Below are 222,045 nucleotides of genomic sequence, written 5' to 3'. Positions count from 1 at the left end.
CCGCCCGCCCCGGGGGCGGCCGACAGCTCTCCGGCCAGTTCGACGGCGCGCTCGTAGCTGTCGACGTCGATCACCATCCAGCCGGCGATCAGGTCCTTCGTCTCCGCGAACGGGCCGTCGGTGACCGGCGGGCGCCCCTCGCCGTCGTACCGGACGAAGGTCCCCTCGGGGGCGAGTGCCTGGCCGTCGACGAACTCACCGGCCCCTTCGAGCCGGGCCGCGAAGTCGTGCATGTACTGGATGTGCGCCGAGATCTCCTCGGGCGTCCACCGGTCCATGGGCACGTCGTTGACCGCTGCCGGGGCGCCGCGGTAGTGCTTGAGCAGCAGGTACTTGGCCATGATGGTTCTCCTCGGTCCTGGTGCGACCCATTGTGGTCGCGTTCACCCCTGGGACGGAGCCGGCCACGGGTTCTCGACATCCCGTCCGAAGTCTTTTCGACATGTACGGATGAGCCGGTGCGACCGGACCCGGGCCGGGGCGGATCCCGCCGAATGCACGCGGAATCAGCCCATCCGGATCTCCGGCTCCCGAGCGGTTCCGCGGCGCTTTCCGGATGCCCGCCGAGGTGGGAGGGCCACCTGCCGCGCGGGGGTGGAACGGGCGGAGCGCCAGGCTCAGGCCACACGCCCCCGCACGCCTCCCGCCGTGACGTTCCCTCACGGCTGTAGCTGGGCACCCGCTTGATGCTGATCGATCGTCTCGTGAGGGGAACCCCGATGACCAAGGTCCTGGTGCTGCACGGCGTATGCCTCGTGCGGTCGGCGCTGGCCGCGCTCCTGAGATCCGAAGGCGACTTCGACGTCACCTCCGCCGGCTGGCGCGCGGCCGCGCGGCAGGCCGAATTCTTACGACCCGACGTGGTGGTCGTGGACCTCGACTGTCCGGGGGTCTCGGCGGCCCTCCTCGAGGACGCGGGCGCCGCCGGCCTCCTGCCCCACTCGCCCACGCCCACGCCCACGCCCCTGCTCGTGCTGGCCCGGGCCGACCTGCCGGGCTCGCTGCGGCGCGCGTTCCGGACCCAGGCGCTCGGCTACGTGGACAAGGACGGCTCTCCCGCGCGGCTGGTCCGGGCCATCGGGAAGGTCGCGGAGGGAGAGCGCTTCGTCGACGCCACGCTCGCCTCTGCCTTCATGGAAGCCGACCCGGTGCCGCTCAGCCCGCGCGAGCTGAGTGTGCTGGCCCGCGCCGCCGAGGGAGACTCGATCGCGGAGATAGCCCGCGCCCTGCACCTCGCCAGCGGAACCGTACGCAACTACATGGCCGCCGTGACCCGGAAGACCGGCGCCCGCAACCTGATCGACGCCATCCGGATATCCCGGCGGGCCGGCTGGGTCTGAGCCGCCGGCCCCGGTTCCCCCGGCCCCTCCCTCACCCTTGCGCGTTCCACAGGCCCACCAGTTCCCGGTACAGGGGTGACCTGGCCGGGAGCTCCGCATGCGTGCCGCACACCGCCCGGGTCCCGTCGAGTACGAGGACCCGGTCGGCCCTGACGGCGGAGGAAATTCGGTGGGCGACCACCACCAGCGTGCCGGGGCGTTCCGCGAGCGCCCGCTCGGCGCGTTCCTCGGTCCGGGGGTCGAGGTGGCAGGTGGCCTCGTCCAGCAACAGCAGGGGGGCGGGGGAGAGGTAGGCGGCGGCGAGGGCGAGGTGCTGCCGCTCGCCCGGAGTGAGCCGGCCCGGATCGACGGCCGCGTCCAGTCCGCCGAGCCGGGCCACGAGTGCGTCCGCGCCGAGGGTGGCCGTGGCCCGCTCCACCTCGCCCCGAGGCACCGGCCCCGGGCACAGGTGGGTGAGGTTCTCGCGGACCGTCCCCGTGAACACGTACGCCTGCTGGGGCAGCAGCGTCCGGCGGGCGTCGGGGCCGGGCCCCGGGCCACCGTGTTCCGGGGCGCGGCGCGCGGGCGCGCCCGCCACCCGTACGGTTCCCCGGCCGGGCGGCAGCAGGCCGGCGATCAGGGCGGTGAGGGTGGACTTGCCGATGCCGCTCGGCCCCACCACGGCCAGGTGTTCGCCCGGCCCGACCACCAGGTCGAGGCCGTCGATCACCGGGTGCGCGCGCGGACCGTAGGCGAAGCGGACCCGGCGCAGTTCGACGGCGGGCGCGGGTGGTGCGGGCGCGGGCACGGGTGGTGCCGGCGGTGCGGGTACCGGCGGCCGTGGCGCCGCCGGTACCCGATCGCAGAACCGGTCCAGCACCACCAGCAGCCGGGTGCCCGCCGAGCCCACCGCCGTCATCAGCGCGTCCAGGGCGGGCAGCAGCGACTGCACGAGGTAGGTGAGGGCCCCGGCCACCGCCCCCGCGCTGACCCCGCGCCCGAGCAGCCAGGGCGTTCCGGCCAGCAGCACGACGACCGGCAGGCGGCCCGCGACGCCCAGGGCCAGCGTGCGCAGCGCGGTCCACCGCGCGAGCCGCCCGGTCAGCCGCTCCTGCTCGGCGATCAGCTGCTCCACCCCGGCTCCGGCGCTCGCCCCGCCCCCGCACGCGACGACGTCGCGCAGCCCCGCCGCCAGTTCGCCCGCGCGCGCGGACAACGCCTCGTCGGCGTCGAGCGCCGCGCGCTGCACCCGTGCCATCGGGTGCAGCGTGGCGAGGAAGGCGGCCGTACCCAGCAGCAGCGCGGGCAGTACGAGGACCAGCAGGACGGGGGCCAGCGCGGCCAGCCCGAGCAGCGCGCCCAGGGAGGTGAAGACGAACGACCGGGCGATCAGGACCAGTCCGGCGAAGGAGTCCCGGGCCATCTCGGTCTGCTGGGTGAGCCGGGAGACCGCACCCGCGTCACCGGCCCGCCCGGGATCGGCGACGGCGCGCCCGATCGCCTGGCGCACGGAGCGCCGCACCAGGCCGTCGCGCAGCGGCTCGACCAGGTCCGCGAGCCCGCCGAACACCCCGCGCAGGGCGAGGGCGCCGAGCAGCGCGCCCCCACCGGCCACGGCCAGCCAGCCGATGCCGGTACCGGTACGGCCCGCGAGGAAGCCGTCGTCGAGGGCGCGGGCCACCGCGTAACCGCCGAGGAAGGTGTGCGCGGACTCCAGCAGGGACCAGAGCGCGAGCCGCCACAGCGTCCGGATCCGCCCGCGCAGGAAGCGGCGGCCCTCGCGGGACACCCGGTGCCAGGTGCCGTACTCGCTCATCGGACCGCCTCCCGGCCGGGCGGCCCAGCGGCCGCTTCCGGTTCTGGTTCCGCTTCCGATTCCGCTCCCGGCTCCGCCCCCGCGCCGAACACCGCCCGATAGCCGGGGTCCCGCCACAGTTCCGCATGCGTACCCGTGGCCCGGACCCGTCCCGCTTCGAGCCAGACGACGAGGTCGGCGCGGGCGGCCGTGGAGACGCGGTGGGCGACGACGAGGCGGGTCCCCGGCCGGACCCCGCTCGCCAGGGCCCGCTCCACCTCGCGGGCGGTGAGCGTGTCCAGGCTCGACGTCGCGTCGTCCAGGACGAGCAGCCGTCCCGCACGGCAGAACGCCCGCGCCAGGCCGAGGCGTTGCAGCTCCCCGCCGGACAGGGGCGCGTCCGCGAGCGCGGTGTCGTACCCCTCGGGCAGGCGGCGGACGAAGGCGTCGGCCCCGGCGGCCCGCGCGGCGGCCCGCACGGCGGCCAGGTCCCGGTCGGGGCCGGGGCCGCGGTCCGGGTGCGCGTGGGGATCCGGCCGGCCGCCGAAGGCGACGGCGGCCGCGACGCTCCCCCCGAAGAGGGCCGGGCGTTCGAAGGCGTGGCCGACCTCGCGGCGCAGCTCCTCGGCCGACAGCTCGTCGAGCGGCACCCCGTCGAGCAGGACCCGGCCCTCGTCGCACGCCGAGAGCCGTCCCGCCACCGCGGCCAGCGTCGTCTTGCCGGAGCCCGATCGGCCGACCACGACGGCGGTCGTCCCACCGGGGATCCGCAGGTCGACGTCGTGCAGCAGCACGGTGCCCGCGCGCACCACCCGTACCCCGCGCAGCTCCAGCGCCCCCGGCCCCGCCTCGGGCAGCCGGCGCTCACCCTGCGGGAGTTCGGGGAGCACGAAGAGGGCCGCGGTGCGGCGGGCGGCGGCCCGGCCGCGCACCACGGCCGCCAGCCGTCCCGTCACCGCGCCCACCCCGGCCGCGAGGCCCGCGTAGCGGACGGCGGCGAGGAGCCCGCCGACGCCGAGGGCCCCCTCCGCGAGGCGGACCCCGCCCACGCCGAGGACCACGTACAGCAGCAGGGGCATGAGGGCAGCGGTACGCGCCACGGTCGCGCCGTAGATCCGCCACGTCCGCCGCCCCTCGGCGCCGAGCTCCGGCAACCGGGCCAGTACGCGAGCCTGTTCACGCTCGGCGGTACCGGCGGCGGCGATCGTACGTGCGCCCCCGAGGGCCTCCACGAGGCGGCCGGCCAGGTCGAGCTGCACCTCCTGGTAGCGGCTGACGCTGGCCCCCGAGTCGCGGGCGAACGCCCTCAGCAGCAGGGCGAGCAGCGGGAGTCCGGCGAGGAAGGCCAGCGCGGTCCATACGTCGACCAGGAACAGCGCCACGAGTCCGCCGAGCGGCGGGACCAGGGCCACTGAAGCGGTCACGACGGCCCCCGGTACGGCGCCGGCGGTGGTGGCCTGCGCGGTCAGCCGGGCGGAGAGCTCACCGGGGGAGTGGCGCGCGGCATGGTGCGGGGCGGTGCGCAGCAGCCGGCCGAGCCCGAGCCGCCGCAGCCAGGCGGTGGAGCGGGCGTCGACACCGCCGGTGAGCCGGGCCGTCGCCGCGTCGAGCACCACCTCGGAGGCGATCACCGCCGCGCACCACACGGTCCACCGGGCGCCGGCGGGGTCCTGCCGCAGCAGCAGATCGAGGGTGTGGCCGAGGACCGCCGGCTCGGCCAGGGCCGCGCCGGCGGCGGCCACCGCGCAGCCGGCCGCGGCGGCGAGGCGGCCTGCGCTGTGTCGCGCGGCCGCCCGCAGGGCCCGGTCGGCCGCGCGGGCGGCCGGCGCCTCGCCGGGGGGATCGGGCACAGTCATGGGGCGCGGGCTCCAGGGGTGTGGTGCGGGCCCGGGCGGCGAACCGCCCGGGCCCAGGAGGACCTGATCCCTGATCAGTTACAGGTCGTGATGCTCAGGCTGCTGTCGCCGCACAGGAGCAGGCTGGCGCGGCTGCCGCCGCCGGTGAGGTGCGCGGCCTCGGTGGCCTCTTCCTTGGGGGTTTCCATCGACTGCAGGTCGAGAAGCGTCATGTCCGTATCCTCTTCACTGTGGTGTTCCGATGGGTCACGGCCCCCGCGAGGGGGACCGGCTCTGGGGCCGCCGCGGTGGACCGCGGCGGCGGGAGGAACGGCAGGTGCGCGCGCCCGCCGGGCGCCGCGCCGCCGAGAGCGAGGAGCGCGCCGGCCGTGCCCGTGGACAGATCCATGGACAGGCGCATCATCTGCTCGCCGGGAAAGGCCAGGAAGCCCTGGTACGGGACCGCGTGCCGGGCCAGGGCCTCCACCTGCCGGGCGATGTCCGCGGGGGCGGAGCCCGGGCCCGGCGTCGTGGTCCGGGCCAGGTGGAGGATCATGCCGGCCGCGCCGCGGAACAGTCCGGGCTGGGCGTAGAAGGTCGCCTGGGCGGCGCGGACGATCTCCGGCCGGGCCCGTTCGAAGCGGTCGTCCCGCGCGTGCTCCAGCCAGTCGTCCAGCACCATGCCGATCCCTACACTGCCGCCGCCGAGGTAGGGCATCGTGCGCCAGCCCTCGTCGACCTGCAGGGTGCCGAACGCGCTGGTCACGCAGCGGTCGAGATCGCGGTGCAGGGCCCGGCCGGCCCGGATCAGCGACTCCTGGTCTCCGGTTCGTTCGTAGAGCCGCAGATGGAGCAGCGCGGGTCCGCTGTGACCGTGGAGCAGACCCGCCCGTTTCGGCCCGGACACGGACGCGGACGTAGGCATGGACGCGGCATCGGCGAGGAGCTCGGCGCAGCGCAGGGCCGCGGCGTGCAGTTCGCCCTCGCCGGTGGCCGAGCCCAGGGAGTCCAGGGCCAGGCCGATGCCGGCGAGTCCGCCGTGCAGGTCGGGCCCGGCCGACTGCCAGGGCTGGCCCAGCAGTTGGTCGGCGAGGGCGAGCGCGCGGTCGCGGTGGCCGAGCCGTTCCAGGGTCCAGGCGAGACCGGCGAGGCCGTCGTAGAAGCCCAGCGGCATCCCGGAGGCCGGCTCCTTCGTACGGGCCAGCAGCCATTCCTCGGCCTCGGGCCACGGGTCGGTGCCGGTCTCGGCGAGCGCGTACAGCACACCGGCCGCTCCGTAGCCGAATCCGGTTCCGCCGCCGGCGGTCGCGAACTGGGCCGGGTCCCCGGGGAAGAGGCGGTCCTCGCGGTCGAAGGTGGCGCTCGCCCGGATCGCCGCCGTCATCGAGGCACATGCGGCCGCCAGGTCGCCCGGCTCGACCGGCAGGTAGGGGCGGGCACGGGGTACGGCCACGCGATCGCCGGAACCAGAGCCGGAACCAGGTCCGGGACCGGCGTCGGGACCGGTGTCAGGACCGGGGTCCGCGAGGATCTCCCGTACCGCCTCGTCGAGGAACCCACGGGGGACCGGGAACTGCTCGGCGGCGATGCCGGCCAGGTGCGCCGCCTTGGCCCGGTCCAGCACCAGCAGGCTGGTCAGCGGCAGGAACAGGGCCAGCCGCAGGCAGGCCAGGGCGTACCGGTCGACGGCGAAACCGCGCCGGCCGGCCGGGGCGACGAACGCCGGGTTGGCGACCGTCTGGCGGAGCCCCTCGTCCACGTGGGCGGCGGCCTCGAAGTCGAGGAGCGCGACCGACATCCCGCCGGTCCCCTCGTCCTCCGCGACCATGATGTTGAACAGGTGGAGGTCGTTGAAGACGATGCCGCGGGCGTGCACCGCCTCCACGGCCCGCGTCACCTGCCGGTGGACCTCCAGCGCCCACCGGGTGTACTCCGCGAGCTCCGCAGGATCGGGGTCCGCCTCGATCAGCGGGTGCCGGCGGGCGAAGTAGGTGTTGAGGGGCTTGCCCTCCAGGTACTGCATCACCAGGAAGTGGTGGTCCCCGACGGTGAAGGTGCCATGGACGGCGGGCACGCAGTCCAGCCCGGCCAGTTGCTCCAGGGCCCTTCGTTCGCGGTGCAGCCGGGTCACGGCGTCCGCTCCGTCGGCCGCGAGCCCCGCGAAGGGGCGCGCCTCCTTGAGGACGACCGGTGCGCCGGTGCGCACGTCACGGCCGGCGTAGACACCGCCACCGTTGGAGAAGTGCAGGGCGCGTTCGACCGTGTACGGAAGGCCTTCGAGGGTGACGGCGGCCCGCCGGGCCAGATGGGGCGCGAGGAACGCGGGCAGCTCGACCCACTCGGGCGGCTGGAACACCGGACCCCGCGGGTCCGGTACGAGCCGGCCCTCCGGGGTCTCGATCGCCGGGACGAGCTCGCCGCGGTCGTCGTAGCAGTGCCGCAGGGTGAAACTTCCGTAACGCAGGTGCACGGGCCCGTCGTTCCAGCGCAGGTCGCTCAGGATGTACGGGCCCGGCTCCCCGGCCAGCAACGCGTCGAGCTCCTCGGCGACGCGCCGGCACTGCTCCTCGTCCGCCGGGTACACGGTGAGGAACTTGCCGCTCGCCGCGCGGTCGGCGTACTTCGCGTTGCGCAGGTGCAGCAGGTACCGGCTCGGCACGAACTTGAAAGCGATCCGGCGCTCCACGCAGTACGTGCGGACCCGTTCGAGGACGGACTCGGCGTTGTCCAGGCATGCCGAGACGTGGATCTTCCAGCCCTGGGAGGGCAGCCGGGCGTCGACGGGCCGCAGCGCCAGCCAGTCCCCGCTGCGGTGTGTCTGCCACCCCGCCGGTACGGGGGCGAGCGCGGCCGGGTAGTTCTGCTCGGCCCGCCGGTACGGCGCGTCGTAGAACCAGCGGTCGGCGTCGCAGAAGGCGGCGTACCCCTTGTTCACTCCTGCTCCCTCGGTCGGTGACGTGCCCACGCTGTCACGCGGTCCGAGGGCCACGACAGTCACGGCTGTCACCGATGGGGTGTGCAGTACGCACGAGTCAACAAGCGCCGGGAGGGGCCGGCGGGTCAGTCCTTGCTGGCCGACTGCCAGCTCATGCCCCAGCCGTACTCGATGTCCGCCGCCTGCTGCTTGAAGACGCCGGGCGCCGGCAGGAGGTACTTCGCCTCCCGCCGGACGATCAGCTCCCCGCCCACGTTCTCGATCAGTGCGATCGCGGCCACCGGTGACGGGACGGTGCATTCGTCCAGGCGCACCTCGATCGGCGGACCGACGGGCGGATGGAGCGTGGCGACCCCTTGGAGCCCCGCGAAACTGGTGGCCCCGGCGTAGATGACCACGAACACCAGCAGGCGCTCGATCTCGGCCGCGTGGTCGAGGTTGATCATGAGGTTCTCACCGGCCTCGCTGGCACCGGTCCGGTCGTCGTGGTCCAGCTGGATGTACGGCGGCTGGTGGAAGGAGCCGAACTGGTTGTCGATGGGGTGGACGATCCCCTTCGTTCCGTTCCGCAGCTCCCACAGGCAGGAGAGATCGAGATCGACGTCCTCCAGCCGGACGGCGTCCTTGCCCTTCCGCATCCAGCCGCGCGGCGGCGCGGCGGCGCTCCACGTGAGATTGACCCGCATGCCCCCGGAGACGGCCCCTTGCTTGGTCAGCGACACCGCGGGGGCCGCCTTCGTCAAGGTGATCTTCGACAGCCGTACCGGACGGGCGGGCTCGGGCGGCGCCACCGCCCGCTGCACCGGCACCGGCTGAGGTGGGGCCGCGGCCGGTGCCGGTGCCGGTGCCGCATCGTCGACCGTGATCCCGAAGTCGGTGGCGAGACCGGCCAGACCGGAGGCGTACCCCTGGCCCACCGCCCGGAACTTCCAGGCGCCGGCCCGCCGGTACAGCTCCCCGAGCACGAACGCCGTCTCCGACGTGGCATCCGTGGCGTCGAACCGAGCCGTCTCGGCGCCGCTGTCCGCGTCCAGCACGCGTACGAAGAGGCCGGACACCTGACCGAACGTGCTGTCGGTGGACGCCGCGACCACCACGGTCCCGATCTCCTCCTCGACCCCGGACAGGGTCACCCCGATCGTTTCGAGCACGCCCGTGCCGTCCTGGCGCCGTCCCTCGTGGCGCACGGCACCACTGGGGTGCACGGGCTGGTTGCAGAACACGAAGTCGTCGTCCGACCGCACCTTGCCGGCCGCCGTCAGCAGCAGGGCCGACACGTCCACGTCAGGTGCTCCGGGACCCCCTTGCCAGCCCAGCTCCACCCGGACCGTGCTGCTCGGCACCGGTACGTTGGCACCCTTCCGCATGGACATGCGGTCCCCCTTCCGCCAGGTGTCTCCCCTCTCACGCAGCGTACGAGGATCCGGCCCGTTCCCCTCCCCGAAGGCGGCGATTGCTTCGGTACCGGGGGAAGTTGTGGGGTCACGGCATGATGGGGCGGTGATCACCATTCATCTGAAGTACGAGATCGACGTCGACAAGCTCGCGGACTTCGAGGAGTACGGGCGCCGTTGGGTCCGCCTGGTCAACCGGTTCGGGGGCACCCACCACGGCTACTTCCTGCCCAGCGAGGGCGACAGCGACATCGCCTACGCCCTCTTCTCCTTCCCCGGCTTCGCCGCCTACGAGCAGTACCGCACGGACAGCATGTCCGATCCGGAGTGCCAGGCCGCTTTCGACCTGGCGCGCGAGACCCGCTGCATCAAGCGGTACGAGCGCCGCTTCCTGCGGCCCCTCGACACCCCCGGCCTCTGAGAGGTCAGGTCACCGTTCGCGGTCCATGACGCGACGGGCGGCCTCGGCCTCCGCCGCGGGCGGTGACAGTTCGTCGAGCGTGTCGAGCTCGTCGTCCGAGGCCAGCTCCCGCTCCCAGGCGGCCGCGAGCCGCTCCTGGTCCTCCGGCGGTCTGCTGGTGACGGCCTCCTGCTGCTGCGGACCCAGAGCCGCGAGGAAACGCCCGACCGCGTCCGTCGGCATGCCGTACTCCTTCTCGCCGTGGGGGAGGGCAGCGGCGGTCGCGATGCCGTGCCTGGCCCAGGATGGCGAACCGGGCCGGGGCGGGCGGCCCGACACGGCGGGCCGCCACCCGAATGCCGCGCCCGGTGCCGACCGCCCGCGGGGGACGCGCCGGCCTGGTGGTCACGAGGGCGTGGAACTTGCCGCGTGCGCCGGCCGCCTCTCCTCCCCGGCCCGCTCCCGCTCGTGCGCCGCGGGGCGGTCCGGCCGGAGTCCTACGGCCAGGACGACCGCGCCGGTCAGCGCGAACCCGGCCGTCCAGAGCGCTCCGACGTGCATGGCGTGCAGGAAGGCGGTGTCGGCGGCAGCGGCGAGCCGGGTGTCGTGCGTGGCCGCCGCCACGTGCCGGGCGAGTTCGGCCGAGACCCGGGCCGGTTCCCGTACCGGATCCGGGAGGCCGGTCAGCGAGCCGTCGATCGCACGCCGGTAGACGATCGAGGTGATCGTGCCGCCCGCCGCGATGCCGAGCACGCTGCCGGTCTGGCGCAGGGTGCTGTTGACCGCGCTGCCCGCGCCGGACCGCTCCAGCGGCAGGGAGCCCAGTACCGCGCCCGTGACGGGAGCGATCACCATGCCGATCGCGGTGCCCTGGACCAGCACGGCCGCCGCGTACCAGGCGATCGGTGTGGTCGCACCGAAGAGGGCGAAGGAACCCATCGACAGGGCCGCGACGGCCAGCGCGATCGAGGAGACGAGCCGGACGGAGGTACGGCGGACCAGCCGGACGGCGATCGGGGAGCCGACGACCACCCCGAGGGCTCCCGGGAGCGCGAGGAGAGAGGCGTCCAGCGCCGAGTACCCGCGGACGCCTTGCAGGTAGAAGGCGAGGTAGAAGGACGCGGCCGTCATGGCCAGGAAGACCGTCATCAGGGTGAGGTTCCCGGCGGCGAACCGGCGCTGTGCCAGCAGCCGGGGGTCGAAGCTCGGGTGGGCGATCCGCAGCTCGACGACGACGAACGCGGCGATCAGCGCGACGCCGACGAGGGTGGATCCCCACACGCGCGGCTGGGCGAAGGAGGCGTCCTGGCCCGCGCGGATCAGACCGTAGGCGAGGATGCCCAGACCGCCGGTCGACAGCAGCAGCCCGGCCGGGTCGAGGCGGCGGACCTGTGGGCTGCGGGAGTTGGGCACGTACCGGGCGATGAAGCCGAGGCCGAGGACGACGACGGGCACGTTGACGAGGAACACCGATCCCCACCAGAACCTCGCGAGCAGCGCCCCGGCGAGGATCGGCCCCGCGGCGAGACCGACGCCGGCGAAGGACGACAGGGTGCCGAAGGCGGCCGGGCGCTGCGCGGGCTCGAACGTCCAGCTGACCACCGCCATGGTGGCCGGGACGAGCAGCGCGGCGCCGACGCCCATCACGGCACGGGCGGCGATGAGCTGGTCCGGGCTGGTGGCGTAGGCGGCGAGGGCGGAAGCGGCGCCGAAGAGGGCCATGCCCGTCAGCAGGAGGTTGCGGTGGCCGAACCGGTCACCGAGCGCACCGCCGGTGAACATCAGGCCGGCAAAGGCCAGTGTGTAGGCGCCCGTGGCCCACTGGAGCTGGCCGGGGGTGGCGCCTAACCCCCGGACGGGGTCGGAGAGCGTCTCGAACGCGGTGGTCAGGATGGTGCCGTCGAGCCAGATGAGGAGCTGGGCGAAGACGAGGACGCCGAGGATGAGCCGCTGACGGGCCGGCGTCGGGGTGGACGGCACCGGTGACATGGGTGAGGACATGCGTGACTGCCTTCGGATCAGGGTGAGTTACGTTTCGGTGGAGCGCATCGCGGAGCACACGGCGGTGGCGCGCCGCAAAAATCGTCAAGTACCTGACGGTTCTCTCATCGTGGCAAACTCGTAAAGTACCTGTCAATCATGAATCCGGAGGTCGTCCGATGGGCGAGCAGAGTCACCGTCGGGTGCTGAGCTTCGTGGTGCGTCACGCCTGGCTCAGCATGCGGGCCGCGATCGGGGCCGAGCTGGAGGAATTCGGGCTCACCGTGCCGCAGTTCGCGACCCTGATGATCGTGGGGGAGTCCCCGGGCATCTCGGTGGCCCAGCTGGCCCGCCTGGTCGGGAGCTCCCGCCAGGCGGCCAACGAGATGCTCGCGGCGCTGGAGCGTGACGGCCTGATCCTCCGGGCCCCGCACGCCACCGACCGCAGGACGCACCAGCTGAGCCTCACCGAGCTCGGGCATGCGCGCTACGAGGACGCGCTCCCAGCTGTCCGGCGCCGCGAGGCCGAACTGGAGGCGGGGCTGACGGAGGAGCAGTGCGAGGCGGCGTTCGCCTGGCTGTCGGCCATGTCGAACGCCCGCCAGGAGGCGGGGAGGGGCTGACCTGGCGCCGGGCCTTTGGTGTCGGCCCGGGGGCAGGCGGGGCCGGGGGTCGTCGGCCGGCTCAGGGCGTGGACTTCCAGCCCTGCCCGTGGAGTCGTTCGAATCCGTCCAGGAGGAGATCGAGCGCGAACTCGAATTCGAACTGGTCGTCGCACCCCTGGCCGACGACCGACCGCCGGTCGTGCGCCACCGCCCGGGCCAGTTCGGTGACGTGGGGATACCGCCGGGCCATCGCCTCGTACGCGGCCACCTGCGCCCGCTCGTCCTGCGGTGCGGGGCCCCCCGGGTCGTCGAACAGCTCCTCGGTGAAGCCCAGCACCCGGCTGCCGAGGGCGTGCATCACGTGGTGGGTGAGGTCGGCCGAGAAGCCGCCGGCCCGGAACGTTCCGATCACCGAGTCGAGGTACGCGAGCACCGCCGGTGTCGGGCTGGTGCGCGACCGGATCACCTGGGCCGCCCAGGAGTGCGCGAGGAGGGCGCCGCGCGCCCCGAGGATCCGCCCGCGGACCGCGCTCTTCCAGTCGGATCCGGGGGACTGGCCCTCGATGCCCGCGACGACGACTTCCACCATGCCGTCCAGGAGCTCTTCCTTGTTGGCCACGTGCTTGTAGAGCGCCATCGGTACGACGCCCAGTTCCTGGGCGAGTCTGCGCATGCTCAGCGCCTCGATCCCGGCGCCGTCGGCGAAGGTCACGGCGGCGCGCAGCACCCGGTCCCGGCTCAGGGGGGTCCGGCGTGATCCCTTCGGCTGCTCGGGCATGTGGGCTTCTCCTTCGATCCGTTCCGTTCCCGGGCTGGTGCGGGTCGCGTCCGTCCCGCCTTGACGAGTGTACGGCGTACACCTAGGGTGAGCGTCAAAGGTCAGGTGTACGCCGTACACCTCTCAGGGAGGGGCTGTTCCGTATGGGATCGACCAGGAGAACCGCGATCGTCGCGGGAGTGCTGTTCCTCGTCACCGAGGTCGCCGCGATCGGCGGCCTCGCGCTCTACCGTCCCGTTCTGCACGACACCGGCTACGTCCTCGGACCGGGCGCCGACAGCCAGGTGTTCCTGGGGGCGCTGTGCGAGTTCGTGCTCGCGCTGGCGGTCACGGGCACGGGGGCCGCGCTGTACCCGGTCCTGCGGAGGCGGAACGAAGGGGCCGCCATCGGCTACGTCTGCGGGCGTCTGCTGGAGGCCGCCGTCATCGTCGTCGGCATCATCAGTGTGCTGTCGGTGGTGACGCTGAGGAGGCAGGCGGAGGGCGCGGCGGGCGCCGACGGGGCTTCCCTGGTCACGGCCGGCCAGGCCCTGGTGGCGTTCCACGACTGGACGTTCCTGTTCGGGCCGAACTTCGTGCTCGGCGCCAACACCCTGGTGCTGGCCGGCCTGATGTACACCTCGCGGCTCGTACCGCGCTGGATCGCCGTCCTGGGGCTGGTCGGCGGGACGATGATCTGCGCCTCGGCGACCGCCGTGCTGTTCGGGATCTACGAGCAGGTCTCGGTGGCGGGGTCGCTGGCGGCGCTTCCCGTCTTCGCCTGGGAGGTGACGCTGGCCGTCCGGCTGCTCGCCAAGGGCTTCGGCGCGGGGGCGGGCAGCAGCGCCGAAGCCGCGTGACGGCCCTTTCTTGCGCTGGTCGCTCTCTCAGGACATCCGGTCCACGTTCCACAGGGGCAGGCCCCGGAAGAACTCCACGGCCTCCGCGCGCCAGTACGGTTCCCAGGACGCGGCCTCGGCAGCGGCGGCCTCCGCGTGCCGCCGGATCTCCGCCCTCAGCCGCCGGTCCACGCCGGCGTCGCGGGCGATCTCCCTGATCCGGCCCAGCGTTTCGTCCGGGCAGCCGGGATCACCGAGCGCGGCTTCGACGAGGGCCGCGCCGGCCCCGGTCGTGGCGGCCAGGACCGCACGGACGGCGTAGGTGCGGCGCCCCGAGCGGATGTCGGCCCCGGTGGACTTCGCCTCGGCCGCCGGGTCGCCGCCGTGCGGGCCGAAGAGGTCGAGGAAGTCGTCGCGCATCTGCTCGGAGATGCCCACCAGCCGGGAGTAGCGGTGCAGTCGGGCGCGGTGCGGCGCCGGATCCTCGCCCGCGGCCAGCAGGCCCATCGTCAGCGGCGCGAGGATCGAGTACCGCGCGCTCTTGAAGTCGGTGACGGTGTGCAGGAACTCCTCGCCGGGCAGGGTGTGGGAGTCCCGCTCCAGATCGGCCAGCTGCCCGGCCACGGTCTCCGCCGCGGTACGCGTGTGCACGCCGAGCAGGGCCTGGCGGAGCTCGGCGGGAACCTCGGCCTCCAGCAGCACCTGGGTGGACAGGAACGCGGCGAGGTCCCCGGCGAGTATCGCGAGCCCGAGGGCGGTGGACTCCTGACCGGGGAACTCCCGGCGGTAGGCGTAGTACGTCGAGGGACCGCCGCGGCGCAGGGGAGCGTCGTCGATGATGTCGTCGTGGACGAGCCCGTGCGTCTGGAGCAGTTCGATGCTCAGCGCGGCCTCGGCGAGCCCCGGTATCTCGTCCGTGGTGACCAGCCGGGCCGCTTCGTACAGCAGGACGACCCGCAGCCGCTTGCCGCCGCGCATCGAGAACTCGCGCAGGAGCTCCAGGCAGCGGGGGACGTACCGGCTGGGCACCGGGACGTCGAAGCGCTCGCCGAGGCCGTCGAAGTACTGCTCGAACCGGGCGTCGAAGCGGATCCGGTGACCGGCGACGCGTTCCAGGGTGGTGGCGGAGACGTTGGCATGCATGAAGATCAGTATCGATCACGGCTCCGCCCGCCCGGATCGGCTCCGGCGCGTCGGGGAATGCGTTCAGCCGCCCGAGGGCGCGGCGGAGAGACAGGCCCGCAGCTCGGCTTCGCCGGCGTTCCCGCCCGTGCACATGAGAGCCACCCGCTGCCCCGCGAGGCCGTCGCGTGCCGCGAGGAGCGCGGCCAGCGGCGCGGCGGCAGCCGCCTCGGCCACCGTTCGGGCATCACGCATGAGCAGCCACTGGGCCCACCGGATCTCGTCGTCGCCGACCAGCCGGAAGTCCGCCAGGTGTTCACGGAACAGACGCTGCGTCAGCTCGAAGCCCGACCCGGTCGCCAGGCCCTCCGCCGCCGTGGTGTTCGGACGCTCGACACAGCGGCCCGAGCGCCAGGAGTCGTGCGCGGCCGGCGAGTGGCGTGACTGCACCGCGATGACGCGGCAGCGCGGGCTGATCGCGGCCGCCACCAGGCAAGCGGCGGCGGCGCCACTGCCCCCGCCGACCGGCACGACGATCGCGTCGAGGTCCGGTTCCTGTTCGAAGACCTCCAGGAACGCGGTGGCCACGCCCGCGATCAGGCCCGGCTCGTTCGCCGCGCTGACCAGGCGCATCCCCCGCCGGGGCGCGAGCTGCTCGGCGTGGCGGCGGGCCTCGTCGAAGTCCGCGCCGTATTCGACGAGTTCGGCGCCGAGCCGCCGTACGGCCTCGGCCTTCAGGGGATTCGGGTCCTCCGGCATGACGATGGTGCAGGGGACGCGGAAGAGCGCCGCGGCATAGGCGAGGGACTGCGCGTGGTTGCCGGTGGAGTACGACAGGACACCGCGTGCACGCTCGTCCGGGTCCATCGCCGCCAGCAGGGCGACGCCTCCCCGGACCTTGAGGGCGCCGGTCGGCTGCAGGTTCTCGTGTTTGACCAGCACGCGGACCCCGGCGCCGACGGCGGCGTCGAGGGCGGGATAGGAGAGCAGAGGGGTCGGGGAGAGGTGCGCGCTCTGCAGACGACGCGCGCGAAGGACGTCGGAGATCGTCGGACTGTGCATGCACCCATGCTGCGCAGGGACAACCCATAGGACAAATGTCAGTTTCCGATGGACTCATCGATATCATCGATGAATGTTCGACGAGAATCGCCTCCGGGTCTTCGCCGCCATCGCCCGCGAGGGTTCGGTGACGGCTGCCGCCGCAGCGCTGCACTACGCGCAGCCGTCGGTCAGCCACCACCTCGCCAGGCTCGAAGCCGAAGCCGGGGTGCCGCTCGTCCGGCGGGCAGGCCGCGGCATCCGGCTGACCGAGGCCGGCCGACTGCTCGCCGATCGCGCGGAGGAGATCCTCGGCCGGATCGACTCGGCCCGGACCGAACTCGCCGCCCATGCCGGGCTCAGCGCCGGACGGGTGCGGCTCGCGGCGTTCCCCTCCGCGCTCGCCACGGTCGTACCCACGGTGGCCGCCGCATTCAGTGCCGCGTACCCGGACATCGAACTGGCACTGACCGAAGCGGAGCCGCCCGAAGCCCTGGCGGCCCTGCGGCGCGGCGAGGTCGATGTCGCCTTCACCTTCCACCACGGCGACGGCCCGCCCGCCGACCGCGAGGGCCACACCGTGACCCCGGTCCTGCACGAGCCGGTCTACGTCGTCAGCCGGGCCGGCGCATCCTGGCCCGGTCCGCGCTCGGACCTCGGCACCTACCGCGGACAACGGTGGATCGCCGGCTGCGAGCGGTGCCGTACGCACCTCCTGTCGGCGTGCGGGAAGCGAGGCTTCGCTCCCGCGATCGCCTTCGAGACCGACGACTACGTCGCGGCCCAGGCACTCGTGGCCGCCGGCCTCGGCGTCAGTACGCTGCCCGGCCTCGCCCTGCGCGCTCATCTCCACCCCGGCGTGACGATCGACCGCCTACCGGAGGACCACCGCTTCGTCGACGCCGTCGTCTACGGGGCACCGCCGCTCCCGGCCCCGGTCGAAGCCTTCCTGAAGGTCCTCGAGGAGACCGACGTAGAGCCCGCGCAATGGCCCTGACGGGCCCGACCGCTGCCGGGGCGGCGTGCGCGGAGGTGCCCTGTCACGCGCCCGTGACAGTCGGCGGACAGCTTGATGAAGTTCCGCGGCCAGGCTCTTAACAGAAGAACAAAACAGACATTTCGTCTCTCGCCTTCTGTAACCTCCCCCTTCGTCGCCTCTTCATTGGAGAAATTCTCATGGCCCGCACGTCCCGCAAGCAGCGTTGCGCGATGTTCGCCGTTACGGCCGCGCTCGTGACGGGGGGCGCGCTGGTTCCCACCAGCGCATTCGCCGCCCAGGCCGCGCCGCACGCCGCTGAGGCGCATGCGAAGAGTGGTCACGAGGGCACGGCGGGCAAGCGTGAGGGGGGCGGCAAGGACCGGTCGAAGGGCCGGAAGAACAGCAGGCCCCGGGACGTGGAGAACATGCCGGGCTGCAAGTTCTACCAGGGCAAGGTGTACTGCGAGCACAAGCCCGACACCCCGAAGCCCGCTCCGGCCCCGAACCCCGCTCCGGCCCCGGCCCCGGCCCCGGCTCCGGACCCGGATGTGGTGGCGAAGGAAAACCCGGACGGGGTTCCGGCGTCCGACGCGGGCGGGTTCGGCATCGAGCTGAAGCCCTGACCTGCGGTTCGGAACGCGCTCTATCGCGAGGGGGCTCGCGGGCGGCTGATGGGCGTGCGTGCGAAGCGGAACCTCAGGGCTCGCACAGACGTACGGCGAGGGCGGCGATGTCGTCGTCGAGACGTCCTTTGCTGTGGCGGAGGAGGTCGCGGTGCAGAGACGTCAGCAGTTCGTCGGGCGGCGTCGGGGGCTGTCGGCGCATCCAGGCCGCCAGCGGGAAGAACTCGCCGTCGCGGGCCCGGGCCTCGGCGATCCCGTCGGTATAGAGGAGAAGCAGGTCGTCGGGGGCGAAGTCGAAGGTGTCGACGCTGTAGTGGTCGCCGATCAGCTCCGCCAGGCTGAGCAAGGGGGAGGGAGCCCTGGACTCGAGGGTGAGGACCTTCCCGTGGTTCAGGAGCAGCGGCGGGGGGTGTCCGCAGTTGAGGATGTCGATACGTCTGCCCCCGTGCGGGATCTGGACGAGCAGGGCGGTGGCGAACCGCTCCAGTGGCCCCTCGGGTGGGAAAGCGCCGTTGTAGCGGGTGCTGCTCGCGTCCATCCGGCGGGCGACGTCGACCATGTCGGGTTCCCCGTACGCGGCCTCCCGGAAGGCGTTCACGATCGCCGCGGCCGCCCCCACCGCCGGCAGACCCTTGCCCCGCACGTCACCGATGAGCAGCCTGACCCCGAACGGCGTGTCGACCACCTCGTAGAAGTCCCCGCCGATGCGGGCCTCGGCCGCGGCCGCGAGGTACAGCGACTCGATCTCGATGCCGCCGAAGCGGCGGGGCAGAGGGCTGAGCACCACCTGCTGCGCCGCGTCGGCCACGAGCCGTACCTGGAAGAGGGTGCGTTCCCGCTGGAGCCGGACGTGGCTTCCGTACGCGGCGGCCACGGTGACCGCGATGATCCCGGCGGCCGTCCACCACGTCCCGAGGTCGGGGAAGACGAAACTGAGGCCGATCATCAGGATGAGACAGACCGTCCCGAGCAGGACGGTGGGCAGCACCGGCCACATGGCGGCGGCAAGGGCCGGCGCCGCGGGCAGGAGACGACTGAAGGCCATTTCCGGCGGAGTGTTGTACGCCAGGCTGGCGATGACGACGGTCAGGATGACCGGCGACAGCCGCACAAGTCTTCCCGGGCCAGGGCGCCTGCGTAGCCGCGGCCGTCCAGACTCGATCACACTTCACAGGATATCTACGTAATCGGGTCATAGCGCTCTGACGGTCGGCGGTCGGCGGTCGGCCGCCCGCCCCGGATCGTGAGGCCGCGCCCGCCACGGGCCCATCGGGATCGCGGGGCCGCCGGGCGTCGTATCGGGCCCATAAGCCCGCCGACCAGGCGAAACACGGGGTATCGAGCCACTGCGGACGTGTCCTGTGCGTGCTCGTCGCCGCGCGCATCGAAAGCTCTGCGACGTGACCCGTCCGGTTGCGGACAGTATCTGTCCGCAAGGCCGACTGGCCCGCCCGACTGCCGCGGCGAGAACCGTTGCCGCTCAGCCTGCTCGTGGCGGGATTCGGACGCTGTTCCGTGTTGCTTCAGTGGGCTGACGTGGCGCAGGCGAAGTGCCACGATGATCCGTGCTTCAACAGTGTGCCGGACGGGACGCGGTGAGCGCGGTGACAGCGTGTCCCGGAGGCGGCCCTACCCCACGAAAGGGCGGACACCCCATGCGCGTCACCCCCCTCGTATCGTCCTTACCCGGCGACCAGGGCTCGGCCGCGGACGATCCCATACGGCTCTATTACAGCCACAAGACCCAGGAGATCCTGCACAAGTACGGCCCGGGTCCCCGTGTCCACTTCCACGTGGGCCTGTATCCGGACGGCCCGCCGGACAGTACCGCCCCCCAGAACGTGCTCAAGCAGCGCATGCTCGACGCGCAGGAGCGGATAGTCGAGCACGCGGCCCGGTCGTGGGGCGCGTACGACGTGTCGCCCCGGCGGCTGCTGGACGTCGGCTGCGGCCTGGGCGGGACGTCGCTGTACTGGGCGCAGGAGCACGGTGCGTCGGTCACCAGCCTCACCGTCGCGGCGGAACACATCCCGATCGTCCGGCACTTCGCCCGGCACGCAGGGGTCGGCGACCGGGTGAGACCCGTACTGGGGGATGTGCACGACCTGGACGAGACCCGCGCGTACGACGCCGTCTACGCCAACGAGAGCAGCGGCTACACCGACCGGACCCGGCTCTTCGAGGTCGTCGCCAAGGCGCTGGAGCCCGGCGGATGGTTCGGGATCCAGGAACACTTCGCGGGCCGCTCCACATGGCGCGAGTTCATCGACGGCTACTACAGAACGCGACTGGGGCTGAGAGGGGAGTACCTCGCCGCAGCCGAGGCGGCCGGGTTTGAACTCGTGCACGAGGAGGACGTGACGGACTCGGTGGCGGAGTTCTGGGTGCAGTCCATGGCGTGGAACACCGCCGAACTCGACCGGCTCCGCGCGGACGCCGCCGCCCGGCCCGGTGCCTGGACCGGCGAACGGCTCGAACAGTCGACGCTCGCGCACAGCAGGTTCTTCCGGCTCTGGCGCGACCACGCGGTGCAGACGCGGCTGCTGCAGTTCCGGATCGGCGGCCGCCGATGACGGCGCCACCGCCACCGGTGCCGCCACCGGCGCCGGCACCGCGCCCCTCGCTCCTCGGTTCGCGCCTGCCTGCCTTCTACTGCCCCCTGGAGCGCGACCTCGTCCATCCGGAGGCGAAGCAGGTGGAGGCGCTGGCGGTCGAGTGGCTGGACGCCTTCGGCATCTACCCCGATCCGGTCGAGCGCGCATGGGGTCTCGCCACCCACAGCGCCGACTTCTCCTGCCGCATCATCCCCGACGGGAACGTGGAGGCCCTCCTGCTCTTCACCGAATGGAACTACTGGGCCAACGCCGTCGACGACTGGCAGGATTCGGGTTCCGACGAGGTGGGGACGGCTGCCGTCGTCGAACACGGCGTACGCCTGCTGCGCACCATCGAGGACCCGGGAGCCTCGGTGCTGCCCGACGGACCGATGACCCGCGCACTGCTGGACCTGGTGCGCCGCACCCATGCGATGCTCACACCCTACGAGCTGCGCAGGTTCGCCGAGGGGACGCGCGACTGGCTGCTCGGAGCAGCCTGGCGGGCCGCCCGGGCCGAGGCCGGGAGCATGCCGGGGCTGAACGACTTCGTCGCCATGGGGCCGCTGGCGAACGGGACTCGCTTCTCGCTGACATGGTCCGACGTCGCACGCGGGGACCGGCTGCCGGCGGAGGTGCTCTGCTCCCGCTCTCTGACGGCGCTGACGGATGCGGCGGGATTCGTCGTCAGCGCGGACAACGACCTCTTCTCCTACGACAAGGACGACCATCTGGAGCCGAGGGAGGTGAATCTCGTCAATGTCCTCGCCCACCAGGAGAACTGCTCGCCCGCCGAGGCCGTGCCGCTCGCGGTGGCCCTGCGTGACCGGGTGATGGTCCGCTTCATGACGCTGCGGGCCCGGGCGGAGGCCGGTGCGAGCGCGGAACTACGCCGTCACCTGACGGCGTTGGGACACTACGTGGCCGGCTCCATCGCCTGGCAGAGCCGGGCTCCCCGGTACGCGAGCCCGCGCAACCGGCACGAACTGCCCCTGGCGGAAGCCCGGTTCGCGGTCCGGTACGCCGACGCCCCCGGCTTCGCCGGGAGCGAGCCGCCGGAGGTTCCGGCCCTCGCCTCCTGGTGGCAGCGGGTGCACGACTGAAAATACCGGGTGGCCCCGGGCGCAACGCCCGGGGCCACCGGCCCGGAAGCCGTCAGCAGAAGCCGGGCAGCCGTCAGCCGAGGCCGAGCAGCCGCCGCCACCAGCTGACGGCGCGGCGGCGCCGCCCCCCGACCACGGGCGCCGCCGTCGGCTGCGGCGGGACGGGCGCGTGCACGGGGTGCCCGGCCGGCTGCTCGTCCTGGGGCTGCGCGTTCGGTACGGAGCGCGGGGCGAACCGTACCGGCAGGGACAGCAGGTGGCGTGACATGAGGGTGCCCCGCCATTGCAGCTCGCTCGCGTCGACCGCCAGCTGGAGGTCGGGCAACCGGTCCAGCAGGACCTCGATTCCGGTGTCCGCGATGGCGCGGCCGATGTCCTGGCCCGGGCACTCGTGCGGGCCGCTGCTGAAGGCCAGGTGGGAACGGTTGCCGTGGACGGAGGCCGCCGGATCCGGCCGGATCTGCGGATCGGCGTTGCCCGCGGCCAGCCCGAGCAGGATCATGTCGCCCGCCTTCACCTCCCGGCCGCCGAGCACGGTGTCACCGGTGGCCCAGCGCCCGATGATCGTGTTGATCGGCGGGTCGTCCCACAGGACCTGCTCCAGGGCGTCGGGCAGCGTCATGTGACCTCCGGAGAGGCTGGCCCGGAAGCGCGGGTCGGTCAGTACGGTCCGCAGCGTGTTGGCGATGAGGTTGGCGGTGGTCTCGTAGGCCGCGATCAGCACGACCCGCAGGTGCATCAGCACCTCGGTGTCGCTCAGGTTCGCGGGGTGCTCGATCAGCCAGGAGGCGAGGTCGCGCATGGGCCTGGCCTTGCGCTCCACGACCAGGTGTTCCAGCGTGGCGGTGACGTAGCGGTCGCTCTGGAGGGCCGTCTCCGTACCCTGGAGCATGTCGCGCGCCGCGTTGACCAGCAGGGGGCCGTGTTCGTCGGGCGCCCCGATGAGCTGGGTCATGACCAGCATCGGGAGCTGGTCGGAGAAGGCGGACACCAGGTCGGCGTACCCCTCACCGGCGATCTGGTCGACGAGCTGGTTGGCGAAGCGGGTCACGTAGCGGCGGATGCCGCGCTTGTCGAAGCGCTCCAGGGACTCCACCACGGCCGAGCGCAGCCGCTCGTGAACGGGCCCGTCGGTGAAGTTGCACACCGGCACCCAGGAGACCATGGGGCCGAGCGGGGTGTCGGCCGGCACCCGGCCCTCTTTCATGTCGCGCCAGCCCCGCGGGTCGCGGGCGAAGCGCGAGGACGTGCGTGCCACGTCCAGGTTCTCCCGGTGGCCGAGGACCAGCCAGGCCGGAAGGTCCCCGCTCACCAGTACGGGGGCCACCGCCCCGTGTTCGGCCCGCAGTTTCTCGTACAGCGCGAGGGGATCGGCCTGGGCCTCCGCCCCGTGGAGGCGGTACAGGCCGCCGGCGGTCGCCGCCGCCGCGTGGGCGGGGCACTCGGGCGGTGGGGTGGGGCTGTTACTCACATTGCCTCCTGGGTGGCTGCCTGGGAGTGCAGGTAGCGCATGAGGGTCAGCAGGACATCGCGGGACGAGTCCCGCCGTCTGGCATCACAGACGAGGATCGGGACCGCGGGGGGCAGGTCGAGGGCCTGGCGCAGCTCCTCCAGCGGATGCTCGGGTGCGCCGGGGAAGGAGTTGACGGCCACGACGAAGGGGACGCCCCGCTCCTCGAGCCGTCCGATGACGTCGAAGCTGATCTCCAGCCTGCGGGTGTCGAGGAGTACGACCGCTCCGAGCGCACCTTCGAAGAGTCCGCGCCACAGGAACCAGAAGCGCTCCTGGCCAGGCGTTCCGAACAGGTACAGGACGAGCTCGTCGTTGATGCTGATGCGGCCGAAGTCCATGGCGACAGTGGTGGTGATCTTGCGGTCCACGCCCCAGGTGTCGTCCACGCCGACGCCGGCCCGGGTCATGGTCTCCTCGGTCGTCAGCGGCTTGATCTCGCTGACCGCACCGACCATGGTCGTCTTGCCCACGCCGAATCCGCCGACGATGACCACTTTCACGGCGGCCGCGGCCGTCTGCGGGAGGATGTCCGCCTCGCGTGGCCCGGCGGGCGGGTCAGAGCTTCTGAAGTCCATCGATCACTGCCTCGATCAGAGCAAGGTCGGGTAGCTGCGCGGCGGGAACGGGCGGACGGACGTACACGCGTCTAGCGGCCATCAGGTCCCCGACCAGCACGGTGACGACGCTCACGGGCAGGCCCGCGTACGCGGCGATCTCGGCTACCGACAGCGGTGACTGGCACATCCGCAGGATGGCCGCCTGCTCGGGCTGCATCTCGGGCCGGGCGGACCCTTTGGCCACGACTAAGGTCACGAGGTCCAGATGGACGGCGGTGGAGGGTCCACTGCGTCCGCCGGTGATGACGTAGAGCCGTTCGGGGCTGCCGTCCTCCCAGCGTGTGGGCGGCTCATTCACGCGGGCTGCCCGTCATGTCGGGGCGGGCTGCTCAGGTGGTCCCCCATTCGGGTCACCAGGTTGCGCATCTGCGCGCCCATCAGGCCCGCGTCCACGCCCTCGTCGGCGAGGACCGCGAGGTAGGAGCCGTCGCCCGCGGCCATCAGGTAGAAGAACCCGCCGTCCATCTCGATCACGACCAGGCGCATCCTGCCCTCCGAGCGGGGCAGTTCCGCGGCCACCGCTCCGGCCAGGCTCTGCAGGCCCGCGCAGGCCGCCGCCAGGCGGTCGGCCGTGTCGGTCTCGGCCCCGTACTGCGCCACACAGAGCCCGTCCGCGGACAAGACGATCACGTGCCGCGTCTGCGGCACTCCGGCCGCCAGGTCCTTGAGCATCCAGTCCATGCTGCTGATTCGCTGAGTCATCATTGCTAAGCCCCCTTGGTCGCTGAACCCGACGTTCCTTCGGTGCCCGGCACATCGTGGCCGGGGGTGCCGGACAGTCCGCTGTGGAACGCCTCCAGCCACATTCCGGGGCCGCCGTCGTCCGCCGGCCGGGACTCCGCGGCCGGCCGGGCGTCGGCGGTGGTCACACGGTCCTTGCGGCGCCGCTGCGGCAGGCCGGTCGCGGTACGTGCGCCGGCCTCCGGCTGCGCGGCGGCGACGGGCGCGGGCCTGGATGCCGGAGCCGGCCGGGGCGCGGGCGCGCCCACGCCCGCCGACGAGCGGTCGAAGGGGTGCTCGCGCGGTGTGGCGGCCACGGCCCTGGGCCCCGAGGAGGAGCCGATGCCGTGGGCGAGTCCGGTCGCGGAGGACGCCGTGGTGATCAGGTGCTGCGGCACGATCACCACGGCGCGGACGCCTCCGTACGCGGACGAGCGCAGGGACACCTGGAACCCGTACGCCTGCGCCAGCCGGCCGACCACCGCCAGACCCAGCCTGGGCGTCTCGCCCAGGTCGTTGAGGTCGATCCCGGACTGCGCCTGGGCGAGCATCTTCTCCGCCCGGCTGCGGGCCTCCTCGCTCATGCTCAGGCCGCCGTCCTCGATCTCCACGGCGATGCCCGACTGCACCTCGACGGCCGTGAGGTGGACCCGGGTGTGCGGCGGCGAGTACCGGGTGGCGTTGTCCAGCAGCTCCGCCAGGGTGTGGATCAGCGGCTCCACGACGGGGCCGACGACGGCGACCTCGGTGACCGAGTGCAGCTCCACCCGCTGGTAGTCGATGATCCTCGACATCGCGCCGCGCATCACGCTGTACAGGGTGACGGCCCTGCTCCACTGGCGGCCGGGGCGCGCGCCGCCGAGGACCGAGATGGAATCGGCGAGCCGGCCGATCAGCGCGGTGCCGTGGTCGAGCCGCAGCAGGTCGCCGAACACGTCCGGGTTGCTCCCGTGCCGGTCCTCCATCTCGCGCATCTCGTGGGCCTGCTGATGGACGATCGCCTGCACGCGACGGGCGACGTTCACGAAGGCCCGCTGTGCCGAGTCGCGCAGGCTCTCCTCGTTGTCGACCGCGTCGACGACGTGGGCCAGCACGGCCTGGAGCGCGGCTCTGAAGCGCGGGGTCAGGGCCTCGTCGTCGCCCCAGCGGCTGCCGTGGCCGCCGCGCCCTCCCAGGGCGGTCAGCACCTCCTCGGCCGGCTCGCCCTTGCGCAGGCGCTCGATGGCCTCGGGCAGGACGGACCGGGACAGCCGGGCCGCCTCGGTCTCCTGCCGGGCCAGGGCGTGCTGGAGAGCCGCGACCTGGGCGCGCCCGGCGGCGAGCGCGCGGCCGCGCCGCCGGGCCTCGACGAGGACCGCCGCGGTGCACACGGCGCCGACGGCGATCAGGGCCGTGCCCAGCGGTCCCGAGGAGGAGGCGAGCGCCCCTACCAGGCAGGCGGCGGCCACGACCGCGATCGCGGGCAGCATCCGGCTTGCTCTTCCCTCCAGGTGGGCACTTTCGGGGGGCGTACCTCTTTGCTCCATCGGCGTCCTCGAACTATCGAAAAGGGGGGCCTTCTGACCGGTGGGCGGGAGCATAACTACGCCCAACTTGCCTGATGGGGCCTTTCGTTGGAGTTCATCGGACCGGAGGAACCGTTATGCGCCATCAATGGCGTCGATTTCCGGCGAGGATCCGGGCCCGCGCGCGGTGCGCGGTGGCGTAACGGGAGGTGGGCGGCGCGCGGACCCCGCTCGGCGCGCGTAAATCCGCGCGCGCATTCCCATCGGTTCCGGCCGCACCCCTCGGCTCGCGGGTGGCGACAGGCATCGAAATGCGCTACGGGGCGTCGGGGCGGGCGGTGCCGAGGCCGGTGAGCAGGACGTCGAGGGCGAGGTCGGTCGCCTCGTCCAGCGGCGTGTCCTCGAGGAGGGAGCCGACGGCCAGGGACGCGAGGCCGTGCACCACGGAGAAGGCGACCTGGGCGAGCCGGGCCGGGTCGCCCGCCCGTACGACACCCTCCTGCTGCGCGAGGGCGATCAGTTCGGCGGCGATCTCCAGGCTCTGGTGGCCGAGCTCGCGGAGTTCGGCGCTCGAGTGGTCGGCGTGCTTGGCCGTGAACATCAGGCTCAGCAGCGGGGCGTGCGCGACGGCGAAGCCGATGTACGCGCGGCCCATGCAGGCGAGCCGGGCAGTGACGGGGCCGGGCTCGCCCACGGCGGCCCGGAGGCGTTCATTGAGCCGGGTGAAGCCGCCCACGGCGAGCGCGTCCAGCAGCGCCTGCCGGTCGCGGAAGTGGCGGCCCGGCGCGGCATGGCTGACGCCGAGGTCGCGTGCGAGGGCGCGGAGGGAGAGGCTGTCCGCCCCCGAGGCGGTGAGCACGTCCTCCGCGCGCGCCAGCAGGGCCTCCCTGAGATTGCCGTGGTGATAGGGCGCATCGGCGTCGGCCAAGGCGGTCTCCTCCCTCGATGTTGTCATTGACAACAATGTTTGCTCTGCCTACATTCAAGTATCGACCATCAACCGGAGTCCCGGAACGGAGCGCCGACCCATGTCTATGACATACCGCGGAACCACAGCCCTGATCACCGGGGCGAGTGCAGGCCTCGGCGTCGAGTTCGCCCGGCAGTGGGCCGAGCGCGGGGCCGACGTCGTCCTCGTCGCCCGGCGCGTCGACCGGCTGGAGGAGCTGGCGGCGGACCTGGAGCGCCGCTACGGGATCACGGCCCGCCCGGTCGCCGCCGACCTCGCCCGGCCCGGCGCCGCGGCAGCGCTGCGCGCGGAGCTCGACGCACTCGGCGTACCGGTCCACACGCTGGTCAACAACGCGGGCTTCGGCACCCACGGCCCCTTCGCCGGCGAGGACCCCGCCCGGATCAGCGAGATGATCCAGCTCAACGTGCTCGCGGTCACGGAACTGACCAGGGAGTTCCTGCCCGGTCTGACGGCCGACGGCCGGGGCGCCCTCGTCACCGTGGCCAGCGCGGCCGCCTACCAGCCGACCCCGGCGATGGCGGTCTACGGCGCCACGAAGGCCTTCGTCCTGAACTTCACCGAGGCCGTCGCGTACGAGACGCGCGCCTCCTCCCTGCGGGTGCTCGCCGTCTCGCCGGGGCCGGTCCGCACCGAGTTCTTCGACGTCGTCGGCAGCCGGGACGCCGCCGTGGGCCGGATGGCCACCCCGGAGCAGGTCGTCACCGCCGCGCGCCGGGCACTGGAACGCGGAAAGACCCCGCCCAGCATCGTCGTCGGCCTCGGCAACCGGCTCTCCGCCACCGCGTCCGCCCTGGTCCCCCGCCGCCTCGCACTGACCGTGGCGGGGCGCGCCCTCAAGGCGTGAGCGGACGCACCGGAACACCGCAGGGCGGGCCGTCACAGGGGTGACGGCCCGCCCTGCGGTCCTTGGGGGAGTGCGGACGGAGCCGGACGCTCCCCCGTGGACGTCCGGCTCGGGCACCCCCCCGGGTGACGGGGGACAGGCCTACCAGGCTGCGCGGCAGTTGAGCAGCTTGGTGGTGCCGACCTTGCGGTCGCAGGCGTAGGCCTTCACGTCCTTCTTGTTCTTGAAGGTCCAGCTCTTCGTGCCGTTGACCACCGCCACGTAGTTCTTCACCGAGTGCCAGGCCCCGTCCTTCCAGTCCTGGTAGGCCAGGGCCAGGACGGCCTCGTAACCGTCGCCCGCCACCTTGTCCTTGGCGGTGGAGCCCTGGAACGACCCGGAGTAGAGCTTCTCGCCCGTCTGCGGGATCGTTCCCGACACGTGGTACTCGTAGGTGCCGCTGATCTCGGCCTTGCCGCTGCTGGAGGTCTGCTGGAAGCCGATGGTGGCCGCGCTCGCGGTGCCCGCCAGCCCGATCGCGAGGGCCGAGGCGACGGCGGAGGCTCCGACGAGCGTGCGCTTCACAAGAGTGGTCATGGCTGTGTCTCCCTTTACCGGGGAATCGAAGTCAGTGGGTGCGCCGCCGCCGCGCTGTGCCCCGGCGGCCGGCCAGACAGAAAGCTAGGCGGGCCGGAGGCCGCCCGGCGGCACGCACCGGGATGATTCAGGCCTCCACCCGGTGCGGGTGGCGGACGTCCCGGCTGCAACTGCGGCGGTAGCCGGACCATGCGGACGTGGTAGGGCCCGGTCCTGCGGCAGGCCCATGGCCCGGCCGCCTGATGGCCCGTAGGCTGCGCCGATGCACGCTGGATCGGGATTCCTCGACGGGCTCGGGGGAAGGTACCGGCCGCTGGTGGTCGACTCGTTGCTCGCGCTGGGCTACGTCGGCGCCGGGCTGTTGCTGGGGCAGGAGCAGCCGCCGGCCGGATGGCGGTCCGTGGACGGCCTGGGGGCGGTCCTGACCACTCTGGTGGGTCTGGTCGTGGTGGCCCGCCGCCTCGCGCCCGTCGTGGTGTTCGGCGCCAGCAGTGCCTTGTGGACCGTGTTCATCGCCTGCGGGTACTGGCCGGTGGTCAATTCGATGCCCTCTCTCCTGGGCCTGTACACGGTGGCGGCGACCCGTCGCCCCCGAACCGCACTCGTGTGCGCGGCCGTCGTGGCGGGGGTGTGGGTGTACGCCGGGATCGGCAACATCGACCACAGCTCCATGCCGACCGTCCTCGCCCAGGCGGTCCTGTTCCCGGCCGTCGTCCTCGTCGTCGGTCGCGGCTCGGGAGCACTCGCCGAACGGAACAGGCAGTTCGCCGAACTGACCTCCCAACTGCGCAGACAGCAGGAGGAGAACGCGCGCCAGGCCCTCACGGAGGAGCGGGTGCGCATCGCGCGGGAACTGCACGACGTGGTCGCACACCACATGTCGGTGATCTCGCTCCAGGCGGGCATGGCCTCGTACGTGTTCCCCACGGACCCGGCGGCGAGCCGGCGGGCCCTGGACACCATCGCCGACACCAGCAGGGAAGCGCTGGAGGAGATGCGCCGGATGCTCGTACTCCTTCGCGTCGGCCAGGAAGGAGCGCGGGACGGACAGCGCGACGGACAGCGCGACGGAACGGAGGAGGACGGCGCAGCCTACGCCCCGGCCCCCGGGCTCGACCTTCTGGACCGGCTGCTGGAGCGGGTACGGGGTGCGGGGGCCGAGGTCACCTTGGAGATCACGGGATCCCCGATCCGGCTTCCGCAGGGCATGGCGCTGTGCGTGTACCGAGTGGTCCAGGAGGCGCTGACGAATGTGCTCAAGCACGCGGGACCGACCCGGGCGGCCGTGACGATCCGTTACGAACGCCGCACCGTCGTGGTGTGCGTGACGAACGAGCAAGGCGGCAACTTCCAGCCAAACAGGGAGATGTCACCTGGTCACGGCTTGATCGGCATGAGGGAGCGCGCGAAGATCTACGGCGGGTCGGTCACCGCCGGCCCCCGCGCCCTCGGCGGATTCGAGGTACGGCTCACCCTTCCGGCGCCCACCACCAGTGACCGGCCGGGGGGTCTCCCGGCCCCGGGCACCGGGGACGTCCCTATCGGATGAGGACCGAATTCCCCGATGCCCACGGTACTGGTGGTCGACGATCAACTGCTCATCCGTGCCGGACTGGTGTCCCTGCTGAACGCCGCGCCAGGGCTGTCCGTGGCCGGCGAGGCGTGCGACGGGGAAGAAGCCGTCCGGCTGGCCGAGGCCACCGCACCCGATGTCGTCCTCATGGACCTCCGGATGCCGGGCACCGACGGAATCACCGCGACGCAGCGCATCCTCCGCCGCGCGGGTGACACGGGCGGCACACCGCCGAGGATCCTGGTGCTGACCACCTTCGACCTCGACGAATACGTCTACAACGCCCTGCGCGCGGGCGCCTGCGGGTTCCTGCTCAAGGAAACGCCTCCCGAGCGCCTGGTCGCCGCCATCCATACCGTCGCCTCGGGCGACATGCTCTTCGCGCCGACCGTCACCCGGCGCCTGATCGAGGCGTACCACCCCGGGCCGACACCGCCGGGGGCCATCGCCCCGGACTGGCACACCGTGACCGGCCGTGAGCGCGATGTCCTGCGTCTCGTGGCCACGGGCGCGACGAACACGGAAGTCGCCCGGCAGCTCTTCATCAGCGAAGCCACCGTGAAGACGCACCTCAACCGCGCGATGGCCAAGCTCGGGCTCTCCAGCCGCGCCCAGGTCGTCGTCTTCGCGTACGAGACGGCGCTCGTGACACCGGGTGGCCCGACGAGCCTCCCCGGTTCCGATCCCGCCGCGGGCGGGCAGGGCTGAGCGTCCGGGGGAGTCCCGCGCGCAGCGGCCTCCCCGCCCCCACAATGGAGGCCGGCGAGCAGGAGGGGAGCGGGCATGGCGGACGAGCAGGCCTCGGTGCGGGTGGAGCGGGACGGCCCCGTGTACACGGTGATCCTGAGCAGGCCGGCGGCACGCAACGCCGTGGACGGACCGACGGCGGCCCAACTGGCCGGTGCGTTCCGGGAATTCGAGGCCGACGAGGACGCGGCCGTCGCCGTGCTCTGGGGCGAGGGCGGAACGTTCTGCGCGGGCGCGGACCTCAAGGCCATCGGTACCGACCGCGGCAACCAGGTGCTCGCCACCGGCGACGGACCCATGGGGCCGACCCGGATGCGGCTGGGCAAGCCCATGATCGCGGCCGTCGCGGGGCACGCGGTGGCGGGCGGCATGGAGCTGGCGCTCTGGTGCGATCTGCGGGTCGTGGAGGAGGACGCGGTGTTCGGTGTGTTCTGCCGCCGCTGGGGCGTCCCCCTGATCGACGGCGGGACGGTGCGGCTGCCCCGCCTGATCGGCGAGAGCCGGGCCATGGACCTGATCCTGACGGGCCGTCCGGTCCCGGCGGCCGAAGCGCATGCGATCGGGCTGGCCAACCGCGTCGTCCCCACGGGCCGGTCGCGGGCGGCCGCGGAGGAACTGGCCCGCGAGATCGCCGGGTTCCCCCAGATCTGCCTGCGCCACGACCGGTTGTCCGTCCTGGAACAGCACGGGCAGGCCGAGGAGGAAGCGCTGGAGGGGGAGTTCCGGCACGGCCTGGTGCCACTGACCGCGGGTGAGACCCAGGCCGGAGCGGGCAGGTTCGCGGCCGGGGCGGGCCGGCACGGCACCTTCGGGCAGTAGCGGGTGCCGGGGACCCACGGCATTCGTCGATCGCCCTGCCGGAGGTGTGGCGCCTGCCACAGCCGGCCCCGGGAACCCGGCCTCCGGCGGCTGCGACCCCTGTCGTAGAGCGGCGTATCGGCCGGGCGATCGGAAGGAACCAACGGATGAACCGCAGGAACGTGCTCCGGGCCCAGGTCGCCGTCGGCGCCGCCGCCGCGTGGGGAGGTGCCGCCGGGGTGGCCGCGGCGGCCGAACCGCGAGCCGCCGGCAAGCAGGCGGGGCCCTTACGCGTGCACGTCGTCATGTACGACGGCGTCGAGGAGCTCGACTTCGCCGCGCCCTACGAGGTCTTCGCGGCCGCCCAGTTCTTCACCGACCGGGAGGTCGAGGTCCGCTACGTCAGCGCCTCCGGGCCCGGCGTCGTACGCGCCGCCTACGGCACGCAGGTGAACGTGGGGCACGCCTGGGCCCCGCGCACCGCGGACATCCTCCTCGTGCCCGGCGGCGGATACGCGCGCCGCGACCGCCCCGGAGTATGGGCGGAGATCCGCAGCGGCGTCCTCCCGGGGAAACTGGCCGCGGCCGTCCGCCCCGGCCTCACCGTCAGCGCCGTCTGCACGGGCACCATGCTGCTGGCCGCCGCCGGGCTGACCACGGGACGCCCCTGCACCACCCACCACAAGGCGCGCCCCGACCTGGAGAAACAGGGCGGCCTCCTGAAGAACGCCCGTGTGGTGGACGACGAAGACCTGGTTACCGCGGGTGGCATCACCAGCGGGCTGGACCTCGCCCTGTGGCTCGTACGCCGGGAACTGGGTGCCGACGCGGCGACCGGCGTGGAGGCCATGCTCGAATACGAGGCCCGCGGCACGGTGTGGACGCCGCCCACGGCCGGGCGGCGGTAGCCGGGCCGCCATGGCCGGCGGCCATGGCGGGGTCACGGCGATCAGCGGTGCAGGTGCAGGGTCCAGTCCTCGGGTACCCGGCCGGCCGGGCCCGGGACCGGCTGCTCCGCCGGGTGATCGCGCGGAGCGGCCAGCTCGGGGCCGGAGTCGTACAGGGCGTCCGTTGCGTAGTTCCAGAACCACTCCTCGCCCGGCTCGAAGCTCTGCACCAAGGGGTGGCCGGAGGACTTCCAGTGGGCGGTGGCGTGCTGGGCCGGGGAGGAGTCGCAGCAGCCGATGTGGCCGCACTGGGCGCAGCGCCGCAGGTGGAACCACCAGCCGCCCAGCTCGTCGCACTCGGCGCAGCCGGTGCCGGTGGGCGCGGCGCTCGGGTCGATTCCCTCGATCTCGCTCATACGGGCTCCTCAGCGCTCTCGGTCGCGGTCTCGGTCGCGGATCCGGTATCGGTATCGGGGGCCGGGGCGGTCAGTGGCAGCAGTACCTGGAAGCGGGTGTCACCCGGGGCGGATTCGACCTGGAGGCTGCCGTGGTGCTTGTTCACGACGATCCGCCAGGAGATGTCCAGGCCCAGACCGGTGCCCTCGCCGACCGGCTTGGTGGTGAAGAAGGGATCGAAGATGCGGCTGCGGATGTCCGCCGGGATGCCGGGCCCGGTGTCGCGGAACTCCACCAGCAGCCGGTCGCCCTCGCGGGCCGTTCGGACCGTCAGCGTGCCCTCGCCGCCGGTGCTCCCGATGGCGAACACGGCGTTGTCGATGAGGTTGGTCCACACCTGGTTGAGCTCCGCCGGGTAGGCGGACACCTCCGGCAGGGAGCGGTCGTAGTCCTTCACGACCCGTACCCCGGAGCCGAACTTGCCGGACAGCATCAGCAGGGTGCTGTCGAGGAGTTCGTGGACGTCGACGACCCGGTACGGGGCGCGGTCGAGCTGCGAGTACTGCTTGGCCGCGTCCACCAGGTGGGAGATGCGGGTGGTGGAGTCGTCGATCTCGTCCATCAGCAGCTCGGTCTCGACCGTGTAGTTGAGCCAGCCGATCGCCGACGGCAGGATCTCCTCGGCCACGGTCGCCGCGACCTGCTCCAGCCAGTCCGTGTCCAGCCCGGCCTGCACGAAGGTCGGCGCGAGCCGCCAGCCCTCCGCGATGCCGTGGTCGTCCAGCCAGTCGGCGAGCTCGTCCTCCCGGTCGGAGGCCTCCAGCGGACTGAGCGCCGTCGCCTTCGCGACGCGTTCGACGGTGCGCTCCTGGATCTCGATGAGGTCGGCGATCGTCTCGCGCGAGTACTGGCCCTGGGAGATGTGGGCCAGCTTGTGCCGCATCTTGCCGACCCGTTCCCGCAGGGTCGCCGTGGCCCGGACGGCAGCCGCCGCCGGGTTGTTGAGCTCATGGGTGAGGCCGGCGGACAAGGACCCGAGCGCCAGCAGCCGTTCGCGCTGGCCGATGGCCCGCTGGGTGTTCTTGGAGCCGAAGAACAGCCCCTCCAGCAGGTGCGCCGCCATCGGGAACCACTCCTGCATGATGTCCGAGAACGACTGCGCGGGCAGCACGAAGAACCGGGTCGGCTCGGTCACCCGCATCGAGTTGGTGTACGTCTGCGGCACCTGGTCGCCCAGGTATGCCTGCATGGCCCCCGCGTACACACCGCGCTGCGAGGTGCGGCTCACCTCGACGTCGTCGCCGCCGACCCGGCGCGACAGTACGACGGTGCCCTCGATCATCACGTAGAAGCAGGTGGCCGGGTCGCCCTCGGTGTACACCGGGCCGGCTTCGAAGCGCTCCACCCGCCCCTCGGCGCACAGCCGCCCGAGCTGCTCCGGGGCGAGCTTCTCGAACAGGAACAGCGAGGCGATATCCTGCGGGCTGCACGGCATGACCTGCCCGCTCATGACTGCTCCAGGTACCGGTGGACGAGCATCACGGCCATGGCTCCCTCTCCGACGGCGGACGCCACGCGCTTCGCGGACTGGGCGCGCGCGTCGCCCGCCACGAACACGCCGGGGATGTTGGTCTCCAGGTGGTAGGGCGGCCGGTCCAGTTCCCACTCGGCCGGAGGCCGCCCGTCCGGCGTCAGGTCCGGCCCGGTCAGGATGAAGCCGTGGTCGTCGCGCAGCACCGTTCCGTCCAGCCAGTCGGTCAGCGGGGCCGCGCCGATGAACACGAACATCCACTGCGCGTCGACGAGTTCGCTCCCTCCGCCGTCCACGTCCCGCAGCGTCAGCTGCTCCAGGTGCCCCTCGCCGTGCGCCGCCTCGACGACGGTCCGGGTACGGACGGTGATGCTCGGCGTCTCCTCGATCTGCTGGATCAGGTAGTACGACATCGACGCCGTCAGGGACTCCCCGCGTACCAGCAGCGTCACGGACTTGGCGCCCCTCGCCAGGTACATGGCCGCCTGCCCGGCCGAGTTGGCGCCGCCGACGATGTACACGTCCTGCCCCTGGCAGGAGGCCGCCTCGGTGAGCGAGGAGCCGTAGTACACCCCGCAGCCGGTCAGCTGGTCGCAGCCCGGCGCGTGGAGCTGCCGGTACGACACACCGGTCGCCAGGATGACGCTGTGGGCGGCGATCGCCGAGCCGTCCGAGAAGCGGACGACGCGCGCGGCGCCGTTGACCTCCAGCCCGGTGACCTCACGCGCCGTGAGGATCTCGGCGCCGAACCGGCCGGCCTGGCGGCGGGCCCGCTCCGTGAGCTGGGCACCCGACACGCCGTCCGGGAATCCGAGGTAGTTCTCGATGCGGGAGCTCTGACCGGCCTGTCCGCCCGTCGCCGACCGCTCGACCAGCACGGTACGCAGCCCCTCGGAGGCCCCGTACACCGCGGAGCCGAGGCCGGCCGGGCCGCCGCCGATGACGACGAGGTCGTAGAAGTCGGCCGCCGGCGTCGTCGCGAGCCCCACGTGGGAGGCCAGTTCGGGCGCCTCCGGTTCGATCAGCGCGGTGCCCTCGGGCGTGATGACCAGCGGCAGCCGCTGCCCGTCGGCCCCGGCCGCCTCCAGCAGCCGCCGCCCCTCCGGTTCGTCGGAGGAGTACCAGCGGTACGGCACCTGGTTGCGGGCCAGGAACTCCCGCACGTCCGAGGAGCGTGCCGACCAGCGGTGCCCGACCACCTTCGTCGCGGGCACCGGACGGTAGTCGCTGGTGCGCCAGGCCGTGAGCAGGTCGTCCACGACCGGGTAGAGCTTCTCCTCCGGCGGGTCCCAGGGCTTGAGCAGGTAGTGGTCGAGGTCGACGACATTGATCGCGTCGATGGCCGCGTTGGTGTCGGCGTACGCGGTCAGCAGCACGCGCCGCGCACCGGGATACACCTGGAGGGCCTGTTCCAGGAACTCGATGCCGTTCATCTGCGGCATCCGGTAGTCGGCGAGGATCACCGCCACCAGGTCCCCGCGCAGCTTCAGCTCGCGCAGCGCCTCCATCGCGGAGTCGCCGGTCTCGGCGCGCACGATCCGGTACTCGGCGCCGTAGCGGCGCCGCAGGTCACGGGCGATGGCCCGGGAGACTCCCGGGTCGTCGTCCACGGTCAGGATGACGGTCCGCGCGGTGTCGGCGGCCTGTGCCATACGTCGTCTCCACCCCGAGTGCTCTGGGCGGGCGGCCCGGCGAGCCGCCCGCGCCGGTTCCCGCCCATCGTATGGTCGATCCTCCCGGACCGCTCCGGGACGACGCCGGCCGTGCGCTCCGGGTACCCACCCGGTCGCTGCTGGTCAACGCCCCGCGGCCGCTCGCGGACGTCACGTACGGATGTGCTCCGGTCACGCACCGGTATCGACGATGCGGCCGTCGCGCAGTTCCACGACCCGGTCGGCGAGTTCGATCAGGTTGGGGTCGTGGGTGGCGACGAGGATGGTCACCGACTCGCTGCGCACCACCGCGCGCAGCAGTTCCATGACCGAGCGGCCGGTCTCCGAGTCGAGCTGGCCCGTCGGCTCGTCCGCGATGATCAGGTCCGGGTCGTTGGCCAGGGCACGGGCCACCGCCACGCGCTGCTGCTGGCCGCCGGAGAGTTCGCCGGGCCGCTGTTCGGCGTGGTCCGCGAGCCCGACCAGGGCCAGCAGGGTCCGGGCGCGCTCCTCGCGCACCTTGGCGGGCACGCGCCGCAGCCGCATCGGGACGCCGACGTTCTCGGCCGCGGTCAGGACGGGTATCAGGCCGAAGGACTGGAAGACGAAGCCGATGCGGTCGCGGCGCAGGGCGAGCAGGCCCGGCTCGTCGAGGGTCGCCAGGTCGGTGCCGTCGAGGGTGATCCGGCCGCCGGTCGGGGTGTCGAGGCCGCCGACGAGGTTCAGCAGGGTGGTCTTGCCGGAGCCCGACCGGCCCCGGAGGGCGGTGAGTTCGCCGCGGCGGACCTCGAAGGACACGCCGCGCAGGGCGTGGACGGCCTGAGATCCGCTGCCGAAGCTGTGGTGCACGTCGTCGACGACCACGATCGCAGAGCCGTCGCCGTGGCGCCCGGTCCGCGTCGCGACCGTCGCTGTCGCCGTCGCCTGATGATCCCTCATCGTGTCCGTTCCCCCGTCGAGTTGTCCGCGCGGGGCGCCCGGCCCCTCGTCCCGCACCGTCTGTCGCTGCAGCTTTCTGATCGCATTTGCGCATCTGTCGCACCAATCACGCAAGCCCCTTCCCTCTATCGATCACATCTGAGAGCATCGTCCGCTATCCGGTACTGATGGTCCGGACGGGGGAGGATTACCACACGTGCTCGGCTTCGTCGTGCGCCGACTGCGCGGGCGATGGCCGCTCGCCGTCGCCGTGCTGCTCACCGTACTGATCACCGCGACCACACTGACCGCGCTGACGGCATTCACCCGTGGCGTGGGCGAGGAAGGGCTCCGGCGGGCCCTGACCGGGACGGCACAGTCCCGGACCACCGTCGTGATCACCAGCGGCCATCCCGCCGACTCCCGTGCCAAGGACGACGCGTCCGTACGGGCCTTCGCGGACGAGGTGTTCGGGCGGCTCCCGGTGGCATCCGAGAGCGTGGCCCGCAGCCGCTCGTACGGACTGCCCGGTGTCGCCGCCTCCGGCCGTGACGCCGACCTGACCCTGCTCGCCGCCTTCGGCAAGGACCACGTACAACTGCTCGCCGGTGCCTGGCCCGCGCCGGTCGCCGCGCCCCCGGCCGGCGGCGCCCCGGCCGCGCCGACCGAGGTGGCCGTGCCGCGCGCCGCGCTCGCCCGCCTCGGCCTGGCCGAGTCCGCGCTGCCCGCACCGGTCCGGCTGGACGACCGGTTCGGCGGGGCACCGCTGACTGTGCTGGTCACCGGCATCTACCGGGCCGCCGACCCGGACGCCGCGTACTGGCGGCTCGACCCCCTCGGCGGCCGCGAGGTCCAGGCCGACACCTTCGCCATCTACGGCCCGCTCCTGGTGGACGACAGCGCCTTCACCACCGGCGGCATCCCGCAGAACCACCGCCTCACGCTGCTCACCCCGGACCTGCGCACGGTCCGCGCCGCCGAGGCCGAGGCCGTCCGGACCGCGACCGACCCCGCGAGCGCCGCCCTCGAACGGGCCGACTCGCTGCGGACCGCCACCGAACTGCCCAAACTCCTGGCCGAGCTGAGCGCCGGCACGGTCGTCGCCCGCTCCACCCTGCTGATGGGCGCGCTCCAGCTCGCCGTCCTGTCGACTGCCGCCCTTCTCCTCGTCGCCCACATCCTGACCGTCCGCCAGGAACCGGAACGGGTCCTGCTCACCGCGCGCGGCGCCTCCCGCCGCCGCCTCGGCGCGCTCACCGCGACCGAGTCCCTGCTGCTCGCCCTGCCCGCGGCCGTCCTGGCACCCCTGCTCACACCGCCCCTGCTGCGCCTGTTCGGCCGGTTCGGACCGCTCGGGCGGGTCCACCTGGAGATCCCGGACACCTGGCTGGTCTGGCCGGTCGCCATCGGCTGCGCCCTGGCCTGCGTCCTGCTGACGACCCTGCCCTCCGTCCTGCGCGGAGCCTCTGCCGCCGTACTGCGCCGCGTGGGCAGGCGCCAGGCGCTGGTGACGGGAGCCGCCCGCTCCGGCCTCGACCTGGCCGTCGTGGTCCTCGCCGTCCTCGGCTACCAGCAGCTCTCGCAGTACGGCGGCACGGAGGCCCCCGCGTCAGGCGCCTCCGCAGGCGGCGGGCTCGGTGTCGACCCGGTCCTGGTCGTCGCTCCCGCCCTGGCCCTGTGCGGGGGCACGCTGCTGGTCCTGCGCCTGCTGCCGTTCGCGGCACGGGCCGGGGGACGGCTGGCGGCGCGCGGCCGGAGCCTGGGCCCCGCCCTGTTCGGCTGGCAGCTCGCCCGACGGCCCGGCCGGGCCGCCGGGCCCGTGCTGCTGCTCGTCCTCGCCGTCGCCAGCGGCATCCTGGCGCTCGGCCAGCACACCGGCTGGTCGGCGTCCCAGCGTGATCAGGCCGACTTCGCGACCGCGGGCGGACTGCGGATCTCCGGAAGCAGCATGTCCCCGATGGGGCAGGGCGGACGCTACGCGGCCCTGCCCGGCGGCGACCGCCTCGTACCGGTGGTACGCCGGGAGCAGAAGCTGCCGAACGGGAATCCCGCCGACATCGTCGCGCTGGACGCCGTCAAGGCGGCCGAACGGGTCCCGCTGCGCGCGGACCTGCGCGGCGGGCACGGCATGCGCGAGCTGTTCACCCCGCTCGCCGCCGGCGGCCCGGGCGCCGCGGCCGCCCCCGCGAGCCCCGGTGTCGCCCTGCCCGGCTCCCCGCGCCGGATCGACCTGGACGTGTCGGTCCGGTCGTCCGGTACGAGCTGGGCCGCCGTGAGCCTGCTGCTGCGCGACCGGTTCGGGGTGACGTACGGGACGGCCTCGGTCACCCTGCCCCAGGGCGGCGACGTCACCCTCCCCTTCCTCCTCGACGCGCTGACCGGCGCCCCGGTCGGATCGGCGGCCACCCCGCTCACCCTGGCGGGGATACGCCTCTCGTACGCCGGCGACGGCGACAATCCGGGCGACGGCAGCGAACTGACCGTGCGCCGGATCGGCGTCTCCGACACCGCGGGCGGCGCCGCCACGGGCGTCACCGCACCCGCTGACGCCGCCGGCTGGCGGACCTCGCTCCCGCAGGGGGCGAGCGCCAAGAGGGCCCCCGAACCGATCCCGGTCCCGGCCGGCTCCACGGACCTGCTGCGGCTGCGCTACTGGGGCGGTTTCGGCACCCTGCAGGGCGTCACCACCGTGGTGTTCCCGGCGCCCGCCGCGCCGGCCCCCACCGCCGTCCCCGCGGTCGCCACCACCCGCTACCTGCGGTCCCTGGGCGCCTCCGTGGGCGACACGGTCCCCGTCACGCTGGACGGCGCCAGTATCCCGATGCGGATCACCGGCTCCGTGGACTCCCTCCCCGTGGCCGGCCGCTCGGCCCTCGCCGTCGACCTGCACGTGCTCGGCCGGTTCCTGCTGGAGTCGGTCGGCCAGCAACCGGCCTCGCCCACCGAGTGGTGGCTGCCCGCCGAATCGGCCGCCGACCCGGTCCCGGCCCGCGCGGCGGACAAGCTGCGCGAAGGCGCCCGGATCGAGCGCGTGCAACTGCGCGAGGAGATCACCGAGCAGCTGCTGGACGACCCGCTGAGCGCCGGCCCGCAGAGTGCCCTGGCCGCCCTCGCCGCCGCCTGCGCGGTCCTGGCTGCCATCGGTTTCGCGACCTCCACCGCCGCCGAACGACGCGTACGCGGACGGGAGTTCTCGGTCCTGCTCGCACTCGGCACCCCGCGCCGCTCGCTGGCTCTCGCCTCCGCCGCCGAGGGCGGGGTGCTGATCGTCATCGGGTCCGCGGTCGGGGCCGGGCTGGGTGTCGCCCTCGTCCATCTGATGGCGCCCCTGGTCGTGCTGACACCCGCCGCCGGGCGGCCGTTCCCGCCCGTACAAGTGGACATGCCGTTCTGGCAGACCGTGCTCACGGTCGCCGCCATCGCAGCCGTCCCCTTGCTGTCGGCCGCACTCAGCGGCCCCCGGGGCCGCGACATCGCCGCCCGGCTGCGTCCCGTGGAGGAGATGTGACCACCCCGCCGTCCGCCACCCCGCCCTCGTCCGCCCCGGCGTCCGCGACCGCGCCCTCGTCCACCGCGCCGCGGCCCGCGCCGTGGGTGAGGACCCGGCTGCGGGCGGCGCCACTGGGCACCCTGCTCGGCGCCGCGCTGGCCTTCGTCGCCGTTCTGCTGGCCGCCGCGCTGCCGCGGGCCCAGGACCGGGGCGCCGACCAGGCCCTGCGGTCCTTCCTGGAACGCAGCGCGGCCGGCAACACCAGCCTGCAGGTGACCGCGCCCTCCCCGGACAGCGGGCAGAGCGCCCAGGCCCTGGACGCCACGCTGGAGAAACTGCTCGGGCCGACCGGATCCACCTTCCGCGTGGACCCGGAGAAGACGGTCCACGGCGCGCGCACCACCAAGCGGCAGCTGCTGCTGAATCCCGAACTCGCCCGGCCCTCCGGCCTCCCGCCCAGCATGAACCTCCTGCACGTCCGCCAGGCGGAAGCCCACGTGAAGCTGGCGGAGGGGCACTGGCCGAGCAGCACACCCACGGCCCCCGCGCAGACCGTCCCCGGGGAGATGGCGCCCCTGCAGGTCGCCCTCTCGCAGAAGGCCGCCGCGACCCTCGGCGCCCGCGTCGGATCCGTCCTGAAGAGCGAGTCCCGGGTCGACGGCACACCGTCCGTCGAGGTCGTCGGCCTCTACACCGTCCTCGACGAGACCGACGACTTCTGGACGGACAACCTGGGGTGCCTCGCCCGCGCCTGCGAGCACTACTACAACGAGAGCCTCGCCTGGGACGTCGACGCCCTCGTCGGCACCGGGGACCTCGACCGGATGAGTACCTGGAGCCGCACCGCCGAGGATTTCTGGCGGCTGCCGGTGGACATCGGCCGGCTGCGGGCCGACCGGCTCGACGCGACGAGGAAGGACATCGCCTCGTACATCGCCGGGCCCACCGCCGCCACCCTCGCCCGCGAGACCGGCCGCGCACGGCTGCACACCACCTCATGGCTGCCCGAACGGTTCGAAGAAGCCCGCGCCCGTACCCAGGCCGCGGCGCCGCTCGCCGCGATCGGACCCGCCGGGGTCGGCGGCGTCGCCTTCGTCGTCCTGTGCCTGGCCGGCGCACTCGCGGCCGACCGCCGCGACGCCGAACTGCGGCTGCTGCTCGCGCGCGGCGGCTCGCGCGCCGCCATCGTCGGCCGGCTCCTCGGCGAGGGCGCCGTCACCGTACTCCCGGCGGCCGCGGCCGCCACCGCGCTCGCCGTCCTGCTGCTGCCCACCCCCCGGCTCGCGCCCGCACTGCTCTCGGCCGCGGCCGTCACCCTGCTCACCCTGCTGGCCTTCCCCGTACGGGCGGCCGTACTGCTGTCCCCGGCACGCCCGGCCGGGCGGTGGCGCAGGCCCGTGGCCGAACTCCTCGTCCTCGTCGCCACCGTCGCCGCCGTGGTGGAGGTCCGCCGCCGCGGAGTCGCCCCGCCCGGCAGCGACCTCGACCCGCTGCTGATCGCGGCCCCGCTGCTGCTCGCCCTGTGCGGGGGGCTGCTGCTGGCCCGGATCCAGCCTGTGGTCACCGGATGGCTCGCCCGGGCGGCCGGCCGCAGCTCCGGACTGGTCGGCTTCCTGGGGCTCGCGCGGGCCGCCCGCGGCCAGGCGACGACCGGCGGGCAGGCCCGCGGCCGCACCGGCCCCTCCGTCCTGCCCATGGTCGCGCTGCTCGTCGCCATCACCACGGGGGGATTCGGCGCCGCCGTGCTGCAGTCGGTGGACTCCTCCCGGCTGGGGGTGGCCCGGCTGACCGTCGGGGGCGACGCGGCGATCTCCGCATTCGGGAAGTCCCCGCTCCCGGCGGGGCTCGCGAAGGCCGCGGGCGAGCTGCCGGGCGTACGGACGTCCGTGCCGCTGTGGATCGACCACGACTCCTCCCTGCACGGCACCACCGTGAGATCCAGTCAGGTCACCGTGATCGTCGCCGAGCCGGCCACGTACGCGGAGCTGTCCCGGGTCCTCGGCTGCGGATCCTTCGACCCCGCCCTGCTGGCCACCGGCGCTGCGCCCTCTGCCGATGCCCCGGTGCCGGCGCTGTTCAGCGCGAGCCTGGCGAGGCAGGCAGAGAAGGGCGGCACGTACACGGTGCAGCCCGGCGACGGCGGGGAGCTGAAGGTACGGGTCGCGGGCATGGTCGACTGCACCCCGGCCCATCCGGCGCGGGACGCCGCGACCGTCGTCCTGCCGACAGGCGCCGCCACGGCCCTCATGGGCGGCGCCGACCACCCGAACCGGTGGCTCGGCCTCGGTGACGTCGACGGCGACCGGCTGCGCGAGCTGGTCCGCTCCAAGCTCCCGGCGCCGTCCGGGACTCCGGCCCCGGCGCCGGCCCCGATCCCGGGTTCCGGTTCCTCCGCGGGCCCGGCCCCGCTCGACGAGTCGTACCCCGTGCACACCAGCGCCGAGGCCGTCACCGCACTGGGCGCCGATCCGCTGCAGCGCTCCGCACAGCGCCTCTTCTGGGCCTCCATGGCCGCAGCGGCGGGCTTCGCCCTGCTGGCCGTCCTGCTGACGCTGGTGCGGACCGTCCCCGAACGCGCGGCGCTGCTGGCCCGGCTGCGCACCATGGGGCTGCGCCGCAGGCAGGGCGTGGCGCTGATCCTCGCCGAGACCCTCCCGCAGACCCTGGCCGCGACGCTGGGCGGGGCCCTGGTGGCGGCGGCCGCCGTGGCCCTGCTGGGCCCGGCGATGGACCTGTCCACGCTGGTCGGCGCGCACGTGCCGGACGGCGTGCAGCTGACGGCGGGGCCCGTACTGACCCAGGCCCTGGGCCTGGCCGCCCTGGTCGCCGCGGCTGTGTGCGCAGAGGCGGCGACATCCGGGCGACGGCAGATCACCACCGAGTTGAGAGCGGGAGACCAGCGTTGAACACCGACCAGCCGACGTACGAGGAGCTGCGCCGCCGGGCGACGGCCGCCGCCGAGCCGCGCACCCCGGCGGCCGACGCCGCGATCGCCTGCGACCGTCTGGTGCGGATCTTCAGCCAGGACGGCATCGAGGTACAGGCCCTCCAGGGGCTGGAGCTGACGGTCGAGCAGGGCGACCTGATGGCCCTCGTCGGCGCCTCCGGCAGCGGCAAGTCCACCCTCCTGAACATCCTGGCCGGCCTGGACGTCCCCACGGCCGGCAGCGCGGCGGTCGCCGGCTACGACCTGCTGGAACTGTCGGCGCGGGACCGGCTGCGCTACCGGCGCGAAGCGGTCGGGTTCGTCTTCCAGCAGACGGCCCGCAACCTGCTGCCGTTCCTGACGGCCGCCCAGAACGTCGCCCTGCCGATGCAGCTGAAGGGCGACAGCCCCCGCCGCGGCGCGGGCACACGCCGCGCGGCCAGGGTCGGGGACATCCTGGAGGCCCTCGGGATCGGCGACCTGGCGCACCGCCGCCCGGCGGAACTGTCCGGCGGCCAGCAACAGCGCGTCGCGATCGCCGTGGCGATGGCGAACGACCCCAAGGTGCTGCTCGCCGACGAACCCACGGGCGAACTGGACTCGGAGACGGCCGCATCGGTCTTCGAGACCTTCCGGACGGTGAACAAGGAACTCGGCGTGACGGTGGTCATCGTGACGCACGACCCGATGGTGGCGGGCGAGGTCCGCCGTACGGTGGCGATCCGCGACGGCCGCACCAGCAGCGAGGTCCTGCGCCGCCTGGTCACCGACGAGCACGGCGAGGAATCCATCAGCGAACGCGAGTACGTCGTCCTCGACCGCTCCGGGCGCGTCCAGCTCCCCCCGAAGTTCCTGGAGGCCCTGGGCATGGAACACCGCGTGGCGGTCGACCTGGCCCCGGACCACATCGAACTACGCCCGGACGGCGCCCACCAGGAGGTGTCCAGGCCGGCTCGGACGCCGTGACCACCGCCATCGCGGGATCACCGGCACCGGCTCGGCGCGGTCCCCCGACAGCAAGGCCTTCCCACGTCAGCGGAACTCGTGGACCACCTGGATCTCGCCGACCATGTGGGCGTTGAAGTCGTCCAGCTCCTCAGCCGGAACCCAGAGCTCGAGGATCGTCCGCCCGCCCGCCTGCTGAACGGGATATCGGCTCAAGAACTCCGAATCGACTTCGAAACGAGTGACGAAGCCGGCGCCATCGTGCTTCACGTTCCAGTCCCGCGCGATCCTGATCGCATAGTCCTCGTTGAGGACCGGGTAGAAGATCGGCTGCTCGGGCAGCCTGGGCGGCCAGGCACGCCAGTTCAGCTCCCGCACCAGATCCAGCTCCTTGGGGCCGGTGGGGCGCCACAGGGTCGTCGTCGCCTGCTGGCTGGTCATCCGCATCGCTCTCTTGACGTGGTCCGTCTGTACGGCGGGCCGGGAGACCGGACGCTACCGGCACCTCAGGGCCGCCGGCTACGCAGTTTCCGTACCGCGGGCCCAAGGTGGCGAGCACCGCTGCGAGCCCGACCGGCAGCGCCAGGGACGCGTTACGCCGTCGACCGCGAACTCGGCCTCGAATACCGGCCCTGCCCCGTATGGAGCGGATCGGCAGCGGTCACTGCGGTGCGGCGGCTCCGGAGTCCGGTGACTGCTGGAGGCCGGACGCGTCGACCGCCTCGAAGTCCGAGCCCTTGAGTCCCTTGAGCCCGTCGAGCTGCGCATTGTCCCAACCGGGGTGCTCCTCGCCGGTGATGTACCAGGGCGAGCCGTTGTCCGCGACGATGGCGCCGTACCTCTTGAGCGCGTCGGCCACGGCCTTGGCCTGCGGGGCCAGCCCCGAGGTGTCCACCGAGCTCTTGAGCCGCAGCCGCAGCCCCATCGGAGGCAGCGAGCTGTCCGCCGCCGAGCCCGCATGGTGCCTCGCGGGCCAGACGTAGCTCTGGTCGGAGCGGGGCACGGTGATACGGATCGCGTGGTCGATCCGCCCGCCGGCCGCCTCGTCGTAGCGCGCCAGGCCGGGGAGGATGGCGAGGCCGGCGGCATCGGCGGACGTCCATCCGTCGGGCCGCAGGGCGTTGGACCGCAGGTCGAAGATCGCACCCGAGCCGGCGTGCCAGGCATTGCCGGCCCGCCGCTCGGCGTCGAAGAGCTCGTAGGACTTGCACAGGGCCTTGTCCCAGACGACGACGTGCCGGTCCCCGTCGCTCTCCGGACCGTTCTCGATCCTGGCGTCCGGCGGGATCCGGTAGCCCGATGTCTCGCTCTCCTCGGGGTAGTCCAGGGACACCTCGGATTCCGGCACCGTGGTGTCCGAGACGGTGATGGGAATGCCGAAAGGCCGGCCTTCCACGAGCCCCGATCCGAAATCCGGATGGAGGGGCTCGGCCGAGCCGATCGAGGCGACGTACCGGTCGGACTTCGGGTGTACGGGCAGCTTGTCCACGGGGGCGTGCCAGAAACTGTCCGACGGTGCCGTGGGGCAGGAGGGTGCTTTCCCGCCGGGATCCGCCGCCCCGGACAGCAGGCAGGCGGCGGTCAGTGTGACGACGGTGGCGATGGCGGGGATTCCATTGCGCGAGCGCAATGCCGTGATGCGCTTCATTGGCATCGACCGTCCTGAGTGCCGGTCGAACGACTCGATCGACCTGCCCGAGCGGAATACCGAGAATTCACCGGTCCGGCTGGTCCGGCTGGTCCGGTTGGTCCGGCTGTTTCGGCGGTATCGGCCTTTCGGCCGCTTCCGTCCATGTTAATGCCGGGGATGTCGAGGCGCCTGAGTTCCGGGGGGCGCCTCATCGGCCGGTGAGAGCTGCGTCACTGCCGGCACCTGTCGCTGCCTGTGGGCCCGGACGTGTGGAATGCGCCACTTGTGGTGGTCGGTGGCGAAGGGCGTGGCGTGCTCGGCGGCCGTACCGGTCCCGCGCAACCCGCAGGTGGCCAGCGCATATACCGGTTCCAGTCTGTTTTCCGGACCAATCGCGCATGTATTGATAAATCGGGCAAATCGGCTTTTCCTTCCACAACTCCCTTTACGGTCATATGCGACTTGATGGTGTGTCAGCCCCGAACGTGCGAGCCATAATCGGCCCCGGTCGTCTCCGGAAGCAATGGAGCCATCGGGACACCGATCGACCTCCAGGCGGATCGCCGCACCGGACCGACCCACAAGGCGCTGTACATGTCCCTGGCCCGCCGCACCCGACTCGCGGCCCTGCTCGCCGCGCTCTCCGTCGGCACCGCCGGCGTGACGGCCTGGGCCTACGGACACGGGACCGAGCACCCGCAGGTGGCCCCCGAGGTACTGGTCTCCCCGAGCGTGACCGAGGGCTCCGCCCTCCAGGTCGTCGCGCACCCCGACGACGACCTCTTCTTCATGAACCCCGACCTCAGCCGCTCCATATCGACGGGCATCAAGGTCACCACCGTCTACCTGACCTCCGGCGAGTCCGACGGCAGGAACGAGGCCCACAGCCCGCACCTGCAGGACGCCGCCGGCCCCGCCGACCGCGCCGCCTACGCGGAGGCCCGGCAGAACGGCATACGCGCCGCCTACGCGCAGATGGCCACCGGGGACCGCGCCAGCGCCTGGCAGCGCAAGTCCGTACCCACCGCAGGTGGCGGCAGCGCCGAGGTGGACGTCCTCGTCGCCCGGCCCCAGGTCAATCTCGTATGGATGCAGCTGCGCGAAGCCCGCAGCATCTCCGGGGACAATCCCGAGAGCCTCCGTGGCCTGTGGGACGGCCGGACCCCCGCCCTGGGTGCCCAGCTGACCTCCGGGACCCCGGTCAAGGACTGGTTCTCCTACACCAAGGACCAGGCCGTCGCCGCCATCGCCGGGGTGTTCGAGGCGTACCGGCCGACGACGATACGGACCCAGGACCCGACCCCCGGCCGGGCGGAGGGCGGCGGCGCGTTCCTCGACCACCAGGACCACATCTACGGCGCCCGCTTCGTGCAGGCCGCCGCCGAGCGCTACGCCAAGACCACGGCCCGGCCGCACTTCTCGGTCCAGAACTACGTGAGCTACCCGAACAGCTCACTGCCCCCCACGCTCGACCCGCAGACGGCCGAGGAGAAGCTCGGCTACCTCAAGACCTACGCCTGGACCGACCACCAGGACTGGTGCGGCAGCCCCGCCGGCTGCGGCGACCGCAAGACCGCGACCCGGCCCACCGGCGCCGGCTGGAGCCAGACCATCCGTTACAGCCGCGGTGACGGCACCTCCTGGATGACCGAGGGCGTCTCCGGACGGCTGTGGGCCTTCGCCGCGCTGGACGGCCGTATGGCGTACTGGTCGCGCAGCGGCCCGCAGGCCCTCTGGCAGGGCCCCGAGTTCCTGCCCGGCGGCGGCATCGACTCCGGGGCGGCGGCCGTCCGCCTCTGGGACGGCCGCATCGGCGTGTTCGCCACCCGCACCACGCTGGGCGCGACGCCCCAGGAGTACGGCCGGGAGATCGTCTACGCCGTCCAGAACACGGTCGACGGCGGATTCGGCCCGTGGCAGTCGCTGGGCACCCCGGACACCGTGGACAGGTCCGGCACCTCGGCGATCAGCGGGCCGTCCGTCGCCGTGGACCCCGAGGGCCGGATGACGGTGTACGTCCGCGACTCCCGCAGGACGCTGCGAGCCCGGGCACAGGAGACCCCGGGCGGCGACTTCGGCGCGTGGCAGGCCCTGGGCGGCGCCGGCCTCCAGGGCGATCCGGTCACCGCGACCGACGCGTCGGGGCGGCGCCACGTGTACGCGGCCACCGCCGGATCCGTACTGGCCTGGGTCCAGCCGGCACCGGAAGCCCCGTTCGGCGACCCCGTCCCGACCGGGCTGCCCCAGACCACGGGCGCGCTCTCGGTGCGCCCCGAGGGCGACGGCGTCCGCCTGTTCTTCCGCCGGCCCGGTATCGGCACCGTCGCCACGAGCCTGGCCCGCGCGGACGGGGCCACGCCGGAGTTCTCCCCGGTCGCCGAGGCCGGCGGCCTGGGCGGCTACGGCGCCGTGGGCATCGCGGGCGACCTCCTCGCGGGCAGGGCGGGCGCGGGCACCGTCGGCGTGGCGGCCACCGACGGGCCGCAGCCCTGGCAGGAGTCCCAGATGCTGTACACGGGAGCCCCGGCCGGTGTGGCCGAGGGGGCCGGTACGGCCGTCGCCGCGGCGCTCGGCCTGGACGCCGACCTGCACGTCATCACGACGGTCCCCGCCGGCGGAGCCACGCCGCCCGGCAGCCGGGCCCCCGCCCCGTGGCACCGGGCCGTCCAGCCCTGGACGCTCGCGCAGGCCGGCCGCCCGGGCCCGACCCCCGCCGGGGGACAGCCCCCTCGGTGACCGGCGCCGCGGCGTTCGCCCGCGGCCCCGGCGCACCCGGGCCGCCCGGTGGCAGGGCGGATGCGGGCGGGCGAGGATGTCAGCCAGACCACCTCGCGCAGCCAGGGCGGCCGCACGCAGCCGCACTCGGACCAACGGGCGATCGGGGCTTCCATGACCCCTCCTCTCCACTCGTGCCGACGCATGTGCACAGGACCCGGAACGATGCGCGCCCTCGCCGCCCTGGCCGCCTGCACGGCACTGGTGGCCGGATGCGGCAACGACACCGCGCCCGACTGGGGGTACCCGGAACTCGGGAAGACCCTCCGGTCGCTCTCCCGTGATCTCGACCGGGCCTGCGAGCGGACGGAGACCCCGGAGGGCTGCGCGGGGGACCTCGACCGGCTCGCGGCGCCGGCGGAACAGGCGTTCGCCCAGGTCCTGGAGCACAAGCTGCTCGATGCCGGCACCGTGGCGGCGATGAACGAACTGGACAGGGCGAGGGAGGCCCGCGCCGCCGCGGCGAAGGAGGCCCGGACCCGGCAGGATCCGCACCACCTTCCCCTCGCGCGCGCGGTGGCGGCCGAGAAGCTCGCGTACGAGCACCTGCTCGCCGAGCTGGAGCGCCTGCGCACCGCTCCTCCGCCCGGTGACGGAAGGGACCCGGTCTGAGGCGGTGGCCGCAGGCCGAAGGGCTGAGCGGGCTGAGCGGGCTGAAGGTCCGCGGTCCGCGGTCCGCGGTCTACGGAGCTTCGGCGCTACGGCGTGCGGGGTGGTGCGGGGAGCGCCCCGCCGTCGAGTGTCACCAGGGTGAGGACGACGATCGAGCCCGTCCAGGCCAAGGGTGCGACCGAGGAGGGCCGGCCCGCCCGGTCCACCTTCTCGGGTAGTTCCCCGAGCGCGTTCCGTTTGGCGAGGACCCAGTCCAGGACCTGCCGCGCCTTCGCCGGCTGCCCCGTGCCCGCCCATGCGAGAGCGAAGAAGGAGGTGCTGGGGGTCCAGGCGTTCGCACCCCAGGGCGCGGTCGGATCGTTCCCGGGGGTCAGTCCCCCGTTGGGCAGGAGCAGCGCCTTGTACGTGGTGTCCAGCGCCCGGGGCAGATCGGCCGGGGCCGTGTTGAACGGGGGTGCCATGAAGGCCACCGCGCTGTCCTGTCCGTGCTGTCCGTCGACGGTGCGCTGATAGCCGAGGGGGGCGAACTTCCGGGCGATCCCGGTGGAGAGCCGCCCGGCGGCGCCGGACCATCCGGCCGCGTCCTGCGGCCGGTCCAGTTCGCCGGCGAGGTGCGCGGCGGCGTTGAGCCCGGCGAGCAGGGGTGCGGCCGTACCGATGTTGGTGGTGGTCGTCATCACCTCCCAGTAGTCCGGGGAGGCCGGGGGCAGCCCGTCCGGCCCGAGGGAGGCCGCCGCGCGGTCCGCCGCCTTGCGGATCATCGGGTAGAGGGCGGTCAGCCGGGCGAGGCGGGTGGCGGGAGGCGCCGTCAGGTACCACTGCCAGGTGGCCCACGGCACCCAGCCGTTGGCGTCGAGCTGCCACCGTCTGCTGTCCGGCGGTCCGGATCCGTCGAGCTCCGTCCGCGCGTCCCAGGTGCCGTCCTTGCGCTGGGTCGCTGCGCTGTAGCGCAGGATCCGGTAGGCCTCGGCGTCGTGTCCGGTGTGCGCGAACGCGGCGGCGGCGAAGCTGGAGTCGCGCGGCCAGGAGTACATCCAGCCGGGAGACCAGCCCGCCGCCATGGCCCCGTTCGGCCGCAGCAGGGCGCGCATGGCCAACAGGGCCCGCTCCGCCGCCGCGCGCTCGGCCGGCGAACCGCCCGGCACCCGGCCGGCGGCCAGCCAGGCACGGCTCTCCGCGATCTGCAGACGGGCCGTCGGATCCTCCGGGGGCACCACGACCGACGCCGTCCGGCCGCCGGGGAGGTACCTCCACCGGCCGGACAGCAGCCGCAGCACGTGGCTCCGCTCGACGTACCGTGCGCCCCCGGCGACAGCAGGTGTGACCCCCTCGGCGGCGCCGGTGTTGAAGAGGAGCCCGACGGTGGGGGCGACGAGCATCGACAGGGGGGCGTAGCGGCCCTCGGCCTCGCCGTGGCTCTGATGTCCGAGGGGCCGGACGAAGAACACCGGCCGCCCTTCCTGGGAGGGACGGCCGACGGGGCTCCCCGCGACACACACGGGGAGGGCGACGCTCGCGAGGGACGCCGTGACGGCCGCCCAGCGGACGAGCCGGGCAGCATGCATCGCCACTCCTTCTGTCGGGCTTCCGTGCGCGCGGCCCCCGGGGCTCCCATCGTGGGCCGGATGTGCGGAGCCCGCCACGACACACCCGCCGCCCGGGTGACGGCAGGGGCAAGGGTCTGAAGAGGCCTCGCGTTCCCGCACGGAGCAACGGACGCGGTCAGGCACGCGGCAACGGACGGAGTAACAGGCGCGGCGACGGAGCAGCGGCCGCGGAAGGGGCGAAGGCGCCCGTGGCGCACGGCAGGAGGGCCGTCCGCCCGGTCCAGGCGGTCTCCTCGCGGATGCCGGTGGGCGGTGGAGCGTGCACATTGGTGTGACCGGAACCGGCAGGCGCACATCGGCCGCCGAAGTCGGTCCGGCCGCGCTTCGCTGCGAAGGACTGGTGGATGAGCACTGCTTCGACCGAGGGGAATCGCCGGTTCGTCCGCAGGCTCCTGCCGGTCGCGGGCGGCTCCCTGGTGGCGGCGGCCGGAGCCCTGATCGCCGTCGGCTGTTTCCTCGGCCTCTACGTCCGGCCCACCTCGGACGACTGGTGCGCCGCCTGGAAGTCCCGCGATCTGGGCGTCCTCGGCATCACGCACGACTTCTACTCCACCCAGAACGGCCGGATCACCAACGCCTTCCTGAGCGGCATCGTCTACGGCGACGGACTCGCCGGGACGAAGATCCTGCCGACCGTCATAGCCGTCGCCTTCACCGTCGGCCTGGTCCTGCTGGGGATCCGGTTCCTGCGGTGCCTCGGCGTGAAACCCCCGGTGCTGCTCCTGGTCGCCGCCGCCCTGGCCGTCCAGGCCGTGATCTACTACGGCGGCACGCGCAGCTATCAGGTCCTGCTGTGGGCACCGGCCACGATCTCCCACACCATCCCGAGCGTCATCGGAGTGTGGGCGCTGCTGCTGGGCATCTGGACCGTCCGCCAACCGCGGGCCGCCGTACGCGCGGGCGGCTTCGCCGCGGCGTTCCTCATCGGGTTCGCGATCGGCACCCTGAGCGAGTCGTTCTCCCTCGTCAGCGGCCTCCTCGCGGCCTGCGTGGCACTGCTGGCCGTGCCCCGCCTGGGGCTGGCGCGGACCTGGGATCCGTTCACCTGGTGCCTGCTCTGGTGCGCCGGGGTCGTCTGCGGGCTGGTCGTGCTCACCACGTCCCCCGGCGCCCGGTGGCGCCGTGCCCAGCAACCGCCCAAGGAGTCCATGCTCTCCGCGGGCGAACTCCGGGGCACCTACGAGGACTGGCTGCACATGTGGGACACCGTCACCGGCCAGTGGGCCTACCTCGGAGCCGCCGCCGTCGGCGTCCTGCTGGGCCTGGGGGCCGGCCTCGCGGCGCCCGTGCCCCCGCCGGGGAAACGGGAGTCGGGGCCGGCCGTCCCGCGGACGACGCTGGTCGCCCTGCTGTTGCTGCCGGTGCTCGTGGTGGTGCTGGGATCATTCGCGGTGGTGGTGGGGCTGCGCAGCGGCTACGGACCGAGCGGCTGGACGTACGCCCGCACCTGGACGAACTACCTCGTACCGATGGAACTGGCGCTGTGCGCCTACGGCGTCCTGCTCGGCGTGTGGGCCCGCCGGTACCTGGCGCGCCGGGGGGCCGCCGTGGCGCTGCCGGCGGCCGTCGTCGTCGCGGCCGGACTGACGCTGGCCTCGCTGGCCGTGCTCGTCCCGAGCGTCAAGCAGCTCACCACCGCCACGGTCACCCGCGCGGTGGCCTGGGACGCCCAGAACTCCCGCATCCGGACCGAGGCCGCGGCGGGTGCCACCGACCTCGGATACCGGCCCATGTACATCGGGAGCCTGGCCGAACCCTTCTTCACGTCCGACTACCGGCGGGACTGGGTCGCGGCCTGTGTCTCCAGCTGGTACGGCATCGAGCGGATCCACCGCCTCTGAGCACGGCCGTACGGGCTCAGCTCAGCCGCGCGGTACCGCACGGGCCAGGAAGTGACCGGCGCCGTCCTCGTACTCCTCCAGCCGCCAGCCCGTGGTTTGCAGCGCGCGGCGGAGGTTGCCCTCGGCGAGGAGGTCGTCCGGGTCGAGGGGGCGGCCGTGCCGGGCGGCCCCGGCGAACAGCGGGTCGGAGCCGGCGGCATGGGTGAGTTCCACCGGCGGGCGGCCGGGGGCGGGGTCGGGCCGGGTTCCCGGGGCGGCGCCCGCCTCCCGCACCAGCAGCCGGGTGCAGGGTTCCAGGGCCAGTACGGGCACCTCCGCGGCGAGGGCTTCCCGCAGGAGGGCCGGATCGGCGGCGCCGAGGACGATCAGGCCTTCGACCCCGGCGAGGTCGGCGGACGGGCCGGCATCGTCCGCGAGCGGGACGGTCCGGGAGGCCAGACCCGCTGCGGCGAGCACCCTGCTCACGGCGGGGAGAGCCTGCCCGGCCGCGCGCTGCATGACGACTACCGCCATACCCCCGTCCTTAGATTCGAGCTGATGTAGCTGTTCCATGCTGCATCTGCGCAAGCATGCCCACATGAAGTCCGCATATGCCAGATGCGCTCCGCTCCGTGAGACGGGCGGCCGGAACGCGGCGGAGGCGGAGGCGGCGGCGGGGTGCGGCGCAGCGGCCGGCCGGAACGCAAAGAGGCCCCACGTGCCGAACACCGCGATCGGCATGCAGGGGCCGCTTTTGCCGGTGCTCCCCCTGGCGGCGAGAGCCGCTCGACCGCCGCGGCGGGCAGCCGGCTCCGGGTTTCTGGGCGCTGGGCCTCAGAAGGAGACGACGGGGGAGAGCCGCAGGGCTTCCAGGGAGCCGGGCGTGGTCAGGTGCTCACCTGGCTCGCCCCACTGGTGCGGACGAGGATCCCGGCCAGTGGGGAGCGTCCGGAACGCGATCGCGAGGAGCGCGGGCAGGGCCGGAGCGGCGCTCTCAAAGGGGCTCCGACCGATGGCCGGCCGCAGCTGGTTGACCTTGGCGTGCCGGTCCTCACCGACCACGCACCACTGTTGCAACCAGGATCGGGAGAGCCCAGATACCGGCCCTGATTCTGTCACCGAGCGAGTTCGGCTTGGCGAAGACTGCGGAACACCTCCGCAGTCGTCCATCCGCGCAGCGTGGCGTGAATCGACGAGCGGAATGTGGCCTCGGCCGTAGTGGCGTCGAGGGCCCCGGCCAGTTCGAGCGTCACGAGCCCGTGCAGGGTGGCCCAGATCGACAGGGCGATCGCCGTTGCGTCGCCAGCGAGGACGGACGCCGTCAAGGCGCGATCGATCGCCGCGAGGAGCGGACGGATCGGGTCACTGGCGCCGGCCTCCCCCGACGGGTCGAAGGTCTGCACACCACCGAACAGCACCGTGTACAGGTGGCTGTGTTCGCGCCCCCAACGACGGTAGGCGACGGCCAGGGCGTAGAGGTCGGCGAGAGGGTCCGCGGAGGTCTGCGCCGCCGACAGGTCCTGGAACAGGCCGGCGACGGCTCTGTCGCGCACCGCACCGATCAGCCCGTCCTTACCACCGAACAAGGAATACACCGCCGTGGTCGACGCCTCGGCAGCAGCGGCCACGGCGCGGACCGTGAGCAACTCCCGCGGACGGGTGGCGAGCATCTCGGTCGCGCACACCACAAGCCGCTCTTTGACAGCCTCGTCGTTTGTTCTCGGCCTACCCACGACCAGCAGCCTACCCTCTCTGATAACGTCGTTTTGAAACAGCGTTCTGAAACTGGGGGTCCGCCGTGCCCACGTCCGCGATACGTCTTGTCCGCTTCATCGGACGCTTACTGCTGGCCCTGGCCGCCGTAGCGATGCTGGTCGTCGTCTTTCTCGCACTGATCGTCCTCACAGACGGGGCAGGCTCGGGGCTCGCCGCATGGTTGACGACCCTTGGAGTCGGGGCTGTCCTCGCCACGTGGCGGGGTCGGTGCCGCACTTGGCCGGCGCGGCTCGTGCCGTTCCTGCCGGTGGTTGTCGCGGCAGCATTGACGGCGGCGGTCTGCGTTCCGACCGTGCCGACGGCGCGTCGGTACCCGTCCGCCCTGCCGTTCGGGACTACGCAGCACTGGAGCCTGTCCACAGGCAGCCGGGTCGCGGTGTATCACTACCCGCCGGCGAACCCCGGCACCCGGCATCCCATTCCGTTCGTGTACCTCAACGGCGGACCGGTCCGTGGCATCTCGGTGCTCGACCACCAGTTCCTGCAACTGCTGGCACGCCAGGGCTACGACGTCTACGCCTATGAACAGGCCGGTGGCGGACGAAGCGACCTGCTCCCCATGGGCCAGTACACGATCTCCAGGTCGGTCCGCGACCTCGCCGCCTTCATCGACCGCCTGGACAAGGGCAAGGTCGACATCCTCGGATTCTCCTCAGGCGGGGCCGTGCTCACCCGGGCCCTGGCCGACCCGAGCGTTGCCGCACGCTTGCACCGGGCGATCATCGCCGAGCCCGGCCCCATGGACGGCCCCACCGCGCACATCACCGGGCACAAGGGCCGAAGATCTGCACGGGACCTCGCGCCGGCCATCACCGGACCGCGATCGACGCACGTCCCCCGGTACGCCGTGGCATTCGGCCTCATGCGACTCGGAATCCTCAGCCCCGCCACCGGACTGATCGGACAGGCCGAAGGTGACAACGCCTTCACCGCCGCCGACCTCGGCAGCGACACCGCATCCGCCTACTGCGCGCGCGACGCGCGCCGCATCCCCGCTGAGGACACCGCACAGAACTTTTCCTTCAGCCCCGCCGCCAGTCTCCGCATCCAGCAGACGGTCAAGGACTCGCCCTCCATCGCACCGCATCTGCGCCAGTCCCGGACCCCCGCGATGCTGATGATCGCCGAGTGCTCCTCACAGGTCCGTCAATGGGCGACCGCCATCCTTGCCAATGACCCCGCCATCCAACGTACCCAGTACATGCCCGGAGTCGGACACCACATGTGGAACGGCCTCGACGACAACAACGACCGAGCCGCCGCCGTCATCACTGCGTTCCTTCAGGACAAGCCGGCACCCCTGCCGAACTCCCCGGCCCGCGACGAGATCCCTACCTTCTTGCGCGACCACAAATGAAGAGGTTGCAGCCCGTCACCGGCAACGGCGGGCGAACCCTCGAAGCCGTCCGGGCCCTGCGCCAAGTACAGCCAAGGACGACCTCTTAGAACTCCTAACAGAATGGGCCGACCCTGCGATCCACGCGGTAGGGCAAGGCGAGCGCGAAGGAGATCACTACTCTGTATGAGTGCTCTCATACGACGAGTTGACTTCACCAGAGCGTGAGCTGTGGGATCTGTTCCCCGAGGGATGCCGCGTGGACCTGCGCACGGGTGTGCCCGAGGACGACTGTGCCGCAGAGGGTGGGCAGTGGGGCCCCGGGCGGACGGTTCGGGCCGCCGTGATCGTGGCGCTCCTCCAGGGCGCGAACCCCGCGCAGACGGGCGCCGTCGCGTGCCTGCAGCTCGCCGGGGCGCGGATATCCGGGCGCCTCAATCTGGCCGGTGCGCAGATCGCTCATGCTCTCTGGCTCGAGGACTGCTGGTTCGAGGAGGGCGTGGACCTCTCCGGAGCGTCGACTCGGTCGATTGCGATCGTGGGCAGCCGAGTGCCGGGCGTGGAAGCCGGCTTGATCCGTATCGAGGGACGCCTCGACCTGCGGCGCTCTCGCCTGGAAAGCGGCTCTGCCTCGCCCTTCCACCGCAGGGTCACCGCCTTGTCGCTCATCAACGCCCATGTGAGTGGCGCCGTGAACCTCAGCGGGGCCGAGATCACCGCACCCGGGGAATGGGCGGTGTCCGCTGGCGGACTGGTCGCGGAGGGCGGCGTCTACTGCGTGGACGGTTTCGTCGCGCACGGTGAAGTCCGTCTCATGGGGGCACATCTGCCAGGCGGACTGCACATGCGGGGCGCACTACTGGAACACCCCGGGCGGCGCGGGGTGGCGCTCGCCCTGGACAACGCCGTGGCCTCGACGCTCGACTTCTCCGACGGGTTCATCGCGAACGGGACCGTACGGCTGCGGGGTGCCCGGATCTCGGACAACCTGACCTTTGAAGGAGCCGTCCTGAACGGGCCGCCCGACGGCCACCGCCCGTCATTGGCCGCCCTACTGATGCAGGCAGTTGACTTCGACTTCACCCTCGCCCGGCAGCCGTCCGGCACCGTGGACCTGCGGGGCGCGCAGGTGTCCTACCTCCACGACAGCGACCACAGCTGGCCGAACGTGGTGGAGCTGGACGGCTTCGTCTACGGCTCCATCAAGGTCGACGAGGCAGGCGAGCGGCGGGAGGCAGTGGGGCGGCGGGACTCCGTCGCCCGCCGCGTGGCGTGGATACGACGCAGCCCGGGCTACAGCCCGCAGCCCTATGAACAGTTGGCGAGCTGGTACCGGAAGGCCGGCCACGACGACGACGCCCGCCGCGTACTCCTGGCCAAACAGCGCCATCGGCGTCAAACTCTGCCCCTGGCCGCGCGTGCGTGGGGGCACCTGCTCGACATGACCGTCGGCTATGGCTACCGCCCCTGGCTGGCCGGCGTCTGGCTCCTCGCGCTGACCTTGCTGGGCGCGCTGTCCTTCGGCACTCAATCCCCCAACCCGGTCAAACAAGGCGAAGGCGCCCCGTTCCAGCCCCTCGTCTACACACTCGACCTCTTGATCCCCATCGGTGGTCTGGGGCAGCGCACGGCCTGGTACTGGTCGAACGGCAGCCTCCAGGGGCTGGCCTACCTGCTGATCGCCCTCGGCTGGGTGCTGACGACCGCCGTCATCGCGGGTGTCACCCGCACCCTGCAGAAAAGTTAGCGGGCGACAGTCGAGTTCAGCCGTCGCCAGCAGATCAGTGCGCATCCGAGGGTGAGGAAGGCTTCGTGGATGTCGTCGCGGATCTCCCAGCGGATCCGTAGACGGCGGAACCAGTGCAGATGGGCGAACGCGCGCTCCACGACCCAGCGTTGGGTGCCGAGTCCGGAGCCGTGCTCGGTGCCCCGGTGGGCGATCAGTGGCTTCATGCCGAGATCCCAGACCAGGCGGCGGTACTTGTCGTGGTCATAGCCGCGGTCGGCAGCACCACGTCCGGGCGGCGCCGGGGCCGGCCGCGCTTGCCCCGCACGGGCGGCACGGCCTGGAGGAGCGGGATCAGCTGGGTGACATCGTTGCGGTTGCCGCCGGTCAAGGTGACGGCGAGCGGGATGCCGGTGGCGTCGGTGATCAGGTGGCCCGGGGTGCCGGGCCCGACGCTCGACCTTCGGCAGCAGTGGCTCGACCACCGCCCCCAGCTCGTCGTCGACTTCCCATGGCTTCGGCCGCGCCACCCCGCACCCCCGGATAATCCGTCCCGGAGTGATCCAACCATCTTGAAGATCATTTCGTTAGGAGTTCTTAGTCCGGAAAAGCGCGAGCGGACTCACGGAACTCCTGGCTCGCGCACTCCGGGACCGCGGCCGCGAGGTCGAAGTGGAGCACCTGCACGTCCATCTGCCGCGCGTGCTCACGACGCCCGCCGACACCTGCACCTCCAGCCCCGAGCAGGAGACAGCCCGATGATCCGTCGCATGTTCCGCCGCTGCGGCCACGCGCCCGACGCCCTCACACCCGAGGATCAGGCCGTCGTCGGTGCGTTCCGCGCGATGCTCGCCGCCGTACGCGCCCCGGAGCCCGGGACGCCCGGCCGTGCCCAGGACGTCGCGATCCGGGTCGGCCCCTTCGTGGAGCGCGCGCACATGCGCCCCGGTGACGACCACGGACCCGACCTGATTGTCGTCGCCCTGGTCCATCCCGACACCCCGCACGCCGCGGCCTACGCCCACCGCTACACCAGCAAGGGCTGGCTCCGCCGCGAGACCAACCAGATCCTTGGTGTCTGGCAGCCGGCCTGCGCGATGCTCACCTACGCCGCCGCGGGCCTCGACCTCCCCGACGATGTCGGCATGGCCCGCGCGCACTACGGCGTCGACGTGGAAGGCCGGAAGCCCGACGGCACCGGCTACGCCCTGCTCCGCCTCGGTCCGTACACCCAGCCCTGGCTCGCCTCCCGCGACGCCGACCGCCTCAACACAGGACTGAGGGGCAGGGCGGCCACCGCCCTCCCCGGGTTCACGATCACTGCGACGAGTGCGCCCTTCGATGTGAGCAGCCCCGAGAGCTCTGCGATCCGTACGACAACGACGCCACCGCACTCTTGGCCGCCGCGGTCGCCGGGCGCGGCCTCCACTCGGCATCGACCTCCTGCGTTCCTGAGCACACGAAGCGGCCGCCCGGACCCCGGTCCGGGCGGCGGAGGCCGCTTTTTGCGTTCCTGGAGTGGTCAGCTCCTGGGTGGTTTTACGGCGGTAAAACTCCCCTGTGCGGGGCTATTCCGTCTTGGGGAGCCTTGACCGATCTCTCTGGGGGTGCCCGGTGCGGCTGGTCGAGGGCGGCTGCTACGTCAGGCAGCCAAGGCTCGTTGGCTCAGGAGTCAACGTCGGCGGGCGTGTGCCTCTGCAGGTCGTGATCGAGTGTCGTCTTCGTGGGGAGGCCCGGGTCGACAGAGTGCCAATATGAGGGCCGGAGCCAGGCGCACCGGTTCAGTCGGGTCCGTCCTCGGAGGCTGTCCCCGCAGTGTGCCGTCGGCGAAGCCTGCGGGCGAACGCAGTGGCACTAGCGACGACCAAGGATGCGGCAATGCTTCCCAGGAACTCTGGCGCCGCTGCCATGAGGAGGTTCACGGTCGGCTCCCGGGGCCCCGCATCGCCTGGACTTGGCGGCGTTCGAGCTCGGCAGCGATGCGGCGGACCTTGCGCCTGACGCGTTCTCCGGCGGCGGTGGGTTCAGGCGCGCCTGCGTGCTGAGCAGCCTCGGTCCAAGTGGACACCTGCGGCTGGGCCCATGCCATGGCAATGGTGCGCTCAGTCGGCAGCAGCGCTCGGATGAGGGCGGCGAGCCGGGCGTCGTCCGGATCGATGTCGGCCAGGGTGGCATTCACCGGGGCCAGTGTCCCCGCCGCCAGGTCGTAGAGGGTTAGGCCGTCGCCCAGCGGAGTGTCGAGCAGTAGGACTCGGCCATGACGGGTGCGGCGGCGCCACACAGGTGTCAGGTGGCGGTGCGCAGTCTGGGCGTCGGCACGGAGTCGGGCTACGGAGGTTTCGTCGAGGCGCATGCCTTCGTGCAGCGGCTGTACCCAATCGCCCAGCAGAGCAGTTGATACGGCTTCGTTCCAGCGAGTGCTGCGCCACAGCCCCAGCACCTCGGTGGCAAAGGGTTCCAGCAGGTCGTCGAGCCCGGTCAGGGCTGCCTGTCGTGCTTCCAGTGCGCGTACGGCCGGGGAGCGTTCCGCGATTTGGTCGCTCAGTGAGATCAAGGCGGCCCGCTGCTGTGGGCTCTCACACGGAGCGTAGGTTTCGGGACCGCATGCGCCTACGCTGCCGTCCCGGTACACCGTCACCGTTGGTGAGGCCATGGCTCCATTCGGGCCGTGGATGAACATTTGCGCGAGGTCGTCGCCTTCGTCGGGGTTCAGGATGCGTACCGTGATCAGCTGCTTCGACTCGGAGAGCTGTTTAAGGGCTCGACCCGGTTGGCGGACTGGCAGCGCCGACCGGTCGGAGGGACGGCGCTGCCAGTCAGGTGCGGGGGCGGCTGGCCCGTCGTTTGCCGAAGTGGGCCGGGTGTTCGCTGGCTGGCACGGAGAAGGAGCGGGCCGCTGCGGCGCTGGTTGTCCGATAGCAGCGGGCGGGGCGGCTGGCCGAGCAACCGAGCTGGCGGACCGAATCTCTTTGAGCGGGCACTGAAGTCTGGTGGGCCAGCCCTCGTCCAGCCGCCCACCGTCCCTCGGGTCCCTGTCAGGCTTTGACGTGGGTGACGCCCAGGTTGCAGCCACCATGAGTGCCAGCGAGTTGATCGCTTTCGTGTGCGCACTTCCCAGCTGCGGACGATCTGGCCGACTGTGCCGGACGCGCGTTGCGAGGCGGCCTGGCCAGCTGCTGTCCAGTGACGACGGAAGAGCCTGTGGCAGGTACGCCGCAGCACGGCCCACGAGTTTGAGTGCTCGCCGACGGGCGTCCCTGGGTGTGAACACGAAGCAGCTCCTTCTGGATGTGTGAAAAGGCTTCCTCTCTCAGGGCGTGGCAGGGCGTCCGATCGGCAAAGAAATTCACTGGCTTAAGAGTGGAGTGCGTCACATGACGGTTGGGGTCGCCTGCGGCGTGGTGGCTGTCTGCCTCAAGGGCTCCCCCACGTCCAGGACATCGTCCTGAACATCTCTGACGCCGACGGCGTGTTCACCGGCCTGAGTGAAAGGACGCTCCGCCGCTGCAGTGCTGCGGCCGACACCACCTTGTCCCTCGAAGGTCAGGTGCTGGGTGACCAGGTCCAGGTGGCGCCGAAGCGCCTTGAGGAGGATGTCCGCCTCCTGCCGGTCGGCAAGGACAGCCTTCCGGTGGATGGATGCCAGGTCTGTCATCTCGGTGGCGAACTGTTGAGCCCGGTCGACGTAGCCGGCGAACACGGTCAGCGGATCCGGGTCGGCGGTGTCTCGATTAACCGGGTTAATCGGCTGGGCATCCTGACCACCAGCGAGGTCGGCGCCCGCCGACTGCGTGGGGACAGAGACGCAGGCAGCCGCACCACCGGCATCAGGTGTCTCCGCTGGGGTCGAAGGCCCTCCGGTCGAGGCAGGTGAATCGGGGGCGGTGGCGCGAGGCTTGCGGGGCGACTTAAGCCGGTTAATCGCCTCTTCGGCCGCCGCGTGTTGCTCTTCGGCGGGCAGACCACCGATGCGGCGCGCGTCCTTGACTGTCAGCTGGAGGTGTCGACCATACGCGGTCCGGCGTTCCCGCGCGCGCTTCAGGTACGCGGCGGACGGCCCGGAGTGACGCTACGGGCCGTGAGCCGGTCAGCGGCCGAGCGCGTCGAGGTGCTCGTAGAGCGCCCGGTGCCCTTCGGCGGTGGGGTGCAGGCCGTCGACGAGGAGGTCGGTCCGCTCCCGCAGCGGCTCCCACAGGTCGAGGTGGTCGATGTGGTTCGCCTCGCACCAGGCCCGGAGGAAGGCGCGCAGGGCCAGTGCGCGCGCCCGGGTGAAGCGCAGGCCCTCGTAGTCGCGGGTGCGGTCCTCGTCGAGCCAGGACGGCCCGGCGACGACGAGCCGGGCGTTGTGGCCGAGGGCGGTGGCGGCCAGCGCGTCGAGGCTGCCGGTGAGCCCGGTGAAATCGGCGGCTCCGCCGGCCTCGGCCTCGGCCTCGGCGTCCGCGGCGGCGAGCGGCACGGCGGAGTCGTTGATGCCGGCGGCGACCAGGAGGGTGTCGGGCCGGCGCGCCGCCAGCAGTGCGGGCGTCTGCTCGCCGACGTCGGCGAGGGTGCTGCCGGGGACCGCCAGGTTGAAGAGCCGGCGTTCGGCTTCGTTCCCGGCGATGTGGGCGGCCGCCAGGTGACCGGCCCAGCCGCCCCGCGGGTCGCAGCGTCCGTAGGCGATGCTGTCGCCCACGATGACGATGCGCTCCGCCGGGCGCAGCGGCTTGGCGTCCAGGTAGGCCCAGGTGCTCTCGCCGGAGGAGAGGACCACCCGCCGGCGGGTGTAGTCGTCGACCTCGTAGGCGTCGGCCGCGGCGAGCTCCTGGTCGGTGAGGTGCAGCACGGCGCCTTCGACCGAGGCGCCCAGCCTGCGCTCCAGGATCAGATGCACGTCGAGCCCGCTGGCCGCGATCACCGCCGGATCGGTGATCTTCAGGGGCCGGGTGGTGTAACCGGCCAGCGACGCCGGGGAGGTGGGCACGGCTCTGCCGAAGAGAGCGGTCTGGACCCGCTCGTCCATCAGCGTGCCGAAGGAGAAAAGGGTGTGCGTGCGTGATTCGGTCACAGTGAGCCGCAGGGCCTTTCGTCACGGAGGGTCAGGTTTCACCCTAACGGGCGATGGACGGAGCCCGTCGGCGATGTTCGCGAGCCGGTGGATCAGATCCGCCCGTGCGCGGGGTACGTGCGCGGCCGCGTACGCGACACCTCACAGCAGCACGGACACCGAAGCGCTCCGGCCGCGGCGGGTTGCCGCCGGCATCGCTCGCCCGACGACGACCTGATCGGAGCACGCCCGGACTGTCGCGATCTCCCGCTCGATATATCAACTGGGCTTGCTGGCAAGGAACATGCACAATGGCGTCGCATCTCAAGATCACTGCACCGGAGACTCGGGGGGACCCATGACGAAGAGAAGTGCCGTCGGCAGGCTCGGTGCCACGGCTGCAGCCCTGGGAATGGCGTGCATCGGCACACTCGCCACGGCGGGGCCTGCCGCGGCCGCCGAAAATGGGCAGACCGTGGCGGTCAGCACGCGGTACTCGGACAGGATTTTCGTCTGCGGCCACAACCAGTCGGACACCTTGGTCTGTACGGACTGGATAGCGACGCCCCAGACATGGGCCTTCATATCCGGTTGGTGGTGGAAGGGCGAGATCACCATCACGGGGGAGCAGCTCGACGCCGGCCAGCCCGTCAGAAGGCGGGCAAAGTGCGACGTGCCCGTGTCGTACCCGTCCAGTCTGTTCTGGTGCGAGACCAAGGACCGGCTCTGACCGTCCGCCAGACCACACGACAGACCGCGTGACAGGCGGCTTGACGGTCAAGGGGCAGCGCTCGAGCGGGGAACGGGGTCGGGCACCCCGCCCCCGCACCCGAGCGTGCCCCAGTGCGGACACGCACCGGCCGCTTCCCTGACGCCCAAGACCGCCAAGGCGGTGTGGTGGAGGACGTCTGTGGGAGGGGGCCCTGGTAGACCCAGGTTGATCTGGGCCTGGTCGGCCCGGAGGCTGGTGGCGAAGCTGTGGTCATGACCGACAACACCACTGATGTGACCGGCTTCCGCAACCGTGTCGTCCTGATCACCGGCGGAACCAGCGGGATGGGCCTGGCCACCGCGCGACTGCTCCTGGAAGCCGGCGCCCATATCGTCATCACCGGCCGCGACGATGCCCGCCTCGACCGCGCGGCCGAACAACTGGCCGAGGTCTCCGACCAGGGTGCCCGGCTGTTCACGGTCCGGGCCGACTCCGCCAGCCTCACCGATCTCGACCGCCTGGCCGCCCTGATCCGTGAACGACACGGACGTCTGGACGGGGTGTTCGCCAATGCCGGGGTCGGCGTGTTCCAGCGCAGTGGCGAGGTCACCGAGCAGGACTTCGACCTCACCGTCGACGTCAACTTCAAGGGGGTGTTCTTCACGGTCCAGAAGGTGCTGCCGCTGCTCGACGCGGCCGGTGGCGGTTCCATCGTGATCAACGCCTCGTGGACACTGCACCGGGGCCTGGCCGTCGCACCCGTGTACGCGGCCACCAAGGCCGCCGTCCACAACCTGGCCCGCACGCTGGGCAGTGATCTCGCCGAGCGGGGTATCCGGGTCAACTCGGTCAGCCCGGGCTACGTCGTCACCGAGATGTTCGATGCCGCCAACCCGGATCCCGCCTCGCACGATGCCATCCGCGCCCAGGTGCCGCTGAGGCGGCTCGGCCAGGCCCAGGACATCGCCGAGACCGTCGCCTTCCTCCTCTCCCCGCGGTCGTCGTACATCACCGCCCAGGACATCACCGTCGACGGGGGCCTGGTGAACGCGATCCCCGCCTCCTGACGGCGGGCGCGGCTGCCTGGCCCCGACAGGGCCAGGCAGCCACCCGTCACGACCGGCCACAATGGCCGTATGAGCACAGCGATCAACATGGGCGAATTCCTCCGGACCCGCCGCGCCCTCCTGCACCCTGAAGACGTCGCCCTGCCGGACTTCGGAGGCCGGCGCCGGGTCGCGGGCCTGCGCCGCGAGGAGATCGCGCAGCTCGCCGGAGTGAGCGTCGACTACTACACACGGATGGAACAGGGCCGCGTACCCAACCCCTCGGGCGCGGTACTCGACGCCCTCGCCCGCGCACTTCGGCTGGACGGGGATGCCACCCGGCACCTGCACCGCCTCGCCCGACCGCAGTCCGCCGCCCGGAACGTTCCCCGGCGCCAGGCCCAGCCGCAAGGCGTGCGCCCCATGCTTCAGAGGTTGCTGGACGATCTGGTGGACATGCCGGCGATGGTAATGGGCCGGCGCATGGACGTCCTGGCCTGGAATGCGGCAGCGGTCGCCCTCTTCGGCGACTACGCGGCCCTGGACCCGGCGGAGCGCAACATCGCCCGGATCACCTTCCTCGACGAGACGTCCCGGGAACTGTATGGGAACTGGCCGTCCTGCGCCCGCGAGAATGTGGCCTACCTCCACCTGGACGCCGGACGGCACCCCGAGGACCCCCAGTTGGCGAGTCTGATCGGCGAACTGTCGATGAAGAGCGAGGACTTCCGTCGCTGGTGGGCTGAACACCCGGTGCAGGACAAGACCTCGGGAACCAAGCGATTCCACCATCCGGTGGTAGGCGATCTGGAACTGGCCTACGAGACCCTGCGCGCAACGGACGACCCCGATCAGGCCTTGATCACATATGCCGCTGAGCCGGGCAGCCCCTCGCACGACGCCCTGCGGATGCTGCTGGCCTGGGCCGCCGAGGCCCCCTCCCCGATACCGGCCGACGACCGCTCGCGCTGACCTTCCGCGCGCTCCGGGCCTCACCGCCCGTGACCTGAAACCGCGTCAGACGCGCGCCATCGGTCAATGCCCCGACCAGCACATCGGCGAACAGAGCACCGCAGACCGGCAGGCCCGGTCCCGGGCTGGCCGCGTGCGGCTGGTGGGCCCCGACCGGGGCGGGCACGGGAGTGCGGGCCTGTCCCTAGCCTGCCGGCCGGGACAGTGGTGCCGGCCCCTTCCACCGCCACCCCGCTGCCGCGCCCGGCCAGGTGGCTTCGGCAGCGGCTGCGGTCCCCCTTCCGCCTGCAGCAGGCCGGGCCTCGCGAGCGGTGATCGGGTGGGGGAGCGGCCCGGCATCCGGCGGGCCCCGGCCCGGTTTCGGGCAGGGCGGGTCGTCGCGGGACGCGGGTTCACGCTCCCAGGACCTCGTCGAGTAGCCGGGTCCGGTGGTGGGGTGGATCCGGAGTGCGCCGGTGCAGCGGCGGGTCTGGGTCTGCCAGGCGTGGTCGCCGCTCACCCAGGCCCCATGATCTCGACGTACGTGTTCCTCGCTCCCCAGGCCCGCGATCTCTACGCCGACTGGCCCGGGACCGCCCGCGAAAACGTCGGCATGCTGCGCCTGTACGCCAGCCACCATCCGCGCGCTCCCTGTCCGGCACAGCTGGCCGGCGAACTGTCGTCCGGTGACGGGGACTTCCGCCGATGGTGGTCGGAGCGCGACGTGTACCAGCCCAAGTACGGCCAAGCGCTACCACCACCCCTTCGCCGGAGACCTCACTCTCGGCTTCGAGGCCTTCCTCCCCACCGGAGACCCGGACCAGACCCTCGGCCTCCACACCGTCGAACCCGGCCCGCCGTCGAAGAACGCCCCGCGCATCCTTGCCGACTGGACCGCGAGTCGTACCCATGCGGACCGATCCCAGGCAGATGAGGCCCCGGCCGAGGCCGCGGTCCTCGCCGACCGGCCGAGGCCGCGGCCGGGGCCCGGCAAAGCCGGACATGACGCCGATGCCCGGCTTCAACACGCTCCGAAGGAGGCACCCGTCCGCGCTTCCGTTCGGCGTACCTCGGGGTGGCGTAACCCCTTCCAGCTGACCTAGAACGCTGTTCCCCGCACCGCGGCCCTCAGGGCCGGCGCCCGGCCCAGGCCACGAGCCGGTCGATGGCCGGGGCCTCGGGATCCACAGCCACCACTTCTCCGAAGGGGATCCGCCCGCCGCGGGTTTCGGCCGGCAGCGCGCGACGTACGACGCCGATCACACGCTCGATGAGAGCCGGGTCCCAGTCCGGGTCCTGTCCGGTCGCCCTGGCCAGGTCCCAGGTGTGCACCGTGAGTTCGTGGGTGTAGACGGCCGCGGCGGCCGCGCCCGGCAGGACGCCCATCGGCAGGCGCAGCTGCCGGCCGAGGATACCCGGATCCGCCCACACCTCCGCGACCTCGCGGGCGCCCGGCACCCAGGCCGCCGCCCATCCGCCGTCAGCGATCTCGTCGGCGAAGGACGGCACGCTGAACGGGTCCTCGCCGCGCCCGATCACCGAGATCCGGCGGACGACGGCGACGAGGTGGCTCGACAGTCGCCGTACATCGAACTCCTCGCAGGGGGTCGGGGCGTCGTACTGCTCGGGCCGGACGGCGGCCAGCGTACGGCCCGCCAGCTCGACGGCTGCGGCGAGGTCGGTCCGCGGATCGAACGAGGAGGTGGCGTCGACGGTACGGGTGGAGTCGGACGGGGTCTCGATGAGCTGCTCGGTGTTGTTCATGGGTTCATCCTGCAAGTAAAAGTGGCCACCTTCTGGCCAGTTTTCCGAGGAGAATGAAAGACGACGACGCGGCACCCACGAAGGAGGAGAAAGGCGAGATGAGAGCCGACCGGCTGGTGGCGACCCTGCTCTTCCTCCAGGAACGCGGCCGCGTCACCGTCCCCGAAGTGGCCGCCGAACTGGAGGTGTCCGAGCGCACCGCGCGCCGAGATCTGGAGGCCTTGGCCGCGGCCGGCATCCCCGTCTACTCGCAGCGCGGCCGCGGCGGCGGCTGGTCCCTCGTCGGCGGGGCCCGTACCAACCTCACCGGGCTGACCGCCGACGAAATACGGGCACTCTTCCTCGTCACCGGCCCCCTGTCGGCCACCCCCGAACTGCGCACCACGCTGCGCAAGCTGGTCCGGGCACTGCCACCCACCCTGCGGGCCCAAGCCGAGGCCGCGACCCGCGCGGGGGTCGTCGACGCCACGGACTGGTCCCGCAACGCCGTCACCGCCGACGCCGCCCACCGCTCCGCGCTCCAGGGCGCCGTCGTGGACGGGATCCGCGTCCGCCTCGGGTACGCGGGCGTCGGCAAACCGGCCGGCGAACGCACCGTCGACCCCCTCGGACTCGTGGCCAAGGCGGGCGTGGACTACCTCGTCGCCGGTACGGACAAGGGCCTGCGCACCTTCCGGCTCAGCCGGGTCACCTCCGTCGAGCCGACCGGCCAACCGGTGGTCCGGCCGCCCGGCTTCGACCTCGCCACGGCTTGGCGGACGCTGTCAGGAGCCTTCCAGGACGGCATGTACGCCGTGACCGCCCGGGCCCGCGTCCACCCCGACACGCTGGCCCTGCTGCAACGGTTCCTCGGCGGCCGTGTGCGCGTCGGCGGTCCGCTGCCCGACGGCTGGACCGAGGTGTGGGTCGACGGCCCGGCCCCCAAGGCCCTGGCAGGACATCTGGCCGGTCTGGGAGCGGGGGTCGAGGTACTGGAGCCGCCGGAGGTACGACGGTGGCTGGCCCGGATCGCCGCCGAACTCACCGGGATGTACGCGGGGGAGGAACCGCACGCACCCCACGGCCAGTAGCCGATGGCGAACCGCTTTCGGGAAGTGAGTACTTGTCCCTTGCCGGGCAGCAGGCACCCGGCTGTGCCGGGTGCCTCCCGTCGCGGGTCACGGAACCCGGACCCAGGGCCTGGCCGGGGGTGGCCGTATCAACCGGACGGGAGGTGCGACCGCGATGCAGGCAGCGCTGTACCGGCGCCGGGGTGGCACGCGTACGGCTGGTGGGTTGGCAGGCCCGGGCAGAGACCGTCGGCCTGCTCCTGAGTCTGCTGCCGGCCGGGATGGTGGTGCTGGACGGCCTTGGCGCGACAGCTCGTCGGGTCGCAGCAAGCCGCTCCCGCAGACGCGCCGCGGCACGGGCGAGGGACGTGCCGGCCACGGGCATGGGTGTGGCCGGTGCCCCGTGGGCCGCGTCTGCCGGACGGATTCCCGCGGGCGGCGTTGTCGCTATTGGCTGGTTCCTGGGGTGGCAGGGCGGGGAAGACGCTGAGTCCATGCGCCAGTCTCCTCTGCTGAGATCTCTTCGATGCGCGCGGCAAGAATTCCTGGGGCGGCGGCCGGGTCGCTGTACTCATCCGCAGCCTGCTTGTAGCGGACCACCTCGGATTCGATCTGCAGGTGTGCCCGGGCGAAAGAGATCCAGTCTCCCTGCGGGTCGAAGACATGGCGCATCCCCGTAAGCAGGGAGGTGAGGGACCCCAGCAGCGCAACAACCCAGTTGCCAGCCTTGATCGCGACGGCGAAGGGAACTCCCGCGGCGAGAACCAGGATCGCCAGATCCAGCAGCTTGGCCCTCCAGCGGGCGCTGCGCATGTTCTGGTGGTACCACGTTGCGCGCGTGGTGACGCTTGGCGGAACGTCGGGCCACTTGACCTTGGGAAGGTCCTCCCACCAGGGCTGTGATCCCAACGAGTGCTACCTCTCGAACGTCACTCTGGAGCCGGAGCGCTCAGCCTGCGGCTCAGATGGAAATCACACCAGAGTGAAACCGCGGTGCCTCCGCGACACACGGTCGTGTTCCCTCTCGTGGCGTAACCCGGTCCGCTGGTACGCCGTGAAGATCTCCGAGGGCTCGGCCCCCCCGCGCTGACCCGCGCCAACCGGACGGGGGTGCGGTGGTGATGACGGGCAGGCGGCACCGCAGCGGCATCGGCCGCAGGCCGCCACCGCCCTGGCCGTCGCCAGCCTGCGGCGCCGGCGGGAGCCGGCTCCCGGCACCGAGTACCCGTTCTCCGTCTCGGACATCGCGCGCCAGGCGGTGGAGGCCGGCGTCGGCGAGCCGCCTGTCTCCTGCTTGCCGGTGTCTCCGGCTGTTGGGTGACGGACGTTCGGCTCGTGTGGAAGCCGGGGGAAGCCTGGTCGCGATGCCGCTCGTCGGCATCAGGACTTCTGCGGTCGCTCGAGTCCCTGGAGGAGGAGGGCGATCAGGCGTCGGGGGTCGTAGCGGGGGTCGTTGTCGCGTCCGATGCAGAGGTTGCCGATGCCGCGCATCAGCTCGTACGGCTGTGTGCCGGGCCTGATCTCGCCGGCCCCGACCGCGGCGTCGAGCAGTTGCGCGCAGACGGGCAGTAGGCGGTCGAGGAAGTAGGCGTGCAGCGCGGCGAAGCGGTCGCTGTCCGACTGGAGGGCGTCGGCGAGGCCGTGTTTGGTGACGAGGAAGTCGACGAAGAGGTCGAACCATTGGCGCAGTGCGTCGAGCGGGGAATCGGCGCCGGCCAGCAGGTTCGGGCCGGCTTCGGCGCATGCCTCGATCTGGTGCTGGTACACGGCGGTGACGAGGTCCGCCCGCGTCGGGAAGTGGCGGTAGATCGTGGCCATCCCGACGCCCGCCTGGGCCGCGATCTGGCGGATCGGCGCGTCGACACCGGAGGTCACGAACACCTCGGCTGCGGCCGTGAGCACCGTCTCCCGATTGCGCTGGGCGTCGGCCCGCTTGCTTCGGGACGGCGAACCCCCTGCAGGACCCTCGGCGGCCATCACGTTCTCCTTCAACACCGGTTGACAAAACGGAGCGCCGCTCCGGATACTAAATGGAGCAACGTTCCGTTTCAGCTTAGCCGAAACGGAACGCCCCTGACCGCCTTGTCCGCCCGCGGCTGCATCAGACCGGCGGGCGGCAGGCGCCACCGAAAGGGAATCCGCACCGTGAGCACAGCCACCACCGCCGACGCCTTGGGCACGGCCGTCCCGGTCCTGTCCTTCAGCCCCGTAGTCCTGTCCGTGCCCGGACGTCCCGTGGACCTCCAAGTGCGCGTCTCCGCACCCGCGACCGGAACCGGCCTCCCCGTCATCCTCCTCTCCCACGGCCACGGCCCCTCGAACAACCTCTCCTCACTCAACGGCTACGCGCCGCTCGCCAACTTCTGGGCGGCACACGGATTCGTCGTCGTCCAACCCACCCACCTCACCTCCAGCACACTGACCCACCTGGTCGCCGACGCCCCCGGCGCACCCGACTTCTGGCGCTCCCGCGCCGAGGACATGACCCACATCCTCGACCGGCTCGACGTAATCGAGAACGCCGTGCCGCAGCTCGCCGGACGGATCGACCACACCAAGATCGCCCTCGCGGGACACTCGCTCGGAGGTTTCACCGCCGCCCTCCTGCTGGGTGCCGGGCTCACCGACCCCCACACCGGGAACGTGGTGCACCTCGTCGAGCCCCGGATCAAGGCGGGCGTACTGCTCGCCGCGCCCGGCAGGGGCGGCGACGTGCTCAACGGGCCCATGGCCGAGCAGTGGCCGATCATCGGAGCCGTCGACTTCTCCACCATGACCGCGCCCGCGCTGGTCGTCGCCGGCGACAAGGACGACCCCCGGCACTTCACGGACATGGGGCCGGACTGGCACGCCGACCCCTACACCCTCGCCCCCGGCCCCAAGACCCTGCTCACCCTGTTCGACGCGGAGCACGGGCTCGGCGGGATCGCCGGATACGACGCCGCCGAGACCACCGACGAGAACCCCGAGCGAGTCGCCGCCCTTGCCCAGCTCACCGCGGCCTACCTGCACACCCGGCTCCACCCCGGCGCCTCCACCTGGCAGATCGCCTGCGAGGCACTGACGGCCGGACTCGACCCGATAGGACAAGTCGAATCCAAGTAGCCCCCACAGCCGCGTCCGGCATCGGACGGCCCGTCCGTCGTCGCTCGGCTCGCCGTGGAGGGGCAGCAGTCCCTCGCGCGCCACGAAGGCGCTGAAACCGGGGCCCGGGAGACGCAGGAAACCGGGCGGCGCGGCACTGAGGCGGCGCGGCAAAGAGGCGGCACGGCACTGAGACGGTGCGGCAAACACCCCCTGCCGCACCTCGGAAAGGGCGCACGGGGTCCAGCAGCTTGCCGTATCGACGTACTTGCCGCCATCTTCATATGGTCAGCGAGGTGATCCGAAGGAATCGGCCCGGCCGCATCGCACCGCGGCCCGCGGTCTCTCACGTACGGCATCTGGCCAGTCACCCGGCGTCAGATCTACCGTGAGGCAATGACGGCATACAGCCCGGGGATACCCGGCGGCGTGGAGCGGGGCGAGTCGGGGACGACGGACGTGGTGCTGCGGGCGGGCGGCGCCTCCTGGCTCACCGTGCCGCGCTCGCTGGGGAGCGCTGCGCTGACCGCGCTCGGTATGGGCTTTCTCGGGCTCGCCCTCGTCCTGCCGGTGGCGGTGATCGTGCTCTTCTCCGGCGCCGGCTGGGCCACGGTGGGGGTGGTGGCCCTCTGGATGGTGTCCGCAGCCGTCGCGGCGGGCTTCGCTGGCGCACTGGCCGTGGCTTGCTTCCGGGTGTACCGGATCAGGTTCTCCGCCGTCGGCGATCCCCCCGGGGTGTGCCTGGTGCGCGGCCTGGGGAGCGGTCCGTGGCGGCCGAGGCAGGAGCCGGACCGCCTGCGCCTGGAGCAGGAGATCGAGGAGCCGTACGCCGGGGACCCCCTCCCCGTCACCCGCGTGCTCACGCTGCGCCTGATCCGGGACGACTCCGACGTCTGCCGGGCCGTCCTCCCGCCGGACACCGACGCCCGACAGCTCCTCGCGGCTTTGGAGCAGGCCCTGGGGCCTGCCGTCCTGCTCGAACTCCACGTCAAGCGCACCACCCGCCCCGCGCCCCGGCGCCGCCCCGGCCCCGGGAACCGTGGCCGGGGCGGGCACTCCGGCCTCGGCATCAGCGGCGCCGGGGGCTACAGCTGCGGCGGCAGCAGCGGATGCGGCGGAGGCGGGGGCGGGGGCGGCTAGTGCTGTGACCGGGAAGGTTCACCGGGTCACGACGCCCGGCACGGCACCTCGCCGCGTTGTCGGACCGCGCAAGTACGTCCAGTACGAGCCGCGGTCCTCCGCCTTGCGATGCACCGCAACGGACGCCGCAACCCGGCAAACCTTCCCGGTCACAGCACTAGGCGTTCCCTCCAGCGTCTTGTGGAGTGCGCCGACGCCGAGTTCGGCGAGAGCGACGACGGTTACGGTCAAGTGGCGCCGCCAGGCGTCGCTTTCCAGGCGGGAGCCGGCCCTGGAGCCCATGCGGAGCATGCCGCCGTCGACGGCCCACGAGGCGCCGGCGACGTAGGAGGCGTCGCGGCCCGCGAGGAACGCCAGGGGGGAGGTGTCGCCCGCGTCGTGGGCGGGACGGCAGGTGATGGCGGTCGCGCAGGAGGTCCGCCCTGCCCGGATCAACCAACGTCCTACTTGAGGGGGAGCGGACCACCAGGGCGCGGGCGGTGTCCGCCCGGCGCGCCGAGCCGGTCGTAGGACCCCGCGTACCAGCGGTGATCACGTCTGTGTCAGGCCGGAGCCGTGGTCGCGCCCGAAACAAGGAGCGGAGCATTCGGGAGCTGGATTTCCGCCAACTGTCCGGATATGGCGTGGTACGGGAGAGGGACCAGGGACGGCTCTTCCTGGGGATTCGCTGCTGGCTTCCGGTGCAACACAGTGGTCACACCAGCGATTTCACCGGAAGAAAGATGGCACGCCTCCCATGAAACGCCTCGCACCACTGCTCGCCACGGTCGGACTCGTCGCGACTTCCGTGCCCCTGCTGACGGCCCCCCAGGCAGCTGCCGCCCAGACCCCCGGCTACATGCGCCAGCAGCCGGACTGGCACCGCTGCAGCCCCGAGCAGCCGGCGACGTACGAGTGCGCGACCCTCAAGGTGCCGCTTGACTACCAGCATCCCGAGGGCCGCACGCTCGACCTCGCGATATCCCGGATCAAGACCGAAAACCCGGGCAAGCGGCGGGGGGTCCTGCTCTTCAACCCTGGTGGCCCCGGCGCCTCGGGGCTGTTCCGGCCGGTGGGCCTCAACGGGAGGATGCCCAAGGACGTACGGGACCAGTACGACCTCATCGGCTTCGACCCGCGCGGGGTCGGCAAGAGCAGCCCGATCTCCTGCGGCGGGCTCAGCGCGGCCGAGCGGGGCACCGGTGGCGCGTACCGGCCCGAGACCTTCCCCTCGGACGTGGCCTGGGCGCGAAGCGTCGCCGACAAGTGCCGGGAGAAGTCCGGCGACGTCATCCCCTACATCACCACCCGCAACACGGCCCGCGACCTGGACGTCATCCGTGCGGCGCTCGGCGAGCGGAAGATCTCGTACCTGAGTTACTCGTACGGAACCTACCTCGGCGCGGTGTACTCCCAGATGTTCCCGCAGCGCACCGACCGCTTCGTGCTGGACAGCGGGGTGGATCCGCAGCGCGTCTGGCGCGGCATGATCCAGGTGTGGGCCACCGAAGCGGAGCCCGCCTTCGCGAGGTGGACACGGTGGGCCGCCGAGCGCTCGGACCGATACGGGCTCGGCACCACGCCCGAAGAGGTGTCCGCCACCTTCTGGGGCCTGGTGGCCCGGGCCGACAGGGACCCGATCGTCCACGACGGGGAGAAGATCACGGGTGACTACTTCAGGGCAGACCCCTCGCTGTTCTTCTCCCCGTACGGAGCCTCGGCCGTCATCAAGTACCTCAAATCCCTGGCCGAGAACGGGCCCAGGCCGGCGGAGGGCGACACACCGGATCTGAAGCAACTGCTCGCCGGGTCCCGGTCCCCCGGGGCGAACGCCTCCGAGCCGAACGCCGCGGGGCCGGGCGCGGCGGCCGCCGACTCCGATGGCGAAGGCATGGCCGTCTACTGGTCCGTCGTGTGCGGGGACACGGACGCCTGGCCGCGCGACCCCGATCAGTACGCGCGGGACGCGGCGAGGGACAAGGCGAAGTATCCGCTGTACGGGGACTTCGCGTCGAACATCAAGCCGTGCGCCTTCTGGCAGCGGCCGGTTGAGCCCGCGACGCCCATGAAGACCCGGGCCGACGTGCTGACCGTGCAGAACGAGTGGGACTCCCAGACCCCGCTGGCCAGCGGCCAGGGCCTGCACAAGGCGCTCAAGGGCTCACGGATGGTGCTGGCGCTGGGCGGCGAGAAGCACGGTGTGTACCTCTCCGAACCGGCTTCCTGCGCCGACGCCACGGTCAACAAGTACCTTGCCACGGGCCGGCTGCCCGCCGCGGACGTGACCTGCCAGGATCCGCCGCCGTTCCCGTAGGGGGCCGAAAGGCACGGAGCCGACGGCCCGGCCCCGGCCAGGTGGAGGTCGCCCACGGCCGATCGGATGACGGTGGTCTTCCCGGCCGTTATCAGCCTCGGCCGACTCGCTCACCGATACGGAGCTGAGGAAGGCCTTCGTGAAGGGTGATCTCCTGGTCGGGTTCGCAGATCGGATTTGCTTCCTCCGGCGACCCGTAGGACGCTCAGCAGCCGGACAGCCCGTAGCCGCGGCGGTGCGACGAGCCCGCCGCACGGGTTGTGGCCTTGTATCGCAGGGCCCCCGTCGAGCCCGGGGCGTGACGGGGGAGGGCGTGGGTGAGACCGGCACGGGCCGCCGGCACCATGGGCCCTCGTGGTGACCTGTGGGAGGAACATGTGGAAAAGGCTGAACCCCAGCGGCGATCGCACCCTGATGCAGGAGGTCCGGGTGAGGGCATGGGCGGTCTGCGCGAGCGCGGATTCGTCCGCTACGGCGCTGAGCAACTCGGTATCACCCCGGCCGGCTCCGCTGCGGGGGACCTGGCCAGGATCCGGGAGGTCTTCGAGGCTCTGCCGCCTGACCCGTACGCTCCGGGAACGAACAGGTTCCGCCGGTACTCCCACGCCGTGTACCTGCCGTGGAAGGACGAACTGTCCTGGATTCCCGGAACCCCAGACCCCGTACACGGTACGGTCACCGACTTCTCCCAGGGCGAGGACGACCCCGAGTACCCGCGCACGCGGCGCGTGCTCCCCGACATCCCCGAGGCGCTGCGCGGCAACGCTCTGCTGTTGCGACTCCTGCGCTGGGACATCGAGCACGTCCTGTCCCTGAAGGATCTGGGGAGACGGCCGCTGTGGGCCGGTGTCCACCTGATCAGGCTCGGCGTCGACCGTCCCGGCCAGGAGGCCGTTTCCTCCCCGAACTGCTTGCACCAGGACGGAGGTTCCGCCAGCACGTTCACGTTCGCCCACCTGATCAGCCGCACCAACGTCAGCGGCGGGCGGAACGTCATCGCCACACCGGGCAGCGCGGGCCTGCAGCCCGAGGACCCGTGGGCGGACATCCACGCCGACTTCACCCTCACCGACCCATTGGATGGTTACGCCGTCCACGACCATAGAGTCAGCCACTACGTCGGCCCGGTCCGCACGGGCCCCGAGCCAGGGCCGGGCGAACGGTCCATCCTCATCATCGGCCTCGCCCCGTACGTCCCCCAGCTGTGACACCGGCACCACCACCCCCGGCCCGCCGAACACGCCAGCGTGCGGTGCTTCGGCCCTGGCCTCGCCGACGTTCGGCCAGTGCGATCCCACGATGAACGACCCCTCGACCTGCGCAGGCGGTCGGTTGATCGATCCCTGATACCACTTCTTACTCCGACATGGCCGGGGGCAGCGGTTCACGGGCTGCGTGCCAGGCGGGCGGAAGGGTGGCGACGCCCGTGCGAGCGGCGATCACCCCGCCCACGATGGCGCACGTCGTGTCGATGTCGCCGCGCCCGGCGACGGTGAACCACAGGCCCTCGTGCAGGTCGTCGAGGTGTCCCGCCGCGCACCAGAGGGCGTAGGGCACGGTGTCGGGCCCGGACATCCGGTAGCCGGAGCCGAGGACCTCCGCGGCATGCCGGACCGAGGTGTGCTCCGGCATCCGGGCCGCGATCCGCACCCCGGACCGGACGTCGCCGACGGGTAGCCGTTCGGCGACGGCCCGGAGGAAGTCCGCCCGCGCCGGGGCGGCCCCGCCCCGGCTGCGCGTGGCCAGCGCCGCGGCCACGGCGACCGCCACCGCCCCGGAGACGGCCTCCGGGTGGTGGTGTGAGACCGCGCTCTGGCCGGCGGCCTGCTCGGCGACGGTTTCGAGGTCGGCGGCGTGCCAGGCGCCGAGTGGGGCGACGCGCATGGCCGCGCCGTTTCCCCAGGAGCCCTGGCCGCCGAACTGTCCAGCGACCACTTCCCGCCAGGGCTCGCCCGCGCCGATCCGGCGGAGCACGTCGTGCATCGAGGCTCCGTAGCCTCGGTGCGTGTCGTCGGCGTAGGCCTCGGCGAGGCGCAGGGCGAGGCGGTCCTGGTCGACGGTGCCGCCGCCCTCGGCGAGTTCCCGGACCAGGACGAGCGCCTGGGCGGTGTCGTCGCTCCACCGCCACCGCGGCTCCGGGGGCAAGATCCGCGCCTCCAGGGCGGCCGGGCCTTCGCGGCGCAGGATGCCGAACCAGCGGTCACCGAAAGCGTCCCCGAAGGCGAGCCCGGACAACGAGTCCAGCGCAGCGGTAGGCAAGTTGATCATCGGAGCAGTATGGCAAGGAGACTGTGCCCCCGGCACTGCGATTTCGGTGCGGCCATCCTTCCGACGCCGCCCGTGCCTTGCTGTGTATCCATGGGCCGACAAGACCTCCTCAAGTGGGGCCTCCGCGACGAGGACCAGTTGGCATCATCCCTGGTGATGCACGTGAAGGCCTGGGTCGGCGGCTGCCTCGTCGCGGCCGTCGCCGAAGCCGTCGAGACCACCGGCTAACGGGAGGACGGCGGCAGCGCGGCACGGGCCTGGTACGCCGAGAGGCCCAGCGGGGCCCTCGTGGGGGAGCGCCAGCACTGGCAGCAGGCGGCGATCGCCACTCCGCCCGAAACGGCTGTGAACGGCAGGTGCGAGGACGTGGACGCGCCCGCGGGCTGACCTGAGCCCGTCAGCGTGTGGCTGCGTTGCGCAGTGCGAGGGTGGTGCGGGCGGCGCCCGCGAGGTCGGTTGACCGGAGGCGGACGCCGACGAGGTTGACGGCATCGCTCCACGCGCAGAGTGTCTGGTCGCCGTCGGGGCCGGCCACGAGGCCGCAGCTGAGGCCGCCGCCGTGCTTGCCCGCGTCGAAGGGGGTCACGTCGCGGGCCTTGCTGGCGGTGAAGAAGCCGCGGAGCTCCTGCGCGATCGATTTGGCCGCCTTGTTCTCGGCGATCTTGGGGTCCCAGTCGGCGCTGTTGACCAGGACGAAGAGGTCGTAGGACCCGTCGGCGTCCTGGTCGTAGTAGCCGGTCCGCATGCTGTGCGGGAGTGTCCGGCCGGCCAGCACTTCGGTCTCGGCGCGTTTGGCGTCCTCGCCCGTCAGGAGGCGGAAGCGGTCGAAGATCTCCGGGAGGACGATGACGAGGGACTCCTCGGTGCCGTCCGCGGCGAGCGCCTCGATGGCGCGGGGTTCGGGATGGTAGGAGGCGGCGGCCTTCACGCTCGCGGTGGCGGCGATGAACACGGTCACGCCCGCGATGAACCAGGTCCGCTTCCTCTTCCCCCGCATGGCTTGTGCCGGATCACCGTCTGGCGGGGTGGACTGCGCACGCCAGGAGCGGGTCAGCCACCAGAGTGCGCCGATGGCTATGGCGGCGGCGGACATGACTCCGATGACCTCGCCGACGGCGAAAGCCTGCGAGGTGGGGTCTATGGAAGCGACGATCATGCCCGGCATCGTACGTGCGACCGAAACTCCCTGAACTGCAATTACGTGACGGGCGACGCTCCATCCCGGCCCGTGCCGGAATGGAGCGCGCGGGACAGGGCCCGGCCCCCGACCACGGGACGCAGTACGGCCGGGGCCGCCCCGCACCGGACGGACCGGCGTGTTGCGCCCCGGCCTGCGGGTCAGGTCAGGCGCAGGTCGATCCAGGGCACGGTGTCACTTTCGCGCAGCAGATAGCGTTCGGCCTCGACGAAGCCGTGCCGCTCGGCGAAGCGTAGCCCGTCCGGGTTGGAGGCCAGCACCACGGTCTCGATGATCTGAGCGTCCAACGCGCGGGCCTGGCCCAGGGCGCGCTCGTAGAGGCGGGTGCCGAGGCCGTGGCAGCGGTACTCGGGCAGGACGCGGGCGATGACCGTGGCGGTGGCGCCGTTGGCGCCGTTGGGCGGGCGCACGGTGGTGCAGCCGACCAGGACGTCGCCGAGGTAGGCGACTTCCATGCGGTTGCGGCCGGGGCGGGCACGGACGTCGTCGAGGGACAGCACGTCGCCGGGGATGATCAGGTTGTGGACGTACTGCCAGTCGTGGATCGAGGTGTCGTCGTCCACCGCTTGGATGCGCAGGTCGGTCATCGGCTCAGCAAACCGGTGCGCGCCGTGGCGGGTCAACCACGATTGCTGGGTGGGGGAGGGTCAGGGCCGTGAGTGGCCGAGCAGGGGGCTGCGCTTCGGCGCACGGCTGACCCAGCAACATCCGGGGCAGATGGCGGGACCGTCACGCAGCACGGTCCAGCACGGTCCAGCGCGCCGGGCCCGGAACCGGCGCACCCTTCCGCGAGATCCTGCGCACGTACGTCGCCTCCGGTGACGGTACCGAGGCCAGACGGGTTCCCCGGCCGAGTGCAGCCAGATCAGGGCCTGTTTCCAGCGCGTGCGGCGTCGAAGCCTGCAGCGACACTTGGCCGTGCCACTCGGCCGGAGCATGAAGTGACGTTTGGCCGGTGACGGACGAGCTCGGTCCTGGTGGACGCGGCACCCGAACGGGTCGACCACCGTGTCCATGTACCCCGTGGAGGAGTTGGAGAGGACGAGCGCCCAGCGTGGGCCCGCTTGCCCGGCCCACGGCCGACGCCCGCTTTCGCGCTCCATTTCGACGCACATCCTGAAGGAGACCCCAGTGAAGAAGACCACGGCCGTCATCACCGCTACCGGCGCCATCCTCCTCGGCGCGGCGGGCATGGCCTCCGCCGACGCCGGCGCCCAGGGCGCGGCCATCGGCTCGCCGGGTGTTCTGTCCGGGAACCTCCTCCAGGTCCCGGTCCACGTTCCCGTCAACGTCTGTGGCAACACCGTCAACGTCATCGCTCTGCTCAACCCGTCGTTCGGCAACACCTGCGTCAACGCCTGATCCGGCCCCAGCAGCGCACCAGGGAGCCTTGCCGGTTTCCCCGTGTGACACGTGAGCGCGGCCCCGGCTTCCTCCCCGGTCGGCCGCGCTCACGCGCGTTCCCCCCGCTTTGCGGCCCTGCCGGCGTGGACGCATGCCATGGATCCGATCCCGGCCGCAGAACGCTCCACCGGCGCCGAGCGCCGGGCAGCGTGCCGGGTACGCCAGAAGGCGGTCCAGGAGCGCTCGCGACCCGGCGGCTGCCCGGCCAGCCCGCCCCGGGCCGGTCGGGGCTCTTTCACGGAGGGGGAGGGATTGCCTGGCGGCCGTTCTCCCGGTCCATCACCGCCTGCGGGGAGTGGTCGGAGTTCGAGCGGATCGTCCTTCACGAGGACTCCTTAATGCTGAAACTCTCGCCGAGGGGAAGCCTCTCTCCCAACCGTTACGGAAGGCGATGCGGTGTGACCGGTCGAGGGATGGGCGTGGGAGCGGGCGCCGCGTATCGCCCGGGGCGGCGGCGCCGCGGTCGTGCTGACGCTGCTGACCGCCCTCGTGGAGGCGGTGGAGGTGGCAGCCGCCCTACACCGCGCGCAGGAGTTCGGGCTCAGGCGCAAGCCGCCTCGCAGGCGGTCGTGCTGCCGCGGGAAGCGGCCGGCCTGACCGGCACCCCGATTCCGGGGACGGGCCCGAAGCCGTACCGGTCGGGTGACGCGCACCGCGGGCCGTGGCCTGGGGGCCGGCGGACCCGTTCACCGGTGTACCGACCCGCCCGCCTCCCGGGCAGAGTCCGCCTGACCGGCCGGGTCCCGCCCGCACAGCGAAGGACATTGCGCTCATGCAGACCGTCACCCTCAACAACGGCGCCCGGATGCCAATCCTCGGCTTCGGCGTCTACCAGATCCCCGCCGAGGACACCGAGCGCGCCGTCTCAGAGGCGCTGGCCGCCGGCTACCGCCTGCTGGACACCGCTGCCGCCTACCGCAACGAAGAAGCCGTCGGCCGCGCCGTCAAGTCCAGCGGCATCCCGCGCGAAGAACTGTTCGTCACCACCAAACTGTGGGTCCAGGACGCCCCCGCCGAGGACAACACCCGCCGCGCGTTCGGGACATCGCTGGCCAAGCTGGGCCTGGACCACCTCGACCTGTACCTGATGCACCAGCCCTTCGGCGATGTCTACGGCCAGTGGCGCGCCATGGAGGCGCTCAACCGCGAAGGCGCGGCCAAGGCGATCGGTGTCGCCAACTTCTACCCCGACCGGCTGATCGACCTGATCCTCAACAACGAGATCACCCCGGCCGTCAACCAGATCGAGACCCACCCCTTCTTCCAGCGCGCCGGCTACCAGGACCTCATGCGCGAGCACGGGGTGCAGATCCAGTCCTGGGGCGGCTTCGCCGAAGGCAGGAACGACCTGTTCACCAACCCGCTGCTCGCCGAGATCGGCAAGGAATACGGCAAGTCGGTCGCGCAGGTCGTGCTGCGCTGGCTGACCCAGCGCGGCGTCGTCGCCATCCCCAAGTCCGTGCGCGCCGAGCGCATGGCCGAGAACATCGACGTCTTCGACTTCAAGCTCACCGACGAGCAGATGGGCCGGATCGCCACCCTCGACACGGGCAGCTCCGTGTTCTTCGACCACCACGACCCCGAGATGGTCACCTGGCTCGCGGGGCACCGCGTGGACAGCTGAGCCGCACCGGACGCCGCCCCTCGCCGGCCGCGGGTGCCCCGAAGCAAACGCCCGGGGTACCCGCCCGGCCGCCCGGGCTCCACCCCGTCCACCTCCCCGCCGCCGACGGGCAGCGCCTGTTCGACGCCCGCGCCCGGGGCGCCGCCGACCGCGACCTGTGGGCGGTCGTCGCCGAGGGGCTGCAGGTCGGAGGCTTTGGGCGGCGGGCCGTGGTGTGGGGTTGCGTGGTCACGGGATGCCCCGGCGTCGGCGGTCCGAGGGTGGGCGGCCGGCGCCGGGGCGTTCGCCATGCCGGTGTGCGGTTACCGGGGGCCGGGGCGTGGCCGTGGTGGGGCCGGTCGCGGCCGGGCTTTCCGTGACCCGGCTTACCGTGGGCCGGCTTTCCGTGGCTTGGGCGGTTGTGGTGCGGGGGCTTGGGCTGCTGCTTCCTGTCGACGGTGGTGGTTGCGGTGGCGATGCTGGTGCCGGCGGCGCCGCCGCCGCTGACGGTGGCGGCGTTGGTGACCTGCTTCGGCGCGTTGGGGGCGATCTGGACGGTGAGGTTGAGGGGCGGGTAGCTGGCGCCGGGGGCGAGGATGCCGCTGCGGGTGCAGGACAGCGGGGTGAGGCCGGAGAAGCTGACCCGGCGGAACCGTTGTTGTTCTCGATGCTGTCGGGGTACCCCACGACGGTCACGTTGTGATCGTATGAGGTGATGGGCGTGAAAGTCGGTGCCCTGTGACGTTCTCTATCTGGCCTCTGGCGTTCGGTGCGACCACGATGAAGGCGAAGTCCATGTCGGACAGCGGACCTCTGGTGGCTTGCCGGCGAAGAACTCCTGCACCCAGCGGAAGTTGCCCGTCACGGTGCGGCCGAGCCCCCTACGCCGCACGCGTCTTGTCCGCGGCGCCCACGCGGGGGACACCGTCGACCGCCGTACCGATGCCGAAGACGCGGTCGTAGCCGGTCCAGCCGTTCACCCGGCCCCGGTTGTTGCTGATCTGCACCCGCTTCCTCGCCGGGTCCACGGCCGACACCGGGTGCAGGTACACCGTCCCGGCGACACGGGCGAGGACGATGTCCCCGGGCTTCAGCTTCGACGGGTCGGCCGGAGCGACCACCGCCCGCTGACGGCTGCGTATCAACGGGACCATCGAGGAGCCGGTCGGCCGGAACTCCACGGTGGCTCCGCCGGCGACCCTGCCGGCCACTGCGTCCAATGCACCCATCCGTGGATGCTCGCAGGTCCGGCCGCGGGACCCCATCGATTTACGACCGCGCGCATACGGCGGCCTCCCGGTGTGCCTGCGGTGTGCCTGCGGCGGTCCGTCCCCGGCGGGCGGTATGGATGGTGGGTCGGGGACGAGAGCGGGGAGCGGCGCGTGGCGGCGATGGTCGGACTGTTCTGGGTCACTCCGGACGCGGTGTACGTGGGGTCACCGCCGAACGCCCTCGGGATCGGCGTCCGGCTGACCGCCGAGGGCCTGGAAGCCTCGGACCCCGACAACCCCCGGACGTGGACATGGGCGGGGCTGCGTTCCGCCGTGGTCGAGGACGTACCCGGGCACAACCCCGTGGGCCGTGCGACGAAGGCCCTCGGCGCGATGATCTCGGCCGCGATCGGAGCGGACTACCTCGGCGAGGGGCCGCCCGAGATGACGCTGCGCCTGGAGACGGAGGAGGGTACGCACGAGGTCACCGTCCACGCGGCGGTGGCAGGCTACCCCGCCGAAGAGGCACGGCTCTCCCAGGACCTGCTCGACCGCTTCGTGGCCGCAACCGCGGACCCGGGGGCCGTCGAGGCGTGGGGCCGGGAGCACGCCGTGGAAGGCACGCCCGAGCCGCGTGCGCGGGAAGCCCTGCTGCACACCTGGGCGCAGCGGTAGCCGGTCCGCCCGCTCAGTCGATGCAGAACTCGTTGCCCTCGATGTCCAGCATCGGGATGCACGCATCATTGCCGTCGTACAGCGTGCGCACGTGTACCGCGCCGAGCGGGACCAGCCGTGCGCATTCGGCCTCGAGCGCGGCGAGGCGCTCTTCCCCCACGAGTCCGGTGCCCACCCGCACGTCGAGGTGCAGCCGGTTCTTGGCGGCCTTCCCTTCAGGGACGCGCTGGAAGTACAGCCGCGGACCCACGCCCGAGGGATCGGTGCAGGCGAACCAGGCGTCCTGCTCCTCAGGTGGCAGCGAGCGCTTGAAATCGTCCCAGGTGGCGAACCCTTCCGGGGGCGGCGGGACGACATACCCCAACACCTCGCACCAGAAACGGGCGAGGCGCTCGGGTTCCGCGCAGTCGAAGGTGACTTGGAACTTCCTGATCGACGGCATCGGTCCAGCATAGGGGCGTGATCTAGGACGACTCCTGGAGGTAGGCGGCGATCATCGCGAGGTCGTTGGCGATGGCCAGCACCTCGGTGGGATCGGCGCTCGGTGTGGAGGCGCCGTTGACACCCGCGTAGAAGGTGTCGAAGCGGCCGCCGCCCCTGTCGAGGTAGCCCGCGATGGTGATGGCGCCGACGGCCAGCCGGTCGTTGAGGGCGTCACCGCCGACGGCCGCGCCGGTCTTGGCGAACACCTTCCCCCGGGCCGGACAGTCGCGGCAGTTCTCGGCCAGCAGACCGTCGACCCCGAGGATGGGCAGGGCCTCCCGGAACAGCCGCGCGTCCGGGGTCCGTTGCCAGTACGCCAGCATCTGTACCAGCACCTGCGGCGTGGCCCGGTCGGCGGGGTTGCCGCCCCGGCCGTCCATCAGCTGCGCCTGCTCGCGGTCGACGCCGGCCTGGTCGAGGAAGTCGGCGAGCACCGGGAAGCCGGCGGGGCACTGATCGCTCTTCGCGGTGACGGCGAGGAGGCAGATGCCGAGGTTGGCGCCCAGGTTGTGGCTGACCTTGAGGATCAGCTTGGCGTACTGGGCGTAGGGCGGGGAGGTGTACGCGGCCACCCGCGGCCGTCCGTCGTAGTCGCGCGGCAGCCGCCCCACCGGGTTGGCGCCCGACGGGTCGGCCGTGACGTGCACCCCGGCACGTTCGAGCGCCTCGATCAGCGCGACCCGTCCGAAGGCGGCCGGGTCGCCGATCGGGGAGGTGCGCAGCAGCGGTTCGGAGCCTGCCGCGATCGTTCCGGTCAGGCGGATCCGGGTGCCGCCGTCCGTGGCCGTCACCGTGACAGCGGTCGGTTTCCCGGCCGCCACGGTCTTCACCGCCGAAGTGACCTGGTAGGGCGCGACCTTGGGCCGCCAGTCCAGCCGGGCGTCCGCGCCGGGCCGGTCCCCGGGGGTGGTCATGAGGTCGATCAGGTTGTCGTTGATGATCAGGGGCGTCGGCGTGGGGACGAGCTCCGGGTCGGGGAGGAACAGCCGGCTGTCCACGATCACATCGCCGTCGACACGGGTGATGCCGGAGGCGCGCACCTGCCGGGCGAGCAGGTCGATCCCGGCGAGCGGGTTCTCCTGGGTGAGGGTCGCCCCGGGGAAGTCGTTGGCGTAGGTGTGGTCGAGGTCGGTGTACGCGACCGTGCCGTCGGGGCGCGTACGCCCGCCCATGGTGAGGTCGCCCTGGGCGACGAGGTCGAGGTCGCCGGTCAGCGTGGCGCCGTCGCGCTCGCCGACCGCGTAGAGCGGGGTCACGAAGCGGTGGTCGGCGCCCAGGGTGTGCCACGGGCCCGAGACGCTGATCAGCTTGGCCGTGGACCCGGGGATGAAGAACTGCTCGGGGAAGAGGCTGTGCACCACGCGGCCGTTGTCCGGTTCGGTCTGCAGGAGGCCCCACTGAGCATTGCGGTAGCCCGGCTTGCGCATGATCTCCCTGATGCGCGGGTCGAGGCCGGCGAGCCCCGTGTCGCCGGTCGCGGACGGCGTGGTCGTGGTCGTGGTCGGGGAGGGGGACGGGGTCGGGGTCGGGTCCGCTCCGGTCGCGGTACCCGAGGCGAGGGCCACGAACAGCAGGGCGGCGCAGGCGGCGGCCGTACCGCGCCGCAGTGGTGCGGGGTGGATCGGTCTGCTCACAGCGCGCTCCGTTCGTCGCGGCTGTCTCCTCCCGAGGCCAGGAACCAGCGTGGCACGGCCGCGCCGGGCGGGCGCGCCGGGCGGATTCACTCCTCGGTCGGCAGCCAGCAGCCGTGCAGGCCGAGCGGCACGCGCACGGGGATACGGGCGCGGGCCACCGGGCCCGAGGCGGGATCCTCCGCCGGGATGACCAGGAACCAGCTCGATCCGTCCGTGCGGTCCGTGGCGAAGGTCAGCCAGTGGCCACCCTCCTCGGAGCCGGTCCCGGAGCCGGTCCGGGACCCGGAACCCGGCTCGGGGGCGAAGACCGGCTCGCCGACGGAGAGGTCCCCGGCCGACCAGACGCGGGAAGTGCCCCTCTCGTTGTCGTACCAGCGCACGGCGTCGTACTCGCCCGGCAGCAGGTCCGTCCGCCCGGTGTCGGTGGCCAGCGCGGTGTACCGGTGGCGCCGGCCGATGCGCCGGTCGTCGACCCGCGGGAACTCCACCCGGGCGTCGTCCAGCGGGGTACGGACCATGCTGCCGGCGGCCGGGTCGATGTGTGCGCGTACCAGGCCACAGCTGACCGGTTCGGTGTCCTCCTCCGGGCCGCCGACGGTGAGCCTGCTCCACTGCACGTAGTCGAGGACCACCGGGGCGTCCGCGCCCGGGCCGTCGTCGTACGCGTTCACGGTGTGCCACGTCCAGAAGGCCTCGTCCGCCGCCCAGCGCACCGGTCCGCCGTCGCGCGGGATCAGAGCCACCCGGGTGCCGCGCTCGGGGCGCCAGGCCAGGAAGGAGCCGCCCGTCATGGCCGCGGCGAGGTCGAAGAAGGCCGGGGCGAGGACGAGGACGGCGTAGCGGCCGGTCAGGGCCATGTCGTGGATCATCATCGGCTCGTCCACCCCGTCCACGGAGGTGGGCCCGCGGCTGACCGCGCCGTGGCGGTCGATGACGGACCAGGTCAGGTAGGGCGGCTCCAGGCCGTAGCAGAAGACGACCATCTCGCCCGTGACCGGGTCGATCTTCGGGTGGGCCGTGATGCCGGCAGGCAGGGCGCCGCCGAAGCCCTCGCGGCCGAGCGTCGACAGTCCGGCGTCGACCCGGAACGGACAGGCCGATTCGGCGAGGGCCAGCAGTCGGCCGGCGTGCCGGACCACATTGATGTCGGGCATGTCCCGGAAGGTGCCGGCGAGCTCCGGTCCCACCTGGTCGGCGTCCGGCATGATCATCGATTCGACGCCGCCCCACAGGGCCCGGCCGGCCCGTTCCTCGGCCAGCAGCGCGGGGGTGCGTACGAAGCGGTTGCGGTAGCGGGCCCGCCCACCGGAGATCCACACGCCGTGCAGCATGCCGTCGCCGTCGATCGGGTACAGGTAGGAGCCGATCGGCGTGAACCGCGGATTGGGGCCGTTGCGCACGTACAGGCCGTCCAGGGTGTCCGGCAGCTCGCCCGTGACCTCCAGGTCCGCGACGTCGACCTCCTCGGAGACGGGCGCGAAGGACCCCAGCAGGTGGGGGACGCGGGCGGGGTCGAAGCGGGGTGGCACGTACGTGTTCACGGGACCTCCCGGGTGCGCGGTCCTGCGTGGGCGCGCTGGTAGGGCACCTTCCAGTGAAACGCGCGCCGGGTGAGGGTGCCAGACGGCCCCGGACGGCCCCGGACGGCCCCGGATCGCCCCGGTCGGCCGGCCTCAGGCGGAGACGAAGAGTTCCTCGTGCACGCCGTCGAGGACGAACCCGTTGTCGAAGCGGACCCGGACCGTCACGCGGAGCTTCTGCTCCTGGAAGGCGGTCCACGCCGGCTCCAGGGAGGCGACCTTCTCCTCGAGCTGCTTCCTGCTCCCCTCCGGCATCTGATGGCCGAAGGAGTCGAGGAGCGACTTCAGCCGCTCGTACTCGCGGACGTCCTCGCCGCTCTGCGGCTGGTGCTCGTCCACCCGCTCGACGGTGCCCCCGGCGCCCGAGGCCAGGGCCAGGAACCCGGCGACGGGCTCGCCCGCCGCCGTCACCGAACCGGTCAGCGTGAGGTCCGCGGCCAGCTTCACCCGGAGGCCTTCGTTCAACGTCATCGATCCTTCATCTCCCCGGTCGGTGCCCGAGCCTATCGGTGCCGGCCACCGGTCCAGGCGGCCGCCCCGAGCCGCGGCGGCCGACCCGCGCGGGGTTGCCCCGCGCGGGGTTGCCCCGGACTGTCCTCAGGGGCGGGAGGACACGTGGTCGGCGACGGCCTCGTGGGTCAGGTGGAGGGCCGCCCGCAGGACGGCGTCGTGCCGGGTGGGGTGGGCCGCGCGGTGGGCGAGGTCCAGGCCGCGGGCCCGTTCGAGGTCCGCGGCGCAGTCCTCGCCGCGCAGGGCGGTGTCCAGCGCGCGGGCGGTGGCCCGCACCAGCGGGGCGAGGTCGCGCAGGGCGGTGTCCGGCCCGGGAGGCCGAGCGGGGCCGTCGGTGCGGGCGCGCTCCCGGACTTCCTGGGTGAAGTACTGGAGGGTGAGGGCACTTCGGGCGGCGAGCAGCAGCCGCTCCCCGAGCCCAACCGGCGGGCGGCTCGGCGTACGCGGGTACAGCCGCTGGAGCCGGGCCCGCCGGGCGGCCCGGTCGTAGGACGCGAGGCTGTTGCGGGGGCGCAGCCACAGTTCCGCCTCCTCGGGGCGCTCCGGTGCGGCGGGTGCTCCGCCGCCGCCGAGCCGGGCGGCGACCGTGCCGAGGAGAGCGCCGAGTTCGCTCCGGTACGCGTCGAGGCCTTCCGCGGCCGACCGGTAGGGGTCCGGTGGCCACAGCAGGGGTCCGAGCAGGACGACGGTGGCGATGCCGACCGTGCTCTCCACCAGGCGGGCCAGGGCATAGCCGGGGAGGGCGGTCGCGTAGATCACCAGTGCGGTGATCAGGACCTGCTGGTTGGGGGCGCCGTCCTGGTACATCAGGTACATGCCCGCGCAGCCGCAGGCCAGTACGGCGAGGAAGGACACCGAGGCCGCCGCCGAAACCGAGGTCACGGAGGAGGCCGGGGGCGGCGGCAGCCAGTGCAGTACGAGCGTGGTCAGCGCCACGCCCACGACGACTCCGGCGAGCCGGTTCCACCCGAGGCGCGGGGCGGCGTACACGTCCTCGCGGAGGATCAGTACGGCGGGCAGGGCGGCGGGCACCGGGACCGTGCTCGTGCCCCACCAGAGGCAGAGGAACCAGGGCACGGCGGCGCACAGGGCCAGGCGGGTGGCGGACCGCAGTCGTGAGCGGGGCGGGGGGTGGTGCGGAACGGCGACCGTACCGGGCATAGCGGACATCGTAGGCGTGTGCGGCCGACCGCGGCGCCATCGACGGGACGGCCGGGCCCGCTTATGATTCCGACGCGCCACGCACCTCGAACATGCATACCCACAACGGGCGATGGCGGTCTCCGGGACCCTTACCGGGACGCCGTCCTCGCCCGACGAGTTCGGAGGTTCCGTTGAGCACATCCATACGCACGCCGCGCACCTCGCGCAGACTGGCGGCGCTGGCCGTCGGCCTGACCGCTGTCCTGGCAGCGTCGGTCGGTCCGTCCTTCGCCGCGCCGCACAGCTCGACCGGCCCGGCGGTGACGCGTACAGCCGCCGCTGCGCCGTCCGTGGTCAACCCGGGCAACCAGGTGTCCCTCCAGTACGACTCCGCGTACTTACCGATGACCGCCACCGGCGGCAAGGCCCCCTACACCTGGTCCGCGGTGAACCTGCCCACCGGTGCCACGATCAACGCCTCGACCGGCCTGATCTCGGGCCTCCTGCGCGGCAGCGGCATCCGTACCGTCACCGTCACCGCCAGGGATGCCGCGGGTGCCACGGCCTCCACGACCTTCACCTGGCGCGTGATCCGCGACGCCTGTCCGCGCTGCTGACCGCCGCCCGGTGCCCCCGCCCGCCACCGCGGCCGGGGGCGCCGGGCCGCACCCCTGAGGGGGTGTCTTGCCGATCAGGCCGGGCTCGCGGGGTCCGGCAGCCTGATCGGCAAGACCCTCGGCAAGACACCCCCCTAGGGCAGGATGTGCGGATGAGCACGACGGAACCGGTAGTGAGGGCGCGGGCGCTGGCCACCCAGGGCGAGCGGCGCGTCCTGGGCATCGCCGGGCCCCCGGGGGCCGGCAAGTCGACACTGGCCGCCCGCCTCGCGGACGCGCTCGGGCCCGAGCGGGCCGTCGTGGTTCCGATGGACGGGTTCCACCTCGCCCAGGCCGAACTGGCCCGGCTGGGCCGCGCCGACCGCAAGGGCGCCCCGGACACCTTCGACGCCGCCGGCTACGTCGCCCTGCTGCGCCGGCTGCGCGCACCCCACGGACCCGCGGTGTACGCGCCCGCCTTCGACCGCGCCCTGGAGGAGCCCATCGCGGGCAGCATCCCGGTGCCCCCGGACGTACCGCTGGTGATCACCGAGGGGAACTACCTGCTGCACGACGCGGGGGAGTGGGCCTCGGTACGCCCCCTGCTGGACGAGGCCTGGTACCTCGCCCCGGCCGAGGACCTGCGCCTGGAGCGGCTGATCGACCGTCATGTGCGGCACGGCAAGGACCCCGCGTACGCGCGCGAGTGGGTGACCGGCTCGGACGAACGCAACGCACGACTCGTCGCCCTGGGCCGCCACCGCGCCGACCTCGTCCTCGACGCCGGCTGACCCCGCGCGGCGGGTCCGGGACTCACCGGGCGGCAGCGGCCACGCGGCTCACGGGACGCGCCAGACGTTGGCGAACGCCGCGTTCTCGATGGACCGCCGCTGGCGCACGGCCTCCAGTTCCATCACGGCGTCGCCGACGACGGCCAGTACGGTCGTCACCGCCTCGTCGTCCAGGCCGGGCTCGTCCTCGGACCGCGCGTCACGGATGCCCACGGCCGCGGCAAGGGAGGCGAGCACGGGCTCGTCCGCCTCCCAGCGGCTCAGGGCCTGGCGGTGAGCGGGCGTATCGGCCACTTCCAGGCGATCGGATCCGAACGGCAGCAGACCGCGGCGTCCCCGTGTCAGCTGACCGGCTTCCTCGAGGGCGGCCTGGTAGGAGGCGGAGAGATCCCGGCCGCGGCGCCACAGCCAGTCCTCGACCCGCTCGTACGGCGTCTGGCGGGTCAGCGCCGACGAGGCCTCGGCCAGGAGCGCGTCGTCCAGCACGGGCTGTCCGCCCGGCACGATGCGGTCGCCGTCCAGAACGGCGGCCTGTGCGTCGAGGAGATCGATCAGCTCGGCGCCGGCGAGGGCGAGCGACAGGTCACCCTGGCCGACCGAATGGTCCGGCTGCGGGTCCATGGCGATGATGAACAGGTCTTTGGCCGTGCTCATGAACGGCTCCCCTCGGAGTCATCGGAAGTCGGATCCCGCTGATCACCTTCCATGGTCGCACCAACGCCCACCACCGTTGCGGGGTTCCCGCACATCGCCCGGACGGACGACACGACTTACTGCGGGGCGTCGTCCAGCAGGGCCTGGCCGGCGTAACCGCCCGGCCGGACGCCGCCGGGGACGACGAACAAGGACGAGGCCTCGTGGGCCAGGTAGCGGCCGAGGGCGTCGCCGCGGGCGCCGGATGCCTCGGCGGGCACCGTCGACCACCGGATCGACGGTGCCGACCCACAGCTGGTTCAGTTCGGAGACGTAGCCGCCGCGGGTGTCCTGGGGGACGACCAGGCGGGGGCCGGCCGAATCCTCGAACGCCGGTGGATTCCTCCGGAAGGGAACGCGGAGCCCGCTCCACCCCTCTTGCCTGGTGCGCTACCCGCTGGTAGCGCTCCGGACCCGAGCGTCCGGACGGGGACGGTGCAGAGGGTTCGCTGATTCATGGGTCTGACGAGTGGCACGCTCATGGCGAGCGTCGTGGTGTGCACGGCGCTGCTGTTCGCCTTCACGGTATGGGTATGGCCCCGGCTGGGACGGCCGGGCGCCCGGCGGGTGCTGGGACGCGCCGGGCTGCTCGTGCTCGTGCAGGTGACGGTTCTCGCCTCGGTCGGCGCCGCGGCCAACCGCACCTTCCTCCTCTACGACTCCTGGGCCGACCTCGCCGGTACGAAGCAGCACGCCCCGGCCGCACCGGGCGGCGCCGCCGTGGAGGTGCGGGGCCGACAGGCCCCGGAGGTGCCCGGTGGCCGGAACCCGCAGGTGGGTGGGGTGATCGAGAAGGTGACGATCCACGGCGAGCGGTCCCGGGCCGCCGCCGAGGCGTACGTGTACCTGCCGCCGGAGTACTTCGACAAGAGCGACGAGGGGCGCAGGTTCCCGGCCGCCGTGGTCCTCACGGGATACCCGGGCATGGCCGAGAACCTCATCAAGAAGCTGCACTACCCGAGGCTCGCGTGGAGCCTGGCGAAGCAGAAGCGCATGCAGCCGATGATCCTGGTGATGATGCGGCCCACCATCGCGGGGCCCAACACCCAGTGCGTCGACGTCCCCGGCGGCCCCCAGAGCGAGGCCTTCTTCGGCGCGGATGTCGTCAAGGCGGTCTCCGGCACGTACCGCGTGGGCAACTCGCCGCGGAGCTGGGGCATCATCGGCGACTCCACCGGGGGCTACTGCGCCCTGAAGATGGCGGTGCAGCACCCGGAGGCGTACGCGGTCGGCGTGGGCCTGTCGGCGGAGTACAGGCCCGAGATCGACCAGTACTCCGGTGATCTGTTCAAGGGGAACAAGGACGAGGAGAAACGGTCCGACCTGCTGTGGCACCTGGACCACCTGCCGCAGCGGAACTCCTCGTTCCTGGTGACCTCTTCGCTGCGGGGCGAGCCGAACTACGGCGAGACGCAGGAGTTCATCCGCAAGGTGAAGGCACCCGCGCACGTCTCGTCGATCATCCTGGACAGCGGTGGCCACAGCTTCAACACCTGGCTGCGGGAGATCCCGCCGGCGCTCGTCTGGACGGGCGCACGGCTCGCCGCCGAGTGAGCGCGCGGGTGAGCCGCGTCTCACCTGGCCCCTGCCGCTTGTCTATGCAACGAGTTGCATAGAAGGATCGGGGCATGGCGCTCGACCACGCGATCCTCGTCTCCCTGCTGGAGAAGCCGGGCTCCGGCTATGAGCTGGCCCGCCGGTTCGACCGGTCCATCGGCTACTTCTGGACCGCCACCCACCAGCAGATCTACCGCGTCCTGGGGCGCATGGAGGGGAGCGGGCTGCTCGCCGTCCGCGAGGTCCCGCAGCAGGGCCGGCCGGACAAGAAGGAGTACTCCGTCGCCGGCCCCGGCCGCAGCGTCCTCGCCGAGTGGCTGCACGAGCCGATCGAGCCCGAGAGCCTCCGCCACGACCTGGCCGTCAAGATCCGCGGCGCGGCCTTCGACGACCCGGCCGCGCTGATCCAGGAGGTCGAGCGGCACCACCGGGCGCACAGCGACCGGCTGGCCCGCTATCTCGCCGGTGAACTGCGCGACTTCACCGGGCCGGACGCCCCCGCCCCGCTCGACGCCGGTCAGGAGCTCCAGCACGTCGTGCTGCGCGGCGGCATCGCGTTCGAGCGCATGACGATCGCCTGGCTCGACGACGTCCTCGCCACGCTCCACCGGCTCGGCGGGCCCTCGCCGACCGCCACCGCCTGAACCTCGTCGCGCCGCGGCGGCCGCACCGCCCGCACCCCCGCCGCACCACCCCCCCACGCATTCGCCCGGCCTCCCCTCCCCTCCTCCAACCGCTCGGAAGGTGAACCTCCATGGCAGACGCCCTGCTCTTCAACCCGCACACGTACGACCCGGCGCACTTCGACCCCGAGACCCGCAGGCTGCTGCGCGCCACCGTCGACTGGTTCGAGAGCCGCGGCAAGCGCCGGCTGATCGAGGACTACCGTTCCCGAGCCTGGCTCGCCGACTTCCTCGCCTTCTCCGCGAAGGAGGGCCTCTTCGCGACCTTCCTGACCCCGGCCACCGCCGCCGGCGAGGGGGAGTCCGACAAGCGCTGGGACACGGCCCGGATCGCCGCCCTGAACGAGATCTTCGGCTTCTACGGCCTCGACTACTGGTACGCCTGGCAGGTCACCATCCTCGGCCTCGGCCCGGTCTGGCAGAGCGGCAACGCCGACGCCCGCGCCCGCGCCGCGCAGCTCCTCGCCGAGGGTGAGGTGTTCGCCTTCGGCCTGTCCGAGAAGACCCACGGCGCCGACATCTACTCCACCGACATGCTGCTGCGGCCGTACGTCGACGAAGCTGGTGCCGACGGGTTCCGCGCGAGCGGCTCCAAGTACTACATCGGCAACGGCAACGCCGCCGGCCTCGTCTCCGTCTTCGGCCGCCGCACCGACATAGAGGGCCCCGACGGCTACGTCTTCTTCGCCGCCGACAGCCGCCACCCGGCGTACCACCTGGTGAAGAACGTCGTCGACTCCTCCAAGTACGTCAGCGAGTTCCGCCTCGACGACTACCCGGTCCGCGCCGAGGACGTCCTGCACACCGGCAAGGCCGCCTTCGACGCCGCCCTGAACACCGTCAACGTCGGCAAGTTCAACCTCTGCACAGCCTCCATCGGCATCTGCGAGCACGCGATGTACGAGGCCGTCACCCACGCGCACAACCGGGTCCTCTACGGCCGCCCCGTCACCGCCTTCCCGCACGTGCGCCGGGAGCTGGCCGACGCGTACGTCCGCCTGGTCGGGATGAAGCTCTTCAGCGACCGCGCCGTCGACTACTTCCGCACCGCGGGCCCCGACGACCGCCGCTACCTCCTCTTCAACCCGATGACGAAGATGAAGGTGACCACGGAGGGCGAGAAGGTCATCGACCTGATGTGGGACGTCATCGCCGCCAAGGGCTTCGAGAAGGACAACTACTTCGCGCAGGCGGCCGTCGAGATCCGCGGACTGCCCAAGCTGGAGGGCACGGTCCACGTCAACCTCGCCCTGATCCTCAAGTTCATGCGCAACCACCTGCTGAACCCGGCCGAGTACCCGGCCGTACCGACCCGGCTCGACGCGGCCGACGACGCCTTCCTCTTCCAGCAGGGGCCGGCCCGGGGCCTGGGCTCCGTACAGTTCCACGACTGGCGGACCGCCTACGACGCGTACGCCGACGTGCCGAACGTGGCCCGGTTCCGCGAGCAGGCCGACGCCCTCTGCGCGTTCGTGGCCACCGTCGCCCCGGACGAGGAGCAGAGCCGCGACCTCGACTTCCTCCTCTCCGTGGGCCAGCTGTTCGCGCTGGTCGTGTACGGACAGCTGATCCTGGAGCAGGCCCGCCTGACGGACCTGGACGGGTCGGTGCTCGACGAGCTGTTCTCCGTCCTCGTGCGCGACTTCTCCGGCCACGCGGTCGAGCTGTACGGCAAGGACTCCGCGACGGCGGCCCAGCAGGAGTGGGCGCTGGGCGCGGTCCGGCGTCCGGTCGTCGACGAGGAGCGGGCGGCGCGCGTCTGGGCGCGGGTCGAGGCGCTGTCCGGCACGTACGAGATGGCCCCGTAGGAACGCGGACCCCGGGGGACCGGCACGGCCCGCCACGGCCCGCGACAGCCGGCACGTCCTAGCCGACGAGACGTCTGCGCCAGGTCAGCGGGGCGACGGTGATGGACTGCCCCGGATCGCCGTTCCATTCCGTGGGCAGGCCCGCACGGGCCAGAGCGGCGACGACCTCACGGCCGACGGCGGCGGTGGTCGCGGAGGTGCCGTCGAAGCCGCCGTACAGCAGTGTCAGGCCGTGTCCGGCCGTCGCCGCGTCCGTGCACTGGCTGTGGAAGTACACGAAGCCACGGGTCTCCGGCCCGCCTTCCGCTCCGATCTCGGCCTGCCCGCAGCTCCGGCAACAGGTGAAGTCCTCGCGAGCCGTGATACCCGCCGCGTCCAACTCGGTGAATGCCCGGGACAGCCGCTCCGGATCGGTCTCGCCCTCCCACTGCGCCTGCTCCCCCACCCGTTCGAGCCACATCCGGTCGGCGAGCTCCCGGGCCTGGGCGGGGGAGACGGGCCGGCGGTCCCCGGATACGAGATAGTCCTCGGCCAGTTCCGCGAGTCGGTCCCGCGTCGCGTAGCCCCCGGCCAGAACCTCGCGGATCCGGCCCTCCAGCAGCCCCCGCTCCTCCTCGTCGAGGTCGAGCGGGGGCACCGGCTCCGCCGGCGGGAACTCCACGCGTTCCCAGTCGTCCGGGCGCCCGCCCGACCATGCGGTCATGGCGGCGATGACCGCCTCGGGATCGTCGACCGACGTCCTGAAGTGCCGCTCGGGGCTGCCGGCGCGGTGCTCCAGGGTGTAGTCGCCGCCGGTGCGGTGCCACACCTGGATGAAGACATCGGGCAGGTCGGGGATGGCCTGGACGACGAGGAACCGGTCACTGTCACCGCCGATCCGGTGGACCAGCGCGGAGAGTTCCCCGGGGGACGGCCGTACGTGTCGGCGACCGGTTTCGGTCAGGATCGTGATCGCGAGCATGGTCGGCACTGTGCCAGGTGGCACTGACAACGGTCTCCGCCGTCAGGCGAGCGTGTCCGCCAGCAGTTTCGCGGTTCTGGCGATCAGCGTGTTGTCGCGCGGCGTCGTCGCCTCCGGCATGGTCGAGAGGATGGCCAGGACCAGGGGCGGGCGTCCCGGGGGCCAGGCGATGCCCACGTTGTTGTTGGTCCCGTACGAGCCGGCGCCCGTCTTGTCCGCGACGGCCCAGTCCTTCGGCAGGCCGGCCCGGAGGCGATCACCGCTGGTGGTGTTCGACAGCAGCCACCGGTTCAGCTGCTCCCGGTCCGCCGGGTCCAGCGCGTCGCCGAGTCCGAGCCGGGCGTACGTCCGGCCGATCGCGCGGGGGGTGGTCGTGTCCGTCACCCGCCACGGCTCGGCCGTGTTCAGCTCCGGCTCCCACCGGTCGAGCCGCGTCGTACGGTCCCCGAGCGAGCGGCAGAAGCGGGTGATCGTGGTGGGGCCGCCGAGCTCGCGCAGCAGCAGGTTGGCGGCCGCGTTGTCGCTCTGGGCGATGGCGGCGGAGCAGAGTTCCGCCACGGTCAGACCGCCCGCGATGTTCCCGGGCAGTTCCGTGACCGACCCGCCGCCCGCGTCCGTGACGTCCTGGAGCGTGTAGTGGATGCGCTTGGCGAGATGCGCGCCGTCGTGGTCGAGGTCCCGCAGCACGGCAGCCACCGCGAGCGTCTTGAACAGCGAGCACATGGGGAACGGTTCGCCGGCCCGGTGGACGACGGTCCGGCCGGTGGCGGTGTCCAGCGCGTACACCCCCAGCCGCGCCCCGTACTCGCGCTCCAGCGCGCTCAGCCCCGCCACCGATGACGCGGCACGGGCCGTACCCACCGGCAGCGCAGCAGCCAGTGCCGCCCCCGCCCCCACGGTCAGCAGTGCGCGTCGCGACGTCCATGCGTCCGGGGTCCTCACGTGAGGTTCTCCTCTTCCTGGCCGGTCATGTGCCCCGGAAGACGTCAAACGTGATCAATTCGGTTCCACCGCAATGATGTACCAGTGTCTGACCCCGACGCGGGTCCCGGTGCCGGTCCCGATCCCGATCCCGGTCCAGTTGCCGGTCCCGGTCCCGGCCGCTTGGAGCGCGACGACGCCCGCCGCCCGCGCGGTGCGCCCGTGCTCGCCGCGGCCTTCGTCCGCGAACCCGCCATGGCATGGATCGCGGGCGGATCGGACCGCCTACGGCAGGCCTTGTTCACCGCCACCCTGCGTACGCACGCCACGCTCCCCGGAGCCCGCCGCCACCTGCTGACCGACCGTCACGGTCGGCCCGTTGCCGTCGCCGTCCTCGCCCAGGCCGCCCGCGACCGTGCCCTCGGGTGCGGCCCGGGCGGCCTGGGCGGCCCGCACCCTGGTGGGCTGCGGCCCGGGCGCCCTGGTGCGGACGCTGCGCTATCTGCACGCCGCCGAGGCCGGAACCCCGGCCGGGGCCTGGACCCTGGAGTTCATCGGCGTGGCGCCCGAGGCGGCGGGCCGGGGTGCCGGGGGGCGGCTCCTCAGCCACCTGCTCGCTGCGACCCCCGCACCCGGCGGCATCTTCCTCACCACCGCCGACGAGGCGAACGTCCGGCTCTATCGCCGCTTCGGCTTCACCACCCGGCGGCGCCGCGGTGGGCCCCCTGGAGGTGACGGCGATGTGGCGGCCGACCGCGCCCGAGCGGCACGCTGTAGCAGATGGGGGGAGCCCCGTGAGCTGACCACCGCGCCGCTTTTCGGCCGCGTTCGTGAGCAAGGCCGAATATCGTTCATAACCCCGGCAAACCACCTGCGGTCCTAGATCACTGCATCGAGGTAACGCCAACGGTTTTCAGGCTCAAGGCCGGTGCACCGGCCGTTACTGTTCCCCCGGATCTGGACGGAATTCCCGGATATTCCCCCCTTTTTTCCTCGTTCCCCGGTGACGTGCGCATCCGCCGATCACCACCCTTGCGAAGGAGAGCTCGCCCGATGACCGTTGACACCAGCCCGGAAGCACAGCTGGAGCCGCCGCGGCAGTCCAGCCTGAGCACGGCGGCTGCCCGCAACCTCGCCAGCACGACCAAGTCCGCCCCACAGATGCAGGAGATCACCTCCCGCTGGCTGCTGCGGATGCTCCCCTGGGTGGAGACCAAGGGCGGCACCTACCGGGTCAACCGCCGGCTGACGTACACCGTGGGCGACGGCACCATCGAGTTCGTCCAGGACGGTGCGAACGTCCGGGTGATCCCGCGCGAGCTCGGCGAACTGGCCCTGCTGCGCGGCTTCGACGACGACGAGGTGCTGACCGCGATCGCCGGCCGGTGCGTGCAGCGGGACTTCCGGGCCGGTGAGGTGATCGTCGAGCGCGGTGCACCCGCCGACCAGATCCACCTGATCGCCCACGGCCGGATCAGCCAGACCTCCGTCGGCAAGTACGGCGACGACGTCGCCGTCGCCGTACTCGCCGACGGCGACCGGTTCGGTGAGAACGCCCTGCTGGACGCGGACGCCACCTGGGACTACACGGCCACCGCCGAGACCCCCGGCATCCTGCTCACCCTCTCCCGCGGCGACTTCGCCTCCGTGCTCGCCGCGGCGCCGCAACTCCAGGACCACATCAACCGGTTCAGCTCGCTCCCGCACCAGCGCCAGAACCGGCACGGCGAGGCCGAGATCGCGATGTCCGCCGGCCACACCGGCGAGGCGGAGCTGCCCGGCGCCTTCGTCGACTACGAGCTCAAGCCCCGCGAGTACGAACTCTCCATCGCGCAGACCGTGCTGCGGATCCACACCAGGGTCGCCGACCTCTACAACGGGCCGCACAACCAGACCGAGGAACAGCTCAGGCTCACCATCGAGGCGCTGCGCGAGCGCCAGGAGCACGAGCTGATCAACAACCGGGACTTCGGCCTGCTCCACAACGCCGCCTTCAAGCAGCGGATCCAGACCCACTCCGGCCCCCCGACCCCGGACGACCTCGACGAGCTGCTCTGCCGCCGCCGCGGCTCCAAGTTCTTCCTCGCCCACCCCCGGACGATCGCCGCGATCGGGCGCGAGTTCAACGCCCGCGGGCTCTACCCGGACCACGTCGACGTCGGCGGGCAGTCGGTCCCGGCCTGGCGCGGGGTCCCGATCCTGCCCTGCAACAAGATCCCGATCAGCAAGGAGAACACCAGCTCGGTGCTCGTCATGCGAACCGGCGAGGACAACCAGGGTGTCGTCGGTCTGCGCCAGACCGGCCTGCCGGAGGAGTACGAGCCGGGCCTCTCGGTGCGCTTCATGGGGATCAGCGAGCAGGCCATCATCTCCTACCTGGTCACCACCTACTTCTCCGCCGCCATCCTGGTGCCCGACGCACTCGGTGTGCTGGAGAACGTGCAGATCGCCCGCAGGCGGGACTAAGAGGACCAGCCCGACGGCCGTGACAGCCAGGACCTCTGCCTGTCCTGGCCCGCCGAGCATGCCCGGGATCCGGGACAGCCCACTTACCTCTCCAAGGAGTTACGGATGCCCGATCCTGGGCCTTCCCCTCTGCAGTCGAGCCTGCCCGCCGCCGTGGCGTCCTTCGGGGCCCACGTGCTCGCCAACGCCCTCGCCGTCGGCGTCGAACCCGCCGCCGGCGCCGGGCCGGGCGAGCTTTCTCCGCCGCCGCCGCCGTCGCCGCCGCCCGCCCTGCCCGTCGCGCCCGCCCTGCCGACGGGGCCCCCGGTCCTGACGCCCGTACCCGTACCCGTACCCGACGAGGGTGCGGCCGCGGCCGCCGCGCCCCAGTCGAGTGCCGCCCTCGAACGGATCCTGCGCGGGCCCAGCGGTCTGGGCACGGCGAGCCTGCACTGGGCCCGGAGCGACGCGCCCGCGGCGGCCGCGGCGCCCGACGCACCCGCGCCGGCGGCCGGCAACCCGATCCCGGGCCTCTACTACCACCCGGTGCCGGAGCCCGACCCGGTGCGGGTGGAGGAGCTCAGCCGCCGGATCAAGGCCTGGGCGCTGGACGAGGTGTCGCTCTACCCGGAGGACTGGGAGGACCAGTTCGACGGCTTCTCCGTCGGGCGCTACATGGTCGCCTGCCATCCCGACGCCCCCAGCATCGACCACCTGATGCTCGCCACCCGGCTGATGGTCGCCGAGAACGCGGTCGACGACTGCTACTGCGAGGACCACGGCGGCTCGCCCGTCGGCCTCGGCGGCCGTCTGCTGCTGGCGCACACCGCTCTGGACCCCGTCCACACGACGAAGGAGTACGCGCCGGACTGGGAGGCGTCGCTCCTCTCGGACGCTCCCCGGCGCGCCTACCGCTCGGCCATGGAGTACTTCCTCCAGGCCACCACCCCCTCGCAGGCCGACCGGTTCCGGCACGACATGGCCCGGCTGCACATGGGCTATCTCGCCGAGGGGGCCTGGGCGCAGACGGAGTACGTCCCGGAGGTGTGGGAGTACCTGGCGATGCGCCAGTTCAACAACTTCCGCCCCTGCCCCACCATCACCGACTCCGTGGGCGGCTACGAGCTGCCGGCGGACCTCCACGCGCAGCCCGCCATGCAACGGGTGATCGCGCTGGCCGGGAACGCCACGACCATCGTCAACGACCTGTACTCCTACACCAAGGAACTGGCCGGTCCCGGACGGCACCTGAACCTGCCGGTGGTGATCGCCGAACGCGAGAGCTGCTCCGACCAGGAGGCTTACCTGAAGGCCGTCGAGGTCCACAACGACCTGATGCGCGACTTCGAGGCCGCGGCCGCCGACCTGGCCGTCACCTGCCCCGTCCCGAGCGTTCAGCGCTTCCTGCGCGGGGTGGCCGTGTGGGTCGACGGCAACCACTACTGGCACCAGACCAACACCTATCGCTACAGCCTGCCCGATTTCTGGTAAAGATGGGAATTGTTCATGACTAGCACCGATCTCACCGCCGCCGGTACCTCCTCCGTGTTCATCCCCGGCCCGGTGACTCCCTATCAGGGGGACATCGCCCGTTACTGGGACCACGAGGCCAGGCCCGTGAACCTCCGTCTCGGCGATGTCGACGGCCTTTACCACCACCACTACGGCATCGGGGACATCGACCACGCCGCCCTCGGCGACACCGAGGACAGTGCATACGAGAAGAAGCTGATCGCCGAGCTCCACCGCCTGGAGTCGGCCCAGGCCGAACTCCTTCTCGAGCACCTCGGCCCCATCGGGCACGACGACACCCTCGTCGACGCGGGCTGCGGCCGCGGCGGTTCCATGGTCATGGCCCACCAGCGCTTCGGATGCAAGGTCGAGGGCGTCACCCTGTCGGCCAAGCAGGCCGACTTCGCCAACCGGCGCGCCCAGGAACTCGGCATCGGGGACCACGTCCGGGCCCGCGTCTGCAACATGCTCAGCACCCCGTTCGAGACCGGGCAGGCCGCCGGCTCGTGGAACAACGAGTCGAGCATGTACGTCGACCTGCACGACCTCTTCGCGGAGCACTCGCGCGTCCTCGCGGTCGGCGGCCGGTACGTGACCATCACCGGCTGCTGGAACCCGAAGTACGGCCAGCCCTCGAAGTGGGTCTCCCAGATCAACGCGCACTTCGAGTGCAACATCCACTCCCGCCGCGAGTACCTGCGCGCGATGGCCGACAACCGTCTCGTACCGCAGGCCGTCATCGACCTGACCCCCGAGACCCTGCCCTACTGGGAGCTGCGGGCCACGTCCTCCCTGGTCACCGGCATCGAAGAGGCGTTCATCGAGTCCTACAAGGACGGCTCCTTCCAGTACGTCCTGATCGCGGCCGACCGCGTCTGACCACGTCCCACCGGACGCGGACCGAAGGGGCCGGGGCCGTCGTCCGGCGGCACCGGTCCCTACGGGGTGTCCCCGGGCGTGCCGGCCCACCGGCGTACGCACGGGCCCCGGTCAGTCCACGAGCACGCCGGGGTTGAGGATGCCGCGCGGATCGAGGGCTCCCTTCGCGGCCTTCAGGGCGAGGGCGAACGGCTCCGGGCGCTGGCGGTCGTAGCCGGGGCGGTGGTCCCGGCCCACCGCGTGGTGGTGGGTGATGGTGGCCCGATGGCGGTGCAGCACCTCGCTCGCGACGGCCTTGAGGTCGTCCCAGACGGCGACCTCGTCACCGGCCCGGCCCGCGGCGAGCACGGTGAAGTAGGGCGCCGCACCGTCCGGATACACGTGCGTCAGACGGCAGTTGACGGTCGCCGGGAATCCGGTGGCCTTGACCGCCGCCTCGCCGACCTCCCTGCGCACCTCCTCGATCAGGCCGGGGATCCGGTCCCAGGTGGCCGCCGTCTCGAAGGTCTCGGCGACCGCGCCCATCCGGGCCAGACCGTCGCGGAGGTAGGGCATCCGCAGGAACGCCGAGCGCCAGGCGCTCACGGCCGCGTCGCCGCCCGGGCCCTCCTGAGAGCCGCCGGCCCCGCCCGTCCCCCCGTACCGGCCGCCGTGCGAGCGGGCCAGCGCGACGGCCCGTTCCAGCCGGGCGGCCACCGGTTCGTCCGCCGATTCGAACCCCAGGACCAGTACGGAGCCGCCGTCGTGCGCCGCGCCCGACAGCGCGGCCTCCCCGGAGTCCAGCAGGCGGCAGTTGGCGGGGGAGAGGCCGGACTGCGCGAGAGCGCGCACCGCCTCCAGGGCGTCCTGGAAGTCCGTGAACGCGACCGCGGCGGACGCCTTGTGGCGGGGGCGTTCCTGCAGGCGTACCCATGCCTCGGTGATGACGCCGAGGGCCCCTTCGGAGCCCAGGAACAGGCGGTCGGGGGAGGGGCCCGCCCCGGAGGCGGGCAGCCGCCACGAGCTGCTGGTGCCGGCCGGGGTCACGACGCGCAGCGACTGGACGAAGTCGTCGATGTGCGTACGTCCGGTGGCGTAGTGGCCGCCGGCCCGGGTGGCGAGCCAGCCGCCCAGAGTGGAGAACTCGAAGCTCTGCGGGAAGTGCCGCAGGGTGAGACCGTGGGGCCGCAGCTGGTCCTCCAGGCTCGGCCCGAGCGTGCCTGCCTGGATCCGCGCCGCCCGGCCCTGGGTGTCGACCTCCAGTACGCGGCCCATGGCGCTCAGGTCCAGGGACATGACGGCCCGGTGGGCGTCGCCGCGGTACTCGACGCCCCCGGAGACCGAGGAGCCCCCGCCGTACGGGACGACGGCGACCTGCCGGTCACCGGCCCAGTCCAGCAGATCGGCCACCCCCCGGTCGTCCGTGGGGCGGGCGACGAGGTCGGGGATGCGGCCGGGGCGTCCGCGCAGGGCGCGCACGACGTCGCGGTAGGCCTTGCCCATGGCGTGCGCGGCGCGGTCCGCGGGATCGGCGGCGACCAGGTGGGCGAGGCTCGGCGGGGGTTCGACGGCGGGGGCGGCGATCGCCAGGTCGCGGACGCGGGGCACGGGGAGCGGGCGGCCGAGGGTGCCGGGGAGGAGGGCGCCGATCGCGGTGCATTCCGCGTCGTCGGGATGCGCGTCCGTCCAGCCCCAGCCCCACCAGGACCGGGTGCGGGACGTGGACTGCGGCGGCTGCGGGGTGGTGCCGGCCATGGCGGCGCTCCAGGGGTCGAGGTAATTTACCTAGCAGTAAATTACCTATTGATAATATCGGCTCATGGCAACCCCCTCCTCGCATTCCTCGAAGGCCGGCACCAAGGGAGTCCCGCGGCAGCACCGCCGCCGGCAGATGCTGGAGGCGGCCACGGAGGAGTTCGGTACGCACGGCTACGCGGCCGCGTCGCTCCCCGCGATCGCCGCGCGCGTGGGAGTCACCAAGACGTTGCTGCACCAGTACTTCGGCACCAAGGAAGACCTGTACGTGGCCTGCCTGGTCCCGGTCGGGGACCGGCTGCTGGACACCGTCCGCGCGGCGATGGGGGAGGGTGGGGCCGCCCCGAACACGCCGCTGCGCGTGCTCCACAGCATCTTCACCGCCCTGGAGGGGCAGCGGGAGGCGTGGTTCGTGCTCTACGACACCACCCTGCCGCCAGGCGGTGAGGCCGCGCGCCGGGCCTCGGAGTACTGGGCGGCCATCGATCGGCTCGCCGCCGGCGGCACCGCGGAACTGCTGCGCTCGGCCGGATCCACCGATCCGCTCGACGCCGACGCGCTCAAGTACGTGTGGCGGGACCTGGTCGCCACCCTCGTCCGCTGGTGGGTCAAGCACCCGGAGCAGACGCCGGAGGCCATGACGCGGCGGTGCGCCCGCCTCTTCGCGGTCGCCGCCACCCTCACCCCCGACGGGCACCCCGGCTGACGGGCGCCGCCCGGGGGGTTACTTGGCGCGCTCCTGACCGGCCCGCGCCGCCTGCGCCGCTTGCGCCGCCTTCGCGGCCTTGAGCTTGCGCCACACGGTGCCCAGCGCCTCCAGGTCCCGCTCGTCGAGGAGCTCGGTGAAGACCGGGGCCAGGGCTTCGCGCCGGGTGGCGTCCGCCTCGGCGAACACCGTACGGCCCGCCTCGGTGAGGGAGACCTCGACCGACCGGGCGTCGCGCGCCGAGGGCGTGCGGGTCACCAGGCCCCGGGTCTGCAGGGCGTCCACGACGCGGGAGACCTGGCTGCGGCTGAGCAGGGTGCTGTTGCCGAGTACGGAGGCGGGCACCGGCTCGGGGCTGGAGGCCAGCCACAGCATGACCTCGAACCAGGACACGGGGAGGTCGTGGGCCTTGACCAGGGCCCGGTCGACGCGATCGGTCATGACCGTCCCGGCCCACACCAGCCCGTAGAAGGCGTAGTCGGCCGTCGGCATCTCGGCTTCGGTGAGCTTCTTCGGCATGTCGGCAGTCTAGAGCTTGCGTGCACACGCACATAATTTTATAGTGTGTGTGCACGCACATAAATCGCCCCTGCGAAAGGCCCCGCCATGTCGACCTCCTCCGCATCCGCCTCCGACCGCACCGTCCTGATCACCGGCACCTCCTCCGGCATCGGCCTGGCCGCCGCGATCGCCGCCGCCCAGGCCGGCTGGCGCACGGTCGCCACCCTGCGTGACACCGGCCGCGCCGACGCCCTGCGCAAGGCCGCCGTCGAGGCGGGCGTCGAGCTCGACATCCGACAGCTCGACGTCGTCGACGAGGCCTCCGTCGCCGCCGCCGTCGAGGGCGTCATCGCCGACTACGGCCGGCTGGACGCCGTCGTCAACAACGCCGGCGCCGGGCACGTGGGCACCCTGGAGCTCGAATCCGTCTCCGACGTCCGCGAGGTCATGGAGGTCAACTTCTTCGGCGTACTGAACGTCTCCAAGGCCGCGCTGCCGCACCTGCGGGCCACCGGCGGCCGCCTGATCACCGTCACCAGCGTCGGCGGCGTCATCGGCCAGCCCTTCAACGAGGCCTACTGCGCGGCGAAGTTCGCGGTGGAGGGGTACATGGAGAGCCTGGCCCCCGTCGCGGGCGCCGTCGGTGTGAGCGTGTCCGTCGTCGAGCCCGGCGCCGTGGCGACCGAGTTCGTGAACAACATCGGCCTCGACCTCGAAGCCCGGATCGCCGCGGCCGGCCCGTACTCCGACGCGCTGCGCCACTACGTCGAGCGCACGGTCGGCCAGTTCCTGAACGGCGCGCAGACCCCGGCCGGTGCGGCCGAGTCCGTCATGGAGGCGCTCACCGCCGACCGGCCCGCCTTCCGTATCCAGACCTCGCAGTGGGCCCGTGACTTCACGGGGACCAAGCTGGCCGACCAGGACGGCTCGGCGGTCGTCGGCATGACCGGAACCTGGGTCGCCTGACCTGCCGCGGGCATCCCGGCCGGGAGAGGGGGGCTTGGCCCCGACCTGTGCTCCGCCCGGAACCGGGTCATGATGGCCGGAGGTGGACGAGGCCGTCGCGCGGTCCCAGGGACCGCGCGCGGCGGCCCGCCCGGGTCGGGAGGTGACTGGCAGGCATGGACGAATCGCGCAGGGCCTGGTTCACGATCGGCGTCGTCGTCGCCGTCATCCTCCTGGACCTCCTGGCCATCATCCTGATGAACACCCTCGGCTGAGCCCGGTCCCGGTCAGCCGTACATCGCCAGGCGGTACAGGGTCGCGAGCGCGCCGTCGATGGGATGGGGCTGCGGCACGCCGGAGGGGTCGAGCCTGTTCCACCTCTGCAGGTTCACCGCGACCGCCATCTGCCGCTTGCCGTCGGCACGGGTCATGGCCAGCGCTCCACCGCCCAGACCGTGCCGCCATGACCCCAGAAGACGCCCTGACCGGGACCCTCCATCGGGTGCAGGCCGAGGCCGTAGCCGATCGTCCTTCCCTCCTGGGAGACGACCGGGACCGTGCGCTGCATCTGCGCCAGCGACGACGGGCCGACGATCTCCCCGGCCAGCAGTGCGGCGTAGAAACGGTTGAGGTCCGCGACGGTCGATATCAGCGAGGCCGACGGCCCCACCCATGACATGTCGTAGACGCTGTAGTCGCGCGGTGGGTCGATCATGCCGAACCACGCCTCGTAGAGCTGCGAGTGCGGCCCGTCGACGTACGGTCCGGCGGGGAGCTCGGTGTCCCGGAGCCCGGCGCGCTCGATGACGTTCCGGGTGATGTACTGCTCGGCCGTGGTGCCGGTCACCTGTTCCAGGAGTTGGACGAGGAGCAGGTAGTTGGTGTTGGAGTACACCCCCGGCCGGCCGCCCGGGGTGCCGACGGCAGGTGCGGCGACCCCCAACCCGATCAGTTCCGCGGGGTCGAACTGCGTGAACCGGTGGTCGTCCAGGCTCTGGGGGCCGGTGTCCGCGAGGGCGGGGAACGCCTTGAGGGAGGGGTAGGCGTACGGGAGGTACTCGGCGAGGCCGCTCGTGTGGTTGATCAGCATCCGGACCGTGATCGCCGCACCGCGTTCCCCGGGGACCAGCCCCGGAAGGTACCGGCCGATCGGTGTGTCGAGGCCGATCCGGCCGCTCTCGACCTGTTGCAGGACCGCGGCGGCGGTGAAGGTCTTGCTGATGCTGCCGACGCGGTGGCGCATGTCGGCGGTGACGGGGCGACCGGTGGCGACATCGGCGACCCCGGCGGCGCCGCGCCAGACATGGTCGCCGTCACGCACCTCGGCGAACAGGCCGGTCATCCCGGCGCGGTGGACGTTTTCGATGGCTGCGTCCAGCGCCGCGCCATCCAGTGGGTTCTTCACGTCATGCGTCCTTTCGTGTTCCCCGGGGGTGAGCTCCGCGTCGCTCGACCGACCCGGACGTACAGGGCACGAGTGGCATGCCGGCCCGGCCGGCACGCTCATGTCCTCATTATGCACGCGGTGCGTGCAACGCCAGGTGCACAGGTAGGGTGAGATCCGGCGAGAGGAGCAAGATGGCAGGCCGAAGGCGTTGGTCGACCGAAGAGATCCTGGATGCGGCGGCGGAGCTGCTGCGCACGGGCGACGCGGATTCGTTCAGCGTGCGCAAGCTGGCCGCGGCCCTCGGGACCGATTCCTCCAGCCTCTACCGGCACTTCCGCAGCAAGACGGAACTGCTGCGCGCGGTCGCCGACCGGATTCTCCTGGCCGCGATGGACGGGTACCGCCCCGAGGGCGACTGGAAGCAGCGCGTCACGGCCCTGGCCCTGCGTGCGAGAGAGGCTTTCGGGCAGCAGCCCCAGCTCGCCGCGGTCTGGGGGCGCTATGCGTCGAGCGGCACCGGTTCCCGGCTGGTCATGGAAGAGGTGCTGCAGGCCCTGCGCGCGTCGGGACTGCCCGACGAGGAGATCCCGGCGCGCTACCACCGGCTCGCGGTTCTGCTCGCCGCGCTGATCGCCTCCGAGGCCGGGGTCAGCGCCGTCACCCCGGAAGAACATGAGCAGGGCATGGAGCTGTTCCGCGTGGCGGTTCTGGGCGCCGACCCCGAACGCTTCCCGGCCCTGGCCCACTTCGCCCGCGACGTCCGCCCCCTCGGGGTGGATCGCCGCTCCGCGTTCGAAGAGATCCTCGCCGCCCAACTCGCCGACATCGAGGCCGCGGCTCGCCCGAGCTAGCGGGTGCCGGCGGTCGACCGCCGGTGGATCCTCGCCCTCCGGGTCTCCGGCTCATCTCTGACAATCCGTCAATTTCCTTGTGTACAAGGCCTTTCCTGGCTCTTCGGTACGCAAGGAACGGAGTCTGCACGGCCTCTTGCCGTGTCGCCCCGGTTCGCGAATGATGCTCGCGGCGTGTCGGTCGGCGGTGTTCCGTCGTGACGCGTCCGCCCCCTTCGCACCCGGTCGGCCAGGAGGCCCGTTTTGCGGACGAACCGTCACATCCGGAGATCGATGGTGGTCCTCGGTGCCGCCCTCGCGGTGGTCGTCGCCGTTCCCCAGGTGGCCTTCGCGGCGCCGCCCCCGGCGCTCCCCGGCCGAGCCGAAGCCATCGAGCTGACCTACCAGCCCGCCTACGACTACGACACCGACGGCTGCTACCCGACACCCGCCATCAGTTCGGCCGGGGTTCTGAACGGCGGACTCAAACCGACCGGCGCCCTCAACGGCAACTGCCGGGACGTCTCGGACCTCGACAACACCAACGGCTACTCCCGCTGGACCTGCAACAACGGCTGGTGCGCCGTCATGTACGCGCTCTACTTCGAGAAGGACCAGGCGCTGCCCGGCATCGAGCTCGGCGGGCACCGCCACGACTGGGAGCACGTGGTCGTGTGGATCCAGGGGGGCGAGGCCAAGTACGTCGCGACCTCCGCGCACGGGGACTTCAACATCCACTCCCGCGACCAGATCCGCTGGGACGGCACCCACCCCAAGATCGTCTACCACAAGGACGGCATCGGCACGCACTGCTTCCGCGCCGCGAACACCAACGACGAGCCGCCCGAGAACCACCGCCGCGCCTGGCAGTTCCCCACCCTCGTCGGGTGGTCGGGCTACCCGGCGACCGTGCGGGACAAGCTCACCCAGGCCGATTTCGGCAGCGCGCACTTCGGCCTGAAGGACGGCTCCTTCGCCTCCCACCTGGCGGAGGCCAAGCCGGCGGGCATCCCCTTCGACCCGTACCAGTAAGACCCGGGACCCGGCAGCCGGCACGCCACGGGCACCGGCCCCGCACCGAGCGGGGCCGGTGCCCGCCGCGCAGTGTCGTCAGCCCGCCCAGATCCTGCGGTACCCCTCGCGGTAACCGGACGGGTCCCAGGACGTGGCGCCGTCGCTGTTGTCGGCCGTGGCGATGTGCACGGGGGCCACGTAGCCGCTGGCCGGCCGGCCGGCGAAGGCGCGGTTGAACTCGTCGACGATCTGCCAGCCCTGCTGGTTCAGCGGCTCGGGCACGGTGGCGGCCTGGAACTGCTTGCTGTTGATCCGCTGGAAGGCCGAGGGGTCGCCGTCGCCCGCGCCGATGTTGAAGGGCGGCCCGGAGCCGGGCCGGCCCCCCGCGCGCAGGGCCGGGGCCGCGTCCGCGAAGTAGAGGTCGTTGATGGCGGCGGAGTACGTCCAGTCGTCCTGGAAGCGGGAGAGCAGCGAGGAGACCGCCTGCGGGGTGCGGCTCGCGGCGTCGGGGATGGGGATGTTCTCGTAGCTCAGGAGCCGTACCCCGGAACAGGTGGCGAGCTCCTCGCGGATCAGCTCGGCCTTGTTCTTCGCGAACGGGATCGAGTCGTCGGTGAAGAGGACGACCCCCGCATCGCCCGCGGACCGGGCGATGATCCAGTCCGCGCTGATCCTCGCGACGTCCTCCACCTTGGTGGTGACGTTGGTGAACAGCTTCGGTCTCTCGCTCGGGCCGGGGGAGCCCACCGCGTGCCAGCCGATCACCGGGACGTGCGCCGCTTCGGCACGCGCCATCTGCTGCGAGGTCAGCTGGGGATCGAAGCCGCCGATGACGATGCCCGAGGGCCGCAGGGTGATGGCCTGGCTGAGCGCGGCCTGGATGCCGGCCGGGGTGCCGTCCCCGTCGATCACCCGGACCTGCCAGCCGATGGCTTTCGCGGCCTCCTCGACGCCCTTCGCGACGCCCGCGACACCGGGGTTGGTCATGGTCTGCGCGACGTAGACGATCGACTTGCCGGGGACCGCCGCGGGGCCGGTGGTGGGGCCGTGCCAGACGGTGTCGGCCTTCTCGGCCCGCGCGACGGCTGCCGCGGCGCTCGCGAGGGCGGTGGGGCAGCCGGCCTTGGGCGGCGCGGCGCCGGTGGAGGGGCCGCCGCTCCCGCAGCCGGCGACGAGGGCGGCGGCCGCTGCCAGCAGGGCCGCGGTCGTACGGGTGGTCCTGCGGTGCGAGTGCGAGTCCTTCGGGTACACGGTGCTCCTGACGCGGTGCGCGTACGAACGTTTCTAGGGGGTGCGCAGGCGGCGGCGGGCGGAATAGCCGGCCAGGCCGACGGCGATGAGCAGGGTGGCCCCGTTGAACAGCGGCGTGGCCCAGAAGTCGGCGCCGAGCTGGCCGATGCCGGCGAGACCGATGGCGAGGACGGCGACCGCCACGACGGTGCCGAGGGCGTTGACGCGGCCGGGTTTGATCGTGGTGGACCCGAGCAGGGCGCCGACGAAGGCGGGCAGCAGGTAGTCCAGCCCGACGCTCGGGTTGCCGGTCTGCTGCTGGGCGGCGAGGAGGACCCCGGCGATGCCGGTGACCAGGCCCGATCCCGCGAAGGCGTAGACGGAGTACCGGTGGCTGGGGATGCCGATGATGTCGGCGGTGCGCCGGCTGAAGCCGATGACGTACATGTACCGGCCGAGCGGCAGCCGTTCCAGGACCACCCAGAGCGCGGCCGCGAGGGCCAGGACGTAGTAGGCGGGCAGCGGCAGGCCGAGGAAGCGGGAGTCGTAGAGGCCGGTGAAGGCGGCGGGCAGGCCGTCCGGGCCGGGGACGATCCGGGAGCCGTCGGTGATCCAGCCGGTGACGGCGTACATCATGCTGCCGGTGCCGAGCGTGGCGATGAAGGAGTCGATCCGCACGTACTCGACGATGACGCCGTTGAGGACGCCGACCAGGGCCCCGCCGAGGACCACGGTGAGACAGGCGAGCGGCCAGGGCCAGCCCGTGTCGACGATGAGCTGCATCACCATCACATGGGCCAGGCCGAGGCCGTAGCCCATGGACAGGTCGAACTTGCCGGTGGCGATGGGGATGGTCGCGCCGAGGGCCAGGATGGCCGGGATCGACTGGTTGGAGAGGATCGAGGAGACGTTGTCCCGGGTGGGGAAGGTGTCCGGCAGGACGAGGGAGAAGACCAGGAAGAGCAGGACGGCGAGGGCCAGCAGGCCGTAGGCGCCGATGTGGTGACCCCGCAGGTGGTCCAGCGGGGACCGCGGCGGAGGCGAGGACGAGGACGAGGACGAGGAGGAGGACGGGGGCGGAGGCGAGGACGAAGGGGAAGGGGAAGGAGGCATGGTCATCGGTCCGTCGTGGGTCCGGTGATCGCGGGCATGGCCGAGGCGGTCCGGGTGAGTTCGGCGACCGTCAGGGCCGCACCGCTCAGCTCGGTGCTCACGCTCCCGCGGACGAACACCAGAGCGCGATGGCACACGTCCGCGACCTCTTCGAAATCGGTGGAGATGAGCAGGACCGCCAGACCCGAGGCCAGTGCCTCGTCGAGCAGCCGGTGGATGGTCGCCTTGGCCCCGACGTCCACCCCGGCGGTCGGCTCCTCCAGGACGAGCAGGCGCAGGTGCCCCCGGAGCCAGCGGCCGACCATGACCTTCTGCTGGTTGCCGCCGGACAGGGTGGCGATCGGCACCTCGCTGTCGCGGGGGTGCACCGAGAACCGGTCGATGAGGGCGGCGGCCTCGGCGCGCTCGCGGCGGGGGCTGATCCAGTGCGCCGCGGGGGCGCCGGCCGCGCGCGGGTTCGCCAGGAAGTTCTCCCGCACGGTCAGGTCGGCGGCGCAGCCCTCCTCCTGACGGTTGGCCGCCACGAAGCCGACGCCGGAGTCGAGTGCCGAATGGACCGTACGCGGGTGGTACGGCCGGCCGTCGAGCAGCACCTGACCGCCGAGGATCGGCGCGGCGCCGGCGAGGGCGCGGCCCAGCTCCATGTGACCGGCGCCGGTCAGGCCCACCATGCCGAGGATCTCACCGGCGCGCAGGTCCAGGCTGACCTCGCCGGTGGACACGGTCCGCACCCCGGCGAGGCTCAGCAGGGGCGCGCCGGCGGCCGGGGGAGTGCCCGGCGCCCGCCCGGCCGGTGCGTGGCCCACGATCGCGCGCACCAGCCGGTCCGGGCTGTGACCGGCGAGCGGGCCCCGGTCGACCAGCCGGCCGTCCCGCAGGACGGCGAAGGTGTCGGCGACCCGGTAGACCTCGTCGAGCCGGTGGCTGACGTAGAGGATGCCGTGGCCGCGGTCGCGCAGGGCGTGGAGTACGTCGAAGAGCCGCGCGCAGTCGGCGGCGGGGAGGGTGGCGGTCGGTTCGTCGAGCACGATGAGCTCGGCCCGGGTGGCGAGTGCGCGGGCGATGGCGACGAGCGAGCGCTCGGCGGGGCCGAGGCGGGCGATCCGGGCGCCCGCGTCCAGGTGCCCGGCGACGATCCGCAGGGCCTCGTCGCAGCGCTCCCGGGTCCGCCGCCAGGAGATCAGTCCGCGGCGGCGGGGGTAGCCGGTGCCCAGGGCGATGTTCTCCGCCACCGTCATCCACGGGACGAGCCCGAGGTCCTGGTGGATGAAGGACATGTTCCGGGTCGCGGCCTGACTGCCGAGGGGATGGCCGGCCACCGTGACCTCGCCCGTGTCGGCCCGGTGCACCCCGGCGAGCACCTTGATCAGGGTGGACTTTCCGGCTCCGTTGGGGCCGAGCAGGGCGAGGACACTGCCGCGCCGGATGTCGAGGTCGACCGAGTCCAGCGCGAGCGTGCCGCCGAACCGCTTGCTCAGGCCGCGCAGGCGGACCAGTGGTGCGGCACCGGACTGCGAGGGTGGGCTCGTCCAGGTGTCGGGAGCGTCATGCACGGACTTCTCCGGGGGTCGGCCTCCGAGTTCTTCCCGACGGTACGGGGCACTCTACGGGCATATACAGTGTTATTCCCGGCATATCGCCGCACTGTCTGACCCTATTGGCCGAACGGCCGGGGCTCGGGGGTCATACGGCGGCCAGGGTGCACTCGGCCCAGATGACCTTGCCGTCGGTGGTGTAGCGGGTGCCCCAGGACTGGGCGAGCTGCGCGACGAGGAACAGGCCGCGGCCGCCCTCGTCGGTGGTCGCCGACTGGCGCATGCGCGGGGCGCTGCTGCTGGCGTCGTGCACCTCGCAGATCAGGTTGCGGTCGTGGATGAGACGGACCCGGATGGGCGCGGTCCCGTACCGGACGGCGTTCGTGACCAGCTCGCTGAGCAGGAGCTCCGTGGCGAACGCCGACTCCTCCAGCCCCCACCGGTCCAGCTGGCTCACGGAAGCGGCGCGGACCTCGGAGACGAGGGCCGGATCGGCGGCCAGCTCCCAGGTGGCGATCCGGTCCGCGGGCACGGCGCGGGTGCGGGCGACGAGGAGCGCGATGTCGTCGTCGGGGTGCTCGGGTGCGACGGCCTCGAGGACGGCCCGGCAGGTCTCTTCCGGGGTCCGGTCCGGGTGGGCCAGCGCCCGGTTCAGGGCGTCGAGGGCCTCGTCGATGTCGCGGTGGCGGTCCTCGATGAGCCCGTCGGTGTAGAGGACGAGCTGGCTGTGCTCGGGGAGCCGGATCTCGGCCGACTCGAACGGCAGGCCGCCGAGGCCGAGCGGGGGGCCGGCGGGCAGCTCGAGGAGGGACACGGTGCCGTCGGGCCGGACCAGCGCGGGCGGAGGGTGGCCGGCGCGGGCCATCGTGCACTGCTGGGAGGTGGGGTCGTAGATGGCGTACAGGCAGGTGGCGCCGACGATGCCGGTGCTGTCGGAGCCGGGACCGTCCCCGCCCTCCTCCCGGTCGAGGCGCACCATCAGGTTGTCCAGGTGGGTGAGGAGCTCGTCGGGAGCCAGCTCCAGCTCGGCGAAGTTGCGGGCGGCGGTGCGCAGCCGTCCCATGGTGGCGGCGGCGTGCAGTCCGTGGCCGACGACATCGCCGACGAGGAGGGCGACCCGGGCCCCGGACAGGGGGATGACGTCGAACCAGTCGCCGCCCACGCCCGACTCGGCGGGCAGATAGCGGTGGGCGACCTCGACGGCGCTCTGCTCGGGGAGGTCGCGGGGGAGCAGACTGCGCTGCAGGGACAGGGCGAGGGTGTGTTCGCGGGTGTAGCGGCGGGCGTTGTCGATGCAGAGGGAGGCGCGGGCGGCGAGTTCCTGGGCCAGCGAGCGGTCGTCGTCCCCGTAGGGGGCCGGGTCCTGCGAGCGGTAGAAGCTCGCGACGCCGAGGACGGCGCCGCGGGCGAGCAGGGGGACCGTGATGAGGGAGTGGATGTTGTGGGCGAGGAGCCGTTCGGCGTGCCGGGGGTCCTGGGCGATCCAGCCGAAGGCGGCCCGCAGATCCTGTTCGAGCACCGGCTGCCGGGTGGCGATGCAGCGCATGTGGGGCGTCGTGGGCCGCAGGCTGATCCGCGCGCCGACCGGGTAGAAGGGACAGTCCTCGCGGATGCCGTGGACCACCGTGCGCTGCATCTCGGTGGTGGGATGCGGGGACTCCTCCCCGCGGAGTACGCAGGCCGGCAGGTCGATGGTGACGAAATCGGCCAACCTCGGGACGGCCGTCTCGGCGAGCTCCCAGGCGGTGCGGCTCACGTCCAGTGTGGTGCCGATGCGGTTGCTGGCCTCGGCCAGCAACTCCAGGCGCCGGCGTGCCGCGACGGCGTACTTGCCCACCTCGGGCTCGCCCACCAGCACCAGCCCTCTGACCCGGCCCTGGCCGGGGCCGGTGGCGGGCGCCGCGACGGCCTCCCCGGCGGGGCCTTCGGAGCCCGGTGCGCCGCGTGCGCGGACCGTCGCCGGCTGCGGACCGGGGGTGAGGTGAGGACGGAGGGCGGGCCCCGCCGCGGCGGGGGCGTGCGGCTGGGCGTGGGTGGGGGCGGGGGCGTGCCGCTCCGAGTCCTCGGGGAGCAGTGCCTCGACGACGACCCCCTCCACCCCGGAGGCGCTCGTCACGGGGCGGCTGACCAGCGTGATCCACCGGCCGCGGGACAGGGGCACTTCGGCGGCGGCCCGCCGGTCCCCGGACATCAGCTCGGTGGCCTTCTCCTTGAGGGTCGCCTGGTCGCTCTGCTCCAGCTCGCTCTGGAGGAAGTCGGCCATCGCGACCGGGTGCCCGTCCAGGCCGTGCTCACTGCTCAGGGCCAGGTTCGCGGTGTCGAGATAGGCCTGCAGCAGACCGTGCTCGCGCGCCGAACTCTGGTCCATCAGCCGTCGTTCGATGGCTTCGGCCGCCTTGCGCACCACGGGGATCAGCGCCGGGTCCGCGTCGGTGTAGGGATAGCCGAGGCACAGGACGCCCTGGATGTGCCCGCTGAGCTGGTCGCGCAGGGGGATCGCGGTGCAGGCGCTCGACTGGGACCGCTCGGCGAAGTGCTCGGCGCCGTAGACCTGGCACAGCCGCCTCTCCGCGAGGGTGAGGCCGATGCCGTTCGTACCGGCCACCTGCTCGGCGAACACGAATCCGGGGAGGATCTGGATCGGGGCGAGCTGCCTGAGCATGGATTTCTCGCCGAAGCGGCGGGCGAGCACGATGCCGTGACCATCGGCGAGACAGATGTTGGTCCGGCTGCCCGCGAAGATGCTCTGGAGCCGGTCGAGCACGGGCTCGGCGGCGCGCAGCAGGGGACCGTCCGGGTCGAAGCCCTCCTGGAACGGCAGCTCGGACTGCTCGGGCGACAGCCCCAGCAGCCGACTGCGCTGCCACGAGCTCAGGATCGGGCTTCTCACGCTCCCCTCGACCGACTCGCCCTGCAGGAATCGGTCACGGAATCGCACGGGGCCGATGCGGTCTCCGACGACCCCCATGTGCATCACTTCCCCTCACCGGAGCACCCTCGATCGCCAGATTTGAGTATATTCCTCACATTTCGGCAATGAGGTGTGAGGGCGAAGTGATCAGCGGGTGCCCGCGTCACAGGACCGCGACCGGGTTGACGGGCGAGCCCGTTCCGCCGGGGACGTTCAGCGGTGCCACGACGAGCAGGAACGCGTAACGGCCCGCCTCGGCGCACGCGGCCGAGAGCGGTTCGAGATCGAGGTTGTCCAGCAGCGGCACCCCCATCGCCGTGACGGCGAGCGCGTGGACCGGGGAGTGCAGCCCCTCGACCGGCGAAGGCCGTACGTCGCTGTCCCCGTCGCCGCCCAGCAGCGCGACGGCGCGCTCGGCCAGCAGCGGTACGGCGTGCACGTGCCAGCCCGCGCTCGCCGCGTCGGGGTTCCAGGGGCCGAGCTCCCGGCGCCGGCGCAGGGCCCCGGAGCGCAGCAGCACCGCGTCGCCGTCCCCGATGGTCACCCCGAGGGCCTCCTCCGCGGCGACGATGTCCCGGGCGTGCACCGCACGGCCCGGTTCGAGCCATTCGACCCCGAGGACGGCGGGCAGGTCGACCAGGACGCCCCGCGTGACCAGGGGGCCGAGCGCCGACACCGCGCCGAAACGGGCACCCGCCGCATCGACGCACTCGCGCGCCGCGCGCCCCTCGTACAGTTGCCCTCGGTAGGCGACGTGCGACAGCGCGTCGAGGTGCGTCACGCTCTTGCCGTGGTAGTCCGCTCCCAGGAAGTCCTTGTGGACGGACGGCTCCGGGACCTGCACGTCGCCGAGGTCGGACATGTAGTGCAGCGCGGGCTTCGCGTTGTCCGGGCCGGGGCGGGTGTCCCAGGGCCGTGCCATCGGGACGACCGTCCCGTCCCGGACCGTGGCAGTGGCCCGGCGCGCATGCTCCGCCGTCACCCGGTTCCAGGCCCCGCGGTCGGCCGCCGCCCACCGGCCCCACGTACGGACCGACGCGAAGAGCGCGTCGAACTCCTGGCGGGAGACGGCGGGCCCGTTCGCCGGCCCGTCGGCGGGGACGCCGGCGCGGGCATCGGTGGGGTGGCCGCTCATGTCCCCAGTGTCCGACGGTTCGCGCCCCGGCGCTGGCCGGGAGACGTTCTCCGCGGACGGGGGTGGCGGTCGGCCGCGCTAGTGTGCGCGCGTGAGCTTTCATGTCGTCATAGGTTTTGGACCCGCCGGCGCCGCCACCGCCCGGCTCCTCGCCGAACAGGGCCGTACCGTAAGGGTGGTCACCAGATCGGGCCGGAGCCCGGAGCCCGGGATCGAACACGTCGCGCTCGACGCGACGGACACCCGGCAACTGACCGAAGCCGCGCGGGGCGCGGCCGCGATCCACAGCTGCGCCGCACCCCCCTACCACCGCTGGGCGGACGACTGGCCGCCGCTGGCCTCGTCGCTCTGCGCCACGGCCGAGGCGACCGGGGCCGTACTGGTCATGCTGGGGAACCTCTACGGCTACGGCCCCGTGGACGGCCCCATGACCGAGGAGCTGCCGCTCGCGGCCACCGGTACCAAGGGGCGGGTCCGCGCCGCGGTCTGGGAACAGGCGCGGACCCTGCACGAGCAGGGCCGGATCAGGGCGGTCGAGGTACGCGCCTCGGACTTCTTCGGACCCGGTGTCACCGAGGGCGGCCACCTGGCCGCACGGGTCGTGCCGCCGCTGCTGCGCGGCAGGCCGGTCACCACGCTGGGGGACCCGGACGCCCCGCACAGCTGGACCTACCTCCCCGATGTCGCGCGGACGCTGGCCGAGGTCGTGGACGAGGAGCGTGCCTGGGGCCGCGCCTGGCACGTCCCGACCCAGCCGGCGCTGTCCGTACGGGAGATGGTCGGGCGGCTCTGCGCCCAGGCGGGAACGGGACCGGTCGCCGTGCGCGGGCTCCCGTCGGCCGTGGTCGGCGTGGCATCGCTCTTCTCCCCGCTGATCCGCGAACTCAAGGAGATCCGCTATCAGTTCGACCGTCCGTTCGTCGTAAATTCGAGCGCCTACGAGGCGGCGTTCGCGGTACGGTCCACCCCCCTCGACGAGCAGGTCAAGGCGACCTTGGACTGGTGGCGCGAACGACTCGCGACCGGCGGCCGACAGGGGTGAGAGGGGTGACAGGACAGGGATGGACCACATCGAGGACGCCAGGGGACCGCGGCGGGAGGACATCGCCGTCGTGGGGATGGCGTGCCGGTTCCCGGGAGCACGCAATGTGAACCAGTACTGGCGGCTGCTGATGGCCCCGCAGGCACAGTTCGGGGCGATCCCGGACTCGCGGTGGCGCACCGCGGCCTTCACGAGCGACAACTTCCGTGACACCTCGTCGGCGTACACGGACACCATGGCGCTGCTGCCGGACGTGGGCCACTTCGACGCGGCCCACTACGGCATCCCGCCGCGGCGGGCCCGGGCGATGGACCCGCAGGCCCGGCTGCTGATCGACCTCGCCCGCGAGGCCATCCAGGACGCGGGGTGGGAGGCCGACGGCTTCGACCGCGAGGAGACATCGGTGATCACGGCGCTCACCGAGGGCGGCTACCGCGAACTCAGCACCCTGCAGATCCGGATGCGCCAGCTGGCCGGCGGCGAGTTCGGCGCGCGGCTCGGCCACCCCCGCCTGCCGGAGTCGGTCCGGGCCGTCGACGGACTCAACGGCACCTCCGTGGCCGGGCTCCTGCTCAACATGGGCCCCAACACCATCAGCTCGGTCTTCGACCTGCACGGCGAGAGCTACGCCCTGGACTCGGCCTGCTCGGGCGGACTCATGGCCGTGGCCAACGCCGTGCACGCACTGCGCGCGGGCCGCTCCCGCATCGCCCTCGCGGGCGGCGCCCAACTGGTACTCACCCCCGACCTGCTGGTCGGGCTGTGCCGGATCGGCGCCCTCTCGCGCAGCGGCCGCTGCCTGCCCTTCGGCGCGCAGGCCGACGGCTTCGTCCTGGGCGAGGGAGCCGGGGTCCTGGTGCTGCGGCCCCTGACCGACGCGCTGGCGGCGGGCGACCGGGTCTACGCCGTGATCCGGGGTGTGGGAACGGCCAACGACGGGACCGTGCAAGGCGGTATGCACCCCCAGCCCGCCGGTCAGCTCCGGACCCTGCGTCGGGCCTACCGGGACGCGGGACTCGCCCCGGACGCGGTGGGCTACCTGGAGGCGCACGGCACCGGAACCACGGTCGGCGACCCCGTCGAGCTCGGCGTCCTGCGCGAACTGCGCGGTGAGCGCGCCGAACCCGCCTACCTCGGCGCCGTGAAGGCGGTGGTCGGACACTCGCTGAACTCCGCGGGGATCGCCGGGCTCATCAAGTCGGTCCTGGCCGTGCAGCGGGGCGTGATACCCCCGCAGCCGGAGTGCGACCTGGCCGATCGCTCCGGGCTCGACGCCGCCCGGCTGACCGTGGCGACAACGCCGACGCCGTGGCCGGACCGCGCCGGTCCGCGCCGGGCGGGGGTCAGCGCCTTCGGCTTCGGCGGTACCGGCGTCCACCTGGTGGTGGAGGAATGCACCACGGCGCCGGCCGGCCCGGCAGCACCCGCGCCGCCGGCAGGCGGACCGTACGTACTGGCCCTCAGCGCGCGCGACCGGGACGGACTGGCCCGCTACGCCCGGGAGCTCGCGGACACCCTCACCGACGAGCGGCCCCCGCTGGCCGCGGTGGCGGACACCCTCGCCCGCCGCGCACCCCTCACACGGCACCTCACCCTGGTGGCCCAGGACGCCGCCGACGCCGGCGCCCGGCTGACGGCGGCGGCCGCCGCCCTCGAGGCGGGCCGTACGGAAGAGCTCGCCGGACCCACCGCCGCGGCCGCCATGGCCCGCCCGCCCGCTACGGTGCGGACGCCCCCGTGCACCCTGCCGCCGAGCCCGCTGGCCCCGCGCCGCCACTGGGTCGTGGACGACTCGGCGCGCGAGGTCCCGGATCCCGCCGAGGCCACACCCGCCACAACCGCCACACCCGCCACACCCGCCACACCCGCGGCACCCGCGCCACCCGCCGTGCCGCGCCCCGGCGGCGCGTCCGCCACGGCCGCCGCGCGGGCCGCCTCCGCCGCCTCCCTCGTGCTCGAAGAGGTCTCGCGGACCGGCGTCTTCCCGCTCTCCGAGCTGAGCGGGCACCTGACCCTGGTGACCGACCTCGGATTCGACTCCCTGATGCTGCAGGAGCTCGAAATCAACATCGCCAAGCGGATACCGGGCTTCCGGTCCGAGGAGCTGTTCTCGCCCGAACTCACCGTCGGCCGGCTGATCGAACTCGTGGATCCGGACACGGATCCGCACACCGCGGCGGACCGCACGCCGACTGCGGCCCCCGCCGGACCGGCCCCTCAGCAGGAGCCCGTATGGGACGCCAGGACGGCAGCCATCGACGCGTTCCCGGAAGTGGGCGAGTTCGAGCAGCGCCTCGGCCGGATCACCGACAGCGGCGCGGCCAACCCGTACTTCCGCGTCCATGAGGGCAACATCCGCGACACGACCGTCATCGGGGGCCGCACCCTGCTGTCCTTCGGCAGCTACAACTACCTGGGGCTCTCCGGCCATCCGGCGGTCGACGAAGCCGTGCACCGGGCGGTGGACCGGTACGGCACCTCGGTCTCCGCGAGCCGCGTGCTCTCCGGCGAACGGGACCTCACCGTACGGCTGGAGCGGGCGCTCACGGACTTCCTCGGCGTCGGCGACTGCCTGACCCTGGTGAGCGGCCACGCCACGAACGTCACCGCGATAGGGCACCTCGTCGGCCCCGAGGACCTCGTGGTGCACGACGCGCTCGCCCACGACAGCATCCTCCAGGGCTGCGCCCTGTCCGGGGCGGCGCGACGCCCCTTCGCCCACAACGACATGGGACAGCTGGAGCACATGCTGCGGCTCAACAGGTCCCGGTTCCGGCGGGTGCTGATCGCCGTCGAGGGCGCCTACAGCATGGACGGCGACCTCGTCGACCTGCCCGCCGCGATCGAGCTGAAGAAGCGCTACGGCGCCCTGCTGATGGTCGACGAAGCCCACAGCATCGGCACCGTCGGCGAACACGGCAGGGGAGTGGGCGAGTTCTACGGCGTCGACCGGTCCGACGTCGACCTGTGGATGGGGACCCTCTCCAAGTCCTTCGCCAGCTGCGGCGGTTACCTCGGCGGATCGGCCCGGATGGTGCGCTGGCTGCGCCATACGCTCCCCGGCTTCGTCTACAGCGTCGGCCTGACCCCGGCCAACGCGGCCGCCGCGCTGGCCGCCACCGAGCTGCTCGCCGCGCAGCCGCAGCGGGTGCGTGCGCTCAGACGGAACTCCGAGCTCTTCCTCCGGCTCGCCGCCGAGGCCGGCCTGGCGACGGGCTCCAGCGCCGGCACCCCCATCGTGCCGTGCATCCTCGGCGACTCGGCGAGGACCCTGCGCGTCGCGGACGGGCTGTTCGCCCGGGGCGTCGTCGCGGACCCGATCTTCCATCCCGCCGTGGAGGAAGGGCTGTCGCGACTGCGGTTCTTCATCACCAGCGAACACCGCGCGGAGGACATCCGACGGGCCGTGTCGATCCTTGCCGAAGAGGTGGCGGCAGCCGCCGCCGGGCGATAAGTGATCCATCTCAGATCAGGGTGCGTTCGATGCGGCTGAGCGTGGCGCTCCTGGTGGGATTGCCGTCCTCGCCCTCCGGGGCGGCCGGCACCGCGGAGGGCCGCTGATCGGCGTCGCCGATCCGCTGGGACAGGAGGTAGGCGATGATCTCCGCCTCCTGCTCCTGGACGTCGTCGTAGGTCGCCCGCAGGAGCATGTCGCGTACGAGTTCGGGGTCGAGGTTGGGGAAGAGGAGACGCGCGGCCGCCTCGTCCAGCCCGCCCGCACCGCGATGGCAGCAGATGATGTGGCCCAGCTCGTGCAAGATGATGTGCTCCTGATGCGCGCCGGTGGTGTTGGCGTCGTAGAAGATGAGGTCCTCGTCGCGCGCGGCCACCCACATGCCGCACGGATGCGACGAGGGCATCTGCATCGGGACCAGCGTGATCGGACGGTCGCGCACCTCGCCGAGATGGCGGCACAGTTCGGCCACGTCGGCCGCCGCCGGCAGATCGAGTTCGGCGATCCGCTGCGCGCCGGCCTTGCGGAGCTTCTTGAGCCGGCTGCGGCGCTCGTGGTCGGCCGCCCGCTCCTTGCGGGCGCCCCTCATGGCGAATCGGAGGTGTCGGCGACGGGCGGCAGGCCCTGCATCTGCCGGTACTGGTCCATGATGGCCGTGATGGCCTGGAGGTTCTCCTTCTTCATCCCGGCCGCCCGCATCGCCACGGCGCGCACCCCGGACTGGCGCAGCGCCTCGATGGCGGCGAGCTCGCCGAGCACCGACTCGGCGACCTTGTCGTCGAAGAAGTAGGCGACCGAGACCCCGAAGAAACGGGCCAGGGCGGACAGCAGGTCGGGTGACGGGTTGGAGCGCTTCCCGGTGCGCAGCTGCGACAGGTACACACCCCCGACCTTGAGTTCGGGGTTGACCCGCTTCAGCTCGTCCGCGACCTCGGCGTTGGTCCAGTGCTTGCCCTTGGGGCGGACCGTGCGGAACAGGTCGTCGAGGCGCTTCGCGAGCAGGGGGCGTTCCTCACTCCCGTTCGCGGTGTCGTTCTCGGTCCCGGTCATGGTGAACCATCCTCCCGTCGCCTGTCGGTATAGCCCTCAGCTATACGTCAGTTTCACAGATTAGCTGTCAGTTGACAATTGGCCAGGACTCGGCGAACGTGGGGTCCGGCCGATAGCTGGCAGCTAACTTGCGCTCACGGGGGACGCACGTTGGCCGCCGGTGACATCGGACTGGCCCGGCCCTCGGGGGATGGGCCGGGCCAGTCCGGGCGGGAGCCACCCGTCCGGCCGCAAGACAGCGGGGAAACGGGATACCCGCCCGGTTTGACGGGGGATGCAAACCGGGCGGGAGTTCTCAACTCGCCTTGCCGAGCTTACTGTAGGCGGCTGCCACTTGGGTGAGCCATGCCAGCTCTGCCGCGAAGTTGTTCGTATCACGGTCGTCGAAGTCGCCGGCGTCCTTGTTGTTGCGGGGCACCGTACGGGTCAGTTTTGCCTGCAAGGCGCGCTTGATCTGTGCAGCTTCGGTGAAGGCTTGCCGTGATTCCGCACTCCCCTCCTTGGCCGGATCGTGACCCTCTCCCGCGGTGCGGTCGATGTACGGACGCAAGTCCCTCCACCCGTCGCGTATTTCGACGACCCGGCGGTGAAGGCGGTAGTCGAGGTCCGACACCGAGGCGCCGGGCGGCTCCAGGGCGATGTCCGGGGAGGACTCGTACAGGTCCCGCCACAACGGGTAGAGCGCCCGGTACGACCGGTACGTGCGGGCCCACTCCAGGAGCCGGGTCGCCGTCGGGCCCCAGGAGGAGTTGGTCAGGCTGAGCGACAGCATGACGATGCCCGCCGCGCTGAAGACCGAGGCGGCGACCTTCCAGACGCCGATGTCGACCCCGCCCGCCGCCGTGAGGATGTTGACGGTCCTGGCGAGGCAGTAGAGGAACAGCACCACCGCGGTGACCGAGAGCAGTCGCAGGGCCTGGCGCAGCGAGGCGTTGTCGGTCATCCGGGCGTACGGCCCGCACTGGAGGTAGATCGTGACGCACGGGATCGCCTGCGAGACGATGAACGCCAGGAGATAGGTGAGCAGCAGCGGCTCGCTGGTGCCGTCGAAGTCCGAGGCGGGCCGGCCGGTGCCGTCGGCGAGGAAGAACAGGGCCGCCAGCAGTACGTCGAGGGCGATGCCGGTGCTCAGCCAGTAGCGGGTCCTGCGTGCGGCCTCCTCGTCCGCCGCGGCCCACCGCAGCAGGATGATCTGCGCGCTGACGCAGAAGGCGACCGCCGACAGGTGCATGAGGAGGACGGCGAGGTTGCCGACTCCCAGCAGGGGCCCGCCCCCCATGGCCAGGGCTCCCATGGTGAAGGTGAGGCACTGGAGGAGCAGAGTGGCGATCAGCGTGCGGTACGCGCCGTCCTTCCAGCTGCGCCGGGCCTGGCACAGCCGGTAGACGAGCGCCGCGTACGAGGAGAGCGCCGCTATGACGAAGCAGAGGGTTCTGGTGGTGTTCACGTCCTGGTTTTCTGCCGGTGCCGCGCGGGCGGCGGGCGGGTCAGTCGGTGTTCTCGGCCGGGGGGACCACGAGGCCGATGCTCTCGGCGGCCACGGCGATGGCGTAGTCGAAGAAGGCGGCCTCGTCCCGGACGCTGTCATGGGTACGGCTGAAGACCTGGAACACCAGGAGGCCGATCAGATTGCTCCACAGGACGATGCCGCGCTCGATGATGTCCGAGAACGGGGCCCCGGGCGTACCGCCGAAGAGCTGCACGGCCTCCGGCAGGAGCAGCGGCGGTCCGGGCACCGGCCGCCGGGGCGGGGTGAGTTCACCGCCCTCCAGCGCGGAACGCACGATGCCGGCGAGGACCGCCGGAGTGCGCGAGGCCGACGGGACCGTGTCCTGTGGGGCGTGGTAGCCGGGCACGGGCGAGCCGTAGATCAGGGTGAACTCGCCGGGGTTGGCGAAGGACCACTGCCGCAGCGCGCGGGTGACCGCGAGGAGCCGTGCGCCCGCGGACGCACCGGCCGCCGTGGCGGCGCGGTCGGCCTGTTCCATCGCTTCGCCGGACGCGTCGTAGGCGTCGATGACCAGTGCGGTCAGCAGATCGTCCCGGTGCGGGAAGGCGGCTTCGACATCGGCGGCCGGAAGGCCGCTGTCGCGCGCCACGCCGTCCAGGGACAGCCCGGCGGCCCCCAGCTTCACCAGCTGCTGACGCGCGATGTCCTTGATCACCACCGCCGGGGTGATGTCGTCGTCCTCGGTCGAACTGATTGCGGATACGTCCATGCCGGAACCGTACCCGCCGGCAACTGCGGCCGTGCGTACGGCCTTTCGAACACCCTGGTCATGCGGTGTGATCCGGCCACCGGGCGGGTACGGAACGTTCCGGGCGAATGCGGTCGCGCGGTGGGCGTCAGACGCCGGGCAGGGTGCTGGGGCCGCCCGTCAGCCAGACGTGCAGGCCGTCCGGCCGGACCACGGCGGAGGTGGCCGCGAGCCCGAGCGGGTACTCCTTCGGCGCGCCCGCCTGCGGGCCGAAGCCGCCGGCACCGATTCCGAGCCGGTCGGCGGGGACGGAGCGGCCGAACAGGGTGAGCTCGTCGACGGCGAGGGTGACCTTGCCGTCCGCGAGGACCGGACGCAGCGTCAGCCGCCCGAGCCCGCCCGGGCCGATGTCCGCGAGGACCGTCCCCTTCGCCGGGTCGGTGGTGACCCCCGCCACCGCCACGGACGGTACGGCCTCGCGGATCGCGCCGGCGAGGGACTGCGTGGAGACCGTCACGTCCGCCTGGGTGCCGCCGACCGTGGTCGTTGCGCCCAGGCGGACGTCGTCCAGCCGGGCCCGGACGCGGACCTGGGACAGCCGCCCGACCCGGGCGTCGTCGCTGCTGATGTCGAGCCGGGGGATGCTCTCGTGCGCCAGGTCCCACAGGGCCCAGCCGCCGGCGACACCGACCGCCACGTCGTCACCGAGGCCCGGAGCCGCCTTCGCGACACGGCTTCGGATGTGGTGGCGGACCGTGTACTCGGCCGCGCCGGTGGCGACGACCGCCGCCAGGACCACGGCGACGGTGATCGTGAGGACGGTACGGCGGCGCAGGGCGGCCCGGATCCTCGTCAGGGGGCGCTTCATCGCCGTTCTCCTCGGGCGGGTGCGAGATCGGGTGTGGCGGCGGGACCCGATGCGGGATCCGATCCGGCCAGGGGCTCCGGCCCGGCGGCGGGCCCTTCCGGGTCGAGGTGTGGCAGGAGCCGGTCCAGCCAGCCGGGGAGCCACCAGTTGGCGCGCCCGAAGAGGTACATGGACGCGGGCACCAGGAGCAGGCGGACCACGGTGGCGTCGATGATGACGCTGACGCCGAGGCCCAGCGCGAGCATCTTGACGGCGACGTTCGTCGAGAGCAGGAACGCCAGGAACACGCTGGTCATGATCAGCGCCGCGCAGGTGATGACGCGGGCGGTGGCGGCGAGGCCGGTGGCGACGGCCAGGTGGTTGTCCTCGTGCTGCAGCCAGATCTCGCGGATCCGGGAGAGCAGGAAGACCTCGTAGTCCATGGAGAGCCCGAAGACGATCGCGAACATCATCATCGGTACGTAGGACTCGACGGGCACCTTCTCGGTGACGCCGAACAGCGCGCCGCCCCAGCCCCATTGGAAGACCGCGACGACTACGCCGTAGGCGGCGGCGATGGAGAAGAGGTTGAGCACGGCGGCCTTGAGCGCCACCAGCGGGCTGCGGAAGACGGTGAGCAGCAGCAGGAACGCGGCGGCGACGACCACGGCGATGATCAGGGGCAGTTTGGCGGAGAGGGTGTCGGTGAAGGTCTGGGCGGCGGTGGCCGTGCCCGTGAGGTAGCCCGTGGCCCCGGTGCCCGAGAGGGTGTGCGGCACGGTCTCGTCCTGCAAGGTGTGGATCAGGTCCGCGGTGGCCGCGTCCTGCGGGCCGGTGGTGGGCACGACCGTGGTGATGAGCAGGGCGTGGTCGGGGCTGGGCACCGGGGGAGTGACGGAGGCGACGCCCGGTACGGCGGCCAGCTCGCGCCGGAGCGAGGCCGCGAGGTCCTGGCGCAGGCTCTCGCTCTCGACGTGCCGGCTGTCGAGGTGGGTGACGACCGTGAGCGGGCCGTTGGCGCCGGGGCCGAAGCCCTCGGTGATCAGATCGTAGGCGCGGCGGTCGGTCCTGCTGGTGGACTGGGCTCCGGCGTCGACGTGCCCGAGCTGCATGGACGCGACGGGGACCGCGAGGACGCCGAGTACGACCAGGCCGCCGGCCAGGAAGAGCCACGGGCGGCGGCTCACCCTGACGGCCCAGCGGTGCCAGACGTCCGCCTCACCCGTGGGTTCCGCGACGGGCTCGCGGACGTGGAGGCGGTCGATGCGGCGGCCGAGCAGACCCAGCAGGGCGGGAGTCAGGGTCACGGACGCGGCGGCGGCCACCAGGACGCTGAGTCCGGCGGCGACACCGAGGGCGCCGATGAAGCCCACGCCGGAGGCGCACAGTCCGCACAGGGCCATGGCCACCGTGGCGGCGGCGACCAGCACGGCCCGGCCGCTGGTGGCGACCGTACGGCCGACCGCCTCGCCGGGTTCGGCTCCGGCGTGCAGCAGGGCCCGGTGGCGGGTGGCGAGGAAGAGCGCGTAGTCGATGCCGACGCCGAGGCCCATCATCGCCGCCAGGGTCGGGGCCGCCTGGGCGAAGCTGAACTGCCCGGCGAGCAGGCCGAGCCCCGCCAGGCTCACGGACAGGCCGATCACGGCCGTCACCAGGGGCAGGCCGGTGGCGGCGACGCTGCCGAAGCCGATCAGCAGCACGAGCACGGCGACGGCCAGACCGATCGCCTCCGAGGCACGGTCGGCGGACTTGGGGGTGGCCAGCTGGCCGAGCGGGGCCCCGTACTCGACGGTGACGCCGTCGGCACGCAGCGGCTCGACGGCGGTGTCCACCTCGGCGAGGTAGGCGGGGTCGAAGCTCGCCGGGTTGCCGTCGAAGCGGACGGTCACCTGGACGGTCTTGCCGTCCGCCGAGACCGCCCCGGGGGTGGTGAGCGGGTCGGCCACGGACAGGACGTCCGGGAGCCGGCCCAGATCGGCGACGGCCGCGTCGATCGCCGCCCGGTGATCGGTGACCGCGCCCTCGCCGGTGGTGATCACGATGGCGGAGGCCGTGCCGCCGGACCCGGTGGTGTGGGCCGTCAGCAGGTCGGCACCGGTCTGGGTGCTGGTGCCGGGGAGGGAGAAGCTGTCCGCGTAGGTGCCGCCCCAGGTGTGGTTGGCGAGCCCGAGGCCGACCAGTGCCAGTACCCACAGGGCGACGACCCGCCAGGCGTGCCGGGCGCACCAGCGCCCGCTCCGGTGGAGGAGCCCCGGCCCCTCGGCCGATTCAGTGTTCATGGGGGCCACTGTGCGCGGTGTGTGTAAGGGGGGCGTGGGCGCATTGTTCGGGGAATGTAAGGGGCCGCCGCGGCGCCCGGGCGCTCAGGCGGCGGGCGCCGGCGGGAGGGTGACGGTGAAGCAGGCCCCGCCTTCCGGACCGTGCCCCTCGACGCGGATGGCGGCGCCGAGGCGGCCGGTCAGGCGGTGGGCGATGGCCAGCCCCAGGCCGCTGCCGACCGGGCGGGTGTCCCGGTAGCGCTCGTGGAGGGCGCCGTGGTCGAAGGCGATGCGTACGTCGTCGCCGGTGAGGCCGGGCCCGCCGTCGCGGACCTGCAGCTCGGCCCCGCCGCCCGTGGCGGCCGGGCGGACGGCGAGGACCAGGGGTGCGCCCTCGGGCGTGACGCGCAGCGCGTTCTGCACCAGGCCGTCGATCAGCTGCCGGACCCGGAAGGCGTCCGTCGCGACGACGACGGGCAGCTCCGGCCGTTCGAGCCGCAGGTCGACACCGTGGCGTGCGCACAGGCCGGTCCAGAACGCGGCGGCCTCGCAGACCAGTGCGCGGAGATCGGCCGGGGCCACGTCCAGGCGGAAGTCGTCGGCCTCCAGCCGGGCCAGGTCCAGCAGGTCCCCGAGGAACCGGTCCAGGCGCCGGGTCTCGTCGGCCAGGATGGAGCCGACCTCGGGCACCCGCTCCGGTTCGATCAGGCCGTCGGCGAGCGCCTCGGCGTAGCCCTGCAGCGCGGTCAGCGGGGTACGCAGATCGTGGGAGACGGAGAGCAGGAACTCCCGCTGCCTGTTCTCGCTGCGGGCCAGCGCCGCGTCCAGGACATTGAGGGCGCGCCCGATGTCCGCGGTCTCCCGGGGGCCGTCGACCGGGGCCGGTACGCCGCGTTCCCCGTCGGCCAGCCGGTGCGCGATCTGCGCGGCCGTCACGAGCGGACGGGCGATCCGGCGGGCGAGGAGCGCTCCGGCCAGGGCCGCGCCGAGCATGCCGAGGACCAGCGGGACGATCACGTTGCGGCGGATCTGGTTCGTGTTCTCGGTGACGACCGTGTACGGCTCGGTCAGCACGACGGCGCCGCCGCGTACGCCGGGCTGCCCCACCAGCAGCACCTCCTGGCCACCGAGGATGCCGGTGGTGGAGACCGGATCCCCTGCCATCAGGGCCGATCTGGACGTACGGTCGACGGCCGGGCCGGCGGTTCCGCTCACGGTGCCGTCCCGGGCGATGACCGCGAGCTGCACCCCGTTCGGCCCCGCCAGGGCCTGTGCGCCGGAAAAGAGGGCCTCGGACAGGATCGGCAGCCGGCTGAGCACCGTCGCCTGGCGGGTCAGCTGGTCGCGTTCGCGCTGTTCGGCGCCGTGCGCGGCGGTCTGCCAGGCGATCAGTCCGGTCAGGGCCACCGCGAGCGCCGCCACCACGGTGGTCAGCACCACGATCTTGCGGGCGAGGGAGCCGCGGTGCGGACCGGTGCGGGGGTCGCGGGTCACGGGCCGGGAGCCGTCGCGCTGTACCCGACGCCCCGGACCGTACGGATCGGGCTCGCGTCGCCGAGCTTGGCGCGTACCTGAGAGACGAAGACGTCGACCATGCGGGTGTCGCGGTAGCCGGGGTACCCCCACACCTGGGCGAGCAGCTGCTCGCGGGTGAAGACCTGGCCCACGTGCTGGAGGAGGTGGAAGAGCAGATTGAACTCGGTGGCGGTGAGTTCGACGGGCTCGCCGTCGCGGCGCACGGTGCGGCTGACCGGGTCCACGCTGAGCCGGCCGGTGCTCCCGGGCGGCGGTCCGGGCGGGCCCGCCGCCCGGCGCAGCACGGTCTTGACCCGGGCGACCAGCTCGCGGGGCGAGAACGGCTTGGTCAGGTAGTCGTCCGCGCCGAGTTCGAGGCCGAGGATCCGGTCGGCCTCCTCGCCGCGGGCGGTGACCAGCAGCACCGGTGTCCAGTCGCCGGCGTCCCGCAGGGCGCGGCAGAAGGCGATCCCGTCCATGCCGGGCAGGCCGATGTCCAGGACGATCGCCACGGGGTGCATGCGCCTCGCGGCCGCGAGACCGGCGGCCCCGTCGGCCTCGACGTGGACCCCGAAGCCTTCGCGGGTCAGGTAGAGGCGTTGCACGTCGGAGATGTGGCGCTCGTCCTCGACGATCAGTACGAGGCCTCTGGACTCCGTCATCACTGCCTTTCAGCCGCGGTTGGCAGCATCGATGCTAACCGCGCCGACCTGCCCTTCCGGCGGGCGCGCCGCCCTCCGTACATTCCCCGAACAATGCACCGGCCGCGCTCCGGAACGAAGGACCTCGTACGCCGCCGCCCGTCGTGGGCAGGCCGGAGGCCGGGTACGGCGCAGTGCTGCGCGCCGTGCCCCGGCCCCGGCTCGTTCAGCCGTGGCTGAAGCGGGGCGGGCGCTTGTCCACGAAGGCGGACATGCCCTCCTTCTGGTCGGCGGTGGCGAAGACCGCGTGGAACAGCCGGCGTTCGAAGCGCACGCCCTCGGTGAGGGTGGTCTCGAAGGCCCGGTTCACGGCCTCCTTGGCCATCATCGCGACCGGCTTCGACATCCCGGAGACGGTCTCGGCGACCGCGAGGGCCTCGGACAGCAGCTCGTCGGCGGGGACGATCCGGGAGACCAGGCCGGCCCGCTCGGCCTCGACCGCGTCCATGGTGCGGCCCGTCAGGCACAGTTCCATGGCCTTGGCCTTGCCGACGGCCCGGGTGAGCCGCTGGGATCCGCCGATCCCCGGGATCACTCCGAGCTTGATCTCGGGCTGCCCGAACCTCGCGGTGTCCGCGGCGAGCAGGATGTCGCACATCATGGCGAGCTCGCAGCCGCCGCCCAGGGCGTAGCCGGAGACCGCCGCGAGGGTGGGCGTACGGACCTGGCCGAGCCGGTCCCAGGCCGTGAACCAGTCCGAGAGGTACATGTCCATATAGCTGCGCGGCCGCATCTCCTTGATGTCGGCGCCGGCCGCGAAGGCCTTCGCGGAGCCGGTCAGGACGATGCAGCCGACCTCCGGGTCCCGGTCCAGCTCCTCCGCGGCGGCCACCACCTCGGTCATGACCTGGAGGTTGAGGGCATTGAGGGCCTCCGGCCGGTGGAGGGTGAGGACGGCCACCCGCCCCTTGCGTTCCAGCAGGATGGTTTCGTAGGTCATGCGGGGGTTCCGTTCCGGGGTCGCAGCGTGTGGACGATCGCCGAGAAGTCGAGGCCGGCGCCCTCGCCCGCGGCGAAGTCGGCGTACAGCTCGGCGGCTTTCAGGCCCAGCGGCGCCTCCACCCCGCCGGCCCGCAGGGCGTTCGCCGCCAGGGCGAGGTCCTTGGCCATGAGGGGTGCGGCGAAGCCGGGAAGGTAGTCACGGTTGGCGGGGCTGCCAGGAACCGGTCCGGGCACAGGACAGTTGACGGTGAGGGCCCAGCACTGGCCGGAGGCGGTGGAGGCCACGTCGTAGAGGGCCTGGTGGTCCAGGCCGAGGCTCTCCGCGAGGACGAAGGCCTCGCTCACCCCGATCATCGAGACCGCCAGGATCATGTTGTTGCAGATCTTCGCGGCCTGTCCGGCGCCCGCCGTCCCGCAGTGCACGGCCTTCTTGCCCATCGCGGCGAGCAGCGGCCCGGCCGCCGCGAACTCCTCGGCGCCGCCGCCCGCCATGAAGGTGAGGCTCGCCGCCCGCGCGCCGACCACCCCGCCCGAGACGGGTGCGTCGAGGGAGCGGTGACCGGCGGCCCCGGCGGCCGCGTGGGCGGCCCGCGCGTCGGCCACGTCGATGGTGGAGCAGTCGACGAACAGGGTGCTGGGCCGTGCGGCGGCCAGTAGCCCGCCGTCCCCGTACAGGGCGAGGACGTGCCCGCCCGCCGGCAGCATGGTGATCACCACGTCGGCCCCGGCGGCCGCCGCGGCGGCCGACACCGCGGGCTCCACCCCCGTCGCGGCGGCGGTGGCCAGCAGCTCCGGCACCAGGTCGAAGCCGAGGACGCGATGTCCCGCCTTCACCAGGTTGGCCGCCATCGGACCACCCATGTGGCCCAGTCCGACGAACGCCACGGTCCTGCTCACCAGGGCACCTCCTGAGTCGAATCCGCATGGGGCAGCCCCAGTTCGTGCGCGCCGAGCGGGGCGAAGAACCGTTCCACGTCCGCAGGAGCCACCTCCGCCAGGGAAGGCGGTGACCAGCGGGGGCTGCGGTCCTTGTCGATCACCTGCGCGCGGATCCCCTCCACCAGGTCGGGGGAGGACAGCGCCGCGCAGGAGATCCGGTACTCCTGTTCCAGAGCCCGCTCCAGCGGGCCGAGTCCGCGCACCCGGCGCAGGGCGGCCAGGGTCACCTTGAGGGCCGTGGGCGACTTGGCCGCAAGGGTGGCCGCGGCTTCCTTGGCCGCCGGGACACCGCTGACGAGCAGGCGCTCCACGATGTCCTCCACCGTGTCCGCCGCATAGCAGTGGTCGATCCATGCGCGGTCACCGTCGAGCGCGCCGGCGGGCGCCGGAACGACGTACCGTTCCAGCACCTCGTGCACGGGGGCCCGGGCCAGGTCCGCCGCCAGCCGCGGCAGCAGCTCCGCGGGCACGAAATGATCGGCGAGCCCGCACAGCAGCGCGTCCGCCGCGCCGGCGGGCGCCCCCGTCAGGGCCAGGTGGGTGCCCAGTTCTCCGGGCGCCAGCGCCAGCAGGTAGGTGCCGCCGACGTCGGGGACGAAGCCGATGCCCGTCTCGGGCATGGCCACGCGGGAGCGTTCGGTGACGATCCGCACGGTGCCGTGGGCCGAGATGCCGACGCCGCCGCCCATGACGATGCCGTCCATGAGGGCGACGTACGGCTTGGGGTAACGGGCGATGCGGGCGTTGAGCCGGTACTCGTCGCGCCAGAAGCCGGCCGAGGACGTGCCGCCCGTGCGGGCGTCCTCGTAGATCGCGCGGATGTCACCGCCCGCGCACAGGCCGCGTCCACCGGCGCCCTCGATGACGACGGCCGCGATGTCCGGGTCGTGCTGCCAGCCGGCGAGCGCCCCGTCGATGCGCAGCACCATGGCGTGGGTGAGGGCGTTGAGGGCCCTCGGGCGGTTGAGGGTGATGTAGGCGGTGTGGCCCTCGGTCCGCAGGAGCACGTGCTCCTGGTCCGGGTCCTGGCCCTGGGCCCCGGGGGTGCCGTGGTTCATCGCAGGGCCTCCGTGAGCCCGCGGGCGACGATGATGCGCATGACCTCGTTGGTGCCTTCCAGGATCTGGTGGACCCGAAGGTCGCGGACGATCTTCTCGATGCCGTACTCGCTCAAGTAGCCGTAACCTCCGTGGAGCTGGAGGGCCCGGTCGGCGACCGCGTAGCCGGTGTCCGTGGCGAACCGCTTGGCCATCGCGCACAGCTGCGGGGCCAGCGGGTCGCCCCGGTCCAGCGCGTCGGCGGCCTGCCGGACCAGCGCGCGGGCCGCGGCCAGCTCGGTGGCCATGTCCGCGAGCCGGAACTGCAGGGCCTGGGCGTCCAGCAGCCGGGCCCCGAACGCCTCCCGGTCGGCCAGGTACGCGAGGCTGCGGTCCAGCGCGCTCTGCGCACCGCCCAGCGAGCAGGCGGCGATGCCGAGGCGGCCGCCGTTGAGGCCGTTCATGGCGATGCGGAAGCCGTCGCCCTCGGCGCCGAGCCGCCGGCCGGCGGGGACGCGGACCCCGTCGAGGATCACCTGGCGGGTGGGCTGGGCGTTCCAGCCCATCTTGCGCTCGTTCGGTCCGAAGGAGACCCCGGCATCCGCGCGTTCGACGACGAACGCGGAGACGCCGCCCGCGCCCTCCCCGCCGGTGCGCGCCATGACGATGTAGACCTCGGAGGCGCCGGCGCCGGAGATGAACTGCTTGACCCCGGTCAGCACATAGCCGTCGTCCGTGCGCTCGGCCCGGGTGCGCAGCCCGGCCGCGTCGGAGCCGGCACCGGGCTCGGTCAGGCAGTAGCTGCCCAGGGACCGGGCGGAGCACAGGCCGGGGAGCCAGCGGGCCCGCTGGTCCGCGTCCCCGTACCGGTCGATCATCCAGGCGACCATGTTGTGGATGGAGAGGTACCCGGCGATGGAGGGGCAACCGGTGGCGAGGGTCTCGAAGACGAGGACACCGTCGCTGCGGCCGAGGCCGGAACCGCCGTGTTCCTCACGGACGTAGACGCCGCCGAGCCCGAGGTCCGCCGCCTTGCGGATCACGTCCAGCGGGAAGTGCTTGTCCTGGTCCCAGGTGACGGCGTACGGACCGAGCTGCTCCTGGGCGAAGTCGAGGGTGACCTCGGCGAGGGCGAGCTGATCGGGGCTGAGGGTGAGGGTCACCGGGCTCATCCCATCGTCGGGATGGTGAAGCTCGCGCTCTCCTTGGCCCCGGAGGGCCAGCGCGAGGTGACGGTCTTGGTGCGGGTGTAGAAGCGGATCGAGTCGGGGCCGTGCTGGTTCAGGTCGCCGAAGCCGGACCGCTTCCAGCCGCCGAAGGTGTGGTACGCCACGGGGACGGGAATCGGCACGTTGACGCCGACCATGCCGGCGCCCACCCGTCGGGTGAAGTCGCGCGCCGTGTCTCCGTCACGGGTGAAGATCGCGACGCCGTTGCCGTACGGGTGCTCGGTGGGCAGGCGCAGGGCCTCCTCGTAGTCGGCGGCCCGTACGACGGACAGCACCGGGCCGAAGATCTCCTCGCGGTAGATCCGCATGTGCGGGGTCACGCGGTCGAAGAGGGTCGCTCCGGCGAAGAAGCCGTCCTCGTGCCCGGGCAGGGTGAACCCGCGCCCGTCCACGACGAGTTCGGCGCCCTCGGTGGCTCCGATGCCGACGTAGCGGTTCACCCGGTCCAGCGCGTCCTGGCTGACCAGCGGCCCGAAGTCGGCCTCGGGGTCGTCGGAGCGGCCCACGCGCAGGGTGGCGATGCGTTCCGTCAGCTTGGCCACGAGGGCGTTCGCGGTCTCCTCGCCGACGGGTACGGCGACGGCAATGGCCATGCAGCGCTCGCCCGCGGAGCCGTAGCCGGCGCCGATGAGGGCCTCCACGGCCTGGTCGAGGTCGGCGTCGGGCATCACGATCATGTGGTTCTTGGCGCCGCCGAAGCACTGGGCGCGCTTGCCGTGGGCCGCGGCGGTGGCGTAGATGTGCGCGGCGACCGGGGTGGAGCCGACGAAGCCGAGGGCCTGCACGCGCGGGTCTTCGAGGAGGGTGTCAACGGCCTCCTTGCCGCCGTTGACCACGTTGAGCACGCCGGGCGGCAGACCGGCCTCCAGGAACAGCTCGGCGAGGCGCAGCGGTACGGAGGGGTCGCGCTCGGAGGGCTTGAGGATGAAGGAGTTGCCGCAGGCCAGGGCGGGTGCGGCCTGCCACAGGGGGATCATCGCGGGGAAGTTGAAAGGGGTGATCCCGGCGACCACGCCCAGCGGTGAGCGCAGGGAATGCACGTCGATCCCGGTGCCCGCGTTGTCGGTGAACTCGCCCTTGAGCAGGTGCGGGACACCGGTGGCGAACTCGACCACCTCCAGGCCGCGTTGCAGGTCGCCGTGGGCGTCGGCGACGGTCTTGCCGTGCTCGGAGGACAACAGCCGGGCGAGGGAGTCCCGTTCGCCCTCGACCAGCTGGAGGAAGCGCAGCAGTACGCGCGAGCGGCGCTGCGGGTTCCACTGCCCCCAGTCGGCCTGCGCCTCCTCGGCGTTCGCGATGGCGGCCTCCGTGTCGGCCCGCCCCGCGAGCGGGACCCGGGCCTGGACGGTGCCGGTGTTGGGGTCGTACACGTCGGTGAAGAGACCGGAGGATCCGGTGGTGTGCTTGCCGCCGATGAAATGGGTGAGTTCACGGACCATGGGTGCCTGCTCTCGTCAGGTGGGATCCGGGGATGGCACGGCCGACCGGCGGACGGCACCCGATCGGGTGCGCCGCTGGGGAGGGTCGTGGGACTGGTCGACAGAGACGACCTACGAGCGCGCGAACGTGTGCGTGCGCTCCGCCGGATCACCAGGGTCGTGGGTACAAACCGGTGCCATGCGTGTCTGCTCCATCCTCGTGGACAACACGGAACATCCGCGGCCGGTATCCTGACTCCCGGATCCCCGCGTGCCGCCCGCCTTCCCGACAGACCTCGTCAGTGGCGTGTGGATGGCAGCACACTCCCCGGTCACAGTGGCGGGACCGTGCCGGTTTCTCACCGGCTTCCCTGCACCGCGGACCTTGTGCCACGAACATATAGTTGGACGTCCTAGTAAGTCCAGAGCCGCCGCCGCGCGCCTTCGCCATCCGGCCGCGCCGCCCGCCGCCTGACGGCAGCCGTCTGCCGCCGGAAGTCTGACGCCCGCTCAGTCCCGTGCCGGGGCCGGGTTCCTGGTCACCGGATACGGGATGAAGGTGCTGCTGTTCTCGTCCACGGCCAGCGCCCGCCCGAGCGGCGGCACGGCCCGCTGCGGGCAGTCCAGGCGTTCGCAGAGGCGGCAGCCCATGCCGATGGGGGTGGCGGCCGCCGTGTTGTCGAGGTCGAGCCCGTCGGCGTACACGAGCCGCGAGGCGTGCCGGATCTCGCAGCCGAGCCCGATCGCGAAGGTCTTGCCGGGCTCGCCCCAGCCGCCGCGGTGGCGGGTGACGGCCCGGGCGGTCCACAGGTACCGCTGCCCGTCGGGCATGGCGGCCACCTGGACGTGGATGCGGCCGGGCGCGGCGAAGGCCTCGTACACGTTCCACAGCGGGCAGGTGCCGCCCGCGCGGGAGAAGTGGAATCCCGTCGCCGACTGCCGCTTGGACATGTTGCCGGCCCGGTCCACCCGGACGAAGGAGAAGGGAACCCCGCGCAGCCTGGGCCGCTGCAGGGTGCTCAGCCGGTGGCAGACCGTCTCGTAGCCGATCCCGAAGTGGTCGGTGAGCCGCTCGATGTCGTAGCGGAACTCCTCGGCGGCCGTGTGGAAGGCGCGGTACGGGAGGATGAGCGCGCCCGCGAAGTGGTTGGCGATGCCGATGCGCGCGAGGGCGTGGACGGGGGAGCCGGGCGGGAAGTCCTCGGCGGCCAGCCGGTCCAGCTCGTCCCCGTACTCGATCAGCGCCAGCTGCGTGGCCATCCGGAACGCCTGCTGCCCCGGCCGGAGCCGGTTCGACAGGTGCAGCACGCGGGCGGTGGGGTCGTAGTGGTGCAGCCGGTCGGAGTCCGTGGCCGTCCGGATCCCGTGCCGGCCGGAGAGCCGCCGGGTCAGCGCGCGGATGACGTCCCCCGGGCGGATGCCGATCTCGGCGGCGAGGCCTTCGGCGGCGAGATCGGTGTCGTGGAGGTAGTTCTGCCGCCGGTAGAAGAACTCGCGGATCTCCTCGTGGGGCGAGCGCGGGCTGTCCGTGGCCGCGTCCCGGCCGTCGGCGGCGTCGGCGAGCCGCTCGGCCAGGAGCTGGCTGCGCCGGCCCAGGTCCAGCAGGACCGAGGCCACCGCGGGCATGCGGGTGGCCAGTTCGGCCAGGTCGGAGGGGGAGACCCGGGCCTGCGCCACCTCGTTCGCGAGCGCCTCGCGCAGGTCGGCGACCAGCCGGCTGGTGTCGCGCTCGGAGAAGAACCCCGGATCCACCCCGAAGGCCTCGGTGAGCCGCAGCAGGACCGGAACGGTGAGCGGCCGGGAGTCGTGCTCCATCTGGTTGAGGTAGCTGGGGGAGATGGCGAGCACCCGGGCCAGGTCGGCCTGGGTCATCCGGCGCTCCTCGCGCAGCCGTCGCAGCCGCGCTCCCGCGTACGTCTTGCTCACCGCACTCCCTCGCCGTTCCGGGCTCGACACGCGACGCCAGAATACGGGGATCTTCACGACCCGAACCCTTCGCAACCTTGGCAATTTCGCTGCTGAAGATTCGCAGACCTTGGCAGATGTACCTCCTTGATGGCACTCGGTGTCAATGTCAGAGTCGGTGCAGCGGCCCGCCGGACACGGCGGTCAGGAAGAACCGACTGGCCCGACTCACGCCCTGATTTCGGCCATCCAGGAAGTTCGCCCCGGCGGTTCGGCAGCATTGCTCAGCTTCGGCCCCGAGCCGGGTTCGGCGGCCGCAGCTCCTTGTTAGGCACAGAGTGCCAAGCCGCCGGGTCCACGTCCCGGCTCATTGGCAAGACAAGCTACGGATGGAAACGGTGACGGTCATGGCAGAGGCGAACACGACGGCGGCGGCCGAGCAGCTCAAGCAGCGGTGGGCCGACGACCCTCGCTGGGCGGGCATCGAGCGCACCTACACGGCCGAGGACGTGGTGCGGCTCTCGGGCAGCGTCCGCGAGGAGCACACCCTGGCCCGGCGCGGCGCCGAACGGCTGTGGCGACAGCTCCACGAGCAGGACTACATCCACGCCCTCGGCGCGCTCACCGGCGGCCAGGCGGTCCAGCAGGTGCGCGCCGGACTCCAGGCGATCTACCTCTCCGGCTGGCAGGTGGCCGCCGACGCCAACCAGGCCGGGCACACCTACCCGGACCAGAGCCTGTACCCCGTCAACTCGGTCCCGCAAGTGGTGCGCAGGATCAACAACGCGCTGCTGCGCGCCGACCAGATCGCCACCGCCGAGGGCGGCACCGACACGACCGACTGGCTCGCGCCGATCGTCGCGGACGCCGAGGCCGGCTTCGGCGGCCCGCTGAACGCCTTCGAGCTCACCAAGGCGATGATCGCGGCGGGCGCGGCCGGCATCCACTACGAGGACCAGCTGGCCTCCGAGAAGAAGTGCGGCCACCTCGGCGGCAAGGTCCTCGTCCCGACCTCGCAGCACGTCCGCACCCTGAACGCGGCCCGCCTGGCGGCCGACATCGCCGACACCCCGACCCTGATCATCGCCCGTACGGACGCCCTCGCCGCCACCCTCCTGACCAGCGACGTCGACGAGCGCGACGCCGAGTTCTGCACGGGCGAGCGCACCGCCGAGGGCTTCTACCACGTCCGAAACGGCATGGCCCCGGTCATCGCCCGCGGCCTCGCCTACGCCCCGTACGCCGACCTCATCTGGGTGGAGACCGGCACCCCGGACCTGGAGCAGGCCCGCGAGTTCGCCGAGGCGATCCACGCGCAGTACCCCGACCAGATGCTCGCCTACAACTGCTCGCCGTCCTTCAACTGGAAGGCCGCGCTGGACGACGACCAGATCGCCAAGTTCCAGCGCGAGCTCGGCGCGATGGGATACCGCTTCCAGTTCATCACCCTGGCCGGCTTCCACTCCCTCAACCACGGCATGTTCGACCTCGCCCGCGGCTACGCCGAGCACGGCATGACCGCCTACGTCGACCTCCAGGAGCGCGAGTTCGCCGCCCAGGCCCAGGGGTTCACGGCCGTCAAGCACCAGCGCGAGGTCGGCACCGGCTACTTCGACCTCGTCTCCACCGCCGTCAACCCGGCCTCCTCCACCACCGCGCTCGCCGGCTCCACCGAGGAAGAGCAGTTCCACTAGGCCCGCTCTTGGCCGTCTCTGCGCCGAGTCCTTCCGACGGGTGCCCGAGGGACGTCCCCCCGGGCACCCCGCCCACCGCCCCCGCTGAGGAGAACCGCATGCCCCTCTCGCCTCTGACCAGCAGCGTCCAGGTCCTCGGTGCGCCGGGTGAGCGCCACGAGGAGATCCTGACCCCCGAGGCCATGGAGTTCATCGGCCGGCTCGACACCGCGTTCGCGGGCCGCCGCCTGGAGGTCCTCAAGGAGCGCCACCGCCGCTCCGGCCACCTGGCCGGCGGCGCCCCGCTCGACTTCCCCCTCGCCACCCGCGCCCTCCGCGAGGACCCGCACTGGCGCGTCGCCCCGCCCGCGCCCGGCCTCACCGACCGCCGCGTCGAGATCACCGGCCCGCCCGAGCGGCGGATGGCCGTCAACGCCCTGAACTCCGGCGCCAAGGTCTGGATGGCCGACTTCGAGGACGCCACCGCTCCGACCTGGACCAACGTCATCGGCGGCCAGCTGACCCTGCTCGACGCCATCGAACGGCGCATCGACTTCACCACCCCGGAGGGCAAGGAGTACCGCCTCGGCGAGCAGCTCGCGACCATCATGGTCCGGCCGCGCGGCTGGCACCTCCTCGAAGAGCACCTGGAGATCGACGGCCGGCCCCTGTCCGCGTCCCTCGTCGACTTCGGCCTGTACTTCTTCCACTGCGCCCAGCGGCAGATCGACGCGGGCCACGGCCCGTACTTCTACCTGCCCAAGCTGGAGAACCGGTACGAGGCGCGCCTGTGGAACGACGTCTTCCTCCTCGCCCAGGAACTCCTCGGCATCCCCCGCGGCACCGTCCGCGCCACCGTCCTCATCGAGACGATCACCGCCGCCTTCGAGATGGAGGAGATCCTCCACGAGCTGCGCGAGCACAGCGCGGGACTGAACGCGGGCCGCTGGGACTACCTCTTCAGCCTGATCAAGACCTTCGGCCACCGCACCGACTTCCAGCTGCCCGACCGCGCCAAGGTCACCATGACCGCCCCCTTCATGCGGGCCTACACCGAGCTGCTCGTCCGCACCTGCCACCGGCGCGGCGCCCAGGCCATCGGCGGGATGGCCGCCCACGTCCCCAGCCGGGACGCGGAGGCGAACGCCGCCGCCCTGGCCAAGGTCCGTCTCGACAAGGAGCGGGAGGCCGAGGACGGCTTCGACGGCTCCTGGGTGGCTCACCCCGGACTGGTCCCCGTCTGCCGCGAGGTCTTCGACGACGTCCTGGGGGCGCGGCCGGACCAGCTGGACCGGACCCGGGAGGACGCCGAGATCACGGCGGCCGACCTGCTGTCCGTACGCCGGATCGCCGCGCCCCCCACACGGGAGGGCATCCGCTCGAACGTCGCCGTGGCCCTGCGGTACTTCGACGCCTGGCTGCGCGGCAGCGGCGCCGTGGCCCTGTACGGCCTGATGGAGGACGCCGCGACCGCCGAGATCGCCCGCGTCCAGATCTGGCAGTGGCTGCGCCACGACCGGGCCGACCGGGCGACGGTCCTCGACCTCCTCGACGCCGAATGCGCGGCACTGGAGGAGGAGAACCCGCGGGCCCGGGTCGCCGAGGCCCGGGAGGTCTTCGTGAACACCGCGCTCACCCCCCGCCTGCCCGCCTTCTTCACCCCCGAGGCGTACACCCGCCACCTCGTGAGCCGGACGGAGAACCGCCGATGACCACGCCGATCGCATCGATCCACCGGGTCGGCATCGTCGGCGGCGGCCAGATGGGCGCCGGCATCGCCGAGGTGTGCGCCCGCGCCGGCCTCGACACCGTCGTCGCCGAGTCGGACGCCACCGCCGCCCGGGCCGCCCGGGAGCGCGTCGCCGTCTCGCTCGAACGGGCGGTGCAGCGCGGCAAACTGGACCGGATCTCCGCCGAGGACGCCCTGGCCCGGCTCGTCTTCACCGGCGACCTGGAGGACCTCGCCGACCGGCAGCTCGTCATCGAGGCCGTCACCGAGAACCCCGAAGCCAAGATCGAGGTCTTCGCCGGCCTCGACAAGATCGTGGCGGACCCGGAGGCGATCCTCGCCACGAACACCTCGGCCATCCCGATCATGCGTCTGGGCATGGCCACCGGCCGCGCCGACCGGGTCGTGGGCCTGCACTTCTTCAACCCCGTCCCCGTCCTGCCGCTCGTCGAGGTCGTCTCCTCCCTCCACACCTCGCGCGACACCCTCCACGCCGTGGAGGCCTTCGCCCGCGACGCCCTGGGCAAGACCACCGTCCGCTCCCAGGACCGGGCCGGCTTCGTGGTCAACGCGCTGCTGATCCCCTACCTCCTCTCGGCCGTCCGCATGGCCGAATCCGGGTTCGCCGCCCCCGAGGACGTCGACGCCGGAATGGAGCTGGGCTGCGCCCACCCGATGGGCCCGCTCAAACTCGCCGACCTGATCGGCCTGGACACCGTCGCAGCCATCGCGGAATCCCTCTACGAGGAGTTCAAGGAACCCCTGTACGCGCCGCCCCCGCTGCTGCAGCGAATGGTGCAGGCGGGTCTGCTCGGCCGCAAGAGCGGCCGCGGGTTCCACACGTACGGCCGGGGCTGAGGGGCCCCGGCGGTCTCCAGGGCAGAGGGTGCGCCGGAGACGCACGGGAACGGCGCGGGTGGGGCGAGTGGTGTCGCCGCACCCGCGCCGCACCGTGTACGGGGGTACGGGATCGCAGGCTGGGGTCAGGCGTGCCGGGCCAGCAACTGCGCGAGACTGTCGGCGAATTCCGTGATCCAGTCGAGCAGCGGGCCGTTGGGGGCGACCCGGAAGCCGTGCCGACGGCCCCAGAACCCCGCCTGAACGGCATGGAGTTGCGCCCAGCGCCGGACGCGCTCGCGATCGAGTTCCGCGGCCTCGACGAAGATGTCCAGCGTACGGTGGACCGCCTTGCCCAGGTCCTCGGCCCCGATGAGGGACAGCGCGCGCGTCTTGAGCAGCGTGCCGCCGTCGTAGGCGGGATCGCCCACGTAGCCCTTGGGATCGACCGCGAGCCACGGCTCGCGGTCCGCCCGCAGGATGTTCCGGGCGTGGAGGTCGCCGTGGATCAGGACGTCCGGCTGGGTGTGCCCCAGCTCGCGCACGGTCGCCACCGCCGCGTCCACCACGTACCGCGGCATGGAGTGCGCCAGCTCCTTCTCGTCCCGCCGGAGCTGCTCCTCCCAGGAGCCGGCCTGCTCCCGCAGTCGTGGGAGGTGGGCCGGAGCCGGGACGGCCAGCCGGCGACTGAGCCGCCCCGCCACCGTCACCACCTCGTCGCCGTCCTCGACCCCCTCCAGCGTCGCCGTCCGGACCCGCTCCAGCAGCATCGCGAAACGCTCGTCGTCGCGCTCGTGCAGCAGGACGGCTCCACGCCCGCCCCATGCCTCGAACGCGTCCGGCTCGTGGACGTTGCCGGGATGCGGGAAGGAGACCTTCAGCACGGCCGGTACCGCATCCCGCCGCAGCACCGGGATGATGATTCCGACACCCCCGTGCATGACCTCGCCGTCCGGTACGCACTCCCAGCGTTCCAGTAACTCGTCCACGATGTGCGGAAGTTCGGCGAGCCATGCGGCTCCGGCCGCTCCCTCACGCTCGACGGTGCAGTGCGTGAACGCCTCTGGTGTCTCGATCATCCCGGTACCTTACGCTGGGCCGCATGATCCAATTTTCTGTCCGTCCACGACCGGCCCTCAGGGCGACTCCGAGCCGCCGGGGGCGCTGAGATGCCGCCCTTCACCTATCGGCTCACCCCGGGTGCGGGCGTCCCCTTCGCCGTCCGGGAGCAGGTGGCCGAGACCTTCGTCGCCGCCGCGCGCCGCTTCGCCCAGGAGGCCGGCACCGACCGGCTGACGATCGACAACCCGATGGCACGGGGGTTCTTCTCCTTCCGATCCCGACCGGCCCCGAGCGCACCGGAGCTGGCGGGGCTGTTCCAAACCGACCGGCCCGGCTCGTCCGGCCCGCTCCCACCGTCCGGATACCACGACGGCGCGCGCGTTCCGCTCGACACCGGCCTGGAGCTGCTGCGGGCCATGCTGCTGCGCGAGGGCCCCTGGTGCCGGCTGCACACCGGCGGCGGGTTCTTCCTCCACGTCGGGGAACGGCACGACCTCTACCTCGGCAGTGCGAGGCCGTACACGGAAGCCGTGGCGCACGCCCGCCGGTCGGGGCTGACCGTCGAACCGGTCGAACGCTCCCCGTACGACCCCGCCCTCGACGAGAGCGACCCCCAGCCGCCCGCGGACGCGGCCTTCTGGGCGGCGGTCCACCGCCTGGTCGCCGAGCGCGGCGGGGTACTGGTCGAGGAGCGGTACGTCGCCGGCGCCCACCGCTGGCACCGGCCGAACACAGCCGCCGGGATCGCCCGGGTACGGGAGCTGCTGACCCCGCGGGCCCGGCTGGCGGTGTGGCCGGACCTGACCGACGACATCGAGGCCGTCCGCGCCGCCGTCCTGCGCTCGGAGCGGCTCGAACTCCTGGTCCAGCAGCGTCCCGACGGGATCCCCTGGGCGCGCCTCGCCGAGCCGTGGATGGGCTGCACCGACATCGCCTACCCGATGATCGGGAGTGGTCCGGGGAGCCGGGCCGGCCTGGTCCCGCTGGCACCGGCCGATCGCCGCCCCCTGCTCGCCGGAGTGCTGCCCGACGCCGACGGCGTCGTACGGGCACGCTGGCGTACCAACCGCACCCCGGCCGACGAGCGGCGGGCCCTGCTCGGTTCGCTACGGACCGGGGACGTGGTGACCGGCACCGTCGCGAGCGGCCTGGACGACGTCGGCGTGCACGTGCACCTGGACGTGGAACACGAGCGGGGACAGCCCCTGGGCTTCCTGCGCGTCCCCGAAATGTCCTGGGAGTACTTCGAGGACGTGGACGAGGTGGCCCCGATCGGACGGCGGATCCGCGCCGAGGTCCTCCACGTCGACCTGGAGTGGGAGCGCGTGTCTCTGTCCGTCAATGCACTGCACCCGGACCCCTGGCGTCTCTTCGCCGAAGCCCTCCGGACCGGCGACACCTTCCCCGGCACCGTCACCAAGACCGTTCCGTTCGGTGTGTTCGTGCGCATCGCACCGGGTGTCGAGGGCCTGGTTCACGAGACCGAGTTCGCCGGCAGGACCTTCGAGGCAGGCGACGACGTACGCGTCACCCTGCTCGCCGTGGACCTGGAGCGGCGCCGGATCAGCCTTTCCCCGGCCGCCGGGGCCTGAGCGAGCGGCCGCCGGCGGCGCGTCACTCCAGGAGGGAGAGCGCACCGGCGGCCGCGAAGCCGAGCACGGTCGCCAGGCCCGCGAGCCTGCGGCCCAGCTCGAAGGCCTCCGGCATCATCGAGTTCGCGAGCATGGTCAGGACCGCCCCGGCCGCGAACGCCTGCACCAGCCGTCCCTCGGTGCCGGGGATGAACCCCACCAGCCCGTACCCCAGCGCCGCGCACGCGGCCGATATCGCGGTGATGCCCCACCAGATCCGGTACACCACACCCGGCCGCCGGCCCTCCTCCCGCATGCCCGCGGTGGCGCCGAGGCTCTCCGGGAGGTTCGACAGGAACACCGCCGCGAGGAAAGGGACGCTGATCGAGCCGCCCGCGGCCAGGCCCATCCCCAGCACCAGCGACTCGGGTATCCCGTCGAGCAGGGCACCGAGCACGATGGAGCGGTTCGCGTTGTGCGCGCTCCCGGCCGGCCGCTGCGCCGTGGCCTTCTGCGCGAGGGCTCCGTCGAGGAGGAAGAAGGTCAGGGCGCCGACGCCGACGGCCAGGAAGTCCCACGCGCTCTCGAAGCGCTCCCTGGGCACGAGCTCGTACGCCACGGCCGCGATCAGTGCTCCCGCGCCGAACCCCAGGACCAGTCCGGTCACCCTCGGCGACGGACGGTAGCGCAGTGCCAACCAGGCGCCGATGACCAGGGAGAAAGCCGCGAGAGCGCCCCATCCGGCCGCCGCGAGAGCGTTCATCGGACCTCCTGGACGGCCGTCCCGCGCGGGGAAGGCGAGCAGTGCCCATGCTCCGGGCCGCCGTGCGCCCCCGCATCCCCCGGACCAGGTGACACAACTGGTGATCACCACCGATCACCGGTTCAGTGGGGAGCGTGGGCCGATCACAGTCCGTACCGCCGCGGGAACCCCGGTGACCTCCATGGACCGCCGCGCCCCGACCGGCGACCCCATGCTCACGGCCAGGTTCGCGCCTCCGGCCGTGCCGAAGCTGCTGGTCCGCCGGCCCGAGCTGCTGGGGCGCCTGACGGCCGGGGCGCAGGGGCCGCTCACCCTCGTCAACGGTCCGGCCGGATCGGGCAAGACCGTGCTCACCGCCCACTGGGCGGCCGGCGCAAACGCGCCGCGTCCCCCCATGTGGCTCACCGTCGAACCCGACGACGCCCCCGGCGCCTTCTGGGCGTACGTCCTGGAGGCCCTCCACCGGGGCGGGGTGACACTGCCGGCCGCGGTGGGCAGGCCGACCCGCGCCGAGGGGGTGACCCGGTCGTTCCTGGTGCGCCTGGCGGACGGGCTGGCCGCGTCCGCCCAGCCCGCGGTCCTCGTGCTCGACCAGTTCGACACCGCCCAGCCGCCCGCGACGACCGAGGGACTGGACTTCGTCCTCCGGCACGCGGCCGGCGGCCTGCGCATCGTGCTCACCAGCCGGTCGGACACCCTGCTGCCCCTGCACCGCTACCGGGCGGCCGGCGAGATCACGGAGATCCGGCACGCCGACCTCCGATTCACCGACGCGGACGCCGGGGCACTGCTGGACGAGCACCGCCTCGACATCTCACCCGCCGGCATCCGCCTGCTGATGGAGCGGACCGAGGGATGGGCGGCCGGAGTACGCCTGTGCGCCCTGGCGATGCAGCGCAGCGCCGACCCGGAGGCGTTCCTGCGCCAGTTCGCGGCCGACCGCACCACGATCGCCGACTACCTCCTCACCGAGGTGCTCGACGCACAGCCGCCGCCCACCCAGGACCTGCTGCTGCGCGTCTGCGTCACGGACCGCGTCCACCCGGATCTCGCGGACGCGCTGACCGGCCGGGACGACGGGGCCCGGACCCTGGCGGGGCTGGCCCGCGACAACGCGTTCCTGGAGCAGATCGACGCCTCGGACTGGTACCGGCTGCACCCGCTGTTCGCCGAGGTCCTGCGCGCGCACCTGCGGCAACGCTGCCCCGGGCTGGAACCGCAACTGCACGGCCGGGCGGCGCGCTGGCTCGCCCGGACCGGGCGGCTCACGGAAGCGGTGCTCCAGGGCGCCGCCGCCGGGGACTGGCAGTTCGCGGCGGCGCAGCTGGTCGACAACCTGGCGATCGGCCGCTTCCTCACGGGCCTGGAGGCGGACCAGCTGGGCCGGGCCTTCGCCGGGATGCCGGCCGGGACCACCGGAGTGGCTCCCGCACTGGTCGGCGCGGCCTGCCGGCTCGCCGAACAGGACCTGCCCGGATGCGAGGCCGGACTGCGGCGGGCGGACGCCGCCCTGGCGGACGCGTCGTCCACGGACGCCTCCCGCGCGCGGTCCTGCGGTCCTGCGGCACGGTTCGGCCGCGCCTTCCTCGGCGTACTCGCCGGCCGGCCGGCCGACGACGTGACGGACACCGAACGGGCCGCCGCCGAGGCCGACCGGCTGCTGCGGGAGCTGCCGCCGCACCTGCTCGCCGAGCACCCCGAGCTCCGCGCCCTGCTGCTGGCCCACCTCGGTGCCGTCGAACTGGGCGCCGGCCGGCTGGACCGGGCCGAATCCACCCTCGCGGCCGCCGTCGCCGTGTGCGGGCCGCCGGGCACGGAGTCCCCGCTCTGCGGCGCGCTCGGCTCACTGGCCCTGACCGAACTGCTGCGCGGCCGGTTGCGGCGGGCGGCCGAACACGCCCGCGCCTCGCTCGCCGCCGCCGAGAGCTCCGCCCTGCCGGCCGGGCGCCGGGCCGGGACCGACCACCTCGTCCTGGCGGGCGTGGCCGTCGAGCAGGACGACCTGCCGGCCGCCCGCCGCCACCTCGACCTGGCCACCGCGGCGCCGGGCCCGCGCCCCGACCCCGCGACCGCCGCGCGGGCCGCCGTCATCGCTGCCCGGATCGCGGCGGCCGAGGGCGACGGGGAGGCCGCGCTCGCCGTCCTGCGGGCGGTGGACCCGCAGGGACTGCCCGCCTGGGCGGCGGACGAGCTGGCCGTGGCCGAGTCGGGCGCACACCTCGCTCGCGGCGACGCCGACGCGGCCCTGCGGGTCCTGGACGCGGTGGAGGCCCCGGACAGCGACCGGCCGGAGCATACGGTGGCCCGGGCCCGGGCCCTGCTGGCCGCCGGCCGCGGCGCGTGCGTGGCGGGGGCGCTGGCGGACATCGGGCGGGACGACGCGGTCGCCATCCCGGTACGGGCCCACGCGTGCCTGCTCCAGGCCCGGATCGCCGCGGCGGAGGGCGACCCCCAGGAGGCGCACCGGCGCCTCGGCGAGGCACTGGCCCTCGCCCGCCCCGAGGAACTGCGCCGGATGTTCGCCGAGAGCGGCCCATGGGTGCGCCGGACCCTGGGCCAGGACCCGCGGCTGGCGCGGTCGCACGGCTGGCTGACCCCCCGCGCCCCGGCCCGTACGGCGCGCGCTCCGCGGGGCGGCGGGCAGCCGCCGGTGGTGGAGCCGCTGAGCGCGCGGGAGACCGAGGTGCTGCGCAAGGCCGCGGAGCTGCTGTCCACCGAGGAGATCGCGGCCGAGCTGTACGTGTCGGCCAACACGGTCAAGACCCACCTGAAGAGCATCTACCGCAAGCTCTGTGTCACCCGGCGCAGCGAGGCCGTCCACCGGGCGCGGGACCTCGGGATGCTCTGAGCCGCGAGCCGCGAGCCGCGAGCCGCGAGCCGGCCGCCGCGGACGCGTGTCTCGCCCGCACCGGGCGATGCCGAACGCCGCGCAGGGGGCCGACGATGACAGCTGAAGGCCGGGGCCCCGGAGCCTTCGATCCGAGAGGAGTGAGTGCTCTCATGCGCTACGAATTCCGCGTCTCGGGGGTCGTACCGGACACGCTCGCCGCGAGCTTTCCCGAGCTCGACCGGATCCCCGTACCCGAGCAGACGCTCCTGTTCGGCAGCGTGGCGGACGAGGCCCACCTGTACGGGCTCCTCACCCGCTTCCAGTCCCTGGGCCTGCGGGTGCTCGAAATGCGCCGGCTGCCCGCCTGAGCGGGAGCCGCAGGGCATGCCGTGGGGCGTGCCCGGGTGAAGACCACCCGCTTCGGGTGATCACAGGAACCGGGCCGCCGGACGAGACTGCGATGTGGGCACCGAAGCCTGTGACCGACGAGCCGGAGCAGGACGGTCCTGCGCTGTACCGCCAACTGTGAGGTGAATTCCATGGGCCAGCCGACACCGACCGGGGGAAACTGGAACACCGGCCCTGCGCCGGGCACTACGCCGCTCCCAAGCGGCGACACCCAGGGTGCGGGGAACGTGGGCACGCTGTTCGCCGCGGTCCTCCTCCTGGTCACCGGCTGTCTCGCGGTGTTCCAGGGCATCGCGGCCATCGCCAAGGACGACGTCTACGCGCGCATCGGAAGCTACGTCTTCGAATTCGACCTCACCACGTGGGGCTGGATCCATCTCATCGTCGGGATCATCGTCATCCTCACCGGGGTGGGCCTGTTCGCCGGCTCGAACCTGGCCAGGGGTGCCGGTATCGGACTGGCCGGCCTCAGCGTGATCCTCAACTTCATGTGGCTGCCGTACCAGCCCTGGTGGTCGATCATCATCATCGCGATCGACGTGTTCATCATCTGGGCCCTGTGCACGAGCTGGACGCACGCCATCGACTGACACGCCCCCATGTGCGGCGGCACCCGACCCGGCGACGGGCCGGGTGCCGCCGCACACAGGGACCCGGCGTGCTAGCCGCGTGGCTGCGTGATCATGCCCACGCCATGAGTGCGGATACTCATCCGGCCGGGGGGTGACCGGGCCCGTCAGCCGCAGTGGGGCCCTGCGGCCGACGGGCGTGTCCCGGATCCGGCGTCCTGGCTACGCGGCGCCCGTCATGCGGGCGAACACCACCACGTTGCTGTCGTAATAGTGCTTCTTGGGGTCGAAGGTGCCGCCGCAGGTGACCAGGCGCAGGCCCGCGTGGTCGATGTTCTTGTAGACCTCCAGCGTGGGGAACTCGGCCTTCGGGTACTCGGCGACCCGGTCCACCGTGAACGTGACCGTCTTGCCGTCCTGCCGGGTGACCTTGATGGTGTCACCGCCCTTCATCGTCTTCAGCTTCTCGAACACCGCGGATGCTCCGTTCCACGTGACGTGCCCGGCGATCACGGCCGGTCCCTGGGAGCCGGGGGTCGGCCCCGGCTCGTACCAGCCCGCGAGCGCGGGGTCCTTCGGGGTCTGCATGGTGCCGTCCGGGTTCTGTTGCAGCGTCTCCAGGGAACTGGACAGGTTGAGGGAGGGGATCGTGATCTTCTGCGGTGCCGACCGGGCCAGGGCCTGCTCCGCCTGACCCGCACCGGCATCCGCCCCTGCGCCGCCCTTCGATCCCGCTGCGGGCGCCTTCCCGGTGGGCGAGGCGGCGGCGCCTGCCGGCGCCCCACCGGGGAGGTTCTGCCCCGCCGGGGCGGCGGGCTGCGCCGCGTCCTGGCCGCCGCCGCACCCCGAGAGGAGGAGTCCGGCGAGGACGGCGGCCGCCAGCGGGCCCGCGGTGCGGCGGCGCAGCCGCGTGGGGGCCGGCTTCACGCGCCGCCCCCGGTGGTCTCCCGGCGGACGGGGCCGACACCGGCCCGCTTCCGCCCGATGATCACCGCACCCGCCACCACCGCGAGTACGGTGATCGCCACACCGTCGCGCACCGTCACCGGTACCGCCGTGTGCTCCTCGGTACCGCCCCCCGTCTCGATGCCGCCGACCGGGATCGACCCCACGGCCGCGCCCTTGACCTCTCCGCAGTTGGTCGGAGCCGTGGCCTCCTGGGGCAGCTTCGGGTCGAGCTCGCTCTTGCCGGCCCCCTCGAAGTCGTACTTCTTGTTCTTGTTGCGGTCGATGCCGTGCTGCACGACGTGCAGGTCCTTGATGTGGTCGACGACGTCCTGGCCGACCTCGATCGTCCGCTTGTAGCGGATCGTGCCCAGCGCGTCGGCGACGGGCATGCGCAGCACGTCGAGGCCGCTGGTGGGCTTGGTGTCCCCGCCCGTGGTGAGCGAGATGTTGATGTCGCCGTAGTCGTGCGTGGCCTCGGTGTTGCTGAGGACCCCGTCGCCGTCCTTGTCGTCGGTCGCGTCAGGGCAGTGGAAGTCGTGCCCCTTCGTCGAGCCGTGCAGGTGCTGGGCCGACGGCTGCCCGGGCACCATGCCCTTGGATTCGATCTGTACGGTGAGCTGCCTGCCCTTGAGGGTGAGCATGACCGTACCGCTGGAGCCCGAGTTGTTCAGCTGCGCCAGGTCGATCTGGTACGCCTTTCCGCCCTCCGCGAGAGCTGGTCCGGAAAGGCCGAGGGTCAGGACCACGGCGGCGGGTATGGCGGCGAGAGCCACGTGGCGACCGGCGCGCTTGACTATCACATTCGCTCCTGTTCCGTGGATCCCCAGACGGGAATCGCAGATCGTACGGGTTGTGAACGAGGCCTTGGGGAGGCTCTCGTTACTCCTTCGGTGCCCCAACGCCTGCGGATGGGTGCCCATATGAAAAAGTTTCAGGTGAGTTCGTTCGGATGCGTTCGACTGCTGCGACTGCCTGACATCACGTCGGCCGGGGCGCGGAAACAAGGCAGCCTCGCAGGGCCTTTCGGGAACCGGTGCAATTCCGTGTGCGGTGCACGTCGGAACGCGGCCGCGCCGCAGCCGGATCATCGTCGGCCAGGACGTGGCCCACGGTGGGATCCCCGGACGCCGCACGTCGGCGGCCTGCACCAGGCCGCAGCGGCGCGTGCGCCGAGCGGCCGGGAATTCGAATTCGTGAAGGAAACGCACGGCCGCATACGCAGGGAGGAGGTCGGGGAATCCCTCCTCCCTGCGTCCAGGTCAGCCCTGCACCCGCCTATCGGCACAGGCTGCGGCGGGGCCGACCACGTCAGGTGTAAGAGTCGGAACTCGGTCTCTCCAGAAGTAATCTGACCGCTATCAATTCGATTCTGCCGCATCTACGCACGCGCATCCACCGCCTTAGACGTCATTCCGGTCGTCGACGGGGGCATCATCCCCGCCGCCGGTCCGGTCCGGTCCGGTCCCGACCTTTGTAGTCGTCCTGGCGGCGACCGGACGAATAGTTGACCTCTGATGCTAAGAAATGCCGTCAGGGCCACGCGTGCACCGGGAAGGACGCCTGGAAGGCGAGCCGCCCGTCGGCTCCGTCACCGATGCGCGTGAGCAGATCGTCGAACGCGAGGTACTCCTCCCAGTGCTGACCACCCGTCGCCCGGGCCAGGGCGATCCGCGGATGGCGATGGTCCATCCATGCGACGAGTTGGACGGCCACGTCGTGGACGGCACGCAGATGGGCGGCCAGCCGCGGTGGTGCGTCGAGGGACCGGAGCAGGTCCACCACCGGGGCCGGGAGCGGCCGGAGCGGCGGATCGGCGGGAGCACGCAGGGCCTGGGACAGGGCGTCTGGGAAGCGCAGCGGCTCAGGCTACCGACGGGACGCGGGGCCTCCGGCCGGCCGACGGGGGAGGTGGCTCACCAGCATCACGGTCGGATGCTCCGGCAAACGGGTCAGGTCGCCAGGGCCCGACGGCGCTCCCGTACCTCCGAACGGAGGCGCGGGTCCACCTATTCGAGGGAACCGGGCGGCCGGAACCAGGCCGGGAGGCCGTCAGCTGCCGAAGGAAAGGGCGACGGCTCCGCTCGGGGCCGTGCGGTGCCCCGGCACCGCTGTGCGGTTACAAGGAGATGTCACGTGTCGCGTGTTCTGAAGAGTGCGGGTCTTGCCCTGGTGCTCGGCCTGGCGGTCATCGGCGGTGCGTCCTCGGCGTCGGCGGACGCCACCGCGGAGGGCATCGCGGCCGGCTCGCCCGGTGTGCTCTCGGGCAACCTGATCCAGATCCCGGTCCACGTTCCGATCAACCTGTGCGGCAACAGCGTCAACGTGATCGGCGCGCTCAACCCGGCCGGCGGCAACGTCTGCGTCAACGCCTGAAGGTCGTGAACCGTGGCCCGTCCCGGTCGGAGGCTCGACCGGGACGGGCCCGCACGCGCCACCGCCGTCAGGCCAGGGTGCGTACGCGCTGGTCGCGCAGCTCGTAGCGGGCGGCGAGCACGGCCAGTTCGCCCGACGCCACCTTTCCGGCGAGGTCGGGCTCGGCCGCCAGCCGTCTGCGGACGTTGCACACGTGCGCGTTGATCGTCGCGTCGACGCGGGCCTGGCCGTGCTGGTTGTGATCGATGGAAGGCCGTATCTGATCGGCCAGGTACTGGATGTGCGCGGGGAGCGGCTCGCCCGACTCGTCGGCGTGGACCGCCGCGGCGACCGCTCCGCACGACTGATGGGCCAGGACCAGTACGAGCGGTATGCGCAGCTCGAGAACCCCGTACGCGATGCTTCCCAGAACCGCCTCGTCCAGCACCTCGCCCGCCGACCGTACGGTCAGCAGGTCACCCAGCCCCTGGTCGAAGACCAGCTCGGGCGGAACGCGCGAATCCACGCAGCCCAGCACGATCGCGAAGGGCTGCTGGCCCTGGACGAGCCGGCGGCGCACGGCCGCGGACTCGTGCGGGTGCTCCTGGTCCTGGGTCCGCCACCGCTGGTTGCCGGCCGCCAGCCGGCGCAGGGCCTGCGCGGGGGTGGTCGCGGGCTCGGCGCTCTCCGGATCCCACGGGGCGGCGGAGGCGGGAAAGGCCGCGCCGAGGGTCAGGCCCGCTCCGGCGGCCGCCGCCGTGCCCGCGACGGCGGTGCGCAGCAGGGCGCGGCGGCTGTGCGGAGCGGAGAGGGTTCGTATGTTCGAAGACATGGCCGGACCGTAACCCGCCATTCCGGTAAGGGAGTTGGCGCGGCGGCCACAATGGCGGGATCCGCGCGGGGGCAGGCTTGATGGGGCCGGGATCTTCTCAGCATGCGGGCAGCGCGTGAGCGGTGGGCTCACGGGGTGTCGGTCGCGCCCCCGGGCCGTGGCGGACGGGCTCCGCGGGCGGCCCGCCGGGCGGTGAGCCGCTGGACGGCGGCCTGCGCGCCCGATGCCGTCCGCCGCGCCTCCGCGCCGAGCGCCAGCTCTTCCCAGCCGCCGCGCCCGTCCGGCCATCGGCAATTCGGCCGACCCGGGCCCGCGTGCGAGGCTTGCCCGGAACCCGGGAGGAGACCACACGATGCACACGCCGAGCCGGCCCGAAGACCTCGAACACCCCGAACTGCTCTGGTCCAGAGCGGTGACCATGGCCATCGTCGACACCGCGTGCTCGACGAGGACCGAGTTCGCCCTCGACGACGACGGCCTGTGGTGCCACTCCACCGGCGGGGACGGCTGGTGGCGTCTGACCCTGCTGGACGGCGGGCGCGCGGTGTTCTGCGGCCAGGACCCCGACGGCAGCCACACCCACGTCGGCGAAGAGCAGATCGACTTCCTCGCGGGCGGCCCCGACTGGCTGCCCTGGGACCTCCTGCGCGACGACGCCGCCGGCAATCTCTTCGGCTTCGTCTACTGGTGGGAGAACGGCGCGTGGCACCGCATCCCGTACCCGGACGAGGTGCGGGAGGACGGCCTGGACGGGGCCGCGGCCTGGGTGGGCCATGACGAGGAGGAATTCCTCGGACTCACCGTGTCCTCCTTCGACGCCCCGTACGCGCTGGCGCGGAGCCTGACCGAGGCCGTCGCCCGGTTCGCGGCCCTGGCGCGCGAACGCAAGGCCGACGCGGACGCCGTGGCGGCGCTGCTGGCGGCGGCCCACACCGAAGGCCGCCCGGCCCCGCGCCTCGACGCCGCACTCGACCTCGCCACCCGCGCGGGCATCCACGCGTAGGGGCGCGGGGCCACCACCGAACGGGCCCGCCGCACATGACGTGCGGCGGGCTCGTCGGCCGGTGGCCCCGTTCGGGCCTCGCGCGGCTACTTGAGCGCGGAGAACGCCTTGGTGAAGGCCAGCGGCTGCTGGAGGATCGAACTGCACGTCGCGTCGGCGTGGTTGACGGCCCCGGCCGCGCACTGCTTGTCCCGCGTGGAGGACCACATGGCCAGCCGGCCGATCCCCTTCGACGCGGCGAACTCCACGAGCTGCGTCGCGTCCTCCACCGTGAAGATCTCGCTCGCGACATCGTTCACGCCGATCATCGGTGTGACGGCCACGGCCTTCCACGCCGCCGCGTCGGACAGCCCGAGCACACCCTTGATCTGCGCCTGCGTGGCCGTCGCGGCCTGGATCGCGTACTGCCCCATGTCCCCGCTGTACGCCGGACCGTAGTCCATCGCCATGATGTTGACGGCGTCGACCCGCACACCGTTCTTCTTGGCGTCGGCCAGCAGCGCCACACCCGGCTGGGTCAGGCCCTCGGGCATCACGGGCAGCGTGAAGGCCACGTCCAGGCCCGGGTGGGACTTCTGCAGCCGGGCGATGGCCTGCGCACGGCGCGCGTTGGCCGCCGTGTCCGGCAGGGCCGCGCCCTCGATGTCGAAGTCGACCTTGGTGAGCCGGTACTGGTCGACGACCTTGCCGTACGCGGCGGCCAGCTCGTCCACGGTGGCGCAGTTCAGCGCCAGTTCGTGACCGGCGGCCCCGCCGAACGACACCCGTACGTCGCCGCCCTTGGCACGCAGTGCACCGATCTGGGCGGCCACCTTGTCGTTCGCGAGATCGGTGACACCGCCCCACAGCGGTGCGCAGCCGCCGCCGGAGGTGATGAAGGCGAGGTGGAACTCCTTCACCCCGGTCTTCGTCGCGGTGTCGAGGAGGTCGTAGGCGGGGTACAGGGAGGTGTCGACGTACGGGGCGAAACGCGCGCCGCCGCCCCCGGGGGCGGGAGTGCCGGTGGGGGCGGTCGCCGTGGGGGAGGGCGACTTGGTCCCGGTGGGCGCGGCGGAGGTGGCGGACGCGGTCGGGGCCGGGCTCGCCGTGACGGTGGGCCGGGCGGTGGGGCGCCCGCTGGGCTGGGCCGTGGCGCCCTGGTCCACCGAGCACTTCACCCCGTTGATCAGGCACCCGGTGGGGTCGCCGAGGGTGCCGGTCCCGCTCGCGACGAAGCCGACGGTGACGGAAGCCCCGGCCGCCAGCTGTCCGTTCCAGCTCGCGGGCTTCACGGTCACGCGGCGGCCGGAGACCGTGTGGGTGCCGTTCCAGAGCGAGTCGATCTTCGTGCCCGCCGGCAGGTCGAACTGGAGGGTCCAGTCCGACTGCGCCGTGCCGGTGCTGTTGGTGATGACGTACTGGCCGGTGTAACCGCCGCTCCAGGAGCTGGACTTGGTGTAGACGGCTCCGACGGAGGTCGCCTGCGCGGTCCCGGTGAAGGCGAAGGCCACCCCACCGATCACCGCCGCCGTCACGATCGCGCCCGTGACCTTCGCCGTACGGCTCGTCCTGCGCCGGTGCCCGACTGTGCTGCCCATCGCGTGCCTGCCTCTGTATTACTGGGGAGTTGGGGATCCGGCAGCACGCTAGCCGCACAGAAACGGACATTCGTTCGTTTCGGTGCGGCTTCGATGAGTCTTAGGTTCCGCTTAAGGCAGGGAAAAGAGGGGCATCAGGAAGCGGGTCGCGTCCTACGCCTCAGCCGTGCGTGGCGTCGATGACGCAGAAGCGATTGCCCTCGGGGTCGGCCAGCACCACGAAATCCGGGTCCTCCGGGTAGGAATCCCAGTCGACGTGGCGGGCGCCCAGCAGGACCAGCCGCTCCACCTCCGCCGCCTGCTCCGCCGCGTCCGCCGCGTACAGGTCGAGGTGGACGCGCGGCCGTTCCTGTACGGGCGTGACACTGCGGCCGAGCGCCAGGCCCGGCCCACCGCCGTCGGCCGGGACCAGGACCGTCCAGCCGTCGTCCACCTGTCCGTCACGGGGTACGTACCCCAGTGCCCGGCTCCAGAATTCCGCGGCCCGCCGCACGTCCGCGGCTCCCATGACGATCGTTCCGAGGGTCAGCATGATCCGATTCTGGCAAACCGCGGCGCCCCCTACGGTGCCGCGGGCCGCTCGATCGCGACCATCGCCGCGTCGTCGTCCAGGGTGTTGCCGGCCGCGTGCCTGAGCAGGTCCTCGCACAGCCGGTCCAGCAGGGCTTGCGGACGCAGGCCCGACCATGCGCTCACGCGCCGCGCCAGCGGGTAGAAGGCGCCCGCCCGGTCGCGTGCCTCCAGGACGCCGTCCGTGTACAGGAGCAGGACGTCACCCTCGGCGAAGGCGAAGGTCTGCGCGGTGACCGCCGACGCCACGAGCCCGGCGAGCCCCAGCGGCGGCGCCGGCCGGTCCACCTCCAGCTGCTCGGCGCCGCCGTCGCGCAGCACGAGGAGCGGCGGCGGATGGCCGCAGCTGACGAGGTGCAGCACCGGCTCGGCATCGGGGATGTCCAGGACGGCCGCGGTCACGAAGCTCTCGCCCTCGTCCCCGGCGCCGTCCAGGTCCGCGGAGACCGCCGCCTCAAGGTAGTCCACCAGGCCCGGCAGCGCGGCCTCCTGGTGGGCGGAGGCACGGAAGGCGCCCAGCACCAGCGCGGCGTCGCCGACCGCCTCCAGGCCCTTGCCCCGGACATCGCCGATGATCAGCCGCGTGCCGGTGGCGGTCCGGGCGGCGGCGTACAGGTCGCCCCCGATCTGGGCCTCGGCCGCGGCGGCCAGGTACACGGAGGCGACGTTCAGCGGGCCGATCCGGTCGGGCAGCGGCCGCAGGACCACCTCCTGGGCGGTCTCCGCCACCGAGCGCAGCTGGGTCACCTCCTTCTCGTGCACCTCGCGCAGGTGGGCGAAGAAGGTCACGAACACCGAGATCATCACGAGCGCGATGATCTGGAAGGTGTGGTTCAGGTCGGTGAGGGTGGTGCGAGCCGTCGCGACCACCACCTGGGCCAGTACGGCGACCAGTCCGACGAAGGCCGTCATCCGCGGCCCCGCGAACGACGCGGTCACGGCCGGAGCGGCGGCCAGGAACGGGCCGAGGTGCACCTCGGGCGGAGCGAGCACGTCGATCAGCGTCACGAGGGCGATCAGCGCGAACGGGACCGCCAGCTGCGCGCGGCTCACCCTGGGGGACCGGTGGTGACGAGGGTACGACGGCGGCCGGAGATCCATTCCTCCTGCATACACCGCGAGGTGAGCCGGATCCCCGAAGCCCGGCCGTCGCGGGCGGACCTGCCGGTCCTACGGACGTCGGCCGGGCCTGCGGACGTCGGCCGGGCCTACGGGCGGCGGCCGGGCCTGCCGCCCTTTCCGCCCTTCGCGCCCTTTCCGCCCTTGGGACCGCCGGAGGCCCCGCGGGGGTTCTTGCCCGCCGGCTTCCCGGACGAGGACTTCCCGGCCCCCGACTTCCGCTGCGCGCCGCCACCGCCGCCGCCACCCGTGCCCGTTTCCGGGCGCTTGCGCTTCGCCTTGGGCTGCGGCGGGGTCGGTGCGCGCCCCCGCGTGCTGTTCACGGTCCGGCCGCGGACGATCCCGATGAACTCCTCCACCAGATCGGTGGTCTCCTCCTGCGGCCACGACAGCGCGACCCGCGAGGCGGGCGCGTCGGAGACCGGCCGGTAGGTCAGGTCCTTGCGGTGGTGCAGGCGGGCCAGCGACTGGGGGACGACGAGTACGCCCACCCCGGCGGCCACCAGCTCGATCGCGTCCGCCGTCGTCTCGGGGCGCTCGATCGCGGGCTTGCCCGGCAGCTGCTCCCAGTCCAGGGTGTCGTCGAGCGGGTGGAAGACGATCTCGTCGGCGAGATCCTCGGTGGACACCTCTTCCGCAGCGGCCACGAGGTGATCCTTGGGGACCACGACCACCGTCGTCTCGGTGTAGAGGGGGATCGCACTGAGGTCGTCACGGTCGACCGGCAGCCGCACGAATCCGGCGTCCGCGCCGCCCGCCCGCAGCACGCCGCACGCCTCGATCGGGGACACCGCGACCAGGGTCAGCGGGACGTCGGGCAGCCGCTCGTTCCAGATACGCACCCACTTGCTGGGTGTCACCCCCGGGACATAAGCGAGCCGGAACGAATGGGGTACTTCCGAGCCTGTCACCCCGCAAGGTTACCGGTCGTGGTCGGAGGTAGCGCACACGCTCGATACTCTTGACACCATGACGTCGCACCAGAACACCCAGACGATGAAGCCCGCGACCGCGGCGAAGAAGCTGGGCGTGTACCTCGAGGCCACCCCCGCAGAGTTCCAGGAGGGTGTCGTCTCGCGCAGCGAATTGAGTGCGCTCCAGGCCGACCCGCCCCAGTGGCTGAAGGAGCTGCGCGCCAACGGTCCGCACCCCCGACCGGTGGTGGCGGCCAAGCTCGGCGTGTCCATTGCCGGCCTCGCCCGCGGCGGGGTCACCGAGCCCCTCACCACGGAGCAGATCGAAGCGCTGAAGCAGGAAGCTCCCGAGTGGCTCCAGCGTGAGCGCGCCACCCAGGCCGAGGTCCGCAAGGAAACGGTCCGCATCAAGGAGAAGCACGCCGAGAAGGCGGAGAAGGCCGAGAAGGCCCGCGACCAGCACTCCTGACCCGCGCCTCCGCCTTCCGCCAGGCCTGGTCTCCCGTGGGGAGGCCGGGCCTGACGCCTTCCACCGGCCCGCTGCGCCCCTATGCCCCTGTGCCCCCTGCGCTCGCGGGGGCGGCCCCGCCGCCCCCCAGCAGCCGCACCGGCCGGTCGAGCCGGCCCGCCCGGTCTCCGGCGTGAGCGCCTGCAGCAACGGCAGGATCACCTGGTAGGGCCACCTCGTCATCATGGCCTACGAGATGGGGCTGGTCGCGCCGTCCGCTGAGGGGCCGGCGCGTCGGGCGCTGAATCGATTCCTCAGGCGGTGACGGCCTCCGGGCGGTTCTCGTCCCGCCGCCCTGCGGAGGCCGCCGAACGCGAGGAGAACAGCCCGTCCACCGCCAGTGCGCCGGGGCCGGTGAACACCAGCAGGAGGAAGGCCCAGCAGAACATCGCCGAAGCCTCGCCGCCGTTCTGCAGCGGCCACAGCGCACCGGGCTGGTGCACGGTGAAGTACGCGTACGCCATCGAACCGGAGGCGACGAAGGCGGCCGCCCGGGTGCCGAGGCCCAGCAGGACCAGGGCGCCCGCGACGAGCTGGACGGCGGCGGCGTACCAGCCGGGCCAGGTGCCGGCGGCGACGGTTCCGCCACCGTGCGCGCCGCCGAGGACACCGAAGAGGGAAGCGGCGCCGTGCGAGGCGAAGAGCAGTCCGGTGACGATCCGGAACAGGCCGACGGCGTAGGGCTGGGCATGGTCGAGACGTGCGTTCATGGGGGGAGGCTCCTTCGGTCGGGGACGGGTCCCGAAGTCGTGCCGGCGTTCTCGAGCGTGGGCGAGCCATAGGTTAGGTAGACCTAACCAGGCTGGCAAGCGCGAGTTCCGGCCACCCACGGTGCGGGTCCGACGCTATCCCGCACCCGGAGGACCGCGCCGGTGGCGCGCGGACCGGCGCGCCCGTGCGAGGGATCGGGAATCCGCCGGTCCCTTCCCTTTTGACGGACCTGCAGGTCCGCGTCCGGGGTGCGAGCCCAGGACCGGCCCGCATCCCGGCCCTGTGCATCGCACGCAGATTTGCTTGATCTTGCGTGCAAGAGGTTTCGCGTCCGGCCGTGTGGTTCCCGCGGCGCGTCGGCCCCGTCCGCGGGCGGCCGGCCGATCCGTGGGGTCCGCTGGACGTGTGAGCATCCTCCCCGGCCGCGACTGGTGGACCGGGCTCCCGCCCGCGGCGGGAGCCGCCGTCATGGCCACCGGCATCATCTCCGTCGGGCTGCACCTGACCGGGCAGGAGGCGGCGTCACTGGCCGCGCTGGTCGTCGCCGGGGCGCTGTGGCTCGTACTCGCCGCCGACTTCGCCTCCCGGCTGCTGGGTGACCGCGGGCGGTTCCGCGCCGAGGCCGACACACCGGCCGCGCTGACGGCCGTCGCCGCCACCACCGTCATCGGGGCCCGGCTCTCGCAGCAGGGCTGGCAGAGGGCGGCCGTCGTGCTGCTCGTGGTGGCGGCTCTGCTCTGGCCCGGCCTGCTGTTCAACGTCCTGCGGCACTGGGGGCGGCGCATGCCGGGGGCGGCCTTCCTCGGCTGCGTGGCGACCCAGGGCCTCTCCCTCCTCGCCGCGTCCCTCGCCGACGCCGGCCACCAGGACCCGCTGGCGCGGGCGGCGATGGCCGCCTTCTGCCTCGGCCTGCTGCTCTACCTGGCGGCCCTCTTCCGCTTCGACTTGCGCGAGGTGGCGGGCGGGGCGGGTGACCACTGGGTGGCGGGCGGTGCGCTCTCCATCTCCGCCCTGGCCGGATCCAAGCTCACCGCGTCACCCGTATGGACCGGTTCGGCACACACGACCCTGCGTACCGTCACTCTGGCCCTGCTCACCCTGTCGCTCGCCTGGTACGTCGTCCTCCTCGCCGCCGAACTGCGCCACCCGCGGCCGCGCTACGACATCAGGCGCTGGGCCACCGTCTTCCCGCTCGGCATGACGGCCACCGCCTGCCTCTCCGTGGCGGACCCGGCCGGCGTCGCCTGGCTGCGCCCGCTGGGCGAGGTTCTGCTCTGGATCGCCGTCGGAGCCTGGCTGCTGACCTTCGCCGCGCTGGTCGCCTCGCACCTCACCGCCGGGAGCGACGCGAGGGGCCGCTGACCCCCGCGCCGCACGCCCCCCACTTGTGCCGTGTGGCGACGGCGCCGCCACCTCAGTAGGGTCCCGGCATGGCGTACACATTCCAGGTGGCCATCGACTCGACCGACCCGCACACGCTGGCCGACTGGTGGGCCGAAGCCCTCGGCTGGGAAGTGGAGCCGATCGACGAGCAGTTCATCCGCGGCCTGATCGAGGCGGGCCACGCGAGCGAGGACGACACCAAGACCCACCGGGGCATGCTCGTCTGGAAGGCGGGCACCGGGATCCGCCACCCGGAGGGCCTGGAGCGCGCACCCCGCGTCCTCTTCCAGTTCGTCCCCGAACCCAAGACGGTCAAGAACCGGGTCCACTTCGACGTCCGTACCGGCTCCGACGACCCGAAGGCACTGGTCGAACGCCTCATCGCCAACGGCGCCACGCACCTCCACGAAGGCCACCAGGGCCCCAGCGTATGGACGACACTCGCCGACCCGGAAGGCAACGAGCTCTGTGTCTCGCACTAGGGACACCCCTAGGTCCTGTCGTCAAAGTGGCGTCGCGGGCCCGACGGGACGTTGACGACAGGGCCTAGGCTGCCCTCCGTGAACGTCATCCTCTTCGGCGCGACCGGCATGCTCGGCCGGAGCGTCCTGCGTGAATGCCTGCGCGACGACGCGGTCGAGAGCGTCGTCGCCGTCGGACGCACCCCGCTCGGCGTCAGCCACCCCAAGCTGCGCGAGTGCGTCCAGGGCGATCCGTCCGACCTTGTCGCCGCCGGCATCGACCCGGCCGCGTACGACGCCTGCTTCTTCTGCCTCGGGGTCTCCTCCGTCGGCATGAAGGAGGAGGCGTACCGGCGCATCACCTACGATCTGACGCTCTCCGTGGCCCGGCCGCTGGCCGCCGCCAATCCCGGCATGACCTTCGTCTACGTCTCCGGCGAGGGCACGGACAGCACCGAGCAGGGCCGTTCCATGTGGGCCCGGGTCAAGGGGAAGACCGAGAACGACCTGCTGGAACTCCCCTTCCGCGCCTACATGTTCCGCCCCGGCATCGTCCAGCCGGTGCGCGGGGTGCCCTCCAAGGCCCGCCTGTCCCGGGTGTTCTACGCCGTCCTCGGCCCCCTGGTCCCCCTCGTGCGGCGGGTCGCCCCGAACCTCGTCATCACCTCCGAGGCATTCGGACGCGCCATGATCGCGGTCGCCACGCCCGGCACCGAGATCCCCGGCCACATCCTGCGGCCCGCCGACATCAACCGCCTGGGCACGGTTGCGACCAGGCATAATTGATTACCGGGCACACCCTCCCGCACGTGAGAATGAGCCATCTCAAACCGGGAGGACCCCATGAGCCAGGAGACCCTGACTCTGCATGACCTGCTGCCCGCACAGGCGCTGGCGGACTCGATCGACGCCGGGTACGTGACCCGCAAGTCGCACCCCGAACTGCCGCTGTCCATCTACACCTACACACGGACGGCCCAGTACGAACGCGTCTGGAACGACGTCACCACGCGCTGCCGAGGACTCGTCGCCGACGACGAAACCGGCGCGATCGTCGCTCTGCCACTGCCGAAGTTCTTCAACGTCGGCGAGCACGAGTCGGGTCAGCCGTACGCCCCCGCCCTCCCGGAGGAGCCGTTCGAGGTCTACGACAAGGTCGACGGCAGCCTCGCCGTGGTCTTCCACTACGCGGGCCGCTGGCGGGTCGCCTCCAAGGGGTCCTTCATCAGCGCCCAGGCGACATGGGCGCAGCGCCTGCTCGACGGCCGGGACACCGCGGCCCTGCGCCCCGGCACCACCTACCTCGCCGAGATCCTGTACCCGCAGAACCGCATCGTCGTCGACTACGGCGACCGCCGGGACCTCGTCCTCCTCGCGGCCTTCGGCCAGGACGGGACCGAGGTCCCGCTCGCCGAGGCCGCGTCCCACTGGGAGGGAATCGGTTCCGTCGTCACGGTCTGGCCCGCCATGCCCATCGGCGAGCTGATCGCGCTCACCGAGTCCAACACCCTGCCCGGCGGCGCGCCGGCGACCGGCACCCAGGCGGAGGGCTTCGTGCTGCGCTTCGCCTCCGGCGTGCGGGCGAAGGCCAAGCTGGCCGAGTACGTACGGCTCCACCGCGTGCTCACCAAGGTCACCGAGCGGGACATCTGGCGGGCCCACGGCATCCAGCGGTTCGCCGGCCTGCCCGTCAAGCAGCTCGCCCAGGGGCTCGGCACCACGGTCGCCGAGATCGAGGCTTCGGGCGGCAAGCCGCTCGATGCGCTGCTGGACCAGGTGCCCGACGAGTTCGACGCGTGGGTGCGCGAGGTGATCGAGCGGATCGAGAGCGAGGCCGCGCGGCGCGAGCGCGCCAACGACGAGGCGTACGCGGGGCTCGCGCACCTGGCGGCCGACCGGGGGGCCTTCGCCCGGGCCGTGAAGACACTTCCCGACCGGGAGGTCCGGGCCGCGATGTTCCTGCGTCTGGACGGGCGGTCCACGGAACTGGCCGTATGGCGCAACGTGCGGCCGGAGACGTCCGACCCCTTCACGAACGACGAGGAGAACTGACCCGTGGCCGAAGAGACACCCGAGAACACGGCCGCGACCGCGGAGGTGACCGCGGACGCGACCGAGGAGGCGACTGCGGCCGTGGCCGTGGCCGTCGCCGAGGAGGCCCCGCTGCCCGTCGTGCACGTCATGACGGGCCTGCCGGCCTCCGGCAAGACGACGGCCGCACGCGCCCTGCAGGCCGCGGCCGGTGGCCGCATGCGCCGCGTCAACCTCGACGACTTGCGGCTCATGCTCGACCTCCCGGACCCCGCGCGGGGCCGTAGCTTCAAGCACGAGCAGACCGTGCTGGCCGTCCAGGACGCGGCGGTCCGCGCGGCGGTCGACGGCGGTTTCGACGTGGTCGTCGACAACACCCACCTGACCAAGAACATCCCCAAGCGGCTCAAGGCGGCGGTCGGCGGTCTCGTGACCTTCGTCGTGCACGACTTCACCGGCGTCCCGCTGGAAGAGTGCCTGCGCCGGGACGCCGCGCGCGAGCGCCAGGTCGGCGAGGAGATCATCCGCATCCTGGCCGAGAAGCACGAGAAGGCCCGGCGGGGCGGCTGGCGGCTGACGTCGGAGTGGATGAACGGCGGGGCGAGCGGGGTGGCCGCGCCGCCCGTGACGGAGTACGTCCCCGATCCGGCCCTGCCGGCGGCGGTGATGTGCGACATCGACGGCACGCTGGCGCTGACCGGCGACCGGGGCCCGTACGACTTCTCGCGCTGCGAGCTCGACCTGCTCAACGAGCCGGTTCGGCACGCGCTCGACGCCTTCCGGCGCGCCGAGGGCGACGTGATCGTGCTGCTGTCGGGGCGCGGCGAGGAGCACCGTCCGCAGACGGAGTCCTGGCTGCGGCGCCACGAGGTGCCGTACGACGAGCTGTGGATGCGCGCGGCGGGCGACACGCGACGCGACGACGTGGTGAAGGCGGAGCTCTTCGACACGCATGTGCGCCACCGGTACGCGGTACGGGTCTCGCTCGACGACCGGGACCGGGTGGTCGCGATCTGGCGCCGGATGGGCCTGCCCACCTGGCAGGTCAACTACGGCGACTTCTGAGGACCGGCCGCCGTGAATGCCGTGAACGCCCCGCGGAACGTGCTGATCGTGGACGGCGCGAACGTCGTCGGCTCGGTGCCGGACGGCTGGTGGCGGGACCGGCGGGGCGCGGCCGTCCGGCTGCGCGACCTGCTGGCCGGCCGGGGCGGGGACGAGGAGATCGTCCTTGTCGTCGAAGGCGCCGCCCGCGGCGTCGAGTCCGTTCCCGGCGTACGGGTGGACCCGGCGCCCGGGAGCGGTGACGACCGGATCGTGGAGCTGGCCGCCGCGTATGCGGAGCGCGGCTGCGTCGTGGTCACGGCCGACCGTGAACTGCGGGAACGGGTCCGGGCGTACGGCGTGGAGTGCGTGGGTCCGCGTGCCGTACGCCCGGTGGACTGACCGCCGACCCGCCGGCCTGCCTGGCTACCCCGCCGGCCGGCCGGGACGGGGTCAGCGGCAGTACTTCACCTCGGAGAGGTTCTTGACGTAGCGGGCGGAGACCCAGCGCTCCTTGTCGTAGGCGCGCTTGGGCGCCTGGGCGTCGTGCTCCCAGTCGCCGTTCTTCTCGGCCAGGCGGTACCAGATGCGGTTGCCGTCGACCCTGTCACCGTACTTCTTGCACTCGATCTCGACCTTGTTGTTCGGGTACACGTGACCGAGGGACTGCGAGTGGATGCTCGGCTTGCTGCGGACCGTCAGCGGGCCCTTCGACACGACCTTGCCGATGACGTACTTCTCGGGATACACACCGGGCTCCGCAGACCCTCCGCCGACGACGATCTCCCGCGGCGGCAGGTTCTCCGGACCGTCGTCGGCGACGGCGGCGCCCGCTCCGACCAGACCGAGAACCAGGCTGCCGGTGGCGAGAGCGAGGGTGGTTCTGGTGGGCTTCAGCATGAGCCGGCTCCTCTACGAAGACATCCACCCGGCCGCGACGCGCGACACGGGGCGGCAACCAGGCGGTTGCCAGGGACGACTATGACGAGAGCGGGGCGTGTAGCCCCGGTGGCTCACCGTCGTTTAACCCGATATGACCAATTTGCCCTATCGATATGCGGGGCCCGTGCCCGCCCCGGGGTGCGGGCGCTGGCGGCCCGCGCGAGAGTGGGTGCCATGGGTATCGATGACTACGGCGGAGGCGCCGGCGCACACGAGAGCGGCGTCCTCGTCGTGACGACCAACGACGTCCCCGGCTACCGTGTCGAGCGCGTCATCGGCGAGGTCTTCGGCCTCACCGTCCGCTCCCGCCACCTGGGCAGCCAGATCGGCGCGGGCCTGAAGTCGATGATCGGCGGCGAACTGAAGGGCCTGACCAAAACCCTGGTGGAGACCCGGAACCAGGCCATGGACCGGCTCATCGAGCAGGCGAAGGCGCGCGGCGGCAACGCCGTGCTGATGATGCGCTTCGACGTCACCGACGCCCAGGACGTCGGGACCGAGGTGTGCGCGTACGGGACGGCCGTCGTCCTCGTCCCGGCCTCCACCTGACCCGCCTCCACCTGACCCGCCTCCACCTGACCCGCCCCCGCCCCCGCCCCCGGCCCGTGCGCGCCGGGATGCGCTGCTCCCTGCGTGAGCGAACCACGTGAGGTCGTCATCGTCCGCCGGGCGGGTCGTGATCTTTGTGACCAGGACGGGTCGGCCGGCCGGGCTGCTGACCGCCTACCACCTGCGGACGCAGGCCCTGATCCGCCCTGATCGACAAGACACCCCCTAGCGCTTCCAGAGGGTCACTTCGGTGATGTAGGTCGGGACCGTGTAGTTCTTGTCGGTCGAGGGTTCGAGGCTGACTATCTTCACCATGGCCAGGTTGCCCTTGGACGTGACGGTGCACAACAGGTCGCCCTGGACGATGGTGCTGTCCGCGCCGGTGACGTCCGCCTCCCGCAGCCGGTTGGGGATGGGGTTGGTGGCGGCCCCGGTCTCGCACTGTTCGGGGGTGGGCCCCTTGCTCTTGCCGAAGGAAGTCGAGGTCCGGATCCCGTCGAAACCCATCGTGAGCTCCTGGTCCGACGAGCTGATCTCGCCGGTCGTGGCCACCTTGGGGAAGTCGAGATCGACATCGTTGTACTTGCCGAACTCCCTGGGCGCCAGGAGCTTCAACGGCTTGTCCTTGAACACCGCGGTGTAGGTGCGCCCGGAGGGCGAGGCGTTGGGCGAGGAAGAGGACGAGGCGGAGGGTGTCGAGCCGCCCGTCTGGGCCGCCGGCGCCGCGTCCTTCGGGGCGTCCGCCGTCTTCTCCTTGCTGTCGCCCGCGGTCTGCTTCGCGCCGCCGCCGTCCTCGCGCGTGAGGTACCAGGTGCCGCCCGCGGCGAGGGCGACGGCCAGCACACCCGCGCCGACGACCAGCGGCACACGGCTGCGCCGCGCCGCCGGGGCGGCCGGTCCGGCCGGTGCGCCGTAGGCCGGGGCGCCGTAGGCGGGTGGGGCGGTGGGCGCGCCGTACAGCGGCGTGTGCGGGCCGCCCGCCGGGCCCGGGCCCTGGGTCGGCGCGTACGCCGGGGGGACCGGCCCGGACGCCTGCGTGGGCGCGTAGGCGGGCGGGGCCGGGGCGTGCGCAGGTGCCGGGACGAACGTCGGGACCGGGGCCGGTGCCTGGGCCTGTGCCTGCGCGGACCGCTCGCGCCGGGCGATCTCCGCGGCCAGCGGCGCGGGCAGCCAGCCGTCGAAGTCACGCAGTTCCCGGCCCGCCGCCCGGCCGCACCACTCGGCGAGCTCGGCCGGGGTGGGCCGCTGCGCGGCATCGGAGTGCAGGCAGCGCTCCAGCAGCTGGCGCAGCGGCTCCGGGTAGCCGCTCAGGTCCGGCGCCTGCTGCGGGGTGTTGGCTATCGCGGCGGCGATCGAGAGACCCCCGCCGTCGCCGTACGGGTGGCGGCCCGTGGCGACGACCGCCGCGATCAGACCCAGCGCGAAGACGTCGGTCGCCGCGGTGACCGTCCGGCCGAGCGCGTGCTCGGGGGACATGTACTGCGGCGTCCCGATGAACCCGCCGCTGCGCGTCAGCTGGGTGGTGTCGGTGGCCCGCGCGATACCGAAGTCGATCACCCACGGGCCGTTCGAACCGAGCAGGATGTTGCTCGGCTTGAGGTCGCGGTGCACCACCGAGGCGGCGTGGATGGAGTGCAGGGCCTGCGCCGTGCAGCCGATCAGCTGGAACACCGCGGGCAACGGCAGCGGGCCGTGCGTGGCGAGGGCGTCGTCGAGGGCCAGACCCGGCACGAACGCAGTGGCGAGCCAGGGCTGTTCACCACTGGTGTCGTGGTCGAGCACCGGCACGATGTGGTACCCCTGCACGCGGCGGGCCGCCTGCACCTCGCGTTCGAAGCGGACCCGGAAGTCCTGCTCCTGGGCGAACTCGCGGCGGATGACCTTGAGGGCGGCCGGCTGGTTCCCGCGGGTCCGCGAGAGGTAGACGGAGCCCATACCGCCTTCGCCGATCTTCGCGAGCAGCCGGTAGCCGGCGATCTCCTGCGGATCCTCCGGACCGAGCGGTCTCAGTACGGCGTCGTCGGTGTTGGACATGGGCTCCCCCTTGATGATCACTGACCTCAGATCCTAACGGGGCCGTCGCCTGCCACGGCACCACGCCGGTACGGTGGAGCTCCGGAGGCGAAGGGGCGGCCCGATGAGTCAACGCAAGTCGGCGGCAGAGGTGTTCGACGATCTGGGGGAGCGCTACGAGGAGGTGTTCGGGCGGGTTCCCGGCCAACTGGCGGCCCTGGACTGGCTCACCGGCCGACTGCCCGCCGGGGCAAGGGTGTTGGACGTGGGCAGCGGCACCGGACGGCCCACCGCCGAGACGCTGGTCCGGGCCGGCTGCGCCGTCACCGGAATCGACGTCTCGGCGGCCATGGTCGAACTGGCCCGCGCCAGGGTCCCGCAGGCCCGCTTCGAGCAGGCCGACGTACGGACCTACACGCCCGAGCGGGCCGGCTTCGACGCGGTGTGCTCCTTCTTCCCCCTGCTGGTGATGGACCAGCCGGAGGTCGCGGGGGCACTGGACCGCATGGCGTCCTGGGTCGCGCCGGGCGGGTACTTCGTGATGGCCACGGTGCCGGGGGACATCCGGGGCCTGGACATCGAGTGGATGGGCCACGAAGTCACCGTCAGCAGCCTCTCCACGGCGGACCACCTGGCCAGACTCACCGGCCTGGGCCTGGAGGTGCTGCACCACCACACCGCGCAGTTCCAGCCCGCCGACGACCGGGCGGGCCCGGAGGAGCACCTCTTCTGCTACGCGCGCCGGAGCATGTAGAGGAGTCGTCTGGAGGAATCGTCGGATCGGTACGCGGGCCGGAGCGGCTGACCGCGGACTTCATGCGCGCGGGGCAGCCGTGGCCGGGGCGCCGCCCGACGGGCCCGCGCCGCGACGTCGGGCTCAGGGCCTGTCGGCGAAGTCCCGCCCGGCCGGCGGCGCCTGCGCGCCCTCGCGCGCGGCACGATCCGGACGCAGGCCCGCGGCCAGCCCCACGATCACCACCAGCAGGCCCAGCCACACCGCCGGGCCCGGGACCCCGCCGCCCGTGAGGACACCCGCACCGGCCGCGGCCAGGGGCGCGATCCCGGCCAACAGGCCCGCGCGGCCGGCGCCCACGGTGGCCACCGTGCGGTACCAGAGCAGGAAGGCCACCGCCGTCACCATGACGGCGAGGTAGCCGGCGGCCGCCCACTGGGCCCGCCCCAGCGACGACAGCCCGGCCGGGCTCTCGAAGGCGGCCGCGAGCCCCGCCAGCATCAGCGCGCCCAGCCACACCGCGTGCACGGACACCCCCCACGCCCCGTGCCGGCGCAGCACCGGCACCGCGAGCAGGGTGAACGCGGCCTCGCAGCCCAGCGCGAGGGCCGCCCAGGCCACCCCCGCGGCGTCCGTCCGGCCCGTCCCCTCGACCAGGACCGCCCCGGCCACCACCACCGGAGCCGCCAGCAGCACCCGGCGGCTGGGCCGCCGCCCTTCCAGGAACGGGCCGAGCAGACCCAGCAGGATCGGTACGGAGGCCACCGCGACGGCGATGACGGCCGGTTCGGCGTGCGCGACCCCGCGGACCACGGCCACGTTGAACAGCACCAGCCCGGTCGCCGCGATCCCGGCCAGCCACAGCCACTCCCGGCCCCGCGGCCGGCGGATCGTCACCCGGGCGGCCCGCGCCAGAGCGAACAGCAGCAGCGCGGCGGCCGCGTACCGGACGGCCTGGGTGGCGAACAGCGGGGCGCCGACGAGCGCCCGCGAGACCGTGACGCTGCTGCCGACCAGCGCCATCCCCGCGATCCCCGGAAGCAGGTCACGGAACGCGGTGGAGCCGGCAGGAGAGGTGGAGGCAGAGGCGGAAGTGGCGGGTGGTGCGGTCGAGGCGGACGTGGGGGTGGAGGCGGGTCGAGTCTGCATGGGACCCAGCGTGGCCGCACAATGGCCCCATGAGCAGGTCCAATGAAGGTGCTACCGAGGGGTCCAAAAGCCCGAGCGGCTCGGACTTCCTCCAGCTCGACGTCGGCCAGGCCCCACCGGGCGGGCGCACCGAATGGCTTGCGGGCCGGCTCCGCGCAGCCATCGCCGACGGCACCCTCCCGGTCGGCAGCCGGCTCCCGGCCAGCCGTGTCCTCGCCGCCGAACTGCGCGTCTCCCGGGGGCTCGTCACCGAGGCCTACCAGCGCCTCGCCGAAACCGGCCAGGTCAGCGGCCGGGGCCGGGGCGGCACCGTGGTCGTCGCCGCGCCACCACCCGTGTCCACCGGCTCCCGCCCACCGGAGCGCGGCGGGCTCGTGGACGCGCTGCGCGCCGTGCCGTGCCGGATCGACCTCTCGCCCGGGGTACCCGACCTCACCGCGTTCCCGCGTACGGCCTGGCTGCAGGCCGAGCGCCGGGTCCTCGCCTCGCTCACCCCGGCCGACTTCGGCTACGGCAACCCCCAGGGCGCGCCCGCACTGCGCGAGGCGGTCGTCGGCTGGCTGGCCCGCAACCGGGGGATCCGGGCCGACCCCGACGAGGTGGTCGTCGTCGCGGGTGTCGCCCAGGCGCTGGCGCTGCTGGCGTACGTCCTGCGGGAGGAAGACGTCCACCGGATCGCGGTGGAGGACCCGGGCTCGCTGGGCGCCCGGCAGCAACTGGAGTACGGGCGGCTGGAGCCGGTCCCCGTACGGGTGGACGAGGCCGGGCTGGACGTGGCCGCGCTGCGGGCGAGCGGGGCCGGTGCCGTGCTGCTCACCCCGGCGCACCAGTTCCCGACCGGGGTCGTCCTCGACGGCGAGCGCCGCCGCGACCTGATCGGCTGGGCGGCCGCCGGGGGACTGGTCATCGAGGACGACTACGACGCGGAGCACCGCTACGACCGGGCCCCCGTCCCCGCCCTGCGCGCCCTGCTGCCGGAGGCGGTCTGCTACGCCGGCAGCGTGTCCAAGCTCCTCGCCCCCGCCCTGCGCCTGGGCTGGCTGCTGGTCCCGCCGCGCCTGCGCGACGCCGTGACCGCCGCCAAGCGCTACGCCGACCTCGGCAATCCGGTCCTCGCCCAGCTGGTCCTCGCCCGGCTGATGGACTCGGGCGAACTGGAACGGCACCTGCGCTACGTCCGGCGCCGCCACCACCGCCGACGCGACGCCATGCTCCGGGCCGTCGCCGAGCTGCTGCCCGGCGCCCGGGTGCACGGCGCGGCGGCCGGGCTGCACCTGATGGTCACCTTCGACGGTGCCGGCTTCGACGACACGGCCCTGGCCTCGGCGGCCCTGGCCCTGGGGGTCAAGACCCACCCGCTGTCCTGGCACCGCGTCCGGCCCGGCCCGCCAGGCCTGATCCTCGGCTACGCGGCCAGCTCGGCCGGAGAGATCGAGGAAGGCATCGCCACCCTGGCCACGGCCCTGGGGAGAGCCGCCGACGGGCTCCCGGAAACCGGCCGGAAAGTTTTTCCGGAACGGCGGCAACCTCCCGGGGGGTCGCGCGTCGTGCGGGGGTGAAGGGCGCAGTCCCGCGTCCTCGACCCGACCGTGGAGAACCACCGTGAAGAACCTGAAGCGTGTCCCCCTGGCCTTCCGCCGGACGGCCGTCACCGCTGCCGCCGCCGGAGTGGCCGTCGCCCTCGCCGGCCCCGCCTTCGCCGCGACCGGCAGCTCGGCCACGCCCTCCCCGTCGGTCAGCGTGCCCGCCGGCGCCTCGCCCACGGCGGGCGGGCCCAAGCCCTCCCCGTCGGTGAGCACCCCGCCGAGCGCGTCCCCGAGCGCCGGCCCCAGCGCGTCGCCGAGCGCGGCCCCCGGCGTTGTCACGCCGGCCCCGGGTTCGAGCACCAGGCCCAGCGCGTCGCCCTCCGAGCCCGCCGCCGCACCCGGCGCGGCGGAGCTCGCGCATACTGGCTCCTCGGCGACGACCATCGCCATGGGGGCGGGGGCCACCGGTCTGGTCCTGGCCGGCGCGGGAGCCCTGTACGCCGTACGGCGCCGCGCGAACAGCTGAGGAATCCCGTGCTCCGACTCGCGTCACCCGTCGGCCCCCTCACGCCCGGCTTCGGCCGGGCGTGGCGGGGCCTTTGGTCGTTGCTGCGCGGGGAGCGTTCCGCCCCGCCGGTCTCCCCGCGGCAGTACGGCTCCTCGCACGGATCCCCGTACGGCTCCTGGTCCCCGTACGACTCCACGGCCCACGGCGACCAGCGCCCGCCCACCGTCAGCGAGCTCTACCACGCGCACCGGCTGCGGATGGTCCGTCTCGCGGTGCTGCTCGTCGATGACCTGGCCACCGCCGAGGACGTGGTCCAGGACGCCTTCACCGCCCTCTACCGGCGGCACGGGGAGCAGATCACCGAGGTCGACAACGCACTGGGCTACCTGCGCACCGCGGTGGTCAACACCTCGCGCTCGGTCCTGCGCCGCCGGCGTACCGTCCGGGCCTGGAGCCCGGCCGCGGCGGCCGACATACCGTCCGCCGAGGACCACGTGGTCCTGGACGAGGCGCACCGCGAAGTGCTCGCCGCGCTCGGCCGGCTCACGCCGCGCCGCCGCCAGGTGCTGGTGCTGCGCTACTGGGCCGATCTCAGCGAGGCGGAGATCGCGGCCACCCTCGGGATCAGCCGGGGAGCGGTGAAGTCCAACGCGAGCCGCGGCCTGGACGCCCTGGAACGGATTCTGGAGGGACGGATATGACGCGTGACGGCGAACGCCTCACCGAGCGCCCCGTCGAGCGCCGGCTGCGGCAGGCCCTCGACGCGCGCGCGGACAGCATCGACGTCCGCCGGCTGCGGCCCGCGGAGCCGCCCGGGGCGCACCTGGGACGACTGCCGACGGCCGGGCTGCGACGGTTCGCGCTGCCGCTGGCGGGCCTGGCGGCGGCTGCGGCGGCCGGGATCGGCTACCTGCTGCTCGCCCCCGATCCGTCGCCCGGCCCGGGGCTGCCGGCCACCCCGCCGCGGATCACGGCCCCCGGCCCGTCCCCGCAGGACCCGACGTCACCCACTCCCCGCCCCTCCGGATCAGGGCGCCCGACCCCGTCCGTGTCCTCGCCCCCCACCGGGTCGGTGAGTCCGTCGGTCCCGGTCTCGCCCAGGGCGTCGGGGTCGCAGCCCCCGTCGGCGAGCCCGTCGGCCGCGCGAGGAGGCATCGTCATGTCCTCCCCGCCGCCGAGCTCCACCCCTTAGTGCTCGTTCAGCCCCGGAGGTTCTCCACCGCCGTGACCAGCGGGGCGAGTTCAGGTGTGCGCGAGGCCTCGTCCAAGGCCTCGCGCAGGGCGGTGTCATTGGTGGGGCGGGCCGCGGCCAGGAGGGTCAGACCCGCCTCGCTGACGTCGGTGTAGATGCCCCGCCGGTCGGTGTCGCAGATGTAGCGGTTCAGCAGGCCGCGGTCCTCCAGCCTGCTCACCAGCCGGGTCGTCGCGCTCTGGCTGAGCACCACCGAGTCGGCGACCTGGTGCATCCGCAGGTGCCCGCCCGGGCCGTTGTGCTGGCGGCTGAGGACGTCGAGCAGCGAGTACTCGCGCACGCTGAGGCCGTGGCCGGCCTGCAGGGCCCGTTCGATGTGCGCCTCGATCCGTCCGTGCAGGAGGGAAAGGGCGCACCAGCCCTGGGAGAGGGCGGTGAGCGCGCTGTCCGTGGCCGTCATGGGCTCCTCCGTCGAAGCGTCGCGGGCTGGGGTGTGTGAAGACCAGGATAGTCCACACACGCAATAGCCCGCGCTTGCAAATATCCCGCGTCTGCAATTAATGTGGACGCATGCAAGCGGCGATCGCAGTCGATCCCCCCGGATCGCCCCGCATCAACCTCGACCGCACTCGACCGCCCTCGGTCGCTCTCCGTCGCCTTCGATCGCGATCACGCCGTCGCACCGCGCACCACTCCCTCCCCTGAAGGACATCTCCCCCATGCCTCTCGCACTCCTCGCCCTCGCCGTCGGGGCCTTCGGGATCGGCACCACCGAATTCGTGATCATGGGTCTGCTCCCCGAGGTCGCCGGCACGTACGGGGTCTCGATCCCCACCGCGGGCTTCCTGGTCACCGGCTACGCCCTCGGCGTCGTCCTCGGCGCGCCCCTCATGACCGTCCTCGGCACCCGCATTCCCCGCAAGCGCATGCTGATGCTGCTCATGGTCCTCTTCATCGCCGGCAACGTGCTCTCCGCCCTCGCGCCTGCCTTCGGCGTCATGCTCGCCGGCCGCGTCGTCGCCTCACTCGCCCACGGCGCCTTCTTCGGCATCGGCGCGGTCGTCGCCGCCGGACTCGTCGCCCCCGAGAAGAAGGCCGGCGCGATCGCCATGATGTTCACCGGACTGACGGTCGCCAACGTCGTCGGCGTCCCCCTCGGCACGTTCGTCGGGCAGACCCTCGGCTGGCGCGTCACCTTCCTGATCGTCGCCGCGCTCGGCGTCGGCGGCCTGCTCGGCATCGCCCGGCTGGTACCCGAGCTGCCCCGGCCCGAGGGCGGGGTACGGATCCGCCGCGAGCTCGCCGCCTTCCGCAACGTCCAGGTACTGCTCGCCATGGCGATGACCGTCCTCGGCTTCGGCGGCGTCTTCGCCGCGATCACCTACGTCACCCCGATGATGACCGACGTGGCCGGCTTCGCCGACTCCTCCGTCACCTGGCTCCTCGTCCTCTTCGGCCTGGGCATGGTCGCCGGCAACCTCATCGGCGGCCGCTACGCCGACCGCGCGCTGATGCCGATGCTGTACGTGGCCCTGGGCGCCCTGGCCGTCACCCTCGCCGTCTTCACCCTCACCGCGCACACCAAGGCCGGCGCGGCCGTCACCCTCGTACTGATCGGCGCCCTCGGCTTCGCCACCGTGCCGCCGCTCCAGAAGCGCGTCCTGGACCAGGCCGCCGGGGCGCCCACCCTGGCCTCGGCCGTCAACATCGGCGCCTTCAACCTCGGCAACGCCCTCGCCGCCTGGCTCGGCGGTCTGGTGATCGCCGCCGGACTCGGCTGGACCGCCCCCAACTGGGTCGGCGCCGCGCTGGCCGCCTCCGCCCTGCTGCTCGCCCTCGCCTCCGGCGCGCTGGAACGCCGTACGACGCGGCACGCCGCCCGCGGCGACCGGGGCGCGGCCGTGCCGGCGGCCGACGCACCCGAGGCCACCGTGGCCGTCCCCGCCCACCACTGATCCACCCCCTTCCCCCGTACGCACGCCCGCCCGCCCCGCAAGGAGAAACACCGCATGTCCACCCCCACCCGCACCGCCGTCGCCCCTCTGACCACCGAGGACGCCGAGCTGCTCGTCGCCACCGCCAACGCCGCCGCCGAAGCGGCCGGGGCCACGGTCAGCGTCACCGTCCTCGACGCCGGCGGCCACCTGCTCGCCTTCCGCCGCGACGACCGCGCCGTACTGATATCCGGCGAGACCAGCACCCGCAAGGCCTACACCGCGCTCCAGCTGAACGCGCCCACCGCCGACCTCGTCGAAGCCGTCCGGCCCGATGGCCCCTTCCACACCCTCCCCACGGCCCTCGACCGGCCCCTGCTGTTCATCGCGGGCGGGCTGCCCGTCCACCGCGACGGCCGCCTCATCGGCGCCATCGGCGTCGGCGGCGGCGCCCCCGACCAGGACCACGGCTTCGCCGCCGCCGCGCGGGACTCCCTCGTCTGAGACCGCCCGGGACCGCCGGGTCGCGCGCCCGTGTCCCCCGTGCCACGTTGGTACGGGGGACACGGGCACATGATGAGCACACCGAGACGGCACACGAGGGTCCGCACCATCGCGACGGCAACGGTCGCCGCGCTGGTCACCCTTGCCCTCCCGGGCTGCACGGCCGCCTCGGACGAGGCACGCGCCCGCGGCCCCGCCGACTCCTCCACCGCCTCCTCGGCGACGGCGGCGCGCCCCGCCGAAGCCGCCCCCACCCCCACCCCCACCCCGTCCTACCCCCTTTCCACCGCCCCGCGCACCATCCCGGCGGTACGGGAGCACGTACCCGCCCGCGGCCCCGGCTGGAAGCCCACCCCCGACGCCCGCGTGGTCGTCGCCCCGGACGACACCGCCGCGCTCGCCGACGAGGCCAAGCTGCTCGCCGGTGAACTGCGCATCGGATACGGGGAGTCGGCGGCGCCGCGGGCCGGGGACGTGGAGCTGTCCCTGGACGCGGGTACCGCCGCAGGGCCTGAGTCGTACACCCTCGACGTCAAGGACGGCCGCGTCCGGATCAACGGCCCCGACCAGGCCGGGGTCTTCTACGGCACGCGCACCCTCAAGCAGGCGGTCAAGAGCGCCGGTTCGGCCCCCGAGGGCACGGTGCGCGACGCCCCCGCCAAGCCGCAGCGCGGCCTCAACCTCGACATAGCCCGCAAGTACTACTCCCCGGACTGGATCGAGGACCGGCTGCGCGAGATGGCCGACCTCAAGCTCAACCAGCTCGGCCTGCACTTCTCCGACGACCAGGCCTTCCGCATCCAGTCCGACACGCACCCCGAGATCGTCTCCACCCCGCACCTCACCAAGGCCCAGGTGCGCGAGATCAACGCGCTCGCCGCCCGGCTGCACATCACGGTCGTTCCCGAGATCGACTCGCCCGGCCACCTCGGCGCGGTCCTGCGCGCCCACCCCGACCTCCAGCTGCGCGACACGCAGGGGCGGGCGGTCAAGGGGGCCGTGGACATATCGAACCCGGCGTCCGCCAAGCTGGTGGACGAGCTGCTGCGCGAGTACATCCCGCTCTTCCCCGGCGGGGCCTGGCACCTGGGCGCCGACGAGTACCAGGCACTGGTCTACCGCGACCCGCAAGCCTCCTTCCCCCAGCTCGCCCGCGCCGCCCAGCAGCGGTACGGGCCCTCGGCTCGGGTCCAGGACCTGGCGACGGGCTGGCTGAACGACCGGGCCGACGTGGTCCGGCCGTCGGGGAAGGCGCTCAAGGCGTGGAACGACGGATTCTTCGCGGGCGGGGTGACGAGCGCCGCCAAGGACATCCAGGTCGAGTACTGGACCGGCAAGGAGAACGGCGCCCGGCCGCCGCTGGAGTACCTGCGCGAGGGCCGCAAGCTCGTCAACCTGAACGACGAGTTCCTCTACTACGTGCTGGGGGAGCCCAACCAGTTCACGTACCCCGCCGGGAAGCGGATCTACGAACAGTGGACCCCGCTCGTACTGCGCGGCACGACCCCCGTCCCGGCCTCGTACGGGCCGCAGATCCTGGGCGGGCGCCTCGCGATCTGGAGCGACCTGGCCGGCGCCCAGACCCAGGCCCAGGTGGCCGCGGGCATCCGGACCCCGCTGGCCGCGCTCTCCCAGAAGGTGTGGGACGCGCGCACGCCCCAGCTGCCCTGGACCGACTTCAAGGCCCTCGCCGACCGGCTCTGACCGCCCCGCCGCGACCGCCCCGCAGGGCTGTGGCTACAGCCGCGCCGTACGGTCGGCGCGCTGCCGGCGGCGCTGGAGCCACTGGCCGACCAGCGGCAGCGCCAGGACCACCGCCGACGTCCAGACGGCGGCGAAAACCCAGATCAGGAGCCGGGAGACGGTGACCGAGGCCGCCACGAACAGCACCGCCGCCACCACACCGAGCAGCCAGGCGGCCACGGTGCGGTGACGCCGGTGTGACGTGGACCGCAGGATCCGGTCGAGGGAACGGTCACCCTTGAGTTCGGCCTCGATCGCGGAGAGGGCGCGCTGCTCGCGATCGGAGAGTCCGGCTCCGTCCATCACGACGTACCTCCGCCGGCTGCTGCCGTCGGGCGCGGGTCGCAGCCTCTGGCCGGGGAATACCCTGCCTGACGCCGCCCAACCCCCGGAGGACGCCGCGAGTACGGGCCCCGGTCACCAGATGGAGTCGACCCACTCCGGGTGGTCGATGAACGGGTTGCGGTTGTGCTGGAACTGGTCGAATATGACCTGGTTCCGGCGCTGCTCGAAGGCGTCCGGCGGGTCCATCTGGTTCCACTGCTTCAGCAGGCTGATCCGGCCGAAGAGGGGCGCGGAACCATTGTTGACCTTGTCGTTCAGCTCGAGGTCCGCGAAACCGTCACCACCGTCGTAGCGGACGGCCATGTACAGCAGCATCCGCGCCACGTCGCCCTTGACGGCGTCACGCGGCTCGAAGGAGTCGGCGTCGGTCAGGCTGCCCGGGGCCTCGCTCACGGGGCTGCCGCCCTTGTCGAAGTCCTTGTTGCCGCGGGTGCTGTTGACGGTGACGTCCTCCGGGCGCAGGTGGTGCAGGTCGGTGCCCGGACCGGTGGCGGTGCCGAAGTCGCCGTGGCTCTTGGCCCAGACGTGCTCGCGGTTCCAGTCGTTGACCCCGCCGCCGTTCGTCGCCTTGGACTGGGAGCGGCCGGAGTAGACCAGGATGACGTTGTTGGGGTTCGCCGGGTCCTGGTCGGTCACCTTCAGGGCGTTCCACACGCCTTCGTAGGTCACCTTGGACTGGTTCTTGATGATGTCGTGCAGGGCGGTCTTCAGCGCGGGCCCGGTCTTGCCCTGGGCGCTCGCGTAGTAGTCCGCGTACGGGTCCGCGGCGGCGGCCGTCGGGTTCTCCGTGGCGGTCGGGCGCTGCGGGCCTGCGGAGGCGGCCGCCGGTACGGCGAACAGGGCGGCGGCGGCGAGGCCGGCCGCCCAGGGGGTCAGGCGCGAGATTCTCATCGGGTGGGGGGTACCTCTCCATACGCACCGTCCCCGCCCGGGGAATTGGCGGAGTGTCAGTGGCAGAGCGAGGGTCACATTGTCATGTGCCGAACAGGTGAAAACCACGTGTCGGGAGTGGGGGATCTTCGTGTGTGCCGGCCCTGCGCCGCGGGCAGGGTAGCGGTGGCCCCCGGTGGGGCCGGAGCGATCGTGACCAGCCCTATCTGGAGCAGCCCATGGCAGTGAAGATCCTCATCGTGACCGGCGACGCGGCCGAGTCGCTGGAGGTCCTGTATCCGTACCAGCGCCTGCGCGAGGAGGGGTACGAGGTCCACATCGCGGCGCCGCAGGTGAAGAAACTGCGGTTCGTGGTCCACGACTTCGAGGAGGGCTTCGACACCTACACCGAGAAGCCCGGCTACACCTGGCCCGCCGACCTGGCCTTCGCGGACGTCGTCACCGAGGACTACGCGGCCCTGGTCGTCCCGGGGGGCCGGGCGCCGGAGTACCTGCGCAACGACCCCGAAGTGCGCCGGATCCTGGCCGCCTTCGCGGAATCCGACAAGCCGATCGCCCAGATCTGCCACGGCCCGCTCATCACGGCCGCGGCCGGGGGCCTGGCCGGCCGCCGGGTGACCGCGTACCCGGCGCTGGAGCTGGACATGAAGGCGGCCGGGGCCGAGTTCGAGGACTCCGAGACCGTGGTCGACGGCACCCTGGTCTCGGCCCGGGCCTGGCCGGACCACTCGCGCTGGATGCGGGAGTTCCTGACGGTGCTGCGCGGCAAGGCTCCGGTGGCCTGAGCGGGATCACGGATCGCGGATCACACGGGCGGCCGTGACCCCCGTGCGAGGGGTCACGGCCGTCGGGTCGTGCCGTCGGGCGGCGCTTCCGGGCCGGACGGGGGCGGGCCACCGCCCAGGGGCCACGCGGCCGCCCGGGGGCCGGGGCGCGGCCGCCCGCGGGACGGGCGCGGCCACCGCCGCGCCGGAGGTCAGCTGACGGGAGTGATGGCCGGAGCCGGCTCGTACCGGTAGTTCTCGCCGAAGTTCTTCTTCACGGCCGTCTCCCAGGAGCCGTCCGCGACCATCTTCTTCAGCGCGTCGTTGATCTTGCGCTGGAGCTCCTTGTTGCCCTTCTTGACCCCGATGCCGTAGTTCTCGTTGCTCAGGCTCTGGCCGAGCAGCTTGAACTTGTTCTCGTTGCCCTTCCGGGCGGCGTACCCGGCCAGGATGGAGTTATCGGTGGTCATGGCGTCGACCCGGCTCTCCTGGAGCGCGACGACGCAGTCCGCGTAGCCGGCCATCTCCAGCAGGCCCGCCTTGGGGGCGAGGTTCTTGCGGAGGTTCTCGGCCGAGGTGGAGCCGGAGACCGAGCACAGGCTCTTCGAATTGAGGTCCTCGGCCTTGCTGATCGAAGCGTCGCCGGCGCGCGTCAGCAGGTCCTGGTGCGCGACGAAGTACGGTCCGGCGAAGTCGACCTTCTCCTTGCGCTTGTCGTTGATCGAATAGCTCGCGACGACGAACTTGACCTCGTTGTACTGGAGCAGCAGTTCGCGGTCGTTGCTGTAGACCTGCTTGAATTCGATCTTGTCCGACTTGTAGCCGAGTTCCTTGGCCACGTAGGTGGCGACGTCGACGTCGAATCCGGTGAAGGTGCCGTCGGTCTCCCGCATGCCTATGCCGGGCTGGTCGAACTTGATGCCGATGGCGAGGGTCCCGTCCCCCTGGTCCCCATCGTCGAAGACGCCGCACCCGGAGGCGGTCAGGGCGATCGCGATCACTGCGGCGACCGCACCGGCCTGGGGAACCTTCATGCTGCACTCTTTCCTGGGCGAACGCGGGACGCGTCACCGGGATCGCCGGGGGCGTGTGGAACCGCGCGAATATGGGGGACGTCGGGACGCGTGTACGAGGAAGCTAGGAAGCGGAACGCCTTACCGTCACTAGATTTGAGCAAAACTTGAGGATAACGATCCGGTCAGCCGCAGATCGTGCGGTTGGCGCAGGTCGCAGCGGGGGATAGGGGCGGGCGCGGGAACGGGTCCGGCGCGACGGGACGAAAATGCGTTGCTATCGGGTGAAGGGGGCAAGTCGGTTTTTGTTCCCACCGTGAAGCTGGCCGAATCCGGTACGGCACGCAACCCCGCCGGGGCCGGGGGACACGTGGGATCATCGACGCGCAATGCCCGTGAGCGAAGGGGGAGTTCGGTGACCGGTGTACGCAAGGGGCTGGCCAGGGTGGAGTTCGCGCTGCGGTGGGACCCCAGCCCGGCGGGCGCGCCCGCGAACGACCTCGACATAGTCACCGCGGTCTACGGCGCCGGGGACCTCCACGGGACGCCCGTCCAGCTCGTGCACTTCGGCAGCCGGTCGCCCGACGGAACCATCACCTTGAACCGGGACAGCCACACCGGCCAGGGCTTCGGCTTCGACGAGGTGATGACCATCGAGCTGGACCGGATGGCACCGGAGTCGAGCCGGGTGCTGGTCGGCGTGGTCATCCAGAACGCCGACGCCGGCGTCGCGGGCCGTACGAAGACCTTCGCCGACATCGGCGGCACCGGATTCCGGATCCGCGAGGGCCACACCGACCTCGCCCAGGGTGACTTCGCGTCCGTGGCGGCCGCCACGGCGGCCACCGTCGCCGAGTTCAGCCGTGACGCCTCGGGAACCTGGTCCTTCGAGCTGCGGCTGCACGGATTCGACGTCGACCCGGAGGTGTTCGCCCGGACCATGGGCGCGCTCCGCTGAGGCGGGCCGGGCCGGTGCGGGGCCGCGCGGACCGGGCGGCGGCCACTCCTGGGGTGAGTGGTCGCCGCCCGGTCCGGGTGGCGCGCTGCCGCCGTCCCCACGAGGCAGCGCGGGCAGGTCGCCGTCAGGTCATCAGAACGGCGGCCCGCCGGTTCAGGGGGCCTGGCCGGCCGGGGGCCCGGTGGGTCGGGAAGGCGTGAGACCCAGGGACGGGAGCATCACGGCGTCGACGAACCGGACCAGGTAGTCGGCGTCCGCGTACCGCCCCTCCAGCACCGGCCGGATCCGGAGCACGCCCATCAGCTGGGCGGGCAGGAACTCCACGGCCGGATGGTCCGCGGCGATCTCGCCGCGCGCCACGGCCCGTCCGACCATCTCGGCGAACGCGGCCAGCTCCGGCTCGACCAGCGCCTCGCGCAGGGCGGCCTGGAGTTCCTCGTCGCTGAGCACGGCGTGCCCGAGGGCCTGCGTCAGCCGGGTGTCCCTGCCGGAGGTCCCGGCCGCGATCCGGGCCGCCTCGCGCAGATCGCCGGCCAGTGACCCGGTGTCCACCGCGACGAGGGTGCCGCGGCGCCCTGCGCGCAGGGCCGCGGCGACCAGGCGGGGCTTGGTCTTCCACTGCCGGTAGAGCGTCGACTTGCCACAGCTGGCCCGGGCGGCGACGCCCTCCATGGTCAGCGCCTCGTAGCCGTACTCGCGCAGCTGCTCCAGGACGGCGTCGTAGAACTCCTGCTCACGCTCCGGTGTGATCTTGGAGCGGCGCGCGGGGGACGGTGTCGACGTCATGGATGCGGCTCTCCTCAGGGGCGCCTCGGCGGCAGGTTCCACTACGGAAGTGTACGGGAACGCGAGCGTATCGGTACACCGGCGTATCGATACGCCAATGTATCGATACACTGGCGTGTCGCTGTGCCCGTAAACAGGAAGAGAGACCGGGGGATGAGCTCCCACACCACACCTGCCGGGCCGGCAGCCGGACCGAGAGCCGCGCGCCGCCGCCTCATACGCGAGCTGCTGCTCGTCGCGGGCTTCTTCACCGTCTACAAGGCGGGCCGGCTGCTCTCGACCGACCGCACCGACGAGGCCTTCCGCAACGCGGCGCGCATATGGGACGCCGAGCGCTTCCTGCACCTGCCGGGCGAGGGCGCGATACAGCGGCTGCTGCTGCACGGGGACGCCCTCGTCACCACCGCGAACACCTACTACGCGGGCGTCCACTTCCCCGCGACCGCGCTCTTCCTGATCTGGCTCTACGTCCGGCGCCCCGCCCACTACCTGTGGACGCGCCGCGTGCTCGCCGGACTCACCGGAGCCGCCCTCGCCCTGCACCTGGCCTTCCCGCTCGCGCCCCCGCGCCTGCTCGACGCCGCGCGGCTCATCGACACCGCACAGGTCTACGGACCCACCGTCTACAGGGCCGCACCGGCCGAGGACACCCTGGCGAACCAGTTCGCCGCCATGCCCTCACTGCACTTCGGCTGGGCGCTGATGCTGGCGCTCGGCATGATCGCCGCCACCTCGTCGCGGTGGCGCTTCCTGTGGCTGCTGCACCCGCTGCTGACCCTGCTCGTGATCGTCGGCACCGCCAACCACTACTGGCTCGACCCCGCCGTGGCCGCCGCCCTGCTGGGGGCGGCCCTGCTGCTCACCCCGAAGCCGCGAACGAGCGAGCCGGATCCGGACCGGGACGCGCGCCCGGACCCGGACCGCGGAACGGGCCCGGAGCCCGGCCACGACATCCCCGTACGAAGCCTGCCGCGCCCGCGGAGAGCGGACGCGGCCGTAGGAGCCGGACAATGAACGACACCACCCTCGCCGTCGGACTCTGCCTGGCTTCGGCCGTGGCCTACGCGGCCGCGGCCGTCGCCCAGGAACGGCTCGCCCGGGCCGCCGTCGCGCGCACCGCCAAGGCTCTGCTGGGCTCCGGTGCCTGGTGGTGGTCGGCCGGGCTGAACGCCGCCGCCGCGCTGCTGCACGCGGCGGCCCTGCGGTACGGCCCCCTGACCCTGGTGCAGCCGCTCGGCGCGCTCACCCTGGTGGCCGCCGTCCCGCTGGGGGCGCGCAGGTCCGGCCGCCGGGTGGCGGCCACCGAATGGCGGGGCACCCTGGCCACCGTCACCGGGCTCGGCCTGCTGCTGCTCCCCGCCTCCGGGCCGGCCCCCGACGACACCCTCACGCTGATCGAGGCGCTGGCCGTCTCCGGCGCGACCCTGGCTGTGATCCTGATGCTGACCGCGGACAAGGACCCGCGCTCGGGCCTGCGCCACGCGACCGCCTCCGGGCTGGCCTCCGCGGCGGCCTCCGCCCTGACCCAGACGGTGGCCGTCGCGGCCGGTCGCGGCGGAGCCCTGCTCAGCGTCCGGGTCGTCTCCGTGGCCCTGCTCGTCATGGTGTTCGCCGTCGGCGGGATGCTGCTGTCGCAGCGGGCCTACCGCGGCGGACTGGGCGCCCCGCTCGCCGTGGTGAACCTCGCCAACCCGCTGGCCGCGGCCGCCATCGGCATGGTGCTGCTCGGCGAACGGCTGCAGGGCGGAGTGCCGGGGCTGCTGCTGGCCGGCGCCGGTGCCTTCCTGGCGGCGCGCGGGGTGGTCCTGCTCACCCGGACGCCCTCCACCGGCGCGGGTCCGGGCTCCGGACCCGTCCCGGGTGCCGAGCTCCCCGTACCGGCCGGCCGCGTGGCGGTCTGAGCGGCGGAGAACCGAGCCGCCCGCGGGCGCGTCCTCCCAGGAGAACGCCCGAACGACCGAACGACCGAAGCGGAGTGACCGGACATGGGGATCGTCAGCTGGATCATCCTGGGACTGCTGGCCGGGGGCATCGCCAAGGTCCTGCTGCCCGGACGGGATCCCGGCGGCCTGATCGGGACGACCCTCATCGGCGTCGCCGGAGCCTTCACCGGCGGCTGGCTGTCGGCGAAGGTCCTGGACAAGCCCATCCAGACCGAGTTCTTCGACCTCGCCACCTGGGGCTCCGCCATCGCGGGCTCACTGGTCCTGCTGATCGGCTACCGCATCCTGTTCGGCAACTCCCGCAACTGACCCGGCCCCACACGGTCCGGGCCCGGCCGCCCGTCACGATCCGGCCGAATACGCCGGCCGCACCACCGCGACGTACGCGCACGAGCAGCGAGGAAACCGGGAGCCAGATGAGTGTCACCCCCGTCCCCACAGCCGACCTGTACGACGAGTACGGCGAGTCCCTGGCCGTCTGTGCCACCGGGTTCCGCCAGTTCGGCGGCCGCCGGCTGTTCGCCGGCCCCGTACGGACCGTGCGCTGCCACGAGGACAACGCGCTGCTGCGCACCCTGCTCCACACGCCGGGCGAGGGTGCGGTCCTGGTCGTGGACGGCGGCGGCTCGCCGCGTACCGCCCTCGTCGGCGACCTCATCGCGGGCGCGGCCGAGGCCAACGGATGGGCCGGCCTGATCATCAACGGCTCGGTCCGCGACAGCGTCGCCCTCGGCGGGCTCGACCTCGGCATCAAGGCGCTCGGCACGGTCCCCCGCAAGAGCGGCAAGACCGGCGACGGCGCGGTCGACGAGCCCGTCACCATCGGCGACGTCACCTTCCGCGCCGGGGACACCGTCCACGCGGACGACGACGGCGTGGTCGTCCTGCCCCGCTGACCTCCGGACCGCTGACCTCCGGACCGCTGACTTCCGGACCGCTGACCTCCGGACCGCCGACGCCGGACCGGAGCCGGGGGACCGGGGCGGTTCAGAACCGGCCAGGGCCCGAGCACGGGCCCTGGCCCGGTCCCGGCGGGCCGGGTTTCACTGCGGGCCCATGAGACGACGACACAGGATCACCGGCCTGCTCGGCGCGATCGCGCTGACCGCCGCCACCCTGGCCGCCGCGGGACCCGCGTCCGCCGCCGGGACCCCGGCCACGGACCCGCCACCCTCGGAGTTCGGCACCGACTGGCACGACCCGCTCACCGCGGCCCCGCCCGTCGCCCGGCCCACGACCCGGTCCTGCCAGGTGACCCTCGCGGAGGCACAGTTCCGCGACTTCACGCCCTACCAGGGCAGCTACACACCGCCCACCGCCTGCGGCGCCGGCAGCTGGGCCAAGGTGGTCCTGCGCCTCGACGGCAAGGTCAAGGGCCGCCAGTACGACCGCCTCGGCCACCTCTCCCTCGGCGGGGTCGAGATCCTGCGGACCTCCACCCCGCAGCCCTCGCCCGACGGCATCGCCTGGTCCGTCGAGAAGGACGTCACCCGCTACCGCGACACCCTCGCCCGCCCGCAGCCCGTCGAGATGCTCATCGGCAACGTCGTGAACGACACGTACACCGGTGTCATCGACGTCAAGGTGACCCTGACCTTCTACGCCGCCGACGGCCGCAACCCCGCCCCGGACACCCCCGACCGCGTCCTGCCCCTCACCTCCCCCTCGGTCACCACCCCGCGCAACACGGAGCGCCTCCTCGCCGAGGTGTACGCCACCGGCTCGGGCGGCGGCTGCGAGGAGTACTGGTACATGACCACCCCGGACGCGGCCCCGTACTCCTGCAAGGCCGCCGACGGCCCCTACCGCGAGGTCCGGGTCTCCGTCGACGGACAGCTCGCCGGCATCGCCGCGCCCTTCCCCACCGTCTGGACCGGCGGCTGGTCCAACCCCTTCCTCTGGTACGTCACCCCCGGCCCGCGCGCCTTCGACGTCCAGCCGATCCGCTACGACCTCACCCCCTACGCCGCTCTCCTCAACGACGGCCGTCCGCACCGGATCGAGGTCTCCGTCGCCGGGGTCCCCGCCGGACAGAGCGGCTGGAGCACCCCCACCAACCTGCTGCTCTGGCAGGACGAGGCCCGGGAGGTCGTCACCGGCGCCCTGACCCGCTACGAGCGGAGCGATCCGGCCGGCCACTCCCGCTGGACGCCCGCGGCCCCCGGGGGACAGCACCGACTGGACACCGAGGACGGACACCGGCTGACCGTCGCCGGGCACCTGAACACCTCCCACGGCCGCGTGGCCACCACCGTCACCCGCGCCGTGCGGGGCACGTCCGTGCACCGCTGGACCGGCGGCGAGAACCAGGACGCGCTCACCGCCACCTGGACCGACGAGGAGAGCGTGACGCGCGGGCCGGCCACCACCCGGACCGACCGCACCTACACGATGGACGGCGAGACCACCCTCGGCGACGGCGACCGGCTGCGTACCGTCCTCTCGCTCGGCGACCGCGCCGACACCGTCACCCTGCGCGGCGGCAAGGCGGTCGACAGCTCCCGGCTCGACGACCGGTACACGGGCGACGCCACCTACACCGCGAACGTCCCGCGCGACCAGCGGCACGCGGTCGCCACCACGTCCGCCCGCTACCGGTTGTACGGGTCCGCAGCGCCCGGCGGCTGTTACGACCGGACGGTTGCCACCGCTCAGGGCACGCTCACGGTGGACCGCCGACACTGCTGAGCCGGCCGCCCCCTACGATGAGCGGCCATGGATACGAGTGAGGCCGGCAGACAGCTGATCGACGGCCGTTTCGAGCTGGTCGCACCGCTAGGCAGCGGGGGCATGGGTACGGTGTGGCGCGCCCGCGACATCGCCCTGCACCGCGAGGTCGCGCTCAAGGAGGTGCGCCCGCCGGACCCGGCGACCGCCGCCGCCCAGCCCGGCCTCGCGGACCAGATGCGCGAACGCGCCGTCCGCGAGGCCCGCGCCCTCGCCCGTCTCGCCCACCCCCACGTCGTGACGATCCACCACATCGTCGAGCCCGCGGCGGGCACGGACGGGCACCCGTGGATCGTCATGGAGATGGTCCGGGGCGGCTCCCTGCACGACCGCCTGGAGTCCGGTCCCATGCCGCCCGCCGAGGTGGTGCGGCTCGGCCTCGACGTGCTGTCCGCGCTGCGCGCCGCGCACGCCGAGGGGATCCTCCACCGTGACGTGAAGCCCGCCAACGTGCTGCTGCGCCCCGACGGGTCGGCCGTGCTGACCGATTTCGGCATCGCCGCGCTGCACGACTCCACCGGACTCACGGCGACCGGCGTGCTGATCGGCTCCCCGGAGTACATCGCGCCCGAACGCGTCCGCGGCGAGGAGGGGCTGGCCGCCTCCGACCTGTGGTCGCTGGGCATGCTGCTCTACGTGGCCGCGGAAGGGGTCCACCCGCTGCGCCGCGCCACCAGCCTGGCCACGGTCGTCGCGGTCCTCGACGAGCCGATCCCGGCGCCCGTGCGCTCCGGCCCGCTGGCGCCCGTACTGGAACGGCTGCTCGTACGGGATCCGGCCGCGCGGCCCGACGGGGCGCAGCTGGAGCAGCTGCTCCGGGACGCGAGCGCCGCTCTCGGATCCGGCTACGGCGCGGGCGCCGGGCCGGTCGCCGTCGCGCCGGCCGTCTCCGTACAGGCGGTCTCCACGCCGGCCGCGCCGGTCGTCCCGGGTCAGTACGGCCCGTACGGCGGCCCGTACGGCTCGCCCACGCCGCCGCCGTTCGGCCAGGGCGCCTCCCCCTACGCGGCCCCCACCACACCCGTCGCGCTGACGCCCGCACCGCGCAGGCGCCCGGCCCTGATCGGCGCCGCGCTCACGGCGGTACTGGCGGCCGCGGTCGTCGGGATCGTCCAGTTGATGCCCGACGGGAACTCCGGGGACGACGACGCGGCCGACTCTCGCGCCACCCGGCCCGCCGTCGCCACCCCGGGCGGTAGCCCGGCCTCCACCCCCGGTGCGAAGGCGAGCACCTCCAAGGCCGGCACGGCCCGCGGCAGCATGCTCACCCCCGAGAACATCCGGATCGCCCTGGACGCGCTCAAGGAGAAGACCGGCACCACCACCTTCGTGGACCTCAAGGTCTACGAGGGGTACGTCCTCGCCTCGATCCCCACCGCTCCCGGCGCCGATACCGTCGACGCCTGGCAGTACCGCGACGGCTCCGCCAAGCGCACGGGCCCGGACGGCACGGTCGAGGAGGGCGAGCCGCTCATCGACATGGCCACCGTCAACTGGGACGCGCTGCCCGGCCTGCTGGAGCAGTCCAAGAAGGACCTGGGTGTCGAGAAGCCGACCTCGACGTATGTGATCGTCGAGCCCTGGATGATGGACCAGGTCCCCTGTATGCGGCCCTACATCACGGACGAGTACGGTCGCGGCGGCTACGTGCTCGCCGGGATCGACGGCAAGGTCAAGAAGGTCACCAAGCTCTGACATCGTCTACCCGTACGCACGTACGGTCCGACACGTTCAGGAGCACGACCACGATGCCCAGCTGGCGCACCACCCTCACGGGGGCCGGTATTTCCGGCCCCCTGCTGCGCGACGACTACACCCACGCCGCGCGCCGGGTGCTCCGCCGCGAACCCGCCCCGTACCTGGCGCTGCGGCTGCTCGCCGCGCCACCGCTGGTGCCCGCCCTCGCCGCGGGTCTCGCCTTCATGAACCTGGTCGACGACGTCGCCGAGACCGGTACCCCGCAGCAACGGGCCGCCGGCCTCGCCGCGTTGTCCGAGCGGGTGGCGACGGCCCTGAAGTCCGGGGACAGCCCCGACCCCCTCCTGCGGGCCTACGCGCACGCGGTGGACACCCGCGGCCTGCCCCGGCACTGGGTCTGCCGCTTCCTGGAGGGCGCCGCCACCGCCGAGGCGGGCTTCGACGGCTTCGCCGCGGAGGAGGACTTCCAGGCCTACCTCGACGCCTACGCGTGGCCCGGGGTGCTGGTCTTCACCGGACTGCAGTACCAGGGCGGCCCCGACCCGGAACAGGCCGCGGGCTGGCGGCGGTTCGTCGACGCCGCCCAGCGCGTGGACTTCCTCGCCGATCTGCGCGAGGACCTCGCGGCCGGCCGGCTCTGCATCCCGCGCGCCCGCCTCGCCGAGCATTCGGTGACCCGCGCCGACCTGGAACAGGCCCGCGACACCCCGGCCGTGCGCGCTCTGCTGGCCGCCGAGTGCCGGCGTGCCCGTACGGCCCTGGACGCGGCCCACGGGATCCTCGCTCTCGCCGAACCCGGGCTGCGTCCCGTCATCGCGACCATGACGGAGCTGATGGCGCACCAGCTGACCGCCGTGGAGCGGGCGGGGGTCACCGCCCTGCGCCGGGACATCGGCTACGGCCTGGCGGCGCCCCTGCGGATCCTCGTCCGCGCCGCCCGGCGCCGCACGGTGTGAACCGGCGCGGGGAGCTTCCCGGTTCCTAGTAGGCCCCGTTGACGTTGTCGATCGAGCCGTAGCGCGCGGCCGCGTAGTTGCAGGCGGCGGTGATGTTGGCGACCGGGTCGTAGGAGTTCTGCGAGGTGCCGGGCACGTGGTAGGCGCGGAAGGTCGGATCGATGACCTGGAGCAGACCCTTGGACGGGATGCCGTTCTGGGCATTGATGTCCCAGTTGTTGATCGCCAGCGGATTGCCCGAGGACTCCCGCATCACATTTCGGTGAATTCCGTTGTAGGAACCCGGAATGCCGTGCTTGGCCATGACGGCGAGGGACTCGCGGATCCACCCGTCGAGATTGTTCGGGTAGGCGGTGGCGGGCTTGGCGGCCGGCTTGGCGGCGGGCTGGGCAGCGGGCTTGAGGGCGGTCCGGGCGGCGGACCTGCTCGCACGTTCGGTCTCCGCCTGGGTGCCGAGCTTCAGTTTGATGCCGGGCCGGATGATCGCCGGATTGTTGCCGATGACGCTCCGGTTCGCCGCGTAGAGCTGCTGCCAGCCGCCGCTCAGGGAATGATCCGCCGCGATCTCCGAAAGGGTGTCGCCCGCGACCACGGAATACGTCGTGGGGGTGGCGGCCGTCTCCGCCGCCCCGGCGGTGGTCGCGCTGATCAGCGGGAGAGTGAGGGCCGCGCCACCGGTGCCGGCGAGGGCCAGCTTGCGGGTGATCCGGTAGTGCTTCGGCCGACGGTGCTTACCTTTTGCAGGCATGGCGGAATTCCTCACGTGGGGGGACGGGAGATCCCGGGCGGGGGCCGTATTCGGCGTCTGACCACCAGGAACGAGGTGACCGTAGGCGAGCCCGCCGCGCGGGAACAAGACCCGAATTCCACCGATAGATCGACATCTCGCTATCGGCCGGGTAAATGACCTTGAAGGGGTATCCGTGCAATAGCCGATTCCCTTTCCGGGAAAAGGGAATCGGCCGTTGTGCGGAAATGATGTTGAGGTGTCCGGTGTGGCTCACATCACGGGTCGCCGACCGGATGGCCAATGCGGGCAAGTCCGCTCTCCGGGTGCCTCATCAGGGCGACTTGCCTGTAGGTGGCGAATCACCCATAAAGGATTCTTTCCGGCGTATTGCCGTCCCGTGCGCCCCCAGGGTCACTCCAGCCGCTCCAGGAGGGCCGTCACGGCCGTCACCGCCCCCTGCGAGGCCGGCAGCAGCGGCAGCCGGACGTCCGGGGTCGGGATCCGCCCCTGGGCGTGCAGGACGCCCTTGAGCACCGCGGGATTGGGCTCGGCGAAGGCCGCCGCCGACATCCGGGCCAGCGCGTGCCCCAGCGGCCGCGCCCGGGCGACGTCACCCGCCCGCCAGGCCTCGGCGAGCTCCGCGAAGCGGTCCGTCGCCAGATGCGCCGAGGCGAGGATCCCGCCCACCGCACCCAGCGCCAGCAGCGGGGAAAGGTACGCGTCGTCGCCGGCCAGCACCTCGAACCCGGCCGGCAGGTCACCGAGCAGCGCCACCGCGTCCTCGCCGACGCCACCGCCCGCGTACTTCATGCCGGCGACCCCCGGCAGCGCCCCGAGCGCCCGCAGCGCGGCCGCGTCCAGGGGCTGCCCGGTCCGGTAGGGGATGTGATAGACGATCAGCGGGACCGGGCTCACCCCGGCCAGTCGCGCGAAGTGCGCCATTACCCCGGCCGCCGAGGGCCGCACGAACGGAGGCACGGTCACCAGCGCCGCGCGCACCTCGGGCCACCGGGTCAGCCGGGCCAGCGAGGCCTCGGCGGCCCGGGTGCCGCCGGCCCCCGCACCGACGGCCAGCGGTGCGCCCCGCTCCCCGCAGACCCGGGCGCACACCCCGGTGACGAGGTCGCGCTCCGCCTCGTCGAGACCGGCCGCCTCCGCGGTGGTGCCGAGCGCGACGAGGCCGGTGGCGCCGGCGTCCAGCACCTCGTGGGCGAGTGCCTCCAGCGCCTCGGCGGCGACCTCACCGGTGCGGGTGAAGGGAGTGATGAGCGGTACGTGAATCCCGTGCAACGGGAGGTTCTCTGCGATGTCCTGTGCCATGCCCAAGAGCCTTGCCCGCCCGAAGGATCAAATCCAGTTCGTGTTCCTTACCCGACCCGTAAGCTGAGCCGATGCTCGATGTACGACGCCTGCGCCTGTTGCGCGAACTCGCCCGCCGCGGCACCATCGCCGCCGTCGCCGAGGCCCTCAGCTTCAGCCCTTCGGCCGTCTCCCAGCAGCTGAGCGTCCTCGAACGCGAGGCCGGCCTGCCCCTGCTGGAGCGCACCGGCCGCGGGGTGCGCCTCACCCCGGCCGGCCGGAACCTGGTCGGACACGCCGAGGCGGTCCTCGAGCGGCTGGAACAGGCCGACGCCGACCTCGCCGAAGCGCGCGGGGGGCTCGCCGGAGCCCTGCGGATCGGCGCCTTCCCCACCGCCACCCGGGCCATCGTCCCGGCCGCGCTGATCGCCCTCGCCCGGCGCCATCCGGGGCTGGAGCCGATGGTCTCGGAGACGGACCCGGCCGCGGTGGCACACGCCCTGCGGGCCGGGGACCTGGACGTGGCCCTGGTGCACGAGTACGACTTCGTACCCGCCGAGCCCGAGCCGGGACTGGCCACCGAACCGCTCTACGGCGAGGCGATGTATCTGGCCGCCCCCGCCGCCGGGGTTCCCGCCCCGCCCCCAGGACCCGCCCCCTCCGGGGAACCCAGCCCCTCCGGGGAACCCGCCCCGTCCGGCGGACACGACCAGGGCGCGGTCCTGCGGACGCACGCCCGGGCGCCCTGGATCACCGCCACCCCCGGCACCCTCTGCCATGCGATGACCGTCCGGGCCTGCCAGGCGGCCGGTTTCACCCCGCGGGTCCGCCACCAGGTCGACGAGTTCGCCACCGTGCTCGCCCTCGTCGCGGCGGGCCAGGGGGTGGCCGTCGTACCGCAGCTCGGGGTCACGGGACCGGCCGATCCGGCCGTGCGCCTCACCCGCCTGCTCATGGAGCGCCGTACCAACCTCGCCTTCCGCAGCGGAGCCGGCGCGCACCCGGCCGTGGCGGCCTTCGGCGCGGCACTTCGGGCCGCCGTACCACCGGATCTGGCCGGGTCGCGCGCCGGAACGTGACACAACTCCCTTACCGCGTGCCGTCCGTGTACGTTCGTTGATCCAGACGGATTCGATCAGAGCGGGGTACGACGTGACACATCGCGTACGAGGGGTCATCGCCCGGAGCAAGGGCGCACCGGTGGAGACGACGACGATCCTCGTGCCCGACCCGGGACCCGGCGAGGCCCTCGTCCGGGTGCAGGCCTGCGGGGTCTGCCACACCGACCTCCACTACCGTGAGGGCGGCATCAACGACGAATTCCCCTTCCTGCTCGGCCACGAGGCCGCCGGAGTCGTCGAATCGGTCGGCCCCGACGTCACCTCCGTGGCCCCCGGGGACTTCGTGATCCTGAACTGGCGCGCGGTGTGCGGCACCTGTCGCGCCTGCAGGCGCGGACGCCCCTGGTACTGCTTCTCCACCCACAACGCCACCCAGCCCATGACCCTGGAGGACGGCACCCCGCTCTCCCCGGCCCTCGGCATCGGCGCCTTCGCCGAGAAGACCCTGGTCGCGGCCGGCCAGTGCACCAAGGTGGACCCGGCGGCCTCCCCGGCCGCCGCCGGACTCCTCGGCTGCGGCGTGATGGCCGGTCTCGGCGCCGCCCTGAACACCGGCAACGTCGGACGGGGCGACTCCGTCGCCGTCATCGGCTGCGGGGGAGTGGGCAACGCGGCCGTGGCCGGAGCCCGCCTCGCCGGTGCCTCGCGGATCATCGCGGTGGACCTGGACGACCGGAAGCTGGAGTGGGCCCGGGGCCTGGGCGCGACCCACACCGTCAACGGGCGCACGGAGGACGTGGTCAAGGCCGTCCAGGCCCTGACCGGCGGCAACGGCGCGGACGTCGTCATCGACGCCGTGGGCCGCCCCGAGACCTACCAGCAGGCCTTCTACGCGCGCGACCTGGCCGGGACGGTGGTCCTGGTGGGCGTACCGACCCCGGAGATGAAGCTCGAACTCCCGCTCCTCGACGTCTTCGGCCGCGGCGGCGCCCTGAAGTCCTCCTGGTACGGGGACTGCCTGCCCGAGCGCGACTTCCCGCTGCTCATCGACCTCTACCTGCAAGGCCGGCTCGATCTGGACGCCTTCGTCTCCGAGACCATCCCGCTCGACGGCGTCGAGGACGCCTTCGCCCGGATGGAACGCGGCGAGGTCCTCCGCTCGGTCGTCGAGTTCTGACACCCCGTCCGGCCCGGCCCGCCCGTGATGCCGGGCCGGTCCGGCCGGTCCGGTCAGGCCCTGCCTAGACTCGGACCGCCACAACCCCCGCGCCCCCGCCGCCACCCGGCCGGGGCGCGGTCCTTCATCTCCTCGTACCCCTGGGGGCCGTCCGTGACCATCGCACACAGCTACCGCCAGCCCGGCACGGTCCTCACCGACCACCGGTTCTCCGTCCCCCTGGACCACGCGCGCCCGGACGGGGAGCGGATCGAGCTGTACGCCCGGGAGGTCGTGGCCGCCGGCAAGGACCCAGAGGCGCTGCCGTGGCTGCTCTACCTGGAGGGCGGTCCCGGCTTCGGCGCCCGCCGTTTCACCGGCCGCCAGGCGTGGCTGGAGCGCGCGCTGACCGAATACCGGGTGCTGCTCCTCGACCAGCGCGGAACCGGTCGCTCCACCCCGGTGAACCGGCAGACCCTTCCCCTGCGCGGCACCCCCGCGCAGCAGTCGGAGTACCTCGCCCACTTCCGCGCCGACTCCATCGTGCGCGACGCCGAGGCCATCCGCCCCGGCCTGACCGGCGGAGCACCCTGGACCGTGCTCGGCCAGAGCTTCGGCGGCTTCTGCACGACCCACTACCTCTCCACCGCGCCCGAAGGCCTCACCGCCGCCCTGATCACCGGCGGCCTCCCGTCGCTGACCGCCACCGCCGACGAGGTGTACGAGGCCGCGTACCCGCGCATCGAGCGCAAGAACCTGGCCCACTACGCCCGGTACCCGATGGACGTCGAGCGCGCCCGCCGGATCGCCGCCCACCTCGCGGAGTACCCGGCCGAACTCCCCGGCGGCCACCGCCTCACCGTCGAGGGCTTCCAGTCCCTCGGCATCCTCCTCGGCGGGGGCGACGGCAGCCACCAGCTCCACTACCTGCTGGAGGACGCCTTCGTGCCGACCCCCGCGGGACCCGCCCTCTCCGACGCCTTCCTGGAGGCCGTCCGGGTCCAGCTCTCCTTCGCCGGGCACCCCCTCTACGCGCTGGTCCACGAGGCGATCTACGCCCAGGACCCCGCCACGCCCACCGGCTGGGCCGCCGAACGGGTGCGCGCCGGCCACCCCCGCTTCGACGCCGGCAAGACGCTCGCGGGCGACGAGCCGCTGCTCTTCACCGGCGAGACCATCCACCCCTGGCACTTCACCACCGACCCGTCCCTCGCCCCGCTGCGCGAGACGGCCGAACTCCTGGCCGCCCGCACCGGCTGGCAGCCGCTCTACGACCCCGCGCGCCTGGCCGCCAACGAGGTGCCGGTGGCCGCCGCCGTCTACCACGACGACATGTACGTGGACACCGCGCACTCGCTGGAGACGGCCCGGTCCGTCCGGGGCCTGCAGACCTGGGTGACGGACGAGTTCGAGCACGACGGCGTCCGCGCCGGCGGCCCCCGCGTCCTGGACCGCCTGCTGTCCCTGGTCCGCGACGAGGCCTGAGTCAGCCGGGGCCTGGGTCAGCCGGGTTCCACGAACGCGCGGGTCAGGTGCGCGGTGGCCAGCCTCGTGCAGCTGGCCGCTCGCCCGCGGCGGCGCCACCGGCCCGATCGCGCCCGGATCCAGCCGGCCGGCCCGTTCCCACGCGGCCTCGCTCGCCCCCGGAAAGGCGGCACGGGCCGGCTCGAATCAGATCCCCGCGGCGTCGAGCAGCGCCACCACCTGCCCGTGTCGGTCCATTCGCCTATTGTGCGAGACATGACCGAACAACCTGATCAGCAGCCCGCCTTGCAGCCCATGCCCACCGACTGGACGCGCGCCCTCGCGGTGGTCGCGCACCCCGACGACCTCGAGTACGGGTGTGCCGCGGCCATCGCGCACTGGACGGACGGGGGCCGGGAGTTCGTCTACCTGCTCGCCACGCGAGGCGAGGCGGGTATCGACAGCATCGCCCCCGCCGACTGCGGTCCGCTGCGCGAGGCGGAGCAGCGGGCGAGCGCCGCGGTCGTCGGTGTGTCCGAGGTGGAGTTCCTGGACTACCGCGACGGCGTCGTCGAGTACGGCCTCGGCCTGCGCCGGGACATCGCCGCCGCCATCAGGCGGCACCGGCCTGAGCTGATCGTCACCCTCAACCACCGTGACACGTGGGGCGGTGCGCAGGGCGGCGGCTATTGGAACACCCCCGACCACAAGGCCGTCGGCCGGGCCGTGCTGGACGCGGCCGGTGACGCCGGGAACCGCTGGATCTTCCCCGAGCTGATCGAGCAGGGCCTGGAGCCGTGGAACGGCGTGCGCTGGGTCGCGGTGGCCGGATCCGCCACCCCGACGCACGCGGTCGACGCCGGCCCCGGGCTGGAGCGTTCGATCGCGTCCCTCCTGGAGCACAAGGCGTACATCGAGGTGCTCACGGACCAGGACCCCGAGGAGTACGTCCGCACCTTCCTCACCGGGAACGCCCAGCAGGCCGCGGCCCGGTTCGGCGGGCGTCCGGCCGTGGCGTTCGAGGTCTTCCCCCGCTGACCGGCCGCCTCTAGTCTGACGATCCGTCAGTTCGGCGGGTCGTCAGCCATCGGGCCGGGGGTGCGGGACACGGTGATCGACACCATCTCCACGGAGATCGCGGAGGGCGAGGAGCGGATCAGGCTGGTGGTCGCGGACGGCCTCGCGGTCCTCACCCTGTGCCGCCCGGACCGGCTCAACGGCTGGAGCTGGGAGTCCACCCGCCAGCTCGGCCTGCTCGCGGACCGGATCCGCTTCGACGCGTCCGTACGGGCCGTGCTGCTGCGGGCCGAGGGCCGGGCCTTCTGCGCGGGCATCGACGTGACCGCCCCGGGCGGTGCCATCACGGGCGGCACCCCGGCCGAGCGGACCCGCAACTACTACGAGGGCATCCGCTGGGTGCACGAGCGGTTCGCAGTCCTCGCCCGCCTCCCTCAGCCGGTCGTGGCCGCCGTCCAGGGCTACTGCCTCGGCTTCGGCTTCGAGCTGGCGCTGATGGCCGATGTCCGGGTGGCGGCCGAGGACGCCGTCTTCGCGCTCCCGGAAGCCGGACTGGGTGTGGCGGTGGACGCCGGCGGCGACCTGCGCATCGCCCGCGAAGCGGGTGCGGGATGGGCCAAGTACCTGGCCCTTACGGGCCGGCGCGTCGACGCCGAGACGGCGCAGCGGCTCAACCTCGTCCAGCTGGTCGTCCCCGGCGAGGAGCTGGAGGCCGCCGCCCGCGCCGTGGCGCGGGAGATCGCCGCCAACGCGCCGCTCGCCGTCCAGGGCATCAAGCGCGCGATCGACGGCTACGCCGATGCCGCCCTCCCCGCCGCCCTCGATCGGGTGGCGATGACCGCCGCCCTCACCCTCACCTCGGAGGACTGCCGGGAGGGCTACACCGCCAAGGCGGCCCGCAGGCCCCCGCGCTTCAGCGGAGGCTGAGCACCGGCCGGGTCGAGAACTCCTCGTACATGCCCTCGCCGTCCGGGCCGTACGCGAACTCGGCCGCGGACGGGTTGCGGTTGGCGGTGGCCAGCGGCAGCCAGCCGAGCAGATCGCCGTACCCGCCGCAGACGGCCTCCCCGCCGTCGCCGCCGTGCACCGCGGTCGGGTCGCCGCTCAGCTCCGTGCCGTAGCTGTCGTAGGCGATGTGCAGCCCGAAGGCGTTCGGCTCGTGGCGCAGGCGCCCGCTCCCGTACGACGGCTCGTCCAGGGGGCATTCGTTCCCCCACCGGAACAGGGTGCCCGCCCCGGCGCCGCACGCGTGCTCCCACTCGTCGGCGCCGGGTATCCGCAGCCCGTGCGCCGCGAGCGCGGCCGGCATGCCGGCCGCCGGCTCGGTCAGGGCCTCGTCCTCCACGGCCATGAGCACGGTGGCCAGCGTCGCGGTGCGCGGCGGGCTGAGCACGTCGGCGAGATAGGCCTTGAGGTCCTCGTGCCCGTACCCGTACCCCTCGTCCACGCCGGCCGCGAAGTCGGCGGCCTGCGCGGGCGTCGGCTCCCAGGCGTCCAGGTCGAACCCCAGCCGCACCGTGCCGCCGGGTACGAGGGCGAACACCCGCCCCTCGCGCTCGATGCGTACCCGGTGGAGCGGTCCGCCCAGGTGTGCGACGGCGTCGAGCAGCACCACCCGGCCGCCTACCTGTCCGGCGGCCTCGTGGGCGAGGCGTTCAGCGGCGGCCGGCTCGAGCGAGCGCCAGCGGTCAAGGGTCAGATCGGCGAGAGACATGCTCCGATCCTCGCACCGCCCACCGACAACCGGAGTTCAGGGGGAGGGGGTGAAGGGGCCACGGCCCAGTTGCGTGCGGACCGGGACCACCTCGGGGCTGACCACCGACCGGCGCTGCCAGTTCGCGCCGTCCACCACCAGCGTGTGCCCCGTGATGAACCGGGCGTAGGGCGATGCCAGGAAGGTGGCGGCCCAGCCCAGTTCACGCGGCGCGCCGACCCGCAGGGCGGGCTGCCGGGCGTCCTTCGCGCCGGGCGCGGCGCGCTCCAGGCCGCCCCGGATGTCCTCGGTCATGTCGGCGTGCGGGAACAGCCCGGGGACGAGCCCGTTGATCTGGATGCCGTACGGGCCCCACTCGACGGCGAGCGTTTCCACCAGGCTCTTCACCCCGGCCTTGGCCGCGGCGCTGTGGGCGAAGCCCGGCCCGCCCGTCCAGGCGTACGAGGCGCCGATGTTCACGATCGAGCCGCCGGTGCCCGCGGCGAGGTGGCGGCGGCCGAACTCGCGGGTCATCAGCCAGGTGCCCGTCAGTGTGATGTCGACGACCGCCCGCCAGGCGTTCGGCGAGAGGTCCTCGGCGGGGGAGGGGAAGTTCGCGGCCGCGTTGTTGACCAGCACGTCCGGCAGACCGAAGGCCGCCTGCGCGGCGTCGAAGACCTCTGCGACCCGCTCGGGATCCCTGATGTCGCAGACGGCGGCCGTCACCCGGCCCGCGCCGGGGACGGCCGCCAACTCCTCCCGCGCCGCCTTGAGCTGCTCGGCGCGCCGGCTCGCGATCACCAGATCGGCGCCGAGCCGGGCGAACTCGGCGGCGATGGCCTTGCCCAGCCCGGTGCCGCCGCCGGTCACGAGGACCACCTGCCCCGCGTAGGTCCCGGGGGGCAGGGCGGCGGCGCCGAGCGGCGGTGGCGCGGGCAGCCCGCGCCGGATCTCGTCCGTCATGGGGCATCGATAGCGCGCGGGCGCCGAGATCGCCATCCCCCGGACAGGATCGGCTGGAGACCGGGTCCGGGTCCGGGGGCCGGGTCCGGGCTCCGGCCCTGCGGTCAGCCCTGCGGGGCGTACGCCTGCTTGCTCGCGCAGGTCCAGATCACGGCCTTGCTCTCCCGCGTCTCCCGGTCGATGACCATGCCGGCGACGCGGTCGTCGTCGGTGGCCGCGAAGGCCCGGCTCAGCGGCACGCCCGGGGGCCCGGCGGGGAACGGCAGCACCAGCGGCTCCCCCTTGCCGGGCCAGTACACCGCCTGGAAGAAGCTGGGCCGGCTCTCCTCGAAGTTGGTGGCCGTGCCGACGGCCACGTTCGTCGTCGGACTGCTGCCGTTGAACTCCAGGTCTTGGTAGCCCTTGGCCCGGCCCGGGTCGGCAGGCAGGGCGTCGTACGGCTTCTTCCAGACGGCCGGGGTCAGCTTCGGGTCGTTGCGGTAGTAGTAGTCCTCGAGGCCCACCACCCGGCCGCGGTCGTCGATGTCCCGGCCGACCGTCGCGTACGAGTGGTGGTAGCCGTTCCACACCTGGAGGCTGTAGGGCGGGTAGCCGCCCCCGGCCGGCCAGACCACCGGGAAGGTCTTGGTGACCATGATGTCGTTCTCGGCGTCGAAGTAGGAGCCGGAGACCGTGCCGACGATGTCCCCGCGCTTGTTGATCCCGTTCAGCGAGACGACCTTGCTGCCGGCGATCGCGTCGGCCGGGACCGGCAGCTCGCGCACGACCTTCCCGTTCACCCACTCCTTGGCGACGCCCCCGTCGGCGTGGACGACCCGCCCCGACTCGTTGACGTCGACGTCGACGGCGCCCCCCTCCGCGACGGGCGCGGTGAGCGGCTCGGAGCTCATGGAGCCCAGCTGGTGGGTGAAGGCGACCCGGGCACGGTCCGAGTCACGGGTGGCCGTGCCCACCATCAGGCCCTTGGCGCTGACCGCCTTGACGCTGCCCCGGTCGAAGCCTGCGGGCAGCGGGACGGCGTGGACCGTGTGCTCGGGGCCGGTCCAGTAGGCGGGCAGACCGGCGCTGTCGCCGACCACGAGCCCTCCGGTGCCGAAGCCCACCGCCGTGGAGCCCGTCGGCCCCGCCAGCGCCGGGAGGATCTCGATCCCCGGTGCGCAGGAGGCCGCCGTGCCCGCCGCCGTGCCCGCCGCCGCGGCCGGCCCGGCCGCGGTGATCAGGCCGGCCAGAACGATCGCGGCTCCGGCCGCGGACATGCTTCTTCTCATGTGGTCGTCCCCCCTGGACAGGTGCTGAACCCCGTTGAGTCATGACACGTGCACGCCACATATTGCCTGATCTTGGTGCGGGTGTGGCCTGAATGACGCGTGTTGATTCGTTCCGGAGGGTTCTCCACCCTGACCGGTGGTTCCCAGAGAGGCAAGCGACTGCTTAGTATGCCCGCGGAGCGTGGTTCCTCGACGGCGGCTGGAGGCCCCGGATGCAGGCATGGCGAGTACATACCCCCGGCGAACCCCGAGAGGCCCTTCGCCTCGAAGAGATTCCCGAGCCGGTACCCGGCGAGGGCGAGGTGAGGCTGCGCGTCCTCGCGGCGAACCTCAACTTCCCCGACGCGCTGCTCGTCCGCGGCCAGTACCAGATCCGCCCGCCGCTGCCCTTCACCCCCGGTGTCGAGATCTGCGGCCTCACCGACGACGGCCGCCGCGTCATCGCCACCCCGAGCTTGCCCCACGGCGGCTTCGCCGAGTACGTGGTCGCGTCCGGGCGCGCCCTGCTCCCGGCCCCCGAGAGCCTCGACGACGCCGAGGCCGCGGCCCTGCACATCGGCTACCAGACCGGCTGGTTCGGCCTGCACCGCCGGGCGCGCCTCCAGCCGGGCGAGACCCTGCTCGTGCACGCCGCCGCCGGCGGTGTCGGCAGCGCCGCCGTCCAGCTCGGCAAGGCCGCCGGAGCCACCGTCATCGGGGTCGTCGGCGGCAAGGCCAAGGCGCGCACCGCCGAGGAACTCGGCTGCGACCTGGTGATCGACCGTACGGCCGAGGACGTCGTCACCCGGGTGAAGGAGTTCACCGGCGGGCGCGGCGCCGACCTGGTCTACGACCCGGTCGGCGGTGACTCGTACACCGCCTCCGCCAAGTGCGTGGCCTTCGAGGGCCGCATCGTCGTCGTCGGCTTCGCGAGCGGCACCATCCCCGCGCCCGCCCTCAACCACGCCCTCGTCAAGAACTACGCCGTACTCGGCCTGCACTGGGGTCTGTACGCCACCAAGGATCCCGCCGCCATCGCCGCCTGCCACACCGAACTCACCCGGCTCGCCGCCGAAGGCGCCATCAGACCACTGATCAGCGAACGCATCCCGCTGGCCGCCGTCGCCGACGCCGTACAGCGTCTCGCCGACGGCACCACCACCGGCCGGCTGGTCGTCGTACCGGCCCTGGACGGAGGGGACCGGCGATGACCACCACCGAGGAACTGGTGGCGCGCGTACGGGACCTGCTCCGCGCCCACCCGCCCGCCGACACCGACCGCGCCGCCTTCCTGCGCGCCCGCTTCGACGCCGGACTCGCCTGGGTCCACTACCCCGAGGGCCTCGGCGGCCTCGGCGCGCCCCGCTCCCTCCAGGCCGTCGTCGACGCCGAACTGGAAGCCGCCGGCGCACCCGACAACGACCCGCGCCGGATCGGCATCGGCCTCGGCATGGCCGCGCCCACGATCCTCGCGTACGGCACCGAGGAGCAGAAGCAGCGCTTCCTGCGCCCCCTGTGGCTCGGCGAGGAGGTCTGGTGCCAGCTCTTCAGCGAGCCCGGCGCCGGATCGGACCTCGCCGCCCTCGGCACCCGCGCGGTCCGCGAGACGGGCTCCGGCGACTGGATCGTGGACGGCCAGAAGGTGTGGACCTCCAGCGCCCACACCGCCCGCTGGGCCATCCTGATCGCCCGCACCGACCCCGGGCTCCCCAAGCACCAGGGCATCACCTACTTCCTCTGCGACATGCACGCTCCGGGCGTCGAGGTCCGGCCGCTGCGCCAGATCACCGGCGAGGCCGAGTTCAACGAGGTCTTCCTCACCGGCGTCCGCATCCCCGACTCCCACCGCCTCGGCGCCGTCGGCGAGGGCTGGGCGGTCGCCCGGACCACCTTGATGAACGAGCGGGTCTCCATCGGCGGCATGCGCATCCCGCGCGAGGGCGGCATGATCGCCCCCGTCGCCGCCGCCTGGCGCGAACGCCCCGAGCTGCGCACCCACGCCCTCCACCAGCGGCTCCTGGAACTGTGGGTCGAGGCCGAGGTCGCCCGCCTCACCGGGGAACGGCTGCGCCAGCAGCTCGTCGCCGGACAGCCCGGCCCCGAAGGATCGGGCATGAAGCTCACCTTCGCCCGGCTCAACCAGGAGATCAGCGCGCTGGAGGTCGAACTCCTCGCGGAGGAGGGCCTGCTGTACGACGACTGGACCATGCGCCGGCCCGAAGGCGTCGACTTCACCGGCCGCGAGGCCGGCTACCGCTACCTGCGCGCCAAGGGCAACAGCATCGAGGGCGGCACCAGCGAAATCCTCCTCAACATCGTCGCCGAACGCGTCCTCGGCCTGCCCCCAGAGCCGCGCGACGACAAGGACCTCGCCTGGAAGGACCTCAACCGATGACCACCACGGCGGCACCGGCCGACCTGCTCTACTCCGGGACCGAGGAGGAGCTCCGCTCCGCCGTACGCGCGCTTCTCACCGACCGCTGCGACGCGAAGAGCGTCCTTGACCGGGCCGAGACGGGCCGGCCGCACGACCCGGCGCTCTGGCACACCCTCGCCGCCGGGATCGGCGCGGCCGGTCTCCTCGTGCCCGAGAAGCTCGGAGGACAGGGCGCGGGCCACCGTGAGGCGGCCGTGGTCCTGGAGGAGCTGGGCCGGGCCGTCGCGCCCGTCCCCTACCTGACGAGCGCCGTGCTCGCCACGGAGATCCTGCTCGCCTGCGACACCGCGGAAGCGGCCCCGCTGCTGCGGGAGCTGGCCTCGGGCAGCACGGTGTGCGTCCCGGCCGTGCCGCTGACCCTCGCCCCGGGCGCGCCCCTGCAAGCCTCCGTCCGGGACCTCGGAGACGGGAGCCTGACGGGCACGGTCACCTCCGTGGCGGACGCGGTGGCCGCCGACGCCCTGCTGGTCCTGGCCGACACCGGGCTCTACGCGGTCCCGGCCGCCTCGGCCCGGCTGAGCCCGCAGATCCCGCTGGACCTGACCCGCCCGCTCGCCACCGTCACCCTGGAGGCCGCGGCCGGCACCCGTCTCGCCGATGCCGGAACGGCCCGGGCCGCCGTCGCCGGAGCCCTGCTCTCCGGCGCCGGACTGCTCGCCTCCGAACAGCTCGGTCTCGCCGAGTGGTGCCTGACGGAGACGGTCGGCCACGTCCGGAGCCGGCACCAGTTCAACCGGCCCGTCGGCTCCTTCCAGGCCCTCAAGCACCGCCTCGCCCGGCTCTGGCTCGACGTGGCGTCCGCGCGCGCGGCGGCGAGGGCCGCGGCCGACGCCCTGGCCACCGCGGCCCCCGACGCCCCGCTGACGGTCGCCGTGGCCCAGGCCTACTGCTCGGGCGTGGCCGTCCGCGCCGCCGAGGAGTGCGTACAACTGCACGGCGGCATCGGCATGACCTGGGAACACCCGGCCCACCTCTACCTCAAGCGGGCCAAGGCCGACTCCCTGGCCCTCGGCACGGCGGGCCACCACCGCGGCCTGGTCGCGGACTTCGCGGAACTCCCCGCGCCGTAGCCCGGGTCCCGGCCGGCCCGCCCCGGGCCGGCCGGGACCCCGGCCGAACGGCCGATGCGGGCGCGGCGCCGACGGGTCCCCGTGCGACCCGTCCGCCTCCTGAAGGAGGCGCTGTGCCGCACGCCCTCCACCGGGCCCACGACCCGTCGCTGCTGGTCCTCATTGCCTCCGTCGCGATGGGGAGTTCCCGCCGCTGCGCGAGGAGGTGCACGCGACCACCGCCTTCGCCGGCGCCCGCCGCCCCGAGGCGACCCGCACCCGCCCCCGCCCCGGGCGAGCCGCGCGCCGGTCCTTATCCTCGCCCCCATGACGGCCACCATCACCGCACTCTCCGCCACCGGACTCCGCGCCCACCGCGACGAACTCGCCGCCCTGCTGCTCGCCGTGGTCGACGGCGGCTCGTCCCTCGGCTTCCTCGCCGGCCTCGACCACCCGGGCGCCGCCGCCTGGTGGGACTCCCTGCTGCCCGCCGTCGAGGACGGCTCCCTGGCACTGTGGGTCTCCCGCACCGGCGGCGACGGCCGGATCGACGGCACCGTCAGCTGGTACCGGGAGACCAAGGCGAACGGCCGCCACCGCGCCGAGCTGCGCAAACTCATGGTCCACCCGGCCGCCCGCGGCCGGGGCACCGCCCGCGCCCTGCTCGCCGAGGCCGAGTCGGCCGCCGCCCGGGCAGGGGTGGTGCTGCTGTTCCTGGACACCGAGACCGGCAGCGGAGCCGAGCGGGTCTACCGCTCCGCGGGCTGGACGGAGGCCGGCACCATCCCCGACTACGCCACCGACCCGGCGGGCCGGCTCCGCCCCACGACCCTCTTCTACAAGCGGCTCCGCGGCGCCCACGGGTGACCTCGCCCGCCGCGCGGCGTTAGACCCGTAGCCGCCGGCCACCGAGCGAGGGAGACCGTATGTCCGCAGCATCGCCCGCCGCACCACTGACCCGCCGCGCGGTCCTGCGCACGGCCTTCACCGCGGCCGTGCTCGCCGGCACGGCCGCGGCCCTGGCCCCCGTACTGCGCGCCCGCCGTCCCCGGCAGACCCTCACCCCGGCGCCGCTCGCGGAGGAGGAGACCTACCGCGGCCGGCACATCGCCGTCGACGTCGCCGGGGTCCGGATCGACGGCCGCCCGCTGCACGTCATGCGCCGGGCCGACGGCAGCTACCTCAGCGGGATCAACCACTTCCAGTCCTACGCCACGCCACTGGAACTGGCCCGGGCCGCCGTCGACGAACTGGGCACCGCCCAGCTCGCCTTCGCCGCCCCGCACCACGGCTGACCGACACACGGGAACGGGAGGAGCCCCGCATTGCACACACGGCAGAACCAGAAGAACCTCACCAGCGCCCAGAAGAAGCGCTTCACGGCGGCGGTGCTGGAGCTCAAGCGCGACGGCGCCTATGACGCCCTCGTGCGCACCCACGACAAGTACTTCGTGCCCGACCGCGACCGCAAGCTGCGCGTCGGGCACATGTCCCCGTCCTTCTTCCCGTGGCACCGGCGCTATCTGCTTGAGTTCGAGAGGCTGTTGCAGGAGATCGACCCGGGCGTGAGCGTCCCGTACTGGGACTGGACCACCGACAGCAGCCCGGTCTCCTCCCTCTGGGCCGACGACTTCCTCGGCGGTACCGGCCGGGCGAGCGACCGCAAGGTGATGACCGGGCCGTTCGCCTACGACACGGGCAACTGGACGGTGACCGTGGGCATCACCGAGTCCGCCTTCCTCACCCGCAACCTCGGCCGGCCGCAGAATCCGATCACCCTGCCCACCGCGGCCGAACTCCGGTGGGCGATCGACGACCCGACGTACGACGTCTCCCCCTGGGACTCCACGGCCACCGCGGGCGGGTTCCGCAACAAGCTGGAGGGCTGGTCGGCCCCCAAGAGCGAGCGCTGGCGCAACCACAACAAGGTCCACCAGTGGATCGGTGGCCACATGACCGGCGGTACGGCGCCCAACGACCCGGCGTTCTGGCTCCACCACGCCTTCGTCGACCTGATCTGGGACCGCTGGCAGCAGAAGCACCCAGGCTCCGGCTACCTGCCCGCCGCCCCGCTCGCCGTCGGCGACCTCCAGCGCGGCCGGGTGATCGCCCTCGACGAGCCGATGCCGCCGTGGAACATCACCCCGCGCGAGATGTCCGGCCACCAGGGCCTGTACCGCTACGAATGACCCGCACCCGCAAGCCCGTCCGCACGCGCCGGGCACGGGAAAGGGCCCCCGCCGGGTGGCGGGGGCCCTTCCGTCGATCAGTCGATCAGTCGATCGGGCGATCAGTGGCCGTAGTCGCCACCCTCGGTGTGGTGGTGCTCGCCGCCGCCGGAGGCGTTGACGCAGGTGTTGCCGAACGCCGGGTTCAGGAGGGCGATCACGTTCACGGTGTTGCCGCAGACGTTGACCGGGACGTGCACCGGGACCTGGAGCAGGTTGCCCGACAGGACGCCGGGGGAGCCGACCGCCGCACCGTGCGCTCCGGCATCGGCGACAGCCAGACCCGCACCGGCGACCACGGCGCTGCCGGTGACAGCGGTGATGGCGAATGCCTTCGCGATACGCGACATCAAGATCTCCTCATGGGATACGTGGGGCGCCACAAAACCTGTGGCATTTGACATGGCATACAACGCGGGGGAGGCCAAGGGGTCACGGCCCGTGCGCCTACCTGGTGACGGAAAACCGCACGGAGGCGAAATACGGCCGCACCTGGCCGACCTCTCCGGGCCGCAGGACCCGCAGGGCCCGGCCGGAGCAGCCCGGGCCCTCGTAGAGCGTCGCCGAGCGCCGGGTCCCGTTGGTGACCGCCCGGGCGCCGCCGCCCTCCGCCGCGACGCAGCCCCTCGGCGCGGCGAGGCCGTGGACCCGGTCGTCCTGGCCGACGTACTGGAAGTCCGGGCCGGCGGCCAGGGCAGGGCCGGACACGAGCGTGGCCCCCGCGAGCAGCAGGGCGACGGGCACGGCATGGTGGGTACGCAGGAATGGCATGCCCGTCCAACCGGGCCGGGCCCGGACCCGGTCACGCCTTGTCACCCGTTGGACGGCTGTGCGACGGTGCGGCGATGCGACCGGCACCGTCATCGCAGGAGGACGAGATGAGCGCAGAGGACGCAGCCGACGGCCACCGCCGCCCGCAGGTCAGGACGGCGGCCGGCGTCGTCGAGGGCCGGACCGGGCCCGGGGGGACCGCCGTCTTCCTGGGCATCCCGTACGCTGCCCCGCCCGTCGGAGCCCTGCGCCTCGCGGCGCCCGCGCCCCCGGCCGCCTGGGACGGCGTACGCGATGCCGCCGCGTACGGGCCGACCTCGCCCAAGGTGCCCTACGCGGACCCCTTCGCCGCCCTGCTCCCCGACCCGGTGGTCCCCGGGGACGACTGCCTGAACGTGAACGTGTGGACCCCCGACCCGGCGCCCGGGGCCCGGCTGCCCGTCATGGTCTGGATCCACGGCGGGGCCCACACCCGCGGCTCCTCGGCCGTCCCCGTGTACGACGGCTCCGCCTTCGCCCGCGACGGGGTCGTGCTCGTCTCCTTCAACTTCCGCCTCGGCGTCCTCGGCTACGGACTCTTCCCCGACGCCCCCGCCAACCGCGGCCTGCTGGACCAGATCGCCGCCCTGGAATGGGTCCGCGACAACATCGGGGCCTTCGGAGGGGACCCCGGCCGGGTCACCGTCTTCGGCGAATCCGCCGGGGCCATCAGCATCGGCGCCCTCCTGGCCGCCCCGCGCGCCGCCGGGCTCTTCACCCGGGCCGTCCTGCAGAGCGGAGCCCCCGAGGTCCTGCCGCGCCCCAGGGTCCGCGCCATGGTCCGGCGGATGGCCTCGCTGCTCAAGGTGGACGGCACCGCCGCGGCCTTCACGGCCGCCGCGCTGCCCGACCTGCTCGCCGCCCAGGCGGCCGTCCTGCGGCGGTCCGGCCCGCTCGTCGGCGGACCCGCCTTCGGCCTGGTCACCGACCCCGACACGGTCCCGGCCGACCCCCTCGGCACCCTCTGCGCCCGGGCCGCCTCCGCCGAGGTGCCGCTGCTCCTCGGCTGGACCCGTGACGAGTACCGGCTGTGGCTCGCCCCCACCGGCGGGATGCGGCTGCTGGACCGGCTCGGCCCGCTCGCCGTGGCGCTGGCCCGCGCCCGCTCCGGCAAGGACCGGGCGGCCGTCCGGGCGCTGCGCGCCGGGCTGCCCGCGGCGGGCCCCGCCGAACTCGCCGGACAGCTGCTCACCGACCGGCTGCTGCGCGACCCGCTGCGCAGGCTCGCCGGGGCGCGGCGGGCGGCGCCGAGCTTCCTGTACGAGTTCGCCTGGCCCTCCGGCGTTCCGGGCCTCGGCTCCTGCCACGCCCTGGAGCTGGGCTTCGTGTTCGACACGCTCGCGGTACCGGAGGCCGCCTGGCTGGCCGGGCCGCATCCCCCGCAGGCGCTGGCGGACGAGATGCACGCGGCCTGGGTGCGGTTCGCGGTGACGGGCGATCCGGGCTGGCCGGCCTGGAACGGCGACGGCCCGCCGAAGGTGTTCGGCGGGCCGGAGCTCGACGGGGCGGGGGAGCCGGTGGTTACTCGACGGGCCCTTCCATGACCTTGCTGATGAACTGGACCGGCCCCTCGCCCATGTTCGGCACATAGGTCTTGGCGTTGTGCTGGCCGCCCTTGATGACCTTCAACTCGGCGTGGACCGGTCCCTTGTTGCCGTAGGTGGCGATGAACTTCTGCACGTCGGGCAGCGTCTTCTTGTTGTTCTCGCTGTCGCCGACCTGGAAGGCGAGGTAGACGTCCGGACCCTTGGTGTCGATGAGCTGCTTCGCCAGCAGCTCCGGGTTGTTCTCGGCCTTCTCCTTGTCGTGGCCCTTCCACAGGGAGGAGTCCGGGACGATGTCCGGGCCGGAGGCGATCACGGCCTTGAACTTGTCCGGGTGCTTCAGCACGGCCTTCAGACCCGCGAAACCGCCGGTGGAGGAGCCCATGAACGCCCAGCCGTCACGGGACTTGACGGTGCGGAAGTTCGCCTTCATCAGGTCCGGGACGTCCTCGGTCAGCCAGGTGCCCATCTTGGGCTGGCCGGGGATGTCGGAGCCGTCCCAGTAGACGCCCTTGTCGTCCGGCCCCGGGTTGAGGACCGGCATGGCCAGGATGAAGGGCTTGCTCTTGCCCTCCGCGTACCACTTGCTGATGCTGGTCTGGAGGCCGAGGTCGGTACCCATCCAGTAGTTGCTCGGGTAGCCGGCGCCGCCCGGCAGGGCGATCATGACCGGGAAGCCGCTCTTGGCGAACTTCGGGTCGTTGTACTCCTTGGGGGCCCAGACCCAGACCTTGCCCTTGAAGCCGGACTTCTTGCCGTCCAGCGTGGTGACGGCCACGTGCGTGCCGTCGGCGAGGGTCATCGTGTTCTTGAACTCGGAGGCCGGCCCGGTCGGCATGAGCATCTTGGAGTTCGGCGGCGGAGCGTCGTTCTTCTTGCCGCCACCGGCGGGCGCCTGCCCGAAGGACACCGAGGAGCCCTTGTCGGTGAACGGGGGTATCTCGAAGTGGTTCAGCACGAGCGCGGCTATACCGGCGAGCGCGAGCACCGAGGCGCCCGCGATCAGCCAGCGGCGCCCCCGGGACCTGCGCCGCGGCGGCTCGGGCTCCTGGTACTGGCCCTGCTGCCCGTACTGCGGCTGCTGCCCGTACTGGTCCTGCGGCGCGTACTGCGGCTGCTGCCCGTACCGGTCCTGCTGCCCGTACGGCTGCTGGGGGCGACCGGGCGGCGGCTGCTGTCCGTACGGCCGGCCGTACTGGTCGCCTTGGGGCGGCTGCGGTATCTGTCCTTCCGGCCGGTACGGCTGGTACTGCTGCCCGTCGGGTGCGTACGACATGTGCGGTGGCTCTCCGGCTGCTGCTGCCCCCAGAGGGGCGGGGGTGGTCTGACTGCTGGGTCCTTCCGTTCGAAGGATGAACGAAAGCATGTCAGGGTTCCGCATTTTCCCTACTCTTGGGGTGCCCTGGGGGAGGCCATTGCCTGGCGCCCGTACGCCCGGTGGAGTTCACGGACCCGCCCCCGTCCATGCCTGGCCCTTGTACATGCCGCTGGGTATGGTGCCCCCGCGCCGCCCCCGGAACCCCACCCCGCCCCGGAGTCATCCCATGACGCTCCAGCGCCGGATCCTGATCCTCGCCATCGCCGTGGCCCTGCTCGCGGCCGTGGGCGTACTCGCCGTCGTGCGGGCCTCCTCCCGCGCCGACGAGAAGGACCACGCCCGGGCGGGCGGCCCGCAGGTCGATCCGGGCCCGGTCTCGCTGGCGCCGGGCGACGGCGGCCGGCGGATCGTGTTCCGCAACATGGCCTGGGGGCCGCACCGGGACGAGCTCGCGACGGTCGCGGCCGGCGCGCCGGAGGGGGCCCGTACCGCGTCGGGCGTGAGCTGCCTGCGCTTCCATGCGGCCCAGGGCACGGGGATCTGCCTCCAGGCGGACCGCGGCGGGGTCCAGGAGGGGTACCGGGCCGTCGTCCTCGACGCCCGCCTGAAGGAGGTCTCCGCGCATCCGCTGGGCGGCCTGCCGACGCGAGCCAGGGTCTCGCCGGGCGGGCACCTCGCCGCCTGGACCGTCTTCGTCGGCGGTGACTCGTACGCGGGTACGAATTTCTCGACGCGGACCTCGGTGCTCGACCTGCGCACCGGCACGCTCGACGCCTCGCTGGAGGACTTCACGATCCTGAAGGACGGCCAGCCGTACCGCAGCGCCGACGTCAACTTCTGGGGGGTCACCTTCGCCGCCGACGAGCGGACCTTCTACGCGACCCTCGCCGCCGGCGGCCGGACCCACCTGGTCCGCGGGGACCTGGGCGAGCGCACCGTGACCACCCTGCGTGAGAACGTGGAGTGCCCCTCCCTGTCACCGGACGGGACCCGGCTGGTCTTCAAGAAGCGCGTGCAGGGCCTGCCGGCCGAGGCGCCGTGGCGGCTGTACGCCCTGGACCTGGCCTCCGGAGCCGAGACCCCGCTCGCCGAGGAGCGCAGCGTGGACGACCAGGTGGTGTGGACCGACGACCGGACCGTCGTCTACGCCTTGCCGGGGGACTTCGGCGCCGACCTGTACGCCGTGCCGGCCGACGGGAGCGGCGCTCCCGCCCGGCTCATGGACTCGGCCCTCGCCCCTGCCTTCCTCGGATGAGGAGGCAGCGGCGAGGGCCGGGTCGAAGGTCGGGCCGCGAGCCGGGGCAGGACCGTTTTTCCGCTTTTCCGTCCGGCGGGGCGGCTACGCGGGGATCAGGGTCTTGCGGCGCCGCTTGCGCTGCGCGCCCGCCGACAGCCTCAGCTCGATGATCGACCGCACGGCCGGCCACTCCTCGTCGAGGATCGAGTAGAAGGCCGTACTGCGGACAGCCCCGTCCAGTCCCCGCGAATGGGCCCGGCGGACCCCCTCGCAGGTGAAGCCCAGACGTTCCATGGCGGCTCGCGACCGGCCGTTGCGCGCGTCGGCGCGCAGCGAGATTCGCCGCACCCCCCAGGTCTCGAAGGCATGGCGGAGCATGAGCAGCTTCGCCTCGGTGTTGATGCCGGTTCCCTGGGCGCCCGGGGACAGCCAGGTATTGCCGATCTCGGCGGCATCGGGGATCGCCGTCGCCGGATCGCCGAACGGGACTCCTGGCACGGCGGGCCAGATCAGAGGCCCCTGCCAGTAGTCGAGTTCCAGGAACCGGGTCGAACCGACGACCCGCCCGTCGGTGGCTCTGACCACCGCGAACGGGAGCGATCGACCCGCTGCCTGATCGGCGAGGGCACGTTCGATGTACTCGTGTGACGCCTGCACCCCATGGGGCACGGGGGTGAAGGCGTAAGTCGTACGATCCTCGGCCCCGGCCACGGCCAGAGCCTCGGTGTGGTGGGGGGCGAGGGGCTCGAGCCGCACGGTGCGGCCCGCGAGGTGTACGGGTACGGGCACGGAGCCTTCGGTCCTTCTGGGCGGTGGGGTGGTTGCACAGTCTGCGTCCATGACGTCGCCCCCCGTGCAAAACACGAGTGAAAGGCAACCGGCTGTCAGGTGAACGCGAGTGGCTCAATGTAGCTCCTTAAAGTCCTCTCATGAACCCCCAATTTGGCAATGGCGTGACACCGATTTCTGAGCACTTGGGTCCCCACCCCGGAGCACCCGTAATCACGATCCACGGACGTCCCTTCACGCGCACGGCATGGGCCCCCCAGACGGCGGCGCCGACGCCCGCCGATCACCCTGCGATCGCGCCTGACCTGCGAGGATGCGGACAGGGCCGGGTGATCCCGAGCGCGGCCCCGCTCGCGGATCCCGCACGCGGCCCCGCCCGTCCGCCGCCTCGCCCGGACGTCGAACACATGGTCGTCGGCGGTGTGTCCGTGAGCGGTCGCACCCCGGGGGAGGTACGACTGCGCCACCCGGGTCTGCTACGGCCCCCGCGGGGCCGCCGTAGAGTCGGGGCGATGCCTGGGTCCGCCGAGGAGGGTGTTCATGCTGCGAGGGTTTGCGACGATCAACTTCTGGGCCGACGACCTCGAGGCCGCGAAGGCCTGGTACACCGAGCTCCTCGGGATCGCCCCGTACTTCGAGCGGCCCGGTTACGCCGAGTTCCGTATCGGCGACTACCAGCACGAGCTGGGCATCGTCGACCGCCGCCACGCCCCGCCGGGCGCGGCGAAGGACCCGGGCGGCGCGGTGGCCTACTGGGCCGTCGACGATCTCCCCGCGGTCCACGCGCGGCTCCTGGACCTCGGGGCGACGGAGTACCAGCCGGTGACCGCCCACGGAGACGGCGGCTTCGTCACGGCGGCCGTCACCGACCCCTTCGGCAATGTGCTCGGCATCATGCGCAACCCCCACTACCTGGAGGTCCTCGAAGGGGCGACCCCGGACCCGGCCTGACCCCGGCCCCGCGCCGCTGAGATCATCTCGGGTATGGACGACGCACTGCGGCGACTGGCCGCCGTAGGACCCTTCTTCGCCGTCCCCTACGGGAAGGAACCGCCCGGCCCCGGCTTCCGGCCGCTCACCGCGCTGTACGGGGAGCGGCTCGGGCCGTACGTGGCCGAGGTGGGCCGGCGGATCGGCACCGGACCGGGCCGGGTGGCCGCCTCGACCGCACAGTTCGCGATCGTCTCCCGGCTCTGGTCGCTGGGGCTCGGATGCGCGGCGCTGGCGGGCCGGGTGCCGGACCTGGCCGCCGACCGGGTGTGGTGGCGGCTGCCGGACGCGGGATCGCTCCAGCTGTGGCTGCCCGAGCCTGGCCCCGGCCTGCCGGCCGAGGCGCTCGGGGAGAACGTCCTGGCGAACCTGGCCGTACTCGACGAGGGCCTGCGCGAGCGCTTCGGGGTCTCGCCGAAGGTCCTGCGCGGGAACGCCGCGTCCGGACTCGTCGGGGCGCTGCGCGTGCTGATCGACCGGGTGCCGGGAGGCGCTGCCGTGGAGCTGGCGGGCGCCCTGCTGGCCGACGGCGGAGCGCTGGCGGGCACCGGCACCTTCATCCATGAGGAGGGGCTCGGCGTGGCGTTCGTACGGCGCAGCTGCTGCCTCTACTACCAGGTCCCCGGAGGCGGGCTCTGCGGTGACTGCGTGCTGCGCTCCGGCCGGCGGACGGGCTGACGGCCCCGAGGGGGGCAAAGGAGGGCGCGCCGCCGTTCGGAGCAAGGGAGGGCGCGCCGTGCCCCGACCCGCCGGGGGCCCGGCGTACGGTCCGCTGCATGACCGCTCGTACACCGCACCCGCCCTCCGCACTCACCCGCCGCGCGGCCCTGACCGGGCTCGCCGCCGGGGCCGGCGCGCTCGCCGTCGGGGGCGGGGCCCGCACGGCTGCGGCCGCGCCCAAGCCGTCCGCCAAGGCCGTGGATCCCACCCCGGGAGCGATGAAGCTCTTCGACGATCCCGGCTTCAACTTCGCGGGCCTGCTCGCACTCGGCGCCGCCGGCATGCGTGCCTCCGAGGTGGGCGAGGTACTGACCGCGGTCAATTCCATCAACGCGGCCGGTCTGTCCGAGCAGACGTTCAGCGACACCTTCCGCGCCTGGGGGGACCGGCTCGCCGCGCCCCCGGCCGCCGGCCGCCACGGCCACGAGGCCCCCTCGCAGACCCGCCGCTTCCGGTCCCTGCGCGCCGCCCAGTACTACGCGCAGGCGCTGTTCTACGTGCTCGGCACCGACCACCCCGGTGACGAGGAGGCGGTCTACCTGGCCGGGCGGGGGGCCTGGGACACCTTCGCCAGGCTCTGCGCACCGGCTGCGGTCCGCGCGAAGGTCCCGTACGGCGGGACCCACCTGCCGGTGTGGTTCTTCCGCCCGGACGGTCCCGCCGAACCGCGCCCCACCGTGATCCTCACCAACGGCAGCGACGGCCAGAACCTCGACATGTGGACCTACGGCGTGGCCGCCGCCCTCGGCCGCGGCTGGAACGCGCTCGTCTACGACGGACCCGGCCAGGGGCAGCTCCTGTTCGTGGAGGAGATCCCCTTCACCACCCGCTGGGAGAAGGTGGTCGGTCCGATCGTCGACTGGCTGGAGCACCGCAAGGACGTGGACAGCGGCCGGATCGCGCTCACCGGCCTGAGCATGGGCGGCAACCTGGTCGCCCGCGCCGCCGCGTTCGAGCACCGGCTCGCCGCAGTCGCCTGCCAGCCGGGCTGCGTCAGCCCCTGGCTGGGATTCGACGCGGAGCTGCGCGCCATCGTCACCCCCGACAAGGAGGAGACCAACCGGGTCTGGAACGAGGAGGTCGTCCCGGAGCTGACGCCGGAGCTCGCCTTCACCGTCAAGAAGCGCTTCGAGATCTTCGACCGGCAGGCACTGCGCCAGGCCCGCGAAGGGGTCGTGCTCACGGACATCTGGACCCCGGCACAGGTGGCCATGGGCCTCGACATCACCAAGGTGGTCGGCAGGATCAAGGCCCCGACGCTCGTCCTGGACTACGACTTCGAGCTGTTCTACCCGGGCCAGCCGCAGCAGATGTACGACCTCCTGCGCACGCGCCGCGAGTACGTGAAACTGACGGAGGCCACCGGGGCGCAGTTGCACTGCTCCCCGATGGCCCCGCAGCAGCACTGCGACGTCGTCTTCGACTGGCTCGCCGACGTGCTCCAGTACTAGCAGGATTCAGATCCTGGGGACCTGCTAGAAGGTCAGGTTCCAGGAGTCGACCTTGCCGGTGTCGCCGCCGGCGTTGTCGTTGACCCGCAGCTTCCAGGTGCCGTTCGCGACCTCGGAGGAGGCGTTCACGGTGTAGACCTGGTTGATGTTGTCGGTGCTGCCGCCGGCGCGGTTGTGCACGGTGTAGACGGTGCCGTCCGGCGCGACCAGGTCGACCTTCAGGTCACCGATGTAGGTGTGCACGATGTTCACGCCCACCTTGAGCGTGGCCGGGGCGTTGCCGGTGACACCGCTGACGGTGATCGGGCTCTCCACCGTGGTGTTGTCGCCGATAACGAAGTCACCGGTGTTCTCGAAATACTTGCCGGGCGGCGGGGTGCTGCCGACGGCCTTCAGGGCGTCGACCTGGCCCTCGCCGAAGAAGCCGTTCTTCGCCGTGGTGCCCTTGCAGCGGCTGTCCGACGGGCAGGCGACGTCGCCCGCCTGGGTGGCCAGCTTGTCGCGCAGCTGCGCCGGGGTGATGCCCGGGTTGGTGCTGGCCAGCAGGGCCGCCACACCGGTGACGTGCGGGGACGCCATCGACGTGCCGCTCATGGTGCCGTACTTGCCGCCAGGCTGGGTGCTGTAGATGCCGACGGTGTCGCCGCCGGGGGCCGTCACGTCGACGACGTTCAGGCCGTAGTTGGAGTACGAGGCCTTCGCGGTGGTGCCCATCGCCGAGACCGTGACCACGCCCGGGAGCTCGGTCGGGATGTCCAGGCAGGCGTTGGTGATGGTGCGGGTGACCGGCGTCGAGTCGTTCGGGGACTCGGTGTCGGTCGTCTTGTTGGCCAGGTCGATGTTGGAGTTGCCGGCCGCCGCGACCTGCAGCGAGCCCTTGCCCTCGGCGTACTCCTGGGCGCGCTTGACGCCCTCGATGATCGCGGCCTGGTCGGCGTTGTCCGGGCAGTTGAACTGCCACGGGTCCGTGTAGTAGCTGTTGTTGGTGACCTTGAAGCCGTGGTCACCGGCCCACATGAAGCCGCAGACCGTGTTCTCGGCGAAGAAGAGCGAGGAGCCGGGCTCGGCGATGCGCACCGAGGAGATCTTCACGCCCGGCGCCACGCCGATGACGCCCTTGCCGTTCTTGGCGGCCGCGACCGTACCGGCCACGTGCGTGCCGTGGGTGCCGACGTCCCGCCAGGCGCCCGTACGGGTGTCCGGCTTGCCGTAGGCGCAGGACGCGGAGTCCGCCGCGTTGAAGTTCGGGGCCAGGTCCTGGTGCTGGTCGTCCACACCGGTGTCCAGGATGCCGACCTTGACGGAGGACGAACCGGTGGTGACCGCCCAGGCCTGGTCGGCCTTGATCTGCGTCATGTCGGCGCGGACCGGCTCGCCCGAAGGCGTGGTGGCCTGGGCCGGGTTGGCGGGCAGCGCCGGGTTGTAGGCGTCCGCCGGCACGTCCGAGGTGCGGGTGGCGCCGACCTGCTGGACGCCGCTGACACCGCGCATGGTGGTGGCGAAGGTACCGGACGCGGAGTGGGCGACGATCACGCCGATCGCGTCGTAGTACTGGAACACCGTGCCGCCGCCCGCGGTGACGGCGTTCCGTACCGCCGTGGTGTCACCGGGGGCGGTGATCACGAGGTAGGCACGGGTGCCGGCAACCCAGGTCGCACTCTGGGAGGTCGGGGCCGCGGCCTTGGGGGCGGCCGCCGCGGGGGCGGGGGCCGAGGAGCCGTTGGGCGAGACGGGGGCGGTGCCGGCGAGCGCGGCGGGGGCCCCGAACGCGAGTGCCGCGCCGAGCGTGGCGGCCAGCACGAGGGTACGTCGAGGTCGGCTGGATATGTGGGGTATCAATGCGTCCTCCGAAGACCCGGTGGTCAGGCCGGGTCGAACGAAACAAGTGGTGGACGCAAGATGTCATGCACACAGCCTGTTACGGAAGTACCTTTTACAGCCGGGGGGTTCGTATATCGGTGGCCGAATACCGACTATGGGTGCAAGTGCGGAGAATGCGGCGGGCCGGCCGGGCTGGGCACCGTGGGGGCGAGCCCTGCCCGGTCGGCCCGCGGGGGCGTACCGGCTAGACCGGTACCCCGTCCTTGGGGTTGGCCGCGGGCTGCGGCACGGAATTCGGAGTTCCGTCGGACTCCGCGGCCTCGGCGGACTCCGCGGCCTCGGCGGACCGCGCGGGCCCGCCCTGCGGGTGCTGCGTGTCGTGCCCGTCGTCCACCAGCGTGCCCTCGTCGAACGGCAGCCGTCCCGCGAGCACTTCGGTGGCGCGCGCGTGGTCGAACTCCTTCGTCCACGTCCCGATGAGCACCGTCGCGACCGCGTTGCCCGCAAAGTTCGTCAGGGCCCGGGCCTCGCTCATGAACCGGTCGATGCCCACGATCAGGCCGACGCCGTCCACCAGTTCCGGCCGGTGCGACTGCAGGCCGCCGGCGAGGGTGGCCAGGCCCGCGCCGGTCACCCCGGCCGCACCCTTCGACGCGATGACCATGAACAGCAGGAGCGAGATCTGCTCGCCCAGCGCCAGCGGCTTGCCCATCGCCTCGGCGATGAAGAGCGAGGACATCGTCAGATAGATGGCCGTCCCGTCCAGGTTGAACGAGTAGCCGGTCGGCACGGTGATCCCGGTGACCGGCCGGGAGACACCCAGGTGCTCCATCTTCGCGATCAGCCGCGGCAGCGCCGACTCCGAGGAGGAGGTCGAGAGGATCAGCAGGAACTCCCGGCCCAGATAGCGCAGCAGGGCGAAGACGCTGACCCCGGTGCACACCCGGAGCAGCGTGCCGAGGACCACGAACACGAAGATCAGGCAGGTCGTGTAGAAGCCGATCATGATGACGGCGAGGGACTTCAGCGCGTCGATGCCGGTGGCCCCGACCACCGCCGCGATCGCCCCGAAGGCGCCCACCGGAGCCGCCCACATGATCATCGCAAGTACCCGGAACACCAGCTTCTGGATGTGCCCGATGCCCCGCAGCACCGGCTCGCCCGCCGCGCCCATGGCCTGCAGCGCGAACCCGCAGAGCAGCGCCACCAGCAGCGTCTGCAGCACCTCGCCCCCGGTGAAGGCGGACACCAGCGTGGTCGGAATGATCCCGAGCAGGAACTCCGGCGTGCTCTCGGACCCGCCCGCCTTGGCCTGCGCCTCGCCCGCGCTGCGCGCCGCCTCGGTCAGGTGCAGCCCGCTGCCGGGCTCGAGCAGGTTGCCGACCAGCAGGCCGATGGCCAGCGCCACCGTGGACATGACCATGAAGTAGCCGAGGGCGAGCCCGCCCACGGCACCCACCTTGGCGGCTTTGCGCACGGATCCGATGCCCAGCACGATCGTGCAGAAGATCACGGGCGAGATCATCATCTTGATGAGGTTGACGAACCCGGTGCCCAGCGGTTTGAGCTCCACGGCCACGCCGGGGGCGGCGAAGCCGACGGCGATGCCGAGCAGCACCGCGCCGATCACCGCGATGTAGAGATAGTGCGTTCTGTCGCGCCTGGCGGCCACGATGCCTCCCGGTGGTGATTACGTTCGGGGAGACCATCGCCCAGGCCTGTGACCCCGGTCACCCTTGCGTTCATTGAGTTCACGACCCGGTGCACACTGAGCGCCATGTTCCGCTTCCCCCGACCCCCGCGCAGCCTCGCCGGCCAGCTCTTCGCCATGCAGGTGCTGCTGGTCACCGTGGTCGTCGCGGGCTGCGCCGTCTTCGCGTACGCCACGGCCCGGGGCCAGGCCGAGGAGGCCGCCCGGCGCCAGGCCGGGGCCGTGGCCCACGCGGTGGCCGACTCGCCGTCCGTACGTGAGGCCGTACGGGGAGCGGCGCGCGGGATCGACCCGTCCGCCGGGCTCCAGCCCTACGCCGAGCGGGTCCGCGAGGACTCCGGAGTGGCCTTCGTGACGATCATGTCCCCCGAGGGGCGGCGCTGGACCCACCCCGACCCGCGCCGGATCGGCGAGCCCTTCATGGGCAACACCGCCCCCGCGCTGCGCGGCGAGACCTTCAGCGAGACGTACACCGGCACCCTCGGCCCCTCCATCCGCGTGGTCACCCCGCTCCAGGACGAGGGCCGGATCATCGGCCTGGTCAGCGCGGGGATCACCGTCCGCGCCATCAGCGACCGGCTCGCCACGCAGCTCTCCGCCCTCGCCTGGGTCGCGGGCGGCGCGCTCGCCCTCGGCGGCGCGGGCACGTACGTCGTCAACGCGAGGCTGCGCCGTCACACTCATGGCATGAACGCGGCAGAGCTCAGCCGGATGTACGACTACCACCAGGCGGCCCTGCACGGCGTCCGCGAGGGACTGCTGATGCTCGACGGGCAGCGCCGGATCACCCTGATCAACGACGCCGGACGGGAACTGCTGGGTCTGCCGGGCGAGGTCACCGGCAGCCAGGTGGCCGGCCTCGGCCTGCCGGCCCCGCTCACCGGGGCCCTGCTCGCGGACCGGCCCCGGGTGGACGAGGTGCACCTGACCGCGGACCGGGTGCTGGTGGTCAACAGCTCGCCGGTCGCGGGCGGAGGCCGCCGGGGCACGGTGGTCACTCTGCGCGACCACACGGAACTTCAGGCGCTGACCGGCGAGCTGGACCACGAGCGAGGCTTCACCCAGGCGCTGCGCTCCCAGGCCCACGAGGCGGCCAACCGGCTGCACACGGTGGTCTCGCTCATCGAACTCGGCCGCGCGGACGAGGCGGTCGACTTCGCCACCGCCGAGCTGGAACTCGCCCAGGCCCTCACCGACGAGGTGGTCACCGCGGTGGGGGAGCCGGTGCTGGTGGCGCTGCTGCTGGGCAAGGCCGCCCAGGCGCACGAGCGGGGCGTCGAGCTGGTCGTCACCGCCGACAGCCGCACTCTCGCCGAAGGCGGCGGGCTGCCGCCCGCCCGGGACCTCGTCACCGTGCTCGGCAACCTCATCGACAACGCCGTCGACGCGCTCACCGCCGTACCGGGAGCCCGGATCGCGGTGACGCTGCGGCCCGAGCCGGATGAGCTGCTGCTGCGGGTCGCGGACAACGGACCCGGGCTGCCTGAGGGGGTGGACGTGTTCCGCCGGGGCTGGTCCGGGAAGGGCGAGGGCCGCGGCCTCGGCCTCGCGCTGGTCCGGCAGGTCGCGGAGCGCTACGGCGGCACGGTGACCGCCGCGCAGGGCCCGGGCGGAGGCGCGGAGTTCACGGTCCGCCTGCCGGTCGCGTCCGCACCCGCCGTAGGCCCCGGGGGCCCGCGATGAGCGGGGGCGAGGTGCGCGTGCTGATCGTCGAGGACGACCCGGTGGCCGCCGACGCGCACGCGCTCTACATCGGCCGGGTGCCCGGCTTCACCGCCGTCGGCGCCGCCCACTCGCTCGCCGAGGCCACCCGGTTCCTGGAACGGACCCGCGTCGACCTGCTGCTCCTGGACCTCGGCCTGCCCGACGGGCACGGCCTGCGCTTCGCGCGCGGGCTGCGCGCCGCCGGCCATCCGGTCGACGTGATCGTGGTGACCTCCGCGCGGGACCTGGCCGTGGTCCGCGAGAGCGTCTCGCTGGGCGTCGTCCAGTACGTACTGAAGCCGTTCGCGTTTCCCACCCTGCGCGAACGGCTCCTGCGCTACGCCGAGTTCCGTCAGACGGCGGGCGAGGCGGCCGGCCAGGACGACGTCGACCGGGCGATGGCCGCCCTGCGCGCACCCCGCCCGGCCGAGCTCCCCAAGGGGCTGAGCGCGCCGACCCTCGACCGGGTCGCCGCCCTGCTGCGGTCGGCGCCCGAGGGGCTGACCGCAGCAGGGGCGGCCGAGGCGGCCGGGATCTCCCGGATCACCGCCCGCCGCTACCTGGAGCACCTGGTGGACACCGGCCGCGCGGACCGCACCCCCCGGTACGGCCAGGTCGGCCGCCCCGAACTGCACTACCGTTGGCTGGCGGCGGCGACCGGTTCGGTGTCGAAGGTGTAGAACTTCCGGTGGTCCAGCATGTCCGCCGGGGTCACGTCGTTCCAGGGCCGCATGGTGTCGTTCAGGTCGACGACGTTCTGCGTACCCGCGGCCGGCAGGTACGTGGACTGGGGGTGCTTGGCCTGCCAGTCGGCCCACAGCTTGTCGATGAAGGCGTGGTGCATCCAGAACACCGGGTCGTTGGGGGAGACCCCGGTGGACATCTGCCCGCCGACCCACACGTGCACCCGGTTGTGCAGGTTGGCGCCGCGCCAGCCCTCCAGGTTGTTGCGGAAGCCGTTGGAGGAGCTGTTCCAGGGCGCCATGTCGTAGACCGGCATGGCGAGCACGGAGTCCACCTCGGCCTTGGTCGGCAGCTGGGCGACGGCCGCGCCGAGATCGCGGCGCAGGTAGGCACGCCCGTCCACCCGGACGTTTATGTTCCACTTGCCCGTCGAGTACGCGAACGGACCGTCCATGACCTGCCCGTCGCGGGCCCGCCCGGTGCCGCCGAGGAAGTCGGCGGCGAAGAGGGAGGCGCGGGAGGTCCGGTCCACGGTCCAGTCCCAGTACGGGAGCGCCACACTCGCGTCCACTTTCTGCAGCGCCGCCTCGAACTCCAGGAGGAAGCGCCGGTGCCACGGCAGGAAGGAGGGGGAGCGGTGGCCGACGCGGTCGCCCGAGTCGGTGTCGCTCATGATGAAGCCGTTGTGGGTGGTGACGAAGCGGTCGTAGCTGCCGGTGCGCTTGAGCTCCAGCAGCGCGGAGGTGAAGGCGCGCTTCTCCGCCGGGGTCAGCGTGGCCTGGTTCTTGCGGACGGTCATGCCGCACCTCCGAAGGGAACGAGGGCGGCGCCCTGGAGATCGCGCACGGCGGCGCGGGCGAGGAGCTTCGGGTCGGCGAAGGTCTCGTAGTGGTTGATGACGCTGATCCAGGTGCCGTCGGCGTTGCGCATGATGTGCAGTTCCCTGCCGTCTATTCGGACGGTGGGCTGGCCGGGCGAGTGGTGGCCGCCGTGGTGGCCGCCTTCGCCGGCGGTGATCTGGATACGACGGCCCTTGTAGACCTCGTCGACCGTGCCCGGGGTGGTGGGCTCGGTGGGGGTCGCGGCGGCGTTCGTGGCGCCCGCGGCAGCAGCGGTCAGGCCAAGGACGGTGAGGGCACCGGCGGTTGTCCCCAAGGCCTGACGGCGAGTGATCTTCTTCATGGTCCGAAGAGGTATCAGGGCTCGGGAGAGGCTTGGCCTGTATCCGGACATCGACGGATAAGTTGCCGGTAGAACAAGTTGGATGATCTTCCCGTCCGGAGCGGCTCCGGGGGCCCGGACGGGAAGATCTGCGGCATTGAGTCTACTGGACAGTAATTTCTTCGGAGGGTCGAGGGTCGTATGGGCGGGGTCACACCGGAGAGTCGGCCGGAAGCAGAGCGTCAGCGTCACTTCGCGGTCTGTCACGGGCCTGGGGCGTGAGGAACGCCGGAACGCAATCTGGCCCTCGGGGGTGTCCGCCGGATCATGTGACCTCCTCGCGCTCATGGCGTTAGGCACACGCAAGCGGGCCGGAGGGGACCGTCGGCCATTCAGCCAGGAGCAGTGGGAGGCGTACATCGTGTTGACCGGTGACAGCTTCAGCAGCAGCACCTTCGCCATCGAGTTGGGCACGTTCCAGGTCGAGACCGTCCAGAGCGTCTCGGGACTTCAGCTGGAGCAGGATGTCGTGGAGGTCCGGCAGGTCTCACCGACCGGTGAACTGCTCGTTCGCAAGCAGCCGGGGGCGCGCAAGGCCGGTGAGGTCACGATCACCCGCGGCATGGACAAGAGCGCCGCGTTCACCGACTGGATCAAGGCCACCCTGGTCAACGCCGACCTCGATGCCGCGCGCCAGAACATCACCATCGCGTTGCAGGACGCGAAGAAGCAGACCGTCCGCCGCATTCACCTCAGCAACGCCTGGGCCTCGCGTTGGGAGGGGCCGTCGCTGGGAGCCTCCGAGTCCGGGCCCGCGACGGAGCAGGTGACGATCACGTACGAAGACATCACCGTCGAGTAGCCATCGGTCCTCTCCGGCGGATCATGGTCGGATCCGGAGTCGGATGGCCCCAAGGCGGTGCGCGGTCGAGTGGGCGCGGGACCTCCTCGCCGATTGGCGGTTTTTGTCCCTATAGTCCCTATATGGCTCTTCATGAGACGAAGGACGCACGTGCTCAGGACGCCGACACGGACGTGTTCGCGTCCACGCTGAGTGGCCAGATCCTCCCCAAGTACAGGATTCCTGAGGACCAATCACCCACCGAGGTCGTCTACGAACTGCTCCGCAACGAGCTGCTCCTGGACGGCAACGCGGCCCAGAACCTGGCCACCTTCTGCACCACCTGGTCGGACGAGGGCGTGCACCGCCTGATGAACGTCTGCCTCGACAAGAACATGATCGACAAGGACGAGTACCCGCAGACCGCCGAGATCGAGTTCCGCTGCGTCAACATCCTGGCCGACCTGTGGAACGCCCCCGCCGGCACCACCGCGGCCGGCTGCTCCACCACCGGCTCCAGCGAGGCCGCCATGCTCGGCGGCCTCGCCCTCAAATGGCGGTGGCGCGAGCGCCGCCGCGCCGAGGGCCTGCCCACCGACCGCCCCAACCTGGTGTGCGGACCGGTCCAGATCTGCTGGGAGAAGTTCGCCCGCTACTTCGACGTCGAACTGCGCCAGGTCCCGATCGAGGCCGGCGCCACCGGCCTGCAGGCCCATCAGCTCGCCGGGTACGTCGACGAGA

At 72.6% G+C, this 222,045-nt stretch carries 204 protein-coding genes, 4 pseudogenes and 1 riboswitch (2 of these 209 running past the window's edge); of the genes and pseudogenes, 104 read left to right on the top strand and 104 right to left on the bottom strand.

Features of this window, described 5'->3' with window-relative positions; translation table 11 throughout:
• On the bottom strand, positions 1-341 hold the 5' portion of the coding sequence (locus ACZ573_RS09980) for a YciI family protein (protein WP_471301552.1). It extends 67 nt beyond the left edge of the window; 341 of the gene's 408 nt are visible here — the first part of the coding sequence; its start codon is at positions 339-341; its stop codon lies beyond the left edge, outside the window.
• Positions 342-719: 378 nt separating this feature from the next.
• On the opposite strand from ACZ573_RS09980, the gene ACZ573_RS09975 reads away from it, so the two are divergent.
• Positions 720-1,340: a response regulator transcription factor gene (locus ACZ573_RS09975; protein ID WP_471301549.1), complete on the top strand. Its 621-nt coding sequence runs from the start codon at positions 720-722 to the stop codon at positions 1,338-1,340.
• Positions 1,341-1,371: 31 nt separating this feature from the next.
• On the opposite strand, the gene ACZ573_RS09970 is transcribed toward ACZ573_RS09975, so the two are convergent.
• The 5 genes from ACZ573_RS09970 to ACZ573_RS09950 all read right to left on the bottom strand — a co-directional run bounded on the left by ACZ573_RS09970 (position 1,372) and on the right by ACZ573_RS09950 (position 9,257).
• Positions 1,372-3,135: an ATP-binding cassette domain-containing protein gene (locus tag ACZ573_RS09970; RefSeq protein WP_471301547.1), complete on the bottom strand. Its 1,764-nt coding sequence runs from the start codon at positions 3,133-3,135 to the stop codon at positions 1,372-1,374.
• Complete coding sequence (locus ACZ573_RS09965) at positions 3,132-4,970, bottom strand: ATP-binding cassette domain-containing protein (RefSeq protein ID WP_471301544.1); 1,839 nt, start codon at positions 4,968-4,970, stop codon at positions 3,132-3,134. The genes ACZ573_RS09970 and ACZ573_RS09965 overlap by 4 nt, the downstream gene beginning before the upstream one ends.
• A 74-nt stretch (positions 4,971-5,044) precedes the next feature.
• Positions 5,045-5,182 (bottom strand): SapB/AmfS family lanthipeptide, encoded by a 138-nt coding sequence (locus ACZ573_RS09960; RefSeq protein ID WP_301364230.1) that lies wholly within the window; start codon positions 5,180-5,182, stop codon positions 5,045-5,047.
• Positions 5,179-7,884, bottom strand: coding sequence for a class III lanthionine synthetase LanKC (lanKC, locus tag ACZ573_RS09955; RefSeq protein WP_471301785.1), 2,706 nt, complete (start codon positions 7,882-7,884; stop codon positions 5,179-5,181). The genes ACZ573_RS09960 and lanKC overlap by 4 nt, the downstream gene beginning before the upstream one ends.
• 125 nt (positions 7,885-8,009) lie before the next feature.
• Positions 8,010-9,257: a TerD family protein gene (locus ACZ573_RS09950; protein WP_471301541.1), complete on the bottom strand. Its 1,248-nt coding sequence runs from the start codon at positions 9,255-9,257 to the stop codon at positions 8,010-8,012.
• Between the two features lie 127 nt (positions 9,258-9,384).
• Here ACZ573_RS09950 and ACZ573_RS09945 point away from each other — a divergent pair, with 127 nt between their 5' ends.
• The gene (locus ACZ573_RS09945) at positions 9,385-9,699 is read left to right on the top strand and encodes an NIPSNAP family protein (protein ID WP_314245039.1); all 315 of its coding nucleotides are present in this window, start codon (positions 9,385-9,387) and stop codon (positions 9,697-9,699) included.
• Positions 9,700-9,708: 9 nt separating this feature from the next.
• Here the strand turns inward: ACZ573_RS09945 and ACZ573_RS09940 are convergent, their stop codons facing one another.
• Together ACZ573_RS09940 and ACZ573_RS09935 are read right to left on the bottom strand one after the other, a co-directional pair.
• The gene (locus tag ACZ573_RS09940) at positions 9,709-9,921 is read right to left on the bottom strand and encodes a hypothetical protein (protein WP_314245038.1); all 213 of its coding nucleotides are present in this window, start codon (positions 9,919-9,921) and stop codon (positions 9,709-9,711) included.
• Positions 9,922-10,083: 162 nt separating this feature from the next.
• On the bottom strand, positions 10,084-11,679 hold the full coding sequence (locus tag ACZ573_RS09935) for an MFS transporter (protein ID WP_471301537.1): 1,596 nt from the start codon (positions 11,677-11,679) through the stop codon (positions 10,084-10,086).
• A 158-nt stretch (positions 11,680-11,837) separates the two neighbouring features.
• On the opposite strand from ACZ573_RS09935, the gene ACZ573_RS09930 reads away from it, so the two are divergent.
• A complete protein-coding gene (locus ACZ573_RS09930; RefSeq protein ID WP_471301534.1) occupies positions 11,838-12,281 on the top strand; it encodes a MarR family winged helix-turn-helix transcriptional regulator in 444 nt (147 codons plus the stop codon).
• A 61-nt stretch (positions 12,282-12,342) separates the two neighbouring features.
• On the opposite strand, the gene ACZ573_RS09925 is transcribed toward ACZ573_RS09930, so the two are convergent.
• Positions 12,343-13,041: a TetR/AcrR family transcriptional regulator gene (locus ACZ573_RS09925; protein WP_471301531.1), complete on the bottom strand. Its 699-nt coding sequence runs from the start codon at positions 13,039-13,041 to the stop codon at positions 12,343-12,345.
• 143 nt (positions 13,042-13,184) lie between these two features.
• On the opposite strand from ACZ573_RS09925, the gene ACZ573_RS09920 reads away from it, so the two are divergent.
• A complete protein-coding gene (locus ACZ573_RS09920; RefSeq protein ID WP_471301528.1) occupies positions 13,185-13,880 on the top strand; it encodes a DUF4386 domain-containing protein in 696 nt (231 codons plus the stop codon).
• A gap of 27 nt (positions 13,881-13,907) precedes the next feature.
• Here the strand turns inward: ACZ573_RS09920 and ACZ573_RS09915 are convergent, their stop codons facing one another.
• Both ACZ573_RS09915 and ACZ573_RS09910 read right to left on the bottom strand, forming a co-directional pair.
• On the bottom strand, positions 13,908-15,002 hold the full coding sequence (locus ACZ573_RS09915) for a polyprenyl synthetase family protein (RefSeq protein ID WP_471301525.1): 1,095 nt from the start codon (positions 15,000-15,002) through the stop codon (positions 13,908-13,910).
• Between the two features lie 63 nt (positions 15,003-15,065).
• The gene (locus tag ACZ573_RS09910) at positions 15,066-16,043 is read right to left on the bottom strand and encodes a threonine ammonia-lyase (protein WP_471301523.1); all 978 of its coding nucleotides are present in this window, start codon (positions 16,041-16,043) and stop codon (positions 15,066-15,068) included.
• 73 nt (positions 16,044-16,116) lie between these two features.
• On the opposite strand from ACZ573_RS09910, the gene ACZ573_RS09905 reads away from it, so the two are divergent.
• Complete coding sequence (locus tag ACZ573_RS09905; protein WP_471301521.1) at positions 16,117-17,019, top strand: LysR family transcriptional regulator; 903 nt, start codon at positions 16,117-16,119, stop codon at positions 17,017-17,019.
• 179 nt (positions 17,020-17,198) lie between these two features.
• Positions 17,199-17,624, top strand: a complete 426-nt coding sequence (locus ACZ573_RS09900; protein WP_471301518.1) for a hypothetical protein — start codon at positions 17,199-17,201, stop codon at positions 17,622-17,624.
• Positions 17,625-17,697: 73 nt separating this feature from the next.
• On the opposite strand, the gene ACZ573_RS09895 is transcribed toward ACZ573_RS09900, so the two are convergent.
• Complete coding sequence (locus ACZ573_RS09895) at positions 17,698-18,735, bottom strand: PP2C family protein-serine/threonine phosphatase (protein WP_471301515.1); 1,038 nt, start codon at positions 18,733-18,735, stop codon at positions 17,698-17,700.
• A 544-nt stretch (positions 18,736-19,279) separates the two neighbouring features.
• Between ACZ573_RS09895 and ACZ573_RS09890 the strand changes: the two genes are divergently transcribed.
• Both ACZ573_RS09890 and ACZ573_RS09885 read left to right on the top strand, forming a co-directional pair.
• Positions 19,280-20,197 carry an SAM-dependent methyltransferase gene (locus ACZ573_RS09890; protein ID WP_471301512.1) on the top strand — a complete coding sequence of 306 codons (918 nt, stop codon included), beginning with the start codon at positions 19,280-19,282 and terminating at the stop codon, positions 20,195-20,197.
• Positions 20,194-21,321 (top strand): terpene synthase family protein, encoded by a 1,128-nt coding sequence (locus ACZ573_RS09885; RefSeq protein ID WP_471301510.1) that lies wholly within the window; start codon positions 20,194-20,196, stop codon positions 21,319-21,321. Before ACZ573_RS09890 ends, ACZ573_RS09885 begins: the two co-directional genes overlap by 4 nt.
• Positions 21,322-21,394: 73 nt before the next feature.
• On the opposite strand, the gene ACZ573_RS09880 is transcribed toward ACZ573_RS09885, so the two are convergent.
• The 6 genes from ACZ573_RS09880 to ACZ573_RS09855 form a co-directional block, all read right to left on the bottom strand.
• Entirely contained in the window at positions 21,395-22,792 is a 1,398-nt protein-coding gene (locus ACZ573_RS09880; RefSeq protein WP_471301503.1) for a cytochrome P450, read from the bottom strand.
• On the bottom strand, positions 22,789-23,409 hold the full coding sequence (locus tag ACZ573_RS09875; RefSeq protein ID WP_314245026.1) for a GTP-binding protein: 621 nt from the start codon (positions 23,407-23,409) through the stop codon (positions 22,789-22,791). The genes ACZ573_RS09880 and ACZ573_RS09875 overlap by 4 nt, the downstream gene beginning before the upstream one ends.
• The gene (locus ACZ573_RS09870; RefSeq protein ID WP_390171604.1) at positions 23,390-23,749 is read right to left on the bottom strand and encodes a DUF742 domain-containing protein; all 360 of its coding nucleotides are present in this window, start codon (positions 23,747-23,749) and stop codon (positions 23,390-23,392) included. The genes ACZ573_RS09875 and ACZ573_RS09870 overlap by 20 nt, the downstream gene beginning before the upstream one ends.
• Positions 23,746-24,156: a roadblock/LC7 domain-containing protein gene (locus ACZ573_RS09865; protein ID WP_373037725.1), complete on the bottom strand. Its 411-nt coding sequence runs from the start codon at positions 24,154-24,156 to the stop codon at positions 23,746-23,748. Before ACZ573_RS09865 ends, ACZ573_RS09870 begins: the two co-directional genes overlap by 4 nt.
• Positions 24,157-24,158: 2 nt before the next feature.
• Complete coding sequence (locus ACZ573_RS09860; protein WP_471301497.1) at positions 24,159-25,640, bottom strand: sensor histidine kinase; 1,482 nt, start codon at positions 25,638-25,640, stop codon at positions 24,159-24,161.
• Between the two features lie 352 nt (positions 25,641-25,992).
• Positions 25,993-26,604: a TetR/AcrR family transcriptional regulator gene (locus tag ACZ573_RS09855; RefSeq protein WP_471301495.1), complete on the bottom strand. Its 612-nt coding sequence runs from the start codon at positions 26,602-26,604 to the stop codon at positions 25,993-25,995.
• A 100-nt stretch (positions 26,605-26,704) separates the two neighbouring features.
• Between ACZ573_RS09855 and ACZ573_RS09850 the strand changes: the two genes are divergently transcribed.
• Complete coding sequence (locus ACZ573_RS09850) at positions 26,705-27,493, top strand: SDR family NAD(P)-dependent oxidoreductase (protein WP_471301492.1); 789 nt, start codon at positions 26,705-26,707, stop codon at positions 27,491-27,493.
• Positions 27,494-27,634: 141 nt separating this feature from the next.
• Here the strand turns inward: ACZ573_RS09850 and ACZ573_RS09845 are convergent, their stop codons facing one another.
• Positions 27,635-28,069 (bottom strand): hypothetical protein, encoded by a 435-nt coding sequence (locus ACZ573_RS09845; protein WP_471301489.1) that lies wholly within the window; start codon positions 28,067-28,069, stop codon positions 27,635-27,637.
• A gap of 262 nt (positions 28,070-28,331) precedes the next feature.
• Here ACZ573_RS09845 and ACZ573_RS09840 point away from each other — a divergent pair, with 262 nt between their 5' ends.
• The 4 genes from ACZ573_RS09840 (at position 28,332) to ACZ573_RS09825 (ending at position 32,095) form a co-directional block, all read left to right on the top strand.
• Positions 28,332-29,618, top strand: coding sequence for a sensor histidine kinase (locus tag ACZ573_RS09840; protein ID WP_471301488.1), 1,287 nt, complete (start codon positions 28,332-28,334; stop codon positions 29,616-29,618).
• Between the two features lie 15 nt (positions 29,619-29,633).
• Positions 29,634-30,350 (top strand): response regulator, encoded by a 717-nt coding sequence (locus ACZ573_RS09835; RefSeq protein ID WP_471301485.1) that lies wholly within the window; start codon positions 29,634-29,636, stop codon positions 30,348-30,350.
• A gap of 75 nt (positions 30,351-30,425) precedes the next feature.
• Entirely contained in the window at positions 30,426-31,208 is a 783-nt protein-coding gene (locus tag ACZ573_RS09830; protein ID WP_471301483.1) for a crotonase/enoyl-CoA hydratase family protein, read from the top strand.
• A gap of 146 nt (positions 31,209-31,354) precedes the next feature.
• Positions 31,355-32,095: a DJ-1/PfpI family protein gene (locus ACZ573_RS09825; RefSeq protein ID WP_471301481.1), complete on the top strand. Its 741-nt coding sequence runs from the start codon at positions 31,355-31,357 to the stop codon at positions 32,093-32,095.
• 41 nt (positions 32,096-32,136) lie between these two features.
• Here ACZ573_RS09825 and ACZ573_RS09820 read toward each other — a convergent pair whose 3' ends face one another.
• The 4 genes from ACZ573_RS09820 to ACZ573_RS09805 form a co-directional block, all read right to left on the bottom strand.
• A complete protein-coding gene (locus ACZ573_RS09820; protein WP_471301478.1) occupies positions 32,137-32,490 on the bottom strand; it encodes a UBP-type zinc finger domain-containing protein in 354 nt (117 codons plus the stop codon).
• Entirely contained in the window at positions 32,487-33,980 is a 1,494-nt protein-coding gene (locus ACZ573_RS09815; protein ID WP_471301475.1) for an ATP-binding protein, read from the bottom strand. The genes ACZ573_RS09820 and ACZ573_RS09815 overlap by 4 nt, the downstream gene beginning before the upstream one ends.
• Complete coding sequence (locus ACZ573_RS09810; protein WP_471301472.1) at positions 33,977-35,653, bottom strand: NAD(P)/FAD-dependent oxidoreductase; 1,677 nt, start codon at positions 35,651-35,653, stop codon at positions 33,977-33,979. Before ACZ573_RS09810 ends, ACZ573_RS09815 begins: the two co-directional genes overlap by 4 nt.
• Before the next feature lie 192 nt (positions 35,654-35,845).
• Positions 35,846-36,592 carry an ABC transporter ATP-binding protein gene (locus tag ACZ573_RS09805; protein WP_471301469.1) on the bottom strand — a complete coding sequence of 249 codons (747 nt, stop codon included), beginning with the start codon at positions 36,590-36,592 and terminating at the stop codon, positions 35,846-35,848.
• A 196-nt stretch (positions 36,593-36,788) separates the two neighbouring features.
• Between ACZ573_RS09805 and ACZ573_RS09800 the strand changes: the two genes are divergently transcribed.
• From ACZ573_RS09800 to ACZ573_RS09790, 3 genes are read left to right on the top strand one after another with little or no spacing between them, the layout of a single operon-like run.
• Entirely contained in the window at positions 36,789-40,079 is a 3,291-nt protein-coding gene (locus tag ACZ573_RS09800) for an FtsX-like permease family protein (RefSeq protein ID WP_471301466.1), read from the top strand.
• Positions 40,076-42,967: a hypothetical protein gene (locus ACZ573_RS09795; RefSeq protein ID WP_471301463.1), complete on the top strand. Its 2,892-nt coding sequence runs from the start codon at positions 40,076-40,078 to the stop codon at positions 42,965-42,967. The genes ACZ573_RS09800 and ACZ573_RS09795 overlap by 4 nt, the downstream gene beginning before the upstream one ends.
• Positions 42,964-43,953, top strand: coding sequence for an ABC transporter ATP-binding protein (locus ACZ573_RS09790; RefSeq protein WP_471301460.1), 990 nt, complete (start codon positions 42,964-42,966; stop codon positions 43,951-43,953). The genes ACZ573_RS09795 and ACZ573_RS09790 overlap by 4 nt, the downstream gene beginning before the upstream one ends.
• 66 nt (positions 43,954-44,019) lie before the next feature.
• On the opposite strand, the gene ACZ573_RS09785 is transcribed toward ACZ573_RS09790, so the two are convergent.
• Positions 44,020-44,379: a hypothetical protein gene (locus ACZ573_RS09785; protein WP_471301458.1), complete on the bottom strand. Its 360-nt coding sequence runs from the start codon at positions 44,377-44,379 to the stop codon at positions 44,020-44,022.
• A gap of 214 nt (positions 44,380-44,593) precedes the next feature.
• Entirely contained in the window at positions 44,594-45,580 is a 987-nt protein-coding gene (locus ACZ573_RS09780; RefSeq protein WP_471301456.1) for a hypothetical protein, read from the bottom strand.
• 576 nt (positions 45,581-46,156) lie between these two features.
• Between ACZ573_RS09780 and ACZ573_RS09775 the strand changes: the two genes are divergently transcribed.
• Together ACZ573_RS09775 and ACZ573_RS09770 are read left to right on the top strand one after the other, a co-directional pair.
• Complete coding sequence (locus ACZ573_RS09775) at positions 46,157-48,298, top strand: PIG-L family deacetylase (RefSeq protein WP_471301453.1); 2,142 nt, start codon at positions 46,157-46,159, stop codon at positions 48,296-48,298.
• A gap of 204 nt (positions 48,299-48,502) precedes the next feature.
• On the top strand, positions 48,503-48,949 hold the full coding sequence (locus tag ACZ573_RS09770) for a hypothetical protein (RefSeq protein WP_471301451.1): 447 nt from the start codon (positions 48,503-48,505) through the stop codon (positions 48,947-48,949).
• An 86-nt stretch (positions 48,950-49,035) separates the two neighbouring features.
• Here ACZ573_RS09770 and ACZ573_RS09765 read toward each other — a convergent pair whose 3' ends face one another.
• Positions 49,036-50,514, bottom strand: a complete 1,479-nt coding sequence (locus tag ACZ573_RS09765) for a glycoside hydrolase family 15 protein (RefSeq protein ID WP_471301449.1) — start codon at positions 50,512-50,514, stop codon at positions 49,036-49,038.
• Between the two features lie 386 nt (positions 50,515-50,900).
• On the opposite strand from ACZ573_RS09765, the gene ACZ573_RS09760 reads away from it, so the two are divergent.
• Positions 50,901-52,397: a DUF6056 family protein gene (locus ACZ573_RS09760; protein ID WP_471301446.1), complete on the top strand. Its 1,497-nt coding sequence runs from the start codon at positions 50,901-50,903 to the stop codon at positions 52,395-52,397.
• 21 nt (positions 52,398-52,418) lie between these two features.
• On the opposite strand, the gene ACZ573_RS09755 is transcribed toward ACZ573_RS09760, so the two are convergent.
• The 3 genes from ACZ573_RS09755 to ACZ573_RS09745 all read right to left on the bottom strand — a co-directional run bounded on the left by ACZ573_RS09755 (position 52,419) and on the right by ACZ573_RS09745 (position 54,109).
• Entirely contained in the window at positions 52,419-52,910 is a 492-nt protein-coding gene (locus ACZ573_RS09755) for a hypothetical protein (protein ID WP_471301444.1), read from the bottom strand.
• A 300-nt stretch (positions 52,911-53,210) separates the two neighbouring features.
• Complete coding sequence (locus tag ACZ573_RS09750) at positions 53,211-53,438, bottom strand: hypothetical protein (protein ID WP_471301441.1); 228 nt, start codon at positions 53,436-53,438, stop codon at positions 53,211-53,213.
• A 53-nt stretch (positions 53,439-53,491) separates the two neighbouring features.
• Positions 53,492-54,109: a TetR-like C-terminal domain-containing protein gene (locus ACZ573_RS09745; RefSeq protein WP_471301438.1), complete on the bottom strand. Its 618-nt coding sequence runs from the start codon at positions 54,107-54,109 to the stop codon at positions 53,492-53,494.
• A 65-nt stretch (positions 54,110-54,174) separates the two neighbouring features.
• Between ACZ573_RS09745 and ACZ573_RS09740 the strand changes: the two genes are divergently transcribed.
• Both ACZ573_RS09740 and ACZ573_RS09735 read left to right on the top strand, forming a co-directional pair.
• Positions 54,175-55,509, top strand: a complete 1,335-nt coding sequence (locus tag ACZ573_RS09740) for an alpha/beta fold hydrolase (RefSeq protein ID WP_471301435.1) — start codon at positions 54,175-54,177, stop codon at positions 55,507-55,509.
• A gap of 169 nt (positions 55,510-55,678) precedes the next feature.
• The gene (locus ACZ573_RS09735) at positions 55,679-57,235 is read left to right on the top strand and encodes an oxidoreductase (RefSeq protein WP_471301433.1); all 1,557 of its coding nucleotides are present in this window, start codon (positions 55,679-55,681) and stop codon (positions 57,233-57,235) included.
• Here ACZ573_RS09735 and ACZ573_RS09730 read toward each other — a convergent pair.
• Positions 57,232-57,785, bottom strand: a pseudogene (locus ACZ573_RS09730) (IS5 family transposase); the annotation flags it as partial. The gene ACZ573_RS09735 and the pseudogene ACZ573_RS09730 overlap by 4 nt on opposite strands.
• A gap of 187 nt (positions 57,786-57,972) precedes the next feature.
• On the opposite strand from ACZ573_RS09730, the gene ACZ573_RS09725 reads away from it, so the two are divergent.
• The gene (locus ACZ573_RS09725) at positions 57,973-58,806 is read left to right on the top strand and encodes a hypothetical protein (protein ID WP_471301431.1); all 834 of its coding nucleotides are present in this window, start codon (positions 57,973-57,975) and stop codon (positions 58,804-58,806) included.
• A 326-nt stretch (positions 58,807-59,132) separates the two neighbouring features.
• On the opposite strand, the gene ACZ573_RS09720 is transcribed toward ACZ573_RS09725, so the two are convergent.
• The 3 genes from ACZ573_RS09720 to ACZ573_RS09710 all read right to left on the bottom strand — a co-directional run bounded on the left by ACZ573_RS09720 (position 59,133) and on the right by ACZ573_RS09710 (position 62,261).
• Positions 59,133-59,768, bottom strand: a complete 636-nt coding sequence (locus tag ACZ573_RS09720) for a hypothetical protein (RefSeq protein ID WP_471301429.1) — start codon at positions 59,766-59,768, stop codon at positions 59,133-59,135.
• Between the two features lie 816 nt (positions 59,769-60,584).
• On the bottom strand, positions 60,585-60,914 hold the full coding sequence (locus ACZ573_RS09715; protein ID WP_471301426.1) for a hypothetical protein: 330 nt from the start codon (positions 60,912-60,914) through the stop codon (positions 60,585-60,587).
• A gap of 387 nt (positions 60,915-61,301) precedes the next feature.
• Positions 61,302-62,261, bottom strand: coding sequence for a GDSL-type esterase/lipase family protein (locus tag ACZ573_RS09710; protein ID WP_471301424.1), 960 nt, complete (start codon positions 62,259-62,261; stop codon positions 61,302-61,304).
• 337 nt (positions 62,262-62,598) lie between these two features.
• On the opposite strand from ACZ573_RS09710, the gene ACZ573_RS09705 reads away from it, so the two are divergent.
• The 4 genes and pseudogenes from ACZ573_RS09705 to ACZ573_RS09690 all read left to right on the top strand — a co-directional run bounded on the left by ACZ573_RS09705 (position 62,599) and on the right by ACZ573_RS09690 (position 66,052).
• A complete protein-coding gene (locus ACZ573_RS09705; RefSeq protein WP_471301422.1) occupies positions 62,599-62,970 on the top strand; it encodes a hypothetical protein in 372 nt (123 codons plus the stop codon).
• Positions 62,971-63,224: 254 nt separating this feature from the next.
• Positions 63,225-64,019, top strand: a complete 795-nt coding sequence (locus ACZ573_RS09700; protein ID WP_471301419.1) for an SDR family NAD(P)-dependent oxidoreductase — start codon at positions 63,225-63,227, stop codon at positions 64,017-64,019.
• 69 nt (positions 64,020-64,088) lie between these two features.
• Positions 64,089-64,970, top strand: coding sequence for a helix-turn-helix transcriptional regulator (locus ACZ573_RS09695; RefSeq protein WP_471301417.1), 882 nt, complete (start codon positions 64,089-64,091; stop codon positions 64,968-64,970).
• Positions 64,867-66,052: pseudogene (locus ACZ573_RS09690) on the top strand (MmyB family transcriptional regulator). Before ACZ573_RS09695 ends, ACZ573_RS09690 begins: the two are co-directional and overlap by 104 nt.
• A 25-nt stretch (positions 66,053-66,077) precedes the next feature.
• Here the strand turns inward: ACZ573_RS09690 and ACZ573_RS09685 are convergent.
• On the bottom strand, positions 66,078-66,713 hold the full coding sequence (locus ACZ573_RS09685; RefSeq protein ID WP_471301414.1) for a TIGR03086 family metal-binding protein: 636 nt from the start codon (positions 66,711-66,713) through the stop codon (positions 66,078-66,080).
• A 98-nt stretch (positions 66,714-66,811) separates the two neighbouring features.
• Between ACZ573_RS09685 and ACZ573_RS09680 the strand changes: the two genes are divergently transcribed.
• Positions 66,812-67,783, top strand: coding sequence for a helix-turn-helix transcriptional regulator (locus ACZ573_RS09680; protein WP_471301412.1), 972 nt, complete (start codon positions 66,812-66,814; stop codon positions 67,781-67,783).
• 426 nt (positions 67,784-68,209) lie between these two features.
• On the opposite strand, the gene ACZ573_RS09675 is transcribed toward ACZ573_RS09680, so the two are convergent.
• On the bottom strand, positions 68,210-68,671 hold the full coding sequence (locus tag ACZ573_RS09675) for a DUF4231 domain-containing protein (protein WP_471301410.1): 462 nt from the start codon (positions 68,669-68,671) through the stop codon (positions 68,210-68,212).
• Between the two features lie 471 nt (positions 68,672-69,142).
• Positions 69,143-69,739: a TetR/AcrR family transcriptional regulator gene (locus ACZ573_RS09670; protein ID WP_471301408.1), complete on the bottom strand. Its 597-nt coding sequence runs from the start codon at positions 69,737-69,739 to the stop codon at positions 69,143-69,145.
• Between the two features lie 168 nt (positions 69,740-69,907).
• Here ACZ573_RS09670 and ACZ573_RS09665 point away from each other — a divergent pair, with 168 nt between their 5' ends.
• Both ACZ573_RS09665 and ACZ573_RS09660 read left to right on the top strand, forming a co-directional pair.
• Complete coding sequence (locus tag ACZ573_RS09665; RefSeq protein ID WP_471301405.1) at positions 69,908-70,867, top strand: alpha/beta hydrolase family protein; 960 nt, start codon at positions 69,908-69,910, stop codon at positions 70,865-70,867.
• A gap of 375 nt (positions 70,868-71,242) precedes the next feature.
• Positions 71,243-71,986, top strand: coding sequence for a hypothetical protein (locus tag ACZ573_RS09660; protein ID WP_471301403.1), 744 nt, complete (start codon positions 71,243-71,245; stop codon positions 71,984-71,986).
• Positions 71,987-72,220: 234 nt separating this feature from the next.
• Here the strand turns inward: ACZ573_RS09660 and ACZ573_RS09655 are convergent.
• A pseudogene (locus ACZ573_RS09655) lies at positions 72,221-72,343 on the bottom strand (SDR family oxidoreductase); the annotation flags it as partial.
• A gap of 379 nt (positions 72,344-72,722) precedes the next feature.
• Between ACZ573_RS09655 and ACZ573_RS09650 the strand changes: the two are divergent.
• Together ACZ573_RS09650 and ACZ573_RS09645 are read left to right on the top strand one after the other, a co-directional pair.
• Entirely contained in the window at positions 72,723-74,279 is a 1,557-nt protein-coding gene (locus ACZ573_RS09650; RefSeq protein WP_471301401.1) for an alpha/beta fold hydrolase, read from the top strand.
• Positions 74,280-74,716: 437 nt separating this feature from the next.
• Positions 74,717-75,487, top strand: coding sequence for a 2OG-Fe dioxygenase family protein (locus tag ACZ573_RS09645; protein ID WP_471301400.1), 771 nt, complete (start codon positions 74,717-74,719; stop codon positions 75,485-75,487).
• Positions 75,488-75,635: 148 nt separating this feature from the next.
• Here the strand turns inward: ACZ573_RS09645 and ACZ573_RS09640 are convergent, their stop codons facing one another.
• Entirely contained in the window at positions 75,636-76,547 is a 912-nt protein-coding gene (locus ACZ573_RS09640) for an ADP-ribosylglycohydrolase family protein (RefSeq protein ID WP_471301398.1), read from the bottom strand.
• Positions 76,548-76,637: 90 nt separating this feature from the next.
• On the opposite strand from ACZ573_RS09640, the gene ACZ573_RS09635 reads away from it, so the two are divergent.
• Positions 76,638-76,775 carry a hypothetical protein gene (locus ACZ573_RS09635; RefSeq protein WP_471301395.1) on the top strand — a complete coding sequence of 46 codons (138 nt, stop codon included), beginning with the start codon at positions 76,638-76,640 and terminating at the stop codon, positions 76,773-76,775.
• A gap of 169 nt (positions 76,776-76,944) precedes the next feature.
• On the opposite strand, the gene ACZ573_RS09630 is transcribed toward ACZ573_RS09635, so the two are convergent.
• Together ACZ573_RS09630 and ACZ573_RS09625 are read right to left on the bottom strand one after the other, a co-directional pair.
• Complete coding sequence (locus tag ACZ573_RS09630) at positions 76,945-77,703, bottom strand: hypothetical protein (RefSeq protein WP_471301393.1); 759 nt, start codon at positions 77,701-77,703, stop codon at positions 76,945-76,947.
• Between the two features lie 182 nt (positions 77,704-77,885).
• The gene (locus ACZ573_RS09625) at positions 77,886-78,332 is read right to left on the bottom strand and encodes a GNAT family N-acetyltransferase (protein ID WP_471301391.1); all 447 of its coding nucleotides are present in this window, start codon (positions 78,330-78,332) and stop codon (positions 77,886-77,888) included.
• A 604-nt stretch (positions 78,333-78,936) separates the two neighbouring features.
• Here ACZ573_RS09625 and ACZ573_RS09620 point away from each other — a divergent pair.
• Both ACZ573_RS09620 and ACZ573_RS09615 read left to right on the top strand, forming a co-directional pair.
• Positions 78,937-79,107, top strand: coding sequence for a chaplin (locus ACZ573_RS09620; protein ID WP_351160278.1), 171 nt, complete (start codon positions 78,937-78,939; stop codon positions 79,105-79,107).
• Positions 79,108-79,921: 814 nt separating this feature from the next.
• Positions 79,922-80,773, top strand: a complete 852-nt coding sequence (locus ACZ573_RS09615) for an aldo/keto reductase (protein ID WP_471301388.1) — start codon at positions 79,922-79,924, stop codon at positions 80,771-80,773.
• Positions 80,774-81,633: 860 nt separating this feature from the next.
• On the opposite strand, the gene ACZ573_RS09610 is transcribed toward ACZ573_RS09615, so the two are convergent.
• Positions 81,634-81,981, bottom strand: coding sequence for a S24/S26 family peptidase (locus ACZ573_RS09610; protein ID WP_471301385.1), 348 nt, complete (start codon positions 81,979-81,981; stop codon positions 81,634-81,636).
• A 153-nt stretch (positions 81,982-82,134) separates the two neighbouring features.
• Here ACZ573_RS09610 and ACZ573_RS09605 point away from each other — a divergent pair, with 153 nt between their 5' ends.
• Complete coding sequence (locus ACZ573_RS09605) at positions 82,135-82,638, top strand: hypothetical protein (protein WP_471301383.1); 504 nt, start codon at positions 82,135-82,137, stop codon at positions 82,636-82,638.
• Between the two features lie 13 nt (positions 82,639-82,651).
• On the opposite strand, the gene ACZ573_RS09600 is transcribed toward ACZ573_RS09605, so the two are convergent.
• The 5 genes from ACZ573_RS09600 to ACZ573_RS09580 all read right to left on the bottom strand — a co-directional run bounded on the left by ACZ573_RS09600 (position 82,652) and on the right by ACZ573_RS09580 (position 88,006).
• Entirely contained in the window at positions 82,652-83,080 is a 429-nt protein-coding gene (locus tag ACZ573_RS09600) for a VOC family protein (RefSeq protein ID WP_471301380.1), read from the bottom strand.
• A 22-nt stretch (positions 83,081-83,102) separates the two neighbouring features.
• Positions 83,103-84,755 carry a D-alanyl-D-alanine carboxypeptidase/D-alanyl-D-alanine endopeptidase gene (gene dacB / locus ACZ573_RS09595; protein WP_471301378.1) on the bottom strand — a complete coding sequence of 551 codons (1,653 nt, stop codon included), beginning with the start codon at positions 84,753-84,755 and terminating at the stop codon, positions 83,103-83,105.
• Positions 84,756-84,841: 86 nt separating this feature from the next.
• The gene (locus ACZ573_RS09590) at positions 84,842-86,284 is read right to left on the bottom strand and encodes a carotenoid oxygenase family protein (RefSeq protein ID WP_471301782.1); all 1,443 of its coding nucleotides are present in this window, start codon (positions 86,282-86,284) and stop codon (positions 84,842-84,844) included.
• Positions 86,285-86,428: 144 nt separating this feature from the next.
• Positions 86,429-86,806, bottom strand: a complete 378-nt coding sequence (locus ACZ573_RS09585) for a hypothetical protein (protein ID WP_471301375.1) — start codon at positions 86,804-86,806, stop codon at positions 86,429-86,431.
• Positions 86,807-86,932: 126 nt separating this feature from the next.
• Positions 86,933-88,006 (bottom strand): FUSC family protein, encoded by a 1,074-nt coding sequence (locus ACZ573_RS09580; protein ID WP_471301373.1) that lies wholly within the window; start codon positions 88,004-88,006, stop codon positions 86,933-86,935.
• Between the two features lie 173 nt (positions 88,007-88,179).
• Between ACZ573_RS09580 and ACZ573_RS09575 the strand changes: the two genes are divergently transcribed.
• Entirely contained in the window at positions 88,180-88,605 is a 426-nt protein-coding gene (locus ACZ573_RS09575; RefSeq protein ID WP_471301370.1) for an Ig domain-containing protein, read from the top strand.
• A gap of 152 nt (positions 88,606-88,757) precedes the next feature.
• Positions 88,758-89,375 (top strand): nucleoside/nucleotide kinase family protein, encoded by a 618-nt coding sequence (locus ACZ573_RS09570; RefSeq protein WP_471301367.1) that lies wholly within the window; start codon positions 88,758-88,760, stop codon positions 89,373-89,375.
• 48 nt (positions 89,376-89,423) lie between these two features.
• Here the strand turns inward: ACZ573_RS09570 and ACZ573_RS09565 are convergent, their stop codons facing one another.
• Together ACZ573_RS09565 and ACZ573_RS09560 are read right to left on the bottom strand one after the other, a co-directional pair.
• Entirely contained in the window at positions 89,424-90,029 is a 606-nt protein-coding gene (locus tag ACZ573_RS09565; RefSeq protein ID WP_471301364.1) for a GOLPH3/VPS74 family protein, read from the bottom strand.
• A 116-nt stretch (positions 90,030-90,145) separates the two neighbouring features.
• A complete protein-coding gene (locus tag ACZ573_RS09560; RefSeq protein ID WP_471301362.1) occupies positions 90,146-90,289 on the bottom strand; it encodes a hypothetical protein in 144 nt (47 codons plus the stop codon).
• Between the two features lie 235 nt (positions 90,290-90,524).
• On the opposite strand from ACZ573_RS09560, the gene ACZ573_RS09555 reads away from it, so the two are divergent.
• From ACZ573_RS09555 to ACZ573_RS09545, 3 genes are all read left to right on the top strand, one after another.
• Entirely contained in the window at positions 90,525-91,622 is a 1,098-nt protein-coding gene (locus ACZ573_RS09555; protein ID WP_471301360.1) for an alpha/beta hydrolase, read from the top strand.
• 74 nt (positions 91,623-91,696) lie between these two features.
• Positions 91,697-92,269 (top strand): PadR family transcriptional regulator, encoded by a 573-nt coding sequence (locus ACZ573_RS09550; protein WP_471301357.1) that lies wholly within the window; start codon positions 91,697-91,699, stop codon positions 92,267-92,269.
• Positions 92,270-92,379: 110 nt separating this feature from the next.
• Positions 92,380-94,116, top strand: a complete 1,737-nt coding sequence (locus tag ACZ573_RS09545; RefSeq protein WP_471301355.1) for an acyl-CoA dehydrogenase family protein — start codon at positions 92,380-92,382, stop codon at positions 94,114-94,116.
• Between the two features lie 58 nt (positions 94,117-94,174).
• Here the strand turns inward: ACZ573_RS09545 and ACZ573_RS09540 are convergent, their stop codons facing one another.
• Together ACZ573_RS09540 and bla are read right to left on the bottom strand one after the other, a co-directional pair.
• Positions 94,175-95,077 (bottom strand): DUF6891 domain-containing protein, encoded by a 903-nt coding sequence (locus ACZ573_RS09540; protein WP_471301352.1) that lies wholly within the window; start codon positions 95,075-95,077, stop codon positions 94,175-94,177.
• A 42-nt stretch (positions 95,078-95,119) separates the two neighbouring features.
• Complete coding sequence (gene bla, locus ACZ573_RS09535) at positions 95,120-96,019, bottom strand: class A beta-lactamase (protein WP_471301349.1); 900 nt, start codon at positions 96,017-96,019, stop codon at positions 95,120-95,122.
• Positions 96,020-96,377: 358 nt separating this feature from the next.
• Between bla and ACZ573_RS09530 the strand changes: the two genes are divergently transcribed.
• The 4 genes from ACZ573_RS09530 to ACZ573_RS09515 all read left to right on the top strand — a co-directional run bounded on the left by ACZ573_RS09530 (position 96,378) and on the right by ACZ573_RS09515 (position 100,834).
• Positions 96,378-96,881: a GNAT family N-acetyltransferase gene (locus tag ACZ573_RS09530; protein ID WP_471301348.1), complete on the top strand. Its 504-nt coding sequence runs from the start codon at positions 96,378-96,380 to the stop codon at positions 96,879-96,881.
• A 170-nt stretch (positions 96,882-97,051) separates the two neighbouring features.
• On the top strand, positions 97,052-98,464 hold the full coding sequence (locus ACZ573_RS09525; RefSeq protein WP_471301345.1) for a family 2B encapsulin nanocompartment shell protein: 1,413 nt from the start codon (positions 97,052-97,054) through the stop codon (positions 98,462-98,464).
• Between the two features lie 105 nt (positions 98,465-98,569).
• Positions 98,570-99,934, top strand: a complete 1,365-nt coding sequence (locus ACZ573_RS09520) for a family 2 encapsulin nanocompartment cargo protein terpene cyclase (protein WP_471301343.1) — start codon at positions 98,570-98,572, stop codon at positions 99,932-99,934.
• A 15-nt stretch (positions 99,935-99,949) separates the two neighbouring features.
• The gene (locus ACZ573_RS09515; RefSeq protein ID WP_471301340.1) at positions 99,950-100,834 is read left to right on the top strand and encodes a geranyl diphosphate 2-C-methyltransferase; all 885 of its coding nucleotides are present in this window, start codon (positions 99,950-99,952) and stop codon (positions 100,832-100,834) included.
• Positions 100,835-100,945: 111 nt separating this feature from the next.
• Here the strand turns inward: ACZ573_RS09515 and ACZ573_RS09510 are convergent, their stop codons facing one another.
• The gene (locus ACZ573_RS09510) at positions 100,946-102,568 is read right to left on the bottom strand and encodes an FAD-binding oxidoreductase (protein WP_471301337.1); all 1,623 of its coding nucleotides are present in this window, start codon (positions 102,566-102,568) and stop codon (positions 100,946-100,948) included.
• A 64-nt stretch (positions 102,569-102,632) separates the two neighbouring features.
• Between ACZ573_RS09510 and ACZ573_RS09505 the strand changes: the two genes are divergently transcribed.
• Positions 102,633-103,274: a TetR/AcrR family transcriptional regulator gene (locus tag ACZ573_RS09505; RefSeq protein ID WP_471301334.1), complete on the top strand. Its 642-nt coding sequence runs from the start codon at positions 102,633-102,635 to the stop codon at positions 103,272-103,274.
• Positions 103,275-103,292: 18 nt separating this feature from the next.
• Here ACZ573_RS09505 and ACZ573_RS09500 read toward each other — a convergent pair whose 3' ends face one another.
• On the bottom strand, positions 103,293-103,793 hold the full coding sequence (locus tag ACZ573_RS09500; protein WP_471301332.1) for a MarR family winged helix-turn-helix transcriptional regulator: 501 nt from the start codon (positions 103,791-103,793) through the stop codon (positions 103,293-103,295).
• 87 nt (positions 103,794-103,880) lie between these two features.
• Between ACZ573_RS09500 and ACZ573_RS09495 the strand changes: the two genes are divergently transcribed.
• Entirely contained in the window at positions 103,881-104,741 is an 861-nt protein-coding gene (locus ACZ573_RS09495; RefSeq protein WP_471301329.1) for an SDR family NAD(P)-dependent oxidoreductase, read from the top strand.
• Positions 104,742-105,007: 266 nt separating this feature from the next.
• Here the strand turns inward: ACZ573_RS09495 and ACZ573_RS09490 are convergent.
• Positions 105,008-106,125: pseudogene (locus ACZ573_RS09490) on the bottom strand (serine hydrolase domain-containing protein).
• Between the two features lie 173 nt (positions 106,126-106,298).
• Between ACZ573_RS09490 and ACZ573_RS09485 the strand changes: the two are divergent.
• Together ACZ573_RS09485 and ACZ573_RS09480 are read left to right on the top strand one after the other, a co-directional pair.
• Positions 106,299-106,958: a TetR/AcrR family transcriptional regulator gene (locus tag ACZ573_RS09485; protein ID WP_471301327.1), complete on the top strand. Its 660-nt coding sequence runs from the start codon at positions 106,299-106,301 to the stop codon at positions 106,956-106,958.
• A gap of 273 nt (positions 106,959-107,231) precedes the next feature.
• Positions 107,232-107,969 (top strand): NPP1 family protein, encoded by a 738-nt coding sequence (locus tag ACZ573_RS09480; RefSeq protein WP_471301779.1) that lies wholly within the window; start codon positions 107,232-107,234, stop codon positions 107,967-107,969.
• A 78-nt stretch (positions 107,970-108,047) separates the two neighbouring features.
• Here ACZ573_RS09480 and ACZ573_RS09475 read toward each other — a convergent pair whose 3' ends face one another.
• The 5 genes from ACZ573_RS09475 to ACZ573_RS09455 form a co-directional block, all read right to left on the bottom strand.
• The gene (locus ACZ573_RS09475; RefSeq protein WP_471301325.1) at positions 108,048-109,202 is read right to left on the bottom strand and encodes a substrate-binding domain-containing protein; all 1,155 of its coding nucleotides are present in this window, start codon (positions 109,200-109,202) and stop codon (positions 108,048-108,050) included.
• A gap of 33 nt (positions 109,203-109,235) precedes the next feature.
• Positions 109,236-110,294: an ABC transporter permease gene (locus ACZ573_RS09470; RefSeq protein WP_471301777.1), complete on the bottom strand. Its 1,059-nt coding sequence runs from the start codon at positions 110,292-110,294 to the stop codon at positions 109,236-109,238.
• A gap of 2 nt (positions 110,295-110,296) precedes the next feature.
• Entirely contained in the window at positions 110,297-111,847 is a 1,551-nt protein-coding gene (locus ACZ573_RS09465; RefSeq protein WP_471301322.1) for a sugar ABC transporter ATP-binding protein, read from the bottom strand.
• A gap of 130 nt (positions 111,848-111,977) precedes the next feature.
• Entirely contained in the window at positions 111,978-114,797 is a 2,820-nt protein-coding gene (locus tag ACZ573_RS09460; protein ID WP_471301319.1) for a SpoIIE family protein phosphatase, read from the bottom strand.
• A gap of 106 nt (positions 114,798-114,903) precedes the next feature.
• Positions 114,904-115,875 (bottom strand): cyclase family protein, encoded by a 972-nt coding sequence (locus ACZ573_RS09455; RefSeq protein ID WP_471301317.1) that lies wholly within the window; start codon positions 115,873-115,875, stop codon positions 114,904-114,906.
• Between the two features lie 91 nt (positions 115,876-115,966).
• Between ACZ573_RS09455 and ACZ573_RS09450 the strand changes: the two genes are divergently transcribed.
• Positions 115,967-116,917 carry an NAD-dependent epimerase/dehydratase family protein gene (locus ACZ573_RS09450; protein WP_471301315.1) on the top strand — a complete coding sequence of 317 codons (951 nt, stop codon included), beginning with the start codon at positions 115,967-115,969 and terminating at the stop codon, positions 116,915-116,917.
• A 19-nt stretch (positions 116,918-116,936) separates the two neighbouring features.
• Positions 116,937-120,371 (top strand): aminotransferase class I/II-fold pyridoxal phosphate-dependent enzyme, encoded by a 3,435-nt coding sequence (locus ACZ573_RS09445; protein WP_471301313.1) that lies wholly within the window; start codon positions 116,937-116,939, stop codon positions 120,369-120,371.
• Positions 120,372-120,381: 10 nt separating this feature from the next.
• On the opposite strand, the gene ACZ573_RS09440 is transcribed toward ACZ573_RS09445, so the two are convergent.
• From ACZ573_RS09440 to ACZ573_RS09375, 14 genes are all read right to left on the bottom strand, one after another.
• Positions 120,382-120,960, bottom strand: coding sequence for a toxin (locus ACZ573_RS09440; protein WP_471301311.1), 579 nt, complete (start codon positions 120,958-120,960; stop codon positions 120,382-120,384).
• Complete coding sequence (locus tag ACZ573_RS09435; RefSeq protein ID WP_471301308.1) at positions 120,957-121,421, bottom strand: helix-turn-helix domain-containing protein; 465 nt, start codon at positions 121,419-121,421, stop codon at positions 120,957-120,959. The genes ACZ573_RS09440 and ACZ573_RS09435 overlap by 4 nt, the downstream gene beginning before the upstream one ends.
• A gap of 295 nt (positions 121,422-121,716) precedes the next feature.
• A complete protein-coding gene (locus ACZ573_RS09430; protein WP_471301305.1) occupies positions 121,717-122,868 on the bottom strand; it encodes an MAB_1171c family putative transporter in 1,152 nt (383 codons plus the stop codon).
• A 40-nt stretch (positions 122,869-122,908) separates the two neighbouring features.
• Positions 122,909-123,640 (bottom strand): TetR-like C-terminal domain-containing protein, encoded by a 732-nt coding sequence (locus ACZ573_RS09425; RefSeq protein ID WP_471301303.1) that lies wholly within the window; start codon positions 123,638-123,640, stop codon positions 122,909-122,911.
• Between the two features lie 127 nt (positions 123,641-123,767).
• Positions 123,768-124,487 (bottom strand): hypothetical protein, encoded by a 720-nt coding sequence (locus tag ACZ573_RS09420; RefSeq protein ID WP_471301300.1) that lies wholly within the window; start codon positions 124,485-124,487, stop codon positions 123,768-123,770.
• A complete protein-coding gene (locus ACZ573_RS09415) occupies positions 124,484-126,745 on the bottom strand; it encodes an MMPL family transporter (RefSeq protein ID WP_471301298.1) in 2,262 nt (753 codons plus the stop codon). The genes ACZ573_RS09420 and ACZ573_RS09415 overlap by 4 nt, the downstream gene beginning before the upstream one ends.
• Before the next feature lie 84 nt (positions 126,746-126,829).
• Complete coding sequence (locus ACZ573_RS09410; RefSeq protein ID WP_471301296.1) at positions 126,830-128,218, bottom strand: HAMP domain-containing sensor histidine kinase; 1,389 nt, start codon at positions 128,216-128,218, stop codon at positions 126,830-126,832.
• Positions 128,215-128,901 carry a response regulator transcription factor gene (locus ACZ573_RS09405; RefSeq protein WP_471301294.1) on the bottom strand — a complete coding sequence of 229 codons (687 nt, stop codon included), beginning with the start codon at positions 128,899-128,901 and terminating at the stop codon, positions 128,215-128,217. Before ACZ573_RS09405 ends, ACZ573_RS09410 begins: the two co-directional genes overlap by 4 nt.
• A gap of 205 nt (positions 128,902-129,106) precedes the next feature.
• Positions 129,107-129,880 (bottom strand): enoyl-CoA hydratase, encoded by a 774-nt coding sequence (locus ACZ573_RS09400; protein ID WP_471301292.1) that lies wholly within the window; start codon positions 129,878-129,880, stop codon positions 129,107-129,109.
• Complete coding sequence (gene mmsB, locus ACZ573_RS09395; protein ID WP_471301290.1) at positions 129,877-130,779, bottom strand: 3-hydroxyisobutyrate dehydrogenase; 903 nt, start codon at positions 130,777-130,779, stop codon at positions 129,877-129,879. Before mmsB ends, ACZ573_RS09400 begins: the two co-directional genes overlap by 4 nt.
• Complete coding sequence (locus ACZ573_RS09390) at positions 130,776-131,879, bottom strand: enoyl-CoA hydratase/isomerase family protein (protein WP_471301288.1); 1,104 nt, start codon at positions 131,877-131,879, stop codon at positions 130,776-130,778. The genes mmsB and ACZ573_RS09390 overlap by 4 nt, the downstream gene beginning before the upstream one ends.
• The gene (locus ACZ573_RS09385) at positions 131,876-133,030 is read right to left on the bottom strand and encodes an acyl-CoA dehydrogenase family protein (protein WP_471301287.1); all 1,155 of its coding nucleotides are present in this window, start codon (positions 133,028-133,030) and stop codon (positions 131,876-131,878) included. The genes ACZ573_RS09390 and ACZ573_RS09385 overlap by 4 nt, the downstream gene beginning before the upstream one ends.
• On the bottom strand, positions 133,027-134,526 hold the full coding sequence (locus ACZ573_RS09380) for a CoA-acylating methylmalonate-semialdehyde dehydrogenase (RefSeq protein ID WP_471301285.1): 1,500 nt from the start codon (positions 134,524-134,526) through the stop codon (positions 133,027-133,029). The genes ACZ573_RS09385 and ACZ573_RS09380 overlap by 4 nt, the downstream gene beginning before the upstream one ends.
• Before the next feature lie 204 nt (positions 134,527-134,730).
• Positions 134,731-134,901, bottom strand: a riboswitch (cobalamin riboswitch).
• A 114-nt stretch (positions 134,902-135,015) separates the two neighbouring features.
• Complete coding sequence (locus ACZ573_RS09375; protein WP_471301283.1) at positions 135,016-136,431, bottom strand: short-chain fatty acyl-CoA regulator family protein; 1,416 nt, start codon at positions 136,429-136,431, stop codon at positions 135,016-135,018.
• A 386-nt stretch (positions 136,432-136,817) separates the two neighbouring features.
• On the opposite strand from ACZ573_RS09375, the gene aceA reads away from it, so the two are divergent.
• The 3 genes from aceA (at position 136,818) to ACZ573_RS09360 (ending at position 140,670) form a co-directional block, all read left to right on the top strand.
• Positions 136,818-138,104 carry an isocitrate lyase gene (aceA, locus tag ACZ573_RS09370; protein ID WP_471301280.1) on the top strand — a complete coding sequence of 429 codons (1,287 nt, stop codon included), beginning with the start codon at positions 136,818-136,820 and terminating at the stop codon, positions 138,102-138,104.
• A gap of 98 nt (positions 138,105-138,202) precedes the next feature.
• Positions 138,203-139,795, top strand: coding sequence for a malate synthase A (aceB, locus tag ACZ573_RS09365; protein ID WP_471301278.1), 1,593 nt, complete (start codon positions 138,203-138,205; stop codon positions 139,793-139,795).
• Positions 139,792-140,670, top strand: a complete 879-nt coding sequence (locus tag ACZ573_RS09360) for a 3-hydroxybutyryl-CoA dehydrogenase (RefSeq protein WP_471301277.1) — start codon at positions 139,792-139,794, stop codon at positions 140,668-140,670. The genes aceB and ACZ573_RS09360 overlap by 4 nt, the downstream gene beginning before the upstream one ends.
• Positions 140,671-140,795: 125 nt before the next feature.
• On the opposite strand, the gene ACZ573_RS09355 is transcribed toward ACZ573_RS09360, so the two are convergent.
• Positions 140,796-141,728: an aminoglycoside phosphotransferase family protein gene (locus ACZ573_RS09355; RefSeq protein WP_471301275.1), complete on the bottom strand. Its 933-nt coding sequence runs from the start codon at positions 141,726-141,728 to the stop codon at positions 140,796-140,798.
• 90 nt (positions 141,729-141,818) lie between these two features.
• Here ACZ573_RS09355 and ACZ573_RS09350 point away from each other — a divergent pair, with 90 nt between their 5' ends.
• Positions 141,819-143,303 carry a S1 RNA-binding domain-containing protein gene (locus ACZ573_RS09350; RefSeq protein WP_471301272.1) on the top strand — a complete coding sequence of 495 codons (1,485 nt, stop codon included), beginning with the start codon at positions 141,819-141,821 and terminating at the stop codon, positions 143,301-143,303.
• Positions 143,304-143,325: 22 nt separating this feature from the next.
• Here the strand turns inward: ACZ573_RS09350 and ACZ573_RS09345 are convergent, their stop codons facing one another.
• The gene (locus ACZ573_RS09345) at positions 143,326-144,045 is read right to left on the bottom strand and encodes a ZIP family metal transporter (RefSeq protein ID WP_471301270.1); all 720 of its coding nucleotides are present in this window, start codon (positions 144,043-144,045) and stop codon (positions 143,326-143,328) included.
• 181 nt (positions 144,046-144,226) lie between these two features.
• Between ACZ573_RS09345 and ACZ573_RS09340 the strand changes: the two genes are divergently transcribed.
• From ACZ573_RS09340 to ACZ573_RS09330, 3 genes are all read left to right on the top strand, one after another.
• A complete protein-coding gene (locus tag ACZ573_RS09340) occupies positions 144,227-146,893 on the top strand; it encodes a winged helix-turn-helix domain-containing protein (protein WP_471301775.1) in 2,667 nt (888 codons plus the stop codon).
• A 152-nt stretch (positions 146,894-147,045) separates the two neighbouring features.
• Positions 147,046-147,243, top strand: coding sequence for a hypothetical protein (locus ACZ573_RS09335; RefSeq protein ID WP_351155569.1), 198 nt, complete (start codon positions 147,046-147,048; stop codon positions 147,241-147,243).
• Between the two features lie 171 nt (positions 147,244-147,414).
• On the top strand, positions 147,415-147,873 hold the full coding sequence (locus ACZ573_RS09330) for a DUF7144 family membrane protein (protein WP_471301268.1): 459 nt from the start codon (positions 147,415-147,417) through the stop codon (positions 147,871-147,873).
• A 201-nt stretch (positions 147,874-148,074) separates the two neighbouring features.
• Here ACZ573_RS09330 and ACZ573_RS09325 read toward each other — a convergent pair whose 3' ends face one another.
• The 3 genes from ACZ573_RS09325 to ACZ573_RS09315 all read right to left on the bottom strand — a co-directional run bounded on the left by ACZ573_RS09325 (position 148,075) and on the right by ACZ573_RS09315 (position 150,582).
• The gene (locus ACZ573_RS09325) at positions 148,075-148,779 is read right to left on the bottom strand and encodes a class F sortase (protein ID WP_471301265.1); all 705 of its coding nucleotides are present in this window, start codon (positions 148,777-148,779) and stop codon (positions 148,075-148,077) included.
• Entirely contained in the window at positions 148,776-149,600 is an 825-nt protein-coding gene (locus ACZ573_RS09320) for a hypothetical protein (RefSeq protein WP_471301264.1), read from the bottom strand. The genes ACZ573_RS09325 and ACZ573_RS09320 overlap by 4 nt, the downstream gene beginning before the upstream one ends.
• Positions 149,601-150,330: 730 nt before the next feature.
• Positions 150,331-150,582: a hypothetical protein gene (locus ACZ573_RS09315; protein WP_471301262.1), complete on the bottom strand. Its 252-nt coding sequence runs from the start codon at positions 150,580-150,582 to the stop codon at positions 150,331-150,333.
• A 351-nt stretch (positions 150,583-150,933) separates the two neighbouring features.
• Here ACZ573_RS09315 and ACZ573_RS09310 point away from each other — a divergent pair, with 351 nt between their 5' ends.
• The gene (locus ACZ573_RS09310; RefSeq protein ID WP_471301260.1) at positions 150,934-151,173 is read left to right on the top strand and encodes a chaplin; all 240 of its coding nucleotides are present in this window, start codon (positions 150,934-150,936) and stop codon (positions 151,171-151,173) included.
• 67 nt (positions 151,174-151,240) lie between these two features.
• Here ACZ573_RS09310 and ACZ573_RS09305 read toward each other — a convergent pair whose 3' ends face one another.
• On the bottom strand, positions 151,241-151,984 hold the full coding sequence (locus ACZ573_RS09305) for a carbonic anhydrase (protein WP_471301257.1): 744 nt from the start codon (positions 151,982-151,984) through the stop codon (positions 151,241-151,243).
• Positions 151,985-152,336: 352 nt separating this feature from the next.
• Here ACZ573_RS09305 and ACZ573_RS09300 point away from each other — a divergent pair, with 352 nt between their 5' ends.
• Entirely contained in the window at positions 152,337-152,987 is a 651-nt protein-coding gene (locus ACZ573_RS09300; RefSeq protein ID WP_471301256.1) for a hypothetical protein, read from the top strand.
• A gap of 86 nt (positions 152,988-153,073) precedes the next feature.
• Here ACZ573_RS09300 and ACZ573_RS09295 read toward each other — a convergent pair whose 3' ends face one another.
• From ACZ573_RS09295 to ACZ573_RS09280, 4 genes are all read right to left on the bottom strand, one after another.
• Positions 153,074-154,564, bottom strand: a complete 1,491-nt coding sequence (locus ACZ573_RS09295) for a cellulose binding domain-containing protein (RefSeq protein WP_471301253.1) — start codon at positions 154,562-154,564, stop codon at positions 153,074-153,076.
• Between the two features lie 160 nt (positions 154,565-154,724).
• Positions 154,725-155,096, bottom strand: a complete 372-nt coding sequence (locus ACZ573_RS09290; protein ID WP_351159017.1) for a VOC family protein — start codon at positions 155,094-155,096, stop codon at positions 154,725-154,727.
• Between the two features lie 29 nt (positions 155,097-155,125).
• Positions 155,126-156,235 (bottom strand): PP2C family protein-serine/threonine phosphatase, encoded by a 1,110-nt coding sequence (locus ACZ573_RS09285; protein ID WP_471301251.1) that lies wholly within the window; start codon positions 156,233-156,235, stop codon positions 155,126-155,128.
• Positions 156,236-156,342: 107 nt separating this feature from the next.
• Positions 156,343-157,164, bottom strand: a complete 822-nt coding sequence (locus tag ACZ573_RS09280) for a LysR substrate-binding domain-containing protein (protein WP_471301248.1) — start codon at positions 157,162-157,164, stop codon at positions 156,343-156,345.
• Positions 157,165-157,222: 58 nt separating this feature from the next.
• Between ACZ573_RS09280 and ACZ573_RS09275 the strand changes: the two genes are divergently transcribed.
• Positions 157,223-157,636, top strand: a complete 414-nt coding sequence (locus ACZ573_RS09275; protein ID WP_471301246.1) for a DUF5997 family protein — start codon at positions 157,223-157,225, stop codon at positions 157,634-157,636.
• A gap of 293 nt (positions 157,637-157,929) precedes the next feature.
• Here ACZ573_RS09275 and ACZ573_RS09270 read toward each other — a convergent pair whose 3' ends face one another.
• Positions 157,930-158,385: a DoxX family protein gene (locus ACZ573_RS09270; RefSeq protein WP_471301243.1), complete on the bottom strand. Its 456-nt coding sequence runs from the start codon at positions 158,383-158,385 to the stop codon at positions 157,930-157,932.
• Between the two features lie 406 nt (positions 158,386-158,791).
• On the opposite strand from ACZ573_RS09270, the gene ACZ573_RS09265 reads away from it, so the two are divergent.
• The 6 genes from ACZ573_RS09265 (at position 158,792) to ACZ573_RS09240 (ending at position 163,707) form a co-directional block, all read left to right on the top strand.
• Positions 158,792-159,748 (top strand): tellurite resistance/C4-dicarboxylate transporter family protein, encoded by a 957-nt coding sequence (locus tag ACZ573_RS09265; RefSeq protein ID WP_471301240.1) that lies wholly within the window; start codon positions 158,792-158,794, stop codon positions 159,746-159,748.
• A gap of 68 nt (positions 159,749-159,816) precedes the next feature.
• Positions 159,817-160,251, top strand: a complete 435-nt coding sequence (locus ACZ573_RS09260) for a VOC family protein (protein ID WP_471301238.1) — start codon at positions 159,817-159,819, stop codon at positions 160,249-160,251.
• A 78-nt stretch (positions 160,252-160,329) separates the two neighbouring features.
• Positions 160,330-161,016 carry a Rossmann-fold NAD(P)-binding domain-containing protein gene (locus tag ACZ573_RS09255; protein WP_471301236.1) on the top strand — a complete coding sequence of 229 codons (687 nt, stop codon included), beginning with the start codon at positions 160,330-160,332 and terminating at the stop codon, positions 161,014-161,016.
• A 57-nt stretch (positions 161,017-161,073) separates the two neighbouring features.
• A complete protein-coding gene (locus ACZ573_RS09250; RefSeq protein ID WP_471301234.1) occupies positions 161,074-162,282 on the top strand; it encodes an RNA ligase in 1,209 nt (402 codons plus the stop codon).
• Positions 162,283-162,285: 3 nt separating this feature from the next.
• Positions 162,286-163,326 carry a phosphatase domain-containing protein gene (locus tag ACZ573_RS09245; protein WP_471301232.1) on the top strand — a complete coding sequence of 347 codons (1,041 nt, stop codon included), beginning with the start codon at positions 162,286-162,288 and terminating at the stop codon, positions 163,324-163,326.
• 21 nt (positions 163,327-163,347) lie between these two features.
• The gene (locus ACZ573_RS09240; protein ID WP_471301772.1) at positions 163,348-163,707 is read left to right on the top strand and encodes an NTP pyrophosphohydrolase; all 360 of its coding nucleotides are present in this window, start codon (positions 163,348-163,350) and stop codon (positions 163,705-163,707) included.
• 51 nt (positions 163,708-163,758) lie between these two features.
• Here the strand turns inward: ACZ573_RS09240 and ACZ573_RS09235 are convergent, their stop codons facing one another.
• Positions 163,759-164,205 (bottom strand): SH3 domain-containing protein, encoded by a 447-nt coding sequence (locus tag ACZ573_RS09235; protein ID WP_471301229.1) that lies wholly within the window; start codon positions 164,203-164,205, stop codon positions 163,759-163,761.
• Positions 164,206-164,421: 216 nt separating this feature from the next.
• Between ACZ573_RS09235 and ACZ573_RS09230 the strand changes: the two genes are divergently transcribed.
• Complete coding sequence (locus ACZ573_RS09230; protein ID WP_030717675.1) at positions 164,422-164,796, top strand: YbjQ family protein; 375 nt, start codon at positions 164,422-164,424, stop codon at positions 164,794-164,796.
• 225 nt (positions 164,797-165,021) lie between these two features.
• Here the strand turns inward: ACZ573_RS09230 and ACZ573_RS09225 are convergent, their stop codons facing one another.
• Complete coding sequence (locus ACZ573_RS09225) at positions 165,022-166,830, bottom strand: serine/threonine-protein kinase (protein WP_471301225.1); 1,809 nt, start codon at positions 166,828-166,830, stop codon at positions 165,022-165,024.
• Positions 166,831-166,933: 103 nt separating this feature from the next.
• On the opposite strand from ACZ573_RS09225, the gene ACZ573_RS09220 reads away from it, so the two are divergent.
• A complete protein-coding gene (locus tag ACZ573_RS09220; RefSeq protein ID WP_471301222.1) occupies positions 166,934-167,563 on the top strand; it encodes a class I SAM-dependent methyltransferase in 630 nt (209 codons plus the stop codon).
• A gap of 123 nt (positions 167,564-167,686) precedes the next feature.
• On the opposite strand, the gene ACZ573_RS09215 is transcribed toward ACZ573_RS09220, so the two are convergent.
• The gene (locus tag ACZ573_RS09215) at positions 167,687-168,691 is read right to left on the bottom strand and encodes a DMT family transporter (protein ID WP_471301220.1); all 1,005 of its coding nucleotides are present in this window, start codon (positions 168,689-168,691) and stop codon (positions 167,687-167,689) included.
• 29 nt (positions 168,692-168,720) lie between these two features.
• Here ACZ573_RS09215 and pdxR point away from each other — a divergent pair, with 29 nt between their 5' ends.
• Genes pdxR through ACZ573_RS09195 form a run of 4 tightly spaced genes read left to right on the top strand, consistent with a single transcriptional unit; the run spans position 168,721 to position 171,917 of the window.
• On the top strand, positions 168,721-170,250 hold the full coding sequence (gene pdxR / locus ACZ573_RS09210; protein WP_471301218.1) for a MocR-like pyridoxine biosynthesis transcription factor PdxR: 1,530 nt from the start codon (positions 168,721-168,723) through the stop codon (positions 170,248-170,250).
• A gap of 43 nt (positions 170,251-170,293) precedes the next feature.
• On the top strand, positions 170,294-170,743 hold the full coding sequence (locus tag ACZ573_RS09205; RefSeq protein ID WP_471301216.1) for an LPXTG cell wall anchor domain-containing protein: 450 nt from the start codon (positions 170,294-170,296) through the stop codon (positions 170,741-170,743).
• A gap of 8 nt (positions 170,744-170,751) precedes the next feature.
• Positions 170,752-171,426 (top strand): RNA polymerase sigma factor, encoded by a 675-nt coding sequence (locus ACZ573_RS09200; RefSeq protein WP_471301213.1) that lies wholly within the window; start codon positions 170,752-170,754, stop codon positions 171,424-171,426.
• Complete coding sequence (locus ACZ573_RS09195; protein WP_471301211.1) at positions 171,423-171,917, top strand: hypothetical protein; 495 nt, start codon at positions 171,423-171,425, stop codon at positions 171,915-171,917. Before ACZ573_RS09200 ends, ACZ573_RS09195 begins: the two co-directional genes overlap by 4 nt.
• Before the next feature lie 7 nt (positions 171,918-171,924).
• Here ACZ573_RS09195 and ACZ573_RS09190 read toward each other — a convergent pair whose 3' ends face one another.
• Complete coding sequence (locus ACZ573_RS09190) at positions 171,925-172,377, bottom strand: MarR family winged helix-turn-helix transcriptional regulator (protein WP_314247693.1); 453 nt, start codon at positions 172,375-172,377, stop codon at positions 171,925-171,927.
• A 259-nt stretch (positions 172,378-172,636) separates the two neighbouring features.
• Between ACZ573_RS09190 and ACZ573_RS09185 the strand changes: the two genes are divergently transcribed.
• The 3 genes from ACZ573_RS09185 to ACZ573_RS09175 all read left to right on the top strand — a co-directional run bounded on the left by ACZ573_RS09185 (position 172,637) and on the right by ACZ573_RS09175 (position 176,059).
• A complete protein-coding gene (locus ACZ573_RS09185; RefSeq protein ID WP_471301208.1) occupies positions 172,637-173,872 on the top strand; it encodes an MFS transporter in 1,236 nt (411 codons plus the stop codon).
• Positions 173,873-173,926: 54 nt separating this feature from the next.
• Entirely contained in the window at positions 173,927-174,355 is a 429-nt protein-coding gene (locus tag ACZ573_RS09180) for a GlcG/HbpS family heme-binding protein (protein ID WP_471301205.1), read from the top strand.
• Positions 174,356-174,427: 72 nt separating this feature from the next.
• Positions 174,428-176,059, top strand: a complete 1,632-nt coding sequence (locus tag ACZ573_RS09175; RefSeq protein ID WP_471301770.1) for a beta-N-acetylhexosaminidase — start codon at positions 174,428-174,430, stop codon at positions 176,057-176,059.
• Positions 176,060-176,092: 33 nt separating this feature from the next.
• Here the strand turns inward: ACZ573_RS09175 and ACZ573_RS09170 are convergent, their stop codons facing one another.
• Together ACZ573_RS09170 and ACZ573_RS09165 are read right to left on the bottom strand one after the other, a co-directional pair.
• Positions 176,093-176,401, bottom strand: coding sequence for a DUF3040 domain-containing protein (locus ACZ573_RS09170; RefSeq protein WP_471301203.1), 309 nt, complete (start codon positions 176,399-176,401; stop codon positions 176,093-176,095).
• 114 nt (positions 176,402-176,515) lie between these two features.
• Positions 176,516-177,334, bottom strand: a complete 819-nt coding sequence (locus ACZ573_RS09165; RefSeq protein WP_471301201.1) for an endonuclease I family protein — start codon at positions 177,332-177,334, stop codon at positions 176,516-176,518.
• Between the two features lie 218 nt (positions 177,335-177,552).
• Between ACZ573_RS09165 and ACZ573_RS09160 the strand changes: the two genes are divergently transcribed.
• A complete protein-coding gene (locus ACZ573_RS09160) occupies positions 177,553-178,119 on the top strand; it encodes a DJ-1/PfpI family protein (RefSeq protein WP_202197863.1) in 567 nt (188 codons plus the stop codon).
• Between the two features lie 191 nt (positions 178,120-178,310).
• Here the strand turns inward: ACZ573_RS09160 and ACZ573_RS09155 are convergent, their stop codons facing one another.
• The gene (locus ACZ573_RS09155; RefSeq protein WP_471301199.1) at positions 178,311-179,132 is read right to left on the bottom strand and encodes a glutamate ABC transporter substrate-binding protein; all 822 of its coding nucleotides are present in this window, start codon (positions 179,130-179,132) and stop codon (positions 178,311-178,313) included.
• A 394-nt stretch (positions 179,133-179,526) separates the two neighbouring features.
• Here ACZ573_RS09155 and ACZ573_RS09150 point away from each other — a divergent pair, with 394 nt between their 5' ends.
• Positions 179,527-180,069 (top strand): TerD family protein, encoded by a 543-nt coding sequence (locus ACZ573_RS09150; protein WP_471301197.1) that lies wholly within the window; start codon positions 179,527-179,529, stop codon positions 180,067-180,069.
• A 153-nt stretch (positions 180,070-180,222) separates the two neighbouring features.
• Here the strand turns inward: ACZ573_RS09150 and ACZ573_RS09145 are convergent, their stop codons facing one another.
• Positions 180,223-180,855: a TetR/AcrR family transcriptional regulator gene (locus ACZ573_RS09145; protein WP_471301195.1), complete on the bottom strand. Its 633-nt coding sequence runs from the start codon at positions 180,853-180,855 to the stop codon at positions 180,223-180,225.
• Between the two features lie 153 nt (positions 180,856-181,008).
• On the opposite strand from ACZ573_RS09145, the gene ACZ573_RS09140 reads away from it, so the two are divergent.
• From ACZ573_RS09140 to ACZ573_RS09110, 7 genes are all read left to right on the top strand, one after another.
• A complete protein-coding gene (locus tag ACZ573_RS09140) occupies positions 181,009-181,869 on the top strand; it encodes a phosphatase PAP2 family protein (RefSeq protein WP_471301193.1) in 861 nt (286 codons plus the stop codon).
• On the top strand, positions 181,866-182,756 hold the full coding sequence (locus ACZ573_RS09135) for a hypothetical protein (RefSeq protein WP_471301190.1): 891 nt from the start codon (positions 181,866-181,868) through the stop codon (positions 182,754-182,756). The genes ACZ573_RS09140 and ACZ573_RS09135 overlap by 4 nt, the downstream gene beginning before the upstream one ends.
• 84 nt (positions 182,757-182,840) lie before the next feature.
• Positions 182,841-183,107 carry a GlsB/YeaQ/YmgE family stress response membrane protein gene (locus ACZ573_RS09130; protein WP_471301188.1) on the top strand — a complete coding sequence of 89 codons (267 nt, stop codon included), beginning with the start codon at positions 182,841-182,843 and terminating at the stop codon, positions 183,105-183,107.
• A gap of 107 nt (positions 183,108-183,214) precedes the next feature.
• Positions 183,215-183,694: a ribonuclease E activity regulator RraA gene (rraA, locus tag ACZ573_RS09125; protein ID WP_471301186.1), complete on the top strand. Its 480-nt coding sequence runs from the start codon at positions 183,215-183,217 to the stop codon at positions 183,692-183,694.
• Positions 183,695-183,854: 160 nt separating this feature from the next.
• The gene (locus tag ACZ573_RS09120; protein WP_471301183.1) at positions 183,855-185,486 is read left to right on the top strand and encodes a peptide-N4-asparagine amidase; all 1,632 of its coding nucleotides are present in this window, start codon (positions 183,855-183,857) and stop codon (positions 185,484-185,486) included.
• A gap of 27 nt (positions 185,487-185,513) precedes the next feature.
• Positions 185,514-187,220, top strand: coding sequence for a serine/threonine-protein kinase (locus ACZ573_RS09115; protein ID WP_471301180.1), 1,707 nt, complete (start codon positions 185,514-185,516; stop codon positions 187,218-187,220).
• A 53-nt stretch (positions 187,221-187,273) separates the two neighbouring features.
• Positions 187,274-188,179 carry a phytoene/squalene synthase family protein gene (locus tag ACZ573_RS09110; protein ID WP_471301177.1) on the top strand — a complete coding sequence of 302 codons (906 nt, stop codon included), beginning with the start codon at positions 187,274-187,276 and terminating at the stop codon, positions 188,177-188,179.
• Positions 188,180-188,204: 25 nt separating this feature from the next.
• Here ACZ573_RS09110 and ACZ573_RS09105 read toward each other — a convergent pair whose 3' ends face one another.
• Complete coding sequence (locus ACZ573_RS09105) at positions 188,205-188,927, bottom strand: transglycosylase SLT domain-containing protein (protein ID WP_471301174.1); 723 nt, start codon at positions 188,925-188,927, stop codon at positions 188,205-188,207.
• A 393-nt stretch (positions 188,928-189,320) separates the two neighbouring features.
• Positions 189,321-190,229 carry a dihydrodipicolinate synthase family protein gene (locus ACZ573_RS09100; protein ID WP_471301171.1) on the bottom strand — a complete coding sequence of 303 codons (909 nt, stop codon included), beginning with the start codon at positions 190,227-190,229 and terminating at the stop codon, positions 189,321-189,323.
• A 71-nt stretch (positions 190,230-190,300) separates the two neighbouring features.
• Here ACZ573_RS09100 and ACZ573_RS09095 point away from each other — a divergent pair, with 71 nt between their 5' ends.
• The 5 genes from ACZ573_RS09095 to ACZ573_RS09075 all read left to right on the top strand — a co-directional run bounded on the left by ACZ573_RS09095 (position 190,301) and on the right by ACZ573_RS09075 (position 195,833).
• Entirely contained in the window at positions 190,301-191,287 is a 987-nt protein-coding gene (locus ACZ573_RS09095) for a LysR family transcriptional regulator (protein WP_471301169.1), read from the top strand.
• 73 nt (positions 191,288-191,360) lie between these two features.
• Entirely contained in the window at positions 191,361-192,446 is a 1,086-nt protein-coding gene (locus ACZ573_RS09090) for an S-(hydroxymethyl)mycothiol dehydrogenase (protein ID WP_471301166.1), read from the top strand.
• 159 nt (positions 192,447-192,605) lie between these two features.
• The gene (locus ACZ573_RS09085; protein WP_471301767.1) at positions 192,606-193,910 is read left to right on the top strand and encodes an alpha/beta fold hydrolase; all 1,305 of its coding nucleotides are present in this window, start codon (positions 192,606-192,608) and stop codon (positions 193,908-193,910) included.
• A gap of 255 nt (positions 193,911-194,165) precedes the next feature.
• Positions 194,166-194,927, top strand: a complete 762-nt coding sequence (locus ACZ573_RS09080) for a PIG-L deacetylase family protein (RefSeq protein ID WP_390170727.1) — start codon at positions 194,166-194,168, stop codon at positions 194,925-194,927.
• A gap of 72 nt (positions 194,928-194,999) precedes the next feature.
• The gene (locus ACZ573_RS09075) at positions 195,000-195,833 is read left to right on the top strand and encodes an enoyl-CoA hydratase/isomerase family protein (RefSeq protein ID WP_471301162.1); all 834 of its coding nucleotides are present in this window, start codon (positions 195,000-195,002) and stop codon (positions 195,831-195,833) included.
• On the opposite strand, the gene ACZ573_RS09070 is transcribed toward ACZ573_RS09075, so the two are convergent.
• The 3 genes from ACZ573_RS09070 to ACZ573_RS09060 all read right to left on the bottom strand — a co-directional run bounded on the left by ACZ573_RS09070 (position 195,820) and on the right by ACZ573_RS09060 (position 198,830).
• Positions 195,820-196,620 carry a hypothetical protein gene (locus ACZ573_RS09070; protein WP_471301159.1) on the bottom strand — a complete coding sequence of 267 codons (801 nt, stop codon included), beginning with the start codon at positions 196,618-196,620 and terminating at the stop codon, positions 195,820-195,822. The two genes, ACZ573_RS09075 and ACZ573_RS09070, sit on opposite strands and share 14 nt — an antisense overlap.
• Before the next feature lie 36 nt (positions 196,621-196,656).
• Positions 196,657-197,562, bottom strand: a complete 906-nt coding sequence (locus ACZ573_RS09065; protein ID WP_471301157.1) for an SDR family oxidoreductase — start codon at positions 197,560-197,562, stop codon at positions 196,657-196,659.
• A 104-nt stretch (positions 197,563-197,666) separates the two neighbouring features.
• Positions 197,667-198,830, bottom strand: a complete 1,164-nt coding sequence (locus ACZ573_RS09060; RefSeq protein ID WP_471301154.1) for a hypothetical protein — start codon at positions 198,828-198,830, stop codon at positions 197,667-197,669.
• 212 nt (positions 198,831-199,042) lie between these two features.
• Between ACZ573_RS09060 and ACZ573_RS09055 the strand changes: the two genes are divergently transcribed.
• From ACZ573_RS09055 to ACZ573_RS09030, 6 genes are all read left to right on the top strand, one after another.
• Positions 199,043-200,020, top strand: a complete 978-nt coding sequence (locus ACZ573_RS09055) for an NADPH:quinone oxidoreductase family protein (RefSeq protein ID WP_471301152.1) — start codon at positions 199,043-199,045, stop codon at positions 200,018-200,020.
• A complete protein-coding gene (locus tag ACZ573_RS09050; protein ID WP_301364013.1) occupies positions 200,017-201,204 on the top strand; it encodes an acyl-CoA dehydrogenase family protein in 1,188 nt (395 codons plus the stop codon). The genes ACZ573_RS09055 and ACZ573_RS09050 overlap by 4 nt, the downstream gene beginning before the upstream one ends.
• A complete protein-coding gene (locus tag ACZ573_RS09045; RefSeq protein WP_471301148.1) occupies positions 201,201-202,316 on the top strand; it encodes an acyl-CoA dehydrogenase family protein in 1,116 nt (371 codons plus the stop codon). Before ACZ573_RS09050 ends, ACZ573_RS09045 begins: the two co-directional genes overlap by 4 nt.
• A gap of 306 nt (positions 202,317-202,622) precedes the next feature.
• Positions 202,623-203,162 (top strand): GNAT family N-acetyltransferase, encoded by a 540-nt coding sequence (locus ACZ573_RS09040; protein ID WP_471301146.1) that lies wholly within the window; start codon positions 202,623-202,625, stop codon positions 203,160-203,162.
• A gap of 59 nt (positions 203,163-203,221) precedes the next feature.
• On the top strand, positions 203,222-203,590 hold the full coding sequence (locus tag ACZ573_RS09035) for a tyrosinase family oxidase copper chaperone (protein ID WP_189744454.1): 369 nt from the start codon (positions 203,222-203,224) through the stop codon (positions 203,588-203,590).
• 30 nt (positions 203,591-203,620) lie between these two features.
• Positions 203,621-204,484 carry a tyrosinase family protein gene (locus tag ACZ573_RS09030; RefSeq protein WP_471301143.1) on the top strand — a complete coding sequence of 288 codons (864 nt, stop codon included), beginning with the start codon at positions 203,621-203,623 and terminating at the stop codon, positions 204,482-204,484.
• Between the two features lie 101 nt (positions 204,485-204,585).
• Here ACZ573_RS09030 and ACZ573_RS09025 read toward each other — a convergent pair whose 3' ends face one another.
• Positions 204,586-204,873 carry a chaplin gene (locus ACZ573_RS09025; protein ID WP_471301141.1) on the bottom strand — a complete coding sequence of 96 codons (288 nt, stop codon included), beginning with the start codon at positions 204,871-204,873 and terminating at the stop codon, positions 204,586-204,588.
• Between the two features lie 97 nt (positions 204,874-204,970).
• A complete protein-coding gene (locus tag ACZ573_RS09020) occupies positions 204,971-205,294 on the bottom strand; it encodes a hypothetical protein (RefSeq protein WP_471301137.1) in 324 nt (107 codons plus the stop codon).
• Between the two features lie 107 nt (positions 205,295-205,401).
• Here ACZ573_RS09020 and ACZ573_RS09015 point away from each other — a divergent pair, with 107 nt between their 5' ends.
• On the top strand, positions 205,402-206,877 hold the full coding sequence (locus ACZ573_RS09015; protein ID WP_471301134.1) for a carboxylesterase/lipase family protein: 1,476 nt from the start codon (positions 205,402-205,404) through the stop codon (positions 206,875-206,877).
• On the opposite strand, the gene ACZ573_RS09010 is transcribed toward ACZ573_RS09015, so the two are convergent.
• The gene (locus ACZ573_RS09010; protein WP_471301132.1) at positions 206,855-208,153 is read right to left on the bottom strand and encodes an alpha/beta hydrolase; all 1,299 of its coding nucleotides are present in this window, start codon (positions 208,151-208,153) and stop codon (positions 206,855-206,857) included. The two genes, ACZ573_RS09015 and ACZ573_RS09010, sit on opposite strands and share 23 nt — an antisense overlap.
• A gap of 268 nt (positions 208,154-208,421) precedes the next feature.
• Between ACZ573_RS09010 and ACZ573_RS09005 the strand changes: the two genes are divergently transcribed.
• Positions 208,422-209,450: a TolB family protein gene (locus ACZ573_RS09005; protein WP_471301129.1), complete on the top strand. Its 1,029-nt coding sequence runs from the start codon at positions 208,422-208,424 to the stop codon at positions 209,448-209,450.
• Between the two features lie 84 nt (positions 209,451-209,534).
• Here ACZ573_RS09005 and ACZ573_RS09000 read toward each other — a convergent pair whose 3' ends face one another.
• Positions 209,535-210,221: a GNAT family N-acetyltransferase gene (locus ACZ573_RS09000; protein WP_161292060.1), complete on the bottom strand. Its 687-nt coding sequence runs from the start codon at positions 210,219-210,221 to the stop codon at positions 209,535-209,537.
• A 540-nt stretch (positions 210,222-210,761) separates the two neighbouring features.
• Here ACZ573_RS09000 and ACZ573_RS08995 point away from each other — a divergent pair.
• The 3 genes from ACZ573_RS08995 (at position 210,762) to ACZ573_RS08985 (ending at position 213,382) form a co-directional block, all read left to right on the top strand.
• The gene (locus ACZ573_RS08995; RefSeq protein ID WP_382538449.1) at positions 210,762-211,172 is read left to right on the top strand and encodes a VOC family protein; all 411 of its coding nucleotides are present in this window, start codon (positions 210,762-210,764) and stop codon (positions 211,170-211,172) included.
• A 33-nt stretch (positions 211,173-211,205) separates the two neighbouring features.
• Positions 211,206-211,889: a (2Fe-2S)-binding protein gene (locus ACZ573_RS08990; protein ID WP_471301126.1), complete on the top strand. Its 684-nt coding sequence runs from the start codon at positions 211,206-211,208 to the stop codon at positions 211,887-211,889.
• Between the two features lie 98 nt (positions 211,890-211,987).
• Positions 211,988-213,382, top strand: a complete 1,395-nt coding sequence (locus tag ACZ573_RS08985; protein ID WP_471301124.1) for an alpha/beta hydrolase family protein — start codon at positions 211,988-211,990, stop codon at positions 213,380-213,382.
• Positions 213,383-213,406: 24 nt separating this feature from the next.
• Here ACZ573_RS08985 and ACZ573_RS08980 read toward each other — a convergent pair whose 3' ends face one another.
• Complete coding sequence (locus ACZ573_RS08980) at positions 213,407-215,182, bottom strand: S8 family peptidase (protein ID WP_471301122.1); 1,776 nt, start codon at positions 215,180-215,182, stop codon at positions 213,407-213,409.
• Positions 215,183-215,447: 265 nt separating this feature from the next.
• Positions 215,448-216,875 (bottom strand): cation:dicarboxylate symporter family transporter, encoded by a 1,428-nt coding sequence (locus ACZ573_RS08975; RefSeq protein ID WP_471301120.1) that lies wholly within the window; start codon positions 216,873-216,875, stop codon positions 215,448-215,450.
• Positions 216,876-216,980: 105 nt separating this feature from the next.
• Here ACZ573_RS08975 and ACZ573_RS08970 point away from each other — a divergent pair, with 105 nt between their 5' ends.
• Together ACZ573_RS08970 and ACZ573_RS08965 are read left to right on the top strand one after the other, a co-directional pair.
• The gene (locus tag ACZ573_RS08970; protein WP_471301118.1) at positions 216,981-218,597 is read left to right on the top strand and encodes a sensor histidine kinase; all 1,617 of its coding nucleotides are present in this window, start codon (positions 216,981-216,983) and stop codon (positions 218,595-218,597) included.
• Positions 218,594-219,298, top strand: a complete 705-nt coding sequence (locus ACZ573_RS08965; protein WP_471301115.1) for a response regulator — start codon at positions 218,594-218,596, stop codon at positions 219,296-219,298. The genes ACZ573_RS08970 and ACZ573_RS08965 overlap by 4 nt, the downstream gene beginning before the upstream one ends.
• Here the strand turns inward: ACZ573_RS08965 and melC2 are convergent.
• Together melC2 and melC1 are read right to left on the bottom strand one after the other, a co-directional pair.
• Positions 219,253-220,101, bottom strand: a complete 849-nt coding sequence (gene melC2 / locus ACZ573_RS08960; RefSeq protein WP_471301114.1) for a tyrosinase MelC2 — start codon at positions 220,099-220,101, stop codon at positions 219,253-219,255. The genes ACZ573_RS08965 and melC2 overlap by 46 nt on opposite strands.
• The gene (gene melC1 / locus ACZ573_RS08955; RefSeq protein ID WP_301363989.1) at positions 220,098-220,484 is read right to left on the bottom strand and encodes an apotyrosinase chaperone MelC1; all 387 of its coding nucleotides are present in this window, start codon (positions 220,482-220,484) and stop codon (positions 220,098-220,100) included. The genes melC2 and melC1 overlap by 4 nt, the downstream gene beginning before the upstream one ends.
• 400 nt (positions 220,485-220,884) lie before the next feature.
• Here melC1 and ACZ573_RS08950 point away from each other — a divergent pair, with 400 nt between their 5' ends.
• Positions 220,885-221,325, top strand: coding sequence for a phage tail protein (locus ACZ573_RS08950; protein ID WP_471301763.1), 441 nt, complete (start codon positions 220,885-220,887; stop codon positions 221,323-221,325).
• 122 nt (positions 221,326-221,447) lie between these two features.
• Positions 221,448-222,045, top strand: the beginning of a protein-coding gene (locus ACZ573_RS08945) for a glutamate decarboxylase (protein WP_471301110.1). 794 nt of this gene lie beyond the right edge of the window; only the first 598 of its 1,392 coding nucleotides appear in the window; it begins with the start codon at positions 221,448-221,450; its stop codon lies beyond the right edge, outside the window.

Source organism: Streptomyces sp. NPDC040545 (genome assembly GCF_055595065.1).
Note: the sequence above shows the minus strand (reverse complement) of the source record. Positions and strands in the feature narration are given on the sequence as shown.

What these genes read in the sequence shown, in the direction of transcription:
- ACZ573_RS09975 (WP_471301549.1), top strand. Translation starts at nt 720, where the DNA reads ATGACCAAGGTCCTGGTGCTGCACGGCGTATGCCTCGTGCGGTCGGCG.
- ACZ573_RS09970 (WP_471301547.1), bottom strand. Translation starts at nt 3,135, where the DNA reads ATGAGCGAGTACGGCACCTGGCACCGGGTGTCCCGCGAGGGCCGCCGC.
- ACZ573_RS09965 (WP_471301544.1), bottom strand. Translation starts at nt 4,970, where the DNA reads ATGACTGTGCCCGATCCCCCCGGCGAGGCGCCGGCCGCCCGCGCGGCC.
- ACZ573_RS09960 (WP_301364230.1), bottom strand. Translation starts at nt 5,182, where the DNA reads ATGACGCTTCTCGACCTGCAGTCGATGGAAACCCCCAAGGAAGAGGCC.
- ACZ573_RS09950 (WP_471301541.1), bottom strand. Translation starts at nt 9,257, where the DNA reads ATGTCCATGCGGAAGGGTGCCAACGTACCGGTGCCGAGCAGCACGGTC.
- ACZ573_RS09940 (WP_314245038.1), bottom strand. Translation starts at nt 9,921, where the DNA reads ATGCCGACGGACGCGGTCGGGCGTTTCCTCGCGGCTCTGGGTCCGCAG.
- ACZ573_RS09935 (WP_471301537.1), bottom strand. Translation starts at nt 11,679, where the DNA reads ATGTCCTCACCCATGTCACCGGTGCCGTCCACCCCGACGCCGGCCCGT.
- ACZ573_RS09930 (WP_471301534.1), top strand. Translation starts at nt 11,838, where the DNA reads ATGGGCGAGCAGAGTCACCGTCGGGTGCTGAGCTTCGTGGTGCGTCAC.
- ACZ573_RS09925 (WP_471301531.1), bottom strand. Translation starts at nt 13,041, where the DNA reads ATGCCCGAGCAGCCGAAGGGATCACGCCGGACCCCCCTGAGCCGGGAC.
- ACZ573_RS09920 (WP_471301528.1), top strand. Translation starts at nt 13,185, where the DNA reads ATGGGATCGACCAGGAGAACCGCGATCGTCGCGGGAGTGCTGTTCCTC.
- ACZ573_RS09915 (WP_471301525.1), bottom strand. Translation starts at nt 15,002, where the DNA reads ATGCATGCCAACGTCTCCGCCACCACCCTGGAACGCGTCGCCGGTCAC.
- ACZ573_RS09910 (WP_471301523.1), bottom strand. Translation starts at nt 16,043, where the DNA reads ATGCACAGTCCGACGATCTCCGACGTCCTTCGCGCGCGTCGTCTGCAG.
- ACZ573_RS09905 (WP_471301521.1), top strand. Translation starts at nt 16,117, where the DNA reads ATGTTCGACGAGAATCGCCTCCGGGTCTTCGCCGCCATCGCCCGCGAG.
- ACZ573_RS09900 (WP_471301518.1), top strand. Translation starts at nt 17,199, where the DNA reads ATGGCCCGCACGTCCCGCAAGCAGCGTTGCGCGATGTTCGCCGTTACG.
- ACZ573_RS09890 (WP_471301512.1), top strand. Translation starts at nt 19,280, where the DNA reads ATGCGCGTCACCCCCCTCGTATCGTCCTTACCCGGCGACCAGGGCTCG.
- ACZ573_RS09885 (WP_471301510.1), top strand. Translation starts at nt 20,194, where the DNA reads ATGACGGCGCCACCGCCACCGGTGCCGCCACCGGCGCCGGCACCGCGC.
- ACZ573_RS09875 (WP_314245026.1), bottom strand. Translation starts at nt 23,409, where the DNA reads ATGGACTTCAGAAGCTCTGACCCGCCCGCCGGGCCACGCGAGGCGGAC.
- ACZ573_RS09865 (WP_373037725.1), bottom strand. Translation starts at nt 24,156, where the DNA reads ATGATGACTCAGCGAATCAGCAGCATGGACTGGATGCTCAAGGACCTG.
- ACZ573_RS09860 (WP_471301497.1), bottom strand. Translation starts at nt 25,640, where the DNA reads ATGCTGCCCGCGATCGCGGTCGTGGCCGCCGCCTGCCTGGTAGGGGCG.
- ACZ573_RS09850 (WP_471301492.1), top strand. Translation starts at nt 26,705, where the DNA reads ATGTCTATGACATACCGCGGAACCACAGCCCTGATCACCGGGGCGAGT.
- ACZ573_RS09845 (WP_471301489.1), bottom strand. Translation starts at nt 28,069, where the DNA reads ATGACCACTCTTGTGAAGCGCACGCTCGTCGGAGCCTCCGCCGTCGCC.
- ACZ573_RS09840 (WP_471301488.1), top strand. Translation starts at nt 28,332, where the DNA reads ATGCACGCTGGATCGGGATTCCTCGACGGGCTCGGGGGAAGGTACCGG.
- ACZ573_RS09835 (WP_471301485.1), top strand. Translation starts at nt 29,634, where the DNA reads ATGCCCACGGTACTGGTGGTCGACGATCAACTGCTCATCCGTGCCGGA.
- ACZ573_RS09830 (WP_471301483.1), top strand. Translation starts at nt 30,426, where the DNA reads ATGGCGGACGAGCAGGCCTCGGTGCGGGTGGAGCGGGACGGCCCCGTG.
- ACZ573_RS09825 (WP_471301481.1), top strand. Translation starts at nt 31,355, where the DNA reads ATGAACCGCAGGAACGTGCTCCGGGCCCAGGTCGCCGTCGGCGCCGCC.
- ACZ573_RS09820 (WP_471301478.1), bottom strand. Translation starts at nt 32,490, where the DNA reads ATGAGCGAGATCGAGGGAATCGACCCGAGCGCCGCGCCCACCGGCACC.
- ACZ573_RS09815 (WP_471301475.1), bottom strand. Translation starts at nt 33,980, where the DNA reads ATGAGCGGGCAGGTCATGCCGTGCAGCCCGCAGGATATCGCCTCGCTG.
- ACZ573_RS09810 (WP_471301472.1), bottom strand. Translation starts at nt 35,653, where the DNA reads ATGGCACAGGCCGCCGACACCGCGCGGACCGTCATCCTGACCGTGGAC.
- ACZ573_RS09805 (WP_471301469.1), bottom strand. Translation starts at nt 36,592, where the DNA reads ATGAGGGATCATCAGGCGACGGCGACAGCGACGGTCGCGACGCGGACC.
- ACZ573_RS09785 (WP_471301458.1), bottom strand. Translation starts at nt 44,379, where the DNA reads ATGCGGATGACCAGCCAGCAGGCGACGACGACCCTGTGGCGCCCCACC.
- ACZ573_RS09780 (WP_471301456.1), bottom strand. Translation starts at nt 45,580, where the DNA reads ATGAAGCGCATCACGGCATTGCGCTCGCGCAATGGAATCCCCGCCATC.
- ACZ573_RS09775 (WP_471301453.1), top strand. Translation starts at nt 46,157, where the DNA reads ATGTCCCTGGCCCGCCGCACCCGACTCGCGGCCCTGCTCGCCGCGCTC.
- ACZ573_RS09770 (WP_471301451.1), top strand. Translation starts at nt 48,503, where the DNA reads ATGCGCGCCCTCGCCGCCCTGGCCGCCTGCACGGCACTGGTGGCCGGA.
- ACZ573_RS09765 (WP_471301449.1), bottom strand. Translation starts at nt 50,514, where the DNA reads ATGCATGCTGCCCGGCTCGTCCGCTGGGCGGCCGTCACGGCGTCCCTC.
- ACZ573_RS09760 (WP_471301446.1), top strand. Translation starts at nt 50,901, where the DNA reads ATGAGCACTGCTTCGACCGAGGGGAATCGCCGGTTCGTCCGCAGGCTC.
- ACZ573_RS09755 (WP_471301444.1), bottom strand. Translation starts at nt 52,910, where the DNA reads ATGGCGGTAGTCGTCATGCAGCGCGCGGCCGGGCAGGCTCTCCCCGCC.
- ACZ573_RS09725 (WP_471301431.1), top strand. Translation starts at nt 57,973, where the DNA reads ATGATCCGTCGCATGTTCCGCCGCTGCGGCCACGCGCCCGACGCCCTC.
- ACZ573_RS09705 (WP_471301422.1), top strand. Translation starts at nt 62,599, where the DNA reads ATGACGAAGAGAAGTGCCGTCGGCAGGCTCGGTGCCACGGCTGCAGCC.
- ACZ573_RS09700 (WP_471301419.1), top strand. Translation starts at nt 63,225, where the DNA reads ATGACCGACAACACCACTGATGTGACCGGCTTCCGCAACCGTGTCGTC.
- ACZ573_RS09695 (WP_471301417.1), top strand. Translation starts at nt 64,089, where the DNA reads ATGAGCACAGCGATCAACATGGGCGAATTCCTCCGGACCCGCCGCGCC.
- ACZ573_RS09685 (WP_471301414.1), bottom strand. Translation starts at nt 66,713, where the DNA reads ATGAACAACACCGAGCAGCTCATCGAGACCCCGTCCGACTCCACCCGT.
- ACZ573_RS09680 (WP_471301412.1), top strand. Translation starts at nt 66,812, where the DNA reads ATGAGAGCCGACCGGCTGGTGGCGACCCTGCTCTTCCTCCAGGAACGC.
- ACZ573_RS09670 (WP_471301408.1), bottom strand. Translation starts at nt 69,739, where the DNA reads ATGGCCGCCGAGGGTCCTGCAGGGGGTTCGCCGTCCCGAAGCAAGCGG.
- ACZ573_RS09660 (WP_471301403.1), top strand. Translation starts at nt 71,243, where the DNA reads ATGACGGCATACAGCCCGGGGATACCCGGCGGCGTGGAGCGGGGCGAG.
- ACZ573_RS09650 (WP_471301401.1), top strand. Translation starts at nt 72,723, where the DNA reads ATGAAACGCCTCGCACCACTGCTCGCCACGGTCGGACTCGTCGCGACT.
- ACZ573_RS09645 (WP_471301400.1), top strand. Translation starts at nt 74,717, where the DNA reads ATGGGCGGTCTGCGCGAGCGCGGATTCGTCCGCTACGGCGCTGAGCAA.
- ACZ573_RS09640 (WP_471301398.1), bottom strand. Translation starts at nt 76,547, where the DNA reads ATGATCAACTTGCCTACCGCTGCGCTGGACTCGTTGTCCGGGCTCGCC.
- ACZ573_RS09635 (WP_471301395.1), top strand. Translation starts at nt 76,638, where the DNA reads ATGGGCCGACAAGACCTCCTCAAGTGGGGCCTCCGCGACGAGGACCAG.
- ACZ573_RS09630 (WP_471301393.1), bottom strand. Translation starts at nt 77,703, where the DNA reads ATGATCGTCGCTTCCATAGACCCCACCTCGCAGGCTTTCGCCGTCGGC.
- ACZ573_RS09625 (WP_471301391.1), bottom strand. Translation starts at nt 78,332, where the DNA reads ATGACCGACCTGCGCATCCAAGCGGTGGACGACGACACCTCGATCCAC.
- ACZ573_RS09620 (WP_351160278.1), top strand. Translation starts at nt 78,937, where the DNA reads ATGGCCTCCGCCGACGCCGGCGCCCAGGGCGCGGCCATCGGCTCGCCG.
- ACZ573_RS09615 (WP_471301388.1), top strand. Translation starts at nt 79,922, where the DNA reads ATGCAGACCGTCACCCTCAACAACGGCGCCCGGATGCCAATCCTCGGC.
- ACZ573_RS09610 (WP_471301385.1), bottom strand. Translation starts at nt 81,981, where the DNA reads ATGGGTGCATTGGACGCAGTGGCCGGCAGGGTCGCCGGCGGAGCCACC.
- ACZ573_RS09600 (WP_471301380.1), bottom strand. Translation starts at nt 83,080, where the DNA reads ATGCCGTCGATCAGGAAGTTCCAAGTCACCTTCGACTGCGCGGAACCC.
- ACZ573_RS09585 (WP_471301375.1), bottom strand. Translation starts at nt 86,806, where the DNA reads ATGACGTTGAACGAAGGCCTCCGGGTGAAGCTGGCCGCGGACCTCACG.
- ACZ573_RS09580 (WP_471301373.1), bottom strand. Translation starts at nt 88,006, where the DNA reads ATGCCCGGTACGGTCGCCGTTCCGCACCACCCCCCGCCCCGCTCACGA.
- ACZ573_RS09570 (WP_471301367.1), top strand. Translation starts at nt 88,758, where the DNA reads ATGAGCACGACGGAACCGGTAGTGAGGGCGCGGGCGCTGGCCACCCAG.
- ACZ573_RS09565 (WP_471301364.1), bottom strand. Translation starts at nt 90,029, where the DNA reads ATGAGCACGGCCAAAGACCTGTTCATCATCGCCATGGACCCGCAGCCG.
- ACZ573_RS09555 (WP_471301360.1), top strand. Translation starts at nt 90,525, where the DNA reads ATGGGTCTGACGAGTGGCACGCTCATGGCGAGCGTCGTGGTGTGCACG.
- ACZ573_RS09550 (WP_471301357.1), top strand. Translation starts at nt 91,697, where the DNA reads ATGGCGCTCGACCACGCGATCCTCGTCTCCCTGCTGGAGAAGCCGGGC.
- ACZ573_RS09545 (WP_471301355.1), top strand. Translation starts at nt 92,380, where the DNA reads ATGGCAGACGCCCTGCTCTTCAACCCGCACACGTACGACCCGGCGCAC.
- ACZ573_RS09540 (WP_471301352.1), bottom strand. Translation starts at nt 95,077, where the DNA reads ATGCTCGCGATCACGATCCTGACCGAAACCGGTCGCCGACACGTACGG.
- ACZ573_RS09525 (WP_471301345.1), top strand. Translation starts at nt 97,052, where the DNA reads ATGACCGTTGACACCAGCCCGGAAGCACAGCTGGAGCCGCCGCGGCAG.
- ACZ573_RS09520 (WP_471301343.1), top strand. Translation starts at nt 98,570, where the DNA reads ATGCCCGATCCTGGGCCTTCCCCTCTGCAGTCGAGCCTGCCCGCCGCC.
- ACZ573_RS09515 (WP_471301340.1), top strand. Translation starts at nt 99,950, where the DNA reads ATGACTAGCACCGATCTCACCGCCGCCGGTACCTCCTCCGTGTTCATC.
- ACZ573_RS09510 (WP_471301337.1), bottom strand. Translation starts at nt 102,568, where the DNA reads ATGGCCGGCACCACCCCGCAGCCGCCGCAGTCCACGTCCCGCACCCGG.
- ACZ573_RS09505 (WP_471301334.1), top strand. Translation starts at nt 102,633, where the DNA reads ATGGCAACCCCCTCCTCGCATTCCTCGAAGGCCGGCACCAAGGGAGTC.
- ACZ573_RS09500 (WP_471301332.1), bottom strand. Translation starts at nt 103,793, where the DNA reads ATGCCGAAGAAGCTCACCGAAGCCGAGATGCCGACGGCCGACTACGCC.
- ACZ573_RS09495 (WP_471301329.1), top strand. Translation starts at nt 103,881, where the DNA reads ATGTCGACCTCCTCCGCATCCGCCTCCGACCGCACCGTCCTGATCACC.
- ACZ573_RS09485 (WP_471301327.1), top strand. Translation starts at nt 106,299, where the DNA reads ATGGCAGGCCGAAGGCGTTGGTCGACCGAAGAGATCCTGGATGCGGCG.
- ACZ573_RS09480 (WP_471301779.1), top strand. Translation starts at nt 107,232, where the DNA reads ATGGTGGTCCTCGGTGCCGCCCTCGCGGTGGTCGTCGCCGTTCCCCAG.
- ACZ573_RS09470 (WP_471301777.1), bottom strand. Translation starts at nt 110,294, where the DNA reads ATGCCTCCTTCCCCTTCCCCTTCGTCCTCGCCTCCGCCCCCGTCCTCC.
- ACZ573_RS09460 (WP_471301319.1), bottom strand. Translation starts at nt 114,797, where the DNA reads ATGGGGGTCGTCGGAGACCGCATCGGCCCCGTGCGATTCCGTGACCGA.
- ACZ573_RS09455 (WP_471301317.1), bottom strand. Translation starts at nt 115,875, where the DNA reads ATGAGCGGCCACCCCACCGATGCCCGCGCCGGCGTCCCCGCCGACGGG.
- ACZ573_RS09445 (WP_471301313.1), top strand. Translation starts at nt 116,937, where the DNA reads ATGGACCACATCGAGGACGCCAGGGGACCGCGGCGGGAGGACATCGCC.
- ACZ573_RS09440 (WP_471301311.1), bottom strand. Translation starts at nt 120,960, where the DNA reads ATGAGGGGCGCCCGCAAGGAGCGGGCGGCCGACCACGAGCGCCGCAGC.
- ACZ573_RS09435 (WP_471301308.1), bottom strand. Translation starts at nt 121,421, where the DNA reads ATGACCGGGACCGAGAACGACACCGCGAACGGGAGTGAGGAACGCCCC.
- ACZ573_RS09425 (WP_471301303.1), bottom strand. Translation starts at nt 123,640, where the DNA reads ATGGACGTATCCGCAATCAGTTCGACCGAGGACGACGACATCACCCCG.
- ACZ573_RS09420 (WP_471301300.1), bottom strand. Translation starts at nt 124,487, where the DNA reads ATGAAGCGCCCCCTGACGAGGATCCGGGCCGCCCTGCGCCGCCGTACC.
- ACZ573_RS09415 (WP_471301298.1), bottom strand. Translation starts at nt 126,745, where the DNA reads ATGAACACTGAATCGGCCGAGGGGCCGGGGCTCCTCCACCGGAGCGGG.
- ACZ573_RS09405 (WP_471301294.1), bottom strand. Translation starts at nt 128,901, where the DNA reads ATGACGGAGTCCAGAGGCCTCGTACTGATCGTCGAGGACGAGCGCCAC.
- ACZ573_RS09400 (WP_471301292.1), bottom strand. Translation starts at nt 129,880, where the DNA reads ATGACCTACGAAACCATCCTGCTGGAACGCAAGGGGCGGGTGGCCGTC.
- ACZ573_RS09390 (WP_471301288.1), bottom strand. Translation starts at nt 131,879, where the DNA reads ATGAACCACGGCACCCCCGGGGCCCAGGGCCAGGACCCGGACCAGGAG.
- ACZ573_RS09385 (WP_471301287.1), bottom strand. Translation starts at nt 133,030, where the DNA reads ATGAGCCCGGTGACCCTCACCCTCAGCCCCGATCAGCTCGCCCTCGCC.
- ACZ573_RS09380 (WP_471301285.1), bottom strand. Translation starts at nt 134,526, where the DNA reads ATGGTCCGTGAACTCACCCATTTCATCGGCGGCAAGCACACCACCGGA.
- aceA (WP_471301280.1), top strand. Translation starts at nt 136,818, where the DNA reads ATGGCAGAGGCGAACACGACGGCGGCGGCCGAGCAGCTCAAGCAGCGG.
- aceB (WP_471301278.1), top strand. Translation starts at nt 138,203, where the DNA reads ATGCCCCTCTCGCCTCTGACCAGCAGCGTCCAGGTCCTCGGTGCGCCG.
- ACZ573_RS09360 (WP_471301277.1), top strand. Translation starts at nt 139,792, where the DNA reads ATGACCACGCCGATCGCATCGATCCACCGGGTCGGCATCGTCGGCGGC.
- ACZ573_RS09355 (WP_471301275.1), bottom strand. Translation starts at nt 141,728, where the DNA reads ATGATCGAGACACCAGAGGCGTTCACGCACTGCACCGTCGAGCGTGAG.
- ACZ573_RS09350 (WP_471301272.1), top strand. Translation starts at nt 141,819, where the DNA reads ATGCCGCCCTTCACCTATCGGCTCACCCCGGGTGCGGGCGTCCCCTTC.
- ACZ573_RS09345 (WP_471301270.1), bottom strand. Translation starts at nt 144,045, where the DNA reads ATGAACGCTCTCGCGGCGGCCGGATGGGGCGCTCTCGCGGCTTTCTCC.
- ACZ573_RS09340 (WP_471301775.1), top strand. Translation starts at nt 144,227, where the DNA reads ATGGACCGCCGCGCCCCGACCGGCGACCCCATGCTCACGGCCAGGTTC.
- ACZ573_RS09335 (WP_351155569.1), top strand. Translation starts at nt 147,046, where the DNA reads ATGCGCTACGAATTCCGCGTCTCGGGGGTCGTACCGGACACGCTCGCC.
- ACZ573_RS09330 (WP_471301268.1), top strand. Translation starts at nt 147,415, where the DNA reads ATGGGCCAGCCGACACCGACCGGGGGAAACTGGAACACCGGCCCTGCG.
- ACZ573_RS09305 (WP_471301257.1), bottom strand. Translation starts at nt 151,984, where the DNA reads ATGTCTTCGAACATACGAACCCTCTCCGCTCCGCACAGCCGCCGCGCC.
- ACZ573_RS09300 (WP_471301256.1), top strand. Translation starts at nt 152,337, where the DNA reads ATGCACACGCCGAGCCGGCCCGAAGACCTCGAACACCCCGAACTGCTC.
- ACZ573_RS09295 (WP_471301253.1), bottom strand. Translation starts at nt 154,564, where the DNA reads ATGGGCAGCACAGTCGGGCACCGGCGCAGGACGAGCCGTACGGCGAAG.
- ACZ573_RS09290 (WP_351159017.1), bottom strand. Translation starts at nt 155,096, where the DNA reads ATGCTGACCCTCGGAACGATCGTCATGGGAGCCGCGGACGTGCGGCGG.
- ACZ573_RS09285 (WP_471301251.1), bottom strand. Translation starts at nt 156,235, where the DNA reads ATGGATCTCCGGCCGCCGTCGTACCCTCGTCACCACCGGTCCCCCAGG.
- ACZ573_RS09275 (WP_471301246.1), top strand. Translation starts at nt 157,223, where the DNA reads ATGACGTCGCACCAGAACACCCAGACGATGAAGCCCGCGACCGCGGCG.
- ACZ573_RS09270 (WP_471301243.1), bottom strand. Translation starts at nt 158,385, where the DNA reads ATGAACGCACGTCTCGACCATGCCCAGCCCTACGCCGTCGGCCTGTTC.
- ACZ573_RS09260 (WP_471301238.1), top strand. Translation starts at nt 159,817, where the DNA reads ATGGCGTACACATTCCAGGTGGCCATCGACTCGACCGACCCGCACACG.
- ACZ573_RS09250 (WP_471301234.1), top strand. Translation starts at nt 161,074, where the DNA reads ATGAGCCAGGAGACCCTGACTCTGCATGACCTGCTGCCCGCACAGGCG.
- ACZ573_RS09235 (WP_471301229.1), bottom strand. Translation starts at nt 164,205, where the DNA reads ATGCTGAAGCCCACCAGAACCACCCTCGCTCTCGCCACCGGCAGCCTG.
- ACZ573_RS09230 (WP_030717675.1), top strand. Translation starts at nt 164,422, where the DNA reads ATGGGTATCGATGACTACGGCGGAGGCGCCGGCGCACACGAGAGCGGC.
- ACZ573_RS09225 (WP_471301225.1), bottom strand. Translation starts at nt 166,830, where the DNA reads ATGTCCAACACCGACGACGCCGTACTGAGACCGCTCGGTCCGGAGGAT.
- ACZ573_RS09220 (WP_471301222.1), top strand. Translation starts at nt 166,934, where the DNA reads ATGAGTCAACGCAAGTCGGCGGCAGAGGTGTTCGACGATCTGGGGGAG.
- ACZ573_RS09215 (WP_471301220.1), bottom strand. Translation starts at nt 168,691, where the DNA reads ATGCAGACTCGACCCGCCTCCACCCCCACGTCCGCCTCGACCGCACCA.
- pdxR (WP_471301218.1), top strand. Translation starts at nt 168,721, where the DNA reads ATGAGCAGGTCCAATGAAGGTGCTACCGAGGGGTCCAAAAGCCCGAGC.
- ACZ573_RS09195 (WP_471301211.1), top strand. Translation starts at nt 171,423, where the DNA reads ATGACGCGTGACGGCGAACGCCTCACCGAGCGCCCCGTCGAGCGCCGG.
- ACZ573_RS09190 (WP_314247693.1), bottom strand. Translation starts at nt 172,377, where the DNA reads ATGACGGCCACGGACAGCGCGCTCACCGCCCTCTCCCAGGGCTGGTGC.
- ACZ573_RS09185 (WP_471301208.1), top strand. Translation starts at nt 172,637, where the DNA reads ATGCCTCTCGCACTCCTCGCCCTCGCCGTCGGGGCCTTCGGGATCGGC.
- ACZ573_RS09180 (WP_471301205.1), top strand. Translation starts at nt 173,927, where the DNA reads ATGTCCACCCCCACCCGCACCGCCGTCGCCCCTCTGACCACCGAGGAC.
- ACZ573_RS09175 (WP_471301770.1), top strand. Translation starts at nt 174,428, where the DNA reads ATGAGCACACCGAGACGGCACACGAGGGTCCGCACCATCGCGACGGCA.
- ACZ573_RS09170 (WP_471301203.1), bottom strand. Translation starts at nt 176,401, where the DNA reads ATGGACGGAGCCGGACTCTCCGATCGCGAGCAGCGCGCCCTCTCCGCG.
- ACZ573_RS09165 (WP_471301201.1), bottom strand. Translation starts at nt 177,334, where the DNA reads ATGAGAATCTCGCGCCTGACCCCCTGGGCGGCCGGCCTCGCCGCCGCC.
- ACZ573_RS09160 (WP_202197863.1), top strand. Translation starts at nt 177,553, where the DNA reads ATGGCAGTGAAGATCCTCATCGTGACCGGCGACGCGGCCGAGTCGCTG.
- ACZ573_RS09155 (WP_471301199.1), bottom strand. Translation starts at nt 179,132, where the DNA reads ATGAAGGTTCCCCAGGCCGGTGCGGTCGCCGCAGTGATCGCGATCGCC.
- ACZ573_RS09145 (WP_471301195.1), bottom strand. Translation starts at nt 180,855, where the DNA reads ATGACGTCGACACCGTCCCCCGCGCGCCGCTCCAAGATCACACCGGAG.
- ACZ573_RS09140 (WP_471301193.1), top strand. Translation starts at nt 181,009, where the DNA reads ATGAGCTCCCACACCACACCTGCCGGGCCGGCAGCCGGACCGAGAGCC.
- ACZ573_RS09135 (WP_471301190.1), top strand. Translation starts at nt 181,866, where the DNA reads ATGAACGACACCACCCTCGCCGTCGGACTCTGCCTGGCTTCGGCCGTG.
- ACZ573_RS09130 (WP_471301188.1), top strand. Translation starts at nt 182,841, where the DNA reads ATGGGGATCGTCAGCTGGATCATCCTGGGACTGCTGGCCGGGGGCATC.
- rraA (WP_471301186.1), top strand. Translation starts at nt 183,215, where the DNA reads ATGAGTGTCACCCCCGTCCCCACAGCCGACCTGTACGACGAGTACGGC.
- ACZ573_RS09120 (WP_471301183.1), top strand. Translation starts at nt 183,855, where the DNA reads ATGAGACGACGACACAGGATCACCGGCCTGCTCGGCGCGATCGCGCTG.
- ACZ573_RS09115 (WP_471301180.1), top strand. Translation starts at nt 185,514, where the DNA reads ATGGATACGAGTGAGGCCGGCAGACAGCTGATCGACGGCCGTTTCGAG.
- ACZ573_RS09110 (WP_471301177.1), top strand. Translation starts at nt 187,274, where the DNA reads ATGCCCAGCTGGCGCACCACCCTCACGGGGGCCGGTATTTCCGGCCCC.
- ACZ573_RS09105 (WP_471301174.1), bottom strand. Translation starts at nt 188,927, where the DNA reads ATGCCTGCAAAAGGTAAGCACCGTCGGCCGAAGCACTACCGGATCACC.
- ACZ573_RS09100 (WP_471301171.1), bottom strand. Translation starts at nt 190,229, where the DNA reads ATGGCACAGGACATCGCAGAGAACCTCCCGTTGCACGGGATTCACGTA.
- ACZ573_RS09095 (WP_471301169.1), top strand. Translation starts at nt 190,301, where the DNA reads ATGCTCGATGTACGACGCCTGCGCCTGTTGCGCGAACTCGCCCGCCGC.
- ACZ573_RS09080 (WP_390170727.1), top strand. Translation starts at nt 194,166, where the DNA reads ATGACCGAACAACCTGATCAGCAGCCCGCCTTGCAGCCCATGCCCACC.
- ACZ573_RS09070 (WP_471301159.1), bottom strand. Translation starts at nt 196,620, where the DNA reads ATGTCTCTCGCCGATCTGACCCTTGACCGCTGGCGCTCGCTCGAGCCG.
- ACZ573_RS09065 (WP_471301157.1), bottom strand. Translation starts at nt 197,562, where the DNA reads ATGACGGACGAGATCCGGCGCGGGCTGCCCGCGCCACCGCCGCTCGGC.
- ACZ573_RS09060 (WP_471301154.1), bottom strand. Translation starts at nt 198,830, where the DNA reads ATGAGAAGAAGCATGTCCGCGGCCGGAGCCGCGATCGTTCTGGCCGGC.
- ACZ573_RS09055 (WP_471301152.1), top strand. Translation starts at nt 199,043, where the DNA reads ATGCAGGCATGGCGAGTACATACCCCCGGCGAACCCCGAGAGGCCCTT.
- ACZ573_RS09050 (WP_301364013.1), top strand. Translation starts at nt 200,017, where the DNA reads ATGACCACCACCGAGGAACTGGTGGCGCGCGTACGGGACCTGCTCCGC.
- ACZ573_RS09045 (WP_471301148.1), top strand. Translation starts at nt 201,201, where the DNA reads ATGACCACCACGGCGGCACCGGCCGACCTGCTCTACTCCGGGACCGAG.
- ACZ573_RS09040 (WP_471301146.1), top strand. Translation starts at nt 202,623, where the DNA reads ATGACGGCCACCATCACCGCACTCTCCGCCACCGGACTCCGCGCCCAC.
- ACZ573_RS09035 (WP_189744454.1), top strand. Translation starts at nt 203,222, where the DNA reads ATGTCCGCAGCATCGCCCGCCGCACCACTGACCCGCCGCGCGGTCCTG.
- ACZ573_RS09025 (WP_471301141.1), bottom strand. Translation starts at nt 204,873, where the DNA reads ATGTCGCGTATCGCGAAGGCATTCGCCATCACCGCTGTCACCGGCAGC.
- ACZ573_RS09020 (WP_471301137.1), bottom strand. Translation starts at nt 205,294, where the DNA reads ATGCCATTCCTGCGTACCCACCATGCCGTGCCCGTCGCCCTGCTGCTC.
- ACZ573_RS09015 (WP_471301134.1), top strand. Translation starts at nt 205,402, where the DNA reads ATGAGCGCAGAGGACGCAGCCGACGGCCACCGCCGCCCGCAGGTCAGG.
- ACZ573_RS09010 (WP_471301132.1), bottom strand. Translation starts at nt 208,153, where the DNA reads ATGTCGTACGCACCCGACGGGCAGCAGTACCAGCCGTACCGGCCGGAA.
- ACZ573_RS09005 (WP_471301129.1), top strand. Translation starts at nt 208,422, where the DNA reads ATGACGCTCCAGCGCCGGATCCTGATCCTCGCCATCGCCGTGGCCCTG.
- ACZ573_RS08995 (WP_382538449.1), top strand. Translation starts at nt 210,762, where the DNA reads ATGCTGCGAGGGTTTGCGACGATCAACTTCTGGGCCGACGACCTCGAG.
- ACZ573_RS08990 (WP_471301126.1), top strand. Translation starts at nt 211,206, where the DNA reads ATGGACGACGCACTGCGGCGACTGGCCGCCGTAGGACCCTTCTTCGCC.
- ACZ573_RS08985 (WP_471301124.1), top strand. Translation starts at nt 211,988, where the DNA reads ATGACCGCTCGTACACCGCACCCGCCCTCCGCACTCACCCGCCGCGCG.
- ACZ573_RS08970 (WP_471301118.1), top strand. Translation starts at nt 216,981, where the DNA reads ATGTTCCGCTTCCCCCGACCCCCGCGCAGCCTCGCCGGCCAGCTCTTC.
- ACZ573_RS08965 (WP_471301115.1), top strand. Translation starts at nt 218,594, where the DNA reads ATGAGCGGGGGCGAGGTGCGCGTGCTGATCGTCGAGGACGACCCGGTG.
- melC2 (WP_471301114.1), bottom strand. Translation starts at nt 220,101, where the DNA reads ATGACCGTCCGCAAGAACCAGGCCACGCTGACCCCGGCGGAGAAGCGC.
- melC1 (WP_301363989.1), bottom strand. Translation starts at nt 220,484, where the DNA reads ATGAAGAAGATCACTCGCCGTCAGGCCTTGGGGACAACCGCCGGTGCC.